Below are 228,751 nucleotides of genomic sequence, written 5' to 3'. Positions count from 1 at the left end.
GACCGCCGCAGTGCGCGAGGGCGGCGTCGGTGAGGGCGCGCGCGATCGTGTCGGCGTCGGCGCCCGGGTCGAGCGAGGCCAGCGTGCGCCGGGCGCCCTCCTCCCCCAGCTGCTCCCAGTGCCCGCGCACGTGCGCCTCGGTGATGCCGTCGGTGTAGAGCACCAGGCTGTCGCCCGCGGCGAGGGTGACGGCCTCGTCGGCCACCATCGGGGTGGTGCCGATGCCGAGGACCAGCCCGCCGCCGCCGTGGAACTCCGCGGTGCCGTCGGCGCGTCGCACGAGGGCGGGCGGGTGACCGGCCGAGGCGAGGTCGGCGTGCCAGGTGTCGGAGGGGCCGCGGCGCAGCGACGCGAGCGCGGCGGTGACGAAACTGGTGCGGCCGTCGAACCAGACGTGCAGGACGTCGTTGACGGTGCGCAGCACGGCGGCCGGGTCGTTCTCGAAGTGCGCGGCGGTGCGGGTGGCCGAGCGGGCCAGCGCGGTCGTCCGGGCGGCGCCGGCGCCCTTGCCCTGGACGTCGCCGATCACCACGGCGACGCCGTCCGGGGTGGGGACGGCGTCGTAGAAGTCGCCCATGACCTCCACGCCGGAGCCGCCGGGCAGGAAGCGGGCCGCGATGTCGACCCCGGGCAGCCGCGGGGGCTGCGCGGGCAGCAGCGACTCCTGCAGCGTCCGGGCCAGCGTCTCGATCTCGGCGGCGTCGCGGGCGGCGGCGACCGCCTGCCGCTCGGTCTCGCGCAGGGCCAGACGCAGCGCGATCTCGCCCTCGACGGCGTCGGCCAGGGTGCGGATCGTCTCGCGGTGCAGCGGGGTCCAGTCACGGACGACCACGTCCATCGCGCAGAGGTTGCCCACGACCTGGCCCGCGGGGTCGCGCACCGGCACGCCGAGCCAGGCGGCCGCACCGAAGTCGGTCATCAGCGAGAGGTCGCGCAGCCGTGGGTCGGCCCGCACGTCACCGGCACAGATCTCGCCGCCCGACTCGATGACGACCTTGCACCCGCTGTCCTCGACGGGCGCCGACCAGACGCCGTCCGGCCCGACGATCCGCGCGGGCTCGGGCGTGCCCTTGAGGAAGGTCCGGACCTCGTCGACGACGGTCAGCATGACCGCCGGGGTGCCGAGGACCACCGAGACCAGCCGGGTCAGGCGGTTGAACGCCTCGTCCGGCCCGGTGTCGAGCAGCTGGGTGGCCCGGACCGCGGCCAGCCGTGCCGGTGACGTCAGCGGCGACGGTGCCGCGACCGCAACGGGATCCGACACCAGGCTCATTCGCATGATCCTTGCACCGCTGCGTGCCGGCGTCCTGTCGGTGTGCCTCGGAGGCCGTGTGATCGTCAATTGTGACGATGCGGTTCAGCCCGCCGATCCGGTGTGGAGACGGGCGGCACACCGGATCAGGTGGTCCCGTTCGGCCGTGGAGGACGCCAGTGCCGCGGCCTCGGCGTAGAGACGCGCGGCCGTGGCCCGCTCCCCCGCCCGCTCGTGCAGGTGGGCGCTGACCGCGGTCCAGCGGGGCAGCGCCGGGTCGAGATCGGCGAGGGCCGCCAGCCCGGCCCGCGGCCCGTCGGCCTCCCCGACGGCGACGGCCCGGTTCAGCCGGGCGACCGGGCTGCCGGTGAGCCGGACCAGCTCGTCGTACCACTCGACGATCTGGGGCCAGTCGGTCTCCCCGGCGGCGGGCGCGTCGGCGTGCAGGGCGGCGACGGCCGCCTGGGCCTGGAACTCCCCCAGCCGGTCGCGGGCCAGCGCGGCCTGCAGCACCGCCACCCCCTCGGTGATCAGCGCGGTGTCCCAGCGGCCGCGGTCCTGCTCGGCCAGCGGCACCAGCTCGCCGGCCGGGCCGGTCCGGGCGGCGCGGCGGGCGTGGTGCAGCAGCATCAGCGCGAGCAGGCCCGCGACCTCGGGATGGTCGACCGACGCCGCGAGGCGACGGGTCAGCCGGATCGCCTCGGCGGCGAGGTCGACGTCGCCGGAGTAGCCCTCGTTGAACACCAGGTAGAGCACCCGCAGGACGGTCGCGACGTCGCCGGGGCGGTCGAACCGCTCCCCCGCGACGGTGCGTTTGGCGCGGCTGATCCGCTGCGCCATCGTCGCCTCGGGCACCAGGTAGGCCGCGGCGATCTGGCGGGTGGTGAGCCCGCCGACGGCGCGCAGGGTGAGCGCGACCGCCGACGACGGCGACAGCGACGGGTGCGCGCACAGGAAGTACAGCTCGAGCGCGTCGTCGTGGTCCGGCGCCGGGCCGGGCGCCGGCTCGGCCTCGGCCCGTTCCTCCCGGCCACGACGCGCGCTCTCCGACCGGGTGGCGTCGAGGAATCGGCGCCAGGCCACCGTCACGAGCCAGCCCTTCGGGTCCCGCGGCGGGTCGGCGGGCCAGGTCCGCAGGGCCTCGACCAGCGCGTCCTGCACGGCGTCCTCGGCCGCCGCGAAGCCCGCCCCGCGACGGCCGAGGATCCCCAGCACCTCCGGTACGAGACCGCGCAGCAGCGCGGCGTCGGCACCGGTCATCTCGCTGCTCACTCCGTGACGGTCGGCGGGGCCTCGAGGAACGGACGCAGCTCGATCCACTCGTGGATCGGCTCCCCGCCGGCGCCGGGCGCCGCCGACAGCGCACCGGTCAGCTCGACGGCCCGCTCGTAGCTGTCGACGTCGATGATCATCCAGCCGGCGACGAGGTCCTTGGTCTCCGCGAACGGACCGTCGGTGACCGGCGGGCGGCCCTCGCCGTCGTAGCGGACGAAGGTGCCCTCCGGCGCCAGCGCCTGGGCGTCGACGAACTCGCCGGTCTCCTTCAGGGACTCGGCGAAGTCCTGCATGAAGCGGATGTGTGCGGTGACCTCCTCGGGAGCCCAGCGGTCCATCGGCACGTCGTTCTTCGGGGCCGGGGCGCCGCGGTAGTGCTTGAGCAGCAGGTACTTGGCCATGGTGGGTCTCCTCGGTGCTCGTCGCGGCCCATCCTGGCCGCGTTCACCCCGGGGACGGAACCGGACGCGCGTTCTCGACACGTCCGCTCGATTTTTCTTCTACCCGTCAGTAGGTTCCGCGCATGATCAGAGCGACGTCCGTCCGCACCGTGTCCGCGACACCTGAGGCGGTGTGGTCGGTGCTGTCCGACCACGAGGGCATGTCGGCGTGGGCGCCGGGCCTGAAGGTGGCGGTGACGCGGGCCGGGACGCCGGAGCCCAACGGTGTCGGCACCGTCCGCAAGGTCGGCATCGGCTCGCCCGGTCCGATCGTCGAGGAGGTCACCGCGTTCGAGCCGGGGCGACGCCTCGGCTACCGGGCGCTGGCCGGTGTGCCGTTGAAGAACTACCGCGGCGAGGTCACGCTGCGCCCGGTCGGCACCGGTACCGAGATCACCTACGTGGTCGAGGCGGACAAGCGGCTGCCGGCGGGCGAGGCGCTGCTCGCGAAGGGGCTGTCGACGGTGCTGCTGTCCGGCCTGGTCCGCGGGGTCGGCGCCGGTCCGCGCTGACCGGCCCTCCCCTCGGGTCACGTCTCGTCCGGCCGCGGGCCGACCGGCTCGCCGTGCCGGTGCCAGGCGGCGGATGACGCCGAGCGCATCTGGCGCGTCTCGCGGGAGCTCACGGGAGTCTCGTTTCGACGCCGCTGCCATCGTCGCGACTTCCGGTGACCACGGTGCGAACCGGCCGAGATGATGGTGCGGTGAACGGATCCGGGCAGCGCGTTGTCGTCGTGGCCGGTGCGGGGACCGTCGGGACGGCGCCTGGTTCACCCGGCGGGCGGGCGCTCGCGCATCGGAGGCTGGGGCGGCCCGTGGAGCGCCGCGCGCGGACCTGCTCGATGTGACTAACAGCCGTCGACCCCGCCCGGCGTGTTCGTGCACCGCGCCCAGTACTGCTCCTGCGCAGCCGCTTCGCCCGCATCGATCTCCGCGTCCTGCTCCGGGGAGCAGCCGTAGCCGATGCACTCGCCATCGAGCCGGGTCTGCTCGGCGAATGCCCGCTGTGCCGCCTCCTTCGCTGCGGTGATCGCCGGGCAGTCCTTGTTCACGATGATCCCGTCGATGACGCGGGCATCCGCGGACGGCTCGCACGTGTACCGGGGCTGCGCAGCAGCTGCCGATCGGACTGCGAGAGCGTCGTCTACGGCGGCCCGAGCTGCGCCGACAGCATCGACTGCAGCTGGAGCCGCGGGAAACCTCATCGCCGGGGCGACGACACCGGACGGGATCATCAGCGACTGGTCGCTCGTCGGGGCGGACCCGGCCTCGGCAGCGTAGATCGTCCGCCGGCCAGGACTGTCAGAAGGACGACAAGCGCACCGGTGAAGGTCCGGACGATGCTGTTCATGTCGTGTCCTCGAGGCTGCGTACGGGCGGTCACCCGGTGAGTCGCGGCGCCGATGGGACTGTTAGCCACCGCCGAGTGGGCTCAACACTTCTGGTGACGCCCACGCCCCGCACTGCTCGGACGGAGCACCGACGGGAGACCTCCCGGCACCGCGCGATGCGATCGCGAGCACCAGCGGGCTGATCCGGCGACTCGATCAGGCCATCGACACCCTCCGAGACTGCGACAGGCGGTAGCAGTGCCCGACATCCACCTGGTCCTCGTCGTGGTCGACGTGCAGAACGGCTTCGTCACCGAGCACTCCCGGCACGTCGTGCCGATCATCGAGAAGCTCGCACGCGAGTGGATCGAGGCCGGCCGCGACGTCGTGTTCACCCGCTACCTCAACTACGACGACAGCCCGTTCGAGCGGATCATGGGCTGGTCGAAGCTCAAGGACTCCCCCGAGATCGACATCGTCGACGAGCTGGAGGAGCTGAGCCGCAAGGCGACGGCCGTCGTCGACAAGAAGGTCTACACCCTGTTCGACGACGAGGGCGCCGCCCTGGTCGCCGAGCACGGCTGGACGGACATGTTCGTCTGCGGGATCGACACCGAGGTCTGCGTGCTCAAGACGGCAGTGGACGCCTTCGAGCACGACATCCGGGCATGTCTGCTCACCGATGCTTCGGCCAGCCATTCCGGACTTGCCCCGCACCAAGCCGGGGTGCTCGTGGCACAGAAGATGATCGGGCGGCAACAGACGATCTCGGTCAGTTCGGCTGCGTCCACAGCCAGCCCCGCGGCCCGGTAGCACTCCTAGGAAGGTATCGACCGGACCTAGAACCTACTTAGACTCCCTCTAACCACCTAAGATCGGTGGCTAGAGGGAGTTTTAGTCGATGTAGCCCGATTGGAGGTACCTGAGACACCTTAAGTCGGTTAAAGTTTCTTACATCCGGTTGAACCACCTGATGAACCGAGATACGGAGCTAACAGTGTCTACAGACCACATCCCGAACCAGAACGACGAGCTTGTCATGGTTCCGGTGCCGCGCCACCTACTGATGCGGGTCTACGCCTTCATCGCCGAGAACTCCCACCCGGGGGTCGACCACGAGCGAAGCGGCGAGCCCCCGAGCAATGACGAGCGTCTGCCGCGGGTGTCGGGCTTCGACTGGACGGTTGACGACTTCCTGAACCTGCGCCGCGACAACCGGCCCAGCTCCGGGCGCATCGTGAAGGTCCTCGACGTGCTCAGCGCCGCCCCGGACTCGGAGTTCTCGACCACTCGGCTCGCCGAGGCGGCCGGCCTGACGAAGGGTGAACTGAGCGGGGGGTTCTCCGGCTTCTCGCGGGTCTGTAAGAACCTGCGCCCCGGCGTCGCCCTCGACTGGCCCATCCAGTGGAACTACGGGCCGTCGAGCACGGGGGGACAGAGCGGCGAGACCTACTACTGGTTGCCCGCCGCGCTGGGAGAGCGCTGGAAGGAATCCGGTAGCTGAAGTGGGATGGCGTGTCGACCCGCTCGGGTCGACACGCCACTCTCCGGCTACGTCGGGCGCTGCATCCGGCTGCCGAGGATCTCGGCGGCGCGCTTGTCGCCCTCGCCCACCCAAGCGGCGTAGACCCGGAGCGTCGTCGCGCCACCGCCTCCGTGCCCGAGCCGTCCGGCCACCGCCCGCAGGTCGACCCCGGCGCTGAGCAGCTCCGTCGCCGAGTAGTGCCGAAGCGCGTGGAGATGGCTCTCGATCCCGAGCCGCGCACACATCCTCCCGTACCGGTGCGAGATCCCGCTCGGATCACAGGGCCGGTCGCTGGTCGGCGAGTACGAGAACAGGTACGCCGACGCTGCGGGCGGAACCCCGATCGACCGGCAGCGCTCCTCGAACCGCGCCCAGTGGTCCCGCAGCACCTCCACCGTCGCCTCGTCGACGGCGATCCGCCGGGACCGGTGGGTCTTGGTGTCCTTCTCGATGTTCTTCCCCGTCACCCGCACGTGGTTGCGCCGGATGATGAGCGTCCCGCTGTCCAGGTCCGCGTCCGTCCAGCGCAGGGCGAGCAGCTCGGCCCGCCGTAGCCCGGTCACCATCGCGACCCAGACCAGCGTCCCCCAGGCGAAGTCCTCTTCCCACGCGGCGGCGACGAGGGCGGCGGCCTCCGCCGTGGTCGGCGGATCCGGGTCGGGGGCCGGCGCCCGCGGGATCTTCGCCAGCTCGGCCGGGTTCGAACTGATCCATCCCCACCGCTCGGCAGCGGTCAGGGCGGCTCGGATGATGAAGTGGATCTTCCGGACCGTCGCGGCGGCCAACGGCGTGCAGACGTGCTGCCTGCACTCGACCACGGTGCAGCCCTTCTCCACGCAGTCGTGCGGCGGGTAGCCACCGGCCGGCGGTCGGCCGGGCGGACGCTTGTGCCGGACCTCGCGGCATTCGTGCGAGCGGCCCTCGACCCGGTGCTCGACGAACGGCCGGCCGTCGCAGCGCTCCGAGCAGCGCCGCAGCTCGGCGTAGAACCGCTCCAGCGCGAACGTCGCGAGCTTGCCGAGCGGCTGATCCCCGACGACCGGGTAGATGTGCTTCGTCGCGTACCCGAGGTAGGTCGCCCGGGTCGTCTCCTCCAGCTCGTGCGTGTCGAGCCACGCCTCGATGGTCGTGCGCAGGGTGGCGCGCGTCGTCGTGTGCCGTTGCGCGGCGACCTGGGCGACGAACTTCTTAAGGATCCGCTTGGCCTCGGCCTCCGTCGTGGCCGACTCCCGCAGGTAGAGCTGCTTACCGGTGACGGGGTCGATGCCCGCGTAGAGGATCGCCTGGAACAAGTGCCCGCGTCGGCGGATCATCCCCTCGCCACGCGACCTGCAGCGCTTCTGAGCCACGCATCGACGGTGTCATTGCCACTGTCATTGCCAGCGCTGAGGTCAGCGGGCGGTCAGACCAGCGTTCCCGCTGGTCAAAGCTGTGGAGACAAGGGGAATCGAACCCCTAACCCCCGCCTTGCAAAGGCGGTGCTCTGCCAATTGAGCTATGTCCCCTGGTGGGTCCCGATCACGGTACCCCGGGAGGCGGGGTCAGCGGGTGGTGGCCTCGTGCCACAGGTCGTCGGACCCGACGCCGCGGAAGCGGGACCAGCCGAAGTACGCGGCACCGGCGGCGACGGCCAGCACGAACAGCTTCTTCATCGGAGGTCTCCTCGCGAGTGACTGTCGGAGGGGGAAGGTGTGGGCCTAGCTGGATTTGAACCAGCGACCTCATCGTTATCAGCGATGCGCTCTAACCAACTGAGCTATAGGCCCGTGCAACAGGAGAAACACTACCGCACGGGGTCGAGCGGGTTACGAGGGGGTCCCTCTCCGCCCGGCCCCGTGCGGGTGCGCGACGACGCTCCGGTCAGTCCCGCTCGGAGAGCGTGACCTCGATGCCGCCGACCAGGTCGGCGGCCACGTTGTAGACGAACGCGACCACGGTGATGGCCACCGCGAACAGCAGGCTGTTCACCGCGCCGACGACGGCGGCGAGCCCGAAGACCCGGCCGACGCTGATCAGCGAGCCCCCGGTCTCCTGCTGCGAGGTGACCAGGTCGGCGTAGGTGCCGTTGAGCCGGTCCCAGACGCCCATCCCGCCGAGCACGCCGTAGAGGACGCCCGCGGCGACCATCCACACCAGCCACAGCACGACGGCCAGCGCCAGGGCCATCTTCAGCACCGACCACGGGTCCAGCCGCTTGAGCTGCAGCAGCGCCTGGCGCGGGGGCCGGTTGCGGACCGACGCCCGCGGCGTGTCCGCCGGGGCCGTGCCGTTCTCGCGTTGCTCCGGATCGCGGACGGCGGTCGTCGCGCCGCCGGCCGCACCCGCGCCGGGCGCGGTCATGAACGCGGTCGGGGCCTCGCTCAGCAGCGAGTCCGCGACCGAGCCGCCGTCGCGGTCGTCGTGGGTGTCGGGTACCCGGCGCCACGGGGGCGGCGAGGCCGCGGCCGGGTCGGCCGCGGGCTCGGCGTCGTCACGCGGGCCGGGGACGTGGTCGGCCGGGGCCGCCGCCGTCGTCGACGGTTCGTGGTCGGCGTCGGTGGCGACGGTGCGGGCCTCGTCCTGCGACGGGGTGCGGTCGTCGGTGCTCACGAGTGGGAGCTCTCCTCGCTGGTCGTCGCTCGGTACTGCCCCGGTCCCACGGCGTGTGCCGGGTGGCCGGCCCTGCGGACCGGCCACCCGACGTGCGCTACGCCTGCTGGCCCGGGTCCTCCTCGGTCTCCTCCGCGTTGCGGGCGACCGCCAGCAGCGTGGAGCTCTCGCCCAGGTTCATCAGGCGGACTCCCTTCGTCTGCCGGCCGGCCTTCCGCACCTCGCGGGCGGAGGTCCGGATGACCCCGCCGGTGGAGGTGATCGCGTACAGCTCGTCGTCGATACCGACGATGAGCGCACCGACCAGCGTGCCACGCCGACGGTCGTACTGGAGGGTCAACACTCCCTTCCCGCCACGGCCCTGAACGGGGTAGTCCTCGATCGGGGTGCGCTTCGCGTAGCCACCGGTGGTGGCGACGAGCAGGTAGGTGTCGGAGCGGATCACGCCGAGGGCCAGCAGCTTGTCGCCCTCGTTGAACCGCATCCCGAGCACGCCGGAGGTGGCACGGCCCATCGGGCGCAGCGCGTCGTCGGACGCGGTGAACCGGATGGACTGGCCCTCGGCGGACACGAGGAGCAGATCGTCATCACCCGAACAGAGGACGGCGCCGACCAGCTCGTCGTCGTCGCGCAGGTTGATGCCGATCAGGCCGCCGGCCCGGTTGGAGTCGAAGTCGGTCAGGCGCGACTTCTTCACCAGGCCGTTGCGGGTGGCCAGGACCAGGTACGGCCGAGCCGAGTAGTCCTTGATCTGCATGACCTGGGCGATCTCCTCCTCCGGCTGCAGGGCCAGGAGGTTCGCCAGGTGCTGGCCGCGCGCGGTGCGGTTCGCCTCGGGCAACTCGTAGGCCTTGAGCCGGTAGACCCGCCCGCGGTTGGTGAAGAACAGCATCCAGTCGTGCGTGGAGCACACGAAGAAGTGGTTGACGATGTCGTCCTGCTTCAGCTGCGCCCCCTGCACGCCCTTCCCGCCGCGCTTCTGGGCGCGGTACAGGTCGGTCTTCGTGCGCTTGGCGTAGCCGGTGCGGGTGATCGTGACGACGACGTCCTCGACCGCGATCAGGTCCTCGTCGGTGACGTCGCCGTCGTAGCCGACGATCCGGGTACGACGGTCGTCGCCGTGGGCCTCGACCAGCCCGGCGAGCTCGTCGCGGACGATCTGCCGCTGGCGCTCCGGACGGGCCAGGATGTCCTGGTAGTCCGCGATCTCGCGCTCGATCTCGGCCAGCTCGTCGATGATCTTCTGGCGCTCCAGCGCGGCGAGGCGCCGCAGCTGCATGTCCAGGATCGCCTGGGCCTGGATGTCGTCGACGTCGAGCAGGTCGATCAGGCCGGCCCGGGCGACATCGACCGTGGCCGACGCCCGGATCAGGGCGATGACCTCGTCGAGCGTGTCCAGCGCCTTGACCAGACCGCGCAGGATGTGGGCCCGCTCCTCGGCCTTGCGGAGCCGGTAACGGGTCCGCCGGACGATGACCTCGATCTGGTGCCGCACGTAGTGCCGCACGATCTGGTCGAGGCGCAGCGTGCGCGGAACGCCGTCGACGATCGACAGCATGTTCGCGCCGAAGCTGTGCTGCAGCTGCGTGTGCTTGTAGAGGTTGTTCAGCACGACCTTGGCGACCGCGTCGCGCTTGAGCGTGACGACGATCCGCATGCCGATGCGGTCCGAGGACTCGTCGACGATCTCGGAGATCCCGGCGATCCTGCCGTCGCGGACCATGCCCGCGATCGACTCGATGAGGTTGTCCGGGTTGACCATGTAGGGCAGCTCGGTGACCACCAGGGTGGTGCGGCCCTTGGCGTCCTCCTCGACCTCGACGACGGCCCGCATCCGGATCGAGCCGCGCCCGGTCCGGTAGGCGGACTCGATGCCGTCGCGCCCGACGATGAGGCCGTGGGTCGGGAAGTCCGGCCCCTTGATGCGCTCCATGAGCGCTTCGAGCAGCTCGTCGTCGGTGGCGTCGGGGTTCTCCAGGCACCAGGCGACGCCGGCGCCGACCTCGCGCAGGTTGTGCGGCGGGATGTTCGTCGCCATGCCGACCGCGATGCCGGAACTGCCGTTGATGAGCAGGTTCGGCACCCGCGACGGCAGGACGACCGGTTCCTGGGTCTTGCCGTCGTAGTTGTCCAGGAAGTCGACGGTCTCCTCGTCGATGTCCTGGAGCATCGCCATCGCCAGCGGCGAGAGCCGGCACTCCGTGTACCGCATGGCCGCGGCCGGGTCGTTGCCGCGCGAGCCGAAGTTGCCCTGCCCCTGGATCAGCGGGTAGCGCATCGACCAGGGCTGGGCCAGCCGCACGAGGGCGTCGTAGATCGCCGAGTCGCCGTGCGGGTGGTAGTTGCCCATGACGTCGCCGACGACGCGGGCGCACTTGACCGGGGCGCGGTCGGGCCGGAAGCCGTTCTCCCCCATCGAGTAGAGGACGCGGCGGTGGACCGGCTTGAGACCGTCCTCCACCAGCGGCAGCGCCCGCCCGACGATCACGCTCATCGCGTAGTCGATGTACGAGCGCTGCATCTCCTGCTGGATGTCGACCGGTTCGACCCGGCCCCCACCCTCTCCGCCGCCTGCCGCGGGGGCGGCGGGGTCGATCGTGTCCGTCACGAAGTCTCCTCGTGCGTGGTCATACGTTCGTCTGGATCAGATGTGTGGATCAGACGTCCAGGAAGCGCACGTCCTTGGCGTTGCGGGTGATGAAGGACCGGCGGGACTCGACGTCCTCACCCATCAGCACCGAGAACAGCTCGTCGGCGGTGGCGGCGTCGTCCAGGCTCACCTGCAGCAGCAGCCGGTTCGTCGGGTCCATCGTGGTCTCCCACAGCTCCTTGGCGTCCATCTCGCCGAGACCCTTGTAGCGCTGCACGCCCTGGTCCTTGGGGAGCTTCTTGCCCGCGGCACGGCCGGCCTCGATCAGCCCGTCGCGCTCGCGGTCGGAGTAGGCGTACTCCGGCTCGGCCCCGCGACCGGACCACTTGAGCTTGTACAACGGCGGCTGCGCCAGGAACACGTGCCCGTTCTCGATCAGCGGGCGCATGAAGCGGAACAGCAGCGTGAGCAGCAGCGTCCGGATGTGCTGGCCGTCGACGTCGGCGTCGGCCATCAGCACCAGCTTGTGGTACCGCAGCTTGGCCAGGTCGAAGTCGTCGTGGATGCCGGTGCCCATCGCGGTGATGATCGACTGGACCTCGGTGTTCTTGAGGACGCGGTCGATCCGGGCCTTCTCGACGTTGATGATCTTGCCGCGGATCGGCAGGATCGCCTGGTGCATCGAGTCGCGGCCGGCCTTCGCCGAGCCGCCCGCGGAGTCACCCTCGACGATGTAGAGCTCGCAGCTCTCCGGGTCGCGCGAGCGGCAGTCCGACAGCTTGCCGGGCAGGCCGCCGATGTCGCCGGCGCTCTTGCGGCGCACGAGCTCACGGGCGCGGCGCGCGGCCAGGCGGGCCTGGGCCGAGGACACCGCCTTGGTGACGATCGTCTTCGCCTCGGTGGGGTTGCGCTCGAACCAGTCGGCGAGCCACTCGTTCGACACGCGCTGGACGAACGACTTGACCTCGGTGTTGCCGAGCTTGGTCTTGGTCTGGCCCTCGAACTGCGGCTCGGAGACCTTGACCGAGACGATCGCGGCGAGGCCCTCGCGGATGTCGTCGCCGGACAGCGCCGGGTCCTTCTCCTTGATGAGCTTCTTGTCGCGCGCGTACTTGTTGACCGTCGCGGTCAGCGCGTGGCGGAAGCCCTCCTCGTGGGTGCCGCCCTCGTGCGTGTTGATCGTGTTCGCGAAGGTGTAGACCGACTCGGAGTAGCCCGAGTTCCACTGCATCGCGACCTCGACCTGGTGGCCGGGGCCCTCGCCGGTGTAGCTGACGATCTTGCGGTGGATCGGGTCCTTGGACTTGTTCAGGTGCGCGACGAAGTCCTCCAGCCCGTTCGGGTAGTGGAAGACGTACTCCTTGGGCTTGGCGACGTAGCCCTCGGCGTCCGGCTCGGAGTCCGCGTCGATCTCGGGCACCGGGACCTCGATCGGGTTCCCGTCCTCGTCGACCGCGTCCGACGACGGCACCCCCGCCGGCTTCTCCGGCCGCCGCTCGTCGCGCAGGACCATGGTGAGGCCCTTGTTCAGGAACGTCTGCTCCTGCAGCCGGCGACGGATCGTCTCCAGCGTGTAGCTGGTCGTCTCGAAGATCTTCGGGTCGGCCCAGTAGGTGATCGTGGTGCCGGTGTCGGCCTTCTTCGTGGTGCCGGCCTCGACGAGCTCGCCGGGCACGGCGTACTCGTAGTGCTGGCGCCAGATCTGGCCGTCGCGGCGGACCTCGACGTCGAGCGCGGTGGACAGCGCGTTCACGACCGAGACGCCGACGCCGTGCAGACCACCGGACACGGCGTAGGACTTGTCGTCGAACTTGCCGCCGGCGTGCAGGCTGGTGAGGACGACCTCGAGGGTCGGCTTCTTCTCCACCGGGTGCATCTCGACCGGGATGCCGCGACCGTCGTCCTCGACGCGGATGCCGCCGTCGGACTGCAGGGTCACGACGACCTTCGTGGCGTGACCGGCCATCGCCTCGTCGACCGAGTTGTCCACCACCTCCCAGATCAGGTGGTGCAGGCCCCGCTCACCGGTCGAGCCGATGTACATGCCGGGCCGCTTGCGGACCGCCTCCAGGCCCTTGAGGACCGTGATGGACGACGCGCCGTAGGCGTTGTTCGCTGCCTTGTCGGAAGCCACGGGTAGCTGCTTCTCCTCGCCACGTGAACCGCCCGCGCGACGCGCGCACCACCGGTGCGACGACGACGGAGCGGTTCCACCGACCGGGCGCTCTGGTCATGTCTTGGGGAGCCACCCGGGAAACACCTGTCGATCCTACCCGTCGGGACCGACGGAAAGGTGGGAAGGACCCACCCAGAAGCGCCACAGACGGGCGAACGGCGTCCGGTGCGGGATCGGACGTGCCCCTGCGGGGCCGAACGGACCGGCGGCCGTGTCATCCCGCGCTCACCGCCGACGAGAGCGGCGCGTGCGCCCGGGCGCAGCTCCCCACCCGATCCGGGCCCCCACACGCGTCCGTGGCGCCGTGACGCGTCGGCAACGTGAGCGGACCGGTTCGCACCACCCGGTCGGCGGTCGGTGTCCGGGCGGAGCGGGGGCTCAGCCGTAGGTGTCGCGGGGACCGCGGCCGCGGACGTGCCGCGGACCGTGCCGCCAGCTCGGCCCGCTCGGCCCGACCACCCGGATCCGGCGCACGACGTCCGGTCCGACCGCGGCGGCGAGCCGGGTCAGCAGCTGGCGTTGCAGGGTCCGCAGCTGGGTGGCCCACGCCGTCGACTCGGCCTGCAACGTCAGCTCGCCGTCGCGCAGCGAGACCGGTGTGCAGTGGTCGGCGACGTCCGGCCCGACCAGCTGCGGCCACCGGCCGAGCACGGTCGCGTCGGTCAGCCGGTTCGACCAGCCGCGGTCCACCGACACCCGCGACACCAGGCGTCCGAACGGCTGCGGGTCCCGGTCGTCGGGCCCCGCCCCCGACCAGCGACGGCGGCGGCCCCGCCCGGAGACCACGCGCAGCTTCGGCCGGTCGGCCTGGGCCCGCTCCTCTGCCTTGCGGGCCGACGCCTCACGGGCCGCGCGCAGCGCCTCGCGGGCGAGGTCGGCCCCGCGCAGGTTCGCACGGTCGCCGGCGAGCAGGTCGCCCTGCTCCCCCGGCACGCCGCCGCCCGGGACGTCCCCGCCCGTGACCGCGTCGTGACCCGATCCGGTGTCGCGTCCGTCCCCAGGCCCGGCGCCGTCGCTGCCCGGTCCCCGGCGCCCTGTCCTCCGGTTTCCGGTTCCGGAACGGCGTCCGTCCCCCGGTGCTCCTGAGTTATCCACAGTATCCACAGCCTTGTCCCCAGAGTGCCGTGACACGTTCGAGACCTGCCGGGGCGATCACGCGGGCACCTCGCCGTCGCGGCTCACCGTCCGGTCGCCGACGGTGAACCGGACACCGTCGAGCTCCGTGGGCACGTCCTCGGCCACCGCGGCGGTCACCAGGACCTGCTCCGCGTCGGCCACCAGTCCCGCCAGCGCGCGGCGGCGGGCCGAGTCCAGCTCGGCGAAGACGTCGTCCAGCACGAGGACCGGCTCGACGTCGTCGGCGTGCAGCAGGCGGTAGGACGCCAGCCGCAGCGCCAGCGCGAACGCCCAGGACTCGCCGTGGCTGGCGTAGCCCTTCGCCGGCCCCTCGCCCAGGGCGAGGTCCAGCTCGTCGCGGTGCGGACCGACCAGGCAGACCCCGCGTTCGACCTCCTGGGACCGCACCTCGGTCAGCCGGTCGAGCAGCAGCGCCTCCAGGTCCCCGGTCGACGACGGCAGCTCCGCGACCCCCGCCGTCCCGAGGCTGGACCGGTAGTCCAGGCCGATCGGGTCCGACGACGGCGCGATCGCCGCGAACGCCTCACGGGCGTAGGGCGCCAGCGCGACGACGAGCTCGCGCCGCCCGGCCAGCAGCGCCGCGCCGGTACGGGCGAGGTGCCCGTCCCAGACCTCCAGCGTCGCCAGGTCGTCGGGCAGCTCCGGGTCGACGGCCACCGGCGCCCGGGACCGGCCGCGGGCCCCGCGCAGTGCCGGCTTCGCGGACTTCAGCAGGGCCGAGCGCTGGCGCAGGACCTTGTCGTAGTCGGCGCGGACGCCGGCGTAGCGCGGGAACCGCGCGACGAGCAGCTCGTCGAGGAAACGCCGGCGCTCCGACGGGTCGCCCCGCACGAGCGCCAGGTCCTCCGGCGCGAACAGCACGCTGCGCAGGATCCCCAGGATGTCGCGCGGTCGCGAGACCGGTGAGCGGTTGACCCGCGCCCGGTTCTGCTTCCCGTTGTTGATCTCCAGCTCGACTCCGAGCTTCCGGCCGTGGTGGTGCACCTCGCCTCGGACGACGGCCTGCTCGGCCCCGCGCCGGATCAGCGGCGCGTCGGAGGAGACCCGGTGCGAGCCGAGGGTGGCGAGGTAGCCGATCCCCTCGACCAGGTTGGTCTTGCCGACGCCGTTCGACCCGACCAGCACGGTCACGCCGGGGTCGAGCTCCAGCTCGGCCTCCGGCCAGGACCGGAAGTCGGTGACCGAGAACCGCCTGAGGTACACCGCCTGGTCACCCTCCCCGTCCGGCTCGGCGCCGGGTCACTGCTGCGTCGAACCGCCGCCGGACGACGGTCCCGCCTTGTCGCCCGGGGCACCGGCCGGCCCGGACTTCTTCACCGCGTGCCCGCCGAACTGCTGGCGCAACGCGGCGACGGCCTTCATCGCGGGCGACTCGGCCTGCCGGGAGGAGAACCGGGCGAACAGCGCCGCGGAGATGACCGGCAGCGGCACCGCGTGCGCGATGGCCTCCTCGATCGTCCAGCGGCCCTCGCCGGAGTCGTCCACCCAGCCCTCGAGCTGGTCGAGACGGGGGTCGTCCTTGAGCGCGTCGACCAGCAGGTCGAGCAGCCAGGAGCGGACGACGGTGCCGCGCGACCAGGCCTGGATCACCCCGGGCACGTCGGTGATCAGCTCGCTGGCCTCCATCAGCTCGAAGCCCTCGGCGTAGGCCTGCATCAGGCCGTACTCGATGCCGTTGTGGACCATCTTCGCGAAGTGGCCCGCGCCCACCGGTCCGGCGTGCGCGAACCCCTCCTCGCGCACGCCCTCGGGGCGCAGCGCGTCGAAGATCGGCATGGCGCGCTCGATGTGCCCGGGTTCGCCGCCCGCCATCAGGCCGTAGCCGTTGTCCTTGCCCCAGATCCCGCCGGAGACGCCGCAGTCGACGTAGCCGATGCCGTGGGCGTCGAGCAGCGCGGCGTTGGGCTGGTCGTCGGTGTAGCGGGAGTTGCCGCCGTCGATGACCAGGTCGCCGGGCTCCAGCGTGGTCGCCAGCGTGGCGACGGTGTTCCGGGTCGGCTCGCCGGAGGGCACCATGACCCACACGACGCGCGGCGCGGCCAGCGCACCCGCGAGCTCGGCGAGCGAGGCCACGTCGCTGACCTCCGGGCGGGGGTCGTAGCCGACCACCTCGTGCCCGGCGGCCCGCAGCCGCTCCCGCATGTTGCCGCCCATGCGGCCGAGTCCGATCATGCCGATCTGCACGGCAGTGGCCCCCTTCGCGTCCGTGCCGCCGGCATGCCCCCGCAGGGCACCGGTGGCCCTCGTCGATCACACCGGGGACGAGTCTTCCCCGTCGCCGGGACGTCCGCCCGGCGGGGTCGGCCCGGTCGGGCGTCCGACCCGCTCGGGGTCAGCCCGGCAGCCGCACCGGCATCAGCAGGTGCAGGTAGCCGGATTTCTCGGGCGACGGCGCCTCACCGGCGTCGTCGGTGGCGGGCTTGGGCACCGGGCGGACCAGCGCGGGCCGGTTCGGCGTGGTGAAGGTCAGCTGGGCGCGGTCGGTGTGCAGCGCGCCGAGCGCGTCGAGCAGGTAGCCCGGGTTGAACGCGATCGTCAGCGGGCTGCCGTCGAGCGCGCAGGGAAGCTCCTCCTCGGCGGACCCGACGTCGTCGCCGCCGGCGGCCAGGCGCAGCCCGTCCTCGCCGAACTCCATCCGGATCTGGGCGATCCGGTCCGCGACGAGCGAGACACGCTTGATCGCCTCGACCAGCAGCGCCACGTCGAGCTCGACGGCGGTGGTGTGCTCGGCCGGGATCAGCTGGCGGAAGCGCGGGAACTCGGCGTCGAGCAGCCGGCTGGTGGAGCGGCGGCCGCCACCGGTGAGGCCGAGCATCCCGTCCCCGGCCGACAGCGCGATCTCCACGGTGCCGGACCCGGCGAGGGTCTTGGCGACCTCGGCGAGGGTCTTGGCCGGGATCAGCACCGCGGTCGAGATCGAGGCGTCCTCCGGGGACCACTCGAGCTCGCGGACGGCGAGCCGGAACCGGTCGGTGGCCGCGAGCGTGAGCTGCGAGCCCTCGATCTCGAGCCGGATGCCGGTCAGCATCGGCAGCGTGTCGTCCCGCCCGGACGCGACGGCGACCTGCGCGACGGCGGCGGCGAGCGCGTCGGCGGTGACCGACCCGGCGCGCTGCGGCATGTCGGGCAGCTGGGGGTAGTCCTCGACCGGCATCGTCGGGAGGCTGAACCGCGAGTTGCCGCAGTTGATCGTGGCGCGGGAGCCGTCGACGGTCAGGTCGACCGGCTTGGACGGCAGCGCGCGGGTGATGTCGGCCAGCAGCCTGCCGGAGACGAGCGTGCGCCCCGGCTCCCCGACCGTCGCGTCGAGCTCGACGCGCGCCGAGGTCTCGTAGTCGAAGCCGGAGACGGTCAGCTTCTCGCCGGACTCGCCGTCGGACTGGATCAGGACCCCGCCGAGCACGGGCACCGGCGGACGAGCCGGGAGGCTGCGCGCCACCCAGGCGGCCGCGTCCGCGAGGACGTCGCGTTCGACCCGGAACTTCATCTGGAGACCTTCCCCGGTAGCGCCCGGCTGCCGACCACGGCGCGGGGCCGGATCGCCGACGGGACGGCGGCGGCGGACCGGTTCCTCCACCGGGTCCGGCCGGCTCCGTGGCCCGGAGGGGCTGCGGAGCGGAGTGACCGGAACGGGATCGGAAGCCGGGGTTCGCCGGGACGCTCACGGTAGAGCCTCGCCCCGACAGTTTCCACGCCACCCCGGTGCCCGTCCGGTGTCCCCGTCCGTGACCCCCGTCTGGGGGTCGGTCCACACAGGTGTTCTCAGGAAGAAGAGATAGAGAGAGATAGACCGTCGTAGTACTAAGTCCTGTGCACAGTGTGGATGGAGCGCATCCCCGCTGGTCAGCAGGCCGCGTCGGCTGGGGATACGGCGGTGGGGGCACCCGTTGACAGGTCCGTGCAGCGGTGGACCGACGGCGTCGACCCCCATCCGTCCCCGGTTCATCCCGGGTTCACCACAGAGTTGTCCACGGATCCCGGGCGATCCGTCCACGGGCCTGCGGCGATCCATCCACAGAGTTGTCCCCAGATGTGGGTGGAAACGTGGTGGATCGTGGACCCAGGGTGATGGCGGGCACAGTCCGTCCGGCGCTCCCGCGGTGCACGATGAACCCACAGTCGCCCCACCCGTCACAGAAATGTCGACGGAGCGTGACCGGCGGGTGAGCGCAAGCGATCACCGGGACGAGTGGTGAAGCGCCGAGTGCCCACTACCGGACGACGAACGGGAGTGGTGGGACCGACACGCGGGTGACGCCACGCCGGACCCGATCGGTACCGCGTCGAGCGGTCAGAGCGTTCCCGGTGTCCGCGGCGCAGGGGGTCCCGATCGCCCGGGGACGGCGCGGAACGCGCCTCAGCGGCGATCTGGGGGCCGTGGTCCCTGCGGGTTGCACGGGATCGGTCCCGGTGCGCGCGGTGACCGCTGCAGAAGCGTCGTGCCTGGTCACGGCGGGGCCGGCCGGGCTGTGGAGAAGCGGTGCGACCGGTGGACAACCCGCCTCGGCGGGTCCCCGGCGGAGGTCAGTGCCGGGCGCGCAGCTTGATCCGCGCGGTCAGCTCCTGCACCTGTTCGAAGGTCTTCCGCCGCAGCGAGATCTCGTTGCGGATCTTCTTGTCGGCGTGCATGACGGTCGTGTGGTCCCGGCCGCCGAAGGTCTGCCCGATGCGCGGCAGCGACAGGTCGGTCAGCTCGCGGCACAGGTACATGGCGATCTGGCGGGCCTGGGCGAGCGCCTTCGTCTTGCCGGGCCCGGACAGCTCGTCGAGCGTGAGGCCGAAGAACTCGGCGGTGACCGCCATGATCGTCGGGGCGGTGATCTCCGAGGCCGCGGAGTCCGGGATCAGGTCACGCAGCACGATCTCGGCGAGCTGGGTGTCGACGGCCTGCCGGTTCAGCGACGCGAACGCCGTGACCCGGATCAGCGCGCCCTCGAGCTCGCGGATGTTGCGCTCGATCCGCTCCGCGATGAACTCCAGCACCTCGCCGGGCACCGCCAGCCGGTCCTGCGCGGCCTTCTTCCGCAGGATCGCGATCCGCGTCTCCAGCTCGGGCGGCTGGATGTCGGTGATCAGACCCCACTCGAACCGGGTGCGCATCCGGTCCTCGAGGGTCTCGAGGCGCTTGGGCGGCCGGTCGGAGGAGACGACGATCTGCTTGTTCGCGTTGTGCAGGGTGTTGAAGGTGTGGAAGAACTCCTCCTGCGTCCCCTCCTTGCCCTCCAGGAACTGGATGTCGTCGACCAGCAGCACGTCGACGTCCCGGTAGCGGCGCTGGAAGGCGACCTTGCGGTCGTCGCGCAGGGAGTTGATGAAGTCGTTCGTGAACTCCTCGGTACTGACGTACCGGACCCGCATCCCGGGGAACAGCCGCTGAGCGTAGTGCCCGACGGCGTGCAGCAGGTGGGTCTTGCCCAGCCCCGACTCGCCCCAGATGAACAGCGGGTTGTACGCCCGCGCCGGCGCCTCGGCCACCGCGACCGCGGCGGCATGGCTGAACCGGTTCGAGGCACCGATGACGAAGGTGTCGAAGGTGTAGCGCTCGTTGAGCCGGGTCTGCGACCGCGGCGCGACCGGGTCGCCCGCCTGCGGCGCGGTGTAGGCGGGCCACGAGGTCTGGCCCTCGCGCGAGCCCGGCTCCGGGCGCCCGGAGGGCTGCGGCGCCCACCCCCCGGACGACGACGGCGCCGGCTCGGCCGACCAGCCGCGGTCGGTGCCGGAGGGGCCGCCGTCGTCGCGGCGGGACCCGCCGGCGAAGCCGTTGCCGAACCCGCCGTCGACGGCGGGCTGCGGCCCGGTGTCCGGGCCGGCACCGTCGGCCGGGGCGTGCTCGCGCGTGGGGTGGTCGTGTGCCGGACGGGCGCCCTGGTCTCCGGCGGTCGCCGCGGTCGGGTCGTCGCCCCCGCGGTCACCGTTGCCGGTGTCGCGGACGCTGTCGCCCGCGGTGACGCCGCGGTGCATGCCGAATCCGGGCGGGTCGGGGACCTCGGTGCCGCCGGACGCCGCGGAGGCGTCGACGACGACGGCGAGGTTGACCGCCACACCGAGGTGGCGGCCGAGGGCGTCGCTGATCGGCCTGCGCAGGATCCGCTCGATGGCGTCCTTCGCGAACTCGCTCGGCGCGGCGAGCAGCGCGGTGCCGTCGAGCAGGCCGAGGGGACGGGTCAGGCGCAGGAACGCGCGCTGCTGCGGGGAGAGGGCGGGTGTGCCGGACTCGGCCGACGCGCCGGAGAGATCGGCGATGACCCGGTTCCAGACCGCGCCGAGGTCGCCCGGCTGGTCGGTCATCCGCGTTTCCCCCTCCCGATCGGCCGCCGTCGGCGGTCTGCTCCCCCCGGAGCACTGGTCCCCCCGGAGCACCGGCGATGAGCCGTCCGGACGCGAGGACTCGGCCTCGGGGGCGAGGTATCCCCAGAGTTGTCCACACTTGTGCGTAAAGGTACGCAGCAACTCCCGGCCGGCGCGCATCGGGGCGCCGGCCGTCGGCCGTGTGGAGGTCTCGGTCGGGGTGCGGGCGGTCGTTACTCCCGCGCCGGTCCCGGGCGGGTCGGCGACGCTAGCAGCAGCCGTCGCGGCGGCCGTCCGGCGGGGTCGTGGCGCCCGGTGGGGGCGGTTTGACCCCCTCGGAACGCGCTGCGTACCCTTGACGACCGGACACCTGGTCGGATGGGCGTGTCGCGCCCGTCGAACGCGGCTTCCCGCACCTGTTGCGGAGTGCCGCGTGGCCGGTGGCCCGCGAACCCGAGCCAGTGACCGTAGACATCTCGGCGTCGCAGGACGCCTGCGAACCGCCGACCAGGAGCCGACCGTGAGCAAGCGTACTTTCCAGCCGAACAACCGCCGCCGGGCCAAGACGCACGGCTTCCGGCTGCGCATGCGCACCCGCGCCGGCCGCGCGATCCTCGCCGCGCGCCGTCGCAAGGGGCGCGGCAACCTCTCGGCCTGACGGCCGGCGCCCCCACCGGCCCGCGCCGTGCTGCCGGCACACGCCCGGCTCACCCGCCGGCCCGAGTTCGCCTCGACGATCAGGCGCGGACGACGTGCCGGTCGGTCGAGGCTGGTGGTCCATCTCGACCTGACCCGCCCCGGCGGCGTGCCCGAGCACGCCTCGCCGAGGGCGGGTTTCGTCGTGAGCAAGGCCGTCGGCAACGCGGTGGTCCGGCACCGGGTCTCCCGGCGGCTGCGGCACCTGGTCGCGGACCGGCTGACGGCGCTGCCCGCCGGCGCCGCACTCGTCGTCCGTGCGTTGCCGCCCGCCGGTGACGCCTCGTCCGCCGAGCTGGCGGCCGACCTCGACTCCGCACTGCGGGCGGCGCAGCGGCCGCGCCGTCCGCGCCCGGCCGCGGACGGCCCGCGATGAGCACGGCACACGACGCGGCCCCGACGGAGGAGGCTCCGATGGACGACGGAGGGCTCCCCGGCGCCCGGCCCGATGTCGGCGCGCGGGCCGCGATGGCCGCGGTGCGCTGGTACCAGGTGTGGATCTCCCCGAACCTGATGCCGAGCTGCCGGTTCCACCCGAGCTGCAGCGCGTACTCGGTCGAGGCGTTCCGCGAGCACGGATTCGTGCGCGGTCTCGGCCTCACCGTGTGGCGGTTGCTGAAGTGTGCCCCGTGGCACCCTGGCGGGTGGGACCCGGTGCCGCCGCGCCGGCGGCGCAGCGACGGGGTCCCGCGCAGCGGCACCGAACCCGATCCCGGGCCGGAGCAGACGTCCACCGACCCGCCCCGGACCGAAGGCCTCTCACGCGGTACGGACCGCTGACCCGCGGCCCCGCCCGAGACCACGAGGAGCAACGCAGCAGTGCTGGACTTCATCTACTACCCCGTCAGCTGGATCATGTGGGTCTGGCACAAGGTCTTCGGCTTCGTCCTCGGTGAGGACAACGGGTTCGCCTGGGCGCTGTCGGTCGTCTTCCTCGTCTTCACGCTGCGCGTCATCCTCTACAAGCCGTTCGTCGTGCAGGTCCGCTCCATGCGCAAGATGCAGGAGATGGCCCCGGAGATGCAGAAGCTCCGGAAGAAGTACGCGAACGACCGCCAGAAGCTCGCCACGGAGATGCAGAAACTCCAGCAGCAGAACGGCGCCAACCCGCTGATGGGCTGCCTGCCCATCCTGGTGCAGATCCCGGTGTTCATCGGCCTGTTCCACGTGCTGCGCGAGTTCAAGCCGGGCAAGACCGAGAACTACGTCTTCAACGCGGCGGAGAACGCCTCGTTCGTCGACTCGAGCCTGTTCGGCGCGAAGCTGGGCTCGGCCGTGTGGCCGCTGCAGAACACCGCCTCGGTCGCCGAACTCGGCGGCAACCTGGTCTCGCAGTGGATCGTGATGATCCCGCTGATGATCGCGGCCGGCATCTTCACCCACATCACCGCACGCCACTCGGTCGCCCGCCAGCAGGCGCAGATCGCCGCCGGCACCGTCGCGGCGAACCCGCAGGCCGAGATCATGCAGAAGCTGATGCTGTACGTGTTCCCGATCGGTGTCGTCGTCGGTGCGCCGTTCCTGCCGCTCGCGGTCCTCTTCTACTGGGTCGCCAACAACCTGTGGACCCTCGGCCAGCAGTACGTCGTCTACCGCAAGATCGACGCAGAGGAGTCGGACAAGGCCGAGAAGGCCACCGAGTCCGCGAAGGCCCGCGCCCCGCGCCCCGGCCAGAAGCCGGTCCGCGACGTCCGCCGCGGCACCGCCGAGGACGTCCGCGAGATCGCCGACGAGCCGATCCAGCCGGCCGAGGCGCAGACCGCGGAGGCGGCGTCCGAATCCCGCGCCACCGGATCCGACGGCGCCTCCGCCGACACCGGCACGACCCCCGACGGGCAGCGCAACGGCACGGCCCGCAACGGGAACGGCAACGGCAACGGCCAGAAGAAGCCCGGGGCGAAGCCGGTGCAGAAGCGTCCGGGGGCCAAGGCCCGGCGCGGCAGGCGTCGCTGACCGTCCCACCGCACCACCCCGACAGACCCCGGCGCGCCCCGCCGGCCCCGGCGGACCCCACCGCCGCGCGGGCCCGGGCGCGACGGACCGCGAACCGTTGACGAGAGGAGTTGCGCGTGCCCACCACCGCCAAGGAGCCCGCCGAGGGTCCTGACGTGCAGGACAAGCCGTCCGGCGAGAGCCTGCTGATCCAGGAGGGCGACGTCGCAGGTGACTACCTGGAGCGCCTGCTGGACATCCTCGACTACGACGGCGACATCGACCTCGACGTCGAGGGCGGCCGCGCCATCGTCAGCATCGAGGGCGCCGAGGACGACGCCGACCTGCAGAAGCTCGTCGGCGACAAGGGCTCGGTGCTGGAGAGCCTGCAGGAGCTGGCCCGCCTGGCCGTCCAGCAGCAGCTGGGCAGCCGCAGCCGGCTGATGCTCGACATCGCGGGCTGGCGGCGGCACCGCCGCGACGAGCTCACCGAGCTCGGCCTGGAGACCGCCCAGGAGGTCAAGACCAGCGGCGAGTCCGCGCGGCTGCGGCCGATGACGCCGTTCGAGCGCAAGGTCGTGCACGACGCCGTCGCCACCGTGAAGGGCGTCGTCTCCGAGAGCGAGGGCGAGGAGCCGCGTCGCCAGGTCGTGGTCCACAAGAAGTGACCACCTCTCCCATCCCGACCCCGGAGGTCGCGGAGAAGGTCTTCGGCGACCGGACCGGGCTGGCCGTCCGCTACGTCGAGCACCTCGCGACCTCCGGGATCGAGCGCGGGTTGATCGGCCCGCGCGAACGGGACCGGCTGTGGGACCGGCACGTGCTGAACTGTGCGGTCCTCGGCGAGGTCGTCCCCGCCGACGCCCGGGTCGCCGACGTCGGCTCCGGTGCCGGGCTCCCCGGGATCCCGCTCGCCCTGGCCCGGCCGGACCTGCGGATCGTGCTGATCGAGCCGCTGGCCCGCCGCGTGGAGTGGCTGGACGAGGTGCTGGGCGACCTCGGCCTGGACGTCGTCGTCGAACGGGGGCGTGCCGAGGAGAAGCCCGTTCTGCGACGATGGGAGGGGGCCGACGTCGTCACCGCCCGGGCCGTCGGACCGCTGGCCCGGCTCGCGTGCATCTGCCTGCCCCTGCTGCGGCAGGGGGGTGCGATGCTGGTGCTGAAGGGCGCCTCCGCCCCGGAGGAGATCGCCCGCGACGCCGCGGCGGTCCGTGCGCTCGGAGGGGGCGAACCCCGGATCCACGAGACCGGAGCCGGTGTGGTCGATCCGCTGACCACGGTGGTCGAGATCCCGCGGACCGGCGCGCCCCGCCGCAACCGGAGGAAGGAACGGCGATGATGGGTGCCGGAGCGCCGTTTCACGTGAAACACCGACCGGGCACGAACCGTCCAGGAAGCGAGGGTCGCGCATGAGTGCCGGATGGACCCCCATCGCGGACGAGGCCGAGCGGGCCGCACGCGTCCTGCACCCCGACCGGCACGGCATGCCCCGCCCGGCCGCGCGGCGCATCATGGGCGTCGCGAACCAGAAGGGCGGGGTCGGGAAGACGACCAGCACGGTCAACCTGGCCGCGGGCCTGGCCCTGCACGGCATCCGGGTGCTGGTGATCGACCTCGACCCGCAGGGCAACGCGTCCACCGCGCTCGGCGTCGAGCACCGCACCGGCACGCCGTCGGTGTACGAGGTGATGCTCGGTGAGATCCCCCTCGAGGAGGCCGTCGCGGTCAGCACCGCGTCGCCGAACCTGCTCTGCCTGCCCGCCACGATCGACCTGGCCGGCGCCGAGATCGAGCTCGTCAGCATGGTCGCCCGGGAGTCCCGGCTGGCCCAGGCGCTGAACGACGAGACGCTGTCCCGGCTCGACGTCGACTACGTGCTCATCGACTGCCCGCCGTCGCTGGGGCTGCTGACGGTCAACGCGCTCGTCGCGGCGTCCGAGGTGCTCATCCCGATCCAGTGCGAGTACTACGCGCTGGAGGGGCTCGGGCAGCTGCTGTCCAACATCGATCTCGTCCGGTCGCACCTGAACACCTCGCTGCACGTGTCGACCATCCTGCTGACCATGTACGACGGCCGCACCAAGCTCGCCGACCAGGTCACCTCCGAGGTCCGCCAGCACTTCGGCCCGACGGCGCTGCGCACGGTCATCCCGCGCAGCGTGAAGGTCTCCGAGGCGCCCGGCTACAGCCAGACCGTGCTCGCCTACGACCCCGGCTCCCGCGGCGCGATGAGCTACATCGACGCGGCCCGGGAGATCGCCGAGCACGGGGCGAGCGGCGCCTACCGCCCGGACGGTCGCTGAGATGGCCGAGCGCAAGGGTGGGCTGGGCCGCGGTCTCGCCGCGCTCATCCCCACCGGCCCGTCGGAGTCCGGCGACCGGCCCGGGAACAACGGACCCGGCGCATCCCTGCACCGCCCGGCCCCGGCCGTCCGGCGCGACGACCACGACCCCGAGACCCCGGTCGTCGACGGCGGCGCGGAGTACCGCGAGATCCCGCTGCGGCGGATCGTGCCCAACCCCAAGCAGCCGCGGACCCAGTTCGACGACGATCAGCTCGCCGAGCTGGAGCACTCGATCCGCGAGTTCGGGCTGCTGCAGCCGATCGTGGTCCGGCGGGCCGGTGTCGACTACGAGCTGATCATGGGCGAGCGCCGGTGGCGCGCGGCCCAGCGCGCCGGACTGGAGACGCTGCCCGCGATCGTCCGGCACACCGCCGACGACGTGATGCTCCGCGACGCGCTCCTGGAGAACATCCACCGCGTCCAGCTCAATCCCCTCGAGGAGGCGGCCGCCTACGAGCAGCTGCTCGCCGAGTTCGGCGTCACGCACTCCGAGCTCGCCGACCGGCTCGGTCGTAGCCGGCCCGTCGTCACCAACATGATCCGGCTGCTGAAGCTGCCGGTGTCGGTGCAGCGCCGGGTCGCCGCCGGCGTGCTGTCGGCCGGGCACGCGCGCGCCCTGCTCGGCCTGGAGGACGCCGGGCAGCAGGAGGACCTCGCCACCCGGATCGTGGCCGAGGGCATGTCGGTCCGTGCGACCGAGGAGGCCGTCGTGCTGGCGCGGCACACGGGACCGCCGCAGGAACGCCGGGTCCGCCGTCGCGGCGATCAGCGTCCGGAGTTCGTCGAGCGCGCCGACCGGCTGGCCGACATGTTCGACACCCGGGTGAAGGTCGAGATGGGTCAGCGCAAGGGCCGCATCGTCGTCGAGTTCGGATCGGTCGAGGACCTCGACCGGATCACCGGGCTGATGGGGATCAGCGAGCGCGACTGACCGGGCACCATTCCCCGTCACCGACGGCCGTCGTCCCCGTGCACGGCGGCCGTCGGTCTGTCCGGGTACGGGGATGGCTGCGGGGTACGGCGCGGTGGAGGGCTTCTGAGGGCGTCCTGAGACGGCCTCTGAGGCGTCCGACGGGCGCGCGGTGGATGGGGAGGCCGGGGTGGGTCTCACGAGACGTGTGGGGTCGCTGAGCCGGTCGACCTGCCCGATTGGTCGCTTTTATTCGATTTCTTGGTCCTCGCTGGGGTGAGGTGGTCGGGATACGGCCTGATCAGTCGTACGTCCGTCCGAATGCGGCTGCACCGACGGTGGTCGCGCGTGGTTCGGCTCGTGGCGGGTCCCCGGCGACGGTCGTACGGAGTGGTCATCGACCGGGCTTCGGCCGGCGAGCGGGACGGTGTCGTCCCGACCCGGGTTCTGTGGTCCGTGTGGGGCCGGGGTCCGCGGACTTCCTTGTCGATCCGCGTGTGGTCGGGACCGCGGGCGGGGCGGCGTCGATGTTCCACGTGGAACATCGGTGGAGGTCGTGGCGGGCGCCGGCTGCACCGGGCCGGGGGTTGGGCTCGGTCGTGAGCGGGGTGGCCTGCGGGAGGCTCCGGATCCCGTGGGAGGTCCAGGGTGCGGTGTCTCGGTGCTGCTGCCACTCCCGCGGCCTGGAGGCCCGGTCCCCCGGTGCGTGCCGGGCCGCAGACTTCGTCCGGTCGTCCCGGTCCCGGACGCCGGGTGGCGGTGTACACGGCACGACCCGGTGACACCGTCCGGCCCAGGAGACGACCCAGCTCAGTGGCGCGGTCCAGTCCGGTGGTACGGCTCGGCCCGGTGGCACGGCTCGGCCCGGTGGGACGGCTCGGCCCGGTGGCACTGTCCGGCACTGATGGCGTGTCCGGTCTGTCGGTGCCGATCGGGGGGTGCGATCCTCCCCCGCGCTGCACGGGTCCGGCCCCGGGCCGGATGCCGCGACCCCGGGGTGGTCCGCCCGCGCTGCGGGACCTGCCGCGCCGCGACCCGGCACGCGCCGACGGACACGGCGACCGGGTCGGCCGCTCGTCCGCCGACGGCGGCGTGGGCGGTGGTGGACCCCGTCGCCTGTCGCCACGGAGGAGCTCGTCGCCGAGTACCGGATGCGCGCGGCGCCGATCCGTGCGTGTGCGCCTCCTCGGCGATGTGGGGTCGTCCGTCCGAGGTGGCAGCCGGATGGCCCCGGTGGGATCGCCGCGCCTCGGCATTCCCGGTGGAGTCCGGCTCGTGCCGCCGTCCGGCGACGGTGTCGGGGACGGCCGCCCCGGATGCGTCGACCCGGTGTGCGGCGGCCGGCATCCGGGACGACCGCGCGTGCCGCTGCGTTGAACCCAGCCACCGGCGTCCGGCCCACCGGCACCTGGTCCACCGATGCCCGGGCCGCTCGCGCTCGGCCCGGAAGCGCTCGGCCCGTCGGCACGACTCGGTGGGCGCGAGACCGGGGCGCGGATCGGGCGGTGCGGGACCGGGCGGTGCAGGACCGGGCGGTGCAGGACCGGGCGCGGTGCACGACCGGCGGTGCACGACCTGCGGTGTGGGAGCGGGCGGTGTGGAACCGGGGGCTGCGGGGCGGGATCGGACCGGCCAGGCAGTGCGTGGCGGAGCGCTACAGGGCGACCCACTGCGCAAGCCCCGGAGCACACCGAGCGGCTCCGATCCCGCCGACCCGACCGATCCGGCCCGGCGTCGCGTGCGTGTGTTTCACGTGGAACATCGCGATACCCCAGGATGGGCCGGTGCTCACCGACGCCGATCTCGCCGCTCGCACCGACCGCGCCGTCGACACCGCGGTGTCCGCCGCGCGGGACCACGGTTACCGCCCCGGTACGCCCCGCGTCCTGCACGACCTGTTCTCGGTCGTCGTCGCACTGGAGCCGGAGCCGGTCGTGGTGCGGGTCCCCACCGTCCTCCCGCCCGGCCTCGATCCGGCGGGACAGGCGGAGCAGCAGCGGCGCGAGATCGCGGTCTGCCGGTGGCTGTCGGACGCCGGGCACCCCGTGGTCCGGCCCGCACACCCGGAGCGACCCGTCGCCGCCGGGGACCTGTCCCTCACCTTCTGGGAGCGCCTGACCGTCGTCCCGGACGGCCCGCCCGACGCCGGTGCGAGCGGCGCGACGCTCGCTCGGCTGCACACCGCGCTACGACCGTGTCCGGTCGAGCTGGACTGGATGCACCCACTCGACGACTCCGTCACGGCGATGCTCGACGCGCTGCGGCACGACACCACCCACGTCTCCCCCACCGACCGCGACCGCGCGCTGCGGGAGTGGGCGACGATCCTCCCGGTGCTCGGCGACGAGGCGGGCTGCGCCGACCGGTTCCCCGGCACACGCCCGCAGCCGGTGCACGGGGACTCGCCGGCGTACAACGTCCTGCGGACCCCGGACGGTCCGTACGACGCCGACCTCGAGCACGTCTGCGTCGGACCGGTCGAGTGGGACCTGACCTTCGCCGGCCCGGAGGTCGTCGTCGCCTACGAGCGGGCGGCCGACCGTCCCGTCGACGCCGAGCTGCTCGCCCTCTGCGAGGCGGCCCGGCTGGTGCAGCTCGTCGCCTGCTTCGCGATGGTCCCGCAGCAGCCGGGTCTCGGGGACGGGATGAGCCCGCTCCTGGAGCTGTGGCGGGCCTCCGAGCCCTGCGGTGGCGTGCTCGGCTGATGTTCCACGTGGAACCACACCGCTGTGGTTCCACGTGGACCACCGCTCAGCCCTGCCGGGCCGCCGCGCGCTCGACGAGCGCCAGGTAGACCGTCGCGAGGTCGGAACCGTCCGCGGCCACCGCGGTCGGGAGCAGCGAGGTGTCGGTCAGGCCCGGCGACACGTTCATCTCCAGGACGTGCACGTGACCGTCGGCGTCGACGATCGCGTCGGTGCGCGACACGTCGCGCATCCCCAGCAGCCGGTGTGCGGCCAGGGCGGTGTCGGCCAGCGCGTCCAGCACGTCCGACGGCAGCCGCGCCGGGCAGTGGAACGTGGCCGCACCGGGTGTGTAGCGGGACGTGTAGTCGTAGAACCCGGACGGCACCTCCACCTCCACCGGCGGCAGCGCACGGGGCTCCTCGCCGTCGTGGACGACCGACACCGCGACCTCGGTCCCGGCGACGAATCGCTCGACGAGCACCGTCTCGGCGTAGGCGAAGCAGCTGACCATCGCGGCCGGCAGGTCCGCCGCGTTCCGGACCACCTGCACACCGAGCGCCGAGCCGCCCTGGTCCGGCTTGAGCACCAGCGGCAGCCCCAGGCGCTCGACGATCGCACCGAGCACGCCCTGCGCTCCCAGCTCACGGAAGGTCGAGTGCGGCAGCGCGACCCAGTCCGGCGTCGACAGACCCGCGCGGACGAGCTCGGTCTTCACGCTCGGCTTGTCCCACGCCCGCCGGCACGCCCCGGACGGCGTACCGACGAACGGGATGCCCAGCAGCTCCAGCACCTGCTGCACGGCGCCGTTCTCCCCCTCGCCCCCGTGCAGCGCGACGGCGACCGCGTCCGGCCGGTCGGTCGACAGCCGCTCCAACAGGCGCGCGTCGACGTCCCACTCGCGGACGTCGACACCGTTCGCGCGCAGCGCACCCGCCAGTCGACGACCGGATCGCAGGGACACCTCACGCTCGTGGGACAGGCCTCCGGCCAGCACGGCCACCGTTCGATCGCTCACGCGGGCATTCTGCGCCATGAACGGGAACGCCCCGGACCGGGAGCCGGTCCGGGGCGTTCCACGTGAAACATCGCCGTCGTCGGACGGTGTCAGGTCGTGTCCGGCGACGGGCTCTGGGTGCCCCGGGTCAGCTCGGGGCGGACCGGTGTCCCGAACGTCCGCACGACCTCCATCTCGGCCTCCAGCACCGCCGCCAGCCGCCGCACGCCCTCGGTGATGCGCTCGGGCGTCGGGAAGCAGAACGACAGCCGCAGCTGCCGGCTGCCGAACCCGTCGGCGTAGAAGCCGGTGCCGGACGCGTACGCGACCCGCGCGGTGACCGCACGGGGCAGCATCGCCTTCGTGTCGACGCCCTCCGGCACGGTCAGCCACACGAAGAACCCGCCGTCGGGGACGTTCCAGGTGCAGCCCTCGGGCAGGTACGTCTCCAGCGCGGCGAGCATCGCGTCGCGGCGCTCGCGGTAGTTCTCGCTGAACGTCTTGATCTGGCTGCGCCAGTCGTGGTGCGACAGGTAGCGCGACACCAGCATCTGCGTGAACGACGGCGGGCACAGCGTCGCCGACTCCGCGGCCAGCACCAGCCGGTCCCGCACCAGCGGCGGTACCAGCGCCCAGCCCACCCGCAGCCCGGACGCGAACGTCTTCGAGAACGACCCCAGGTACAGCACGTCCGGGTCGTACGAACGCAGCGCCGGGTGCACCTCGCCGTCGAAACCGAGCATCCCGTAGGGGTTGTCCTCGACGACCATCACGCCGTAGCGCCGGCACAGCTCCAGGATCCGCGGGCGCCGCTCGTGCGCCAGCGTCACGCCGGCCGGGTTGTGGAAGTTCGGGATCGTGTACAGGAACTTCGGGACGATCCCCTGCCGCGCCAGCGACTCCAGCGCCTCGTGCAGCAGCTCCGGGACCAGCCCGTGCTCGTCCATCGCGACGTGCACGACCCGCGCCTGGTAGGCGGCGAAGCTGCCCAGCGCGCCGACGTAGGATGGTCCCTCGGCCAGGACGACGTCGCCCGGGTCGACGAAGATCCGGGTCAGCAGGTCGAGGGCCATCTGCGAGCCGACGGTGACGACGACGTCGTTCGGGTCGGCCTCGATGCCCTCCTCCCGCATGACCTCGCAGATCTGCTCCCGCAGCTGTGGTACACCCTGCGCGGAGCCGTACTGCAGCGCGGACATGCCGTCCACGTCGACGAGCTCGGCCACCTCGCGGGCGAGGGACTGCAGCGGCAGCGCCGCCAGGTTCGGCATGCCACCGGCCAGCGAGACGACCTCGGGACGGCTCGCGACGGCGAACAGCGCCCGGATCTCCGACGCCGTCATCCCGGCGGTGCGGGTCGCGAAGCGCTCGGTGGGGGCGAGCGGGACCACGGCCCCCTCCCCTGCCGCCGCTGCCTGCGCGGCCGCCGCGGCCGCGGAACGGCGGACGTCGGGCTGCTGCGGGCGGTCGGGCAGGGTCATCGCATGCTCCTCTGCGAGGGGAAAAGGCTCGCCGAGTGTAACCGCGACGGGTGATCGGCCCGCCCTTCGTCGTGACGTTCGTACCGGTGGGCCTTCTCGGGGTGACGGGATCGCGAGAATCCACCTAGTCTCGGGCTGCGCGGGGTCACCGGACCCGGGGGCGGCCAGGGGGGACGGTTGCTCCGGCGCCGGGGTCGGGACCACGCCCCGGACGGGCCGGCCGCGCAGCAGCGCGTGCATCGCGCGACGACGACATCCGGAGGTCGGATTCCGTGTCCTGGCACGTTGCCGCGCTCAACCTCGACAACCTCGGCGATCTGCCGAAGCGGTGTCGCAACTGCGTCTACTGGGAGCTCTCACCCCAGCTCGCCGACCAGGCCGAGGGGTACGGCACGACCGACCTGGAGAAGGAGGCCTGGCTGTCGGAGGTGCTCCTCGAGTGGGGCTCCTGCGGCCGGGTCGTCTACGTCGGCGGTGCCCCCGCGGGGTACGTGCTGTTCGCGCCGCCGGCGTCGGTCCCCCGTGCCACCGAGATGCCGACCGGACCGGTCAGCGCCGACGCCGTCCTGCTGACCACGATGCAGGTGGCCCCGGAGTTCGCCGGCGAGGGACTGGGCCGGGCGCTCGCCCAGGCCGTCGTGAAGGACCTGACCCGGCGCGGGGTGAAGGCCGTGGAGGCGTTCGGCGACGCGCGTCCCGGCACCGAGTCCGACTGCGTCGTCCCGGCGGACTTCCTCCGCTCGGTCGGTTTCAAGACCGTCCGCCCGCACCACCGCTGGCCGCGGCTGCGGATGGAGCTGCGCTCGGGGCTGGAGTGGAAGTCCGACGTGGAAGCCGCGCTCGAACAGCTGTTCAACACGGTGACCATCCCGATGCAGACCGCGGCGCCGCGCCCGACGGCGACACCGGCCCGCGCGGGGTCCTGCCAGCTGTCGTTCGTGCCGCCCGCAGGGACGATCTGAGGGCGCTCTGAGCGGGCCGTCAACGGCCCGGGCGGCCCGACCCCGGGTGAGGGGGACGGGCGGGGCTCTGCGGGTCGTGGCGGGCCTCAGACGGCCCGGATCTCGTCCCTGGCGTACTCGCGGGCCAGCACGTCGTTGAAGGTGAACGTGCCGGTGGGCTGGTCGTCCTGCCCGAGCAGGTACAGCCGCTTGACGGCGACGAGGATGCCCTCGGCGACGACGTCGCGGAAGCCGGGGTCGAGCAGCTTGCGGCGGTCCCCGAGGTGGGTCAGGTACCCGACCTCGACGCGGACGGCCGGCATCCGGGTCCGGCGCACGAGCTCCCAGGTGCACGTCTGGCTGCGGCAGTCGAGCATCGAGGTCCGGGTGAGCAGCTCGCGCTGGATCAACCCGGCGAGCGCCTCCCCGACGTTCGACGTGGTGCCCGACCCGTTGCCGAAGTAGTAGGTCGCCAGACCCTGCGCGTGCGGGCTGAAGCTCGCGTCGGTGTGCAGCGACACGACCATGTCGGCGCCGACGTCGTTGGCGAACTGTGCGCGCTCGGTGTCCGGCGGGTTGCCGTTCTCCGGACGGGAGAGCAGGGCCTCCATGCCGGTGGCCGACATGCGGCCGACGACCCGGCGGGCGAGGTCCCACATCAGGTCGGCCTCGGTGACCCCGCCGACGTCGACGCCGCGGTCGTGCCCGCCGTGGCCCGGGTCGATGACGATGCGCTTGCCGCGCATCCGCGGCCCGGCCCGGCGCAGCAGCTCCTGCTCGCGCATGAGGTGCGGACGACCGCCGGTGACCTTGCGGCCGAGCTGGCGCAGCGCGCGCAGCGTCTCCGGGCCGCAGACACCGTCGGGGGTCATGCCGTAGTCACGCTGGAAGCGGATCAGGGCCTGCTCGGTCTGCTGGTCGAACAACCCGCTCGGCCGGCCCGGGTTGTACCCGAGCTCGAGCAGGCGTTCCTGCAGGTGGGCGACGTCGTCGCCGGTGGTGGGGGTGGAGAGCGTGAACGACAGCATCCGGTCGCCCAGGCTCCAGCCCGCCTCCCGCAGCGCGCGGGCGGTGTCCGGGCCGACGATGCCGTCGGTGATCAGGCCACGGCCCTGCTGGAACATGCGGACGGCGCGGTCCACGCCGTCGTCGAACATGTCCTGGGCGCGCGAGCCCGGCGGAACCGCCGGGAGCAGACCGAGCTGTCCCAGCGTCGTCCGGATCTCGCGTACGGCCGGACCGCAGTCCCCGCGCCGGAGCAGCTGCATGCACCCCTCGCTCGCAGTCGTGAGGCGCCGTGCGACGCCCGTGATCGGTCGGTTCCGCCCGGTGACCGGACGCGTGCCGGACTCATTGTGCCCTGCCCAGCCCCCGGAGGAGTGCATCGGGGCGGATACGCGCGTGTCCCGGTTGTGATCAACCGGGACACGCAGCGTTATCTCCGTGCGCTATGCAGCGCACGGACAGTGATCAGATGTGGTCGGCAAGATCGGCGAGGAGTGCCGCCTTCGGCTTCGCGCCCACGATCTGCTTCACCGGCTTGCCGCCGGAGAACAGGATCATCGTCGGGACCGACATGACCTGGTAGTCGCGGGCGACCTCCGGGTTGGCGTCGATGTCGAGCTTGGCGACGGTCAGCTTCTCGGAGTTCTCGCCGGCGATCTCGTCGAGCACCGGGGCGACCATCTTGCACGGGCCGCACCAGGTGGCCCAGAAGTCGACCAGGACGGGCTTGTCGCTCTTCAGGACGTCCTGGTCGAACGAGCTGCTGGTGACGTCGACGGTGTTGTTGCCCATGGGGTTCTCCTTCGGTCGCGGATGCGGTCTGTCGGGTGCCGGTGGTCGGTCAGTGCGCGGCGTCGGCGACGGCGGCCGCCGGGGCGGTCTCCTCCGAGCCGTAGCCGCCGCCGGCCAGCTCGGAGCTGACCGCGTGGCCGGCCAGCCAGCGCTCGGCGTCGATCGCGGCCGAGCAGCCGGAGCCCGCGGCGGTGATCGCCTGGCGGTAGGTGTGGTCGACGAGGTCGCCACAGGCGAAGACGCCCGGGACGTTCGTGTGGGTGGTACGTCCGTCCACCTGCACGTAGCCCTCGTCGTCGACGTCGACCTGGCCCGCCACCAGCGCGCTGCGCGGGTCGTGGCCGATCGCGACGAACATGCCGGTGACGTCGAGCGTGCCGGTCTCACCGGTCACGGTGTCGCGCAGCTGCAGCTGCTTCACCGAGCCCTCGCCGGTCACCTCGGTGACCTCGGAGTTGGTGCGCCAGCGCATCTTCGGGTCGTTCTGCGCCCGCTCGTACATGATCTTCGAGGCGCGGAACTCGTCGCGACGGTGGATGACCGTGACGGTCTCGGCGAAGCGGGTGAGGAACGTGGCCTCCTCCATCGCCGAGTCGCCGCCGCCGATGACGGCGATGTTCTGGTCCCGGAAGAAGAAGCCGTCGCAGGTGGCGCACGAGCTGACGCCGCGGCCGAGGAGTTCCTGCTCACCGGGGACGTGCAGGTAGCGCGGGGCGGCACCCATCGCGAGGATCACGGCGCGGGCCCGGAAGGTCTCCCTGCCGACCCGCACCTCCTTGACGTCGCCGTCGAGCTTCACCTCGTCGACGTCCTGCGGGCGCAGGTCGGCGCCGAAGCGCTCCGCCTGGCCGCGCATCTGCTGCATGAGCTCGGGGCCCATGATCCCCTCGGTGAAGCCCGGGTAGTTCTCCACCTCGGTCGTGGTCATCAGGGCGCCGCCGAACTGGCTGCCCTCGAACACGAGCGGGGCGAGCTGGGCCCGCGCGGCGTACACCGCAGCGGTGTAGCCGGCCGGCCCGGACCCGATGATGATCAGGTTGTGCACCGTGTCGTCGGTGGTCACCGGTACCGATCCCTCCTGCCGCGCCCGGGCGACGGGCGCGATGACGGGGCCTGCGGGTGCCGGCCCGGGTGGCCGGCTCCTGCGTCGTGGCTGCCGTATGGCTCGAACGCGATCCTAGACAGGGGCATTCCCGCTCGTCGGTGCCGTGGGACGTGGGCCGCGTGACCCGGGCGTCGCCGGTGCCCTGCCGGGTCAGCCGATGGTGGTCTCGGCGAGCACCCGCGCGGTGCCCGGCCCGCAGTCCGGCGGTACGGCGACGAGGCGGTAGCGGCCCCGCTCCGGTCCGCCGAGGACGAGCAGGACCGCCGGGTGGCCGTCGACGGAGTGCGGGCGGGCCGTCAGGAACGGAGCGTCCGGTCGCGGGTCGCCGGCGGCGGTGAGGCAGGCGCGGACCCGGGCGGGATCGTCGAGCGCGCCGACGGGGACGGCCGCGCCGGCGGCGGCGGACCGGAGCTCCTCCGGAGCGGTCCCGGCGACCGGGACGACGACCGGCGCGGTGGGCACGAGGGCGGCGAGCCCGACCCCGGCGACGACGAGCACCGCCGCGGCGACGGCGAGCGCGCGCCACGGGGTGCGGCGGCCCGGCGGCGGGCCGCCGGCCGCCGGAGCCTCGCCCCGCTCCGGTCCGGGAGCCGCTCGCGCCATCTCCGCGGCGAGCCGCGCCCGCATCCGCGCCGCCACGTCGTCCGGCATCGCCACCGGACCGAGTTCCCGGGCCATCCGCGCCCCGACCTCGACGAACGGTTCCTCGTCGGGATGACGCGAAGCAGGTGAACACTGGTTGTCGTCGTACCGACGAGTGATCTCCGAGGAGTTGTCGTCGGATCGGTGAGAACTGCTCATCCCTCGTCCTCCCGCAGCACGGGGGCCAGCCGGGCCCGCGCACGGGCCCGGCGGCTCTTCACCGTCCCCGGCGCCACCGCCAGCATCTCCGCCGCCTCCGCGACGCCGTAGCCGAGCCCGTCCACGAGCACCAGCGCGGCCCGCTGGTCCACCGGCAGCAGGGCCAGCGCGTCGGAGACGGCGAGCCGCACCACGAGCCCGCCCGCGTGGTCCCGGGCCGCGACGACCGTCTCCAGGGCCCGCAACCGGTCCCGTCGCCGCCCGGCCGCGCGGAGCCGGTCGACGCAGTCGTTCACGAGGATCCGGTGCAGCCACGTCCCCGTCGCGGCGTCACCGCGGAACCCGGGCGAGCGGAGCGCGGACAGGAACGCCTCCTGCACCGCGTCCTCGGCCTCGGTCCGGTCGCCGAGCATCCGCAGGGCCACCGACCAGAGCCGGTCGGCGTACCTGCGGAACATCTCGTCCAGGTCGGGCGGGGCCCGGTCCGGGATCCGGTCGACGGTCGTCACCCGCGCACGGTAGGCAGCGCCGGGGGGTGCTCACGGGCGTTGCCGGGCCGGTCCGTCGCGATCGCGAACGGGGCGGCTCAGGGTGCGGTGCGGCGGAACCCGATGTCGTCGATCCGGGTCTGGTTGTCCGGCCCCAGGTTCGTGATCCACAGGAGCACGTGCTGGGTGGGGCGGCCCGGGTCGAGGCCGACCGTCGTCCGTCCCGACGACAGGGTGACGGTGTCGAGCAGCGTCGTCTCCGCCAGCGTCGGCTCGGCCGACGGGGCCGAGCGGACCTGCACGACCGCGCCCGCGGTCGGCGAGTCGACGGTGAGCCCGGTGAGCGGCTCGGCGGCGTCGAACGAGGCCAGCACGCCGATCCCGGGCTTGAGCGCCGGGAACGGCTGGAAGTAGCGGCTCGTCGTCCACACGGTGGAGGGGTCGCCGTCGACGACGTTGCCGACGGTGCCGGCGTTGTCCGCGTCGCCGACCGGGTCGAACACCGTCGCCGACACGTCCGGCACCGCGGTACCCGTCCCGGACGACGCGGCCGGGGCCCCGGCGGGGGGAACCTGCTGCTGCACCGGGGCGCTCGCCGCGGGCGGGACGACCACCGGCGGGGCGCCGCCACCACCGAACAGCATGCCCAGCTGCACGGCGACGTACCCGAGCACGATCAGCACGCCGACGGCGAGCACCCCGAGACCGATCCGCAGGTTGCGGCGGCGCCGGGGGTCGTTGCGGGTGTCGGGCAGCCGGTCGGAGTCCTGCCACACGTCGTCGGGCTCGGCGGGCGCGCCGTCGTGCACCGGCGGGAAGAAGGCCTGGTCGGCGTCCTCGGCGACGACGTCGGCCAGCATCCGGTGCATCGCCGCGGCGGTGTGCACCCGACTGACGCCGTCGCCCTGGCCGAGCGCACCGCTGCACAGCGTGTCCAGCTCCAGCGGCACACCGGGCCGCAGCTGCGACGCGGGCCGCAGCCGGCCCGCGGGCGTGCGGTCGGCGGCGACGAGCCCGGCGCGGGCGGCGTCGGACACCGACAGCGGCCAGCGCCGGGTGAGCAGGCAGTAGAGGATCCCGCCGAGCCCGCGGACGTCGTCGGCGGCGGACACCGACGGGCGCGGGAGCAGGAAGGCGAGCATGGCGCGCCCGTCCGGGGTGATCCGGACGCGCTGCGGGTGGTCGCAGCCGAGCACCAGGCCCTGCTGGTGGGCTTCGGTGGCGGCGGCCGACAGGGTCTCGACGGCCTTGGCGGCCCGCTGCGCGCGGATTGGGCCCTCGGCGACGGTCTCGGCCAGCGAACGCCCCGGCACCCACTCGGCGACGGCGGCGCCCAGCACGTCGGCCGGCAGGCCGTGCGTGCCCGGGGCCAGTACGTCGAGCAGCCGGGCGCTGCCGGAGTGCTCGAAGCAGCCCGAGCGCAGGGCACGCACGATCATCTCACCGGCGCGGGCGGTGCCCTCCGGGTCGTCGGAACGGTCGTCGGCGGGGAGCCTGCGCAGCAGCGTGACGCCGACCGGGCGGCGCAGCACGGTGTCCTCGGCGCGCCAGAACTCCGCCCCGGCGGCCGGGTCGGACCCGATCCGCTGGCGGAGCACGTAGCGCTCGGTGAGCGGCGAGCCCGCGGTGGTGCCCGCGGTCTCGCGGACGGCCGGGATGCGCTCGGTGGGCCGGGCCTGGGCCGGCACCGCGGGCACCGCGGGCACCGCGGGCACGGCGGCCGTCGGCTGCTCGTCGGCGGGCATCTCGGCGGTCCCGTGCGCCTCGGCGGTCCCGGGCGCCTCGGCGGTCGCCGTCGCGTCGGCGGGGTCGAGCGACGGGTGCGGACGGGGTGCCGCGTCGTCCTCGACGGGGTGGGGGCCGGTCCGGGCAGTGCGCTCGCCGATCTGCCCGCTCAACGGCCTCGCCCTCCCCCTGGCGCTCGGTGTCGTGTCCGGCGTCAGCCTACGGCACTCGGTCGGATGCGGACGAGCCGAGAACACACCCCCGGACCCGTCTCCCCTGTCTTCGGAGACGGGGGTGGATCGGTTTGCCTCTCGGTCCTCCGGATTCGCCCGGAAGCAGCTGTGATGCGACGAGCGGTCAATGCCGGACGGCGAACGACAGGGGTGTTCCTTGTCTCCCCGTGTCTCCCCCGGACCTCAGGAGCGGTGGGTGCGTCCGGACGGCGCCGGTCCCGGTGGCACGGGGGCGTCCGGGTGCGTGTCGGGCCCGGGCCCGGGCCCGGGGCCGGGGCCGGGGCCACCGGACGCGCCGGGTGCGGTGGCCGGACGCAGCCTGCGCAGCACCCGCCGGACCACCAGGACCACGAGAACGCCGCCGGCGATCGCGGTCAGCCAGACCGTGACCGTCCCGTAGACGGTCGACCGGACCCGCAGCCGGGTGTCCGGGCCGAGCGCGACGCCGTCGGGGGTGAGCAGGCCCGCGTCGACGCTGAACACCCCGGAGCGGGTGACCTGGGCGCTGACCCGCACCTGGACGCGGCCGCGCGGCGGAACCACCTGCACCTCGATCGGGGCGACCCGCAGCCCGGTGGTGCTCGACAGGACCACCCGCACGTTCATCGTCACCGGCAGCCCGTTGGCGACGGTGATCAGCAGCGGTGCGTCGCTGGTCCCGAGGGAGTACGGGCTGGGCGGCTCCACCACACGCACCGACGCGCGGATCCGGGCGATCCGGTCGGCGACGACGGTCTCCTCCCGCTCGGCGCGGGCCGGGTCGCCCCGCCACCACGACGACACCGCCCGCAGCGTGCCGGTCACCAGCGGGTCGAACACGTCGGCGGGGCTGGCCCCGACCCCGGTGCGGGCCTCGGCCGCGGCACGCAGTGCCTCGATCGTCCGGACCTGGTCGGCCACCCCGGACACGACCGTCCCCGGGATCTCCGCACCGCCGGCCTGCGGCGGGTAGAACAGCTGCGTCCCGCCCGCCTGCACCTCGCCGCCGGTGAGGGTGGACAGGCCGGTCGGGGCGATCCGGCCGTCGTCGATCAGCGAGGTCAGGGCGGTCAGCACCCCGGCGGCGGCCGGCCCGTCCGCGGCCCAGCGGTGCGGCGGCGCGACGACCAGCGGGCCCCCGGCGTCCGCGGCCCGGAACGCGAGCGCCCCGGCGAGGTCCTGACCGGCGAGCCCGCCCGCGTCCCCCTGCTGCACCTCGACGCCCGTGGGTCCGGTCGCGGCCTCGGTGAGCAGCGGATCGGTGAGCAGCGCGGAATCGTCGCCGTCCCGGCCGGTGCCGTCGGAGCCGCCCACGCGCACCCGGCCGGAGGCCGCCGTGCCGGTCACCCCGTCGGCGGAGAGCAGCAGCCGGGTCCCGCCGCCGAGGGCGTCCAGCGTCGCCTCGTCGACGACGCCGTCGGCGGGCCACACGACGCCGTCGAGGACCGTGGTCCCCAGCTCGGTGGACAGGGTCCGGCGGCCGCGGTCCAGCGCGGTCCGGGCGAGGTCGGCCTGGCCGCCGCGGACCAGGGCGACCAGGTCGGCGTCCGACGGCGGCAGCGCGATCACGCAGGTCCCGCGCGCGGCGGCGGTCAGCGCCGCGAGCCACTGGCCCGCCGCCTCCGCGCCGCGGCCGGGCACGGACTCGCCGGGGCCGGTGACGACGTAGCCGTCGCGCATGGCGACCGCGGTGGCGACGAGCTCGGGGTCGATCGCCAGGCACAGCGCGGCCCGGGTCGGGGACCCGGCGGGCGCCGCCGAGCCCAGCGCCTCGACCAGGCCGCGTAGCCGGCCGCCGTCGGCGAAGGAGGTCGCGAGGTCGTCGTCGGTCAGCAGCGGCGGCTCGCCGGGCAGCGGCGGGACCCGGCGCGGGGCGTCGGTGATCGGGTACAGCATCGTCACCGGTGCGGCGGCCACCGGCGACGACGGCGGCGCGGCCCCCGGCAGCGACGACACCGGCAGCATGGTGCGGACCCCGGCCAGCCGCGACGGCGTGCCGTCGACGGTCCCGTTGAGGTTCACCAGCAGCGGGTAGGTGCCCGGGCCGGGCAGCGCCAGCGTCGACTGCGGGGGCCCGGTGAGGGGGACGGCGTAGCGGAACGGGACCGACGCGCCCGGCGCGAGCGGGCCGAGGTCGGCGAACGGCGGCGTCGCGTCGTCGACCGCGGCCTCCCCGGCCAGCGCGGTCCGCAGCGCCGCCTCGCCGGCGAGCACCGGCCCGCGCTGCACCCGGACGGCCAGGTCGTCGACGGTCCCCGGTCCGGTGTTGGTGACGGTCCCGGTGACGACCAGCTCGCCCGGCCCCGCCGAGGTCACCACCCGCGGGGTCATCGTGCCGACGTCGAGCCGGACCGGGGCGGCGGGCTGCTGGGCCGGGCGGTCCGCGGCCGCGGTCGGGGGTGCACCGTGCGGCAGCGCCGCGGGCAGGAGCAGTGCCACCACCGCGGTGAGCACGATCGCGACCAGGGCCGCGACCCGGCTCACGCCGTCTCCTCCAGCAGGTCGGCCGCATGCCGGATCAGCCGGCGCTCGTCGGCGTAGGCGAGCCGGCCCTCCAGCTCGTCGAGCGGCACCCAGGCCACCTCGGAGACCTCGACGTCCTCGTCGCAGAGCTCGCCGCCGAGCGCGCGCATCAGGTAGTGGTGCACCGTCTTGTGCACGCGCCGGTCCTCGGCGACGAACCAGAAGTCGATGGTGCCCAGGGGAGCCAGCACCTCACCGATGATGCCGGTCTCCTCCTGCACCTCGCGCACCGCGGCCTGCTCGGCGGTCTCACCGGCCTCGATGTGGCCCTTGGGCAGCGACCACAGGAGCCGGCCCCGGCGGTCCAGCCGGCCGATCAGCGCGGCGGCCCCGGTCTGCGGGTGCACGACCAGCCCGCCGGCGGACGTCTCGTCCACCGTGCGCAGCCGGCGACGGCGGTCCGGGGACCGGTCGGCGCGACCGGCCCGGCCGGCGCGTGCGCTCCGGCCTTCGCGACCGGGTTCCGCGCCGCGCCCTGCCGACGAGCGGCCGCGGGAGGTGGACATGTGGCGATGGTAACGAGGAGGTAGCCCGAAGGGGGGTCGACGACCCGCCGCGGGGATCGCGTCACCCGGTCGCCCCGCCGTCGATCAGCGGTCGGGCCGCGCGGCGGGACGGCGGACCCGTGCCCACCGCCCGGGCGCGTTGCCTAGACTGGCCCGTCGTGTCCTCGTCGTCCCCGTCCTCCACCGCCCGACCGGCGACCCGGCCGACCCGCCAGCCGGCCGGCGCGCCCGCCCCGGACCCGGACGAGCTGCAGCGCGCACAGGAGGACGCCGTGGTCGCACTGCTCGACGTCCCGGCCATCGCCGACGAGCTGGCCGCCCGCTTCGCCGCCCGCGGCCACCTGCTCTACCTCGTCGGCGGCAGCGTCCGCGACGCGGTGCTGCGCGGCACCGGCGCGTCGACCCGGGACTCCGGGGACCTCGACTTCACCACCGACGCCCGCCCCGAGCAGATCCTCGCGATCGTGCGCGGCTGGGCGGAGGCGGTCTGGGACACCGGGATCGCGTTCGGGACCGTCGGGCTGCGCCGTGACGGCCAGATCCTCGAGGTGACGACCTTCCGCGCCGACACCTACGACGGCACCTCCCGCAACCCCGAGGTCCGCTTCGGCGACACGGTCGAGGGCGACCTGGTGCGCCGCGACTTCACGGTCAACGCGATGGCGGTCGAGCTGACCGGGTCGCACCGCCGCTTCGTCGACCCGCACGGCGGGTTCGCCGCGCTGGCCCAGGGTGTCCTGGACACCCCGGACACCCCGGAGCGCTCCTTCTCCGACGACCCGCTGCGGATGCTGCGCGCCGCCCGGTTCGTCTCCCAGCTCGGGTTCACCCCCGCCGCGCGGGTCACCGACGCGATGACGGCGATGGCCGACGAGCTGACCCGGATCACCGCGGAGCGGGTGCAGGCCGAGTTCACCAAGCTGATGCTCGGCGGGCATCCGCGGCGCGGTCTGGAGCTGCTCTGCGACACCGGCCTGGCCCGGCACGTCGTCCCCGAGGTCCCGGCGATGCAGCTGGAGACCGACGAGCACATGCAGCACAAGGACGTCTACACCCACTCGCTCGTCGTGATGGAGCAGGCGATCGAGCGCGAGACCGACGGGCCGGACCTCACCCTGCGCCTGGCCGCGCTGCTGCACGACATCGGCAAGCCGGCGACCCGGCGCAAGGAGCCGGACGGGCGGGTCTCGTTCCACCACCACGAGGTGGTCGGGGCGAAGATGACCCGCAAGCGGCTGCGGGCGCTGAAGTACCCGAAGGTCCTGGTCGACGACGTGTGCCAGCTCGTCTACCTGCACCTGCGGTTCCACGGCTACGGCAAGGGCGAGTGGACCGACTCGGCCGTGCGCCGCTACGTCGCCGACGCCGGCCCGCTGCTGGAGCGCCTGCACCGGCTGGTGCGTTCGGACTGCACCACCCGCAACCGGCGCCGGGCCTCGGCCCTGCAGCGCAACTACGACGGCCTGGAGGACCGGATCGCCGAGCTGCGCAAGCAGGAGGAGCTCGACGCTATCCGCCCCGACCTCGACGGCAACCGGATCATGGAGCTGCTGGGCATCCCGCCGGGTCCGGCCGTCGGGAAGGCCTACCGGCACATGCTGGCGCTGCGGATGGAGCAGGGGCCGATGGACGCCGATCAGGCCGAGGCCGCGCTGCGGGACTGGGCGGCCGAGAACCTCTGATCCGGACGTTCGTCCCGTACGTACGTCTACATCGATGGACGTTCGTATTACACGATCGTATGGACGATCATGTCCGGTGTACGACGCTGCGGCGAACGGGTGGCGGCATCGCGTCCGCGCCGGAGGTGCGACCATGGACCCGTGCGGGAACACCGCGCCACGCGAGGCGCCGCTCTTCCCCCGGTCACGCCGGGGAGTCTGCTCGTCGCCGCCCCCGGTCTGGGCGATCCGAACTTCTCGCGGACGGTCGTCTACATGATCGAGCACCGTCCGCAGGGCAGCCTCGGGGTCGTGCTCAACCGGCCGGGCCAGGCAGCCGTACGGGACGTGCTCCCGCGCTGGGCCGGGCTCACCAGCGACCCCGGGACCATGTTCGTCGGCGGGCCGGTCGAGGCGCGCACCGCGCTCTGCCTGGCCGCCCTGCGGACCGGGGAGACCGGCCGCGGGCTCGGCGGGCTGATGCCGGTCCGGCCGCCGGTCCAGCTGGTCGACCTCGACTCCGACCCGGCTCCGCTCGCGCAGCGGCTGCGCGGCCTGCGGATTTTCGCCGGGTACTCCGGCTGGGACGCGGGCCAGCTGGGCGGCGAGATCGCTCGGGGCGACTGGTACGTCGTCCCCGGCCTGCCCGACGACCTGCTGACCACCGTCTACGACCAGCTGTGGGAACGGGTGCTGCGCCGCCAGGGCGTCCCGCTGGCGCTGCTCGCCACGTTCCCGCGTGATCCGGCCTGGAACTGACCTCCACGGGCGGTGCGTGGTCGCCGCGACCGTGCTCGGGGGCCGCCGACCGGCCTACCGTGGGGTCGTGCTCTTCGACCGTCGTCCCCAGCCCGATCCCGTCGGCCCCGGGCAGGAGTCGGTGTGGGACTACCCGCGCCCGCCCCGGGCCGAGCGGGTGCCCCGGCGCGCGGAGCTGTGGCACGGCGGGACGCTCGTCGCCGCGTCGGACGACCTGGTCCGGGTGCTGGAGACCAGCCACCCGCCGACCTGGTACCTGCTCCGCACCGCCTTCACCGACGGCGTGCTGGTGCCCGGTGAGCACCGCACGTTCTGCGAGTGGAAGGGCGTCGCCCACTACTGCGACGTCCGCGTCCCCGGCGTGCCGCCGCTGACCGACGTCGCCTGGTGGTACCCGCGGCCGGACGCGCGCTACCCGGAGCTGACCGACCGGGTCGCGGTCTACGTGGCGCCGTTCGAACGGATCACCCTCGACGGGGAGACGGTCCGCCCGCAGCCCGGCGGGTTCTACGGCGGCTGGGTCACCGACGAGGTCGTCGGCCCGTTCAAGGGCGGGCCGGGCTCCCGCGGCTGGTAGGCCCCGCTCGTACCGCGCCGATCGGGCCGCGCCTGTCGTACCGCGCCGGTCGTACCGCGCCGATCGGGCCGCGCGATCGGGCCCGGCCGGCCGAGACTCGCGGGTCGGCCCCGCGGGGGCCGGACCTCGCAGCTGCGGCCGCGCGGGTCGGGTCCCGCGGGTCGGGCCTCGCAGCTGCGGCGCCGCGGGTCAGGCCTCGCGGGTCAGGCCGGTGCGGTCTCCGGGTTCCGAGCCCGGCTCGGTGCCGGTCGCGTCGCGGCAGCCGGCGACCAGGTCGCAGCCGGCGCAGACCCCGCCGCAGCTCGGGGCCGCGGCCTGCGCGGCGATCGCCACCGCCGCGGCCCGCGCCCCGACCGCCCCACCGAGACCGGCGAGCACGACCGTCCCGACCAGCGCGATCGCACCCAGGACCCACGGGGCGGCGCCGGTCCGGTCCAGGACCAGCAGCACCGTCCCGCCGACCAGGGCGATCGCCCCCGCGGCCCCGACCGGCGGCGCGGCCACCCGGTTGGCGATCGCGAACGCGTCGGCGGTCCGCAGGCTGTCCGCGGTGCGGACGCCGACGAAGCGGTTGCGCGGCAGCCGGCCGGTCGCCCCCAGCCCGGCGAGGACGACGAGTACCACCCCGGCCAGCAGGAGCAGGGCGGCGAGGAGCAGGCGGAGCGTCGTGGGCACGTGACCAGGGTAGAACCCGGGGGAACGGGGACGCCCGCCCCGGCTACCCTGGTCACATGTGCACGGCCCGCCGACTTCCCGGCGCGGCGTCGTAGCCAGACACGGCGCCGCGACGACCCCTCCTGCGTGATGCGCCCTCCGACGTGATGCGCACGAGGGGCCGCGACGTGTTCCGGGCCCCGAGTCGGGCCGTCACGACAGGCATCCCCGAGGTGAGACGGACATGAGCACCGAGACCACGACCGCGTCCGAGCAGCGCGCGGACCGACCGGCGTACCGCTACGACGCCGAGATGGCCGCCCGGATCGAGCGGAAGTGGCAGGACTTCTGGGAGACCGAGCAGACCTTCCACGCCCCCGACCCGGGGCAGCCCGGCTCGGAGAAGCCGAAGGTCTACCTGATGGACATGTTCCCCTACCCCTCCGGGGCGGGGCTGCACGTCGGGCACCCGCTGGGCTTCATCGGCACCGACGTGCTGGGCCGCTACCTGCGGATGAACGGCCACAACGTGCTGCACCCGATGGGCTTCGACGCCTTCGGGCTGCCCGCCGAGCAGTACGCCGTCCAGACCGGGACGCACCCGCGGACGACGACCGAGGCCAACATCGCCCGCTACCGGCAGCAGCTCCGCCAGCTGGGCCTGGGCCACGACCCGCGTCGCTCGGTGTCCACCACCGACATCGCGTTCTACCGCTGGACCCAGTGGATCTTCCGGGAGATCTTCGAGTCCTGGTACGACACCGACGCCGACCGCGCCCGCCCGATCTCCGAGCTGCGCGCCGAGTTCGAGGCCGGCACCCGCCCGACCCCCGACGGCCGCCCCTGGGCCGAGCTGTCCGAGGCCGACCGGCGCGCCGCCGTCGACGGGTACCGGCTGGCCTACATCTCCGAGGCGCCGGTGAACTGGTGCCCCGGCCTGGGCACCGTGCTGGCGAACGAGGAGGTCACCCCGGACGGCCGCTCCGAGCGCGGCAACTTCCCCGTCTTCCGCCGCAACCTCAAGCAGTGGATGATGCGGATCACCGCCTACGCCGACCGGCTGGCCGACGACCTGGACCGGGTCGACTGGCCGGAGTCGGTCAAGGCGATGCAGCGCAACTGGATCGGCCGCTCCGAGGGCGCCCGGGTCCGGTTCCCGGTGCAGTCCGGCGCGGACGCGATCGAGGTCTTCACGACCCGCCCGGACACCCTGTTCGGCGCCACCTACATGGTGCTGGCGCCCGAGCACCCGCTGGTCTCCTCCCTGGTCCCCGGGCAGTGGCCCGACGGCACCGACCCGCGCTGGACCGGTGGCGCCGCGACGCCCGCCGAGGCCGTCGCGGCGTACCGCGCCGAGGCCGCGCGCAAGTCCGAGCTGGACCGCCAGGAGAACAAGGACAAGACCGGTGTGTTCACCGGCGCGTACGCCACCAACCCGGTGAACGGCGCGGCCGTCCCGGTGTTCGTCGCCGACTACGTGCTGATGGGCTACGGCACCGGCGCGATCATGGCGGTGCCCGCCGAGGACACCCGGGACTGGGACTTCGCGGCCGCGTTCGGGCTGCCGCACGTGCGCACGGTGCAGCCGCCGCCGGACTGGGACGGCGGCGCGTACACCGGCGACGGCCCGACCATCAACTCCGCGAACGACGAGATCAGCCTGGACGGGCTGGGCGTCGACGAGGCCAAGCGCACGATTATCGACTGGCTGGCCGCGAAGGGCGCCGGCGCGGGCGTCGTGCAGTACAAGCTGCGCGACTGGCTGTTCTCCCGGCAGCGCTACTGGGGCGAGCCGTTCCCGGTCGTCTGGGACGAGCACGGCCCGATCGCGCTGCCCGAGGACCAGCTGCCCGTCGTCCTGCCCGACGTCGACGACTACTCGCCCAAGACCTACGCCCCGGACGATGCGAACTCCGAGCCGGAGCCGCCGCTGTCCCGGGCGCACGAGTGGGTGGCCGTCGAGCTGGACCTGGGTGACGGCCCGAAGCGGTACCGTCGCGAGACGAACACGATGCCGCAGTGGGCCGGGTCGTGCTGGTACTACCTGCGCTACCTGGACCCGGAGAACACCGAGCGGTTCGTCTCCGCCGAGGCCGAGAAGTACTGGATCGGCAAGGACGCGGCGCGGTCGGTCGCCGACCCGGGCGGCGTGGACCTGTACGTCGGCGGCGTCGAGCACGCCGTGCTGCACCTGCTGTACTCGCGGTTCTGGCACAAGGTCCTGTTCGACCTGGGCCACGTGAGCAGCGAGGAGCCGTTCCGGAAGCTGTTCAACCAGGGCTACATCCAGGCCTGGGCCTACACCGACGCCCGCGGGACCTACGTGCCCGCGGAGGAGGTCGTCGAGGTCGTCGGCGAGGACGGCACGAGCGCCGGTTTCACGTGGAACGGGCAGCCCGTCACCCGGGAGTACGGGAAGATGGGCAAGTCGCTGAAGAACGTCGTGACGCCCGACGACATGTGCGACCGCTACGGCGCGGACACCTTCCGGCTGTACGAGATGTCCACCGGGCCCCTCGACACCTCACGACCGTGGTCGACGCGGGACGTCATCGGGGCACAGCGCTTCCTCCAGCGTGTCTGGCGCAACCTGGTCGACGAGGACACCGGTGCGGTGACCGTCGTCGAGGAGGCCCCGTCGGAGGAGGTCCTGCGGGTGCTGCACAAGGCGATCGCGGGTGTGCGGGAGGACGTGTCGGCGCTGCACTACAACACCGCCGCCGCGAAGCTGATCGAGCTGAACAACGCGCTGACCAAGCGCGGCACGCCGGTGGAGCGCGAGGTCGCGGAGGCGCTGGTGCTGATGCTGGCGCCACTGGCCCCGCACCTCGCCGAGGAGCTGTGGCAGAAGCTGGGCCACGACGACACGCTGACCTACGCGGCGTTCCCGGTCGCCGACGAGCGCTACCTGGTGGCGGACACCGTCGAGTACCCGATCCAGGTCGACGGCAAGGTCCGCTCGCGGGTCACCGTCGCCGCCGACGCCGGCCAGGACGACATCCGGGCGGCCGCGCTGGCCGACGAGAAGGTCGTCGCCGCGCTGGACGGGGCCGAGCCGAAGAAGGTCATCGTCGTGCCGGGGCGCCTGGTCAACGTCGTCCGGTAGGGAACGCAGGCGACCTCCTGCCCGTTGAGCGGGCAGGAGGTCCGTCATGAGCGCAGTCCTGACCCTGATCGTCGTCCTGGCCGTCGTCGCGGCCGTCGTCTGGCTGGTGCGGCGGCACAACGCGGACTCCGCCGCCGCTCTGGCCGACGCCCGGGCCGAGTCCCGGCGCTGGGTGGAACGCCTCGGCGGCCAGGTCCTGGCCCTGACCGGGACCGACGACCCGAGCCGTCAGGCGCTGGCCGACGCCGCCGAGCGCTACACCGCCGCAGGCTCGCAGATGGAGCAGGCGCGCACGGCCGCGCAGTGCCGGCAGGTCACCGAGACCGCCTACGAGGGTCTCTACTACGTCCGCGCCGCACGCACCGCGATGGGCATGGATCCCGGGCCCGAGCTGCCGCCGCTGCCGGGCCAGTCCCGCGCCGGTGAGGTCACCGAGGACCGCGAGGTCGAGGTGGAGGGCCGCAGCCTGGGCGCGTCGCCGCGGCCGACCGACCGGAACAGCCACTACCACCCCGGCGGGACCGTCGCCGGGCGTCCGGTGCCGCGCGGCTGGTACTCCGAGCCGTGGTGGAAGCCCGCACTCGTCGCCGGGGCCTGGGGTGTCGGTTCGGCGCTGCTGTTCACCTCGCTGTTCAGCGGGATGGCCGGCGCCGACCAGGCCGCCTACGCCGACGGGTTCGCCGACGGCGCCGCCCTCGACGACCCGGGCTCCGACGGCGGTGCCGACGGCGGTGCCGACGGCGGCTTCGACGGCGCCGACCAGGGCGGCTTCGACGGCGGGGGCCTGTTCGACAACGACTCCGACTTCGGCGGGGACTTCTTCTGACCCGCGCGCTGTGACGGCCGGCCCCCGGGCGGCATCCCCTCGTCCGAGCGACCAGCCCGTGGTCGCACGGCGGGAGGGGCCACGCCATGACGTGCCCGAACGCCGGGGGCGACGACCCGAAGCGCGCCGAGCGTGCTCCCGCGCGGTTCGTCGCGCCGCAGGCCGGGCCGTACGGGTCCCGCCGCAGGTCCGCCGAGGCGGCGGGTCTCCGGTCGTGGCCGGTCAGGCGCGGGACCCGCGCCGGACCGGCTTCTCCGGCCGCCGGGTCGCCCCGTTCCCCGGGTCCGGCGGCCCGGACAGGGCCGGCTCGGCGAGCCAGACCTCCACGGCGTCGAGCACGAACGCGGCGTCGGAGAGGGCCGCACGCGCCTCCGCCGCCGGGGCGGTCACGTCCGAGTGGTCGGCCAGCGCCCGGCGGTTGTAGAGCGACCGCAGCAGCCGCCCGGCCCGCGGGTCCAGCGACCGTTCCCGCACCACCCGGCGTACGAACGCGCTGACCACCTCGGAGTGCTCGGCGCGGGTCTCCCCCAGCACCAGCAGCGCGGTCTCGGCGGCCCGGAACGCGGCGTGGAACGCGCGGGAGACCGCGGCGTCGCCGAAGCCGTTCTCGGCCAGCACCCGGGCCCCGCCCAGCTCGACCCGGGCCCGCGCGATCCCGCCGTGCACCCGCCGGGTCACCGGACCCGCACTGCCTCGGCGCGGGCACGCACGACCGTCGGGTCGGCGGCGCGGACGAGCTCGCCCTGGCCGACCGGCAGCACGCTGATCGTCAGCCCGGTCCGCCGGGTGTGCTGCCACAGCACGTCGTCCATCGCGCGGACCTCCTCCCAGGGCAGGATCGGGAACCCGTCGTCGTCGAGCACCACGAGCAGGTCGATCGCGGACTCGACCGAGCCCTCCCCGCTGGCCCAGGACCCGAACAGCAGCACCTGGCGCAGCCGGGGGCCGTAGAGCAGGGCCAGGTCGTCGGCGACGGCGGCGGGCACGTCGTCGTTGGACGGGTCCGGGTCGGGGTGGCGCGCCCTGAGCCGCTCGCCGTCGTCGGCTCCGATCAGGCCGGCCGCGACCAGCCAGTCCGCCGCGCGCCGGCGGGAACGGGCGTCGCGGAAGCGGTACCACTGGTCGCGGACCTCGGGGAACTCGAACAGCGTGTTCTTGAACCGGCGGAACGCGCCCCGGCCGTCGATCGCGCGGTCCAGCAGCGCCGCGGCCCGGCGGTGCTGCACGCCCGCGGTGAAGTCGGACATGTCCCGGTAGGACTCCCGGCTGGTCACCGGCCGGATCTCCACCCAGTCCGGACCGGGCCGGTCGTCGCCGGACACGCCGTGCACCTCGGCGTCGGCCGGGTCGAGGTACCAGGTGACCTCCGGTGTGCGGTCCTCGAGCGCGTCCGCGAGCGCGGACAGGTCGAGGCGGGCGGGGTCGAGCACGGGGCGACTCTATGCCCGGTCCGGTGCGCGTGGCAGCGGTCGCGGGACCCTCAGTCGTCCTCCCGCTCCCCGGAGCCGAAGAAGAAGTGTGCGACGAGGACCGCGCCCCAGATCCCGACCGGGAAGATCGGCCAGAAGAACGGGAGGCCCTCCCCGTCGGAGGACGAGGCGAACGCGGTGACCACCCAGATGCCGGTCAGGACGACCGAGGTGCCGGCCCACGAGCGCCACTCCGTGAGGTGCTCACGCCTCGCCTCGGCCTTCTCCACCTGCGCCGTCTCGGCACGCACCGACGGCAACATCGTGCGTTCCACCGCGGGCAGGTCGGTGACCAGCCGGTCGAGGTCGGCGCGGACGGTCGCCGCGTAGGCCTGCTGCAACCGCTCGTCGTACTCGGTCAGTGACAGCCGGCCCTCGTCGTGCGCCAGCTTCAGCCGCTCCGCGGTCTCGCTGCGGTCGGCGTCCGACACCCGCATCACGGACCGCTCGTCGTCCCTGGACTCCCCCATGCCCGTCGAGCGTAGCGACGGGGCGGGCCACGGGGGTCTGTCGTTCGGACGATCCCCGCCCCCGGTGCGGGGCCGAACGGGTGGCGACGGCGACGCCGACGAGGCACAGCAGACCGCCGGCGAGCGCGGCCGGTGCGGGTACCTCCCCGAGCAGCGCCCAGGACAGCCCGACCACCAGTGGCGGGATCGCGTACGTGGTGGCGGCCAGCCGGCCCGCGGTCGTGCGGGTCAGGGCGTATCCCCAGGTCAGGAACGCGACGCCGGTCGGGAACACCCCCAGGTAGACGACGCCGGCGACGGCCGCCGGCCCCGCGGTGGCGAGCTCGGCGACCAGCGACGGGAGGAACGGCAGCAGGGCGACCGCCCCGGCGACGGCCCCCGTCCAGGTCATCGTCAGGGCGTCGACCCGGGGCAGCAGCCGCTTCTGTGCGACGGCCGCGCCCGCGTAGACCAGTGCGGCGAGCAGCCCCAGCAGCACCCCGGACAGGTCGGCACCCCCGGCGGAGGAGGCGGCCGCGATCAGTGCCACCCCGGTGAACGCGACGGCCATCCCGGCCAGCAGCCGCGCGGGGAAGCCCTCCCCGAGCAGCAGCCCGGCCAGGACGGCGACGACCACCGGCGCCACGTTCACCAGCAGCGCGGTGGTGCCGGCGTCGAGGTGCCGCTCGGCCGCGTTGAGCGCGAGGTTGTAGACGCCGAACCAGGCCGCGCCCCAGATCGCCACCGCCGCGAAGAGGCGTCCGCGCGGCGGGGGTGGGCCCGTGGTGCGTCTCCGTGCGCGCACCACGGTGAGGATCGCGGTCAGGGTCAGCGCCCCGACCAGCATCCGGCCGAGGGCGAGCGCGCCAGGGGACAGGTCGTGGCCGACGGCGCGGATGCCGACGAACGCCGACGCCCAGAGCACGACGGTGGTGGCCGCGGCGGCGAGCGGGAGCAGCCCGGCCCGGGGCTCGGCGCTCACAGGGTCGGCCGGCGGGTGTCGTAGCCGCTACGGACGGGCGACCGGCTGGGGCGGTCCCGGAACGACCGGTACAGCGTGGCGAGCGCGGCGGGTGTGGCGAGGGCGAGGAGCCCCAGGTGCACGATGTCCATGTCGCCATCGTCGACCCGTTCCCAGTTCAGCACCATCGACATGTTCTGTTTCTGGATTCAGTCGCGCTGTATGGTCGGGGGCGTGCTCGATGCCCACCGTCTGATGATCTTCCGGGCGGTCGTGGCCGCCGGGTCCGTCCAGTCCGCTGCCGCCAACCTGGGCTACACGCCGTCCGCGGTGAGCCAGCACGTCACCGCGCTCGCCCGGGAGACCGGCCTGGTGCTGTTCGAACGGGTGGGCCGCGGGCTGCGGCCGACCGCGGCCGGGCTGCTGCTGGCCGACCGCGCCGACGCGGTGCTGGCCCGGCTCGGCGAGGCCGAGGTGCTCGTCGAGGACCTGCGCACGGGGCGCACCGGGTCGCTGTCGGTGGCCTACTTCGCCTCCGTCGGGTCCGCCTGGATGCCGCGGGTCGTCAGCACTCTGACCGGCGGGTTCCCCGGCGTCCGGCTCGACCTGGCCCTGCGCGAGTGGCTGCCCGACGACCCGGCCGACCGGTCGGACCTGCAGATCGCCGTCGAGCGGCCGGACTTCGAGGCCTGGCCCGGGTTCTCGGTGCACCACCTGCTCGACGACCCCTACGTCGTGGTGGTGCCCGGGGGGCACCCGCTGGCCGGGGCCGAGCAGGTGGAGCTGTCCGAGCTCGCCGGCCTGCGCTGGGTGGACAACGACTTCGCCCGCGGGTGGTGCCGGCGCAACCTGGTCGAGGCGTGCGCGGCGGCCGGGTTCCGGCCGACGTTCCACGTCGAGGCCCATGACTACCGCACGGCGCTGGCCTTCGTCGCCGCCGGCATCGGCGTCACCGTGCTCCCCCGGCTCGGAGCCGTCGACCTCCCGGCCGGGACGTGCGCGGTGCCGATCGTGCGGCCCACCCCGGTGCGGACGATCCTCGCCGTCGTCCGGGACGCCGCGGCCGGTGCGCCGCCGCTGCGGGCGGCGCTCGACGAGCTGCGCGCGCAGTCGGCCCTCAGCCCTGCGGACGCACCACTATCTCGGTGAGGTGGGCGTCACGGGTCGCGGTCAGCGCGGCCAGGATCGCGGCGCCGACCGACTCCGGGCGCAGGAACCGCGAGCCGTCGTACTCCCCGTCCGCTGTGCCGATGCTCGTTCCGCCTGCGCTCCGCTCGTGCGCGACGACCCGCTCCTGCATCGCGGTGTCCACCCGGCCCGGGTGCACGGAGGTGACCCGGATGCCGTGCCCGGACTCCTCGGCGCGCAGGGCGTCGCCGAACGCGCGCAGCGCGAACTTGCTCGCCGCGTAGGACCCCCAGCCCGCGCGGGCGGTGAGCCCGGAGCCGGAGTTGACGAGCACGACGTCGGCGCCGGAGTCGGCGCCCGCCGCGCGCAGCGCGGGCAGCAGCAGCCGGGTCGTCTCGGCGACCGCGACGACGTTGACGTCGAACTGGTGGCGCCAGGTCTGCGCGGTGGTCTCCGCGACGGTGCCCAGCTCCCCGACCCCGGCCGAGTGGACCAGCGCGTCGAGCCGGTCGATGCCGTCGAGGGCCGCGGCCAGGGCGTCGTCGTCGGTGAGCTCCACCGCCACGGTGCGGACCGTGACCGGGCCCGCCTCGGTCAGCTCGCCGGCCAGGGTCTCCAGCCGCTTCTCGTCCCGGCCACCGAGGACCAGGTCGTAGCGCGGCGCGAGCAGCCGGGCGGTGGCGGCGCCGATGCCCTGGGAGGCACCGGTGATCAGGGCGAGCGGGCGGCGGGGAGCGGTCACCCGGTGAACCTACGACGACCGGCCCCGTCCTGCGCGAGGACGGGGCCGGTCGTACCGGGGAGCGTGCGCGCTCAGAGCGGAGCTTCGTTCCGCAGGCTTCTCTCAGACCCGGCGGGCCGAGTTGAACGGCATCCGGTCGATGTCGGAGATCTTCACCGGCTGACCGCTGGTGGAGGCGTGCACGATCTGGTCGCCGCCGATGTAGATGCCGACGTGGCTGACCGGGCTGTAGAAGAAGACCAGGTCACCGGGCTTCAGGTTCGACTTCGACACCGGGGTGCCCACCTGGGCCTGGGCCCGGCTGGTGCGGGGCAGGTCCTTGCCGGCCTTGGAGAAGGCGTAGCTGACCAGGCCGGAGCAGTCGAAGGCGCTCGGGCCGGTGGCGCCCCAGCGGTAGGGCTTGCCGATCTGGGCCATCGCGGTCGACATCGCGCCGCTGCGCGCGGCGGCGGCCTGCGCGGCCGGGGCCGCGGCCTGCGCCGCGGAGGAGACCGACAGCGCGGCCGGGTTCGCGCCGAGCGCCGTCAGGACGTTCGCGGCCGGGGCGACGTCACGGGTCACGGTCTCCGCGGCGGGGGCCGCGGAGGCGGTGGCGTCCGTGGGGGCCGCGGTGGCAGCGGTGGCGGCGGGGAGCACGGACAGAACCGCGGCCGCGGCGGCGGTGGTGGCCACGACGGCGACGCGGAGCGCCGGAGCGGAATGACGCTGGGGCACGGTGGGGTCCTCGGGATGTTGCACCACCGGAGGAGCGGTCGGGGCGGGAGGCGTGGGCGCCGGTACGAAGGGGAGTTCCGGTGGGGACCGGACGGCACTCACGACCCGCCCGCGTCGTCGCCCGGCGGTGACCCTGCACCCCTCACCCCGGATGGGCGGTGGTCGTACAAGGCCGGACCGCACATTACGAACAGATATCGCCCGGATAAATGACGCAGAGCACATTCATTGCATGACTGCGCTCACGACGAATAACGGGAACATTCCGGATCGGTAATGTCGCTGCCCGGAACGTCTCCGGTACGGCAACGGCCCGGGGATGACCTGCGCGGTCGTCCCCGGGCCGTTGTACCGAGAAATCGATCAGTTGTCGATCTCGCCCCGGATGAACGCCTCGACCTTGTCGCGCGCCTCGGAGTCGCGGTACTGCTCCGGCGGCGACTTCATGAAGTAGCTCGACGCCGACAGGATCGGGCCGCCGATGCCGCGGTCCTTGGCGATCTTCGCCGCCCGGACCGCGTCGATGATGATGCCTGCGGAGTTCGGGGAGTCCCAGACCTCGAGCTTGTACTCCAGGTTCAGCGGGACGTCGCCGAACGCGCGACCCTCGAGTCGGACGTAGGCCCACTTCCGGTCGTCCAGCCAGGACACGTAGTCCGACGGGCCGATGTGCACGTTGCCCTTGCCCATGTCCCGGTCCACCTGCGAGGTGACGGCCTGGGTCTTGGAGACCTTCTTGGACTCCAGCCGCTCGAGCTCCTTCATGTTCAGGAAGTCCATGTTCCCGCCCACGTTGAGCTGCATCGTGCGGTCCAGCTGCACGCCGCGGTCCTCGAACAGCTTCGCCAGCACCCGGTGGGTGATGGTCGCGCCGACCTGGGACTTGATGTCGTCGCCGACGATCGGGACGCCGGCGGCGCGGAACTTCTCCGCCCACTCCGGGTCCGAGGCGATGAACACCGGCAGCGCGTTGACGAACGCGACGCCCGCGTCCAGCGCGGCCTGCGCGTAGAACCGGTCGGCGTCCTCGCTGCCCACCGGCAGGTAGGACACCAGCACGTCGGCCCCGGTGTCGCGCAGCACCTGCACGACGTCGACGGGCTCGCCGTCGGCCTCGGTGATGGTCTCCCGGTAGAAGCGGCCGAGACCGTCGAGGGTCGGCCCGCGCTGCACGGTCACCCCGAGCGGCGGCACGTCCGCGATCTTGACGGTGTTGTTCTCACTGGCCGAGATCGCATCGGCGAGATCCTGACCGACCTTCTTCGCGTCGACGTCGAACGCGGCCACGAAGGTCACGTCCCGGACGTGGTACCCGCCGAAGTCGACGTGCATCAGGCCGGGGACCTGGGTCGACGGATCGGCGTCCGCGTAGTAGTGAACCCCCTGGACCAGCGACGCCGCGCAGTTGCCCACGCCGACGACCGCCACCCGAACCTGGCTCATGTCAGGCTCCTCCTGTTGTCTCGTCCTGTCGTACCCCGCCGGTCGCGGGCCGGGATGGCCCGCCGCCGGGGAAGGTCCTCTCGTCGCGGCCGTCCGCGGCGCCCTGCTCGGCCCGTTCGGTCGCGATCAGCTCGTTCAGCCAGCACACCTCGCGCTCGGAGCACTCCAGCCCGAGCCGGTGCAGCTCGCGGGTGTACCGGTCGACCCCCTCGCAGGGCCTGCCGAGTGCGGTGCGCAGTCCGTCCCGACGTTCCTCGACGGCCCGTCTGCGGCCCTCCAGGATCCGGATCCTGGTCTCGGCCGGTGTCCGCGCGAAGAACGCCAGGTGCACGTCGAAGCTTCCGTCCTCCCACGCCTGGGGGCCGGCCTCGGCGAGCATGGCCGCGAACCGGTCCCGGCCCGCCGGGGTGATGCGGTACACCCGCCTGCCCCGTCGCAGCCGTCCCGGAGCGCGTCCGTACTGATCACCCGCCTCGTCGGTGGTCTCGGCGATCGACCCGGCCCGGAGCAGCCGGCGCAGGGCCGGGTACAACGAGCCGTAGGAGAACGCGCGGAAGCCGCCGAGCCTGCGGCCGAGCTGCTTGCGCAGCTCGTACCCGTGCAGCGGACCGTCCTGGAGCAGGCCGAGGACCGCGAAGTCCAGCATCGCGACCTCCTCCGTGTGGACCGCCGACCGGTCATCCTATCGGTCCGATACATCGATCCGTCCCATCCATGATCGTCATCACAGGCGGTCACGGACCGGACGAGTGCCCCGACCAGGCACGGAACGGTCGTGCCCGCAGGGCCCCGTGCGGGACGGCGATGGGTCCGCGAGTCCGTCCCGCGTACCCTGGCCGGGTGCTCAGCCCGCGACAGGTGGTGGACTACGCCCTGCAGCGCCGTGCTCTGCTGGCCGACGTCCGGGCCGGCCGGGTCGGCCGTGAGGAGGTGTGCGATGCGGGTGCCTACCTGCTCCGCGCCGCGCGCTTCCACGGCACGTCCGCCGGTCGGCCCTGTCCGGTCTGCCGGCACGACGAGCTCGCCCAGGTCTCGTGGGTGTTCGGCGACAGCCTGCGCCACGTCTCCGGCTCGGCCCGCTCCGCGGCGGACCTCGAGCAGCTCGCGGCGCAGGTCGCCGACTTCTCCGTGCACGTCGTCGAGGTGTGCACCGAGTGCCGCTGGAACCACCTGGTCCGCTCGTTCGTCCTCGGCACCGGCCGCCCCCGCCGCGGCCGGCGGAGTGCGGGTGGCTGAGTCCGATGGTGCCCTCCCCGACGAGCACGACCACCCGGACCGCGCGCACCGCGCCGGTCCGAAGCCGGATCCCCTCCGCCCCGGGCTCCCCCGGCCCGGGCCGCTGCGGATCCGGTCCACCGCATCCCACGGAGCCGCCCGGTGAACGACGAGCGTGACCCCCGGCGCACCCCGCCGCCGCCCCCGCCCCCCGGTCCTCCGCGGTCCCGTCCCCCGATGCCCCCGCCGGCACCCCGACCGGGCGCGGGACCCCGTCCCCCGATGCCCCCGCCTCCGCCCCCGGTCCGTCCGCCGGTGGGCGGCCGTCCCGCGCCCGCGGGTCCGCCGCCGCGCCCGGTCCCCCAGTCCCCTCCGCCGCTGCTGACCCACGACGACTCCGGGGTCGGCCACTTCGACCCCGTCGTCCGGCCCGCCCAGGCCGGTCCGCGCACGGCCGCCCCGCAGCGCACCGGCCGTCCGCCGGCGCGCGGTGCCGCGGCGGCCGCGGCGGCACCGGTCACGGCCGCCCGTCGTGGCGGCGGTGGCGGCCGCCCGCCCGGCCCGCCCGGTCGTCCCGACGGTCACGGTCCCGGAGAGGGCGCCGACGGGCGGAAGAAGCCCGGCCGCAGTCGCCGGCTCCGGCGCTGGGTGATCGGGCTCGCCGCGTTCGCGGTGATCGGCCCGCTCGTCGCGTTCGCGATCGGCTGGCTGGTGTTCCCGGTCCCCGAGGCCGACGACATCGCCGTCACCCAGGTCGCGACCTTCACCTACACCGACGGCGCCCCGCTGGCGACCGTCCGGCCGGACAACGTCAACCGGACCAGCGTCGACCTGTCCCAGGTGCCGGTGCCCGTCCAGCAGGCCGTCCTGTCCGCCGAGGACCGCACGTTCTTCTCCAACCCCGGCTTCGACATCTCCGGCATCGCGCGGGCGGTCGTCAACCAGCTCTCCGGCGGGATCGGCGGCGGCTCGACGATCACCCAGCAGTACATCAAGGTGACCACCGGCAACGACCAGTACTCGCTGTTCCGCAAGTTCCGCGAGGTCGTGCTGGCCGCGAAGATGTCCAAGGAGATGACCAAGGAGCAGATCCTCGGCAACTACCTGAACGCGATCTACCTGGGTCGCGGCGCCTACGGCGTCCAGGCCGCCAGCCAGGCGTACTTCGGGAAGAACGTCCAGGACCTGAACGCCTCCGAGGGCGCGATGATCGCCGGGCTGATCCAGTCGCCGTCGCGCTGGGACCCGGCGAAGAACCTCGAGATGTCCCAGCAGCGGTGGAACTTCGTGCTCGACGGCATGGTCGCCCAGGGCTGGATGACGCAGGCCGACCGGGCGCAGCAGAGGTTCCCGCAGTGGCGCGAGGCCTCCGCGGCCGAGGGCGGCGGCATCCCCGGCGACGACAAGGGCCACATCTACAACGCGGCCCGCGCCGAGCTGGAGAAGCTCGGGATCTCCGAGACCGAGATCAACACCCAGGGTCTGACGGTCACCACGACGATCGACCCGAAGGCCCAGGAGGACGCGGCGACGGCCGTCGAGACGGTCATGGACGGCCAGCCCGGCAACCTGCGGTCCTCGCTGGTGTCGGTGAACCCGAAGACCGGCGCGGTCATCGCCTACTTCGGCGGGGAGAACGGTGTCGGCCTCGACTACGCCTCGGTGCTCAAGCAGCCCGGCTCGTCGTTCAAGCCGTTCGTGCTCGCGGCGGCGCTGCAGGCGAACCCGCCGGTCGGTCTCGGCACGATCTACGACGGCTCCTCCCCCCAGGAGCTCGCCGGCACCACGGTCACCAACTCCGAGGGCGTCAGCTGCGGCCGGTGCTCGGTGAAGGAGGCCATGACCAAGTCGATCAACACGGTCTTCTACCGGATGGGCCTCGACGTCGGCCCGCAGCGGGTCGCCGACGCCGCGCACCAGGCCGGCATCCCCGCCGACCTGCTGCCGAACCCCACCGGCGGCATCTCGCTGGGTGACCGAGAGGTCCACCCCGAGGACATGGCCGCCGCCTACGGCACGTTCGCGGCCGACGGCATGAAGCGCGACCCGTTCCTGATCGCGAAGGTCACCGCCAGCGACGGGCGGGTCATCTACGACCGCGGCAGCACCGACAACGGCCAGCAGGTCATGCCGGCCGAGGTCGCCCGCAACGTCACCGAGTCCATGACCGACGTCGCGAGCTCGTCGCGGATCGGGCTGGACGGGCGTCCGGTCGCCGCGAAGACCGGCACCGTGCAGAGCAGCGTCCAGGGCCAGAACAACGACGCCTGGACCGTCGGCTACACACCGTCGGTGTCCACCGCGGTGTGGGTCGGCACCGACGACAACACCCCGATCAAGAACTCCGCGGGCCGCCCCGTCTACGGGCGGATGCTGCCGGGCTCGATCTGGCAGTCGTTCATGACCGACGTGCTGCAGGGGACGCCGGTGGAGCAGTTCTCCGACTTCGAGCCGATCGGCCAGGCCCCGGCCCGGGCCGTCTCGAACGACTCGGGGCAGGGCGACGAGCAGCAGACGACCACCACCCAGGAGCCCGGCGACGGCCGCGACAACGGCGACCGCGGGGACCGGGGTGACCGCGGCGACCGGGGTGACCGGGGTGACTCCTCGGGTGACGGCTCCGGCGACGGCAGCAGCGGCGACCCCGGCACCGACGACAACAGCGACGGTCCGCCCGGCTCCGACGCGGGCCGGGACCGTCCGGACCGCGGGGGCGACAACTGACCGCAGGCGGCCGGCCCGGAGCCGCACCCCCCGCCCCCCGCGACGCGCCGGGGGCGGGCGTCCGGGACCGGGAGATCCCGACCTGGACCGAGCCGCTGGCGCGCGCCGCCAGCCGGGTCGTCGGCGGCCCGATGGGTCGGCACGCACTCGTCGGACGGTCGCGCTGGTGGACCCCGCTGCGGGTGGTGCTGCTGCTCGCGGTCGTCGTGCTGGCGCTGGGCTGGCTGGGCAAGGCGGCCTGTCTGCAGGAGTACCGCACCGCCGACGGTGCGCTCGCGCTGGACTGGCGCAACGATCGCCAGTACGTCGCGATGTGCTACTCCGACACCGTCCCGCTCTACGGGCTGGAAGGTCTGGCCGACGACGCCGTCCCGTACCGCGACGCCTGGTTCGAGACCGCCGCCGACGGCTCCCGCACCGCCCGGTATATGGAGTACCCGGTCGTCACCGGGATGTTCCAGTACCTCAACGCGCAGCTGACCGACGGCTGGCAGTGGCTCGCCGAGCGGCTGCCGCTGCCCACCGCGCTCGACGTCGTCGTCTACTTCGACGTCACCGCGATCTGGCTGGCCATGGCCTGGCTGGTGGTGGTGTGGGCGGTGCTGATGCTCCGCCCGGAGCGTCCGTGGGACGCCGCGCTGGTCGCGCTGTCCCCGCTGGTGGCGGTGCACGCGTTCACCAACTTCGACACGCTCACCGTCGCGCTCGCGACCGGGGCGCTGCTCGCGCTGCGCCGGGACCGGCCGGTCTGGGCCGGGGTGCTGCTCGGGATCGGCGGCGCGGCGAAGCTCTACCCGCTGCTGTTCCTGCTGCCGGTGCTGCTCGTCGGCCGGCGTCGCCGCGGCGACGGCGGCCTCCCGCGGGCCGCGTGGACGATCGGCGCCGCGGTCCTCGCCTGGGTGGCGGTGAACCTCCCGGTCGCGCTGGCCTGGCCGCGCGGCTGGGTCGAGTTCTTCCTGCTCAACCGCACGCGCCCGGCCGACCCGGACTCGATCTGGTATTCGCTGTACTGGTTCACCGGCTGGTCCGGCTTCGACGGCCCGCTCGGCGACGGGCAGTCCCCGGCCGTGCTCAACACCGTCACCGCGGTGCTCATGGTGCTGGCGTTCGCCGCGATCGCCTGGCTGGCGCTGCGCGCGCCGCGGCCGCCCGCGGTCGCCGAGCTGGCCTTCCTGACGGTCTCGGCGTTCCTGCTGGTCAACAAGGTGTGGAGCCCGCAGTACTCGCTGTGGCTGGTCCCGCTCGCGGTGCTCGCCCTGCCACGCTGGCGGCTGCTGCTCGCGTGGATGGTCGTCGACGCGCTGGTCTGGGTGCCGCGGATGTTCCAGTACCTCGGCGTCGCGAACAAGGGGCTGCCGCCGGAGCCGTTCCTGGTGACCGTGCTGGTCCGCGACGCCGTGGTGGTCGCGCTGTGCGTGCTCGTCGTCCGGCAGATCCTGCGGCCCGGCGCCGACCCCGGGCGGGACCCGGAGCCCGTGTGGCCGGTCGGCCCGCGTGTCTCCCGGTCCGCCGTGCCTGCCGCTGCGGCCTCCGCGGTGGCCGTGCCCGCACGGGGCGGGGGGCGTCGGCGGAGGGACGGCCGTGCCACCGGTCCCGGTGGCACGGCGCGGTCCGGCGGCACGGCGCGGTCCGGCGGCACGGCGCGGTCCGGCGGTGCGACCGGGTCCGGTGGCGCGGCGTGGTCCGGTGGCGGGACCCGCAACGGCGGCGCGGCCGGTTCCGCGGGCTCCGGCCGGGCGGCCGGAGCGGAGCCGTGGCCGTCCCGGACGGCCCGCCCCCGGCGCGACCCCGCGGACTGAACTGCGGCTGCTCCTCGCGTCGCACCTGTCGTGCCGGTCGCGGTACCCCCCGGCGGTCGCTGCACCCCCCTTGTGGATCGTCCCGGGCGGCGCTGCACCGGGTGTGACGTGTGCGGCGGCGACGGAACCTGTGCGGCGCCCGGGCGGGTGCGACGATCGGGGCATGGCCGACGACGCGGTGGTCCCGGAACCGGTGCAGCGCCAGCTGCGGAAGCGGGTCGAGGCGGCGCTGACGACGCTCCCCCCGGCCGAGCGCCGGGTCGCATCGGAGGCGGACCGGGCGGGGAAGCGGGCCGCCGCCGTCACGCTGACGCTGCTGCCGGTCCCCGGTGCCACCGGCGACGGCCGTCTCGCCGAGGAGGTCGCGTTCGTCCTGACCCGGCGCGCCCGGTCCCTGCGGGCCCACTCCGGGCAGTGGGCCCTGCCGGGCGGCCGGCTCGACCCGGGTGAGACCGCCGAGCAGGCGGGGCGCCGCGAGGTGTCCGAGGAGATCGGGCTCGAGCTCGGCCCGGACCGCGTGCTCGGCCTGCTCGACGACTACCCGACCCGTTCCGGCTACGTCATCACACCGGTCGTGCTGTGGGCCGGCGGTGCGGGCGAGCCGACGCCCCACCCGGACGAGGTCGCCGAGCTGCACCGCCCGCCGCTGGCCGAGATCGACCACGAGCCCCGGTTCCTCACGATCCCCGAGTCCGACGCCCCGGTGATCCAGGTGCCGCTGTTCGACCGCTACGTCCACGCCCCCACCGGCGCGGTGCTCCACCAGTTCCGCGAGGTCGTCCTGCACGGGCGAGCGACCCGGGTCGCGCACCTGGAGCAGCCGGTCTTCGCCTGGCGCTGAGGAGATCCCGGGACCGGGTCTCAGGCGCGGACGGGCCCGCCGAACACACCCTCCGGGTCGACGCGGCGCTTCAGCGCGGCCAGCCGGAGCCGGGTGTCGTCGTCCCAGTACCCGGCGACGGTGTCCGGCGCCGCCTGACCGGCCAGGTTGACCAGACCGCCGCGGGTCCACGGGGCGACGGCGTCGAGCAGCGCCGCGGCCCGGGCCGGGACCTGCACGGCGGCCTCCGGACCCGCGGGCACGCCGAGGCAGTACAGGGAGACGGCACCGTGCCGCCCGGCGACCGCGTTCGGCACCGGCGCCGGCCGGGCGAGCGCCCCGCCGAGCAGCCGCAGCTCGACCAGGACCAGCGGCGACGAGCTGTCCGGCCCCGCCTCGGCGAGGACCGCGTCGACGGCGTCCGCGGGCAGCGTGTCCAGGACGGCGCCGCGGTCCCACACCGGCATCGGGTCGGTCGGGTCGGAGTGGACGGCGTCGACGGCCGCCCACGGCAGCTCCCCGACGCCGTCGAGCAGCGGGGCGGCGACCGCCCGCATCGGCGCGAGCAGCGCCTCGCCCTCGGCGACCGTGCCGAGGTGGGTGAACCGCAGGTGCACGACGAACCGGCCCCGCAGCTCCGCCGGCAGCGCCGGGTCCGGCGGGAGAGCGAGCAGCGCGACCGAGGTCGACGTGTCCTCCCCCAGCCCCGGCGCCCACTCCCGCCAGGCGTGCAGCAGCCGGGGTGCCTCGTCGCCGTCGAAGAAGATCCCGCCGCCGTGGAACCGCGGCTGCTCGACCAGCCCGAACTCCATCCAGGTGACGACGCCGAAGCTCTCCCGGCCGCCGCGGACCGCCCAGAACAGGTCGGGGTCCGACCCGGCGTCGACGGTCCGGGCGACACCGTCGGCGGTCACGATGCCGAACCGGGTCACGTGGTCGGCGGCGAACCCGTGCCGACGGCCGAGCGGCCCGAGACCGCCGCCGGTGGTGTAGCCGACGACCCCGACACCCGAGCTCGATCCGCAGAGCGGGGCGAGGCCGTGGGGGGCGGCGGCGTCGAGCACCGCGCGCCAGCGCACGCCGGCGCCCACCCGGGCCCGGCGGGCGACCGGGTCGACGGCGAGCTCGGTCATGCGACGGGTGGAGACCAGCACGACGTCGTCGAGGTCGCCGGTCAGACCGTGCCCGGTGGCCTGCACGGCCACCCGCATCCCCTGCGCGGCGGCCCACCGGACGGCGGCCGCGACGTCGTGCTCCCCGGTGGCGCCGACCACGACCGCGGGCGTCGGGACGTGCGCGAGGTTGAAACCGCCGACCTCCTGCTCCCAGCCGGGGTCGGACGGGCCGAGCACCGGCCCGGCGACGGCGGCCGCGAGCTCGGCGACGGGACGGACGAGGGAGGAGGAGGTCATGACCGGGGCTCCGTTCATCAGGGTCGTTCGGTACCACCGACCCTCCGGTCCACGGCGCCGCCGTCCCATCCCCCGTGGCTGGGCGGCCGACACCCCAGAAACCTGGGACACCCGTTCCGACCAGCACGGATGTCGCGACCTCCCCAATTCTGACGATGGAGATCGTCGGCGAAGATCCGGACACTCGGGAGGTGCCCGCTGCCGCCCCGGCGCGCGTCCGTGAACGCCTCGCCGCCCTGGCGTCGGCCGGCCTGGACGCGCCCACCTTCGGACTGACCGCACTGGACCTGCTGCGCTCCTCGCTGCCGTTCACCGCGGCCTGCCTGGCCACCGTCGACCCGGCGACCGAGCTCGTCACCGGCGTGGTCAAGGCCGACCTCACCGACGAGAACGACGACCTCTGGGCCCGCCACGAGTACGAGGTCGTCGACCTCTACAACTCCTTCGACGTGTTCCGCAGGCCCGGCGGGGTGACCACCGCGCTCGCCGAGACCGACGGGGACCTGAGCCGGCTGCGCCGCTTCGACGAGTTCTTCTCCCCCGTCTACGGCTTCGGCGACGAGCTGCGCTTCACCGCGGCCGCCGACGGCGCGCACTGGGGCTTCGTCGCCCTGTTCCGCGACGACGGGCGCGGTTTCAGCCCCGCCGAGCAGGAGTACGCCGCCGACGTCGGACGGCTGTTCGGCCGCGGGATGCGGGCCGGGCTCGTCGCGGGTGCGGTCGCCGACGGCCCCGGCGGCGCGGACGGCCCGGCGGTGCTCGTCGTCGGGCGGGACGGCGCGGTCACCCACGGCGGCCCCGGCGTCGCCGAGCGGCTGGCCGACCTCGGCGGGGACACGGACGGGGCGCTCCCGTTCCCGCTGCTCGGGCTGATCCGGGCGGCCCGCCGCTATGCCGCCGGGCACCTGGTGCGGCTGCCGCGGACCCGGCTGCGGACGCGCTCCGGGCACTGGGTGGTGGCGCACGCGTCGCCGCTGGCCGGGCCGGACGGGGCCTCGGGGCAGGTCGTCGTGACGATCGAGGAGGCCCGGCCGCCGGAGATCGTCCCGCTGGTCACCGCGGCGTTCGGGCTGACCCCGCGCGAGCGCGACGTCGTCGGCCTGGTGCTGCGCGGCGCGGACACCGCGGAGATCGCCCGCACCCTGCACCTGTCCGCGTGGACCGTGCAGGACCACCTCAAGTCGGTGTTCGCGAAGGTCGGCGTCCGCAGCAGGCGCGAGCTCACCGCCCGGGTCTACTTCGACCAGTACGCCCCGCGGCTGCAGGTCGGGGCGGGGCTCACGCCGTCCGGCTGGTTCGCCGGTACCGCCTGAGCCCGCCTCAGGTGTGCTCCCGCAGGAACGCGATGTCGCGGGCCTGCCCCTCGGCCGGGGTCTCGACCACGACCGGCGCCCCCGCCGCCGCGACGACGGCGGCCAGCTCGTCCGGCGGGATCGTCCCGTCGTCGATGTTGGCGTGCCGGTCGCGGGCCGAGTCGAACGCGTCGCGCGAGTTGTTCAGGTGGATCAGGTCGATCCGCCCGGTGATCCCCCGGACCCGCTCGACGATCCCGGCCAGCTCCTCGCCGCCGGCGAAGGCGTGGCAGGTGTCCAGGCAGAACCCGACGCCGAACTCGCCCACGGCGTCCCACAGCCGGCCCAGCGCGTCGAACCGGCGGGCCATGGCGTTGTCCCCGCCCGCGGTGTTCTCGATCAGGACGGGCACGTCGAAGCCGTGCTCCCCGGCCTGGCGCTCGACGAACTTGCGCCAGTTGTCGATCCCGACCGCCGGGTCGTCGTCCTTCGTGACGTGCCCGCCGTGCACGACCAGGCCGAACGCGCCGACCTCGGCGGCCCCGGCGAGGTGCTGCTGCACGATCTTGCGGCTGGGGATGCGGATCCGGTTGTTCGTGGACGCGACGTTCGCGGTGTAGGGCGCGTGCACCACCACCGCGACGTCCGACGCGGCCAGCTCCGCCGCCCGCGGGTGCGGCGGCGGCTTCTTCCAGCCCTGCGGGTCGGACAGGAACAGCTGGATCACCTCGGCGCCGACCTCGGCGGCCGCGGCCAGGGGGTCCTCGGCGTCGCGGACGTGTGCTCCGATCTGCATACGGGCACGGTAGCGAGGACCCCCGACAGCCGTCGGCCGCCGGTCAGGCGTCGGTGATCGAGAAGTTCACCAGGCCGCCCTCCACCGAGGTCACGGTCACCCGGGCCGGCAGCTGCTCGCCGCCGACGGTGAGGGTGCAGGTCTGCACGGCGCCGGGCCGCGGGGCCAGCTCGCCGTCGCAGGTCGTGGTCCCGACCGGCCGGCCCATGGACGCGGTGACCTGCTCACCGACGGTCCTCGCCAGCACCTCCGGCGCCACCGGCCGGGCCTCGGTGGTGATGTCGAAGTTCACCGTGCCGCCGTCGACGGCGCTGACCGCGGCCACGGCGTCGACCGGCTGGCCGCCGGTGGTGAACTCGCAGCGCAGGGTCCGCCCGACCTCGGCGGCCAGGTCGGACGGGCAGGTCACGGTGCCCGCGTCGATCGCCACGCCCTGCCCGCCCAGCTGGGTGGCGATGGTGGAGGCGACCTGGTCGCGCGGCACCGACGAGGAGCAGCCCGCCGCCGCCAGCAGCCCCGCGGACGCCACGAGCACCGCGAGGGCCCGCGCCGCGCTCACGCCGCACCGCCGGTCAGCAGCGCCCGCCAGGACTTCCCCGCGGTGCGCCCGGTGGCGATGTCGTGCACCGCCCGGCTCGCGACGAACGCCTCGCCCACGGCGGTGTCGAACAGGGCCGCGGTCGCGGTGTCGGCGCCGTTCGGGCGGACCAGCGCGATCCGCCGCCGCTGCCCGGCGACGGTGGCGCGGAAGCCTCCGCCGAACTCGTACCAGGGGAAACGGACGTCGGTGACGGCGTCGAGCGGCTCGTCGAAGACGGGGCCGGTGTCGGCGACGAACGACAGCCGTCCGTCGGCCAGGACCAGGATCCCCGGTGTGTTCATGAGCCCGGACAGGATCCAGGCGTGGCTGCGGAAGTGGGTGGTGCCGGACACGAGCTCTCCCCCATGGTCGTCGGCGCCCGCGGACCGGGCACCCGTACGACGACCAGCGTCTCCGCGGGCACGGCCCGAACCCATCCCAGCGATCTGGGGAACCGCGTACCCGCAGGTCGGGGCCGGAACGGCCGTTGCTAGCCTGTACCGGCACCCCCGCAGTTCCCGTGCATCCGCCGGACACTGTCGGGGTGCACTGAGAACCTCCTGTCACGGCCGTCCGGGCCGTGACCGTTTCGAGTCCATAGGAGGTGAGTGGTTCTCATGCGTCACTACGAGGTCATGGTCATCCTCGACGGCGGCCTGGACGAGCGCACTGTGCAGCCGTCCCTGGAGCAGTTCCTCACCGTCGTGAAGAACGACGGCGGATCGGTCGAGAAGATCGAGGTCTGGGGCAAGCGCCGCCTGGCCTACGAGATCAAGAAGCAGGGCGAGGCCATCTACGCGGTCCTCGACATCACCGCTGAGCCGGCCACCGTCACCGAGCTGGACCGCCAGCTGGGTCTGAACGAGTCCGTGCTGCGCACCAAGGTCCTGCGCAAGGACGTCACCCGCACGCCGGCGCCCGCCGCCGGCTGATTGGAGCCGTCATGGCCGGCGAGACCGTCATCACCGTCGTGGGCAACCTGACGGCGGATCCCGAGCTGCGGTTCACCCCGTCCGGCGCCGCGGTCGCCAACTTCACCGTGGCGTCCACCCCGCGCACCTTCGACCGCCAGTCCGGCGAGTGGAAGGACGGCGAGGCGCTCTTCCTGCGCTGCAACATCTGGCGCCAGGCGGCGGAGAACGTCGCCGAGTCCCTGACCCGCGGCGCGCGCGTCGTGGTCCAGGGTCGCCTGCGCCAGCGGTCGTTCGAGACCAAGGAAGGCGAGAAGCGCACCGTCGTGGAGATGGAGGTCGACGAGGTCGGCCCGTCCCTGCGCTACGCGACCGCCAAGGTCAACAAGGTCAACCGGGGCGGTGGCTCCGGTGGCTTCGGTGGCGGCGGCGGTGGCTACGACGGTGGCGGCGGCGGTGGCGCCCGACAGGGCGGCGGTTCCGGCGGTGGAGGCAACTCCGGCGGCGGCTATGACGACCCCTGGGGTTCGGCCCCGCCCGCGGGCAGTGGCGCCGCGTCCGACGACGAGCCCCCCTTCTGATCCACGTACCTCTCCGCCCGTGACGGGCGGAGGACGATCTCCAGGAGCACCACCATGGCCAAGGCCATCGTGCGCAAGCCGAAGAAGAAGGTCTGCGCTTTCTGCAAGGACAAGGCCCAGCTGATCGACTACAAGGACACCGGTCTGCTGCGGAAGTTCATCTCCGACCGCGGCAAGATCCGTGCCCGTCGGGTCACCGGCAACTGCCGGCAGCACCAGCGGGACGTCGCCGTCGCGGTGAAGAACTCCCGTGAGGTCGCCCTGCTGCCGTACACCTCGACCGCCCGCTGAGGAAGGGGAGACACATGAAGCTCATCCTCAACGCCGACGTCCCGAACCTGGGTGCCCCGGGTGACATCGTCGAGGTCAAGGACGGCTACGGCCGCAACTACCTGCTGCCGCGCAAGCTCGCGGTCGTCGCCACCCGTGGCGCCGAGAAGCAGGTCGAGCAGATCCGCCGGGCCCAGAAGACCCGCGAGATCCGCGACCTGGGTCACGCCCAGCAGGTCGACTCGCAGCTGCGCAACATCAACGTGACGGTCCCGGCCAAGGCGGGCGACACCGGCCGTCTGTTCGGTTCGATCACGCCGGCCCAGGTCGTCGACGCCGTCAGGGCGGCCGGCGGCCCGCTGCTGGACAAGCGCAGCATCGACGTCCCGGGTCACCTCAAGACCCTGGGCAAGCACCAGGTGCAGGTCCGCCTGCACCCGGAGGTCACCACCGAGCTGCCGATCGCGGTCGTCGCGAGCTGAGCGGTCCGGTGGTCGTACGACCACCGAGCGTGAACAGGGCGGTGTCCGGAGCCATGTGCTCCGGACACCGCCCTTTCGTGTGTACGGAGGGGCCCGGACGGTCGTCGCGCGCACGGTGCGCAGTCCCGGGTGGACGATCGACACCGATCGGACGACCCCACACCGGATGTCTTGTCACGCAGCCGACACGCCGTGCGGTGACGACCCACTCGTCGGGCGGGCCTGTGGACGCGCCGGGCGGTGAGTGGTCCACCGGGCGCTCCGACACGCCCGTGAGCAGGTGTGCGACGACACGCCAGGACAAAGTTGTCCACAGCTGTGAGTATGCCTTTGACCTGCGCAGACGGCTCATTCCGCTGCGCTGTCCCCAGGTTGTCCCCAGCACGGTCCCGGGACGGGCGGCATCCGTGCACAGTTCATCCCCAGTTCGATCACCAGGCCGGTTCGCACGCGGCCCACGGCCGACCTAGTGTCGGCCGTACCGGTACGCGAGCGCGCTGCTCCCCGGGTCGCGCGCCCCGCGGTCCGTCGGGCACCGCGCCGGCCGGCAGATCACCGACGACGGTCGCGGGTGGGCACCACGCACCACTCGCGCGTCGAACGTGCGTTCGGTACTGTGTCCACCGGGGGTGACGCTGCGTATGGCTCTGACGGACGATCGTCCCGGCAACAAGCCCCGTGCGGTCCGTGACGGCGAGAAGGCCTCCGGATCCGGCGAGGGCGCCACGTTCGACCGTCAGCCCCCGCAGGACCTCACGGCCGAGCAGTCGGTGCTCGGCGGCATGCTGCTGAGCAAGGACGCGATCGCCGACGTCGTGGAGGTCCTGCAGCCGGAGGACTTCTACCGGCCCGCCCACCAGACCGTCTACGAGACGATCCTGGACCTCTACAGCCGGGGCGAGCCCGCGGACGCGGTGACCGTCTCGGCGGAGCTGCAGCGGCGCGGTGAGCTCGTCCGCCTCGGCGGCGCGCCCTACCTGCACACCCTCATCGCGACCGTGCCCACCGCCGCGAACGCGGCGTACTACGCCGAGATCGTCGGCGAGAAGGCGGTCCTGCGGCGGCTGGTCGAGGCCGGCACCCGGATCGTGCAGCTCGGCTACCACGGCGCCGACGGCGGCGACGTCGACGACGCGGTGGACCGGGCCCAGGCCGCGGTCTACGAGGTCACCGAGCGCACCACCACCGAGGACTACACGGTGCTGGAGGAGCTCCTCCAGCCCACGATGGACGAGATCGACGCGATCGCCTCCCGGGGCGGCCAGTCCACGGGTGTGCCGACCGGCTTCGCCGACCTCGACCAGGTCACCAACGGTCTGCACCCGGGCCAGATGGTCGTCGTCGCGGCCCGGCCGGGTCTGGGCAAGTCGACCCTGGGTCTGGACTTCGCCCGCTCCTGCTCCATCAAGAACGGCATGACCAGCGCGTTCTTCTCGCTGGAGATGAGCAAGTCCGAGATCGTCATGCGTCTGCTGTCCGCGGAGGCCCGGATCCGGCTGGCCGACATGCGCGCCGGCCGGATGTCGGACGAGGACTGGACGCGGATGGCGCGGCGGATGTCGGAGATCTCCGAGGCGCCGCTCTACATCGACGACTCGCCGAACCTGACGCTGATGGAGATCCGGGCCAAGGCGCGCCGGATGAAGCAGCGCTACGACCTGAAGCTGATCATCCTGGACTACCTGCAGCTGATGACCTCGGGCCGCAAGGTCGAGTCCCGTCAGCAGGAGGTCTCGGAGTTCTCCCGGCAGATCAAGCTGCTGGCCAAGGAACTCGAGGTGCCGGTGGTGGCGATGAGCCAGCTGAACCGTGGTCCCGAGCAGCGCACCGACAAGCGGCCGATGCTGTCGGACCTGCGTGAGTCCGGCTCGATCGAGCAGGACGCGGACATGGTGGTGCTGCTGCACCGTCCCGACGCGTTCGAGCAGGACGACCCGCGCGCCGGTGAGGCCGACCTGATCCTGGCCAAGCACCGTAACGGTCCGACGACGACGATCACCGTCGCCCACCAGCTGCACTACAGCCGGTTCTCCGACCTCGCCCACGGCTGAGGTCGCCGGTCCGGGGTGGCCCGGCCGGTGCGGGGGCGTCGGGTCAGGCGGTTCCGGGATGCGCCTGCGGCCCGGCCGTGGCCGCGACGGCCAGGGCGAGGCCGGCCACGAGGATCCCCGCGACGACGACCGGAACGCTCACCAGTACGGCGCCGAGCAGCAGCACGACCAGCGCGATCCCCAGCAGCATCGTCGGGAACGGGCCCGAACCGTGCACGGTCCGCCGGTCCTGGGCGAACCCGGCGAGCAGCCGTCCGCCGTGGCGGGCCGGGGCGCGCACGGCGGCGTTCAGTGAGGAGAACCGGCGGACCAGTCGCGGGTCGGTGAGTCGCAGCTGCACCTCGATCTCGTGCAGTCGACGGTTCTCGCGCTCGCTCAGCACCTCAGGACCCCCTCGTGTCCACGTCCCGGCGGACACGGTCGTGCCGCCGTCCGGCGCGGGCGTCGTCGATCCGGCCTGGTACCGACGTTACGTGACCGATTCGTGATCTCGCCGACCGGGCCGACCGGCTCACATGCGCCCGTCCTCACACCGGGGACGGCGCCCGGGGTCACCAGAGGGAGACGCGGTCCCGGCGGGGGCCCGCGGGAGCACCCAGGCGGGCGATCAGCGCGGCCCACGAGCGTGCCGTGCCCGGTGTCCGGGACGGACGGGGGCGGAGCCAGCGGACCGCGAGGTCCGGGTCGTCGGGGTCGACGTCGAAGCGTTCCCGGCGCGGGAGCCGGGTGGCGCTGCGCAGCTCGACGACGGTCCCGCTCGCGACGGACTGGACGCCGTAGAGACAGCCCGGCGGGACGAGCAGCCGCTGCGGGCCCTCGAGCAGGGCCACGGCGAGCCGGCCGAAGGTGTCGGCGTCCGGCCGGGCGTCGATGACGACGGCGTAGCCGCCGCCGCGGGGGACGCCGAGCAGCACCGCGTCGCCGGGATGGCCGAACAGGCCGAGTACGGCGTCGCGGGCCGGGCGGCGCCGTCGTCGCACGGTGAAGGCGGTGAGGTCCGGGCCGGACGTGTCGGTGGCGGTCGGGTCGAGCAGGAGCGCGCCGGGCACCACGGTCCGTACGACGTCCACTCGACCTCCCTCGGGTCCGGTCACCGCGTGCGACGGGCGCGCGGTGGGCTGCGGTTGGGGTACCGGAGACGACAACGAGCGGGCCGGGCCCCGGTGACGCAGCGCGAGTCCGCGTTGCTCCGATCGGGTTCACAGCGGGCTGTCAGGACCTGTATCTACTATCGGGACTAGTACTGCTGCGACGAAGGGGTGGCGCATGACCGACGACCCGACGCCGGATACCCGGTGCCGTGCCTGTGGCGGTGCCGCGGGCGCGGTCGTGCTCGACCTGGGCGAGCAGCCGCCGTGGGACCGGATGCCCGCGCGGGACGCCCCGCTGCCCGACCCGGCCGCCCCGCTGCGCATGTGGCTGTGCGCCGGCTGCGGTCTCGCCCAGCTGCAGACCGACGCGACGGTGGCCGAGGAGCTGCACGGCGTCGAACCGCGGGCGACGGCCGATCAGAGCGACCGCTCGGTCGGCCGGCTCGCCCGCGCCGGGCTGGTCCGCCCGGGCGGCCGGGTCGCGGAGTTCGGCAGCCCGCACGGCGGGTCGTGGCTGCCGCGGCTGACCGGGCGCGGCATGACCGCGCTCGACCCGGACGCGGTGTCCGCGGCCGGGCGGGCCGACCTCGTCGTCGACTTCTACGGGCTGCTGCACGAGCCCGACCAGGCCGATGCGCTCGCCCGGCGCGTCGCGCTGCTCGCCCCCGGTGGCACGCTCGCGCTCCAGCTGCTGTCCCTGGGCACCGTGCTGCGCGACGGCCAGTGGTTCGACCTGCGCCACGGCCACTACGGCTACTGGTCGTTGCCCGCCCTGGACACCGCACTGCGCCGGCACGGCCTGGGCGTGCACCGGGCGTGGTGGTACCCCCTGTCCGGCGGGACCGTGCTGGTCACCGCCCGGACCGGGGCCGAGCCCGACGCCGAGACCCGCCGCCTCGTCGACGAGGAACGCGCCCTCGCCGTCACCGAGCCGTCCGGGTTCACCCGGCTGCGGGCGGCCGCCGACGACACCCACCTGCTGCTCGACTGGCTGGTCGCCGAGCGGGCGGCGGGACGCACCGTCGCCGCCTACGGCGCGGCGTCCCGCGCGGTGCCGCTGGTGTGCCGCGCCGGGCTGGACGCGTCGCTGCTGGCCGCCGTCGGGGACGTCTCGCCCGCGAAGCAGGGCCGTCGCATGCCGGGCAGCGACGTGCCCGTCGTGTCCCCCGACGAGCTCGCCGGTCTGCGCCCGGACCGTGTCCTGCTGTTCCTGCCCGAGCTCCTCGACGAGGTCCGCGCCGCGCTGCCGCAGGTGGAGGCCGCGGGTGGTCGCTGGGTCGTGCTCGGTCCGGGACCGCGTGCGGTGGAGCCCGTGCACGCACTGTCCGACTGCTGATCCGGCGGCCCACCGACCGGGGGAGCATGGGGGGTTGCGGTTACCCTCGGACCCGGGAGGCAACATGCGTGGTCGACTCGGCGAGCTCGAAGCCGCCGTGATGGACGTGCTGTGGGGCGACGCGGGTCCGTGCCGGGTGCGCGACGTCCGCGCCCGCCTGGCCCCGGCCCGTCCGCTGGCGTACACGACCGTCATGACGGTGCTCGACAACCTGCACCGCAAGGGCTGGGTGCGGCGCGAGCTGGACGGCCGCGCCTACCTCTACACGCCGGCCGCGAGCCGCGAGGAGGAGACCGCACGCGCCCTGCGCGACCTGCTCGACGGCCCCGGCGACACCGAGGCCGTGCTCCTGCACTTCGCGCGCTCGGTGTCCGAGCGCGAGTCCGCCGTGCTGCTCGCCGCCCTCTCGGGCCCCGACCGCGGCTGACGCGGCCGTCGGGAGCGCCGACCGGGCCGCCGCCGGGCACCGGCCGGACCGTCGCGGCCGGGGGCGCCGACCGGTACCCGCCGGCGGGCCCGGTCCGGGCGGACCCGGAGGCGGTCAGGCCGCCCGGTCGCGGTCCCGGCGGGCCCGCAGCCAGGACGGGCGGCGGCCGGCCGTGGCGGGGACGTCGCCGTCGCGCTCGGCGGTGCGGGTGATGTTGCGGACCATCCCGCCGAAGACGATCCCGTGGAACGGTGCGACCGACCACCAGTACAGGTAGCCGGGCAGGCCGTGCGGGATGAACACCGCCCGCTGGTGGTAGGTCGACCCGCCCGGTCGCGGGCGCACCGACATCTCCAGCCAGGCCCGGCCGGGCACCTTCATCTCCGCGCGCAGCCGCAGCAGCCCCTCCTCGGGGTCGCGGTCGCCGTCGGCCGCGCGGGGCCCGCCGGGCTCGACCATCCGCTCCACCCGCCACCAGTCCAGCGCGTCGCCGGTACGCAGGTCGTGCGGGTCGCGACGGCCGCGGGACAGCCCGACGCCGCCGACCGCGCGGTCCATCCAGCCGCGCACCGACCAGGCCAGCGGGAACGAGTACCAGCCGCGCTCGCCGCCGATGCCCTCGACGACCGTCCACAGCCGTTCCGGGGTGGCGGCGCAGGCCTGCTCGCGCTCGTCGAGGTAGACGTCGCCGCCGGCCCACTCCGGGTCGCTCGGCAGCGGGTCGGACGGCACGTTCGCCACGGTCGCGCCCGACCAGCGGGTCTCGACCTCGCCGTCGGTGATGCGGGACAGGGCCAGCTCGACGGCGCGGTCGTAGCCGATCAGCCCGCCCGGCGGGTCGGGGATGCGGGCCCTGATGTCGTCCTCGGAGCAGACGACCTCGTGCACCAGGGACTCGATCAGCGGCTTCGCGATCGACTTCGGGACGGGGGTGACGACGTTGATCCAGTGTGCGGACAACGACGGCGACAGCACCGGCACCGGCAGCACCCGGCGCCGGGACAGGCCGGCGACGCGGGCGTAGCGCTGCATCATCTCGTAGTAGGTGAGGACCTCGGGGCCGCCGATGTCGAAGGTCCGGTTCAGCTCGGCGTCCGGCGCGTCGATCTCCGCGACCCGGATCAGGTAGCGCAGCACGTCGCGCACCGCGATCGGCTGGATCCGGTTGTGCACCCAGCGCGGGGTGACCATCAGCGGGAGCCGCTGCGTCAGGTAGCGCAGCATCTCGAAGCTGGCCGAGCCGGAGCCGAGGATCACCGCGGCCTGGAGCACGACCGTCGGCACCCCGGAGCGCAGCAGGGTCTCCCCCACCTCCACCCGCGACGCCAGGTGGGCCGAGAGCTTCCCCGCCCCGGTGTCCGGGTGCAGACCACCCAGGTAGACGATCCGCTTCACCCCGGCCGCGCGCGCCGCCTCACCGAGGATCAGCGCGGCCCGCCGGTCGGTGGCGGCGAAGTCGGAGTCCGACAGCGAGTGCACGAGGAAGTAGACGACGTCGACGTCCTCGCAGGCCGTGCGGACGCTGTCGGGGTCCAGCAGGTCGCCCCGCACGATCTCGGCGTCGGCGGCCCACGGCACGTCGGCGAGCTTGTCCGGGTTGCGGACCAGGCAGCGCACGTGGACCGGGCCCGCGGACGGGTCCGGGACGAGGTCGGGCTCGGGACCGTGGCCCAGCAGCCGGGGCGCGAGCCGCCCACCGATGTAGCCGGTCGCACCCGTCACGAGATAACGCACACCGCGATCGTCCCACCGCAGGCCCTGGGCGGCAGGGCGTGCGCTCAGCCCGGCAGGGCGGGCGGCGGGTTCGCCTCGCGCGGGCGCAGCGGGTCCACCGCCCGCGGCGCGACCTCGCGCGACGCGACCAGGGACCGCACCGCGGCGGTCAGCACGGCCAGCAGCGGGGCGGCGAGCAGCGCGCCGGCGATCCCGGCGACGACCACCCCGACCGCGACGCCGAGCGCGACCGCCAGCGGGTGCAGCCGGACGGCACGGCCCATCAGCACCGGCTGGAGCACGTGGCTCTCGAGCTGCTGCACGGCCAGCACGACACCGAGCACGATCAGCGCGGTCACCGGTCCCTCGGTGGCCAGCGCGACCAGCACCGCGACGGCGCCGGTCAGCACCGCCCCGATGACCGGCACGAACGCGCCGAGGAACACCAGCGCGGCCAGCGGCAGCACGAACGGCACACCCGTCGCCCACAGACCCAGCCCGATCCCGAGGGCGTCGACGATCGCGACCAGCACCGTCGCCCGCACGTAGCCGACGAGCGAGGCGAAGGCCCGGCGGGCGGCGACGTCGACCCGCGAGCGGCGGGCCCGCGGGGCGAGCAGCCGGACGAACCCCCAGATGCGGCGGCCGTCGTAGAGCATGAAGATCAGCGCGAACAGGCAGAGCGCGAACCCGGCGAGGATCTCCCCGACGGTCGCGGCGGTCGTCACCGCGCCGGAGGTCAGCGTCTGCTGGTTGTCGCGCACCGCCTGCAGCACCTGGTCGCCGAGCTCGCCGACGTCGATCCGGAACGGCGTCGCGTCGGCGAGCCCCTGCAGCGAGCCGACGTTGTCGGTGACCTCCGCGACCACCTGCGCGGTGCCGTCGACCAGGGTGCTGACGACGGCGGTCAGCAGCCCCCCGAGTGCGGCCAGGCCGCCGACCATCACCAGCGCCGTCGCGATGCCGCGGGGCACCCGCCGCTCGTGCAGCCACCGGACCAGCGGGGCGAGCAGCGCGGACAGCAGCACCGCGATCGCCACCGGGACGACGACCACCCGCAGCTGGATCACCAGGAAGACCAGCAGCGCGAACCCGGCGGCGATGACGAGCATCCGGGCACACGCCTCGGAGGCGATCCGCAGCGGGCGCGGGATCTCCGCCCGCGGCGACGGGCGGTGGCGCGGCCCGGCGGCCCGCGCCACCGGGTCCGCGACGTGCGACCCGGTCCGCCCGCCGGAGGTGGCGGCGCGGTGGTGGTCGGCGGTGTCCTCGACGAGGTGCTCGGTGTCGTCGTGCGGGGCGGGGGTGGCCCGGTGGGCGCCGGCCGCGGGATCGGCGGGAGGTGGGGCGACCACACGCGCGTGCCCGGCGCCGGAGTCCTCGTCCGCGGCGTGCGCCGGTTGCGCGTGGTGTCCGTCCGCGGGCGCGCGCCCGCGAGGGGCGGGGTCGTCGTCGTGCCGTGGGCGCGGGATGCCGCCCCCGGCAGGAGCGGCGGGCCGCCCGGTCCGCTCCGTCATGACACGACGGTACGGCGGATCGGCCGGGGTGGCGCGGTGCACGCGACGGTGACGGCCCGGCCGTCGCGCCCTCCACCCCGGACGGCCCAGCACCGGAACGGACGGAGCAGTCCTTGCGGGTGTTCGTCACGCTCCGTCGAATGACACCCGTGTAGTCGACACCCCGCGGGCCGGTCCGGCACGAAGGGGTGGTGGAACGGTCACGCACCGCCGCATGGTGGCCGCGACGTGCCGGATCCTGGTCACCGGGGCTGATGCGAGGCCCTGTCGCCGAGGGCTCCGTCGGGCCTGACTCCGGACCGAGGTCACCGACTGCTCCAGGAGGAGTCCGAATGAACACGCTCCGTAGACAACACGGAGAGTCCCGGACCGGTCACGCCACTCGGACGAGGGGACCTCGGAACCGGAACTGTCACCCCCGTTTCCCCTGTCGGGTGTCACCCGTTGACCGGGTGAGTGGGCCGAACGGCGGTACGAGACGTACGCGATACGGACCAGGCCGTGGGTCCCCACATGTCAGGCGAGCAGGAGGTACGGCGGGTGTACGAGTTCGACAGCGCTGCGGGTGGCCTCGAGTCGTCGATCCGGGCGCGACGCGCCGCGCAGGAGAGCTGGCCGTTCCCCGGCCGGCACGAGTCGCACGACGAGATCCAGGAGGAGACCCCGATCTTCCACGCCCTCACCGTCGGGGGCTGGCGGGACGGCCGGCGGAGCGGGAGCGCCGGCAACGCCGTGCGCCGCGTCCACCGCGGCACCGTCCGCACGACCCGCCGCGGCGGCGCGGTCCGGCCGACCGGGGACACGGTCGCCGCGTTCCACGCCGAGGTCGCGTCGGTTCCGGCGCAGCCGCTCGGCCACGCGCCGCAGGAGCAGGGCGACGGCGCCTGGAACGCGCCGGGCGACGCCGCCATGGTGATGCTGCGCCGCCGTCGCGACGCCGAGCGCGCCGCGGACCGGGCCGCGATCGCCGACCTGCTGGGTGGTGCCGGTCGGCACCGGCTGACCCGCACGGCCTGAGCGGCGTCCGAGCGACCGGACGGGCATCCCGCCCGGTCGTTCCGCCGGTACGGGCAGCGCGGTACGGCCGTTCGGCACCCTTTCGGGACCGGATCGGAGCGCGAGGCAACCACGACACCCCCGGAGCGTCCCGGGGAGTAGCCGCACGCCGCAGGCGTACGGCCGCACGGCAGGACCGGTGGGGACCGGGAGCGCCGAGGACGCACCAGGACATTCCGCGGGCACACCTTGGGACCGCGGGATGAGGTGACGACCGGCTGGGGAGCTGGGTCGTCAGCACGCAAGGCGGGGGCCGGGGCGATGGTCGGAGGGAGCCGACCACCGCACCCGGCCCTCGCGCGTGCGGAGGCCACCGGCGCGGCGCGCGCGACGCCGGTGACGCCGACCGGAGCCGTGGGGAGCGCGGTTCCGGGCAGGACGGCGGGGCCGAGTGCGGGACATCCTCGTCCCGGACTCGCGTGGCGACATGATCGCCACGGAGTGTGACCGTATCGGGCGGCCGTCCGGGTCACAAGAGGGCATTCGACGCAGCTTTCGTCGTCCCGTCCGGCACACCCGTCACCACGTTCACCACCGTCCCACCGGACGGTCGTACGACGTGCCGTGACGCGTGCTCGAATCGTTCCGCACGGTGACCCCCGGCGTTCTACCCTGCGAGGGATGAGCACCGATCCCGCCGCGACCGGCCCCCGGCGCACCGACCGCCCGCTCGACGAGGCCGGCGTCGTGACGGCCGTGCGACGGGCCGCGGAACGGGGCGCCACCGTCCGACCCACCGGCGCCGGCGGCCGCGCCCCGGGACCCCTCGTCCGGACCGAGGACGTGCTGCTCGACGTGTCCGCGCTGACCGGCGTCGTCGAGATCGGCGACGACACCGTGCGGGTGCGGGCGGGCGAGACCGTCGCGGACCTCTGCGTCGCCCTCGCCGCCGCCGGCCGGGCACTGGCCACCGTGCCCGACGCGCCCCGCGCCACCATCGGCGGCGCCACCGGGTTGGGCATGTACGGCGGCGCCCCCGCCGAGGGCTCGCTGTCCGACCAGGTCCGCGCCGTCCGGCTGGTCGACGGCCGCGGCACCGTCCGCGACGTCACCGGACCCGACCTCGACGCCGCCCGCTGCGGGCTCGGCGCGCTGGGCATCGCGACCGCGCTGGAGCTGCGCACCGTCCCGCTCATCCGGCTGCAGGTGCACGAGCGCGCCGTCGGCGTCGACGAGGTGCTCGGCGAGGACCTGCTCGGCGCGCACGCCTGGACCGAGTGCGACATCGCGGTCGGCCCGTCGGTGCACGCCGGGTCCGCGGTGCTGCGCTGGGCCGAGCCGGAGCCCGAGGCGACCGGTCCGGTCGAGCGCGCCGGCTGGGGGCAGGCGGTGTCGCGGCTGGCGTCGTCCTGGTGGTCCTCCGGGGTGGGGCTGCGGTCCGGGTGGCCGCCGCCGCAGCGCTGGGCGCCCGGCACGGCCGGGCCGCCGCACGAGGTCCTGCCGGACCCGCAGCCGTGGGACCCGGACCTGTCCGAGTGGGCCGTGCCGCGTGCCGCGCTCGGGACGGTCCTGCGCGAGCTGGGGGCCGCCGTCGCCGCGCGGGGGCGGGAGCTGCGTCCCGTGCGGGTGCGCACCGGACGGGCCGAGACCGGTCTGCTGCACCCGGCGTCCGGCCGGGACACCGCCTATCTGCGGCTGCGGACCCGCGGACCGGCCGAGGAGCCGGTCCGCCGGCTCGCGGGCGCGGTCTGCGAGGACGCCGACGGGCGGCCGTGCTGGACCACCCGGCACGCCTGGGGGCCGGACGAGCTCGCCGTCGCCTACCCGGGGTGGGAGGCGTTCCGCGCCGTCCGCGACCGGTTCGACCCCGACCGCCGCTTCACCGACCCGCACCTCGCGGCCGTACTCGGCCGCTGACGGGCGCGGGACCGCTCAGACCTGCCCGCGCAGCCGCGCCGAGATCGACCGCACCGCGGCCAGCGACGCCCGGCGGTCGGCCCGGGTCGGCTCACCGGCGTCGATGACCTGCTCCCCGCCCACCCACACGTCGTGGACCAGGCGGGAGCCGCCCGCCCACACCAGGTTCGACACCAGCTGCGCGTCGTCCGACGGCGCGACGAACGCGGAGTCGTCGGTGTCGACGTGCACCACGTCCGCCCGCCGCCCGGCCTCCAGCGCGCCGAGGTCGTCGCGGCCGATCGCGTGCGCGGCGTCCGCGGTGCCCATGAGCAGCACGTCGGCGGCGGTGAGCGCGGCGGCGTCGTCGGCCCCGACCCGCGCCATCAGCCCGGCGAGCCGCGCCTGGTGCCAGAGGTCCAGGTCGTCGCAGGAGGCGGGACCGTCGGTCCCCAGCCCCACCCGAACCCCGGCCCGGCGCAGGTCCAGCAGCCGGGCGGTGCCCGCCGCGAGCTTCGCGTTCGAGCCGGGACAGTGCGCGACGGCGACACCGTGCCGGGCGTAGACGGCGATGTCGTCGTCGGACAGGTGCACCGAGTGCGCGGCCAGCACCCGCCCGCCGAGCGCGCCGCCGGCGTCGAGCATCGCCGGGACCGAGCCGTGGGCCTCGCGCACGTGGACGTCCTCGCCGCGGGACTCCGCGACGTGGGTGTGCACCAGCGCGCCGCGCTCGCGGGCGGCCGCGGCGACCGACTCCAGGGCGCCGGGGGGCAGCGTGTAGGCCGAGTGCGGGCCGTAGCCGAGCTCGATCCGGCCGTCGTCGTCGGGGACCAGGCCGTGCGCGTCGATCCGGGCGGAGACGTCGTCGCGCATCTGCTCCCAGGTCCCGAGCCGGTCCCAGCCGGGCGCGGCGATGATCCCCGGGGTGAGCACGGCCCGCGAGCCCGCGGTGCGGACGGCGTCGGCCAGGGCGTCGGTGAAGAAGTACATCTCGACGCTGGTGGTGCAGCCGGTCCGCAGCAGGTCCAGGCAGCCCGCGAGCATCCCGGCGTGCACGTCCTGTTCGGTCAGCAGGCCCTCCGCCGGCCACATGACCTCGGTCAGCCACGGCATCAGCGGCAGGTCGCCGCCCATCCCGCGCAGCAGCGACATGGGGGTGTGGCAGTGCGTGTTGACCATGCCGGGCATGAGCAGCCCGGGCAGCGGCCGCACCACGGCGTCGGTCGCCGGCGCGTCGGCGGCCGTGCCGAAGAACGCGATCCGGCCGGTGTCGTCGACGTCGAGGACCGCGTCGCGCACGACCGGGAAGCCGGGCGTGCAGGGCAGCGCGACCGGGGCGGTGAGCCGCTGGAGGACCGTCATGTCGTCTCCGGGCGGGTCAGCGGCGGTCGAGCAGCGAGCGCAGCGACCGGAACGGCGGCAGCCAGGCGCCCTCGTCGGGCAGGGTCTCCAGCGAGACGCGCGGCAGCGGCTCGCGGAACACGCCGTCGATGTCCTCGAGGTCGAGGAACGACAGCGTCTCCGAGGCCAGCGCGAACCCGGCGTACTCGCGGAAGCCGATCACCGTGACGTCGGTGCCGACCTCGATGAGCTTCTCCAGCGGCTCCCGGAACGCCCGCCCGTCCCCCGAGGCGACGACGACGTGGCGGAGCCTGCCCTCGGCCGAGCGCATGCCGATGTGGGCGAGCATGTCGTCGTCGACGTCGGAGTCCTCGCTGGTCTTCGGCTTGGCGAAGACGGCGAAACCCACGTTGCGCAGGGCCTCGACCCAGGGCCGGACGATGTCGATGCTGCCCGGGGCGACGTTGGTGAACACACACGCCTCGGCCTCGGCCTCGGGGCCGGCGAGGTCGAGCAGCCAGCGGCCGACGGCGTCGAACCGCGGACGGTAGGCCGAGGTGGGGCGGGCGCCGAGCAGCGAACCGAGGCTCATGTCCATGTTGGGTGCGTCCCACACCAGCAGCACGCGCTCCTGCGGGCCCGTCGGAACGCCGCGTCCGTGTTGCCCCGTCCCGCTGCTCATGCCGGGGAGCCTAGCCGCCGTCGCCCCGCCCGCCCGGCCCGGCGCCCACGCGGGTGAGACTGTCCCCATGGAGAACCCACCGACCGGGCCGGAGCAGCTCGCCACCCGGACCGCCGAGATCATGCGCGACGGCGACCGGGCGAGCCGTGCGGCGGGGGTCGACGTCGTCGCGGTCACCCCCGGACGGGCGACGGCGACCATGACCGTCCGCCCCGAGCAGGTCAACGGGCACGGGGTCTGCCACGGCGGCTACCTGTTCCTGTTCGCCGACACCGCGATGGCCTACGCCAGCAACTCCCACGGCGTCTCCGCCCTGGCCAGCGGCGCGGACATCGCGTTCCTGCGCCCGGCGCGCGAGGGCGACGTCCTCACCGCCGAGGCGGTCGAACGGGCGGCGAGCGGCCGGTCCGGGCTCTACGACGTCACCGTCCGCGCCGCCGACGGGACGGTCGTCGCCGAGTTCCGGGGCCGCACCCGGCAGGTGCCGGGCCTGAGCCCGGTCACCGCCCGGCCCTGACCGGCCCTCAGCCCTGGTCGTCGCGGGGCCGCAGCCCGTGCGGCTCCAGGAACGCCGGCCGCAGATCCGGGTCGGGCTCGTCGTAGTAGCGGTGGAAGACCGGGGTCTGCGAGCCCGACATCGGCGGCACGATCCAGCTCCAGTCGGCCGGGCAGCGCCGTCCCGCGGCCTCCTCCTTCGCCAGGAAGGTCATGAACCGCTCGGCCTCGCTGTGGTGGTCGGCCATGGTGACGCCGTCGGCGTCGAAGGAGTAGGTGACCGCGCGGACCAGCTCGACCATCGCCCGGTCCCGCCACATCGTGCGCACCGACCGGGTGTCGAGCCCGAGCCGCTTCGCGATCTCGGGCAGCAGGTCGTAGCGGTCGGTGTCGGCGAGGTTGCGGGCGCCGACCTCGGTGTCGAGGTACCAGCCGTTGAACGGGGCGGCCGGGTACACGACCCCGCCGATCTCCAGCGGCATGTTGCTGATGGCGGGCACCGAGTGCCAGCGCAGCCCGAGCCGGGCGAACCAGGGGTGCTCGGGGTGGCGCAGCGGGACCTCGTGCACGGCGTCCGGCGGGACGTCGAACAGCCGGGACCGCCCGTCCGGGCCGGTGATCAGCAGCGGCAGCACGTCGAACCGGCCCGCCGGCTGCGGTCGCGGCCACCCCATCCCGACGACGTGGTCGGTGAAGTCGGCCTGCCCCGGGTCCCCGGTGACGGTGCCGTCGGGGTTGCGGTGCCCGGCGTAGCGGACGAGCTGGTCGTTGCGGATCCGCGGGCCGGGCCGCCCCGGGGCGTCCGGCGCGAACACCGTCATCGTCGAACGGATCTTCCCGCCGCGGGTGGCGGCGCGCAGGTGCCCGACGCTCTCCTGCGCGATGTCGGCCGGGTCGTGCAGGTGGCGCAGGTCGCGGACCTGCAGCGACTGCCAGTACAGGCGCCCGATGCAGCGCGCGGAGTTCCGCCAGGCCACCCGGGTGCCGAAGACCAGCTCGTGCGTGGTGTGGGTGTAGGTGCCGACCCGGTCGATCTCGGCGCGGACCTGGCGCAGCCGCTCCGGCAGCGGGACGCCCGGCTCGGTCTCGGCGTACACCTGGCGCAGGAACTCCTCGGCCACGGCCGGGTCGACCGGGGCGGGGTCCCGCTCGTCGGCGACGCCGGGGGGCGGCGGGTGTCCGCCGGAGCGTCCGTGCCCGGTGACCGGGCAGCCACCGGTGGCCTCGGCCGGGGGCGCGACACGGCTCCCGGCCGACGGCGCGCCACGGCCCTCCACCGGCGGTGCGGTGCGGGTCTCCGCCGGCGGTGCGGTGCGGGTCTCCGCCGGGGGCGCGACGCGGACGACCGCGGTCGCGGCGCCCGGGCCGTCGACCCGGTTGAGGACGTGCTCGCGGCTGCCCGCGGCCGGGCGCTGCGATCCCGGGGCCGGGGTGGTGCCGGAGCCGGGGGTGCTCCCGGGGGCCTGGGTCGTTCCCGGGACCGGGGTCGCGACGGTCGCGCGCTCCGGCAGCGGCGTCGCGACCGTGGCCCGCTCGGCCGGGGCCTGCTGGTCCCGCAGCGGCCCGGACCCGCCCGGTCCCTGCTCCCGTGGCGGAGCCTGCCGCACCCGCGACCGGTCGACGACGGTCGTCGTCTCCACCCCGGGCCGCGCCACGGCGGTGGTGGCCTGCACGGGGCCCTCGACCGGACCGACCAGCGGGACCATCGAGACCGACCGGCCGGACCGCTCCGCGCCGGACTCCCCGGACACCGGGCCGGGCCCCTGACCCGACGGGGCGCCCGGCGGCGGGCCCGTCATCGGGCGGGGCGTCGGGCTCGGCCGGAAGCCGGGCGGTCGGTCGACCGGCCGCTTCGGTGCCGCGGGAGCGGGGTGCGAGTTCTTGCCGTGCTCCACCGTCGTCACGGGCGTCCTTCGGGGGTCACTCGGGTGGGGATCCGGGTCGGGGGTCCTCCCGACCGTAGTCGGTCACTCTCCGTGTGTCACCGGTGCCGGGGGCGTGGTCGGCGACGTACAGCAGGTCACGAACCGGTCGTCCCTCCAGCCGGGCCCGGTCCTCGAACTTGGTGACCGGACGCCACGACGGACGGTCCTGCCAGCCGTCCGGACGGAGCGGGAAGCGGTCGTCCGGGCGCAGCGACGGCTCCGCGGAGACCACTCGGCGCATCTGCTCGGCGTAGTGCGGCCAGTCGGTGGCCAGGTGCAGCAACCCACCCGGCCGCAGCCGTGACGCGGCCAGCGCGGCGAACTCCGGCTGGATCAACCGCCGCTTGTGGTGCCGCCGCTTGGGCCACGGGTCGGGGAAGAAGATGCGCAGCCCGTCCAGCGACGCGGGCGGGACGACCCGGGTCAGGAGCTCCACGGCGTCGCCGCGCAGCAGCCGCTGGTTGGACAGGCCGCCCTGCTCGATCCGCATGAGCAGCTGGGCCAGGCCGGGCTCGAAGACCTCGACGGCCACGTGGTCGATCCCCGGCTCGGCCGTCGCGAGCGACGCCGTGGTCTCGCCCATGCCGGACCCGATCTCCAGCACGAGCGGCGCGGTCCGGCCGAACGTCGCGGCCGGGTCCCACACCCCGGACGCCACGACGTCGTCGACCTCGGAACCCCACGTCGACCACAGCCGGTCCCAGGCGGACTGCTGGCCCTCGGAGAGCCGGACGCGCTGGTGGACGTAGGAGCGGATCCGGGTGTCGTGCGGGTGCGGGGTCTCCGGGGCGGTGGCCCGGTCAGGCACCGGTGTTCCGGCCCGCGGGCAGCCGCACGTGGGCGGTCGCGCCGGGCAGCCGGCCGCGGACGTAGCCGGCGGCGGTGACGCCGAAGCAGGCGACGATCGCGGCGGCGGAGGCGGCGTTGCGTTCCTTCGCCTCGCGGATGACGCCCGCGGGCAGCACCTTCATCGTGTAGCTGCTCTCGGTGGACAGCGAGTCCCCGGTCCCGACGACCTTGGACACGGCGGCCTTGGAGATGCCCTCGGCCCAGCCGCGGCGCAGCAGGTAGCGCCAGGAGACGCGGTCGTCGGACACCCGGTGGTCGACGGCGGCGCGCGGCTCGAACAGGATGCGCGGGTTCCGGCCGTCGGCGACGTAGGCCTGCCGGGCCCGGATGCAGAGCTCGGTCTCCTCGCAGCCCAGCGGGTTCTTGCCGATCCTGCCCATGTCCTCGGCGAACCCGCCGACGCGGGTGAACACCTCGGCGCGCAGGGACATGTTGCAGCCCATGAGGTTGCGCATCTCGGCGCGCTCGGTGGGCTGGCCGGTGTAGGTGCAGCCGACGACCCAGTCGAGCTCACCGGTGGCGTTCGGGTCCCCGGGGGCGGCACCGGGCAGCGTCCGCGGACGCCCGTCGGGCCACTTCGGGTGCGCGACCCCGCCGACGCCGATGACGTCCGGGTCCTCGTACGGGGCCAGGAGCGCGTGCAGCCAGCCGGGGCGGGCCGCGGCGTCGTCGTCGAGGAAGACGACGACCTCACCGGAGGCCAGCTCGACCGCGGTGTTGCGGGCGCCCGACAGGCCCTGCTTCTTGTCGTTCGCGACGACGACCACCCCGAGCGGCCCGAACTCGCGTTCGGCCCGCTCGCGCAGGCGCTCGTTGTGGTCGACGACGACGATCGTCTCCAGCGGGGTCACGTCCTGGTCGAGGACCGAGTCGACGGCGGCCTTGATGTCGAACCAGCGCTTCTCGGTGTAGACGCAGACGACCACGGTGGCGGTCGGCAGGGCGCTCACGTGCAATCGCTCCTCATGGGGCTGCGGACCGGCGGGGGCGGCCGGTGCGAGCAGCGTCAGCGGGCGTAGCCGGACGCCTTGCGGCGCTGCTCCATGCGACGGTGCTCGGCCATCAGGGTACGCAGCACGCGCGTGCCGTCGGCGAAGGTCCGCAGGTTGGTCTCGCCGAACATGCGCTCGCGCTCGACCGACGGCACCTCGGTGATCGTCAGGTCGGCGGCCGCGACGCGGCAGTTGAGAACGGTCTCGATCTCGAAACCGTCGCCCCAGAGCATCGAGCCGTCCTCGGGCTGCGGCGCGGCCGGGTCCGGGAGCTCGAGCTGCGGGAGCAGGTCGGCCCAGAAGGCGTTGTAGCCGTAGCAGAGGTCGGAGTACCGCGTGCCGAACAGCCGGTTCGCGACGGTGTTCAGGCCGGCGTTGCCGGACTTGCGCAGCAGCGTGATGTCGTCCGAGCCGCCGCCCTTGCAGAACCGGCTGCCCTTCGCGAAGTCCGCGCCCTTGACCAGCGCGTTCACGAAGGCCGGGATCTCGTTCGGGTCGGCCGAGCCGTCGGCGTCGAACATGACGATGACGTCGCCGGTCGCGGCGGTGAAGCCGCAGGCCATCGCGTTGCCCTTGCCCTTGCGGGTCTGGGTGATGACGCGCGCCCAGGGCAGCGTGCGCCGCGCGACGGCGACCGTGTTGTCGGTCGAGTTGCCGTCGACGACGATGACCTCGTGCACGGCCGGGCGCACCGCGGCGATGGCCGGCAGCACGATCTCCAGGTTCCGGGCCTCGTTGCGGGTCGGCACGATCACCGACACCGCCGGGTTCGCGCTGCGGCGCGGAGCCGGGCGGGGCCGCGGGCGACGGAAGCCCTCGGGTCCCTCCGGCTGCGGCGCCAGCGGACCGCGCCCGCCGGGTCGGGCAGGGTTCGCCGGGAACGGCGACTGTCCGGCACCGGCACCGTTCTGACGCCCGGGGCGCGCGGGGGCGCTCGCATCGGGCGTGACGGTCGGGCGGGCGGGCGTAACGGCGCTCACACTTCCTCCATACAGGTCCGCTTACCCGTCCAACGACGCGATCACGGTCCGGTTGCGGTTCTGGTGTCGGGCGTCTTCGGTATTGCCCGATCAGTGGACGTCCCTGGAGCCCGTGGGGTTGCCCCGGTCGGCTGATTCGTCCGTGTCCACGCTGCGGTTCAGCCTTGCCCATGAGAGGGGACGACGATCACCCGGGGCCGCTGCGCAGTCCTACGGATCCACCCGGGAACGGTCCCTCCGACACTGTCCGGCATGGACCGGGAACCGCTGTCGGGCAGCATCGGACCGCCGCTGCGCACCGCGCTCGACCAGGCCCGCGCCGATCTTCTCGCGACGTTGTCGGTGCAGGTCGACGGCCTGGCGGCGGACGCGGCCCGGCGCGCGGGGCGGGCCGGCGACGTCCGGTGGTGGACGGCCGCGCTCGACGGTCCCGCCCGCACCCTCGACGACGCCTGGGGGCGCCGCAGCGGGCCGGTCCTGCGCCGCCGTGCGGCCGCAGCCGCACTGCGGCATCAGGGCGTCCACGTGACACATGTCACTCACGTTCCGTCACCGTCGTGTGGCGGGGTTCTCGTCGCCGCGGCGGGCCGGGTGCTCGCCGTCGCACCGGGCCGGGAACGCGGGGCGTGGTCCGGTGCGGTCCTGTCCGGATCGGCGGTGTGGGTGGCGTCGGTCCTCGCGGCCGGCGCGCGGGTGCTCCCGGCCGGGGGTCCCGGGGTGCTGCCCGCCCTCGCGGGGCTCGTCCTGCTGGTGGGTGCGCTCGTCGCGGCCCGGGTGCGGGCGGTCCGCTCCGCCCGGGACCGTGCGCTGGCCCGGCGGGTGCGCGACGCGGTGCTGCTCGCCGCGGACCACGAGCTGCTGCGCCGGATCTCCGACGCCGGCCGCGGGCTGCCGGAGGCGTCCCGTGCGTGCTGAGCCGCCGGTACCGGCCGGGAGCACGGTCCTGGCGGGCGCGGTGGTCGCGGCGGCGCTGCCCGTCCCCTGGTGGGTGCGGGTGCCGCGGGCCCGGTCCGGCGTCGCCGGATCGGTCCCGGTGTCCGGGCCCGCCGCCCGCGACGCCGACGGCGACGGCGTGGCGGAGACGCTCGTCGTCGACTCCGGACGGGGTCCGGAGTTCTGGACCGACCTCGACGGCGACGGTCTCGCCGACGCGGTGACCGGCCTGCCCGGAGACCCCGGCTGAGCCCGGGGTCAGTCCTCCGGCTGGTCGGCGGGGGTGCGGCCCTCGCTGTCGGTGTTCGCGCCGCGCCGGAACCGGCCGACGCCGCGGCGCTGCTCGGCGATGGAGCGGTCGATGTCCGCGGACACCTTCTGCTGGCGGCGCCGCTCGCGGATGCGCAGCAGCACGAGCATCGAGACGCCGTAGGCGATCCCGACGATCAGCAGCACGGCGCCGATCTTGAACACGATCTGCTGCACGCCGGTGATGCTGTCGATGTCGATCACCGAGATCATGCCGAGGACGCCGAGGGTCAGCAGGTGGAACAGCACCACCAGCAGTCGGTTGATGGAGTGCGACGTCTCCGTGTTCTGGAAGACGTCCTCCAGGAACGGCTGTCCGGTGCGCAGCAGGATCTGGCCCACGACGACCGTGATCGCCACTCCGACCACGACCAGTGCGAGATAGCCGCCGGTTCCCTCCACAGTGGGCCCCTCCCCGTGCGTGTGCAGGGTTGGAGACTACCCCGCGCGACCGGTTCGACGCGCTCTGCGCGCGAGGTGTTCATCCGTTTCAGGAACGGGCGGCGAGCAGCTCCCGCAGTGTGTCGAGCAACTCGTCGGTCGACACCCCGCCGGTGAGCGGCGCGCCGGTCAGGGTGCGCAGGTAGAGGCCGTCCCCGACGAGCTGCACCAGCCAGGCCACGACCGGGTCGTGGATCTCCTCGCCGAGCGCGGCGAGCCCGTCGGCGTCGACGTCGGCCAGCGCGCTCCGTGCGGCCTCCCCGGAGGTGGTGCCGTCGGCGATGCGCAGGGTGGCGAGGTAGGTGCGGGTCAGCCCGACCGGCGAGGTGTTGCCCGGCATCGAGGTGCGCAGGTAGTAGGCCACGGTGCCCGCCGTGTCCGAGCGCATCAGCTCGGCGTCCCGGGCGCTGCGTTCGCGCAACCGCTCCAGCAGGCCGCCGACCAGCGACTCCTTGGAGTTGAAGTGGTAGAGCAGCCCGCCCTTGGACACCTCGGCGGCCGCCGCCACCGCGTCGAGGGTGGCGCCACCGGGCCCCTGCTCGATCAGCAGCGTCTCGTACGCGTCGAGGACCCGGTCGCGGGCCGAGCCCGGTCCCCGTGTCCCCGCGTTCCGTCGTTCGGAGTGGGACGCCATGGACGAAGCCTAGTGCCCGTGCCCCGCCTCACAGTCGCGGCCGGGAAGGGACTGTACCGTCTGGACGGTATAAAGATGTACCGTCCGGACGGTAAAGCTGCGTCCGGATCCGGGCACCACGGGACGACGAGCACGAGGGAGAACGGCGATGTCACGGCCGGAGGTCGGCGCAGGGGGCGCGGCGATGGACAGGGGCGGGCCGGACGTGGCGCCGCGGCCCGGGCCGCGCGCCTGGCTCGCGCTCGCGGTGCTCGCCATCCCCACGCTGCTGGTGTCGATCGACAACACGGTGCTCGGCGTGGCGCTGCCGGAGCTCTCGGCCGCGCTCCGCCCGGACGCGGCGACGCTGCTGTGGGTCGTCGACGTCTACCCGCTGGTGCTCGCCGGGCTGCTGGTCACCATGGGCACCCTCGGCGACCGGATCGGCCGCCGCAGGCTGCTGATGGTCGGTGTCGCCGGCTTCGGTGCGGTCTCGCTGCTCGCCGCGTTCGCCACCTCGGCCGCCCAGCTCGTCGCGGCGCGCGCCCTGCTCGGTGTGTTCGGCGCGATGCTGATGCCCTCCACGCTGGCCCTGCTGCGGTCGGTGTTCCTCGACCGGACCCACCGCAGGCTCGCGCTGGCGATCTGGGCGACCGGGTTCGCCGCGGGTGCGGCGCTCGGCCCGATCGTCGGCGGGCTGCTGCTCGAGCACTTCTGGTGGGGCTCGATCTTCGTGATGAGCGTGCCGCCGATGGCGCTGCTGCTCGTCGTCGCGCCGCTGGTGGTGCCCGAGTCGCGGGAGACCGAGCCGGGCCGGCTCGACCTGGTCGGCGTGGTGCTGTCGCTGCTGACGATGGGACCGCTGGTCCTGGCCCTCGAGCTGGCCGGGTCCGCAGGCGGGGTGACCCCCGCCGTCGTCGCGTCGGTGCTGGTGGGTGTCGGCTCCGGGGCCGCGTTCGTCGCCCACTACCGGCGACGCGTGCGGCGCGGCCTGGACCCGCTGATCGACCTGGAGCTGTTCGCCCGACCCGTGCTCCGGCACAGCGCGCTGGCCAACGCCACCACCATGTTCGGGCTCACCGGGCTGCTGTTCTTCTCCGCCCAGTACCTCCAGCTGGTCGTCGGGTACTCGCCGCTGCAGGCGGGCCTGCTCCTGCTGCCGGGCTTCGTGGTGACGGTCGTGGCCGGGCTCGCCGCCGCGCGGCTGGCCCGGCGGTTCGCGCTGCACCAGCTCGTCGCGACCGGGCTCGCGCTCGTCCTGACCGGCTACGTGGTCTGCCTGTTCCTGCAGGTGGACTCGGCCGTCGTGCTGCTGATGACGGCCGCGGTGCTGATCGGCGCGGGGATCGGGCTGTCCGAGACCGTCACCAACGACGCGATCCTCGCCGCCGCCCCGCCGGAGAAGGCCGGCGCCGCGGCAGCGGTCTCCGAGACCGCCTACGAGGTCGGTGCGGTGCTCGGCACCGCGCTGGTCGGCGGGGTGCTGTCCGCGGTGTACCGGGCCGGTGTCGTGCTCCCCGTCGGGACGCCGTCCTCGGCCGGGGAGACCCTGGGCGGGGCCGCGGACGTCGCGGCGACGATGCCCGCCGACACCGCGGCGGCCCTGCTGGCCTCCGCGCGGGAGGCGTTCGTGCACGGGGTGGACGTCGCGTCCGGGGTGGCGGCGGTCGCCGTCGCGGTGGTGCTGGTGACGGCCGGGCTCGGCCTGCGCCGCGCGCACCGCGACGTCCTGGCGGCCGGTGCCTCCGCGGTGGACGCCGACGCCGGGCCCCGCGGTCGCCCCGCCGCTGACCGCTCGTCGCGGAGTGTGAGTACCGGATGACCACCCGTGACGGTCACGGGTGACCGTCCGGCGGCCCGGACGGGTGGTTCCGGCGACGCGCGGCCCCGTCGGCCGCTCGTTCGGCGGATCCGGTGTGCCCCGGCTGGTTCACTACGGCTCGTCCGCGGCGACCGGTGCCGGTCGTCGGTGCCGACTCTACGCGGGAGACAGCCGTGCCGTACGAGGTGGTCAGCGCCTACACCCTGGTGCTCGGGGAGCACCCCGGTGACTCCGTGGACCGCGACGCCGGGGATCCCGGCGCAGAGGACCACGACGTCGTCCCGGCCCGTCCGGAGGTCTCGGTCCACACCACCGCCGAGGACGCCTGGCGCGCGCTCGACGCCGGCGTCCGCGAGCGCTGCGGGATGCGGCCCCGGCCGCGCCGGCGGATCGACCCGGACGCCGTCGTCCGGCTCGCCGACGCCTGGCGGGCCGGTGACCCCGGCACGCGCTACTGGCAGGTGACCGCGCACCGGCTGCCGATCATGGTCCCGGAGCTCGCGCGTGCCGTCGCCTCCGTGCGCTGACACTTCCGTTCCTGAAAACCCTAAGTGGGCTCCGAGAATGCGTTGAATCGGTCGCTTCCGGCCTGCGGGTGAATTTCCGCGACGCTTCTCCCGGAATGTGCGTGCCGATGTCACGGATCGTCGCCGAATCGGTCACCGGGAACAGGTTGCGTTCGTGTGACATGCGTGTCACCTGGGCGGACATCGCCGTCGTCCGTCGGCTACTGGATCGATTTACATGATCGGTGCTGTGCCTGACCTCTCAACTCCACCCATGGGTGGCGCACTATTTCGCAGGTAGCCTCGGAAACCACCTTTTCCCGTCTGGGCCCGTCACCGACTCCGGTCGCGGGCCCGTCGTAGTTCCCCCGGTGACGGGCCGGGGCCGGCGAGGAGAACAGGACGACATGACTGCAGCGACCGTTCCGGGCACCGACAAGGCACCGACCACCAACCAGGGCGTCGCGGCCTGGGTCCAGGAGATCGCCGAGCTGACCGCCCCGGACCGCGTCGTGTGGTGCGACGGTTCGGACGAGGAGTGGACCCGGCTCACCGACCAGCTGGTGGAGCAGGGCACCATCGTGCGGCTCGACCCGGAGAAGAAGCCGAACTCCTTCTACGCCGCGTCCGACGCCGGCGACGTCGCCCGCGTCGAGGAGCGGACCTTCATCTGTACCGAGACCGAGCGCGGTGCCGGGCCGACCAACAACTGGGTCGCGCCCGCCGAGATGAAGCGGACGATGACCGAGCTGTACCGCGGCAGCATGAAGGGCCGGACCCTCTACGTGGTCCCGTTCTGCATGGGCCCGACCGACGCCGAGGACCCGAAGCTGGGCGTCGAGATCACCGACTCCGAGTACGTCGTGATCTCCATGAAGATCATGACCCGGATGGGCGCGGCCATCCTGCCGCTGCTCGACGCGGCCGGTGACCGCTGGGTCAAGGCCCTGCACTCGATCGGCGCCCCCCTGGCCGAGGGGCAGGCCGACGTCCCGTGGCCGCACAACGAGGACAAGTACATCAGCCACTTCCCGGAGACCCGGGAGATCTGGAGCTACGGCTCCGGCTACGGCGGCAACGCCCTGCTGGGCAAGAAGTGCTACGCGCTGCGCATCGCGTCGGCCATGGCGCACGACGAGGGCTGGCTCGCCGAGCACATGCTGATCCTCAAGCTGATCAGCCCGGAGGAGAAGGCCTACTACGTCGCCGCCGCCTTCCCGAGCGCCTGCGGCAAGACCAACCTCGCGATGCTGCAGCCGACCGTCCCCGGCTGGCGCGCCGAGACCGTCGGCGACGACATCGCCTGGATGAAGTTCGGCGAGGACGGCCGGCTCTACGCCACCAACCCCGAGTTCGGGTTCTTCGGCGTCGCGCCGGGCACCAACTGGAAGACCAACCCGAACGCGATGCGCACCATCGAGGCCGGGAACGCGCTGTTCACCAACGTCGCGCTGACCGACGACGGCGACGTGTGGTGGGAGGACCTCGAGGGCGACCCCCAGCACCTGACGGACTGGAAGGGCAACGACTGGACGCCCGACTCGGACGCCAAGGCCGCGCACCCCAACTCCCGCTACACCGTGCCGATCGACCAGTGCCCCGTCGTCGCGCCGGAGTGGAACGACCCGAAGGGCGTGCCGATCTCGGCGATCCTGTTCGGTGGCCGTCGCAAGACCACGGTCCCGCTGGTCACCGAGGCCCGCAGCTGGCAGCACGGCACCTTCATGGGCGCGACCATGTCCTCGGAGAAGACCGCGGCCGCGGCCGGCACGGTCGGGGAGGTCCGCCGCGACCCGATGGCGATGCTGCCGTTCCTCGGCTACAACGTCGGTGACTACTTCGCGCACTGGGTCGACACCGGCAAGGGCGCGGACGCGGACAAGCTGCCGAAGATCTTCTACGTCAACTGGTTCCGCCGCGGCGAGGACGGCCGCTTCCTGTGGCCCGGTTTCGGTGAGAACAGCCGCGTCCTGAAGTGGTGCATCGAGCGCCTGGAGGGCAAGGCCGCCGCCGTCGACACCCCGATCGGGTTCGTGCCGACCGCCGACCAGCTCGACCTCGACGGCGTCGAGGCCGAGCGCGCCGACGTCGAGGCCTCGCTGGCCGTCGACGTCGAGGAGTGGAAGGCCGAGATCCCGCTGATCGAGGAGTGGTTCGCCAAGATCGGCGACGACAACCTCCCGACCTCGATCCGCGACGAGTTCGAGGCCCTGAAGCAGCGCCTCGGCGCCTGACCCACCGCGGCCCCGGCCGCGCGAGACCCACGGTGCCCCCGCACGCCGTCCGGCGTGCGGGGGCACCGTGCTGCGTGCCGACCACACCGGCGCCGTCGGGGTGCTCCCGACCCACGCGGCGATCGGGGGTGTCGGCGCCCCGCGGGAGACCCGCGACGTCGACACCACCCGGATCGGGGAGGCGTCCCGGGACCGAGCGGCGCATCCCGTCCGCCGCCCCCGCGGACGGGACCCGGGTCGAGACTCGGTAACGGCGGTCCCGCGACCGGTGACAGCGAACGTTGCTCGACGTAACGTGCCCGACCGGGCCGGCTCCACGACGGCGTCGGTCGCGCACGGTGCAGGAGCAGGGGGCGACATGGTCACGACGGAGCGACCGGGAGAGCCGGGGGCCGGTGGGACGGGCACGGCCCGTCGTCGCGACCCGAAGCAGATCGCGATCTGGGTCGCGGTGGCGGTGGTGGGGGCGGTCGCCTGGTCGATCGTCGCGTTCACCCGCGGCGAGGAGATCTCCGCGGCGTGGCTGGTGTTCGCCGCGGTCGCCTCCTACGCGATCGCCTACCGCTTCTACTCCCGCTTCATCGCCCACCGCGCGCTGCGCGTGGACGACACCCGTGCCACCCCGGCCGAGCGTCTCGACGACGGGCAGGACTTCCAGCCGACCGACCGCCGGGTGCTGTTCGGCCACCACTTCGCGGCCATCGCCGGTGCGGGCCCGCTCGTCGGGCCGGTGCTCGCGGCGCAGATGGGCTACCTGCCCGGCACGATCTGGATCATCGTCGGCGTCGTGTTCGCGGGCGCGGTCCAGGACATGGTCACGCTGTTCTTCTCCACCCGCCGCAGCGGGCGCAGCCTCGGCCAGATGGCCCGCGAGGAGATCGGGCCGGTCGGCGGGACGGCGGCCATCGTCGCCGTCCTCGCGATCATGGTGATCCTGCTGGCGGTGCTGGCGCTGGTCGTCGTGCAGGCCCTGGCCGACTCGCCGTGGGGCACCTTCTCGCTCGCGATGACGATCCCGATCGCCCTGTTCATGGGCTTCTACCTGCGCTACCTGCGACCGGGGAGGATCATCGAGGTCTCGGTGGTCGGCGTCGCGCTGATGCTGCTGGCCATCGTCGGCGGCGGCTGGGTGCAGAACTCGTCCTGGGGCGAGGTCTTCCACCTGACCGCGAACCAGCTGACCCTCGCGCTGGTGGTCTACGGCTTCGCCGCCTCGGTGCTGCCGGTCTGGATGCTGCTCGCGCCGCGCGACTACCTGTCGTCGTTCATGAAGGTCGGCGTGGTCGTGCTGCTCGCCGCCTCGATCCTGCTGGCCCGGCCGTCGCTGCAGATGGACGCGCTGACCCGGTTCGCCTCCGACGGGCAGGGCCCGGTCGCGGCGGGATCGCTGTTCCCGTTCGTCTTCATCACCATCGCCTGCGGTGCGTTGTCCGGGTTCCACGCCCTGGTCGCGTCGGGCACGACGCCGAAGCTGATCCAGAAGGAGTCCCAGATCCGGGTCATCGGCTACGGCGCGATGCTCACCGAGTCCTTCGTCGCGATCATGGCGCTGGCCGCGGCCTGCATCCTCGACCCCGGCCTGTACTTCGCGATGAACATGCCCGCGACGGTGCTCGGGCCGACCGTCGAGACCGCCTCCGCCGCGGTGCAGCAGATCGGGTTCACCATCTCCCCCGCCGACCTGACCGCGGCCGCGCAGGCCGTGGAGGAGCAGACCCTGGTCGGGCGCTCCGGCGGGGCGCCGACGCTGGCCGTCGGGCTGTCGACGGTGTTCTCCCAGGTCTTCGGCGGCGACGCGATGCGCGCCTTCTGGTACCACTTCGCGATCATGTTCGAGGCGCTGTTCATCCTCACCACGGTGGACGCCGGCACCCGCGTCGGGCGCTTCATCCTGCAGGACACGATCGGCAACGTCTGGCCGCGCTTCCGCGACACGAGCTGGCGCCCGGGCGCCTGGATCTGCAGCGCGGTCATCGTCGGGGCCTGGGGCTACCTGCTCTACGCCGGCGTCAACGACCCGCTGGGCGGGATCTACCAGCTCTTCCCGCTGTTCGGCATCGCGAACCAGCTGCTCGCGGCGGTCGCGCTGGCCGTCTGCACGACGCTGCTGATCCGTACCGGCCGGGCCCGCTACGCACCGATCACGCTCGTGCCGCTGGTGTTCGACGCCGTCGTCACGCTGACCGCGAGCTACCAGAAGATCTTCTCCGACAACCCCAAGCTCGGGTTCTGGGCCCAGCGCGACCAGTACCAGGCCGCGCTCGACGCCGGGAGGACGAGCCTGGGCACCGCCAGGACCGTCGAGGCGATGCAGAAGGTCGTCGTGAACACGACCGTCGACACCGTCCTCACCGCCCTGTTCGCGGTGCTCATCGTGATCGTGCTGGCCGACTCGGTCCGGGTGTGGGTCGCCGCGCTGCGCGGACGCCCGCTGCCCGGCGGCTCCGAGGACCCGTACGTCGAGTCCCGGATCCAGGCGCCGGCCGGACTCGTCGCCACCCGCGAGGAGCGCGAGCTCGCGCGGACCGGGGGCTCCGGATGAGCCGGGTCAGGGCCTTCTGGACGTTCCTGCGCGAGCTCGCCGGGGAACGCGACTACGAGCGGTACCTGGCCCATCGGGCGGCCCACCATCCCGGCGCGCCGGTGCTGGGCGAGCGCGAGTTCTGGCGGGAGCGGACCGACCGTCAGGACCGCGTCCCGTCCGCCCGCTGCTGCTGACCCGGCTATTTCACTCTGATGGAGCAGTGCCCGGACGGATTCGGTCACCCACTGTGGACGGCGGAGGGTGCCGAAGGGGGCGTCGTTGCACGGTGTCGACGAGATCGGCCCAGCGTGACGCCTCAGCAGGTAGCCTCGCGCGGGAACCGGGGACGTCCGAGTGGACGAACCCGCACCCGTCGTGTGCCCCGATGGGGACCCGGCTCCGTCGCTCGTCGTGACGGTGGCCGACCGGTCCCGACCGGAAAATCGCGGCGGAGGCGGAACACCGGGCCGTCCACGGCGATACACACCGTGAACGTCGTCCCCGGGGCGACGACACGGGTACGGCGGAGGTGTGAGGCGAGATGCTGGACGTCCGGGTGTCCGAGGACACGGACATCGACGCGCTCGTCGCGTTCGTCGAACGGCTGGTGTCGGCCGGCCGCGGCGGAGCGGCACCGCGGACGGCGGCGGCGCGGATCACCGGCGACGTGCGCGCCGGCCGGGTACCCGCCGGTCTGCGGACCCTGTCGACCGCGCTGGGGGCCGCGGCCCCGCCGCGCCCCGAGGAGGACCCCGCCCACCCGTCGACGCTGCTCGGCGTGGTGGCCGAGGAGCCGCTCGTCGTGCTCTCCGACACCAGCCCCGGCGAGCTCGCCAGGGCGCTGGCCGAGCTGACCGGCTACGGCATGCGCGTCCTGCTGACCGGTGCGCCCGCCGAGCGCGTCGCCGCGGTGCACGACGCGCTGCCGGCGAGCGTCGCGGGTCGCGTCGCCACGTCGTTCCCGGAGCTGCCGCTCCCCGAGCTGCAGCGGCTGCGCCGCCTGCTCGCCCGGGTCGGCGCCGACCGCACCGCCCGGCGCGGCCAGCAGCTCCCCGACGCCGACGGCATGCCCGACCCGGCGGACGTCGCGGGCTGCTGCGAGCGGGCCGGACGGGTCGTGGCCGGGGCCGAGGCCGGTGAGGCCCGGATCGTCCCCGGCCTGCTGCGCGACCTCGACGCCGACCGGCGCGGGGCCGTCACCCAGGTCGCCCGCTGCGTGCTGCGCTCGCTGGGGACCATCGCCGCGGCCCCGGACGCCGACCGGCTGCGCGAGGTCGTCGGCCGTCTGGTCCACCAGGGCCTGCGCGCCGAGTTCGAGGCGCTGCAGGGCCACTCGGCCCGCCAGCGCGACGACCGCGCCCGCTACGCCGCGGGACCCGCGGTCGAGATCGTGGAGCCGCTGCCCCAGGGCGGCGCCGACGTGGTCCGCCGCTACCTGGACTTCCTCGACTCCGGCGGCCGGACCCGGTCCTACTTCCGTCCGCAGGAGCAGAAGGACGCCGAGCCGCACCTGCGCCGCTTCCGCGTCGCCGGTGGGCCCCCGCAGAACCACGACCACGTGGTCGCGATCGTCCACCACCTCGACCTGGCCCGCCGCGACGACGAGATCGCGCGGCTGTGCTCGGTGCTGGGGCTGCCGATCCCGCGGGACCCCTCCGAGCTGCCCGGGCTCACCGACACCCTGGACCGGGTGGCGGCGACCGCGCGGTCGGTCGGCGCGCTCCGTCACGACGTGCTGTTCCTGCAGCAGGACTCCCCGGTCTCGGTGCCGGACCTGGCCGCCGCCGAGCGGGTCGCCCGCGCGATCGTCGACTACGACGAGCACGGCGACCCCGCCGAGGCCGCCGACGAGCTGGAGCGCCTGGCCGCCACCTGCGCGGACCGGGTTCCCGACGGGGCGCGGGCCCCGGAGCACGAGGCCGTGGTCGCGGCGCTGCGGGCGCACGACCCGCAGGCCTACACCGACGCGTGCGGGGAGCTCGACCGCGCCCGGCGCGAGGTCGCCGACCGCGACGAGCTGGACCGGCTGCTCGGTGAGCTCGCCGGGACCCACCCGCAGCTCGCCGAGACCTGGGCGGCCGACGCCGGGCGCGGCGTCCCCGGCTTCGGCCTGGTCGTCTCCGAGCCCGTCGACGACGTCCTCGGCACGTTGCCCCCTGCGGACACCGCCGACCTGGTGGTCGTGCTGGGTGCGGGCGCGATGCAGGCCGACGGGCTGCTGCTGACCGCGGCGGCGCCGCGGATGCTCGCCGTCGTCGGGGACGAGCCGCGGGCCGCCTCGTCCGGGACGACCCTGCTCGAGGTGCTGAACCAGGCCTCGGCGCGGTTCCTGCGCGGCACCGGGGACCGCACCGCCGCCGTGCGGCCGGACCCCGCGGTCCCGGTCGTCCCGCCGCTGTCGTCGGTACCCGCCGCCCGCACGGCCGCGGAGGCACCGGAGGTCCCGGTCACCGTCCCGGCGCAGGCCGGACCGGTCACCGCCCACGAGGCCGTCGAGACGCCGGTCCCCGCACCGCGGCCGGCCCCGCGCGGGTCGGACACGGCGCCGCGCGACGACGAGCCGTCCCGCCCGTCGACGCCGTCGGCGATGGCCCCGGGCCCGCGTCCGGCCGTCACGGGCGGCCGGGAGGACTGAGCGTCAGCTGCTCGCGCGGATCCCGTCGGCGACCTGCGCGAGCAGCACGAACGGGTCGGTGCCCGGCGGCCCCGCCGGCTGCCACCGCTGCCCCGAGCCGGGGTCGGCGACGCGGTACAGCGTCCAGCTGCCCGGCCCGGGGTCGTCGGCCCGCAGCTGCGCCAGCGCCGTCGACGACCAGGCCGCACCCAGCTCCGGGAACGCGGGCGGCCGCCGGTCGAGGATCGTGACGGTGCTGCCGGCCGTGGTGTAGGCGATCCGGCGCCGGTCGCTCTCGCCGTCGGGTACCTGCTCGGTGCACCAGGTCGCGAGCTGCGTGCGGACCTGCTCCGGGACTCCCATGGCGCGACATGGTCCCCGATCGGGCCTCGCACGGGGAAGGGCGGCCTCCGTCGGAGGTCGTAGGCCGCGGTGCCGACCTGCGCCCGATGTGCCGGAGACCCGTTCCGGCGAGGCTCGACGGCATGATCACCGCACGCCGGACCGGCGGCCCGCCCCGCCGCGGCGCCGCCGCCATCGCCCTGCTCGTCGTGCTGGTCGCGGCCCTGGTCGGGGGCTGCGCGGCCCCGGCCGTCCCGGCCCCCGACCCGGCCCCGCGGGCGGCCGTCCCGACCGCCCCGCTCGGCCCCGCCGACGTCGGCGCCTGGCTGGACGGCCTCGTCCCCGCCGCGCTCGACCGGACCGGGATCGCCGGGGCCGCGGTCACCGTCGTCCGCGACGGGCAGGTCCTCGCCACCCGCGGCTACGGCTCGGCCGGACCGGGCAGGCCGGTCGACCCCGACCGGACGCTGTTCCGGGTCGGGTCGGTGTCGAAGGTGGCCACCGCGGTCGCCGTGCTGCAGCTCGCCGACCGCGGCCTGGTCGACCTCGACGCCGACGTCCGCCGCTACCTCGACATCGACGTGCCGATGCCCCGCGGCCCGGTGACCCTGCGGAACCTGCTGAGCCACACCGCGGGTTTCGAGGAGCAGATCCGCGGCCTCTTCCGCACCGGGCCGGGCGGTCCGTCGCTGCGGGAGTTCCTCGCCACCGACCCGCCCGAGCAGGTCAGCACCCCCGGGACCGTGCCGTCGTACTCCAACTACGGCTACGGCCTGGCCGGGCACGTCGTCGAGCGGGTCACCGGGGAGCCCTTCGAGCGCTACGTGCAGCGCGAGGTGCTCGACCGCGCCGGCATGACCACCGCGACCTTCGACCAGCCGCTGCCCGCGGCCGCCGCCGGGGCGATGTCGGAGGGCTACACCAGCGTCGACGCCCCGCCGGCGCCGTTCGAGTTCGCCAGGCCGGCCCCGGCCGGGGCGCTCAGCGCGTCGGCCACCGACATGGGCCGGTTCGCCTCGGCTCTGCTCGGCGCGCCCGGCTCGACCCCGCTGCTCTCCCCCGCCGCGTGGGCGCTGATGCAGCGTCCGGCGCTGGGCGCGGACACCCTCGGCGCGCTCGCCGACGGCCCGCGGATGGCACACGGCCTGTTCGACGAGAGCCGCAACGGCCACCTGGTCCTCGGCCACGGCGGCGACACCCAGTGGTTCCACTCGCGCCTGCAGCTCTACCCGGTCGAGCGGATCGGTGTGTTCGTCACGACGAACAGCAGCGGCCGCGGCGGCGCGGACACCCTGGAGCTGCGGCGCGCGGTGACCGAGGGGTTCACCGACCGCTACCTGCCCGGCACGGCGGGCCCGGCCCCCGCCCCGGACGCCGGCACCCCGGCCCGGGCGGCCGCGGTCGCGGGCACCTACGAGTCGGCCCGCCGGTCCGCGAGCACGTTCATGGGCGCGATGAACCTGCTCGGACAGATGCGGGTGGCGGCCCGCCCGGACGGCACGCTGCTGGTCTCGCCCGCCCCGAACGACGTCCGCCCGGCCGCCTACGCCGAGGTCCGGCCCGGGCTGTGGCGGGAGGTCGGCGGCCAGCGGCTGCTGACCGTGCGCACCGACGCCGACGGCCGCGTCACCGCGCTGGGGCACGACGCGGCGTTCACCGAACTGCCGGTCGGCCCGCTGCGCGACGCGGCGCTGCTCGGCACGGTGCTGGCCGGCTCGGTCGTGGTGCTGCTCGGCGCGCTGGTCGCCTGGCCCGCGGGGGCGCTGTGGCGGCGCCGGTACGGCGTGGTCGTCGCGGCCCGGCCGCGGACCGACCGGGTCCTGCACGGCCTCACCCGGGCCGCGGCGGCGGCCGCGCTCGTCGCCCTCACGGGCTGGGTGGTCTCGGTGCTCGCGATCGCGTCGCCGGGCGACGTGCCGCTCCCGGTGCTGCGCGGGCTCCAGGTGCTCCAGTGGATCGGGCTGGCGGGCGTGCCCGTCGCGGCGGCCGGGGTGGTCACCGCGCTGCGCGCCCGGGCCGGCGCATGGCCGGTCACCGGGCGGGTGCTGCTGCTGGTCGCGCTGGCCGGCGTCGCGGTGGTGGCGGTCGTGGCGGGCCTGCTGCTGCCGAGCCTCACCTACTGAGCCCTACGATCACCCCACCCGAGGCCGGAGACCCCATGCACCCGCACCCCGAACCGCCGCCCCGCACGGGCGCGGAACGGTTCGACGCCCGGCTCACCGCGCTCGGCCCGGCCGGACCGCGACGCCGCGACGCCGCGCTGGCCGTGCTCGTCGCGGCCGGGACGCTCGCGGTGGTCGCCCCGGTGGTGCTGGCACCGGGACCGGCGGCGGAGCTGGGTCTCGCGCCGGGCACGGCGGCGCTGGCACTGGGGGTGGTGACCGTGCAGAACCTGCTGCTGGCGCTGCGCCGCACCGCCCCGGCGGCCTGCCTGGCGCTGACGGTCGGGCTGGAGCTGGTGAACGTCGTCCTGCTGCCGGTGGGCGCGGCACTGCGCGGCCCGGCGACGGCGGTCGCGGCCGGCACCTGCGGATCCCGGCTCCCGGCGCGGCGGGCCGGGGTGCTGGTCGGCGCCGCGGCGGTCGTCGAGACGGCCGTGGTGCTCACCGGGATCGCGGTCCGCCCGTCCGGCGACGCGCTGCTCGGCGCGGCCGGGCTGGTCGTCGCCCAGGTGCTGTCGGCGGTCCTGGTCTACGGCGGCCCGCTGCTGCTGGGCGTGTACCTGCGGACCCGGCGTCGCTACGCCGAGCTCGACCGGGTGCACACCGCCGGTGTCGTCGCGGCGTACCGGGAACGGGCGGACGCCGCCGTCGCCCGGGAGCGGGCCCGGATGGCCCGCGAGCTGCACGACGTCGCCGCCCACCACCTGTCGGCGATGGTGGTGCAGGCCGCGGTGGTCGAGCGGCTGGTGGACCGGGACCCGGACGAGGCGCGCCGGACGGCGGCCCGGCTGCGGGAGCAGGGTCGCCGCACCCTGCACGACCTGCGGCTCGTCGTCGGGGCGCTGCGGGAGCCAGGCGCGGGCGGCGCCGAGGCCGACGCCCCGGTCCCCGGCCTCGCCGAGCTCGACGGGCTCGTGGAACAGGCCCGGGAGCTGGGCGGCCCGGTGGAGCTGGTCCGGCGGGGGGACCCGGGCGAGCCGTCCCCGGTCGCCGACGTCACCTGCTACCGCGTGGTGCAGGAGGCACTGGCCAACGCCCGTGAGCACGCCCCCGGCGCCCCGGTCCGGGTGACCGTGACCCACGCCGACGGCCGGGTCGCCGTCGAGGTGGTGAACGGGCCCGCGCGCGGCACCCCGGCACCGTCCGCGGGCGCCCCGGGTACCCGTGGGTTCGGGCTGGCGGGGATGCGCGAGCGGGCGCAGCTGGTCGGCGGGACGTTCGAGGCGGGCCGGACCGGCGACGACGGCTGGCGGGTCCGCCTGGTCGTCCCGCACGATCCCGGCCCGGAGACCGGAGGGGGACCCGCGTGATCAGGGTGGTGCTGGCCGACGACCAGGCGGTGGTCCGGGCCGGGTTCCGGATGTTCCTGGAGCTGGCCGGTGACGTCGAGGTCGTCGGCGAGGCCTCCAGCGGGCCGGAGGCCGTCGCGCTGGTGCGCGCGTACCGGCCCGACGTGGTCTGCATGGACGTCCGGATGCCCGGCGGCAACGGGCTCGTCGCGACCCGGGAGATCACCGGCCTCGACGACCCGGTCCCGGCGGTCCTCGTCGTCACCACCTTCGACCTCGACGACTACGTGTTCGGCGCGCTGGAGGCGGGCGCGAGCGGGTTCGTCCTGAAGGACACCCACCCCGACGACCTCGTCGACGCCGTCCGCCGCCTCGCCCGCGGCGACGGGCTGATCGACCAGACCGTCACCCGCCGGGTGATCGCCGAGTTCGCGCGTCGCCGCCCGGCCCCGGACGCCGCGCCCGACGGCGGGGTCGCCCCGCTGACACCACGCGAGACCGAGATCGTGCGGATGCTGGCCCGCGGGCTGTCCAACGCCGAGATCGCCGAGGAGCTGGTCGTCGAGACGTCCACGGTCAAGTCGCACCTGGGCCGGGCGATGGCAAAGATCGGGACCCGGGACCGGCTGCAGACCGTGGTGTGGGCCTACCGGACCGGCGTCGCCGCTCCCGGTTGACGGCCCGGACGGCTAGCGTCCGCGGCATGGCACAGCACGAGGTGAGCAGGTTCGGGCACGTCGACCCCGACGGGCTCCCGCCGGACCTGGCGGAGCGGATCGGCGCGATCGCGGAGCGGTCGGGGTTCGTCCCGAACGTGTTCCGCGCACTGGGCCGGCGCCCGCGGGAGCTGCGGGCGTTCCTCGACTACCACGACGCGCTGATGGACCCCGACGACGGCGCTGCCGGGCTGTCGAAGGCCGAGCGCGAGCTGGTCGTCGTCGCCACCTCGGGGGCGAACAACTGCACCTACTGCGTCGTCGCGCACGGCGCGATCCTCCGGGTCCGCTCCAAGGACCCGGAGATCGCCGACCGCGTCGCGACCAACCCCTACGCCGTCGAGCTGTCGGAGCGCGAGCGCGCCGTCGTCGACCTGGCCCTGCTGGTCGCCCGGAACTCCGAGGCGCTCACCGAGGCCGACCTCGACGACGCCCGCGCCGCGGGCCTGTCCTCCGACGAGATCTGGGACGTCGGCGCGATCACCGCGCTGTTCGCGATGTCGAACCGGCTCGCACACCTGACCGCGCTGCGCCCGAACCCGGAGTTCTTCCTGATGGGGCGCATCCCCCGGGGTTAGAGCACCGTCGACAGGAACGCGCGGGTGCGCTCCTCCTGCGGGTCGGAGAGCACCGCGCGCGGGTCGCCCGACTCGACGATCCGGCCGTCGTCCGTGAACACCAGGGCGTCGCCGACCTCGCGGGCCGCGAGCCGGACGTCCTCGGCGACGGCCGGGATCGGCGCGTCGGTGCCGGTGGCCTCGGCGGAGCCGCCTCCCCCACTGCCGTCGCCGCCGGCACCACAGCCGGTCAGGACCAGTGCGGTCAGTGCGGACAGTGCCATCCCGGTCAGGGAGCGGACGCTGCGGGTCCTCGCGGTCGTCATGCGGTTGCCTTCCCGGTGAGGCGGGGTCGAACGGCGGGGGTCCTGCCACTTGCCGACGGGCCACCGCCGCCCGCACGACCGATCCGTCACGTGCTCGTCGCACGCCGTCGGAACGCCGCGCCGGTCCGTGCCCGTTCGCCTACTGTTGGTGCGACGACCGAGTGCCGCGGGATCGACGCGGTGCCACACCGTCACGGAGGTCCTCGAAGATGTCGCTGTTCCGCAGACTCACCGTCCTGGCAGGAGCGGTCGAGGCCGCCCGCCGCTACGCCCGGTCCAACCCGGACAAGGCGGGCAAGGCCCTCGACTCCGCCGCCCAGTTCGTCGACAAGCAGACCAAGGGCAAGTACACGAACCAGATCGCCGGGGCCGCGCGTAAGGCGAAGGACGTCGCGGGCATCCCGCAGCCCGGCTACGGCTACGGCGCGCCGGGCACCACCCCGCCCGCCCCGGGCCGCCCGGCCGCCGGGAACCCGCCGTTCCCGGCGGGCGGTGCGGACGCGCCGACGCAGCGCAGCCCGCAGCAGCCCCCGGCGTTCCCGCCGCCGAACCCGGAGCGTCCGCACGGCGCCTGACCCGCCCCCGCGACGGTCCCGGCCGGGTGCCGGGACCGTCGTATGTGGACGTCCGACGGTCCGTCGTCCACCCGTCGACCTGCGGTGCACCGGTTCTCCTCGGGGCCGGTGACGTGCCAGGATCGGCGGTGACGCGCCTGCGCGTCCCGGGTCCGCACCACCCGCACGGGCCCGGAGCCGACGCTCCCGGGCGTGACCCCGCCCGGTGCGACCGAGGAGGTCTGCCGTGGACGTACCCCAGGCATGGATACCGACCGATCCGCGGTCGCGGCCCAGCCACGACCAGGTCGTCGCCGGGCTGAAGGGCGTCGACGAGGGCGGGCCGGAGCTCGTCCAGCTGCTCACCCCCGAGGGCGAGCGGGTGCCCGACGAGCGCTTCGACCGCTACGCCGCCGACATCACCGCCGAGGACCTGCAGTCGCTCTACCGCGACCTCGTCCTGGTCCGGCGGGCCGACCGCGAGGGCAACTCCCTGCAGCGCCAGGGCGAACTCGGCCTCTGGGTGCCGCTGCTCGGCCAGGAGGCCGCGCAGGTCGGCTCCGGCCGCGCGCTGGCGCCCGAGGACATGTGCTTCCCCAGCTACCGCGAGCACGGCGTCGCCTGGTGCCGCGGGGTCGACCCGACCGAGCTGCTCGGCATCTTCCGCGGCACCGACCACGGCTCCTGGGACCCGGTCGCGACCCGGTTCCACCCGTACACGATCGTCATCGGCAACCAGTGCCTCAACGCCGCCGGCTACGCGATGGGCCAGCGCTTCGAGTCGAAGGTGGGCGACCGCGAGACGGGTGAGGCGACCATCTGCTACTTCGGTGACGGCGCCACCAGCCAGGGCGACGTCCACGAGGGCTTCGTCTGGGCCGCCGCCTACGACGCGCCGCTGGTCTTCTTCTGCCAGAACAACCAGTGGGCGATCTCGGTGCCGGCCGAGCGCCAGACCCGGGTGCCGCTCTACCAGCGCGCCCGCGGCTACGGCTTCCCCGGCGTCCGCGTCGACGGCAACGACGTCCTCGCCTGCCTCGCCGTCACCCGCTGGGCGCTCGACGAGTGCCGCACCGGCAACGGCCCGGTGCTGATCGAGGCGTTCACCTACCGGATGGACTCCCACACCACCTCCGACGACGCGACCCGCTACCGGCTCGCCGACGAGGTCGAGCTGTGGAAGCTCAAGGACCCGATCGAGCGGGTCCGGGTGCACCTGGCCCGGCGGCACGGCGTCGGCGCCGACTTCTTCGACGCCGTCGAGGCCGAGGCGGACGCGCTGGGCGAACGGATGCGGGCCTTCTGCCGGGCGATGCCCCAGCCCGGCCCGGAGCGGATGTTCTCCCAGGTCTACGCCGAGGCGTCGCCGACGGTGGAGCGCCAGCGCGAGGAGTTCCTGGCCTACCGCGCGTCGTTCGCGGACCAGGAGGGCTGAGCCGTGCCGACCACGATGGCGAAGGCGCTCAACGACGGCCTGCGTGCCGCGATGGAGCGCGACCCCAAGGTGCTGGTCATGGGTGAGGACGTCGGCCGGCTCGGCGGCGTCTTCCGCATCACCGACGGGCTGCAGAAGGACTTCGGCGAGCAGCGCGTGCTCGACACCCCGCTGTCGGAGTCCGGGATCATCGGCGCCGCGATCGGGCTCGCGGTGCGCGGGTTCCGCCCGGTCTGCGAGATCCAGTTCGACGGGTTCGTCTTCCCCGGCTACGACCAGATCGTGTCCCAGCTGGCGAAGCTGCGGTACCGGACGCAGGGCCGGGTGCCGGTGCCGGTCGTCGTCCGGATCCCCTACGGCGGCGGGATCGGTGCCGTCGAGCACCACTCCGAGTCGCCCGAGTCGCTGTTCGCGCACGTCGCGGGCCTGAAGGTGGTCACCTGCTCGACCCCGTCGGACGCGCACTGGATGATCCAGCAGGCGATCCTCTCCGAGGACCCGGTGATCTTCTTCGAGCCGAAGCGCCGGTACTGGGAGAAGGGCGAGCTCGACGGCGCCGACCTGGCGTCGGCGTACCCGCTGCACTCCTCCCGGGTGGTGCGGCCGGGCTCGACCCTGACCGTCGCCACCTACGGGCCGATGGTGCGGACCTGCCTCGACGCCGCCGCCGCGGCCGCCGAGGAGGGCCACGACCTCGAGGTGGTCGACCTGCGATCGCTGTCCCCGCTCGACCTCGGCCCGGTCGCGGACTCGGTGCGCCGTACCGGGCGGCTGGTCGTGGTGTCCGAGGCGCCCGCGGAGTCGTCGGTGACCTCCGAGGTCGCCGCCCGGATCCAGCAGGAGTGCTTCTTCTCGCTGGAGGCGCCGGTGCTGCGCGTGACCGGTTTCGACACGCCCTACCCGCCGTCGCGGCTGGAGGACGAGTACCTGCCGGACCTGGACCGGGTGCTCGACGCCGTCGACCGTTCCCTGGCCTGGTGAGGACCGCACATGCGTGAGCACTTCAAGCTGCCCGACGTCGGCGAGGGCCTGACCGAGGCCGAGATCGTCACCTGGCGGGTGGCGCCCGGGGACACGGTCGCGGTGAACGACGTGATCGTGGAGATCGAGACGGCGAAGGCGGCCGTGGAGCTGCCCTCGCCGTGGGCCGGGACGGTCGGGGAGCTGCTGGCCGAGCCGGGCGCGACCGTCGCGGTGGGGACGCCGATCATCGCGATCGACACCGGTGGGTCCGGGCCCGACGCCGACGCCGGCACGAAGATCGGTGAGGCGGGCCGGGACGGACGGATCGCGACGCTCGTCGGGTACGGGCCGCGGCAGGGTTCCGCCCGGCGACGGCCCCGGCGCGAGCCCACCGAGCCCACCGAGCCCACTGAGCCCACTGAGCCCACTGAGCCCACTGCCTCTGCCGAGCCCACCGCTTCCGCTGCGTCCACGTCCTCCGCCGGGTCCGCCGCTTCCGCCGCGCCCGCCGCCGCGCCCGCCGCCGGGTCCGTCGTGGCGGGGGCCCCCGTCGCGGCCGGAGCCGGTGGCTCGGGTGGCCCGGACGCGTCGGGGCCGGACGCGGCCGGTGTCCCGTCGCCCCAGCAGTCGCTCGGGTCGCCCGAGCAGGCCGCCCCCGTGACGTCCACCGCAGCCGACCCGAGGGCCGGGGGCTCCGACGAGCAGGCCGGGGGCTCCGACGAGCAGGCCGGGGGCTCCGGCGGGCAGGCCGGGGGCTCCGGCGGGCAGGCCGGTGGCGACGCGGTCGGACCGCGGGCCGCGCAGGTCCCGCTCGCCCCGCCGCCGGTCCGCCTGCTCGCACGGGAGCTGGGCGTCGACCTGCGGGCGGTGACGGGGACCGGGCGGGACGGCCGGATCACCCGTGAGGACGTGCACGCCGCCGCGCCGGGGGCCGGGGGTGCGGGCGCCGGAGCGGGCGCTGCCGCGACGTCCGCCGCCGGGTCGCCGATCGCCGGGGGCCTCGCCGCGACAGGTGTCGCCGCCGGGGGTGTCGCCGGCGCCGCGACCTCGGCTGCCGCGCCGGACGACTCGCGCCCCGGCGACCCGGGCGTCGCTCCTGGGCCCGCCGCCGGGCCGGGCGCCGCCGCGGGTCGGGGTGCGGCCGCCGGGCCGGGCACCGTCGCCGGGCCGGGCACCGTCGCCGGGCAGGGCGCTGCCGTCGGTCAGGGCACGACCACCGCCCGGCCCACCGAGGACCGGCGCGAGCCCATCCGCGGCGTCCGCAAGGCCACCGCCGCGGCGATGGTCGCGAGCGCGTTCACCGCGCCGCACGTCACCGAGTTCCTCGACGTCGACGTCACCGAGATGATGGCCCTGCGCGACCGGCTCCGCGCCTCGCGCGAGTTCGCCGGGGTCAAGCTGACCCCGCTGGCGTTCGTCGCGAAGGCCGCCTGCCTGGCCGCCGCGCGGACCCCGGCGGTCAACGCCAGCTGGGACGAGCGCGCCGGCGAGATCGTCTACTACGCCCGCGTCCATCTCGGCATCGCCGCCGCGACGCCGCGCGGGCTCGTCGTCCCCACGATCCGCGACGCGGACACCCACACCCTGCGCGGGATGGCCGACGCGCTCACGACGCTCACCGACACCGCCCGGGCGGGCCGGACCGCCCCGGCCGACCTGGTCGGGGGCACGTTCACGATCACCAACGTCGGCGTGCTCGGCGTCGACACCGGGACGCCGATCATCAACCCCGGCGAGGCCGCGATCCTCGCTGTGGGGTCGATCAAGCCCGCCCCCTGGGTCGTCGACGGCGAGCTGGCCGTGCGCACCGTGTGCCGGCTGGCGCTGTCGTTCGACCACCGCCTCGTCGACGGGGCCGAGGGCTCGCGGTTCCTCGCCGACGTCGGCGCGCTGCTGCACGACCCCGGGGTCGCCTTCACCTGGTGACCTTGGGAGATCATCCGGTGGCCCCGGGAGGTCGATCCGGGGAATTCGGGCGATCCGGGAGCAGAACGGCGTGCCCGCGCGTTGTACGGGCATGCCGTTCGTGCTGCTCTACGTCGTGCTCGAGATCGTCGCGCTCGCCGGGCTGATCGCGTGGATCGGACTGGGCTGGACCCTGCTGGTCCTGCTCGCCGGGTCCGTGGTCGGACTCCTGCTCGCCCGCCGGGAGGGTGTCCGCGCCGCCCGCGCGCTCGCCACCGCGGTGCAGCGCGGGAAGCTGGCGCACGAGGAGGCGACCGACGGGCTGCTCGTCGCCGCCGGCGGCATCCTCATCTTCCTGCCGGGCCTGATCACCGACGTCCTCGGTCTCGCCCTGGTGTTCCCCCCGACGCGGGCCCTGGTCCGGCGTCGCATGGTGAACGCCGCCGAGCGGGCCGCACCGAGCCTGCGCACCGCGCGGATCCGCTACGGCGCCACCGTGGTCGAGGGGGAGACCGTCACCGAGCCGCGCACGGCGACCGCGTACCCGCGCGTCACCGGCCCCTCCGCGGGCACCGGACCGGTCGTCGACGGCGAGGTCGTGGACGGTCCCGACCGCACCTGACCCGTCACCGGGCACCGCGATGCGTGGTCGCCGGCGCGCCCCGCACGCGGTCACCGCACCCCGCGTGCGAGGGTGCGACGGCGGCACCAGGGGTGCGACCGGCCGGGCGCGGCAGTCCGGGACGGGGTTGGTGGACGGCGGGAGCGTTCGGGGGTCGCCCCCGCCGCCCTTCTCACCAGCCGGGGCGCGCTCCTGCGAGCAGGCTGCGCAGGCTCTCCAGCCGTCGGCGACGCAGCGTGATCGGCTTCATCCGCAGTGTCGAGTGATGCATCCGGTCGGCGCGGTGCCGTCCGCGGTGTCGGCCCACAGCGCTCTCCTCCCGGGCGTAGTCACGTGCGACAGGGTGCTGCACACCCCAGAGTGTTGCTGGTCGACCGCGGTCGCGGAAGGTCACCGGGCGCGGGCCACCGGATCGTGACGACACCGCTGTCATTCACCGGTCCCGCTCGCACGGTGCGTTCGCGGCGGACCGCACGGGCGACGCCGGAACCGGCTCGGACGGGCTCTGCGACCACGCTGGGTGACCGACGTCGTCGTTGAGCCGCCCGGGTGGCGGGGCGCGACACGCCGCCCGTCGTCTACGGATTTCCGAAGAGCGGCGGATACCGTCCTCGCATGGACCCGGTGCGCAACCCGTTCGCCCCCGGCGCCGGGCAGCGCCCGCCGGAGCTGGCCGGCCGGGACCGCGAGGTGGACGCCTTCGAGATCGTCCTGGAGCGGGTCGCCCGCGGTCGCCCGGAGCGGAGCCTGGTGCTCACCGGGCTGCGGGGCGTCGGCAAGACGGTCCTGCTCGGCGAGCTGCGCTCGATGGCGATGCACGCCGGCTGGGGCGCCGGGAAGATCGAGGCCCGCCCGGACGCCGACCTGCGTCGTCCGCTGTCCGCGGCGCTGCACCGCGCGATCCGCGACCTCGCCGTCCGGCACCGGGCCCCCGAGCGCATCGACGAGGTGCTGGGCGTGCTCAAGGCGTTCGCGCTGCGGTCGTCGCCGGAGGGCACGAAGCTGCGGGAGCGCTGGCAACCCGGCATCGACGTCCCGGTGAAGAACGGGCGCGCGGACTCCGGGGACATCGAGATCGACCTCGTCGAGCTGTTCACCGAGGTCGCCGAGCTGGCCCAGGACGTCGGCTCCGGAATCGCGCTGCTGATCGACGAGATGCAGGACCTGCGGCCCGAGGACGTCTCCGCGCTGTGTGCCGCCTGCCACGAGCTGTCCCAGGCCCGGGTGCCGCTCGTCGTCGTCGGGGCGGGGCTGCCACACCTGCCCGCGGTGCTGTCGGCGTCGAAGTCCTACTCGGAGCGGCTGTTCAAGTACTCGCGGATCGACCGGCTGGACCGCTCCGACGCCGACTTCGCGCTGATCGCCCCGGCCGAGCGCGAGGAGGCGACCTTCGACCAGGAGGCCCTCGACGATCTCTACGTCCGCTCGGGCGGCTACCCCTACTTCGTGCAGGCGTACGGCAAGGCCGCCTGGGACGCCGCGCCGACCAGCCCGATCGGCGTGAAGGACGTCGAGATGGCCGCCCCCGAGGCCGAGGCCGAGCTCGCGGTCGGCTTCTTCGGCTCGCGCTTCGAGCGGGCGACGCCCGCCGAGCGCGAGTACCTGCGGGCGATGGCCGAGCTGACCGACGGGGAGGACCACCCCGTCGAGACGTCGCTGGTGGCCAAGCACCTGGACCGGCGGGCGTCGTCGCTGTCCCCGGCGCGCGACAGTCTGCTCAAGAAGGGCCTGGTGTTCTCCGCCCAGCGCGGCCAGATCGCCTTCACCGTGCCGCACTTCGGGCGGTACCTGCTGGCCAATACCTGAGCCCCGCTGCTCCGGACGAGTGAAAACTGCTTGCGGTGTAACAGGTCGCCGTGTCGGCGCGAAATCCCTGCTGAGCCCCGCGGCGCCACCCGACCCCCGACTCGGTCGCGCCGCGGGGCGTTCCACGTTCGGGGCATGCTCTCGCCTGCGCCGGGCGCCGCCGAGGGCGTCAGGGGTCACCCGTAGCATCGGCCCGGTGGTCGAGCCCAAACTCGAGATCCAGATGCTCCATGACCGGGTCATGATCAAGAGGGTCGAGGGTTCCGGCGAGCGACGGAGCTCGGCCGGAATCGTGATCCCGGCAACCGCACAGGTCGCCAAGCGTCTGGTCTGGGGAGAGGTGGTCGGGGTGGGACAGCACGTGCGCACGGTGAAGGCCGGCGACCGCGTCCTGCTCGCCCCGGAGGACCAGTACGAGGTCGAGATCGCCGGCGTCGGGCACCTGGTCATGCGTGAGCGGGACCTGCACGCGGTGGCCTCCGAGGCCACCCAGCACGGGACCGGTCTCTACCTCTGACCCCCCGGGTCGCGCCGGTCCGCACGGACCCGCGGCCCACCACCCCGTTCGACAGCGGTGTCGACGCAGGCGACGACGCCGGTCTCGATGACAGAGTCGATGGCAGTGCGGAAAGGAAGTCCCACGTCATGCCCGAGCGCCCTCCCTCGTCCGACGACGCGGACGAGCAGCCGGTGACGTCCGCGCCGGAGCCGGGAGACCCGCAGAACGGCGACGCCGCCGGTGCCGGTCGCCCCGTGATGCCCGCCCGCCGTCCCTCGCCCGGTCCCGCCGCCGCGCCACAGGGAACCCCCGCGCCACAGGGAACCCCTGCGCCGCAGGGCGCCACCGAGGTCCCGGCCGCCGACGTCTCCGGGCCCGCCGACCCGGCCGAGGCCGCCGAGCAGGCGCCGCCGGAGTCCCCCGCGGCCCGCACCGTCGTCGGGCAGGCGACCACGGCGGACGGCCCGCCCGCGCCGTCGCCCGCCCGGCACCAGCCGTCCCCCGCGCCGCAGCGCCCGGACGCCGGTGCCCCGCAGCAGCCCGGAACGCCGCCCCGCCCGGAGCCCGGCGCGGCCGCCCCGCAGCAGCCCGGAACGGCGCCCCGCCCGGAGTCCGGCGCGGCCGCGCCGCAGCCGTCCGGCGCCGCCCCGGCCCCGGCCTCGCCGCAGCCCGGTTCCCGGCCGTCCGGCGCGCCGGACGCGACCGGCCCGGTCCCCGCCGCCCCCGAGGGGCAGGACCAGGACACCGTCCGCGTCGCCCCGCTCAGCGAGCAGCGCACCCAGGTCCTGCCCCGGGTCACCCCGGCCGCGGCCGCGACGCCGCCCGCGGGCGGCGCCGCCGAGCAGACCGCCCGCATCCACACCGGCGGCCCGGGCGCGGGCACCGCGGTGCTCGGCGCCGGCGCGTTCGGCACCGCCGGCGCGACCGGCCCCGCGGCCGCGACCGGTCCGGGTGGGCCGGGCGGCCCCGGTGGGCCCGGCGGCCCCGGCGGTGGCGACGGCCCCGGCGATGGCGACGGGAACGGCGACGCCGAGGGCGGTGACGGCCGGAAGCGCAAGCGCCCGGTCGGCCTGATCGTCGCGGCCGCCGCGCTCGGCGTGCTCGTCCTCGGCTACGTCGGTGACCTCGCGCTCAGCTCCGGCAGCGTGCCGCGCGGCGTCGTCGTCGCCGGTCAGCAGATCGGCGGCATGTCACGCGCCCAGGCCACCGAGACGCTGCAGGCCGCGATCGAGCCCCGCTCCTCCGCGCCGGTGCCGGTCCAGGCCGGTGAGGTCCGCTCCGAGATCGACCCGAAGGCCGCGGGCCTGCAGGTCGACTACGCACGCACCCTCGACGAGGCGGGCGAGCAGCCGCTGAACCCGATCACCCGGATCTCCTCGTTCTTCTCCACCCGCGAGGTCGGGGTGGTCAACTCCGCCGACGACCGCGCCGTGCGCACCGCGCTCGAGCAGATGGCCCCGCTGGTCATGAAGGAGCCCAAGGAGGGCTCGGTCCAGTGGCAGGGCGTCACCCCGACCCCGGTCGCGCCGGAGCCGGGCCAGCAGCTCGACGTCGACGCGGCCGTCGGCGTCGTCGAGGAGCAGTGGGCCTCCGGCGAGCCGGTGCAGCTCCCGCTGATCGTCGAGCAGGCCGTCACCACCCCGGCCGACGTGCAGAAGGCCATCGACGAGGTCGCCAAGCCCGCCGTCGCCGGCCCGCTGACGATCACCGGTGAGGGCGCGAACGCGACCATCACCCCCGAGGACATCACCACCGCGCTCAGCTTCACCGCGGACCCGGAGGGCCCCGTGAAGCTGAAGCCGGTGATCGCGAACAAGACGCTCGAGGACGTCGCGCAGCCGCAGCTGGCCGGCACCGAGAAGCCCGGCGTCGATGCCCAGCTCGACTTCGCCGCGACCCCGCCGCGGGTCGTCCCGTCGCAGGACGGGCGCGGCATCGACTACGACGCGACCTTCGCCAACGTGCTGCCGATCCTCACCGGCCAGGGCGAGCGCACCGTCGCGGCGGTCTACGCGAACAAGCCGGCCGAGATCACCACGGCCGACCTGGAGTCGCTGGGCAACGCCACCGAGATCTCGACGTTCACCACCGGTGGGTTCGCCGCCGACTCGGGGCAGAACATCAAGCGCGCCGCCGAGGCCATCAACGGCCAGATCGTGCAGCCCGGCGAGACGTTCAGCCTCAACGGCGTCAGCAACCCCCGCAACGCCGCCAACGGCTACGTCGAGGCCGGCATCATCGAGGACGGCCACCCGGCGCGCGGCGTCGGCGGCGGTGTCTCCCAGCTCGCGACGACGCTGTACAACGCGTCGTACTTCGCCGGCATGACCGACGTCGAGCACAAGGAGCACAGCTACTACATCAGCCGCTACCCGGTGGCCCGCGAGGCGACGGTCTTCAACGACCTCATCGACGTCAAGTTCCGCAACGACGGCCCCACCGCCGTGCTGATCCGGACGACGTGGACGCCCAGCAACGTCACCGTCTCGTTCCTCGGCCAGAAGATGTACGAGGTCACCTCGGCGACCGGGCCGCGGACCAACCCGACCCAGCCGCAGGTCGTCAACATCCCCGCGGGGCAGCCGTGCAGCGCCAGCACGGGCTCGCCCGGCTTCACCGCGACCGACACCCGGACGATGCGCAACGTCCAGACCGGGGAGACGACGAGCAGGACGCGGACGGTCAAGTACAACCCTCAGCCGATCGTGCAGTGCGGCGGCTGATCCGGTGATCGTTCCCGTCAGGGGATGACGAGAGCCAGGTCACATTCGTACCCTGATCCCTCCAGCCGTCGGACAGCGAGGGATCGGGGTACCCCATGCGCATCGCGGACGTACTGAGGAACAAGGGCGGCGCGGTCAGCACCGTGGCACCGGAGGACCCGGTGAGCGAGGTGCTGCGCGCGATCGCCGAGCGGAACCTCGGCGCACTGCCCGTCGTCGACGGCGACCGGCTGGTCGGCATCGTCTCCGAGCGGGACGTGGTGCGCCGGCTGCACAGCCACGGTGCCGCGCTGCTCGACGCGCGGGTCGCCGAGGTGATGACCACCGAGGTGGTCACCTGCTCGCCCGACGACGGCGTCGGCGACCTCGCCCGGATCATGACCGACCGCCGGGTGCGGCACCTGCCGGTGGTCGTCGACGGGGCGCTGGCCGGGATCGTGTCCATCGGCGACCTGGTCAAGGCCCGGATGGACATGCTGGAGCAGGAACGCGAGCAGCTGGAGAGCTACATCGCGCAGTAGGGGCACGACGAGGAAGGGCCCCGGGCGGGGAGTCCGCGCCCGGGGCCCTTCGTCATCGGAACCGGATCAGAACGAGGCCTCGTCGAGCTCCATGAGCTCGTTGTCGGCGTTCGCGATGATCGCCTTGTCCGAGGTCAGGCGGGGCAGCACGGACTTCGCGAAGAAGGTCGCGACGCCGACCTTGCCCTCGTAGAAGGCCCGGTCCTTCGCCGAGACGCCGTCGGTGCCCAGCGCGGCGAGCGCGACGGTGGCCTGACGCAGCAGCAGCCAGCCGACGAGCAGGTCGCCGACCGCCATCAGCAGCCGCACGGTGTGCTGGCCGACCTTGTACAGCTCGGTGACGTCCTTGGTGGAGCCGTACAGGTAGCCGGTCAGCGTGCCGATCATCCCCTGCACGTCGGTCAGCGCGGTGCGCAGGAGCTCGCGCTCCTCCTTGAGCCGGCCGTTGCCCGCGTCGGAGTCGACGAACGCCTGGACCTCGCCCGCGACGTGCGCGAGCGCCTGGCCGTTGTCCCGGACGATCTTGCGGAACAGGAAGTCCTGGGACTGGATCGCGGTGGTGCCCTCGTAGAGGGAGTCGATCTTGGCGTCCCGGATGTACTGCTCGATCGGGTAGTCCTGCAGGAAGCCCGACCCGCCCAGGGTCTGCAGCGACTGCACGAGCTGCTCGGTGGCGCGCTCGGAGCCGACGCCCTTGACGATCGGCAGGAGCAGGTCGTTGACCTTCTCCGCGAGCGCGGCGTCCTCGCGACCGAGGCGCACCCTGTCCTGGAAGGTCGCGGTGTAGATGTAGACCGCGCGCATGCCCTCGGCGTACGCCTTCTGCAGCATCAGGCTGCGGCGGACGTCCGGGTGGTGGGTGATCGTGACCCGCGGCGCGGTCTTGTCGGTCATCCTCGTCAGGTCCGCGCCCTGCACGCGCTCCTTGGCGAACTCGAGCGCGTTCAGGTAGCCGGTCGACAGGGTGCCGATGGCCTTGGTGCCGACCATCATCCGGGCGTACTCGATGACCTGGAACATCTGGGCGATGCCGTCGTGCACGTCGCCCAGCAGCCACCCGACGGCCGGGGTGCCGTGCGCACCGAAGGTCAGCTCGCAGGTGGTGGAGGCCTTGAGTCCCATCTTGTGCTCGACGTTGGTCACGAAGGCGCCGTTGCGCTCGCCCGGGGCCCCGGTCTCGGAGTCGAAGTGGAACTTCGGCACCAGGAACAGCGACAGACCCTTCGTGCCCGGCTTTCCGCCCTCGGGGCGGGCCAGCACCAGGTGCATGATGTTCTCGGTGAAGTCCTGCTCGGCCGAGGTGATGAAGCGCTTCACGCCCTCGATGTGCCAGGTGCCGTCGTCCTGCCGGATCGCCTTGGTGCGGCCGGCGCCGACGTCGGAGCCCGCGTCCGGCTCGGTCAGCACCATGGTGGCGCCCCAGCCGCGGTCGATCATCAGCTGGGCCCAGCGCTTCTGCTCGGAGTTGCCGTTCTCGTAGAGGATCGAGGCGAAGTTCGGGCCGGCCATGTACATGAAGATGGCCGGGTTGGAGCCGCACATCAGCTCGGCGGCGGCCCACTGCACGGACGGCGGGATGCCCATGCCGCCCAGCTCGTTCGGCAGGCCGAGGCGCCACCACTCGCCGTCCCAGAGGACCTTGTAGGCGTCCTTGAGCTCCTGCGGCGTGGTGACCGTGTGGTCCTCGGGGTGGAAGACCGGCGGGTTGCGGTCGATCGTGGCGTAGTGCTCGGCGAGCGGGCCGGTGCAGACGGTCGACAGCTCCGACAGCACGCCCCTGGCGGTGTCGACGTCGACGTCGGTGAACGGTCCCGTCCCGAGGTGGTCCTGTACCCCGAACACCTCGAAGAGGTTGAACTCGAGGTCGCGCACGTTGCTCTTGTAGTGGCCCATCCGTCCTTCACCGCCGTTCGTGCCAGGGCCGATCGACTTACCGGCCGGTAACTGACTCCAGAGTATTACCGACCGGTAACCGGAGCAAGGGTGCAGGTGCGGGTTCAGGGACCGCCCACCCGTGTGACGCGCTCGCCCGGCGCGCCCGCGCCGTCGTTGTCCGTGAACCGAGAGAATGCGGAGTCGCACGGGACGTATGTGGCGTGTGTGACGGAGGCGGTGCCGGCGTGGTGCCGCCGATGGGGGGCAGCAGCAATGGGCGAGCCGGGACAGAGCTGGAGCCGCCGCGGGCTGCTGGTCGGGGGTGCGGTCGCCGGCGCGGGCCTGGTCCTGCCCGGCCGGGCGGTCGCCGGGCCGCCGCCGACCACCGACCCCGCTCCGCCCGCCACGGGTCCGGTGCCCGGCCCGTCGGCGGTCCCGGGGCCGGACGGCATGCCCGGCCCGGCCGGTGCCGGTCCGCTGGCCGAGGGCGTGCCGGTCCCCTCCATCGCGCGCTGCTTCGAGTGGGGCGCGCGCAGGCCGAAGTTCCCGCCGAAGATCTGGGACCGGCGCCCGATCCGGATCCTGGTGCACCACACGGCCGGGGCGAACACGAACGACTACAGCGTCGGCGCCGCGCACCGGATGGCCAGGGCGATCCAGAACTACCACATGGACCGCAACGGCTGGCTCGACTCGGGGCAGCACTTCACGATCTCGCGTGGCGGGCACGTCATGGAGGGCAGGCTCTGGAGTCTCGGCGAGCTCAACGGGGGCCGCCGCGTCGTCGAGGGGGCGCACTCGCCCGGTCAGAACGTCATCGCGATCGGCATCGAGAACGAGGGCACCTACATGGGGGTCGACCCGACCCCGGCGCTGTGGAACTCGCTGCGCGTCACCTGTGCCTACATCTGCCTGCGCTACGGCATCGCCCCGACCGAGCTCTACGGCCACCGCGACTACCGCAACACCCTTTGCCCGGGCGACCGTCTCTACGCCGCGCTGCCCCGGCTGCGCCGCGAGGTGGCGGGGCTGCTGGGCAGGCGGCTCTCGCGCACCGAGGCGACCAAGGCGAGCTGGCCGCTGCTGCGCACCGGCGACCGCGGCCCGGTGGTCGAGGCGGCCCAGTACCTGCTGCGCGACGCCGGGTCGCTGACCGGGAAGCCCGACGGCCGGTTCGACGACCGCACCGCGGCCGCGGTGAGCGAGTTCCAGCGCGCGCACCGCGCCGACGACGTCAACGGCCTGCTCGGCGGGGAGACCTGGCCGGAGCTGGCCCGCACGGTGCGCGCGGGCACCGAGGGCGACGCCGCCCGTGCCGTCGAGGTGCTCGCGGCGGCACGACGGGTGGAGAGCGTGCCCGACGTCGTCGACCACCCGCAGTGGCAGAAGCTGCTCGGGACCTCCGGCAGCGCCGTCCCGGACGCGCACGACCCGCAGGGCGTGCTGAACCGCTGAGGGCTCGGCCCGCGCGGGCGGAGCGCCCGCACGGACGGGTGACGGCCTGCCGCTAGTCTCGCCCGGTGCTGAACCGCTGCCCCGCGTGCGCCGCGCCCGCGAGCGACCCGTTCTTCTCCGCGACCGGGCTGCCGGTGCACGGCACCGCGGTGCTGCCCGACCCGGTCTCGGCGCGTTCCGTGGCCACCGGTGACCAGGTCCTCGTGCTGTGCGAGCGCTGCGGGCTGGTGTTCAACCGCGACTTCGACCCGGGGCTGCTCGACTACACCGGCGACCACGAGGAGTCCCAGCACCACTCCCCCCGCTTCGCCGCCTACGCCGCGGAGGTCACCGCGGACTGGGTGGCGCGGTTCGGGCTGGCCGGGCGGCACGTCGTCGAGGTGGGGTGCGGGTCCGGTGACTTCGCCGCCGAGCTGCTCGGCGCCGGCGTCGGCCGGGTGACCGGGATCGACCCGCACTTCCTGCCGCAGCGGGTCCGCCCGGAGCTGGCGGACCGGCTCACCGCCGTCCCCGCGGAGTTCGCCCGTGACCAGGTCGAGCCGGACACCGCCGCCCTGGTCTGCCGGCACACCCTGGAGCACATCCCCGACCTCGCCGTCTTCGGTGCGGAGCTGCACGCCGGGCTGCGTCGCGGCGGCGGCCGGGCGCTGCTGGCCGAGGTGCCCGACCTGGGCCGGATCCTCGACGAGGGCGCCTTCTGGGACCTGCAGTACGAGCACTGCTCCTACTTCACCCCGGCGACCCTGCGGACGTTCCTGACCGGGGTCGGCTTCTCCGACCCGCAGGTGCGGCTGACCTACGCCGACCAGTACGTCGTCGCCGAGGCGGGCCCGGACGGGACGCCGGGCACACCCGAGCTGGAGCCGCACCTGCGCGAGGCGCTGCGCAGCGCCTGCCGGGACTTCGCGACCCGGGTGTCGGACCAGGTCGGACGCTGGCGGGAGTGGCTGGGCGGCCGGGCCGCGACCGGCGACGAGGTGGTCGTCTGGGGCGGCGGGGCGAAGGGGCTGACCTTCCTCAACGTCGTCGAGGGCGGGACGGAGGGGACCGGCGCGGTCGGCGCGGTCGTCGACATCAACCCCGGCCTGCAGGGGCGCTTCATGGGCGGGCTCGGGCTGCCGATCCGCGCCCCGAAGGACCTGCTGGACTCCCCGCCGCGCTCGGTACTGCTGATGAACCCGGTCTATACCGGCGAGGTGCGCACCACGCTCGACGAGCTGGGGCTCGGGTCGACCGAGCTGCTCGCGGTCTGACGGCCGGGGCCGGCCGCGGCGCCCGGACGGCCCGGTCGAGCTCGGCGCGCCTCGCCGGTCAGGCCGTCCCCGCAGACCCGGTCCCCCGGGACGCCGGCTCGTTCATCCGACCAGGCGCCGGACGACGGCCAGGTCCTCCGGGCTCGCCACGTGCAGGTTCGCCGGGTCCCCCGGCACCGTCACCACGCGGTGGCCGAGCGCGGCGAGCATCCCGGAGTTCTCCACCGGCCGGGGCGCGTCGGCGTGCGCGGCGCGCAGGACGTCCGCGCGGAACGCCTGCGGCGACTGTGTGATCACCGCGTCCTGCTTGGGGAGGGTGTCGACGACGACGCCGTCGCGCACCCGCTGCACCACCTCCAGCAGCGGGACCACCGGCACCGCCCCGTCGGCGCCCGCCCGCACGGCCTCGACGACATCGGTGAAGATCCGGTCGGTCGCGAGCGGGTGCGCCGGGTCGGCGAGCACCAGGACCGCCGCCTCGGCGGGCACGACGGCCAGCCCGGCCCGCAGGGACTCCGACTGGTGGTCGCCGCCGACGGCGAGCGCGTCGACCGGCTCGCCGTCCCAGTCCACCCCGGACGGCAGCACCAGCGCGACCCGGTCGCAGGTGCGCCGGGCGGCGGCGACGGTGTGGTCGACCAGCCGGGACCCGGCCAGCTCGTCGAGCTGCTTCAGCCGGCCGTACCGGAGCCCCCGGCCGCCCGCCAGCACGATCGCCCACACGTGGTCACGCACTCCGGTGATCCTGCCGGGTCCGGCGCGGGAACCGGACACCGCACCCGATAGCCTCGGCCGTTCCCGATCGGGCGACCCGATCGGGCGGCCGGGAGGGGCGGACGAGGATGGCGGTACCGACGACGTCCCCCGCCTCCGCTGCGTCGACCGGCCCGCTGGCCGGGTCCCCCGCCGCGGTCGCGCTGGTCCGGGCCGTCGCCGAGGACCCGGCCGCGCCGCGCCTGGTGGCCCTCACCGGCCCGGCCGGTGCGGGCAAGTCGACGGTGCTGCGCGAGCTCGTCCGAGCCTGGTCCGGGGCCGTCGGCCCCGACGAGGTCGTCGAGGCGGTTCCCGGCGAGGTCATCGGCCACGAGGGGCTCGTCGTCGTCGTGGACGACGCCCAGGAGCTCGGCGAGGAGGACCTCGCCGTCCTGCGCGGCCTGGCGCGGGAGCCCCGGGCCCGGCTGGTCGTCGCGTTCCGCCCGTGGCCCCGGAGCCGCGCGCTGGCCCGGCTCGGCGCGACGCTGGCCGCCGCCGCGCCCCCGCTGGTCCTGGGCGCGCTCGACGCTGCCGGGATCGCCGCCCGGGCCGCCCGCGTCGCCGGGGTCCGGATCTCCGACGAGGCCGTCCGGGTCGTCGCCGAGCGCACCGCCGGTGCCCCGGTGCTGGTCGACCGGCTGCTCGCCCACGGACGGGTCGGCGGGCCGGTGCCGCCACAGCTCGCCGAGCAGATCGGCTACGCCGTCGACGCCGAGGACCCGCGCGTGGTCGAGCTGGTCACCGCGCTCGCGCTCGGCGCCCCGGTGGACGGCGAGGTGCTCGTCCCGCTGCTCGGGATCTCCGACGCGGCCGGGATCGGCGTCGGCGCCGAGATCGCCGAGCTCGACGAGCTGTCCGGCCGGGCCGTCGCCGCCGGGCTCTGCACCCCCGACGGGCGGGTCGTCCCGCTGGTCGCCGAGTCGATCCGCACCCGGGTCGCGCCCGCCCGGCGGGCCGAACTGCGCCGCCACCTCGCCGAGATCGAGCTGGACCGCGGCGGGAGCGTGCTCGCCGTCGCCCGCACCCTGCGCGGCTCCGGCGCCACCGGCGAGCGGGCCGCCGCGGTGTTCACCGCCGCCGCGGCCGAGGCGGCCCGCGCGGAGAGCCCGGACGCGGTCCGGTTCTACGCCGAGGCCGTCGCCGCCGGGGCACCGCCGCTGACCGTCGCCGCGCGCCGCGCGCAGGCCCACCTGGTCGCCGGGGACCTCGACGGCGCGCTCGGGCACGCAGACTCGGTGCTGTCCGCGACCGACGCCGTCGAGGCCGAGGACGCCGTCCGCGCGGGGTCGGTCGCGGCGGCCGTCCTCGCCCGGCGGGGGCTGCTGGCACGCAGCGCCGAGCTGTACCGGTGGACCGCGGCGGTGTCCGGGGAGCGCCCGCCCGCGGCGGCCGTGCCCGTCCTGATCGGAACCGGGGCGCTGGCCGAGGCCCGCGCCGTCGTCGGGGTCGACGGCGACGGTTCCGGGTTCGTCGCCGGCCGCGCGCCCACCCTCGTCGACGGCGCCGACGACCTCACCGCCCGCGGCATCCTCGACTCGGTCGAGGGCTCCCCGACGGCCGCGCTGTCCGGCCTGGCCCGCGCCGCCGGTCTGCTGGAGTCCGCGCACGGCGCCGCGCTGCTGCCCGACACCCCGGCCGCGCTCGCCGCGCTGGTGGCCGTGCACACCGGGGAGTTCGACGTCGCCGCGTCCGTACTGGACCGCGCCCTGCGGACCGAGCTCGGCGGGGCGCCCGCCCGGGCCCGGCACCGGCTGCTGCTCGGCTGGATCGCGCTGCTGCGCGGCGCGACCGGCCCGGCGTCGGAGCGGCTCGCCGCCGTCGACGCGGGCGACGGCCCCCTCGAACCGCGCGACGAGTTCATCGCCGCCGCGCTGCGGGTCGCGATCGCCCGCCGCCAGTCCGACCTCGGCGCCCTGATGCGGTCCTGGACGCGGGCCCGGCAGGCGATCGTCCGGCACCCGGTCGACCTCTACGTGCTGCAGCCGCTCGGGGAGCTGGTGACCGCGGCGTCGCGGCTGCGGGAGGAGAGCTGGGTGGCCCCGCACCTCGCCGAGGCCGACGCGCTGCTCGACCGGCTCGGCCGTCCCGCGCTGTGGGCCGCCCCGCTGCACTGGGCGCGGCTGCAGGCCGCGGTGCTCACCGACGACGTCGAGGCCGTCCGCGCCCGGTCCGAGGAGCTGCGGAGCGCGGCCTGCGGCAGCCGCTTCGCCCACGCCATGGCGACGGCGGCGCCGCACTGGGTGGGCGTGCTGGAGGGCCGCGTGGACGCGGCCGGGGTGGAGGCCGCCGCCCGCGGTCTGCACGCCGTCGGCCTGTCCTTCGACGGCGGTCGCCTCGCCGGGCAGGCGGCGCTGCGGACCGGGGACCGGCGCGCGGTGTCGGCGCTGCTGGCCTGCGCGCGGGCGCTGCAGGCAGCGGGGACGGACCTGCGCCAGGGGGCCGTCCCACCGCCCACGCAGGAGCCCGGACCGGTCGCGGAGGAGTCCGCCGTCGCGGCCCCGGCGCCCGTCGAGGCCGCTCCGGAGCCGGCCGCGTCGGGCCTGCTGTCCGAGCGTGAGCTGGAGGTCGCCGAGCTCGTCGTGCAGGGCCGCACCCAGCGCGAGATCGGCGAGGCGCTGTTCATCTCGGCGAAGACCGTCGAGCACCACGTGGCCCGGATGCGTCAGCGCCTCGGGGTGGGCGGCCGCAGCGAGCTGCTCGACGAGCTCCGCCGGATCCTGGGCGCCCGCGGGTAGGGCTCAGTGGTGCGCGTGCGGGCGCGACGCCTCGGCGAGCAGCCCCTCGCAGGACCGCACCACGATCCGCGCGGCCTCCGCCGACGCCCGCCCGGTCAGCGGGCTCTCCGCCCGCCGCCGCCAGCGGCGCAGCGCCTCGGAGGCGGCGTCGTGGACCTCGCGCGGGCCCGCGGCGCCGTCGAGCCCGAGCCGGGCAGCCGCGGAGCCGCCCTCGCCGCCGAGCAGACGTTCGGCGTCGGCGAGCGCCTCGGGCGGGAAGACGATCTTCCCGGCGCGCAGGTCGGCCAGCGCCCGCAGCTCGACGAACTCGTGCGCCCCGGCCAGGATCCGCTCCACCTCCGCGCGCAGGGCGGCCGTCGCCGGGCGGGGCTCGCGGGTCAGCACGAGGTCGACGGCGAGCAGCGCGGAGCGGGCCTTGAGCAGGTCGCGGCGCTCGGAGAACTGGGTGTCGAGCACCGAGCGCAGCTCGTCGAGACCGGAGCGGCGCACCAGGTCGTCGGCCAGCGCGGTCGGGTCCTTCACGCCCTGGCGGATCAGCGTCGTCCCGAGCCGGACGCCGAACAGGCCGAACCGCTCCAGCAGCGCGATCCGGGTGGCGGCGTCGGGCCGGTCGAGGTCGGTGCGCCCGAACCGGTCGGCCGAGAGCAGCAGCGCCTCGACCTCGCCCCGCGGGAGCTCGGCCAGCTCGGCGAGCGCGACGTACTCGTCCTGCCGCATGGTGCGGGCGGTCTCGGCGAGCAGCCCGGCGACGGCGACGACCGTCTGGCACAGCCCCCGCAGCTTGTCGTCGCCGCGGTAGCGCCGCGCGATCCGGCGCGCGGAGATCAGCGCGTCGAGCCGGCCGACGCCGATCTCGTCGGCGCGCGACAGCACCGCGATGGTGTTCACCGGGGTCGCGCGGGCGACGCCGCGGTCGTGGAAGGCCTCCAGGAACCGCACGTCACCGGCGTGCAGGTGACGCATGAGGTAGACGACGGCGTCGGCGGGCGACGGCGTGTCCTCCGGCGTCAGGAACTCCCCGGCCCGGCCGGCGGCGTCGGCGGTCAGCGACCCGATGCCGGGGGTGTCGATGAGGTTGGTGCGCCGCAGGTGCTGCGACGGCCAGTCGACGCGCAGCCGGTCGACGTCCTCCACCGGGGTGCCCTGCAGGTCGATCTGCAGCGCGCCGTCGCGCCGGGCCAGGGTGAGCGGGCGGTCCGCGCCGGAGCGCAGGTGCATCCGCACACCGGGGGCGGGCGCGTCCGCGTACCAGGTGACGATGCGGGTGCACTCGCCCGCGTCGGTGGGCGCGATCCGCTCGCCGACGAGGGCGTTGAGCAGTGTGGACTTGCCGGCCTTGACCTTGCCGGCGATCGCGACGCGCAGCGGCTCGTCGAACCGGTCCAGGTGGTGGCGCAGCCAGCCCGCGGCCTGCGGGGAGTCGCCGTAGGCGTCCAGGGTGCGGCGCAGCAGCGCCCGGGTCTGCTCGGTCAGCGCGCTCACGCAGACCCTCCGGTGCCCGCGGCGGCGGCCAGTGCCCTGGCCCGCTCGGCGAGGCCGCCGACCCGCTCCAGCTCGGCCTCCAGGTCCGCGACGCGCTTCTGGCGCTCGGCGTCGTCCTTCAGGGCGGTCTGCGCGGCCGCGACGGACTCCTTCAGCGCCTCGGACAGCTCGTCGGCGACGGTGGTGAAGTGGTCGCGCAGGTCGCGCTGGATCCGGCGCAGGTTGTCCCGTGAGTCCTTGCCGACCTGGAAGGTGACCTCGTCGATGTGCCGGCGCACGGCGTTCTTCGACTCGGCCTGGCGCCGCTGCTTCATGCGCTTCTTCTCGTCGCGCACGGTCTTGGCGCCGAACAGCAGACCGGCGCCGATCGAGATCGGGTTGAGCAGCGCGAACCCGGCGACCGTCGACGCCAGTCCGAGCATCAGCATGCCGCCGTAGCCGCCGCGGGCGCCGACGAAGAGTTTCTGGCCGACGCCGAACTTCTCGTCCGCGGGCATGTCCAGCGGGTCCACCAGCCCGGCCACCGACCCGCCCGCGACGCGCAGCTCGGGCAGGGTGACGTCGACGGCCTCGGCGAAGTGCTCGGCGACCTGCTCGGCCAGCCATCGGGCCCGCTCCGTGGTCCACACGAAGTTCTGCGCGACGGCGTGCGAGACCTGCTTGTGGAACCACTCGGCGAACTGTTCCCAGATGTCGGCCGGGTCGGCGTCCTCGAGCAGCTGCTCGGCGTCGCGGGAGACGGCACGCAGCCGGTCCCGCAGGTCGTAGTCGATGTCGGCGATCAGGTCGGCGACGCCGTCGTTCAGGGTGGTCTGCCAGCGCGCCGAGCGCTGGCGCAGCCCGTCGACGCGTGACCGCGCGGCCTCCAGCTCGCGGGCGAGCTGGCCGGCCTTCTCCGGGTCCCTCTGCGACATCAGCTCGGCCCGCATCGTGGCCTCGAGGGCCTGGCAGGTGACGAGCACGTCCTGGCTGGTGGAACGGCGGTCCAGGTCGTCGGCGGCACCGACGACCTTGCGCAGCAGGAAGCTGGTGAGCGCCTGGAACCCGGACTCGGCGATGAGGTCGAGGTCCTGGGTGCGGGCCGCGTGCAGCCGCAGCGCGGAGGAGACCGGCAGCAGCTCGGCGTCGACCCGGGCGGTGCGCAGGTGGCCCTGGTCGAGGTCGACGATCCGGCGCCAGTGCGGGTACAGGTCGGTCTTGGTGACGATGCAGGCGACGTTCGGGCAGAGCTTGCGCGCGGCCTGCAGGAACTCCAGCTCGGGGGCGGTGTACTCCTGACTGGCGTCGGAGACGAGCAGCACGGCGTCCGCCGTGGGCAGGGCCGACATCGTGGCCGCACCGTGGGCCGACCCCAGGCCGCCGACCCCGGGTGTGTCGACGAGCGCGAGCCCGCTCTGCAGGAGCTTGCGGGGCAGCGTCACCTCGGCGCGGGTCAGGCCGGCGCGGTTGCCCGGATTGCCGCCCTCGGACACGTGGTCCGCGAGTTCGTTCAACCCGACGACCGTCCGGTCGGCCTTCTCGGCCACGGCACCGTCCGCCCCGGCGACCTCCCGGACCAGCGTCACCGACGTCTCCTCGCCGAAGCGGACGAGCGTCGGTACGGCGGTGGCGATGTCGTCGTCGACGGGACAGACGGCGGCGTTCACGAGGGCGTTCACGAGCTGGCTCTTGCCCTGCTTGAACTCGCCCACCACGAGGACCCGGACCACGGGGTCCGACAGCCTGGTCCTGGTCTGGCGCAGCCGGGGAGCGAGGTCGGGACGGTCGTAGGCCGTGACCGCCTTGAGGGCGAGGTCGACGAGCGCGACCGCCTCCGGTACCGCCACGTGCGTTGCGCCCCCCATCGCTCCGGAGCGGTGCGGGCACCGCTCGTCACGTCGCTGTCATGGATACACCAACGTCATCGGCCCCGGTCACCCACGTGAGGGTGGCCGGGGCCGATGGGCCGTGCAGTCGATCCTACTGCTCGCGGACGGAGCAGCAACGCTTTCTCGTCAGGGTGTCGAGGATCAGAGAAGCGAGGCGTCGACGTCGGCGTCGTTGAGCACGTTGACGTTGCCGCTGTCCTCGGTGACGGTCGAGGTCGAGCTGTCGATGTCGTTGTTGAACGAGTCCTCGAACGACGTGGTGGTCTCGCTCGTGGTGGTGGTCTCCGACGAATTGTACGAGCCGTTCACCGAGTCGTCGCCGCTGGCGTCGCCGGTGCCGATGGCGACGGCGCCGCCGTCGTCGGCGGTGATGTCGCCGTAGGAGTTGGCCGAGGAACCGTCGCCGAAGGCGACCTGGTTGTCGTCGCCGTTGACCACGGCGTTGCCGTCACCCACCGCGTTGCCGTCACCGGTGGTGATGGTCGAGTCACGGATGTCGTCGCCGGCGGCCACCGCGCCGTCGCCGGACGCGACGACGGAGTTGGTGTCGATGTCCTGGCGGAAGTCGCCGCCACCGGTGTCGATGTTCTGGTTGATCGAGTTGTCGACGATGGTGTCGCGGTCGTCGACGTTGTAGGTGTAGTGGTTGTTGGTCACGTACTTCTCGATGTACTTGACCGGGTCCTCGTCGTGGTGCACGGGCGGCGGCGGCGGGGTGTGGTGGTGGCCGCCACCGTGGCCGCCGCCGGTGTTGTAGTCGCGGTCGAAGGAGACCTCGTCGTTGTCCTGGGCCAGGACGATCGCGTCGCGGACGTCCTCGGCGGAGACGTCGGACAGGCCGCACTGGGCGAGCGTGCCCTGGGGGTCGTCCTTGAACTCGGCCAGGAGCTTGGGGTCCTTCAGCAGGTCCAGGATGAACTGGATCAGGGTCTTCTCGGCGGACATGGCGTTCTCCTCATGGGGTGCCGTCGCGCTCGGGCGGGCGACGGAAGGCGGTGGTGGCGGGGCGAGCGGGCCGGAGCCGGAGTCCGGCCCGCTCGGTGACTACGGGAGTCGGATCAGGCGAGGTCGAGGTTCGCCTCGAGGCCGTTGCCGATGTTGATGTTGCCGCTGTCGGTGGTGGTGTTCTCGACCGAGTCGTCCACAGTGGTGTTGAACGAGTCCTCGTAGGTGGTCTCGGTCGTCGTGGTGGTCGTGGTGGACTCCTCGTTGAAGGAGTCGTTCACCGAGTTGTCGCCGTTGGCGTCGCCGGTGCCGATGGCGACGGCGCCGCCGTCGTCGGCGGTGATGTCGCCGTAGGAGTTGGCCGAGGAACCGTCGCCGAAGGCGACCTGGTTGCCGTCGCCGTTGACCACGGCGTTGCCGTTGCCGACCGCGTTGCCGTTGCCGGTGGTGATGGTCGAGTCGTCGATGTCGCCGCCGGCGGCCACGGCGCCGTCGCCGGAGGCGGTCACCGAGTTGGTCTCGATCGTCTGGCGGAAGTCGCCACCGTCGGTGTCGACGTTCTGGTTGATCGAGTTGTCGACGACGGTGTCGCGGTCGTCCACGTGGTACTCGTAGAAGTTGTCCTTGACGTGGACCTTCTCGTGCTCCGCGCCGCCGTGCTCGTGGCCGCCCTCGTGGTGGCCCTCGGAGCCGGCCTTCCAGGCCCAGCCGGCGTTGCCGCCGTCCCAGTCGAAGCCGGTGTCGTAGCTGCGGTCGAACGACACGGTGTCGTTGTCCTGGAGGAGCACGGCGGCGTCGCGGACGTCCTCGGCGGTCAGGTGACCGAGACCGTGGTGCTCGAGCGCGGCGTCGGGGTTCTTCAGGAACCAGTCGCGCAGCTCGATGTTCTCGTCCTTGTCCGGGCCGAGCCCGAGGATGATCTTGACGAATTCGACGAGCGAGAGGTCGCGGCCGGCCATGGTTGCCTCCGGGGCTGTGAGGTGGGTACCGGTCGCGGTGTCGGCCGGTGATGACGAGAAAGCTAGGGGCCCCGCCGGATCCGGCCATCGGGGATCGCTCCGGGTCCGTAGGGGGGCCGTTAGGGGATCGGTCCCCCACCTCGATCTGCTGCGCCGCACGGGCTAACACCGGGGCGTCCCCTGTCGATGGGTCTGGCGAGAGGACCACGCCGGCGTGCCGGTCCGAGAGCTCGACGAGGGGGGAGCAGTGATGTCGTACCTGCTCGGGATCGATCTGGGGGCGACCTCGGTGACCGCTGCCGTGCTGCGCACGGGCGGTGCCGCCGAGCCCGTGCGGCTGGGGGGCCGCGACGGGAGTGACGTGCTCCCGGCGGTGCTCGTCGCGACCCCGGGCGGGGACCTCCTGTGCGGTGAGCCCGCCCGTCGCCGCGCCCCGGCCGACCCGGACCGCGTCGCCCGCGGCTTCCTCGACCGGGTCGGCGACCCGACCCCGCTGTCGCTGGGCGGCTTCACCTACGCGGCCGAGGACCTGTGCGCCCGGCTGGTGCGCGTCCTGGTCGACGAGGTGTCGACCCGGCACGGCGGCCCGCCGTCGCGGATCGGCGTCACCTGCCCGGTGGGCTGGGGCCGGCACAAGCGGGACCTGCTGGCCGCCGCCCTGCGCCGCCGCGGGCTGACCGTCTCCCTGGTGACCGCACCGCAGGCCGTCGTGCTCGCCCACCGCGCCGTCGTGCCGGCCGGGGGGCCGCTCGCCGTCGTCGACCTGGGGGGCAACGGGACCACCGCGACCGTGCTGGCCGCGGCAGCACCCGGGGTGCTGCCCGACGCCGTCGGCCGCACGCTGAGCTGCCGGACCGGTGGCGCCGACATCGACGACGCGGTGTTCGCCTTCGTCCGGTCCTCCTCCCCGGCCACGGCCGCCGCGTTCGACGCGCTCGACCCCGACGACCCGCGGACCGTCGCCGCCCTGACCGCCCTGCGCGACGAGTGCCGCGCCGCCAAGCAGCTGCTGTCCCGGGACACCGTCGCGACCGTCCGGGTGGAGATGCCCGGCCTCCGGACCGCGGTCCGGATCCCCCGCTCCGACCTCGACGAGCTCGCCCGCCCGCTGCTCGAGCCGGTCGCCGACCTGGTGCAGGACGTCGCCGCCGCCGCCCCCGACGCCGAGGTGCTGCTCGCCGGTGGCGCCGCGCGGATGCCGGTCGTGGTGCAGGCGGTCTCGGCGGCACTGGGCCGCCCGGTCGCCGTCGTCGCGGACCCGGTGGCCGACGCCGCCCGCGGTGCCGCACTGGCCGTCGCACCGGGGGCGGGGACCTCCTGGCCCGGTGTGCGGATGGCGCCGCTGACCGGTGTCCCCGCGCCCCGCGAGCCCGTCGACCCGGCCGGGTGCAGCCCGTGGGACGGGCCCGGGCCGGACGCCACCGAGCGCACCGACCGGACCGCCCCGGCGTGGCCGACCCGCGGCGAGCGGGAGCGGACCGCGCGTACCGAGCAGCCCGCCGCGGCCGCCACGGCCGTCGCGCTGCTCGACCCGGAGCCGCCGACCGGCCCGCTGGCCGCGGTCCCCCGCCCCCGTACGGCGCAGCTCCCCGCCCCCGCGCGGACCTCGGTCCTCGGGGCCGGACAGCCGCCCGCGCCGTCCATCGCCCGCCCGGAGCGGCCCGCCCCGGACACCCTGGTCACCCGGGACGCCCCGGCCACCACCCGTCGCACCACGGTCACCCGGCAGCGCCTGGTGGTCGGTGCCGGTGGTCTCGCCGGTGCCGCCGCCATCGCGGGTGCGCTGCTGTTCTGGCCCACGACGAGCCCGGGGATCGGTGAGCTGAGCGCGGCCCCGGTGCTGAGCTCGCCGGCCGTCGCGCCGGCCCCGGTCGCCCCGGGGGCCGCCCCGGCCGCGGGCGTCGCCGCCGGTCCGGGCGGGGGCGCCCCCGCGGGCGGGAGACACGCCGCCGGTGGCGCCGGTGCCTCGGGTGGCGCGGCCACCGGGGGTACGGCGGCCCGTCCCGCCGCTCCGGTCGCGCCCGTCGCCCCGGCTCCCGCTCCGGCGGCTCCGGCGCCGGCCGCGCCCGCCGCCCCGGTGGTGTCGACACCTCCGGTCACGACCCCGCCGGCGACGACTCCGGGCCCGAGCACGTCGGTGGAGGGCACGCCCGGCCCGGCCACCCCGACGCCGGTCACCACCCCGCCCGCCACCGACCCGAGCACCCCGGTCCCGGGTCCGACGACCACGGACCCCGCGCCGACGTCGACCACCCCGGCCGCGGGTACGGCTGCGTGATCATCCTGTCGGACAAGGAATCGATCACCGATCACCCTCTGCGCTGCGACGACAGCGCCGAGTGACCCCCACCCCGTCCCGCCCGGACCCCGGGGCGGGATGATTCGGACCGCCGGGCCGGCGTGGACACGGGAGCCCCCACGCCGGTTCGGCCCCGTGCGCCATGCGCTACGGCCGTGCCCGAAGGTGTGACCACCACCGCGTCGCGTCGCCCGTGTCCACCCCCTCCGAGGTGGTAGAACACTGATCGTCACGGTTCGGGCACGGTGTGAGAGGGGCGCGCGGTGACGCGGTTGGCGGGGGCGGTCATCGGCATGGCGGCAGGTGCGTTGGTGCTCGCGTACGTCGTGGTGGGCTGGCCCATCCTGGTGGTCGGAGGGCCGCTGCTGGTGGGGGTGGCCCTGACGGTCGGCATCCTGGTCCTCACCGAGCGTCCGCGGGCGCTGTTGGCGCAGCGCCGGGCGACGCAGGGCGGCACGTCCCCCTGGCAGGCCGCCGCCGGTACGCGTGACGAGCAGCCCGGCAGCGGGCTGATGAGCGGCTTCTTCGAGATGCCCGCGGCACTGCCCGAGCAGCGGCCCGCCCCGTCGGACGCCCGCCCGGCCGGCACCCGGTAGCAGTACGTCACAATCGGCCGGTGCCGATCATCCCGCGTGCCGCCCGTGCCCTGACCCGGGCCCGCCCGTGCTGATCGGGATGCTCTTCGCGGTGTTCGCGATGCTCTGCAGCACCGCCGCCGCCATCCTCCAGGCCGACGCGGCCAACCAGGGCGGGCGCACCAGCGCCGTCCTGGCCCGACCCCGGTTCCTCGGCGGGATCGGGATGGACATCGTGACCTGGCTCTGCATGGTCGTGGCGCTGCAGTACATCCCCATCTTCGCGGTGCAGGCGACGCTCGCCGGGGCCATCGCGATGACCGCCCTGTACGCCCGCTACTTCCGGGGCGAGTGGCTGCGGCCGGTGCACCGGCTCGCCATCGGCGCCAGCATGCTCGGGCTCGCGTTCGTCGCCGGCAGCGCGGGGACCGAGCGTAAGCAGGCCCTGACCGGCCACGGCACGACCGTGGCCGTGCTCATCGCGGCGCTCGTCGTGATCATGGGGGTGACGCTGGCGATCACGAACTCGACCACGCCGTGGCCGTCCGCGGTGCTCGCCGGGCTCGGGCTGGGCGGCGGTTCGGTCTGCATCCGCGCGATGCACGTGTCCGAGGGCGTCGACCTGGCCGGCCTGCTGCGCGAGCCGCTGGTCTACATCCTGGTCGGCATGGCGCTGACCGGCCTGTACAACTACGCCCGCGCGCTCCAGCTCGGCGACGTCTCCACGGTGACCGCGCTCTACATGGTCACCCAGGTCGTCGTGCCCGGGCTGGTCGGCATCACCCTGCTCGACGACACCGTCCGCCCCGGTCTGTGGTGGCTGCTGCTGCTCGGGCTGGCGCTCGTCGTCTACGGCACCTCGATCCTGGCGCGGCGCCGTCCGGAGAAGCGGACTCCCCCGCGGGTGGCCTAGTTTCGGGCCGTTCCTTCATCGCTGATGGGGATCGACGCCTTCCACCCGGAGCCGGTGTCGCGCCGCCTCGCCGGGCTCGCGCCGGGAGCGGATCCGGTCGAGCAGTGGAAGGTCGAGCCGCACGTGGCGGACGGCCGCGCCGCCGTCGACCGGTTCCTCGCGGCCCACCTGGTCTGATTCCTCCACGACGGGCAGCGTCCGCCGCGGGCACCATGTCCCCATGCCGAGCTGGGACGACGTGGTACGGATCGGGTCCGGGCTGCCGGAGGTCGAGGAGTCGACCTGGTACCGGACGCCGTCGCTGAAGGTCCGTGGCAAGGGCTTCGCCCGGCTGCGCACCGAGGCCGAGGGCGGGCTGGTGCTGATGTGCTCGCTCGAGGAGAAGGAGGCGCTGCTCGCGTCGGGCGACCCGGCGTACTTCACGACCCCGCACTACGACGGCCACGGCTCGATCCTCGTCGACCTGGACCGGGTCGACGCGGGGCAGCTCGCGGAGCTCGTCGAGGAGGCGTGGCGGCGGAAGGCCCCGCCGTCGGTGGTGCGCCGGCGCGACGGCTGAGCCAGGATCGACCCCGTGCGCTACGTGGTGATCGGGGCAGGGGCCGTCGGCGGGACGATCGCGGCGCGGCTGCACGCGGCGGGACGGGAGGTCGTGGTCGTCGCCCGGGGCGCGCATCTCGACGCGATCCGTGAGCGCGGGCTGCGCCTGGACACCCCGGACGGGTCGACCACCCATCCGGTGGAGGCCGTGGGCACGGTCGGCGAGGCCCGACCCACCCCCGACGACGTCGCGATCCTGGCCGTCAAGTCGCAGGACACCCCGCCTCCGCTGGCCGCGCTGCTCAAGGCGGCCCCCGGGATCACCGTGGTGTGCGCGCAGAACGGCGTCGCCAACGAGCGGCTCGCCGCGCGCCGCACCGACCGGGTGCAGGCGATGCTGGTGATCCTGCCCGCCGAGCACTACGAGCCGGGGGTGGTCGTCGCGTCGTCGTCGCCGGTCCCGGGCGTGCTCGACGTCGGCCGGTTCCCCGCCGGTGTCGACGCCACCACCGGGGCGATCGTCGCCGACCTCAGCGCGGCCGGGTTCTCCTCCCGCGCCGACCCGGACGTGATGACCGCGAAGTACGGAAAGCTGCTCACCAACCTGGCCAACGCCGTCGACGCGATCTGCGGGCTCGACGACCCGGACGCGCCCCGCCTCGTCGAGGCCGTGACCGCGGAGGGCCGCGCCGTCCTGGACGCAGCCGGGATCACCGCCCGTACCGGTGACGACGACCGCGTCCGCCGGGAGGGCACCATCACCGAGCGGCCGGTCGCGGGGGCGACACGGCGGGGCTCGTCGTCGTGGCAGAGCCTGCGGCGCGGGACCGGGTCCATCGAGGCCCGCTACCTCAACGGCGAGATCGTGGCCCTGGGTGCGGCGCACCGGATCGCGACCCCGGTCAACACCGAGCTGATGCGGGTGGCCGAGGAGATGGCCGCGGCCGGGGAGCAGCCGGCGTCGCGGTCCGGTGCGGACCTGCTGTGACGGCCTACCCGCTCGACGTGGCGCGCCCGGCGTTCCTCGACGCGCTCGACGGGCTGTCCGCGCTGCTCGACCACGTCGACGACACCGGCCTGCACGCCCGCAGCCGCTGCCACGGCTGGCTCGCCGCGGACGTCCTCGCGCACCTGCACCTGGGCCTGGTCGAGATGCTCGCCGGGTTCCCCGCCCGCACCGACCGCCCCGCCGACGCCGACCTCGCGACCTACTGGACCGCGCTGCCAGGGTCCGAGCTGCCGGGCTGGGCGCACGAGCGCTTCGCCCGCGCCGTCGCGGCCGCCTACGCCCGCCCCACCGGGCAGATCGTCCACGTCGCGACGACGCTGCGTGGCCTGCGCCGGCTCGTCGCGGACCTGGACGGGCCGTACCGGCTGGAGTTCCAGGGGCACGTCCTCGACGTCGGGGACTTCGTCGGCACCTGGGTCGTGGAGGTCGTGGTGCACCACCTGGACATGACCGTCGCACTGCCGGACGCACCGGCCCCGCCCGCGTCGGGGCTCGCGGTGGTGCGGGAGACGGTGACCCGGCTGGCCGGTCCCGACGTCGTCGCGGGGTGGGGGGACGACACCGCCCTCGCGCTCGCCGCCACCGGGCGGGAGCCGGGGATGACGCCCGTCCTGGGCTAGTAGGTGATGCTGACGGGACCGTCCTGCAGCTGTGCGCGGGAGAACGGCACGCCGCCGGTCGCGCCGCTGCCCACGGCGATCCGGTAGAAGTCGTCCCGGGCGGCGACGTCGTCGATCGAGAACGAGAACGTGCACGTCGAGGAGTAGCCCGACCAGCTCGTCCCGGCGCCGGACGTCCCGTCGCCGAGGACGCCCGCGCCGACGATCTCGCCGTTCGCATCGGTGATCGTCACGGGGGTACCGCTGTCGAGCCAGCTGTAGAGCCCGGCCCCGTTGCACGCGCTGTGCGGCGTCAGGGTCGCGTAGGTGCTGGTCAGGGTCACGGCGCCGGTCACGTCCATGGTGCGGTGCGCCGCCGCGGCCGCACCGAGCATCGCCACACCCAGCAGCGCCCCGACGACGCCCAGCACGACCCAGCCCCGGCGTGGCCCGGTCCCCGTCACGGGTCGTCCCGGGGGCACCGGGCCGAGCCCGGCGGGGACGTCCGGCGCGACCGGTCCCGCCCAGGCCGGCGGCGGCTGCGGCACGCGCGGTGGCGGCCCACCCCACCACGGCTGCTCCGGCCCGGTGCTTCCCCGCTCGACGGTGCTGGTCATGTCCCCACGTCCCCACGACGGCGGGCACCCGGTGCGCCCGCGACGCCCTCCTGTCGGGCCGGTGAGCTGCTCCGTTTCGCCCCGTCATCACAAGAGATGAAGTGCGCCGTTCGGACCAAGATCACCGATAACGACAGGGTGGTGCGTGCGATGAGCAGGCAACACGGCCGGACTGATCCGGCCGCCGTCGTCGGGGAGGGTCGTCATGGTGGAGCGGTGCCGGTGCGGGGCGGAGCTGCGGGGCTCGCTGCACTTCTGCGTGGGGTGCGGCCGGCCGCGGGCACAGGCCGTCGTCCCCCGGCCGCGGACCGGGGCGGTGCCGGTCGGTGCCGGGGCCCCGGCACCGCAGGGACGGACCGCCGTGCAGCACCCGTCGACGGCGCAGTACCGCCCCGCCGACCGGTACCGCCCCGCCGCGCCGGCGGCGGCCCCGTCGGCCTGGGCCGGCCCGCAGCCGACCGGCTACGCGCCGGGCTGGGACGCCCCGGCCGGATGGGGCCCGGTGGCGACCGCACCGTCGCGGACGCCGTGGGTCGTCGCCTCGCTGGTGCTGGTGACGCTGCTGCTGGCGGGGGCGGCGTTGCTCGTCCTGCGCCCCGACCTGCTCCCCGGCACCGCGCCCACCGTGACCCCGGCGGCCGCGCCGGTGCCGGTGGTGGTCGCCCCGGCCGCGGCGCCGGTCGTGATCCCGCCGACCACCTATGTGCCGGGCTACAGCCCCTCACCGACGACGTCGCTCACCGAGCAGGCCGCCGCCGACAGCCCGCGCGTCGCCGCGACGGCCGGCTACTGGGTCCCGCAGCTGTCCTCCAAGCGCGCCGGTACCAGCGACGGCGGCATCACCTACGACGAGCAGGGCATCCTCGACCACTACCGCGGCCTCGCCGCGCAGTACCCGGGCGCCGCGCTGCTCTGGTCCGGCGACTGGCCGGTCTTCCGCAACGGCGACTACTGGGTCGTGGTCGTCGCCCAGCCCTTCACCACCGCGGCCGGCGCGAACGCCTGGTGCGACGCCCAGGGCTTCGGCTCCGACGACTGCTTCGCCAAGAAGATCTCCTGGAGCGACAGCCCGCAGGGATCGACGGTGCACCGGTGAGCGCGCCGTACGGGCCGCGTCCGCGGACGCCGCTGCCGGACGTGTCGGTGCTGTTCCCGTGGCGGGCGTGGACCCGGCACCCGTGGTTCCGGTCGTGGACGACGTGGGTGTTCGTGGCGCTGATCGCTGCCCCACCGCTCGCAGTGAGCATGAGCACGACCCCCTCCGGCGACGGGGACGACCTCGCCCGAGCCGCCTTCGCCTGCTACTTCGGCGTCGCCTGGTTCCTCGTCCTGCGTGCCCTCATCGGGCCGCGTGGGATCACGGGCTCGACGCTCGCCGTGGTCGTGGGGGTCGCGCTCGTCGTCGAGGCCCCGCTCGCACTGACGATGGAACGGCTGCTCGGCGCCTCCACACTGGCGAACGACAACGTGCTGCTCGGGATCGTCACCGTCGGAGTTCCGGAGGAGATCGCCAAGGTCGCCCCGGTCCTCGCGCTGGCACTGGTCCAGCCGCAGGTCTGGCGTCGTCTCCTGCCGCGTGAGTTCCTGTTCCTCGGTGCCGTGGGCGGGCTCGCCTTCGGCGTGGTCGAGGCGATCGTCTACGCCAATGCGCCGTACGGCACCACTGGGGTCGTCCTGGTGTGGCGCCTGCTGACCAACCCCGTCGTGCACGCCTGCTGGGCCGGCCTGACCGGCTACTTCATCGGGCTCGCGGCCCGCTGGACCGACCCCGGGGCACGCCTCGCCCTCGTCGCGGTCGGGCTCGGCGTCGCAGCGACCCTGCACGGGGTGAACAACGCCGTCGCCGACCTCAGCGGGTTCGCGTGGGCGGTCGTCGTCGCTGTCAGCGCGTTGCTGTTCCTCGGGTACGCCCACGTCGGGCTGCTGGCTCCGGGCACAGGGCCGCGGGCCACCACGAGCGGGACCCCGTGGGCCGTCGGGCACCCGCCTGCCCCGGTCGCGGTTCCGCGAACCGCGGGGCACCCGTCGGCACCGGTCGTCTACCCGGCCCGTCCGGCCCCGGCACCGTGGTCGCCGCCGCTCCGCCCCGGCACCCCGCCGTCGACCACGTCCGGCGGGGTCCCCGACCTGCCGACGACCCGGCTGCCCGTCGTCGGACACCCGTGACCGGAATCCCCTCGGCTCCGCCCGCGTCCGCGCCTACCGTCGGTCCATGACGTCCGACGCGCACGGCACCGAGATCCGTACCCTCGCCGAGCTGCAGGAGATCACCGGGCACCCCATCGCGCCCGCGCTGGCGAAGGAACGCGACCACCTCGTGGACGTGCACCGCGCCTGGCTGGCGGCGTCCCGGTTCCTGCTGCTGGCGACGTCGGGCCGCGACGGCACCTGCGACGTCTCGCCGAAGGGTGACCCGGCCGGGTTCGTGCACGTCGTCGACGACCGGACGGTCGCGATCCCCGAGCGTCCCGGCAACGGCCGCGTCGACGGCTGGCGCAACGTCCTGGAGAACCCGCACGTCGGCGTGATCCTCCTGGTGCCGGGGCGCAACGACACGCTGCGCATCAACGGCCGGGCCCGGCTCGTCCGGGACGCGCCGTACTTCGACGAGCTCGCCGTGAAGGGTCGCCGGCCGCTGCTCGCCTGCGAGGTCGCGATCGACCAGGTCTACTTCCACTGCCCCAAGGCGTTCCTGCGCTCCGAGCTGTGGGCGACGACGAGCTGGCCCGCGCCGGACGCGCTGCCCTCCACCGCGCAGCTCGCCAAGCGGCTCGCCCGTCCCGACGAGCCGCTGGAGAAGATCGAGGAGTACTACGGCGCCGGCTACGCGGCCCGGCTCTACTGAGCGTGGCGTGCAGGGTCGCGCAGGTTACATCGAAACCGCAGTTCAGACCCTGCACAATGGGGACACGTGACACCCCCCGTCCCGCCCCTGTGGCGGTCCCTGCGCGCCCTCCTGTCCGCCGTCCTCACCACGCTCGCGATCCCGGTCGCGCTCGCGGCGGGTGCCGCGCTGCCACCGGCCGCGGTGGTCGTGGGGATCGTGCTGGCGGTGGTCGTCGCCGGGGTGGCCCGCACGCTGTGCTGGGTGGCCGGGGGACCGATCGGCGAGCGGGCGACGGCGCTGGCCGTGGCCGGCGGCCTCGGCGCGGGGGGCGCCGCGATCGCGCTGGGCGTGGTCGCGGTGGTCGCCGGCCCCGCGGTGCTGGTGCTCGTCCCGCTGCTCACCGGGGCCGGGGTCGCGACCTGGTGGGTCGCCCGCCCGGACGTGCCGCCCGCGCTCTGACTCCATGATCACCGGTTGTGGAGTCCGGAGTGCACTCCACGGCCCTCTGCGCTCCACAACCGGTGATCATGAGGCCGCCCGGCGACCGCCACGCGCCACGGGTTGCGGACCGGCGTCGCACGGGGACGGCACGAGGGACCGTTCCCCGGAGACGACGACGGCCCGGGCTCGGCGGGAGACCTACCGCTGACCTGGGCCTTCGTATATGGAGCGGATGACGGGAATCGAACCCGCGTATTCAGCTTGGGAAGCTGATGTTCTACCATTGAACTACATCCGCATGGCGTGAGATCACCCTAGCACCACGATCCGCGTACCTGTCACGGACCTCCCCTGCCCGGTCGTCGCACGATCCGACCACCGGGCGCGCGTGTCTCGACCCGACCGCCCGCTCCGCGCACACTCGTCACCGTCGGTCAGACCTCGGCCGGAAGGCGACTGCGATGACGATGTTCGACCCGACGTCGGGCGACGTGTCCGGGCTCCCCTCGGACCACGAGCACGACGTCCTGCTCATCGCCGGCAGCCGTCCCGAGGTCGCCCGGCTCGCCCCGGTCGCCGGGGCCGTCGCGGCGGCGGACCGCATCCGCGGGATCACCGTCGCCACGGGGCCGGACCCGATGGCCGTCCACGAGGCGTTCGAGGCGCTCGGCGTCCCGACCGACATCACGATCCTGCTGCCGCTGGAGACCGGGCCCGGCATGGCCGACGTCGCCGCGGCGCTGTTCACCCGGCTCGACCAGCTGCTCGTCGACCAGGACCCGTCCGCGGTGCTGGTGCACGGCGGCGGGCTGGCGGCCGAGGTCGCGGCCACGGTCGCGTTCTGGCGGCGGATCCCGATCGTGCACATGCAGGCGGGCATGGGCACCGACGACCTGCTGTGCCCGTTCCCGCAGGAGGCGCACCGGCGGGTCATCGGCCAGCTCGCGTCGCTGTTCCTCACCACCAGCGGGTCCGCGCTGGGCAGCCCGCTCGGCCCGAACGTGCTGACGATCGGCGACACGATCAACTCGCTGCCCGGACCGCAGCACCAGGGCTGTGTCGACGCGCTGGAGCGGGTGCACGACCAGCACCGCAGGCTGATCGTCGTCGACCTGGCGCGGGCCTCGTCGTCGCCGGTGCTGCGCGGGGTCGCGGACCTGCTGGAGCGCTACCCGCGGATCGAGATCGTGCTGTTCGGCGCGCTCGCCGCCGGGGAGACGGCGCAGTCGCTCGGGACCCACCCGCGGGTGACGGTCGTGGCCGAGCCGGCGCTGCCCGACCAGCTGGCCGTGCTCACCGCGGCGACCGTCCTGGTCAGCGACGACCACGAGCTCGTCGTCGACGCGCCCGGTCTCGGCACCCTCGCGGTCCTGGTCGACGGGCCGAACGTGCCGCAGCCCGGCGACTCGATCCGCAGCATCGCCGCGCACGACGCGGCCGCCGCCGTCGGGCAGGTGCTCGACGGCGACCACGGGCGGCGCGCCGCCGCGTCGGACGGGTTCGAGGCCGCCCGCGCCGAGCAGGCCGTCGCCTGGATGTTCGGGCTGACCCGCTCGCCGCAGCTGCCCGACGACCTCGTCGGCGGCGGCCGGCACAGCCCGGGCGGGGTGGAGTCGGACTCCGAGGAGTCCTCCGAGGCCTGACCGCGGGCCCTGGATAGGGTGTCGGCGTGCTGCTCTCCGACGGTGACCTGCGCAAGGACATCGAGTCCGGCCGGCTCGTGCTCGACCCGTGGGACGTCGAGATGCTCCAGCCGTCCAGCGTCGACGTCCGGCTGGACCGGTACTTCCGCGTCTTCCAGAACTCGCGCTACACCCACATCGACCCCGCCCAGCAGCAGGACGAGCTGACGACCCCGGTGGAGACGCCGGACGGCGAGTCGTTCGTGCTGCACCCCGGCGAGTTCGTGCTGGGCTCCACGTTCGAGCGCGTCGGGCTGCCCGACGACCTGGCCGGACGCCTGGAGGGCAAGAGCTCGCTCGGCCGTCTGGGGCTGCTGACCCACTCCACCGCCGGGTTCATCGACCCGGGCTTCACCGGCCACATCACCCTCGAGCTGTCCAACGTGGCGAACCTGCCGATCACGCTGTGGCCGGGGATGAAGATCGGGCAGCTGTGTCTGTTCCGGCTGTCCAGCCCGGCCGAACGGCCCTACGGCACCGAGGGCGTCGGGTCGCGCTACCAGGGGCAGCGGGGACCGACGCCGTCGCGCGCGTTCCGCAGCTTCCACCGCACCGACACCCGGCGGGCCTGAGCTCGTCGCCCCGCCGGGGGTGACGGCGTCGCTACGCTGGCGGTGATGGACGCCGACCGCAGCTCCCCGGACCCGTGGGCCACCGGCCGCCGCCGGAGCGGCCGGCCCGATCGCGGCGTCCGCCGCGCCACCCCGCCCCGGCAGGGCGACGCCGGTCCCGGCGCGCCCGGGCGTGGCGCCCCCGCTCCCGGCACACCCGCGCCCGGCGCCGGCGGCGAGAACGCGGCCGGTGGGGGCCCGGCCCGTTCCGGGCCCGCCACCCCGCCGGACCCGGGCACCGAGCTCGTCATGTCCCCCGTGGTCCCCCCGGAGCCCGACCCCGGCTCGCGCGCCCTCACCCGCCGGCCCGCACCCGACCCCACGGACCCGCCACAGGCGGACCGCGGGACGGAGGACCGGGACCCCTGGGCGCCGTGGCGCCGCCTGCGCCCCCGCACCGTCCGCGGCGCCACCGCGCTCGGTCTCGCGGGCGCCGCGGTCCTGCTCCTGCCCTTCCTCGACGACCCGGACCGCTGGTGGATCCCGGTCGGCCTCGGGTTCGGCACCCTGGTCCTGCTCGCCCTGCTGCGGCTGGACCGCCTGCTGCAGGGGTGGGCACCGCACGTCGCCGGGGTCGTGCTCGTCGCGGCCCTGGTGAACGGGACGCGGGAGAACCCGTGGGCGTGGGCACTGGCCCTGTCGGTGGGGGTGATCGTCGCCGGGGCGCTTCTGCTGCCGCGCTGGACGGTGCTCGCCGTCGGAGTGGTGCTGCTCGTGGTGTCCGGGGTCGGCTACTCGTTCCGCTCGGCCGAGATCCGGCAGGACCAGGCCCGCGTCGACGCGCAGGCCGGCGCACGGTTCCGTACCGACCTCGGCGTCGCCCGCCCGCAGCTCGCGCTCGTCTCGCTGGACACCGGGGTCGCCTCGCCGAACCCGGCCCGGGTCTGCCGCCTCGTCCAGCCCGCAGCGCTCGACCAGCTCCGCGCCGCGACGGGCGCCGCGGGCTGCGAGGACGCCGTCGCCGTCCTGCACGGGCGGATGCCCGCCGGGGCACAGGTCACCGTCCCGGACCGGCGTCCGGACCCGGAGGTGGCGGTCGGCGCCACCACCGCCGTCGACGCCTGCGGCTCGGCCTGGGGCGCGGCCGCACCGCAGCTCGGCCGCGTCGTCCTCACCCGCACCACCACGACGACGTTCCAGGTCAGCTCCTTCACCCCCTGCTGACCCGCACACGACGACGGCCGGGCACCCCCTGCGGGGTACCCGGCCGTCGTCGTTGCCGGGTCAGTTCTCGTTCGAGCGCTCCCGCGTCGCCTCCTCCGGCGACGACCCGTTGGTCGACCCGTTCGCCGCTCCGTTCCCCGACGACGCCGGGGTCCCGGTGCTCGACGCACCGTCCGAACCGGCCGGGGTCGGGTCCTGCTTCGCGGCCTCCTCGGCCACCTCGGCGGTCGGGGTGGCGGTCCCCGGGGCGTCGGTGGTGGGCGCGCTCTGGCCCTCGGTCTCGGGCTGCGGCTCCGGCGCGGTCCCGGCGGGGGAGTCGCCCCGCTTGACCGCGGCGAGCAGCATCTGCGAGACGTCCTGGACCTGCACGGCCTCACCGGCGGTCTGGTTCACGCCGTCGGTCATCATCGTGCGGCAGAACGGGCAGCCGACCGCCAGCGTGCCGGAGGGCTCCGAGCCACCACCGGCCCGGGTGAGGGTCTCGGCGGCCTCCTCGGCGCGGGTGAAGTTGATGCGCTTGCCGATGCGCTCCTCCATCCACATCCGGGCGCCACCGGCACCGCAGCACATCGACCGGTCGCCGTGGCGCGGCATCTCGGTCAGCGTGGTCGTCCCGGCCGCACCGGTCGCGTTGATCAGCGCGCGGGGCTCCTCGTAGACCTCGTTGTGCCGCCCGAGGTAGCAGGGGTCGTGGTAGGTGACCGGGCCGGTCTCCTCGCCCGCCGGGGCGGACACGGGGACCAGCTTCTTGTCCCGCACCAGCTTGTTGAGCAGCTGGGTGTGGTGCACGACCTCGTAGTGCCCGTCGAGCTGGGGGTACTCCCGGCCCAGGGTGTTGAGGCAGTGCGGGCAGGTCGTCACGATCTTGCGGGTGCCGGTCTCGCGGCCCTCGAAGACGGTGTTGAGGGTCTCGACGTTCTGCTGGGCGAGCATCTGGAACACGAACTCGTTGCCCGAGCGGCGCGCCGGGTCACCGGTGCAGGTCTCGCCCGAGCCGAGGACGGCGAAGTTCACCCCGGCGCGGTGCAGCAGCTCCGCGGTGGCCCGGATGGTCTTCTTCTGGCCGTCGTCGAACGCGCCGGCGCAGCCGACCCAGAACAGGTACTCGGTCTCGGCGTCCAGATCGCCCTCGACGACCGGGACCTCGAAGTCGAGTCCCTTGGTCCACTCGAGGCGGTCCTTGGCGTTCTGGCCCCAGGGGTTGCCCTTGTTCTCCAGGTTCTTGAACAGCGAGTTGAGCTCGGTGGGGAACTCGGTCTCGATGAGGACCTGGTAGCGGCGCATGTCGATGATGTGGTCGACGTGCTCGATGTCGACCGGGCACTGCTCGACGCACGCACCGCAGGTGGTGCAGGACCACAGGATGTCGGGGTCGATGACGCCCAGGACGTCCTCGCCGCCGACCAGCGGACGGCCCGCGGCCTCCAGCGCGTCGACCGGGATGGCCTTGAGCCGCTCCTCCGCGCCCTCGCCGGTGATGCCGACCTCGTCGCCCGCCATGTCGCGGCTGCCGCCGGCGAGCAGGTAGGGGGCCTTCTCGTAGGCGTGGTCGCGCAGGGCGTTGACCAGCAGCTTCGGCGACAGCGGCTTCTCGGTGTTCCATGCGGGGCACTGCGACTGGCAGCGGCCGCACTCGGTGCAGGTGGTGAAGTCGAGCAGGCCCTTCCAGGTGAAGTCCTCGACCTTGCCGACGCCGAAGGTGTCGGTGTCGGGGTCGGCCTCCTCCAGGTCCAGCGGCTTGCCGTTCGACATCATCGGCCGGGTCGCGCCGAGGGCCTTGTACCCGTCGTCGTTGCGCTTGAAGTAGATGTTCGGGAACGCGGTGAACCGGTGCCAGGCCACACCCATCGTGGGCTTCGCGGCGATCACGATCAGCCAGATCATCGCGGACAGGACCTTGACCGCGGCGAACACCGAGACCAGCGCCGGGGACGCGGGCAAGACCACGGACAGGGCGTAGGAGGCCGGGGCGGACCAGACCGGTACGTCGAACGCGCCCATCGAGATCTTCGCGGCCCGCACGACCAGGATGCCCAGGCCCTCGAGGAACACGACGCCCTCGACGAAGTACGCGCGGCCCATGTTGGAGCCGTAGAACCGCGACATCCTGCCCTGGGAGCGCGGGTTGTCCAGCTGGCGGATCACGATCAGCGCGCCGATGCCGACGACGGTCGCGACGCCGAGGATCTCGACGTAGAGGGAGTAGACCGACCACTCGCCGATGATCGGCAGGTGGAAGGTGGGGCTCCAGACCTCCACGAACGCCTCGGCCAGCGCCAGGATCAGACCCAGGAAGCCGACCATCACCAGCCAGTGGAGGATGCCGACCTTGGTCCACTTGAGCATCCTGGTGTGACCCAGGGTCTCCTTGAGCATCGTCGCGAACCGCGGCCCGAACGGGCCGTTGCGCGTCGGGTCGGACTCACCGAGCCGGATGATCTTCACCATCCGGGTCACGGTCATCGCGACGAGGGCCACGGCGGCGATCGCCGACAGCACGGTGACGATGCCGAGCGTGTACTGCACCCAGGTCATCTGGAGGAACCTCCCTGTTGAACACCCAGCGGTCCCTGCCGGAGCGTGGTGCTGCCGTGACGGAACGGGACGGGAATCGATGAACCGGTCCGGTGGGGCACCGTGGCCGCGGCGGGGCGCGCGCGTCCGGGGGCGCACGGCGTACCGTGCCGCCGGGACGGGGCGGGCCTCTCCATCGCGATGCCTCCTCGGACCTCGTCGTCGCGCTGGTGTGGTGGGGCGCGAGGACGGTCGGGCGAAGGGTAGTGCGCCCGGCCGTGGGTTGCCCGACCTCACCACGGGTCGGCCGCGCGTGTTACCGAACAGTAGCCAAGGCCGACCATGACATCCCGGGCCAGGGTGGGGATGTCGGGGAGACACGGGTCACGCCCGATCGACGCTGGTCCGACCGTGTCGACCCGATCGCGCAGCGTGGCGCACCCGTGGGCCGGGTGGCTCAGCCCCTAGGATCCCGGACGGGTCTCGTGGTCTACTCGCCTGCGGGAGCGACCGGGACAAGCGGACTGCCGCAAGGAGGAGCTGTGAAGACCTCGTACGAGGCGATCCAGCTGGTACTCGCCCAGGGCGGACAGCTGACCACGGTCAACCTCCGCGACTGGATCACGAACAACATCGTGCCGCTGATCCTGCTCGCGATCGCCGTCATCCTGCTGTGGATCGGTGGTCGTGGTGACAACGCCGGCGTGGCCCGGCGCAGCATCGGGCTGCTGGTGGGCCTGATCGCACTGGGCATCGCCGTGACCGGCAGCGGTCCGGCCATCGGACAGGCGCTGGCCAACCTGCTCGTGACCCCGGGCTGATCCGTGCTCGTTCGCACGGACGACGAGGTCTACCGCGTCGACGCCGTCTGGCTCGGGCCGCCGCGGGCCACGTTCCCCTGGCGCGCCCGCTACGTCAGCTACGGCGTCGGGCTCCTCGTCATGATGCTGATCATGTTCGTCCAGCGCCGGCTCGGTATCGGCCTGGACTTCTTCTCGGTGGCCTGGGCGCTCGTCGGTACCGTCGCGATCACCCGCCTGCTCGGCAAGAAGATCGACTACGAGCGGCCGCTCGGTCAGGTCCTCGGCCAGTTCTGGGCCGAGGTGACCGGGCCGCGGGCCGGGCGCAGGGCCGCGGGCGGCTCGGTCCGCGCGGGCCACGTCCGCGTCCACACCACCCGCGCCCACCCCGGCGTCCCGTCGGTCGGTGGCCGGACCCCCGTGCTGTCCACCGCGCAGCGCACCCGGATCGACGCCGCGGGGACGCGGCCGCCGGTCACCGTGGACGCCGTCGTGGACGCGCCCGTCACCACCTCCTCCGTGGTCCCGGGGCTCGAGGCGCCGGTCGCGGCACCCGCGCGCGCGGTCCCGCCGCTGCCGGAGCCGGGCAGCGCCCCGCGCAGGAGCCGTTTCCGCCGCGCCCGCGGTGGTGGCAGCGGTCGCGGCGCGAGCGTGCCCGCGCGCACCACCCGTCCCGACCCGTGGCGCCGGAGTGGCCACCGTGGCCGCACCTGAGCGGACCCCCCGGCCGAAGGCGCGGCGCGGCCGGGCCCGCGCCGGCGAGGGCGGTTCGGACTACACCCCGTCGATCGCGCTGCGCTCGATCGACGGGCACATCACACGTACCAACGGGCAGGTCATGGCCTGGTACCGGCTCGCGGCGCAGGCGTGGAGCTTCCGCAGCGACAACCAGCGCGAGGTCCTGATCCGCCAGATCGCCGCGCAGCTCGGCGAACTGCAGGGGCGCTGGCTGCACCTGCGCGTCACGACCCGGCCCTACCCGGTGCACATGTGGGCGGAGTCGTTCGACCAGAACGCGATCGGCCGCATGCCCGACGTGCCCGGCGCGCTCGGCTGGGACGGGTTCCTGGAGGGCGAGCAGCGCCACCTGATGGGCCTGTCGATGGCCGACAAGGAGGTCTTCCTCGGCATCGAGGTCTCCGGCCGCGGGTTGCTCGACCGCTGGGTGGAGCGCGCCGCGCCCGTCCTGGACCGGCTCGTACCGTCCGCGGTCAAGGCCGAGCTCGCCGCGTTGGAGACCGAGATCAACCACCTCGACGTGCTCGTCGCCGGGTCCGGTCTCGATGCCGTCCCGGCGAGCGCGGAGGACATGGCCTGGCTGATGCACCGCTCGGTCGCCCTCGGGCTGCCGGCCCCGCGCGGGCTGTCCTCGGTGCCGCGCGGGGTGTCGACCTGGGAGCCGGAGGACCTCGCCGCGTTCACCGAGGGCGTCGACCTGCACCAGGAGCCGTATGCGCCGACGGTGCAGGTCGTCGGGCGGATGCGCAGCCAGACCGTCACCCGCAACGTCGCGGTGCTGAGCGTCGGGCTGATGGAGGGCCTGCGGATCCCCGAGATCGACGACCCGTGGATGCAGCACTCCGACCGGCTGCCGTTCCCGGTGGAGTGGTCCGCGCGGATCTACGTGCGCCGCCCGGAGGACGTCACCGGCGAGCTGCAGCGCCAGATGGGCAAGGTGCGCAGCCAGATCCGGCACTACACCCACGACCACGACCTCGACCCGCCCATGTCGCTCGCGCGGCAGGCCGACCGGGTCCTGGAGGTCGAGGACGAGCTCACCACCGGGCTCACCCAGCTCAACACCCGGCTCTACGGCTGGTGGCGGATCGCCGTCTCGGGCCGCGACGAGGCCGAGGCCACCACCCGCGCCCAGCAGGTCGTCGACCTGTACCGGCCCAAGGTGCAGATCGAGCACCCCGAGGCCCAGTACCGCTACGCCCGCGAGTTCATCCCCGGCGAGCCGCTGGCCGCGACGGCCTACCGGCGACGCGGGTCGGTCACCTGGGCGGCCGCCGCGGTCCCGGCCGCGACGGCCAGCGTCGGCGACCGCCGCGGGATCATGCTCGGCGAGACCTGCACCGCGACCCGCCGCCCGGTCGCCTGGGACCCGTGGTTGGCCCAGGAGGTCCGGCGCGCGTCCGGCCTCACCGCGATCGTCGGCGGCCTGGGCTCGGGCAAGTCGTTCCTCACCGGGCTGGTCGTCTACAAGACGCTGCGCGCCGGGGCCCGCTGGACGGTGCTCGACCCGTCCGGCCCGCTGGCCGAGCTGACCCGGCTGCCGGAGCTGGCGCCGTTCTCCCGGCACATCAACCTGCTCCGCGCCGACCCCGGCATCCTCAACCCGTACCGGGTGGTCGCCGAGCCGCGCCCGGACCACTTCCTCGACGACGAGGACCCCGAGCGCGCCTGGAAACGGGAGCGCTCGCTGGCCGCGGCCACCCGTCGCCGGCTGGTGCTCGACGTGCTGTCCGGGCTGCTGCCCTACGAGATCGCCCGCCAGCCGCACACCCGGATCGTGCTGCTCCGCGCCGTCCGCGAGGTCGGCGGCTCGCCCGACCGGCACCCGGGCATGGTCATCGACGCGCTGCGCCGGCACGCGACCGAGGGTGAGGACCACGCCGGCGTCGTCGCGGACTTCCTCGACGAGCGGCGCGAGCTGCCGCAGGCCGCGCTGCTGTTCCCCGACGAGACCCGCGCCGACCCCTGGCAGGCCGACCGCGACTACCGGCTCACCGTGCTGACGATGCAGGGCCTGTCGCTGCCGCGCCCGGGCAGCCCGCGCGAGGAGTGGACCGACAACGAGTCGCTCGGTGTCGAGCTGCTGAACCTGGCGTCCTGGCTGACCCAGCGCACGATCTACGACGCCGACCGCAACCTCCGCAAGGGCGTCGCGCTCGACGAGACGCACTTCCTGTCCCAGGTGCCCACCGGCAAGGTGCTCATCGACCGCCTCGCCCGCGACTCCCGCAAGTTCAACGTCCGCGCCCTGTTCGCCTCCCAGCTGGCCGGCGACCTGCTGCGGGTGTCGGGCTTCGCGTCGCTGGTCAACGCCGTCTTCGTCGGCCGGACCGACGACGAGGAGGCCCAGTCCGAGGCGCTGCGGCTGCTGCGCGTGCCCACCGGCGTCGGCTACGAGGAGATGCTCGGGACCCTGTCCCCACGCCCCCGCCACGACGACCGGCCCGACGACGCGCCCCGCCAGTTCGTCTTCGCCGACGGCCACGGTGGTGTGGAGAAGGTCCGCATCGACCTGGAGGCGCCGCACCTGGAGCACATCCGCGAGGCGCTCGACACCAACCCCGACGCGGCCCGCGTCGTCGCCCCGCGGCCGCCGGGTGGCCCGGCGATCACCGCGCCCGGGCATCCCGAGATGACCGCACCCGACGAGCCGAGCCCGCTGCCCGCGCGGCGCGCCCCGGCCCCCGTGGTGCTGCCCGACCTCGACGGCGACGAGATCGACCTGCGCACCGACACCCGGATCGGCCCCGGCGACGACGACCCGGTCCTGGCCGGCGGGGTCCGTGCCGGTGGGGTGCAGGTCGTGTCGGTCGCCGCGACCGACGCCGCCGTCGGCCGCGCGGAGCTCTACGACGACGAGCAGCTCGACCTGCTCGACGAGCTCGACGACGACTGGGTGGTCGACGAGCCCGCCCCGACGAACGGCACCCGCCCGTCGAGCGGCGACGGCCCGGTGAACGGGTCCGCCGTCACGAACGGCCAGCCCGCGGTCGCTCCCCCCGACGGGGACGGACGGTGACGGCGGGCCTCGACCCGTCCGGCGGCGCAGGCATCTGGGTCGTCCTGGGCGTGCTGCTCGCGGCCGTCGTCGTGTCGGTGCGGAAGACCCGCCGCCGCACGCCGCAGACGCCCGGGGTGACCCGTCGCCGTCGCCGGCGGACGGCGGTCCTGGTGGTCACCGCGATCGCCGGCGGCACGCTGCTGCTCGGCTCGCCCGCCATGGCGCAGGCGCTGGACTGCAAGACCCCGCCGGAACCGGACCGCCCCGGCACCGGGCTGGTCGGCTCGCTGGACCGGCCCTCGGCGCTGCACGGGGAGGCCGGCAGCGTCTACGAGGAGGTCGGCTACGCCGGTCTCGTCTGGCACAACTACGACCTGGGCTGCGCCGCGTCGGGCGTGCTGAACCCGTCGGTCACCACCGACACCTGGCTCGGCAACCAGGTCTTCAACCTGGCGAAGCTGACCGTCGGCGGCGTCAACTGGGCGCACTACCTCATCGCCGACGGCGGGTCGCTGTTCGCGCCGCTCGACCAGGTCATCACCACCGCCACCCGGGCGATGTACGAGACCGTGTTCACCACCTGGGTGGGCCTCGGCCTGCTCGGGTTCGCGATCGTCGTGCTGCTGCTGGCGATGCGCGGGGAGCTCGCGCGCCAGGCCCAGCGCACCGGCATCGCGGTGCTCGCGCTCATGATCGGCTCCGCCGCCTACCTCGCCCCCGTCGACTGGTCGCGGGCCGCGGACAACCTCCTGCTCGACGGCGTCACGCAGATGCAGGAGGGCTTCCTCGGCCAGGTCGGGCTCGGCACCCGCGACACCCTCCCCACGGTGCTCGTCGACCAGGTCGCCTACCAGAACTGGCTGCGCGGCACCTTCGGCGCACCGGATGTCCCGCAGGCCCAGGAGCTGGGCCGGGACCTGCTCCGGGCGCAGGCGTTCACCGTCGACGAGATCGACCAGGGCCAAGACACCTCCGAGACGGCGGAGCGCAAGAAGGGCGAGTACGCCGCGCTCGCCGACCGGATGGGGGACCGCTACCCGTACTTCACCGGGGCCTCCGGCAGCCGGATCGGGGCCGGGACGCTGGCGCTGATCCAGGCCGCGTGCATCGCGCTGTTCCAGCTGCTGTCCAAGGTCCTGGTGCTGGTCGCGCTGCTGATCATCCGGCTGATGGTGGTGACGGCGCCGGCGATCGCCGTCGTCGCGCTCCTGAAACCGGACGTCGTCCCGGCGATCCTGCGCATCGGCGGCGCCGCGATCGTGAACACGCTCGTCGTCGGGGCGCTGGCCGGGCTGCACGCGCTGCTGGTCGTGTCGCTGTTCGCCCCCGGGTCCGGGGTCGACCTGTGGCTCGCGCTGCTGGTCACGGGCGTGGTCACGCTCGTGCTGTGGGCGGTCGCGCGGCCGTTCCGCCGGCTGGTGTCGATGGTGACGCTGACCCGCGAGCAGTTCGGCGGGATCGTCCCCGGCATCAACGGCGGCCCGGTGTCGCGGGTGTGGAACCGGATGCGCGGCCCGAACGACGCCGACGAGCGCCAGTCCCGCTGGTGGTCCGAGCGCGGCGGCCCCGGAGGGTCCGGCGACCCGGGTGCGGCGCGCCCGGAGGCCGAGACCGCGGCCGGACCGGGCGCCCGGGTCCGTCGTCGCGCGGCACCGGACGTGTCCTCCCCCCAGGCGGCCCGGATCGCCGAGCCGCGACGCGGGGCGCTCCCGGTCGGGGCGTCCGGGCGGCCCGACACCGGGTTCGCCACACGGGTCGACCCCGGCGAGGTCGACGACCGCTCCATCTACCGCCGCGACGACGCGGGTCCCCGCCGCCCCGGCGACCCGACCCCGGTGACCCCGGAGCTCGTCGACGGCGTACCCGTCTACAAGATCTACCGCCCGCGGGCGGCCCGCACCGGCGGCGACCGTGCCGATTAGGTCCTCCCGCGGCCGCGCCGGCGCCTACCGCGCGGTGTGGCAGTGGCCGCTGCGCTCCCCCGCCCGGCTCGCCGTGACGGTGGTGGTCCTGGGCGGGCTCGTGTTCGGGCTGGTCTCGCTCGGCGGTTCCGGCGGGGCGGCGTCCGGCGGCCTGATCGCCGGGGGCGGTTCCGGCGGCAACCGGTGGGACAGCGGCTCGTCCGGGGTGTCCGCGACGCCCACCCCGACGCTGCTGCCGCCGGTGCCCGAGCTGACCCCCGAGGCACTGCCGGTCTCCCGGGCACCACGGCAGGCGCTGGAGACCGCGCGGGTGTGGGCGTCGGCCTGGGTGAACCACCCCGACGGGACGACATCCCAGCAGTGGGTCGCCGGGCTGCGGCCGTACACGACCGACGAGTTCCTCGGCGTCCTCGCGGGCGTCGACCCGTCGAACGTGCCCGCCTCGCGGGTGACCGGGCCCGCGACCGCGACCCGGGTCGCGGCGCGGAGCGTCGAGGCCACCGTGCCGACCGACACCCTGACCCTGCGGATCCTGGTCGTCGACACCGAGGCGGGCTGGAAGGTGTCCCGCTACGACCGCGCATGAGCACCCCGCTCACGCGTGCGCTGCGGCCGTTGCGGCTGCTGCTGCCGTTCGTCGCGATCGGGATGGCGCTGGTGCTGTTCCTGACCGTCGGCTTCCTCGCGTTCAGCCCCAACCTCGGTGGCGGCCGGTCGAACGCGGCCTGGTGCGACACCGGGATCTCGACCGCGACGGTCGGCCGCGGCGGCGGGGGAGCCACCTTCGAGACGCTGTCCGACGAGCAGAGGCAGAACGCCGCCGCGATCATCTCGGTCGCCAAGGACATGGAGCTGCCGCCGAAGGCGTGGCTCGTCGCGCTGGCCACCGCGATGCAGGAGTCGACGCTCCGGAACATCGACTACGGGGACCGGGACTCGCTCGGGCTGTTCCAGCAGCGGCCGTCCCAGGGATGGGGCACCCCCGCCCAGGTCACCGACCCCGCCTACAGCAGCCGGATCTTCTACGAGCGGCTGATGGAGGTGCCGGGCTGGGACTCGATGCCGGTCACCAAGGCCGCGCAGACCGTGCAGCGCTCGGCCTTCCCCGACGCCTATGCCAAGTGGGAGGGCCTCGCCGCGTCGCTGGTCGAGAACATCGGCGACGTCGCCAACCCCACCGGCTGCGCCCCGGGCACGACCGGCGCGCTCCCCCCGGGCGTCGCCGGCGCGGCGATCGGCTTCGCGCTCGGTGAGCTCGGCAAGCCCTACGTGTGGGGCGCGACCGGCCCGGACTCCTGGGACTGCTCCAGCCTGCTGCAGGCGTCCTACCGGGCGGCCGGCGTCACGATCCCGCGGGTGTCGCGCGACCAGTACAACTCCGGCGGCCACCTGCCGGTCCGGGACATGCAGCCGGGCGACTTCCTCTTCTACGCCCACGACACCTCGGACCCGACCACGATCTACCACGTGATGATGTACCTGGGCGACGGCAGGATGGTCGAGGCCCCCAACCGCAACTTCCCCGTCCGCGTGCAGCCGGTGTCGTGGGAGTTCGGCGATCTCGTCCCGCTCGCCACCCGGCCGGGGACCACGCCGAACCCCGCCTGAGCCGGGTCGAGGCGCCATCATGGGCGGCATGCGCTCCCCGCTCTCGGACTACCTCGACTCCGCGGCGCCCGGTGCCTGCCCGGACCACCTCGTCGTGCCGCGGTCACTGGCCCAGTCGATGCCGCTGCGCTGGCAGCAGGTCTTCGTCGGGCTGCTCACCGACCTGCACGACGCCTACCCCGGCGTCGACTGGCCGGAGTACGCCGTGTCCGCGGTGCGGGCTGAACCGCTGACCGAGCTCGACGACGCCCAGCTCGCCGTGCACGGCTACGTCACCGAGCTGGGGCCCGACGGCGACCTCGAGTACCGCGACGCCGACGACCGCGTCGTCCCCGGGTCGCTGCCCGTCCGGGTGGAGGTGCCCGACCCCGTGCCGCCGGCGTCGGCGGGGCAGGTGCCGCGGGGGACCGTCGTCCTGCGCTGACTGAGATGCACCTCAGCGGGAGTCGTCGATCTCCACGGCCCGCCGAGCTGCATCTCGACGCGCGGTAGGGACACCTTCCCCGCGGAATTCGCTTACCCGGTAAGCGAATTCCCGGCTACCCCTCACCAGGCCCGGTGCGTCCCGACCGGTGCGCGACGGCGCTGTGCGGCGTCGGCGAGCCGGTCCAGCTCACGGACCAGGTACGCGGCGTCGGCCGGACCGGCGTGCACGACGGCGTCGTCGGGGAGCGGGCCGCCGACGACGTCCGGGGTCGGGCGCCGCTGGACGTAGCAGCCGTCCGCGGTGGCGTGCACCAGCAGGACGCCCGGCGCGCGGCACGGATCGGGTCCCTTCCGGCCGGCGCCGAGCTGGGCGACGCCCTCGACCTGCCCCATCCGCCGCAGCATCTCGGCCTCGGCCGCGCTGCAGCCCCGCCGCAGGAGCTCGTGGACGAGCCGGTCGGCGTCGCCGTCGGCGCGCTCGGCGGCCTCGCCCAGCACCGCGACGGGGATCCGCACCCCGGCCCCGGGGCCGGGCACGACCTCGCCGAGCAGCTCGACCAGGACGGCCGACGCGTCGTCGGGCAGGACGCGGACCAGCGCGACGTCGTCGCCGATCCGGGTGGCCAGCACCGCGCGCCCGGCCCGCCGCGCGACCAGCGCCCGCTGCCACGACGGTGGTGCGACCACGAGGTCGTGCTGGACCTCCGGTGCGACGACCGTGCGCAGGTCGTCGACCAGGTTCGGCTCGAACGCGGTGCCGGTGAACAGGCCGCGCGCGGCGAGGGCGTCGAGGCACCCCCGCACGACACGGGCCCGCTCGACGTCGGTGAAACCGGGGCTGAGCAGCTCCAGGACCGCGGGGTTGCGACCGAGGTCGAGCAGGTCCCGGGCGACGTCGAACTCGGCGGCGGTGAGGACGGTGGCGCGGTTCCAGTCGATCATCGGTGGGGCTCCTCGGGGGCCAGGACGGCGTCGGTCGCGGCGATCTCGACGTCGAACACCTCGTCGGTGGGGACGACGTAGCGGTTGCGGTGGTCCCGGGCGTCGTGGCTGCCCGCGCCGCCGGCCATCGGGCCGTAGCCGCCGGGGGCGCCGCCGCGTCCGGTGGTGTCGCCGGGGCGGGCGGACCAGGCCGGCTCGGCGGTCCGGGCGCCGGGACCGAACGGCTCGTACGGCCGTCCGCCACCGGATCCCGTGCCACCGGGGAGGCGGTCGCCGTACCCGGGACCACGGGCCGACGGCGGGAGGAGCGGCTGGGCCCGGGTGCGTTCGCCGAACCGGCGTCCGAGGTCGACGCGGGTGGCGAGCGGGTCGGGGCCGGGCGCCGTCGTCGTCGGGGAGGGGCCCGGGGACACCGCCGGCCGGTACGGGTCCGGGGTGGGCGTGGCCGGCGGGTCGAGGCGCTGGGGTGCGACGACGTCGACCGGTTCGGGGAGCCCGGTGCCCCGGTCCCGGTCGGACATGCCGTCCCCGGTGGTCCCGGGACCACCCGGGCCCGGGGTTCGTCCGACGTCCGGAGTGCCTGGGGCCGGTCCGCCGTTCCCCGGCCCGCCGTTCCCCGGTCCGCCGTTCCCCGGTCCGCCGTTCCCCGGTCCGCCGTTCCCCGGTCCGCCGGGGGCCCCGGCGCCGTCCGGTCCGGGGCGGGGCCCGCCGCCCGGCTGGTCCGGGGTGCCGATCCCCGGACCGCCTCCGCCGACGCGGGTGGCTCCGTCGCCGTCCCCGACGACGGCCGGGGCGGGACCGCCGGCTCCGGCCGAGCCCGGCGCCGGGCCTCCGGCACCGGTGGGCGCCGCGACCGGCACCGGGTCGACGGTGCGGAAGCGGTCGTCGATCGCCGACGCCGTGTCGAGATGCTCCTGGAGGGCGCGGTCGGCCTCCTCGCTGTGCCGCTGGTCGCGTTCGAGCGAGGTGACGTAGTCGGCGACGGTGGCGCTCAGCCCGGTCAACGGGGTGCTCGCCAGTAGGTGGAGGTTGCGGACGCCGCTGGTGAAGATGCCCGGCGGGGTGGGGTCCAGGGCGGCGATGGCGGCCTGGGTGCGGTCGAAGGACTGCCCGTAGGCGTCCAGCTGAGTGGCGCCGTTCGCGGTGACGGGGGCGGTGCACATCATCGAGGTGGTGATGCCGTCGAGGGACTGCTGGGCGGCGGCCGCGGCGGGGCCCTGCCAGGAGATGCCGAGCTCGGCCATGCGCTTCCGGGCGTCGTCAGCCGCGCTGCGGAGGTCGGTGTCCGCAGTCCGGAGTGCGGACACGGCGTCTACGACCGCGGATGAGCCGGGTTTCCCGACCACCCATCCGTACTTCTCCCGGAGGGTCTTGGCGGCGAAGTTAAAGCCTTGGTGGAACGCCATCCCATGTCCTTGTGGTGGTGAGCGACGATCAGATCCGGAAGGACTTCTCGATCGCGGCCTCATCGATCCGGTACGACGCGGCAACAGCGCGTAGTGACGTGACGGCCTGTTCCAGCTCGGTCCGGTGCGCCATGTGACGATCGATGATTGCCGCGAACTTCTCGTCGAACACCGGTGTCGCGATCCCCGATATCGGGTCCTCGCCGCACGGGCCGACCGCGCAGCCGAGCGCGTTCTGCAGGGCGGCGCGAATGGCCTCGGCCTGCTGCGCGAGGGATCGACCGACATCGAGGACCGTGTCGGGAGACACCTGACTGGTCAGGTCGCTCAAGGTCTGTGGAGCCGACGAACTCATGGGCGGGCAACGTAGTCGGCGATCCCCATGAACGTGGGTCCTTGGAGCGACCGCTTCGCGGCCGCAAATCGCGAGGGTCAGTGCGGTGCGAGCACCGCGAGTGCCTCGCCGAGGGCCTCGTGCGCCCTGTCGCAGGCTGCGCCTCCGGGACTACCGGCCTCGCGCAGTTCATCAGTGGGTACCGAGGCCTGGGCTCGTACGGACGTCGAGCCGTCGGTGTCGGCCACGGCTTCGCACACAGCCAGACGGGACGTGGACCGGTCGTTCTCGATCACGTCATATCCGCGAGTCTGGCCGGAGGAGGACTCCGTTGACCGGAGATCATTCGCAGCGAGGGGGAGGAATTGGAGGTTGATGTCGATCCGCGGGGTTCCGGTCCCGAAAAAGCCGCACGAAGGAGCTCCCGTTCCGCGTATCACCGCATCGTTCTTCCGGGGGTCGCGGAGCTCGAGCGTATGCAGTGTCGGTGCGGGCAGGAGATCGCAGGGATGCTTGTCCGTCACGTCGATCGGACCCGGCTGGGCTGTTCGTGGCGAGTCCGGCTCCGGCGGTGTGGCGCCCGGGCCGCACGAGGTGACCGCGATGGTGAGGACGACGGCCAGCGACCCCAGGGCGATTCGACGCGCAGCCGGTACGAGCACGTGATCCTCCGTCGACGATCGAGCGGCCACAGGCTAGCCCGCCGCACGGTCCTGCACGCGCGAACGTCATGGATAAAAGTTGAGTCCCCCGGGAACAAGTCTTCCGGGTCGCCCGTTGACCCCCATGAGAGCAAGTTGAGCAGGACCCACTCAAGGGCGATGCACGAGGCGCTCCCCGGCCTGGTACAACTTGAGCCGGACGCACTCACACCCCACACATCTCGGAGGCAGTCACCATGGCTCGTACGGTCGGTATCGACCTCGGGACCACCAACTCCGTCGTCGCCGTCCTCGAGGGTGGCGAGCCGACGGTGATCGCGAACTCGGAGGGTGCCCGCACCACTCCGTCGATCGTCGCGTTCGCGCGTAACGGCGAGGTTCTCACCGGTCAGTCGGCGAAGAACCAGGCGGTCACCAACTCCGACCGGACGTTCCGCTCGGTCAAGCGTCACATCGGCACCGACTGGAAGACGTCGGAGATCGACGGCAAGACCTTCGCGGCGCAGGAGATCAGCGCCCGCGTCCTGCAGAAGCTGAAGCGGGACGCCGAGTCCTACCTGGGCGACGAGGTCACCGACGCCGTCATCACTGTGCCCGCGTACTTCGAGGACGCGCAGCGCCAGGCGACCAAGGAGGCCGGCCAGATCGCCGGCCTGAACGTGCTCCGGATCGTCAACGAGCCGACCGCGGCCGCGCTGGCCTACGGGCTCGACAAGGGCGACAAGGAGCAGACCATCCTGGTCTTCGACCTGGGTGGCGGCACGTTCGACGTGTCCCTGCTGGAGATCGCCGAGGGCGTGGTCGAGGTCAAGGCCACCAACGGCGACAACCACCTCGGTGGTGACGACTGGGACGAGCGTGTCGTCAGCTGGCTCGTCGACAAGTTCAAGTCCTCCCAGGGCATCGACCTGACCAAGGACAAGATGGCGATGCAGCGGCTCCGCGAGGCCGCCGAGAAGGCGAAGATCGAGCTGTCCAGCTCGTCGTCGACCAGCATCAACCTGCCCTACATCACGGTCGACTCGGACAAGAACCCGCTGTTCCTGGACGAGACGCTGTCCCGCGCGGAGTTCCAGCGGATCACCCAGGACCTCCTGGACCGCACCCGCAACCCGTTCAACCAGGTCATCAAGGACGCCGGCATCTCGGTGAACCAGATCGACCACGTCGTGCTCGTCGGTGGCTCCACCCGGATGCCCGCCGTCACCGAGCTCGTCAAGGAGCTGACCGGCGGCAAGGAGCCCAACAAGGGCGTCAACCCGGACGAGGTCGTCGCGGCCGGTGCCGCGCTGCAGGCCGGTGTGCTCCGTGGTGAGGTCAAGGACGTCCTGCTCCTCGACGTCACCCCGCTGTCCCTGGGCATCGAGACCAAGGGCGGCGTGATGACCAAGCTGATCGAGAAGAACACCACTATCCCGACCAAGCGCTCGGAGATCTTCTCCACCGCGGACGACAACCAGCCGTCGGTGCAGATCCAGGTCTTCCAGGGCGAGCGCGAGATCGCCGCGTACAACAAGAAGCTCGGCATGTTCGAGCTGACCGGCATCGCGCCGGCCCCGCGCGGCGTCCCGCAGATCGAGGTCTCCTTCGACATCGACGCGAACGGCATCGTCAACGTGTCCGCCAAGGACATGGGCACGGGCAAGAGCCAGGAGATGACGATCACCGGCGGGTCGGCCCTGTCCAAGGACGACATCGACCGCATGGTCAAGGAGGCCGAGGCGCACGCCGAGGAGGACGCCAAGCGTCGCGAGGAGGCGGAGACCCGCAACCAGGCGGAGACCCTCGTCTACCAGACGGAGAAGTTCGTCAAGGAGAACGACGAGAAGCTCCCCTCCGACGTCAAGGACGCGGTCAACGCCGCCCTGGGTGAGACCCAGGAGGCGCTGAAGGGCACCGACCACGAGGCCGTCAAGTCCTCGATGGAGAAGCTCGCCACCGAGTCCCAGAAGATGGGGTCCGCCCTGTACTCGCAGCCCGGTGCCGAGGGCGCCGCGGGTGCCGGTGCCGAGGGTGGTGCCGGTGCGGCCGGTGCCTCCGACGCGCAGGACGACGTCGTCGACGCCGAGATCGTGGACGACGACAAGGACGCCAAGGGCGACAAGTGACGGCCGGCGGCCATCCACGGGACGACAGGACGGTCGACATGGCTGACGAACAGAAGCAGGAGGAGCCGGTGACGTTCCGGGACCGCCGCAAGGTGGACCCGGAGACCGGCGAGGTCCGTCCCGACGCCGACGCGACCGGGGCCGCCGACACGGCGGCCCCGGTCGGGGACGGCGACCAGGTCGCGGGCCCGGCTGACGGGGAGGACCCGGAGGTCGAGAAGCTGCGGGCCGAGGTCGCCGAGCGCACCGCGGACCTGCAGCGGGTCAGCGCCGAGTACGCCAACTACCGGCGCCGGGCCGACCGGGACCGCGAGCAGACCAAAGTGGACGCGAAGGTCTCCTTCGCGAACGACCTGCTGGTCGTGCTCGACGACTTCGAGCGAGCCGCCCAGCACGGCGACCTCACGGGACCGTTCAAGGCCGCGGCCGACAAGGTCACCGCGGTGCTGACGAAGCTCGGTCTCGAGCCGTTCGGGACCGAGGGCGAGGCCTTCGACCCGCAGTTCCACGAGGCCGTGCAGCACGAGCCGGCCGAGGGCTCCGGCCCCACGGTCACCGTGCTGTCGACGGTGCTGCGCCGTGGCTACCGCATCTCCGACCGGGTCCTCCGGCCGGCGATGGTGACCGTGCAGGACCGCCCCGAGGCTCCGGCCGGGGGCGGCGCGGACGCCGGCGACGGCGAGCCGCAGAACCCCGCCTGACCAGGGCGGACAGGGACGTGACCGCGCGGTGCGGTGGGAGGCGAGCGGCCTCCCGCCGCACCGCGGGTCTGATCGGGAAGGAGGCGGAGTGACCCAGCGTGACTGGATCGAGAAGGACTTCTACCGCGAGCTGGGCGTCTCCTCGACGGCGTCCCAGGACGAGATCAAGAAGGCGTACCGCAAGCTCGCCCGCGAGCTGCACCCGGATGCGAACCCCGGTGACGAGAAGGCCGAGGCCCGCTTCAAGTCGGTCTCCGAGGCCTACGGCGTGCTGGGCGACGAGTCCAAGCGCAAGGAGTACGACGAGACCCGCGCGATGTTCGCGGGCGGCGGCGGCTTCGGCGGGTTCGGTACCGGGGGTGGCTTCCCCGGCGGTGCGCGCCCCGGTGGCGCCGGCCAGGGCGGCTTCGACATCAACGACCTGTTCGGCCAGGCCGGCCGCTCCGGCGGTGCCGGTGCCGGCGACTTCAGTGACATCCTCGGCGACATCTTCGGCCGCACCGCGCGGAACAACGCAGGCGGTGCGGGCGGGTACGGCACGGCCGGTGCCCGTCGCGGCCAGGACGTCGAGAGCAGCCTGACCATCTCCTTCGACGACGCGGTACGCGGCGCGACGGTGCCGATCAAGCTGTCCTCGCCGGGGCGTTGCGAGCGCTGCGGCGGCACCGGGTCCCGGCCCGGCAGTACCCCGCGCACCTGCCCGACCTGCTCCGGTCAGGGCCTGGTGAACCGCAGCCAGGGCGCGTTCTCGTTCTCCGAGCCGTGCCGCGACTGCCGCGGGACCGGCCGCATCATCGACGACCCGTGCCCCGAGTGCCACGGCGACGGCGTGTCCACCCGGACCCGGTCGCTGACGGTGCGGGTGCCCGCGGGCGTCGACGACGGACAGAAGGTCCGGCTCGCGGGCCAGGGCGAGCCCGGTCGCGGCGGCGCACCCGCCGGTGACCTCTACGTCACGGTCTCGGTCACCCCGCACCGGATCTTCGGGCGTTCGTCGAAGAACTCCGACGACCTGACACTCACCGTGCCGGTGACCTTCCCCGAGCTGGCTCTGGGTGCGACCCTGACGGTGCCGACGCTCGACGGCACCGTCTCGCTGCGGATCCCGCCGGGGACCGCCAGCGGCCGGACGTTCCGGGTGTCGGGACGTGGGGTCGAGCGCAAGAACGGGAAGAAGGGCAATCTGCTGGTCACCGTCGAGGTGGCGGTACCGCAGAAGCTGGACGACGCGGCGACGAGCGCACTGGAGGCCTACGCCGAGGCGACGTCGTCGTTCGACCCGCGGGCCGATCTGCTCGGTAGCACCAGGAGGTGATGGCGGTGGGCGGACGACGCACCCCCCGGGACGGGGAGGAGCCGCTGACCGTCGACGTGGCACACGACAGGCCGGTGTTCGTCATCTCGGTCGCCGCGCAGCTGTCCGGCCTGCACGCCCAGACCCTGCGCAGCTACGACCGGATCGGCCTGGTCAGCCCGGGCCGGTCCGCGGGCGGCGGGCGTCGCTACTCCCAGCGCGACATCGCGCTGCTGCGCGAGGTGCAGCGGCTCTCCCAGGAGGAGGGTGTGAACCTCGCGGGCGTCAAGCGGATCATCGAGCTGGAGCAGATGGTCGACGAGCTCTCGGCGCGCCTCGAGGAGGCCACCGCCGAACTCGACGCGGTCCGCGCCGCCGCCGCGCAGGCCACGGCGGCGGTGCACCGGTCCTACCGGCGTGACCTCGTGCCGGTGGACCGGCGCCAGGCCGTCGTGCGCTGGCGCCCCGCCGACGACGGCTGAGCCCCCCCGGACGGGTGCGGCCCGGGCGGCTCAGGCCGCCGTCAGGACCCCACGGCGGGCCAGCAGCCCGAGCACCACGGCGCCCAGCAGCGGGACCGCGGCCAGTACCGCGAACGGCAGCGCCGGCGGGAAGGCCGGGTCCAGCAGCGCGCCGACGCCCGTCGACCCGACGAGCACCATCAGTCCGCCGAACGAGGCCAGCACCCCGAAGTGGGCGCCCAGCCTGCGCTCCCCGGCGAGCCGCGGCACCAGGTCCTGCGCCACCGGCACGGCGAGCATCTCCCCGAGGGTCAGCAGCAGCACCATCAGCACCGCGGGGGCGAGCGCCCACCACCCCGGCAGGCCCGGCAGCAGCCGCGCCACCGCGACGACGATGAACGACGCGGCCATCAGGCAGAACCCGAGCACCACCGAGGGGCCGGCCCCGATCCGGTGTCCCCACGTCGTCACCCGCATCTGCAGGGTGATGACCAGCACCGACATCAGCACGAACAGGAATCCCAGCGCCGCGGTGCGGCCGATGCGCTCCAGCTCGTCGGGCAGCGCCAGGTACAGCTGGTTGTAGGACAGCAGCCAGCCCGAGTAGCCGGCGGCGAACAGCATGAAGCGCCGGTTGCCCAGTACCTCGCCCCAGCCCGCGAGCATGGGCCGTCCGGCCTGCTCGGCCTCCCGCCACGGCAGCCACCGCCAGTGCGCCAGCCCCACCAGCACGAAGCCGACGGCGGCGACCAGGCAGGCGAGCTGGAAGTCGACCAGCATGAGCGCGGTGCCGACCAGCGGCCCGGTGACCGTCCCGATCTGACCGGCCACGGCGAACATCGCGAACACCTCGGTCCGCGGCGGGCCCTCCCCGGCGCGCTCCCGCTCCCCGGCCTCCCGCGCCAGCGACGACTCGACGGCAGGCGAGAACAGGGCGGCCGCGAACCCGGTCAGCAGTGCCCCGCCGATGACCGCGGGCAGCGTCCCGGCGGCCCCGAGGAGGATGAATCCGGTCACGCGCAGCGCACACCCGGCGAGCACGACCGGCTTCGCACCGAACCGATCGGTCAGGGTCCCGCCGATCACGAAGAGCCCCTGCTGGCTGAACGTCCGCAGCCCCAGCACGAGCCCGACGGCCGCCGCGGCGAGCCCGAGGTCCTCGGCCAGGTGCGTGGCCAGGTAGGGCAGCACCATGTAGAAGCCCACGTTGAAGGCCAGTTGGGTGCTGATCAGCAGCTTCATGACCGGCGGGAGCCCGCTGAAGTGCGCCCGGCGACCCACGCGGAGCGGGGCCGCGGGACGCGGGTCCGACTCGGGATCGGCGGGGCGGCGGAGCAGACTGCGGAGCACCACGAAGTGGTACCAGGTCGCCCACTGCAGTCGCGACTCGATGGCAGTAACGACATATGCGCATGCATGAAGATACTTGACCGTGTGTACAGGCTTACCGAAGATCTTCCGGGCGCCGGGTGACACACGGTCGAGGGCGCCGGAGAGGACAGGTCGCCATGCCCGCCGTCGTAGCACCCCGTCGTTCCCGGTTGCGGGTCGCCGCCGCCCTGGCGGTGAGCGCCGCGGTCCTGACCGCGTGCGGTGGCACCGGCGGCGGGAGCGGCCGGGTCGTCCCGGACGGGCAGGCCACCATCGCGATGGCCTTCGGCCCGTCGGCCGGCTACGGGGTGGACACCGACGACGCGTTCGTCGTCTCCCAGCTGGGGGTGACCGAGTCCCTGGTGGCGTCCGGGCCGGACGGGCAGCCGCGGCCCGCACTGGCGACGGCGTGGGCCCAGCAGTCCGACCCGCGGACCTGGCGGTTCGAGCTGCGTCCCGGCGTGACCTTCCAGAACGGCGAGCCGCTCACCGGGCAGGCCGCCGCGACCGCCCTGAACTGGGCGGCCGGCGTCGCCGCGCCGCCGCGCGCGGTGCGCGGGATCGGTCTGCAGGCCGCCGCGGACGGCGCGGGCGCCGTGCGCGTCACGACGACGAAGCCCGACCCGATCCTGCCGCTGCGGCTGTCCAGCGCGAACACCGCGATCCTGGCGCCGTCGGCGTACCGGACCACCCCGCCGTCGGTCCAGCAGACCGGGACCGGCCCGATGACGATCACCCGGGCGAACGGCACCCAGTCGGTGACCCTCGCCCGCAACGACCGCTACTGGGGCGAGCGCCCGCAGCTGGCCGGTGTCACCGCGAACTTCGTGCCCGACCCGGCCGCCCGCGCCCTGGCCCTGCGGGCCGGTGACGCCGACATCGCCCAGGAGCTCCCCGAGTCCAGCGCGCTGGAGTTCACCGGCGACGAGTACGTGAACCAGACCGTCGCCGCGCCCCGGACGGCGTCGCTGATCCTCAACCAGTCCCGCAAGCCCTTCGACGACATCCGGGTGCGCCAGGCCGTCGCGGCCGCCGTGGACCGCACCGCGCTCGGTGAGCAGGCACTCGCCGGGTCGGCGATCCCGGCCGCGGAGCTGTTCGGCCCGGCCGTGGCGTGGGGCTCGCAGGACGCCCCGCCGCCCGCCGACCCGGCGCGTGCCCGGCAGCTGCTGACCGAGGCCGGCTACGGCCCGGGCAACCCGCTGCGCATCGAGCTGGGTGCCTACGGCGCCCGCCCCGAGCTCCCGACCCTGGCCACCGCCGTCCAGGAGATGCTCCGCGGCGCCGGTATCGAGGCGACCGTGCGCATCGGCGACTACGACGCCCGCGAGCCGCAGCTGCTCGCCGGTGACTTCGACATGTACCTGCTCTCGCGCAGCTACCTGCTCGACGTGCCGGACGCCGGCGCCACGCTGACCACCGACTACACCTGCCAGGGCTCCTACAACCTCAACCACTACTGCTCGCCGCAGTTCGACGCCCTCCTCGCCCCGCTGGCCACCGAGACCGACCCGGCCGCACGGCAGAAGGTCTTCACCGAGGCCGCGGCGAAGCTGAACGCCGACGTCGCCGGGGTCCCGCTGGTGCACACCAACGCGAACGGCGTCGGGCACCGGGTCACCGGCTACACCGTCGACCCGCTGGCCAAGTCGCTCGTCGTCCCCGGGCTGGCGACGACGGAGTGACCGCACTCGTCGCGCGCAGGCTGCTGGCGCTGCCGCTGGTCGCCGTGGCCGCGGCGGTGCTGGTGTTCCTGCTCCCGCGGTTCTCCGGCCAGGACACCGCGCTCGCGATCCTGCGCAGCCGGACCGGGGAGTCCGACCCGGACCCGGCTGTGCTGGCCGCGCTGCGGGAGCAGTACGGCCTCGACGGCTCCTGGTGGGACCAGTTCACCGGCTGGGCCGGCGCGCTGCTGCGCGGCGACCTCGGGATCTCCTGGACCAGCCGCACCCCCGTCTCGGGCCTGCTCTGGCCCGCGCTCGGGGTGTCGCTGACCCTCACCGTCGGCGCGTTGGTGCTCGCGGCCCTGGTGGGCATCCCACTCGGGGTGCGCGCCGCGCGCCGTCCCGGCGGCCGGCTCGACCGGGTCCTGACCACCGGCTCGGTGCTGGGCGTCGCGATCCCCGAGTTCGTGCTCGGGACGGCGCTGGTGCTCGCCTTCGCCGTCACCGTGCCGGTGCTGCCCGCGACCGGCTGGGGCGACGTGGACCAGGCGGTGCTGCCGGTGCTCACCCTGGCCGCGTTCCCGGCCGCGCTCGCCGCCCAGCTGGTTCGCGCCGAGACCGTCGACGCGCTGGCCCGCCCGCACGTCGCCGTCGCGCGGTCCAAGGGCATCAGCGACGGACGGGTGCTGTGGCGCCACGGCGGCCGCCTGGCCCTGACCTCGGTCACCTCCCTGTCCGGGCTGTTCCTCGGCGGGCTGCTCGGCGGCTCGGTCGTGGTCGAGGTGCTGTTCGCGATCCCCGGCCTGGGCCGCCTGCTCTACGACGCCGTGCTCGGCCAGGACCTGCCGGTCGTGCAGGCCGGGCTGCTCGCGATCGTGCTGGTCGCCGCCGTCGCGGGGATCCTCGCCGAGCTGCTCGCGCTCGCGCTGGACCCGGTCGCCCGGAGCGCCGTCCGGTGACCGCGCCGGCACTGGCCCACCCGGCGGGCGCACCCGCGCGCACCGGCCGTCGCTCGACGTGGTGGCAGGCAGGGGCGCTGGTCCTGCTCGGGGTGCTCGTCGTGGTCGCCCTGCTGCCGCTCGACCCGGTCGCCAACGACCTGTCCCACCGCTTCGCCGGGCCGTCGGCCGCGCACCCGCTCGGCACCGACCAGCTCGGCCGGGACGTGCTCGCCCGGCTCGCCGTCGGCGCCCGGCTCTCGGTCGGGTTCACCCTGGTCGCGCTCGCGCTGTGCGCGGGGATCGGCACGATGCTGGGCGTGCTCGCCGCCTGGTGCGGACGGGCGGTCGGGCAGCTGTTCCAGCGCACCATCGACGTGCTCGTCGCGATCCCGGCGGTGCTGATCGGGCTCGTGGTGGTCGCCGCGTCCGGCGGGGCGCCGGGGGTGTGGTCGCTGTTGGTGGCGATCGTCGTCGCCGGGTGGACGCCGTTCGCCCGGCTCACCTACCAGCTCGTGGTCCGCGAACGCGCCCGCGAGTACGTCGAGGGCGCCGTCGCCGTCGGCGCCGGCCCGCTGCGGATCGCGTTCCGGCACGTGCTGCCGAACCTCGCCCGGCCGCTGCTGTCGCACCTGTGCCTGCGGTTCGCGAACGTCCTGCTGACCGTGGCCGGGCTGTCGTTCCTCGGGCTCGGTCCGCAGCCGCCCACCCCGGAGTGGGGGGCGATGCTCGCCGACGGGCGGCAGTTCCTGTTCAACGCCCCGCAGCTCGTCCTGCTGCCCGCGCTGGCCGTCGTCGGGACGGCGCTGCTCGTCACCTCGCTGGGCCGCGGGCTGGAACGCCGGTGGACGACCGGTCCGACCGGACAGTTCTGACACCGCTTCGTTCCTGCCAGACTGCTGCGAGTACGGATGAACGGCAGGAGGTACGTCGTGGCGATGGTCGGAACCGACGGACGGCGCAGGGGCGAGGCGCGACCGGAGCTCAAGAGCCTGGTGGACGAGACCGGGGTCGTGCCCCGCGCTGCAGCGCTCGGCGAGGCCCGGGAGGTGCTGGCCCGCGACGGCGTCGTCCGGATCCCCGGCGCGGGCCCGGACCCGGAGGCAATGGTCGTCGCCGCAGCCACCCTGCTCGGCGGGCGGCTGCGCGAGCTGTTCGGCATCCGGCCACAGGGCGGGACCGACTCGCCGGTCCTCGGCCTGCACAACGACGGCGCGTTCCTCGAGGCCGACGTGCACGGCCGCACCGTACGGCTGCGCGACCCCGACGAGGACTTCCTGTTCATGCACTGCACCTCCCCGGCGCCGTCCGGGGGCGACTCGGTGCTCGTCGACGGCTATGCGCTCGCCGAGCGGATCGCCGCGGAGCACCCGTCGCTGCACGGGTTCCTGACCGGCTGCGACGTGGACTTCTTCGGCAGTCGGACGAACCCGCCGCGCGGTGTGCCGTCGACCCCGCTGCTGCGCCGGATGATCGAGCACACCCGTGGTGGCCGGCGTGCGGTCCGAGCGAGCGACTACGCGCTGCCGGTGCCGCGCGAGCCGTACTGGGACACCCACCTCGCGCACATCGAGTCCTACGCCGACGTGCTCGCCACCGCGTTCGAGGCCGCACCACGGTTCCGGCTGGAGAGCGGGGACCTGCTGGTCCTCGACAACTACCGCTTCCTGCACGGGCGCGACGCGTTCACCGGCAGCCGGGAGCTGCACGTGCTGTCGGTGCGTACCACCGAGGCCTTCTGACCGGGCCCCGCGACGACGACGGCCGCCCTCCCGGCGCGGGAGGGCGGCCGTCGTGGCGTACGGGCCTGCTCAGTCCATCGTGAACGGGTCGTAGGTGATGCGGTCGAGCGGCGTGCCCGCGACCAGCATCCGCGACACCGTGGAGCGGATCATCGACGGCGACCCGCAGACCAGGACGTCGTGGTCGCTCCAGGCGCCGAACCGGGTCACGACGTCGGCCAGGGTGCCGGTCTCGGCCCCGGACGGCTCGTCCTCGTACTCGACGACCGGGATGACGTCGAGCCACGGGTAGTTGTAGGACAGCTTGCGCAGCGAGGTGAAGTCGTACAGGTCGTCCCATGTGCGGCCGCCGACGAACACCTGGGTGCGCGGCGGCTGGGGGCGCCGGCCGACCTCGTCGAGCAGCGCCTTCATCGGGGCGACGCCGGTGCCGCCGGCCACCATCAGCAGCTCGCGACGGGTGTTCTGCGGGACGGCCATCCGGCCCATGGGCGGGCCGATCCGCCAGGTCTCGCCGACCCGGCTGTGCGCGACGATCGCGCGGCTGACCCAGCCGCCCTCGACCGCGCGGACGTGGAACTGGATCGTCCCGTCGCGACGCGGCGCGTTGGCCGGGGACAGGTAGCGCCACAGCCGCGGTCGGTGCGGTGTCTCCACCGAGACGTACTGGCCGGCCTGGTAGGGCACCGGCTGGTCGGTCGCGACGGTGACCACGGCCAGGTCCCAGCCGATCCGGCGGTGCTCCACGACCCGGCCCAGCCAGGACGCGGGCCCGCGCTCGGCCGCGGCGGCCTGCTGCATCGCGTCCGCGACGATCCCGTACGCGCCGGTCCAGGCCTTCTCGATCTCCGGGGTCCAGTTCTCGCCCGCGAACGTGGCGATCGCCGAGAGCAGGGCGGCGCCGACCGCGTCGTAGTGCTGGGACAGCACGCCGAACTTGCGGTGGTCGCGACCGAGCTGCTGCAGGAACGGGACGAGGTCGTCGGGCTGGTCGACCATCTGCACCACGTGCACGAGGGCGCGCAGCAGCCGGCTGCGCTGCACCTCCATGTTCACGGGGAACAGGTCACGCGCCTCGGGCGCATGGCTGAACAGCGTGGCGTAGAAGTGCTTGCCGATGTCCTCGGCCTGCGGCTCGACGAGGGCGAAGCTGGTCCGGATGAGCTCGACGGTGCGCTCCGCCTCCGAGGCGGGGCGTCGCGGCGGGGCGACGTCGCCGGCGATCAGCTGGTCAGCAGTCATGCCTGGCGGACACTCTCCTCGGTCGTGCTCCGTGCCGCGGTGACACCGGGCGTTGCCGCCCGCGTTCCGCCGGTTAGGGTACGCGAGAGACTCCATCCGCCGGAACGGCGTACGCCGACCGACTCACCAGTGTGTGGTGAGCGGGTACGCATCGTCACTCATCATCCGTTCGGGGACGGCGGTCACTCGTCATGGCGTGGGTGGCGCCGTGGTCAGGATAGCGCCCATCGCGGGGAATGCCGACGTGGCGTGTCCCCGGCCGGTCGGAGCCGTGATCGTTTGGTCCTGGCCGCGCCGGATGGCACGGTTGTCCTGTGCCGTTGCGAATCCCCGCCGTCGTCCTGCCCGGACGGGACCGTCCGGCCACGCCGCCGGTGGTCGTCCCCGCGCCCCCGGAGCGCGGCGTGTCCGACGCCCCGCAGGTCCCGGACGGGCCGCACCGGCCCGGCTCCGCGGGTGAGCACACGTTGCAGGCCGAGGTGGGCAGCTCCGCCCGTGCCGGCCGGTTCTACGACGACCAGCTCCGCGACCGGCTGCTGCCGCGGATGATCGAGTTCGTCGGACGGATGGAGATGGCCTTCGTCGCGACGTCCGACGCGCACGGCGAGTGCGACAGCTCGCTGCGGGCCGGCCCGCCCGGGTTCCTGCACGTGCTGGACCCGTACACGCTGGCCTACCCCGAGTACCGGGGCAACGGCGTGTACGCCAGCCTCGGCAACCTGGTGGAGAACCCGCACGTCGGGATGCTGATGGTCGACTTCACCGAGTCGCTGATCGGGCTGCACGTCAACGGCCGGGCCCGGATCATGGACGACGACGCCTTCCGCACCACCTACCCCGGGCACGCGCGCGACCACGCCGCCGGCCGCCGCGCCGAGCGCTGGGTGGTGGTGGACGTGGAGGAGGCCTACATCCACTGCCGCAAGCACATCCCGCGGATGGAGCGGGTGACGCAGCGGCGCGCCTGGGGGACCGACGACCCGGCCCGCAAGGGCGGCGACTTCTTCGGCGCCAAGGGGACCGAGCCGCGGGTGCCGCGGCCCTCGCGTCGCCGGTTCCCGAGCACGACGCACCTCGGCGCGGGGGCCTCGCGGACGCTCCGGCGCCGCCCGCACGGCCGCTGACCTGGGGCGACGGTTGCGCACCAGAGGATACTCCGATCGAGTGAACCGAGAGCCGTGACTCGGGTCGACCCTGGTCGTTGACAGCAGCAGACCGTCACCGATCGAGCACGCTCGGTCGAACCCCCGGGCGGTCGGACGGCAGGCGACACCCACGGGCTCCGGGTGCCGTTCGCGTCGTCCTGTATCGGATACACCACAGGAGAAGTCAGACATGCTGTCGAAGAAGAAGCTCGGCCTCGTCGTCGCCGGTACCGCCGCCACGCTGGCCGCGGCCGCGCCGTTCGCCTTCGCGGGCGACTACGGCCACGACAAGGGCGAGCACCACGGCGCCCCGACGAAGGCCTGCGCCTTCGAGGGTGGCGACGCGGACGCCAAGGGCAAGATCGTCACCGAGGGCTCGCTCAACGCCCTGGCGCAGGCCCCGGTCGCCGGCTCGAACATCGGCCAGGCCGGCAACTGCAGCGACTTCCTGAACGACAACGTCCGGGACAACCTGAACGGCAACTTCAGCGACAACGACAACCGCGTCACGGTGATCGACAACAGCGAGCGCTGATCGTCGCACCCGTTCTGTCCGCGGCCCGTCCGGAACCCTCCGGGCGGGCCGCGGTCGTTCCCGGAACTTCTCGGTGTTGAGCGGAATGGACTCAACTTTTCTGCGGTTGACCCTGTCGAGAGGTGCACCGGCCGGGCAGACTGTGGAGCAGCGGCCCGGGGTGCCGCTCCCCATCCACAGACCATCGACCTCAGAAGGACCGGGAGGAACGCGGAGCATGGACTCCTTCAACCCCACCACCCGTACCCAGCAGGCCATCTCCGCCGCCGTCCAGGCCGCGACGCTGGCCGGGAACCCCGACGTCGGGCCCACCCACCTGCTGGGTGCCCTGCTGGCCCAGGGCGACGGCATCGCCGCACCGCTGCTGGCCGCCGTCGGCGCCGACGCGGCCGCCGTCCGATCCGAGCTGACCGCGCTGGGCAACCGGCTGCCGTCGGCGTCGGGGTCGTCGGTGAGCGCGCCGCAGCTGTCCCGGGACGCACTGGCCGCGATCACCGCGGCCCAGCAGCTCGCCACCGAGATGGGCGACGAGTACGTCTCCACCGAGCACCTGCTCGTCGGGCTCGCACGGTCCGGGGGCCCGGTCGCCCAGCTGCTGGTGCGCCACGGCGCCACGCCGGACGCGCTGCGCGAGGCGTTCGGCAAGGTCCGCGGCTCCGCCCGGGTGACCAGCCCCGACCCCGAGGGCAGCTACCAGGCCCTGGAGAAGTACGGCCAGGACCTGACCGCCCGGGCGCGCGAGGGCGAGCTCGACCCGGTCATCGGCCGGGACACCGAGATCCGCCGCGTCGTCCAGGTGCTGTCGCGGCGCACCAAGAACAACCCGGTGCTGATCGGCGAGCCGGGTGTCGGCAAGACCGCGATCGTCGAGGGCCTGGCCCAGCGCATCGTGGCCGGTGACGTGCCCGAGTCGCTGCGCGGCAAGCGCGTCGTCTCCCTCGACCTGGGGTCGATGGTGGCCGGTGCGAAGTACCGCGGCGAGTTCGAGGAGCGGCTCAAGGCCGTCCTCAAGGAGATCACCGACTCCGCGGGCGAGGTCGTCACCTTCATCGACGAGCTGCACACGATCGTCGGCGCCGGCGCGTCCGGCGAGGGCGCGATGGACGCCGGCAACATGATCAAGCCGATGCTCGCCCGCGGCGAGCTGCGGATGGTCGGCGCGACCACGCTCGACGAGTACCGCCAGCACATCGAGAAGGACCCGGCGCTGGAGCGCCGCTTCCAGCAGGTGCTGGTCGGCGAGCCGTCCGTCGAGGACACCGTCGGCATCCTGCGCGGGCTCAAGGAGCGCTACGAGGTGCACCACGGCGTCCGCATCACCGACGCCGCCCTGGTCGCCGCGGCCGCGCTGTCGGACCGCTACATCACCGCCCGGTTCCTCCCGGACAAGGCCATCGACCTCGTCGACGAGGCCGCCTCCCGGCTCCGGATGGAGATCGACTCGCGCCCGGTGGAGATCGACACCGTGGAGCGGGCCGTCCGCCGCCTGGAGATCGAGGAGATGGCGCTCGACAAGGAGGTCGACGCGGCGTCGAAGGACCGTCTCGTCGCGCTGCGTGCCGAGCTGGCCGAGAAGCGTGAGGAGCTGGCCGCGCTGACCGCGCGCTGGCAGAACGAGAAGAGCGCCATCGACGTCACCCGCGAGCTCAAGGAGCAGCTGGAGCAGCTCCGCGGCGAGTCCGAGCGGGCCGAGCGCGACGGCGACCTGGGCCGGGCCGCGGAGCTGCGATACGGGCGCATCCCGCAGTTGGAGAAGGAGCTCGCCACCGCCACCGAGACGGTCGAGCGGGCCGAGGACGTGATGCTCAAGGAGGAGGTCGGCCCGGACGACGTCGCCGACGTCGTCAGCTCCTGGACCGGCGTGCCCGCCGGCCGGATGTTGGAGGGCGAGACCGCCAAGCTCCTGCGCATGGAGGACGAGCTGGGCCACCGGGTGGTCGGCCAGGCCGAGGCCGTGCGCGTGGTGTCCGACGCGGTGCGCCGGGCGCGTGCCGGCGTCGCGGACGAGAACCGGCCGACCGGCTCGTTCCTGTTCCTCGGGCCCACCGGCGTCGGCAAGACCGAGCTGGCCAAGGCGCTCGCGGAGTTCCTGTTCGACGACGAGCGGGCGATGATCCGCATCGACATGAGCGAGTACTCCGAGAAGCACTCGGTGGCCCGCCTGGTCGGGGCCCCTCCCGGCTACGTCGGCTACGACCAGGGCGGTCAGCTCACCGAGGCGGTGCGGCGGCGGCCCTACAGCGTCGTGCTGCTCGACGAGGTCGAGAAGGCCCACCCCGACGTCTTCGACACGCTCCTGCAGGTGCTCGACGACGGCCGTCTCACCGACGGCCAGGGCCGCACGGTGGACTTCCGCAGCACGATCCTGGTGCTGACGTCCAACCTGGGCAGCCAGGCCATCGCCGACCAGTCCCTGGACGAGAAGGGGCGCACCGACGCCGTCATGGCGGTCGTCCGGACGCACTTCAAGCCGGAGTTCCTCAACCGGCTCGACGACGTCGTGGTCTTCCACGCGCTGTCGACCGAGGAGCTGACCCACATCGTCGACATCCAGGTCGGGGTGCTGGGGCGCCGGCTGGCCAAGCGGCGGCTGGCGCTGGAGGTCTCCGACGCGGCCCGCGAGTGGCTCGCCATGAACGGGTTCGACCCGGTCTACGGCGCGCGCCCGCTGCGCAGGCTGGTGCAGTCCGCGATCGGCGACCAGCTCGCCCGCGAGCTGCTGTCCGGCGGCGTCCGCGAGGGCGACACGGTCCGGGTCGACCTGGACCCGTCGGCCGACGGCGGCACCGGCGGCCTGATCGTGGGCAAGGCGGTGGGGGCCGCCGACCCGGCGGTCGCGATCGCGAACTGATCCACCGGTTCGCCCGTGGGCCCCGGCGGTGCACGTCATCGTCGGGGCCCATGGAGCACTTCACCGCCGAGCAGCCGAACGCCGGGCGGACCTGGCTGGACGAGTACCGCACCCGCATCGAGTCGATCCGGGTCCGGGCCGAGCAGGCCCGGGACCGGGTCGCGACGGTGACCGCGACCGCACGCACCCGCGACGGTGCGGTCGTGGTCACCGTCGACCCGTCGGGGAGCCTCACCGACCTGCAGCTCGGCGTGCGCGCCGAGGAGATGCCGCGGGCCCGGCTCGCCGAGACGGTGCTGCGGCTGAGCCGGGAGGCCGCGGCGGACGCGGCGGCGCAGGTGGAGCGGATCATGGCGCCGCTGACGCGGGAGGGTGGGCGGTGACCTCCCCGGACATCCGGGTCGTCCCCGACACGGTCGCGACCCACGCCGGTGTCCTCGACGACGCGGGTTCCGCCGTCGCCGGGATGCGCCCGTCCCTCGCGGAGCTCGACACGGACGCCTACGGCGTCATCGGGGACTTCTTCTCGGCCGACGCCACCGCGGCCATGCGGTCCGGTGTCCGGGCGCTGGAGTCCCTCTCGTCCGCGCTGCACGACCTGGCGACCTCGGCCCGGGAGGCCGTCGCGGCGTATCTCGACACCGAGCTCCGGGTGGCCGCCACGTTCGGCGAGGTCGACGTCGCGCCCGCCCCGGCCCCGGTCGGTGGGGACCGGTGACGGCCCCGGTGAGCGTCGAGGGGCCGGGCCCCCTCGACGGGGCGGGTGTGTTCTCCTCGATCGAGGACCTCGGGAAGGCGGCCGGGGACCAGGACGGCGCCGGCATCGGTGTCGCAGCCACCGTCGCCGGTCTCGACACGCTGAGCCTGATCGCCGACCCGCTGAAGGAGCTCGGGACGGCCGGGGTCGGATGGGCGATCGAGCACTTCGCCTTCCTGAGCGAGCCCCTCGACTGGCTCTGCGGAGACGCCCGACAGATCGAGGCCCGGGCGAAGGACTGGCAGCAGATCTCCCGCGAGCTGGCCACCCTCCTCCCGGAGATCGAGACCGTCCTCGCTGCCCCGGACGCCTGGACCGGGACCGCCGGGGGCGCGTTCCACGAGGTCGCCGCGACGGAGGTCGACGCCGCACGACGCCTGTCCGAGGCCGCCCACGGGGTCGCCGACGTCGTGCTGACCTCGGCGTCCGTCGTCGGCACCGAACGGGCGATCGTGCGCGATCTCATCGCCGATTTCGTCATGTGGCTGGTCCCCCAGCTGCTCGCGTGGGCTGCGGGTGCGGCCGTCACAGCCGGGGTGGCTGCGCCGGTCGGCATCGCGGTCCTCGTCCTCGACGCCGTCGACCTCTCCCGCACGATCGTCCGCCGGGTCGAGGAGGTCGTCGGCCTGCTGGAGACGGCGAGCGCGGTGGCACGCAGGCTGGAGGACACCATGCGGACCGGTCTGCTGCCCGGGATCGCGACGCCGGTGGCGCGGAAGGCCGTCGAGCAGACGGTGACCCGGGGACAGGACGCCGTGCTGGAATACGGCAAGAACGACGCCGCCCGCCGGGCCACGGCAGCGGAGTGGGACGAGTCGGCCGCCGGCTGAGCCCCCGTGCGCGACGAACGTGCACGTCCGGAGCCGTGGCGTTACCACTCCACGGGGCCCGTCGGGACTACGCTGCCCGGCATGTCGGTCTGGTTCGTCATCGCTCTCGTCGCGATCGTCGTCGGTGTCGGTCTGCTGCTGTTCGACCGGTTCCGCGGGGGCGCGACGCGGGACCGCCGCCGCTGGGCGTCCATGCGGGAGTGGGAGTACCTCGAGTCCGATCCCGTCCTGCCCAGCCGCTGGCGCTACGGGACGATCCACCAGGGCGGCCCCGGTGTGGCCCGCAACCTGGTCACCGGCGACGTCCCCACCCCGGACGGCCCGCGCAAGGCCTACGCGTTCGACCACGAGCAGGCCGGCCGGATCAGCTCGGTGCTCTGCGCGGTGCAGGTGCACGAGTCGCTGCCCGCCGCCGTCGAGCTGCGGCTGCCCTCGGCCCCGCTTCCCGACGACGCCGGTCTCGACCTGCTCGAGCCGGTCGGTGAGCGCTACGCCTTCGTCAGCGACGCCGACGCCGTCCGCCCGCTGCTGACCCCGCGCGTCGCCGACGCCAGCGACGCGGTCGGCGAGGACGTCGAGCTCCTCTGGGCCGAGGACGCCTGGGTGCTGGCCGCCGCGCCCGTCGGCATCTCCGCCGATCGGATGCAGGACCTGCTCGCCGATCTGGCCGAGGTCGCCACCGCTCTGGAGGAGGGGCTGCACGCCCGTCGTCCCGCGATCGAGTCCTGATCTGCGGGTATCTACGCAGCGTTGACCCACCGCAACGCGATGTGACCACCCGAACGCGTTAAGCCGAACGGGTACCGCTAGCCTGATCGTGTGGCTATGGCTCTCATCACCGGCGGCGGTTCGGGTCTCGGCGCGGCTCTGGCCGACCGACTGGCCGCGCGCGGACACGACCTCCTGCTCGTCACCCGCGACCCCGAGCGGGTCGCCCCCACCGTCCGGGAGCTCGCCGCCCGGTACGGGATCCGCGCCGACGTGCTCCTCGCGGACCTCGGCACCCGGCACGGCCTGTTCCGGCTCGAGGCCTTCCTCACCGGACCGGAGGCCCCGGCCGTCGACGTCCTCGTGCACGACGCGCTCGCCGACGCGGCCGGCGCCACGACGGACGTCGGGCGGGCGAGCGTCGACCTCGGCATGACGGCGACGATGCGCCTCACCCACGCCGCGCTGCCCGGCATGCTGCGCCGCGGCGCCGGCGGGATCGTCGCGATCGGCGGGGACGAGCGGTCGGCCGCGTGGGCGGTCTCGTTCGTCACCTCGCTGGCCCCGACCCTGACCGGCGACGTGCACGTCGCCGCCGTCCGCGGCGACGACCGGCCGGAGTGGACCGCCGGCGCCGCCGACGCGGTGCTCGACGACCTCGACGCCGGCGTCGCGGTGAGTGCCCCGCAGAGCGGCCCGACCCGCACGGGCCCGGCCCGGCGCGCCGTCGCCGCGGGGATCCGTGCGGCCCGGCGCGGCGCCGAGCTGTTCGCCGACGCGACCTGGGAGCCCACCGGCGCGGCGGCCGTCACCACTCCGGCCACCGCGATCCCGGCCGCCCCGTCCGCCACCCCCGAGGAGCTGCTCTTCGGTGCCGGGCACCGGGAGCCGTCCCGGCTGCCGGACCTGCCCTCCCGCCCGGGTGCGGGGCGCGCCGTCGTCGCCGCCGGGGACTGCGGGCGGCACTGGGCGGCCGGTCCGGTGCGCACCGCGGCGCAGCGCGCCCGCGCGAGCGCCGCGGCCCGCGACCGCTCCCGTGGCCACCAGGTCTCCGCCTATATGACGTCGACGGTCACCAGCTCCTGACCGCCCCGAGCGGCGCGGGATGATGTCCCGGTGACGACCACCGGGACCCCGCCGCTGCCGAAGGCCGAGCTGCACCTGCACATCGAGGGCACGCTCGAACCCGAGACCGTGTTCGAGCTGGCCCGCCGGCACGACGTCGACCTCCCGTACGCCTCGGTGGAGGAGCTGCGGGCCGCCTACGACTTCACCGACCTGCAGTCCTTCCTGGACGTCTACTACGCCAACATGGCCGTCCTGCGGACCCGCGACGACTTCGCCGCGCTCGCCTCGGCCTACCTGCGGACCTGCCCGGAACAGGGCGTCCGGCACGTCGAGATGTTCTTCGACCCGCAGGCGCACACCGCCCGCGGCGTCGCGATCGGCGACGTGATCGGCGGGCTCACCGACGCGATCGGGCACCACGCCGACGAGGTCTCCGCCGGGCTGATCCTCTGTTTCCTGCGCGACCGGTCGGCCGCCGAGGCGGAGGAGACCCTGCGGGCGGCGGAGCCGTACCTGGACCGGATCGTGGGGGTCGGGCTCGACTCGGCCGAGGTCGGGCACCCGCCGTCGAAGTTCACGTCGGTGTTCGAGCGGGCCCGCGGGCTGGGCCTCAAGCCGGTCGCGCACGCCGGGGAGGAGGGCCCGGCGGGCTACGTGACCGAGGCCCTCGACGAGCTGGGCGTGCTGCGCGTCGACCACGGCATCCGCGCGATCGAGGACGACGCCCTCGTCGCCCGCCTGGTCCGCGACCGCACCCCGCTGACGGTCTGCCCGCTGTCCAACGTCCGGCTCGCCTGCGTCCCCGGCATCGGGCTGCACCCGCTGCCGGAGATGCTCGCGGCCGGGCTGAACGTGTCGGTGCACTCCGACGACCCCGCCTACTTCGGCGGCTACGTCGACGCGAACTACGCCGCGGTCCGCGAGGGCCTCGGCTTCACCGACGACCAGCTCCGCACGCTCGCCGCCAACTCGTTCACCTCGTCGTTCCTCGACGACGAGGCCGTCCAGCGACTGCTCGGCGAGGTCGCCGACTGGAGGGCCGCGCCCCGCGGGTGAGTCAGGCCGTCGCGGCGAGCCGGACCGGGCGCAACGGGTGCAGCGGGCGCCCGGCGCCGGTGCGGCCCCGCTCGACGTCGAACGGCGACAGCCGGAACCGGCGGGTCCGCAGCTGGTACTCCGCGGTGTTGGCGGGCCACATGACGACGTTGACGCCCTCGGCGTTCTGGTAGTAGCTCGCGCAGCCGCCGGTCTCGTACACGGTGCGGGCCGAGCGGCGGCGGATCCGCCGGGTCCAGCGCTCCTCGACGGCGGGCTTCACGTCGAGCGCGCGGATGCCCTCGGCCGCCATCCGGCACACGGCGTCGGCGACGTAGCGGGCCTGGGCCTCGGAGAACAGCAGCGTCGAGCTGGCCCCGCTGGTCGCGTTCGGGCCCTGCATGAGGAACAGGTTCGGGAAGCCGGGGTAGCTCATCCCCAGGTAGGCGCGCGGGTAGGCGCCCCAGTGGTCGTGCAGCGACCGGCCGTGGGCGTCGTGGATGCGGCGCGCGATCGGGGCGGTCGCGCCGACCTCGAACCCGGTGGTCAGCACGATCGCGTCGACCTCGGCGCGGCTGCCGTCGCCCGAGACGACGGTCCGCCCCTCGACCCGGGCGAGCCCACCGGTGTGCAGCGTCGTGTTCGGCGCGCTCATCGCGGGCAGGTAGTCGTTCGAGACCAGCGGCCGCTTGCAGGCGTAGTCGAAGTCGGGGGTGAGCCGCGCGCGCAGCTGCGGGTCGGGCGTCTGGGCGGCGAGGTGCCTGCGGCCGACCCGGGTGAGCGCCTCGCGCAGCAGCCGCGAGCGCCGGGTGGCGGCGAGCAGCTCGGCGCCGACGTAGATGACGTCGAACTGCATCCGGCACAGCAGCGGGTTCGCCGCCAGCGCGCGACGGGTGCGCTCGCCGACGGGACGCTCGGGTTTCGGCAGGATCCAGGCCGGGGTGCGCTGCAGGACGTGCAGCTCGGTGACGCGCGGCTGCAGCTCGGGGACGAGCTGGATCGCCGTCGCCCCCGTCCCGACGACCGCGACGCGCGAGCCGGAGAGGTCGGTGTCGTGGTCCCAGCGGGCCGAGTGGAACACCGGGCCGGGGAAGTCGGCGAGGCCCTCGACGTCGGGCAGCTTCGGGTCCGCGACCAGCCCGGCCGCGCTGACCAGCACGTCCGCGGTGAACACGCCGGACGGCGTCGCGATCCGCCAGCGGGCGTCCGCGGCGTCCCAGCGGGCGGAGAGCACGTCGGCGTCGAAGCGGACGTGGTCGAGCAGGCCGGTCGAGCGGGCCAGGCGCCGTGCGTAGTCCTGCACCTCGTGGCCGGGCGCGTAGAGGTCGCTCCAGTCCGGGTTGGTCATGGCGCGCAGCTGGTACAGCGGCGACGGCGTGTCGACGCCGACCCCCGGGTAGGTGTTGTCGCGCCACACGCCGCCGACGTCGTCGGCCCGCTCCAGCAGGACGAAGTCGTGCACACCCCGCCGCAGCAGGGCCAGGCCCACGGCGAGTCCGGTGAACCCCGCCCCCACGACGGCGACCCTCGAATGACGGGGCGACGGGCCGCTCGGCACGTCGGAGGTGCCGGGGGAAGCGGGATCGACCGGCCGCTGGATCGGCAGCGCCTCGGACGTCATGGTCTCGACGGTAAAGGCTTCATGGTGCACCGGCACGCGAGAGCGGCCCGTCTCACGAGGTCGCCGGACACGCCTGTCGCACGGGTCACACCGGACCCGTCGGTAACCGTCGCGCCTGCGCCGGTCGGGTGCGGACGCACTACGCTCCCCCGCGTGCCCTCCGTCATGATCACGGGCGCGTCGTCGGGGATCGGGGCCGCGTTCGCCGATCGGCTCGCCGCCGACGGCCGCGACCTCGTGCTCGTGGCGCGCGACGCCGACCGCCTCCAGGCCGCCGCGCAGCGCTACCGCGACCTCGGCGTCGCCGTCGAGGTGCTGCCCGCCGACCTGTCGGACCCGGACCAGCGGGCCCGGGTCGTGCGCCGCCTCGCCGACCCCGACGTCGCGCCGGTCGACCTGCTCGTCAACAACGCCGGGCTCGCGCTGGGCGCCTCGTTCCTGGACAACGACGCCGCCGACCTGGCCCGCCAGCTGCAGGTCAACGTGGCCGCCGTGCTCGAGCTGACGCGGGCCGCGCTGCCCGGGATGGTCGACCGCGGCACCGGCGCGGTGCTGAACGTCTCCAGCGTCGCGGGCTTCCTGGCCGGGCGCGGCTCCACCTACCCGGCCGACAAGGCGTGGGTCATCTCCTTCACCGAGGGCGTCGCCGCGTCGCTGCAGGGCACCGGCGTGCGCGCGATGGTGCTGTGCCCCGGCTACGTGCGCACCGAGTTCCACGAGCGGGCCGGCATCGACGTCGGCGCCCGCCGCGGCCCGCTGTGGCTGGAGGCCTCCCAGGTCGTCGACGAGGCCCTCACCGACCTCGACCGGGGCCGGGTCGTCTCCGTGCCCTCCAGGCAGTACAAGGCGATCGTGGGGGTGACCGGGGTGCTGCCCCGGGGCCTGCTGCGACGTATCACGGCGACGTTCGACAGGGATCGCACATGAGCTCCGCACACACCGACCGCTCCCGCCTCGCCGCGCTGGTCCGGGAGATCGCCGTCGTCCACGAGCGGGTCACGCTGTCCTCCGGCGCGGAGGCCGACTACTACATCGACCTGCGCCGCGTCACGCTGCACCACGAGGCGGCGCCGCTGATCGGGCGACTGCTGCGCGAGCTCACCGCGGACTGGACCTACCGGTCGGTCGGCGGGCTGACGCTCGGCGCGGACCCGGTCGCGACGGCGGTGCTGCACGCGGCGTCGGCCGAGCCGGACACCGACCCGGTGGACGCCTTCGTCGTCCGCAAGGAGACCAAGAAGCACGGCATGCAGCGGCTCATCGAGGGCCCGGACATCGGCGGCCGCCCGGTGCTGGTGGTGGAGGACACCTCCACCACCGGCGGGTCGGTGCTGACCGCGGTGCGCTCGGTCCTGCAGGCCGGCGCGGACGTCGTCGGGGTCTGCACCGTCGTCGACCGCGACACCGGCGCCCGGCAGGCCGTCGAGGCCGAGGGCGTGCCGTACCGCGCGCTGCTGGGGCTGGCGGACCTGCAGCTGGGATGAGCGAGCCCGGGCCCAGCGAGTGGTCGGTCCCCGGACAGGTCGGGGTCGGCCCGTGGGCCGGGCCGTGGCCGCAGGGCGACCACTGGGACCCGGAGCTGCTGGAGCAGGGCGACCGGCGCAACGTCGTCGACCGCTACCGCTACTGGCGCCGCGAGGCCGTCGCGGCGGACCTGGCGCGCCGGGCGCACCCGTTCCACGTGGCGGTCGAGAACCTCGGCCACGACCACAACATCGGCACGGTGGTACGCACGGCGAACGCCTTCGGCGTCGCCGGCGTGCACATCGTCGGGCGACGCCGGTGGAACCGCCGCGGCGCGATGGTCACCGACCGCTACCTGCGGCTGCACCACCACGCCGAGGCCGGCGGGCTCGTCGCCTTCGCCCGGGAGCACGGCCTGGCCGTGGTCGCGGTGGACAATGTCGCGGGCGCGGTCCGGCTGGAACGGACGTCGCTGCCGCGGGACTGCGTGCTCGTGTTCGGCGCCGAGGGCCCCGGGCTGTCACCGGAGCTGTGCGACGCCGCGGACCTGGTCGTGTCGATCGCCCAGTTCGGCTCGACGCGCTCGGTCAACGCCGGGGTGGCGTCGGGCGTCGTGATGCACGCGTGGATCCGCGAGCACGCGGACCTGTCCGACGCCTGGTGATCAGCACGTTTCCGCCACAGGCAGGGCGGAGACGCGCCGATCGACGCTCAGTTGCCGCGCCGGGGCGGCATGGCGGGGCGGCCGGTGGTGTGGCGGTACGGCGGCTCCGTGCCGTCCGGCAGGCGGGGGCCGGGGCCGTGCTGCGGCACTGCGCCACCGTGCTGCGGTCCGGTCCCGGTGTGCTGCGGGGCGCGACCGGGCTGCGGGGCGTGCGGGGCCTGCCCGTCCCGGGGACGCCCGGCCTGCGGCGCCGGGCCGTTCCCGACGGCCGGCATCTGCATGGTGACCGCGGCCGGGTCGTCGTCGGCGGAGTGGCCGGTGAGGGTGGCGGCGGCTGCACCGGTCGCGGCCCCCGCGACGCCGTCGACCGGGCCGGCGGGGCTCCCGCGCCCGGACGCGGCCCGCGCCCGCAGCACCTCGAACACGATCGGCAGCACCGAGATCAGCACGATCGCGATGAGGATCAGGTCGATGTGCTCGCGGACGAACGCGAACTGGCCGAGGAAGTAGCCCAGCACCGTCACGCCCGCCGCCCACGCGACGCCGCCGATCAGCGAGTACGTCAGGTAGCGCTTCGGGTCCATCCGCGCGACGCCCGCGCTGACGGTGATGAAGGTCCGCACGATCGGTACGAAACGGCCCAGGACGATGGCCCGGTTGCCGTACTTCTCGAAGAACTCGTGGGTCTTCTCGACGTGCTGGGGGTTGAACAGCTTCGACTTCGGCTTGTCGAAGATCGCCGGTCCGGCGCGGTAGCCGATCCCGTAGCCGACGGCGTTGCCGGCGAAGGCGGACACCACCAGCACCAGGCAGACCAGCCACAGCGGCACGTCGATCGCGCCCTGCGCGACGAACAGGCCCGCGGTGAACAGCAGCGAGTCGCCCGGGAGGAAGAACCCGAGCAGCAGCCCGCACTCCGCGAAGATGATCGCGGCGACGCCCACCAGGGCCCACGGACCCAGGGACTCGATGATCACCGCCGGGTCGAGCCAGTCGGGACCGAGGGCGAGCGTCTGCGTCGCGGCGAGAACCGTCACGTCGGGAAACGGTACCGGCCGGGTGACGCGGATCGACGTGGCCGTCGCTGTGGGGGTGCTGTGAGCGGCTCAGCCGAGGGCGGGCAGCGCACCCGGCAGGAGCACCGACACCAGCGCGAGACCCCCGCCGAGCAGCGCCCCGAGGAGCAGCGCGATCACCGCGGCCCAGACGATCTGGCCGGTCGCCGAACGGGCGGGCGCCGGCGCCGGGGCCTGCTGCGGCCGGCGCTGCGGGGGCGGTCCGGGACGCGGGACCGGCGGCGGGACCCGGCCGGGCACGCGTGGCGGCACGGGGGCGGGGCCCGCCGCGGGACGCTGCGGCATCGGGCGCCCACGGGCCTGCGCCTGCAGCGCCTCGCCGATCCGGCGGGCGGCGTCGTCGCGGCCGGGCTGCGGCGGCTGGGGTCCGGTCATCGCACCTCCCCCGGACGCCGGACGGCCTCGGTCCCGGCGCGCTCGGCCATGATCCGGGCGACGGCGTCGAGCGCGCGGCTGGCGGTCGACTTCACCGTGCCGCGGCTCATCCCGGCGGCCTCGGAGATCTCGGACTCGGTCAGGCCGCCGTAGTAGCGCAGGACGAGCACCTCGCGCTGGCGCGGCGGGAGCTGGCCCAGCGCGTCGACCACCGACTGGTGCTCGGCCGACAACATGGCCAGCGACTCCGCGGAGCGGGCGTTCGCCGCGTGCGGCGGCACGTACTCGCGTGCCGTGCGACGGCGCCGCAGCACCGACCGGGACCCGTTCACCACGGCAGCACGCAGGTAGGCGACGGCGGCGGTCTCGTCCCGGAGGCCGGTCCAGTGCCGGTGCAGGCCGGTGAACGCCTCCTGCACCACGTCCTCCGCGGTGGCCGGGATGTCGACCAGCAGCATCGCGAGGCGCATCAGCCGCAGGCGATGGTCGCGGTAGAGATCGGCCAGCGTCAGCGGCGTGTCCGGGCCCTGCCGGGCCCCGGAACCACCCGGCCCGTCGACCGGGGCCGGCGCCGTGCCCGGGGCGAACGGGTGCGGCCCGGTGCCCGCGGGCGCCGGTCGGCTGTCGATGGCGCGCAACCGGCCCAGCGTCCGGTCGACGGCGTTCTCGGCGCGCTCCTCCTCCACGCCCACCACACTAGCGACCACCACCGACAGCCTTCGCAGCATTACCCGGTGCAGCGGTCGGCGGCGTCGTCCGCGGTGAGACCAGGCCCATCCCGACGATCGCTCCCCCTTCCCCGTGGGTACGTGATACTCACCCGGAGACAAGAAGCGCTGCGCGGAGCAGCGACCGCCGACGACGAGGAGGCAGGCCCGTGCCCATCGCCACGCCCGAGATCTACAACCAGATGCTGGACAACGCCAAGAGCGGCGAGTTCGCCTACCCGGCGATCAACGTGACCAGCACCGAGACCCTCAACGCGGCGCTGCGCGGGTTCGCCGAGGCCGGCTCCGACGGCATCGTGCAGGTCTCGACCGGTGGCGCGGAGTTCCTGTCCGGCACCCGGGTGAAGGACATGGTCACCGGCTCGGTCGGCCTCGCCGAGTTCGCGCACGTCGTCGCGGACAAGTACCCGGTCAACATCGCGCTGCACACCGACCACTGCCCCAAGGACAAGCTGGACTCGTTCGTGCGTCCGCTGATCGCGATCAGCCAGGAGCGCGTGGACAAGGGGCGGAACCCGCTGTTCCAGTCGCACATGTGGGACGGCTCCGCGGTCGAGCTCGAGGAGAACCTGAAGATCGCGGCCGAGCTGCTGGAGCAGGCGGCCAAGGCGAAGATCGTCCTCGAGGTCGAGATCGGCGTCGTCGGCGGCGAGGAGGACGGTGTCGCGAACGACATCAACGACAAGCTCTACACCGCCCCCGGCGACTACGAGCGCACCGTCGAGGTCCTCGGCTCCGGCGACAAGGGCCGCTACCTGCTGGCCGCGACCTTCGGCAACGTGCACGGCGTCTACAAGCCGGGCAACGTGAAGCTCCGCCCGGAGATCCTCAAGCAGGGCCAGGAGGTGGCCGTGCAGAAGCTGGGTCTCGACGCCGGCGCCAAGCCGTTCGACCTGGTCTTCCACGGCGGGTCCGGCTCGCTGCTCGAGGAGATCCACGAGTCGCTGACCTACGGCGTCGTGAAGATGAACGTCGACACCGACACCCAGTACGCCTTCACCAGGCCGATCGTGTCGCACATGTTCGCCAACTACGACGGAGTGCTCAAGATCGACGGCGAGGTCGGCAACAAGAAGGTCTACGACCCGCGCTCGTACCTGAAGAAGGCCGAGGTCGGGATGAGCGAGCGCGTCATCGAGGCCTGCGAGTCGCTGAAGTCCGCCGGCAAGGCCCTCTGAGTCCTCCTCCGGATCCTCGTCGAGTGCCCACCGGTTGGCGACGACCGGTGGGTGCGCGCCAGGATGGCGGCATGAGTCTGCACGGCAACCTGCTCGAGCCCGACGACACGCGCCTCCCGGTCGACCCCGCCGCGGCGGACCTGACCGCGGGCAGGGACCCGTCGGAGGTGGCGGCGGGGTCGCCGTCGTCGTCGATCGCCTGGGCGGTCCTCGCCGAGCGCGCCCTCGACGCCGACGAGACCGTCGCCGCCTACGCCTACGCCCGCACCGGCTACCACCGCGGCCTGGACCAGCTGCGCCGCAACGGCTGGAAGGGCTTCGGCCCGGTGCCGTGGTCGCACGAGCCGAACCAGGGCTTCCTGCGGTCGTGCGGGGCGCTGCTGCGCGCCGCCACGGCGATCGGGGAGGCCCCCGAGGTCGAGCGCCTGCGGACGCTGATCGACGACTCGGACCCGGAGGCGCTCGCCGCCCTCGGCGTGTCCTGACGCCGGTGGCCGCGTGGGACCGGGTCCGCTCACGCGGCCGGGCCGGTGCCCGGCGCGTCCGCGCGTCGTGGCTGCCGATCCTGCAGTGCTCCGTGGCCGCCGGCCTCGCCCTCTGGGTGGCCGGTGACCTGGTCGGTCACACGCGGCCGTTCTTCGCGCCGATCGCGGCGGTGCTCAGCCTGGGCATGTCGCTGAACTCGCGGCTGCGCCGCACGGTCGAACTCGTCGTCGGGGTGAGCATCGGTGTCCTGATCGGCGACCTGCTGATCGCGCAGATCGGCGGCGGCCTCTGGCAGCTGGTGCTCGTCGTCGCGCTCGCGCTGGTCATCGCGGTGTTCACCGACGGCGGGACGCTGTTCGTCAACCAGGCCGCGGTGTCCGCGGTGCTGGTGACGACGCTGCTCCCGCCCACCGAGACCGGTGGGATCGACCGCTGCATCGACGCCCTGATCGGCGGCCTCGCCGGGATCCTGGTCGCCGCGGTCATCCCCGTGCACCCGGTCCGGATCGTGCGCCGGGTCGCCCGCCGGGTGCTCGACGACCTCGTCACCGTGCTCACCGAGACCGCGACGGCGCTGCGCGAGGGCGACCGGGAGAGCGCGTCGCGGGCGCTGGCCCGGGCCCGCGACACCCAGGCCGTCATCGACGAGCTGCGCGCCGCCGTCAGTTCCGCGGGCGACGTCGTCGCGGTCTCGCCGATGCACCGGCCGCGCCGGGCCATGCTGCGCCGCTACCGGACGCTCGCCGAGCGGGCCGACTACGCCCACCGCAACGCCCGGGTGCTCGCCCGGCGCGCGATGCTCGCGATCGAGGACGGCGAACCGGTCCCGCCCGGTCTGCCGGACGCCATCACCGAGCTCGCCGTCTCCGTCGAGGCGCTGATCGGGGAGTTCGGGCAGGACGGCGACCGGGAGAAGGCCCGCGGCCCGATCCTGGAGGCCGTGCGGCACGCACCGGTCCTCGCCGACCCCGGTGCGGTCGTCGCCCGGCCGGTGGAGGGGCAGCCGGCCGCGGCGCCCGCGGTCTCGGCGCCGGTGCTGGTCGCGCAGGTCCGCTCGATCGCCGTCGACCTGCTGCAAGCGACCGGGATGACCCGCAGCGAGGCGCTGCGTGCGTTGCGCGGGCAGCTCACCGATCCTCACGTGGACTGAACGGGCGGAAGGGCTTCCGTCACGGGCCGGTCTCGGAGCAGAATCGGGCGTCGTTCGGCGCCGGGACGTCGGGTCCCCCTGCACGGAGTTGTGGACGTCGCTCACTGATCGGGGTTCACGGTGCAGCTGTTCATCCGCTACGTCCTCGCGCCACTCGTCCGGCTCGTGTGGCGGCCCCGCGTGCGCGGCGCGGACCGCATCCCGCCCACCGGTCCGGTGATCCTCGCGGCGAACCACCGCGCGGCCGTCGACACGGCGTTCATCCCGCTCGTCGCCCCGCGCAAGGTCGCGTTCCTCGGCAAGGCCGAGTACTTCACCGGGCGCGGCCTGCGCGGACGCCTGATGGCCGCGTTCCTGGGGGCGCTCGGCTACATCCCGGTCGACCGGTCCAACGCCCGCGCCGGCCTCGCCGCGCTCGCCGCGGGACGCAGGGTCCTGGAGTGTGGCGGTGCGTTCGGCATCTATCCGGAGGGCACCCGTTCCCTCGACGGCAAGTTGCACCGTGGGCACACCGGCGTCGCGTCGCTGGCGCTGTCGACGGGCGCGGTCGTCGTGCCCGTCGGGCTGATCGGGACCGAGCGCGTGCAGCCGATCGGACGGCTGTTCCCGCGCCTGGCCCGGGTCGAGATCCGCTTCGGGAGGCCGTTGGAGTTCAGTCGCTACGAGGGACTGGCGGGCGCTCCGGCGATCCGGCGCGCGGTCACCGACGAGATCATGGACGCCATCGCGGACCTGTCCGGTCAGACCTATGTGGACAGCTATCATCGGCGTCCGGACGATTCGGCTGCCGCGGCCTGATCGGAACGGGCCCGGGGGTTGGGGGCGGCGGGCTAGCCTGCTGCCGTCCTGTTCGTGTCCGGGGGAGCGTCGCTGGTGGTCCGACTCGTTGTCGTCCTGCTGTTCGTGTGCGGGGTGGTCGTGGGGTGTGGGGCTGCGGGGCCGGAGGGGCCGTTTCCGGCGCGGCCGGTGGAGATCGACGTGGCGAACGTCGACCCGTGCGTCGCGATGACGCCGGACCTCCGGCAGCGCCTCGGGGTGGAGGGCGACAATCCTGCGATCGTGCCGCTGGCGGACGGACCGAGCCGGGCGTGTTCCTGGGGGAACTTCGACGTCGGTGACAGCTACACGGTGCAATCGATTCGGAGTCCGGCCGAGAAGGTAGTAACAGCGAGAGGGGCAGTCGTCACTACCGTCGATGGTTTCGGGGCCGTTCAGATCGTGGAGAACCGAGGGGGCTCGGCGTTATGCGAGCTGTACCTCGATACCGCCGACACCGCGAGTATCCGGGTTCAGATGGAGTCCCTCGGATACGGCGAGCAGAACATGGTCTCGACCGACGGCGCGTGTCAGAAGGCCGAGATCCTGGCACGCAGCTACCTGGCGGAAGCTCGTACGCACTGATTGGTTCGCACCTGCGAACTGTTACGACAGATCCACGATTGACCAGTTGATGACTGACCTACCGTCTGGCACATGAAGACATCCGCTCACGTTCCACAGGGGTCGGCCAGCGATTCGCTCATGTTGCAGGTCGACGCCGACAGCGTCCTGGGCGTCTACCGGCGGATGGACGAGAAGGTCCGGTCGATGCAGGAGAGTCGCTGGACCGCCACCAGGTTGAGAAGTCTCCCTGCCTGTGGTGACGACCCGGTATCACGTGACGCAGTGACCGTGTTCCAGCCCAAGGTCGATGCCATCGTCGGGATCCATGAAGACTATCTGCGCGAGCTGGTCGACGCTCGGGAACGGCTGAAGCAGGCGGCGCAGGAATACGGGCTCATCGAGGACGAGAACGCGGCAACCCTGAAACCCACCACTCCGCCGTACAGCGGCCCGCTGCTCGAGCGTTAGGGATCCGAGGATGCCCCTCCCTCGCTGCTACAACTACGAAGCGTTCGACATCGCGACCAAGGCGGCCTGGATCATCGGCAAACCCGGCGCCGAGGCCACCCGCCAGACCTCCGACGGGCTCCGCAGGCTCGTCGACGACATGGCGGCCACCAAGCAGACCCTCGACCGCGGCATGGCCGACCTCGGCATCGTGTGGCAGGGCCCCGCCGCCCGGGCGGCCCAGGAGTCCCTGGACCGCACCGCGACCGGCGTCGACGGCACCGCGACCGTCGCCCGGAACGGCGCCGACCGCATGCTCGACCACGGCAGCGCGTTCGAGCGCATGCGCGGTCAGGTCCGGTTCATGGACCCGGCCGAGTTCTCCTGGGTCCAGCGTGCGGGCGACAACATCAGCGAGGCCTGGCAGTCCCTCCGGGGCAGGGGCGCCGACCACGTCACCATCGCCGAGCACAACCAGATCAACGACGAGGTCGCGAACCGCGCGCTCCAGCAGTACGAGTCCGAGACCTCCGCGATCGACGACCGCTTCACCACCGAGGCCGCCGCCGCGCCCCCGCCCGCGACATCTCCGGGCGCGACGCCGGGTCCCGGCGGTTCGCCGGGACCGCAGTCCGGCGTCTCCGTCGCTCCGGTAGGCGGCGGCGTCTCCGGCCCGACGCCGGGACCGGCCGGAGTCGGGCTTCCCCCGGTCGGGTCGGCTTCGCAGCCGGTGCCCGCGCCGGCAGGCCCGTCGGGCGGCGGCCTCGGTGGTGGCGCGGGTGGAGGCGCCGGAAGCGGTGGCGGGCTCTCACCCGTCGTCCCCGTACCGAACGGACCGGCATCGTCGTCGGGCACCGGTGGAGGCGGTACCGCGGCGCCGGGCTCCCGCATCCCGCCCGCTCCGGACCGCGTTCGGACTCCGACCCCGATGCCGCTGCCGGACGCCGCCCGTACCCGCGAGGACCTCGCACGACGCTTCGGCGACCAGGCACGCCGGCAGCAGCTCGTCCGTCCCCTCACGGAGACCGGCCCCGCCGCCCCGCAGACCCGCCCCCGCAGCGGGACCGGGTCGTACGGAGCCGGTTCCGGAGCTGGCCGCGGCGGCTTCGGCTCCCCGTTCGGCGAGTCCCGCGGCACCGCGCGGCTGCCGGGTGCGGGGACCGAACCGCACGTACCCGGCGGCCGCGGCGGGGCCGGAACGGCGTGGGGCACCGAGCCCCGCACACCCGGGCCGCGGAGCGGCGGCGCGGTCGAGCCGTGGACCGGCGCCCGCGCGGCGGAGGCTCGCGGCGGAGCCGGCTACGGTCCGATGGCCGGGGGCGTCCCGGGCGGTCGCGGCGAGGGCCAGGACCACCGCAACCGCTACGTCGTCCCCACCGACGAGGTGTTCGACGTCGGGATCACCGCGACCGACGCCGTGCTCGCCCCCGAGGACCCCGGCCGCTGATCAGCCCGGGAGCACCGGCCGCCACGGCTCGGTGTGCCGGTACCAGGCCCACCGCTTGATCTCCCGCGGGTGCGCCACGCCGTCCCGGACGGGCGTGGCACCCGTCGTCCCGATCTGGATCGCCCGCCCGGTCGTGCCGGTCACCCCGCGCCCCGCCCGCACGTGCACACCCGCGGGTCCCGCGTCGACGACCAGCACCTTCACGCGGCCGTGCAGCACGCGCGTCGCGTCGCAGTAGGCCTCGCCGTAGAGATCGGGGATCTCCCCGCGGCCGGCGAGGACGCCGCCGTTGTCGTCGCGCACCAGCGGCATCTCGCGTGCGGTGCCGGACCGGGCGAGGGCGACGGCGTCGTCGAACCGGGTCGGGAGGCCCCAGTTCGCGGCGGCCCGCGACCGCCGGGACACCGGCAGGTAGGCGACCTCGGTCGCGAGCGCGTCCCGCCGGAGCAGCCGGAGGAGCACCGCGGCGAGGTCGGCGTCGTCACCGTGCACGATCAGCCGCGGCACCGGGAGCAGGGCGTCGACCTCCGCCCTCCCGGGACGCGGACCGACGGTGACCGAACGCACCGCGGGATCGGTCACCAGCGACGACGGTGGGCGTTCACGCCGCGCGCCGGGCCGGATACCGTGGAAGGGAAGCCGGTGACGCCGCTGCGGCAGGCAGTCGAGGAGAACCGCTTCGGGATCGGTCGGAACCACTGATCGAGTACCCTCCTCGCCGCGGAAACCGGAAATCACGCCCGGTCCCGCGACCGTGACGAGCGTGTGTGAACTGGAGTCTCTTACATGCCCGCAATCGTGTTGATCGGCGCCCAGTGGGGCGACGAGGGCAAGGGCAAGGCGACCGACCTGCTGGGCGGGCAGTTCGGCTGGGTCGTCCGCTACCAGGGCGGCAACAACGCCGGGCACACCGTCGTCACGCCGGACGGTCGCGACTTCGCGCTGAAGCTCATCCCGTCCGGGATCCTGTCCCCGGGCGTGAAGAACGTGATCGGCAACGGGGTCGTCGTGAACCCCGAGGCGCTGATCGAGGAGAAGGCGGGCCTGGAGCGGCGCGGCGTCGACACCTCCGGCCTGCTGATCTCCGCCGACTCGCACCTGATCATGCCGTACCACGTGGCGATCGACCGCGTCACCGAGCGCTACCTGGGCAAGGCCAAGATCGGCACCACCGGTCGCGGCATCGGCCCGGCCTACCAGGACAAGGTCGCCCGGGTCGGCGTCCGCGCCGCGGACCTGCTCGACGAGAAGATCCTGCACCAGAAGGTGGAGGCCGCCCTCGAGCTGAAGAACCAGGTCCTGGTCAAGGTCTACAACCGGCGCGCGCTGGACTTCAACGAGGTCGTCGACACCGTTCTGGAGCAGTCGAAGGAGTTCGCCGACAAGATCGTCGACACCCGGCTGCTGCTGAACCAGGCCCTGGAGCGCGGGGAGACGCTGCTGCTGGAGGGCTCGCAGGGCACCCTGCTCGACGTCGACCACGGCACCTACCCCTTCGTGACCAGCTCGAACCCGACCGCTGGCGGCGCGTCGGTCGGTTCCGGCATCGGTCCGAACAAGATTACCCGCGTGATCGGGATCCTGAAGGCCTACACGACCCGCGTCGGGTCCGGCCCGTTCCCGACCGAGCTCCTCGACGAGATGGGCGAGTGGCTGCGCAAGACCGGCGGTGAGGTCGGCGTCAACACCGGCCGGAACCGTCGCTGCGGCTGGTTCGACGCCGTCATCGGCCGGTACGCGGTCCGCGTCAACGGCATCACCGACGTCTTCCTGACCAAGCTGGACGTGCTGTCCGGGCTGGAGTCGGTGCCGATCTGCGTCGGCTACGAGGTCGACGGTCACCGCGTCGACGAGATGCCGATGACCCAGACCGGTTTCCACCACGCCGTCCCGGTCTACGAGGAGATGCCCGGCTGGGTCGAGGACCTCTCCGGCGCCCGCACCTGGGAGGACCTGCCCTCCGCCGCGCAGGCCTACGTGCAGCGGATCGAGGAGCTCACCGGCGCGCCGGTGTCCGCGATCGGCGTCGGCCCCGGGCGGGACCAGACGATCACCCGCTGACCTGCCGCGCGAGCAGCCCGAGAGCGTCCTGGTCCGGGCTGCCGGGCGGTGCGGTCAGCACCAGCACCGTCCGGTCGGGCGAGCGGCCGACGTCGAGCACCTGGTGGTCGAGGGTCAGCTCGCCGACCAGCGGGTGTCGGAGCGTGGACCGTTCCTGCACGCACGGGTGCGCCTGGTGGTCGGCCCAGAGCCGGGCGAACTCGTCGCTGCGCACCGACAGGTCCCCTACGAGCGCGGACAACCGGGCGTCGTCGGGTCGACTTCCGGCCGCCAGCCGCAGGGCCGCCACCAGATCCCGCGTGCGGGCGACCGGATCGGCGTAGAGCGCCCGGACGTGCGGGTCCAGGACCGCCATCGCGACCAGGTTGGGGCGGTGGCGCGGGCAGGCCGGTGACAGCGGGTCCAGGTGCGCCGCGAGCAGCGCGTGCCCGAGCGGGTTCCAGGCCAGGACGTCCCCGGACCGGCCGAGGACGAGTGCCGGCACATCCGACATCGCGGCGAGCAGGTCGGCGGTCCGGCTGTCGACCCGCTCCGGCGGCGCGCTCCGCAGCGGGACGGGACGGGCCGCCGTCGCCGCGATCCGGTGCAGGTGGGCCCGCTCGCCCTCGTCCAGGGCAAGCACCCGGGCGAGTGCGTCGAGCACCGCGGGGGAGGCGCCACGCGAGTGCCCCTGTTCGAGCCGCGTGTAGTACGACGGGCTGACTCCCGCGAGCCCGGCCAGCTCCTCCCGGCGCAGACCCGGGACCCGCCGTGCACCGGTCGTCGGCAGCCCGAACGCGCCGGGTTCGAGCCGAGCCCGCCGCGCCGCCAGGAACTCGCCGAGAGCCGTCACGACCCCCATTGTGCGCACTGGACGGTCCCGAGCCACTCCCTGCGCGGGATACCCCGCGCCGGGGACTCCCGCGTCGCGCCGGGCGCGCCGACGATCACGGCGTGACGACCCACCTGCGTGGCCCCGTGACGATCGAGCGGATCGTCGAGCTCGACGACTGGCCCTTCGACGTCCGCGAGATGTTCCCGGCCCACCCCGGCGCCGGGCGGATCTCCCTGGCGATCGCCACCCACCTGGTCCGCACCCCGGACCGCACCGTCCTCGTCGATGCCGGCAACGGCGACGGCCGCCACCGCCCGGGCCTGCCCGCCCACCACCTGCTCGACGCCGGATACGCCGCCCGCCTTGCCGAGCGGGTCGCGCCGGAGGAGATCGACGTCGTCGTCTGCTCCCACCTGCATCCGGATCACTGCGGCGGGCTCACCACCGGCGACGGCCGCCCGGCCTTCCCGCGGGCGCGGCACCTGGTGGCGTGGGCCGAGCTGGCGTGGCTGGGCGCAGTGCACCGCTCCGCCCCCCGCGCCGGCGCCGCCGAGGGACTGGCCCGGACCTGGTGCGACAGCGTCGCGCCGGTCCTGGACGCGGGCCTCGTCGAGCCCGTCGACGGCGACGACGTCGACCTCGGACACGGAGTGTGGGTGCGGACCGCGCCGGGGCACACGCCCGGCCATCTCGTCGTCGAGATCGGGCCGCCCGGTGCGCCGGAGGCGGTGATCAGCGGCGACGTCCTGCACCACCCACTGCAGTTCGACGACCTCGCGCTCGCCCAGGCGGGCGACGCCGACCCGGCCGGTGCGGCCCGGACCCGCCACGACCTGTGCGAGCGGCTCGCCCGATCCGGGGGCCTGCTCCTTCCGTCCCACTTCGGGCCGGGGCACGTCCACCGCGCGTCCCGCGGGTTCGGCTACCGGCCCGTGGGTTGCTGAGCCCGGCGCTCGTCACGGACCGGGGTCACCAGGATCGCGGCCAGTGGCGCCGCGGCGGCGATCGCGAACGCCGCCGCGTAGCCGGTCGCGCCGACCAGGGCGCCGAGCGCGGCCGGCACCACCGACGCGACGGCGTTCTGCCCGGTGTTCTGCACCCCCAGGGCCCGCCCGGACCACGCGGGCCCGGCGATCTCGGCGGTGCTGGTGAACGCGAGCCCGTTCGGGGCGACCGTCACCACCGCCCCGACGGCGAGCATGGTCACCGCGAGCCATCCGGCGACGGCGTCGCCGAGCGCGAACAGCAGCAGCACCGCGGCCGCCGCGACCGCGACCTGGCGCATCGGGCGCAGCCGGGACCCGACCCGGTCCGACCAGACCCCGGTCGCGATCCGGCCGACCGCCCCGGCGACCTGCCCGCCGGCGACGAACGCGCCGGCCGCCGCCACGTGCCACCCCTGCTCGCGGACCAGGTACTCGGTCGCGAACGACGCCACCGCGAACTGCGAGACCACCAGCAGTGCGCTCGCACCGTGCACCCGCCACAGCACCGACGTCCCGTAGGGGGAGCGCTCCGGCGCGGCCCCCGCGGGCCGCGGAGTCCGGGGCGGGTCCGGCGCCAGCGTCGCGACCAGCACCGACGCGACGACGCACAGCACCGCGGGCAGCAGCAGCGCCCGGAACGGCCCGGCGGCCGCGGCCAGGGTCGGCAGTGTCAGCCCGGCCACGGCGACGCCCAGCGGCTGCGAGGTCTGCCGGATCCCCATCGCGGTGCCGCGCTCGTGCGCGGCGAACCAGCCCATCACCATCCGCCCGCTGGCGGCGAACACCGACGCCGCGCCCGCGCCGCCCAGGCCGAGCAGCACCAGCAGCAGCGGTCCGGGCCCGATCGGCAGCAGCGCCGCACCTGCGACGGCCGCCGCGCACAGCGCGAGCCCGACGGTCATCACCCCGCGTTCGCCGGACCGGTCGGCGGCGGCGCCCCACAGCACCAGCGTGCACAGCAGACCGACCGTCGGTGCGCCGACGTAGGCGCCGACCTGGGCCAGCGACAGCCCCTCCGTGTCACGCAGCAGGGGCACCACGAACGGCAGCCCGTAGACGAACGAGCAGGCCGCGGTCTGGGCGAACACCCCGACGGTCAGCACCAGCCAGCGACGGCGGGTACGGGTCACGTCGACGGAGGTCATGTACCCACGCTAAGCATCTGTCCCACGATCCGGCCATTCGTTCCCGGATCGTGGGAGCGGTGCGGTGGGTCAGGAGGCGCAGTTCCCGGTGTCGGCGGGGGACGACGCGCCGCTCGCGGCCACGTTCAGCGCCTGCCCGACCTGCTCGGCGGTCAGCACGAAACCGGTCTCGGTGTCGTCCAGCGCGGCACCGAACACGACGCCGACGACCCGTCCGTCGGGGGCGATCATCGGGCCGCCGGAGTTGCCGGAGCGCACCACCGCGCGGACGGTGTAGACGTCGCGCAGCACGCTGCCCTGCTCGTAGATGTCCGGGCCACGCAGCCGGATCCGCTCGCGGATCTTGCCCGGGGTGACCGTGTACGGGCCGTCCAGCGGGTAGCCCAGGATGATCACGTCGTCGCCGACGCGGGCCGGGTCCGGGCTGAACTGCAGCGGCTGCTCCTCGAGGTCGGGCACGTCGAGCACGGCCACGTCGACCTCGGGGTCGTAGTAGACGACCTGGGCGTCGAGCTGACGGGCCCGTCCGCTGGACGTCGTCACCTCGACGGTGGTGCTCGACGTCCCGGCGACGACGTGCGCGTTGGTCATCACCCGCTGCGGGGCGACGACGAACCCGGTCCCCTCCAGGGCGCGACGGCAGGACGGGGCGCGCCCGCGGACCTTCAGCACCCGGTCGCGGACCTCGGTGACCACCGGGGACTGCGCGAGCGCGGAGTCCGGCGGGCCGACCGCGGCGACCGGCGTCCGGGAGAACGGACTGACGACGTCGGGGAAGCCGGAGTCGTCGAGGAGCTGGCGCAGCTCGGCGGGGAGCTTGCGCGCCGCGTCCGGCATCACGTCGTCCACGCCGGCGAGCACCCGCGAGTCGCGCAGACCGCTGGTCAGGGTGGAGAAGCTCGTCGAGGACAGCGGCAGCGCGATCAGCCAGGCCGCCACCACCACCGCGACGGCCTGCACGCCCGCGCCCAGTGTCGAGTCGACCTTGAGGGTGCCCTCGCCGCGGATCCGGTCGCGGATGAACCGCCCGAGGTAGACGCCCGTCGCCTCACCGAGCGCGACGAGCAGCACCACCACGCCGATCCCGAGCAGCACCTTCCCCTGCTGGGACTCCACCTGCCCGGCCAGCAACGGGGCGAGCCGCAGCCCGAGCACCGCGCCGGTCAGCACGCCGGCGAACGACAGCAGCGCCACCGCGACACCGTGCCGCCAGCCGGACGCCGCGGCCAGCAGGGCGAGGATCACGACGACGACGTCGACCCAGCTGATGCTCACCGGTCCACCACGCCGTGGTCGTCCACCCGGACTCCTTCCGGTTCGTGCCGCCGGGCGCGGGCCCAGGCGTCGTCGAGATCGAGGACCCGGCCGGCGTCCCAGGGACGCTCCCAGCCGGACCGTTGCAGCAGCGCGGACAGCAGGCCCGCGGTGAAACCCCAGACCATCAGGCCCGCGGCGTCGAAGGCCGGGCCGGTGTGGCCGCCGGGGCCGCGCACGGTGAACCGGTTCGCCGGGTCGGTCAGGACCGCCACCGGGACCCGGACGACCCGGGCGACCTCGGCGGTGTCGACCACCCGCACCGGCGACGGCGACGCCCAGTGCGCCAGCACCGGGGTCACCAGGAACCCGGTGGGCGGGATGAACAGGTCCGGCAGGAGGGCCAGTGGTACGACCCCGGACGGGTCCAGCCCGGTCTCCTCCCGGGCCTCCCGCAGCGCGGCGTGCACCGGGCCGGTGTCGGTCGGGTCGAGCCGCCCACCGGGGAAGGCGACCTGCCCGGCGTGCGAGCGCAGTGTCGCCGCGCGCTCGGTGAGCAGCACGTCCGGCCCGCCGGCCCCCCCGTCGGTGAACAGCATCAGCACCGAGGCCCGGCGCGGCTCGCCGCTGTCGGGCTGCAGGCGTCGCCAGCCGAACCAGTCCGGGTCCAGGCCCAGCGCCCCGTCGACGAGCGGGCGCAGCGACGCCGGCGTCGCCGCGGGGTCGGGATCGGGCACCCGCGGCACTCCCGCCTGCGCGGTCACCGGAACCGCTCCACGGCGGCCGCGACGTCGTCGGCGGTCCGGAACGGGACGGGCGGGTCCACCATCGTGACGCCGCCGTCGGCGCGGGTCACGTAGCTGACCGGGAGCAGCGGCGGGGTGTCCAGCGCGCGGCGCACGGCCCGCTGCGGGTCGGTCACGGCCGGCAGGGTGACCCCCAGCTGCGCGGACAGGGCCAGCGCGGACACCGGATCGTCCTGCACGTCGACGGTGAGCACCGGCAGAGCGCCTGGCCGCTGCGCGTAGTCCTGCAGCGCGGGCAGTTCGTCGCGGCACGGCACGCACCACGACGCCCAGAAGTTGACCAGCGTCGGACGCCCGGTCAGGGCGGCGCCCAGATCGGTACGGCCGTCGGCGCCCAGGCACGGCACGGTGATCCCGGCGAGCGGACCGGCCGGGGTGCCGCCGGACGGGGCGGGGCAGGGTGCCAGCCGGGCCGAGGCACGCGCGGCGGCCAGCGCCTGCGGGTCCGCGGCGGCGAGGTCGGTCTCGGGCCGGTCGGCCGGGGCGGCGCCCACCGCGGGGCCGGCGCCGCCGCTGCCGCCGGAGGTGGAGCCGGAGGGCCACAGCGCCCAGACCGCGATCGCGACCAGGACGACGACGACCACGGTCGACACGATCTCGGAGCGGGAGGCGCCTGTCCGGGTCACCGGCCGTCCCCGGGCGGCCCCGCGATCCCCGCGAGTGCGAGCAGGTGGTCCCGCTCCGGGCCCTTGACCAGCGCCGCGGCCTCGCCCGGGTCGGTGGGGCCGAGCCCGAAGGCGGGGCAGTCCGCCGCGATCGTGCAGGCGCCGCAGGCCGGCTTGCGCGAATGGCAGACCCGGCGCCCGTGGAAGATCACGTGGTGGGACACGATCGTCCGGTCCCGCCGCGGGACGAGCCCGCCGACCGCGTGCTCGACCTTGACCGGGTCCTCCTCGGTCGTCCAGCCCCAGCGGCGCACCAGGCGTCCGAAGTGGGTGTCGACGGTGATCCCGGGGACGCCGAACGCGTTGCCGAGGATGACGTTCGCGGTCTTGCGCCCGATGCCGGGCAGCGTCACCAGCTCGCCCAGCGTCGACGGCAGCTCCCCGCCGTGCCGCTCGACGACGGCGGCGCCCAGCCCGGTCAACGACGTCGCCTTGTTCCGGTAGAAGCCGGTGGAGCGGATCAGCTCCTCGAGCTCGGTCCGGTCGGCGCCCGCGTAGTCCGCGGCGGTGGGGTACCGGGCGAACAGCGCGGGGGTGACCTGGTTGACCCGCTCGTCGGTGCACTGCGCGGACAGGATCGTCGCGACGGCGAGGTCCAGCGGTGTGGTGAAGTCCAGCTCGCAGTGCGCCTGCGGGTAGGCCTCCGCCAGCGACCGGAGGATGCGGTTGACCCGGCGCGCTCGCCCGATCGGGCTCTCCCCGGCCGCGACGCGCGCGGCGAGACCGGCGGCCGCGCGGGGGGTGGGCCGCGACGCCCGCGACGGCCGTCCGGCGGAGGTGCTCACGTGACCGAGCGTACGGGTGGGCACCGACAGTCGTGTCACGGTGTCGCGCCGTGCACCGCTCGTCGCCGGGTGCGGTCCGGTCCGCGTCGGGGGGTGTTCGACCGGCCGGCGCGGCGACACGTCCGACGAGCGGTGCGTGCACCCGGCCGGGTGTGCGCCGAACGGGCTACGAGGTCACGGTCGCGTCACGAAGACCCCGACGCGGCCACCCCCGACCGGCCGGGCTCCGAACCCGTACGGGAGGATCGGAGTCGCCATGACTGCCTGGTTGAGCGTTCTCGTCCCGCTGCTCGTGATGTTCTTCGCGCTCGGTATGGAGCGCGTGGAGTCCCGCATGCGGGAGTCCACCGTGCGCCAGGACGAGCTGGACGAGATGCTCGAACAGCCGCGTCCGGACGAGGTCCGTGCCCTGTTCCGGTCCGGCACGGGCCGTGCTCTGGAACTGTTCCGGCTGCGCAACCGGCGCCGTCGGGGGGCACGTCGGAGCCAGGTCCCGTCGGCCTGACAAGATCGCGTACGGGTGCGTGACGGCGCCCCGCGACGAATCGGACCCGATCGGATGTCGATCCGATCGGGCCAGTGGTGCGCACGTGTGTGGCGAAGACCTCTACACTGACGCGCCGACGACCCGCCGTGACGACACGGCCGGTGAACGAGGAGCATTGCAGTGGACGAGGTTCTGATCCGGGCAGGGATCTTCCAAGGTGTGGAGCCCCAGGCCGCCGAGGCGCTGGCCGAAGCTCTGGAGACTGCCGAGTTCTCCCGCGGGCAGGTCATCTTCTCCGAAGGTGAGCCCGGTGACCGCCTCTACATCGTGTCGGGCGGGAAGGTGAAGCTCGGTCGGAAGTCCCCCGACGGCCGGGAGAACCTCCTCATGGTGGCCGGCCCGTCGGACATGTTCGGCGAGCTGTCGATCTTCGACCCGGGCCCGCGCACGTCCTCGGCGACCGCGGTCACCGAGGTGCGCTGCTACACCATGGACCGCAGCGCGCTGCGGGAGTGGATCGGCAAGCGTCCGGAGATCGCCGAGCAGCTGCTGCGCGTGCTGGCCCGTCGCCTGCGCCGCACCAACAACATGCTCGCCGACCTGATCTTCACCGACGTGCCGGGCCGCGTGGCGAAGTCGCTGCTGCAGCTCGCGCGCCAGTTCGGTTCCCAGGAGTCGGGCCTGCTGCGGGTCACCCACGACCTCACGCAGGAGGAGATCGCCCAGCTCGTCGGCGCCTCCCGCGAGACCGTGAACAAGGCGCTCGCCGACTTCGCGCACCGTGGCTGGCTGCGGCTGGAGGGCAAGAGCGTGCTGATCCTGGAGCCGGAGCGCCTCGCACGACGCGCGCGCTGAATCCTCTGGTACGGGCGTCCCAGATCATGTGATGCTGGGGCGTGCCCGCCGCCCTCTCCGACTACCGCGCCGCCCTGGGCACCCCCGGGGCGGCCGCGCCGGTCTGTGCCTCCGTCCTCGGTCGGTTCCCGATCGCGATGCACAGTCTCGCCACGTTGCTCTACGTCCGTGAGGTCCACGGCTCCTACGCCGTCGCCGGAGCGGTCTCCGCGGCGCTGCTGGTCGGGACCGCGGTCGGCACGGTCGTGCAGGGGCGGGTGCTGGACCGGCTGGGCCCGACCCGGCCGATGCTGGTGCTCGTCGCCGTCTACCTGCTGTGCGTCACCGGGCTGGTGCTGAGCATCGAGTCCCGGGCGGCGCTGCCGCTCACCGTCGCGGTCGCGGTCGTCACCGGGCTCGCGACGCCGGCGTTCGAGGGGTCGTCGCGGGCGCTGTGGTCGGACCTGACCCCGCCCGGGCCGCGCCGCGAGGCCGCCTACACCTACGAGGCGATCAGCCTCGAGATCTTCTTCATCATGGGTCCCGCGCTGGCCGCGGTGCTGGTGGTGGCGACGCCGTGGCCGGGCACCGCGCTCGTCGTCGCGGCGACCGCGGAGATCGTCGGTACCACCTGGTTCGCGCTCACCGCCGCCGTACGACGCCGCTCGGCCCGCATCCGCGCCGAGCGCGCCGACGGGTCGCTGCCGGTCGAGGCCGGGCTGCTCGGGGTGTTCCGGCGCCCCGGGCTGCGGACGGTGGCGCTGGCGTCGCTCGGGTTCGGGCTGGTGGCGGGGACCGCCGAGGTCGGCGTGATCGCCGCGACCGCGTTCGCCGGGTCGCCCGCCGCCGGCGGGGTCCTGCTCTCGCTCTGGTCGGTGGTCTCGGTGCTGACCGGGGTGCTCTACGGGATGCGGCCCTGGCCGCGGCCGCTGCACCTGCGGCTCCCGGTCCTGCTCGCCGGCTTCGCCGTCCTGGTGACGGCGATGGGGCTGGTCTCCCCGCTCGGCTCGCTGGTGCTGCTGGCCGTGGTGATGACGGCCGCCGGCGCGCTGATCACCCCGCAGGTCACCGCGCACTCCCTCGGCGTCGAGCAGACTGCTCCGGCCGGGTCGGCGACCGAGGCGTTCAACTGGATGGTGATGGCCGCGGTGCTCGGTGTCTCGGTCGGGCAGGCCCTGTCCGGCGTCATGATCGACCTCGTCGGGCCGGGCGGGTACGCGGCGGGCGGCGCCCTGGGGCTGCTGGTCGCGGGGCTGCTGTGGCTGCGCCGCGGCTCGGTCGCCGACACCGAGGCCCGCGTCGTCGCGGCCGGGAGCCCGGTGTGAGTGGCGCCGGGGAGCTGCGGCGGCTGCGCGACGTCGTCGCCGGTGACATGGCCGGTGCGGACGTCGCGCACGACCTCGGGCACCTCGACCGGGTCGCCGGGCTGTCGGCCCGGCTCGCGGTGCGGGAGGGCCTGGACGGGTTCGTCGCCGCCGTCGCCGCGTACGTGCACGACCACCACCGGGCCGCCGAGGTCCGGCTCGGCCGCGTCGTCGCCCCCGCGGAGGTCCGCGACGACGCCCGGGACGCGCTGCGGCGCGGCGGGGTCGCCGAGCAGCTGTGGGACCCGGTGCTCGACGCCGTCGAGGCCACCGGCCGGTACTCGTTCTCCGAGGCGGCGTCGGCGCCCACGGCGGACCGCATCGCGGCCTGCCTGCACGACGCCGACATGCTCGACGCGATGGGCGCCACCGGCATCGCCCGCGCGTTCGCCTACGGCGGCGCGATCGGCGAGCCCCTGTGGGATCCGGCCGCGGGCGTCGCGACCGGCGGCTACCGGTCCGGGCCGACCGGATCGGTCGTCGCCCACTTCCACGAGAAGCTGCTGCGGCTGCGCGGCGAGCTGCGCACCGCCGCCGGCCGCGAGATGGGCGAGCGGCGACACGCGGCCCTGGAGGAGTTCCTGCGCCGGTTCCGCGAGGAGTGGGTCGACGCCCACGGCGACTCCGGCGGCGCCCCGCCCGGGGTCTAGATCGGGTCGAGGATCCGCTTCAGGAACTGCCGGGTGCGGGGCTGTTCCGGCTCGACCAGCACCCGCGAGGGCGGCCCGGACTCCGCCACCACCCCGCCGTCGACGAAGAGGACCTGGTCGGCGACCTGCTGGGCGAAGCGGATCTCGTGGGTGACGATGACCATCGTCCGGCCCGCCGTCGCCAGGTCCTTGATGACCCGCAGGACGTCGCCGACGAGCTCGGGGTCCAGCGCCGAGGTGGGCTCGTCGAACAGCATCAGCTGCGGGTCGAGGGCCAGCGCGCGGGCGATCCCGACGCGCTGCTGCTGGCCGCCGGAGAGCTGGTACGGGTACTGGTCGGCCTTCTCGGCCAGCCCGACCTGGTCCAGCATCCGCCGGGCGTCGGCGGTCGCGTCGGCCCGGGGGCGCTTCTGCACGACCACCGGGCCCTCGATGACGTTCTCCAGGACGGTGCGGTGCGGGAACAGGTTGTGCGACTGGAACACCATCGCGGTCCGGGACCGGAACCGGGCCAGGGTGGACCGGTCGACGGGGGCGCCGAAGTCGACCGCCAGATCGCCGATGGTGATCACCCCGGCGTCGGCCCGGTCCAGCGCGTTCAGGGCGCGCAGCACCGTCGTCTTGCCCGAGCCCGACGGCCCGATCACCGCGGTGACGGTCCCGGCCGGGACGTCGAACCCGATGTCGCGCAGCACCTCCAGCGTCCCGAAGGACTTCCGCAGGCCCCGGACGGTCAGCAGGTCGCTCATCGCGCCACGTACCTCTCCAGCCGCGTCTCCACCCGTGCCTGCACGGACGAGAGGATCAGGCAGACGATCCAGTAGTACACCGCGGCCACGCCGTAGAGGGCGAAGAAGTCGAACGTCGGCGCCGCCGCCAGCTGGGCGACCCGCAACAGCTCGGTCACCAGGATGGTCGAGGCCAGCGAGGTGTCCTTGACCAGCGAGATCAGCGTGTTCGACAGCGGTGGGACGGCGGTGCGCGCGGCCTGGGGGAGGATCACGCGCCGCAGCGTCGTCGGGTAGCCCATGCCGATGGTCTGCGCGGCCTCCCACTGCCCCTTCGGGATGGAGAGGATCGCCGCCCGGATGACCTCGGCCGCGTAGCCGCCGACGTTGAGGCTGAACGCGATCACCGCGGACGGAAACGGGTCGATCACCAGGCCCAGCTGAGGCAGCGCGTAGAACACGATGAACAGCTGGACCAGCAGCGGCGTGCCGCGCACGACCGAGATGTAGGCGCGGGCCAGCCGGGACAGCGGCGCGATCGAGGAGATCCGGGCCAGCGCCAGCAGCAGGGCCAGGACCAGCCCGATGACGAAGCTGATCGCCGTCAGCGGGATGGTCATCGTGACCGTCGCCTTCAGCATCGGCCACAGGTTGCGGCCGATCAGGTCCCAGGTGGCGGGGTCCATCTACTTCCCGCTGACGTCGCTGCCGAAGTACTTCTCCGAGAGCTGCTTCAGCGTGCCGTCGGCGCGCAGCTCGGCCAGCGCCCGGTCCACGTCGGGCATCAGGCCGCTGTCCTTGCGGGCGGCGAAGGCCTGCTCGCTGGTGTCCCCGGTGGTGCCGGCGACCTTGACGCCCGTGTCCCCGGTCGACTTCTCGTACTCGCCGACGGCGAGGGTGTCGTTGACGGTCGCGTCGATGCGGCCGTCCTTGAGCAGCTGGACGGCCTGCACGAAGCCCTCGACGGCCTCGACGTTCGCGCCGGCGCCGCGGGCGACCTCGGCCCAGTTGCTGGTCGCGGACTGCGCGGTGGTGCGGCCCCGCAGGTCGGCGAGGGACCGGATGGCGGTGTCGTCGGCGCGGGTGACGATCACGCCCTCGGACACGGTGTAGGGCGCGGAGAGGTCGTACTTCGCCCTCCGCTCGTCGTTGATCGTGACCTGGTTGGCGACGAGGTCGATGCGCTGCGACTCCAGCGCGGCGAAGATCGAGTCCCACGGGGTCTGGACGAACTCGACGTCCTTGCCCAGCTTGGCGCCGACCGCGCGGGCGACCTCGACGTCGTAGCCGGTCAGCTCGCCGTCGGGGCCCTGGAAGCTGAACGGGCTGTAGGTCCCCTCGGTGCCGATCCGCACGGTGTCGGACCCGCCGCTGCTGCAGCCGACGAGGGTGGTGAGGGCCAGCAGCGCGGCGGCCACGGCCAGGATCGTGCGACGCACGGAGGTCTCCTTCTGAGCGGTACGGGGAGGACGGATCGCGACACCCCGGTGGGGAGCAGGGGACCACAGGCGGGTCGGTCCGGTCCCTTCAACGCCCCGCCCGACCGGGTTCATCCCCGCAGGTGGTCGAGCTGCGCGCGCACCGACAGCTCGGCGGCGTCCCACAGCGAGGTGTCGACGTCGGCGTAGACGACCTCGACGACGTCGCGGGCCGAGGCACCGGGCCCGAGCCGCTCCAGCGCCACCCGGACCTGCTCCAGCCGCTGCTCGCGGTGGGCAAGATAGTGCCGCGCGGTCTCGGCGGCGTCCGGGAGCTCCGGCCCGTGGCCGGGCAGGACCGGGGTGCCCGCGGGTAGCTCCGCGATCCGGCGCAGCGAGTCCAGGTAGGGCCCGAGGGTGCCGTCGGGGTGGGCGATGACGGTCGTGCCGCGGCCGAGCACGGTGTCGCCGGACAGCAGCGCGACGCCGTCGGAGCCGGGGCCGCGCAGCAGCAGCGACACCGAGTCCGAGGTGTGGCCGGGGGTGGTCAGCACCTCCAACTCGACCCCGCCACCGGCGACGGCGACGCCGTCGACCAGCGGGGTGGTCCCCGAGGCCAGCGACGGGTCCTTGGCGAACACGGGCGCCCCGGTCAGCTCGACGAACCGGCCGATCCCACCGGCGTGGTCGTGGTGGCGGTGGGTCAGGACGACCGCGGCCACCGGCGGGCCGTCGGCCAGCGCCTCCAGGTGCGTCCCGTCGTCCTCACCCGGGTCGACGACGATCCGGTCGTGCGCGTCCGACGCCGCGAGCACCCAGGTGTTGGTGCCCTCCAGGGTCATCGGGCCGGGGTTGTCCTGCAGCAGCACCGACGCCAGCGGGTGCACGGCGCGCAGAGTGCCGTAGAGCGGGTGGCTCACCGGGTCGTCTCCTCGTAGATCCAGTCGGGGTCGCCGGGCAGGGTGATCGTGACGACCCTGCCCTCGCGCCGCACCTCGGGGGTGATCGGCTCGATGTCCCGCGCCGCGGCGGCGGCCAGCACCTCGCCCGCGCTGTCGTGCCGGTGCAGCTCCTGCAGGGTCCGCAGGGTGGGCGGCATCAGCTGGAGGTCGCCGTCGTCGTAGCCGGACAGGGCCTCGGCCGGGCTCCACCAGCGCGCCTCGACGGCCTCGGTGGTGGCGTCGTCGGCGACCTGGCCGTCCGGCACCCGGGCCACGAGGAACGCGGTGTCGTAGCGCCTCGGGTTGCGCGGCGGGGTGATCCAGCGGGCCCACGGGACCAGCAGGTCCGCGCGCAGCTCCAGGTCGTGGGCCGCGAGCAGCCCCGGCAGCGTGGTGCGGTGGGCGACGAGGTCGTCCCGCCAGGCCGCGGCGGCGTCCAGCGGGCCGGGCTCGGTGCCGGCGGGGGCGGCCAGCAGCACGCCGCACTCCTCGAACGTCTCGCGGACGGCGGCGGTCACCAGCGCGGCGGCCAGGTCCGCGGGCTGGGCCAACCGGGCGCCGAACCGCTCGGGCTCCGGGCCGCGCCACCGGGCGGGGTCCGGCTCGTCGCCGGCGGAGACCCCGCCGCCGGGGAACACGGTCATGCCACCGGCGAACGCCATCCCGGCCACCCGCCGCTGCAGGAAGACCTGCAGGTCACCGGTGCCCGGCTCGTCGCGGACCAGCAGGACCGTCGCGGCGGCCCTCGGCTCGACCGGCTGCGCCGCCGGATCATCGCTCATGGCCGCCGACCCTAGGTCATGATCGGCGCCGGTCGGCGGTGAGAATGCCCGCATGCGTATCGGACTGCTCGGCGCCGGACCGTGGGCGCGACAGGTGCACGCCCCCGCCATCGCGGCGCATCCCCGCTGGTCGGCGGCCGGGGTGTGGGCGCGCCGGCCGGAGGCGGCCGCCGAGGTCGCCGCGGTCTCCGGCGGTCCGGTGCACGCCTCGGTCGAGGACCTGCTCGACGCGTGCGACGCCGTCGCGTTCGCCGTCCCGCCCGCCGTGCAGGCCGAGCTGCTGGAGCGGGTGGTGGCCGCCGGGAAGCACGTGGTGCTGGAGAAGCCGCTGGCCGCGGACCTGCCCGCCGCGGAACGGGCCGCCGCCGCGGTCGCGGCCTCGGGCGTCCGGTCGGCGACGATGCTGACCCTGCGGTTCGACCCGGCGATCCGGGCCTGGCTCGACGCGGTCCCGGCCGGCGCCGGCGGGCCCGGGACGACCGCGACCGCCCGCTGGCTGTCCGGGGCGCTGCTCGGCGGGCCGTTCGCGGCGTCGTCGTGGCGGGCCGAGCACGGGGCGCTGCTCGACGTCGGCCCGCACGTCGTGGACCTGCTCGACGCGGCGCTGGGCCCGGTCGTCGACATCGACCACGCCCACCGCGACGAGCCCGACCTGTGGCGGATCGGCCTCGTCCACGACGGCGGCGCCCGCAGCTCGGTGGTGCTGTCGCTGCGCGTCCCGGTGGACCCGACGGAGTTCGAGGTGGCGCTGGTCGGCGGGCTCGGGGCGGACGGCCGCGGCCGGTACGTGCTCGACCGTCGACCGGCCGACGCGGTCGCCTGCTTCGGCGCGCTGCTGGACGACCTCGCCGACGCGATCGGCTCCGGTGCCGACCTCCCGGTGGACGCCGCACGGGCGCTGCACCTGCAGCGGGTGATCGACCGGATCGTGCGCGCGGTCGGCTGATTCCCCGCCACCGCCGGGCCGGCCGCGGCTCAGCCCCGGTCGGTGCGGGCGGTGCCGTTGCGCGGGGTCGGCTCGCCGCCGTTCTCGCGGGCCGCGAGCTCCTCGTGGAGGCGCTGCAGCAGGTCCTGTTCGGTGGGGGTGAGCCGGTCGGCCAGGCCCCCGGCGGGACGGGGTCGCGGCCGCGGCCTCGGCGCGGGTTCGTCCGCGGGCCCCGTCGTGGGTCCCTCCGCCGGATCCGGTGCGGGCTGCTCCGCCGAGGGTGCGGGCTGCTCCGCCGAGGGTGCGGGCTGCTCCGCCGAGGGTGCGGGCTGCTCCGCCGAGGGTGCGGGCTGCTCCGCCGAGGGTGCGGCGTGCTCCGTCGCCGGTGCGGGTGCGACGACGTCGGCCGGTTCCGTGGGGTCCTCCACGGTGCCGTCCCACCCGGTGCCGTCCCACCTGTCCGGCTCGTCGTCGGTGAGCAGGAGGTGCCGGGGGCGGCGTTCCCCGTCGGCCGGGGCCGGGGGTACCGGGGCACGCAGGATCGGGACGCCCGGGGGTGGGGTGGGTGCCTCGTCGACGGGGTCGGCCTCGTCGGACGGTGTCCGGGAGCCGGTCGTCCCGGTCGCGGCCGGTCCGGTGGCGGGGCCGTGGAGTCCGGCTCCGGCGTGCGGAGCCGGGCCGGCGTGGGCCGGGTCCGCCGGGCCGCCCTCCGGGGCCGGTGCGGTTCCGTCGACCTCGGCCCCGGCGGGGGAGGTGCCGGCGTGTGTCCGGTCGGATCCGGGGCCCGGGTGTGCCCGGCCGGATCCGGGGCGGGCCGGGTCGTCGCCGGTGGTCGCATGGTGCGCGGGGCCGTCGTGGCGGTCGTCGTCGACGGTCGGGGTGGCGGTCGCGGCGGGGACGACGTGCGGCGTGCCCGGGACGGTCTCGTCGACGCCGCTCGGGTCGGTCCGCGCCGTGGTCCCGGGCGGCGGGATCTCCCCGGCCCAGGCACCGGAGGCCCAGTCCGCGAGCCAGGACGCCTCGTCGGGGCCCGGTGCGGCGGGCGGTCCGACGGGCGGACGCCCGACGACCGGACCGGGCCCGCCGCCCGCGGGCGCACGACCCTCCCCGGCCCGCCTGCGGAGCGGCACGCCCAGGTCGCGCGGGGCCACCCGGAGGTCGGTCGGGGCCGGATCCGCAGGGACGACCGGCGGAACGGACGCGGCCGGGGACACCGCGGCAGCAGGCGGTGACGAGGCGGCCGGGGGCCCCGGGATCCCGGGACCTGCGGGGGCGACCGGTGCTGGGGGCGGTCCGTCGGAGGGGGCCGACGGCCGCCCGGACGGCGACGCGGCGGGCCCGACCGGACGCCGCTCGGGCGATCCCGCCACGGGCCCGCGGCCCGCGGGCGCGGGGTGCGCGCCGTTGCCGACCGGGTGGTGGCCGTTATCCGGGGATCCGTGGTCGGCGACGAACCGGTGCCGGGGGACCTCGCCGACGCCGCTGGGCGGGGTCGGGTCCGGGCTGCCGCCCTCCGGGGGAGAGTCGAACCAGTCGCCCGCGGAGGCCTCCCGCAGCGCCCGGATCGGCGGCGACGGCCGCGGTGCCGGATGCGCCGTGCCGTCCCCTTCGGCGGGCGCCGCGCCGAGCCGGGCCGCGGGGCCGCGCGACCCGGCCGGGCCGGGACCGGCCGCGTCGGACGTGCCGGTCCCCGGGACCGGAGCGGCCCTGTCGGACGTGTCGGTCCCCGGACCGGAGGTCGGGTCGGAGGCGGCCGTCTCCGGACCGCGAGTGGTCGGGTCGGAGGTGCCGGCCCCCGGGCCGGGAGCGGTCCGGTCGGTGATGCCGGTCCCCGGGGCAGGAGTGGTCGGATCGGCGGTGCCGGTCCTCGGGCCGGGAGTGGTCGGATCGGCAGTGCCGGTCTCCGGGGCGGATGCGGTCGCGTCGGACGCGCTCACCGGGAGGCCGGTCCCGGTGGCGTCCACGCCCGGGGAACGACCTGTCCCGGTGGAGGGGGCCTCCCCCTCCGGAGCCGGACGCGCTCCCGGAGCCGGGTCCGGCCCGGTGCCGGACGTGGTTCCGTCCGGGGCCGGGTCCGGCCGGGCGTCGGGTCCGGCCGCTGCCGGCGACGGGTCTGCCGCGGACCCCTCCGTCGTCGGCACCGGATCGGCCCGGCCGGGCCGATCCTCCGACTCCGGAGCCTCCGCGGAGGCGCTCCCGGTGAGCGGCGCGGCGCGGTCGATGCGGACCGGTGCGGGCGGTGGGTCCGAGGCGGGCATGTCCGCGTCTGCGGAGGAGCCGACGGAGGAGCCGACGGCGCGGTCCCCGGCCGTCCCGTCCCTGTCCCCGGGGTCCACCAGGGGGGACCGGGACGTGTCGGGGGTGGGCCGTCCCGCGTCGCCGGGGAGGGACGGCGGGCCCGAGGTCGGCCAGGCCGGCAGGTCCCCCGTGGGCAGGACACCCTCCGCCGACACGTCGTCCCGGGACGGAGCGGCGGCGTCGGAGACCGGTGCGGCCGGGAGCGGACGCGCGACCTCCCGGGCGGCGCGGTGGTAGCCGGGGTCCGGGCCGTCGTCGCCGACCTCGACCGACACGACCAGTCCGGCCCGGGCCAGCGCCGACTGGGCCTGGTAGGTCAGGACCTCGGGTGCGCCGTGCGGCCCGGTGCGGGCCAGCAGCACCGGCTGCGGCAGCGGGCCGGGGGCAGCACCGGCGGGCGTCGTGCGCCAGGCCAGCGTCCAGCCCGACTCCGGGACCGGGACGCCGGCGAGCGCGACCGCGACCGCCTCCGCGGCACCGGGCGGGCCGTCGCCGTCGAACCGGTGCGGACCGACCGCGACGTCCGCGGCGGGCGGCAGGCAGGCGTCGGCGTCGGGCTGCACCCGGCGGGCGGCGGCCTCGGCGACCAGCTCGGAGCGCACCGCGTGCGGCAGCACCGCCCGTCCGGCGACGAGCTCGGCGACCAGCAGCTCCAGCGCATGCCCCTCCTCGCCGAAGGCGACGAGTTCGCGTCCGGTGGCGAGCAGGTCGTCGTCCACCCGGCCGGCCAGTCCCCGCAGCAGGCGGTACGTGGGGTCGGACATGGGGGCCTCCTTCGCGGTCCCGCGTCAGCCGGTGGGGACCGGCTCGCGGCTCCACAACGACGCCGCCGCGGTGCACGCGGCCTCGTGGTACTCGGTCGGGGCGTCGCCGGTGAGGGCCTCGACGCGCGGGACGCGGTGACCGTGGACGCGCAGCAGACGCGCTACCGCGGCGGCGAGCAGGTGCGGCCGCTCCGCGTCACGCACGAGCAGCACGCGGGCGCCGTCGTCGCGGACGGCCAGCAGCAGCGCGGACGCCTCGTCGCGCACGACCGACAGCGCCGACCACGCGGCCAGGTCCGGCTCGCCCGCCGTGAACACGGGCGGGGCGGGCGGTGTGCCGGGCAGCACCGCCTCGACCAGGCGCCGCGACGGCGCGTCCGGCCCGACGACCTCGGCGAGCAGCGCGCGCTCGTGCCCGGTCAGCCCGATCCGGTGTCGCAGCAGCGTGCGCGGCAGGACCGCGCCCAGCGCCGCGGTGTCCCCGGCGGCCAGCCAGTCGCGCAGCCGCCAGAGCAGCTCGTCGGGGAACCGGCCGGCGAGCCGCAGCAGCAGCTCGTGACCGGCCGGGACCCCGGCGAGCCGATCCATGTCAGCTGCCGACCTCGACCGTCAGCTCCACCTCGACCGGCACGTCCAGGGGCAGCACCGCGACGCCGACGGCCGACCGGGCGTGCGCCCCGGCCTCGCCGAACACCTCGCCGAGCAGGTCCGACGCACCGTTGATCACGCCGGGCTGGCCGGAGAACGACGGGTCCGACGCGACGAACCCGACGACCTTCACCACGCCGGTGACGCTGTCGAGGCCGACCAGCCCGTCGATCGCGGCGAGCGCGTTCAACGTGCAGATCCGGGCCAGGTCGTACGCCTGCTCGGCGGTGACCGTGGCACCGACCTTGCCGGTCGCGGCGACCTTCCCGTCCACGAACGGGACCTGACCGGCCGTGAACACGAGGTTCCCGCTGCGCCGGGCCGGGATGTAGGCGCCGGCCGGTGCGGCCACCGCGGGCAGGGTCAGCCCCAGCTCCTTCAGCCGGGCGAGTGCGCTCACTGCTGCACCGGCCGCTTGAAGAACGCGACCAGCTGCTCGGCGTTCGCGCCGCTCGTCACCGTGACCAGTTCCCATCCGTCCTGGCCGAAGTTGTCCAGGATCGCCTTGGTGTTGTGGATCAGCAGGGGGGCGGTCAGGTATTCCCACTTCACGACCGGGGAGCTCATGGGCGGGACTGTAACCCGGGCACCCGACACCGAACCGCCGTGGCGCGACGGATGGCCGTCCCCCTGCGACGGACGCCCGCCTCCGGGGCGCGGGACACGCCCGTCCGTTGTGGGACGCACCTCGCCGACGGGCCGCTGTCGGTGGGCGCTCGTACGCTGGATCCGTGACCACGACCGTCCGGCCCGAGCCCGGAACCCGCCCCGACCCGTGGCCGGACGCGCTGTCCCGTGCGCGGTTCCACGTCGTGTCCGGCAAGGGGGGCACCGGCAAGACCACCGTGGCCGCCGCCCTCGCGCTGGCCCTCGCCGGCGGCGGGAAGCGGGTGCTCCTCGTCGAGGTCGAGGGCCGCCAGGGCATCGCCCAGGTCTTCGACACCGCCCCGCTGCCGTACGAGGAGCGCCGGATCGCCGTCGCTCCCGGCGGGGGCGAGGTGCGGGCACTGGCCGTCGACGCCGAGGCCGCCCTGCTGGAGTACTTCGAGATGTTCTACCGGCTGGGCGTGGCCGGGCGGACGCTGCGCCGGATGGGCGCGATCGAGTTCGCGACGACTCTGGCCCCCGGCCTGCGCGACGTGCTGCTCACCGGCAAGGCCAAGGAGTGCGTCACCCGCACGGGGTCCGACGGCCTCCCCGCCTACGACGCGGTGGTCCTCGACGCGCCGCCCACCGGCCGTCTCGTGTCGTTCCTCGACGTCACCAAGGCGATGGCCGACCTGGCCAGGGTCGGGCCGATCCACGGACAGGCCAAGGGCGTCGAGGCGCTCATCCACTCCCCGCTCACCGCGGTGCACCTGGTCACGCTGCTGTCGGACCTGCCGGTCACCGAGACGCTCGACGCGGCCGCCGAGCTCGACGCCGCCGGGATCCCGCTGGGCTCGGTCGTGGTGAACCGGATGCGTGAGCAGTGGCTGCCCGACCGCTCGGTCACCGCCGCCGCGGGCGGGCGGGTCGACGCGACCCGGATCCGCAACGGTCTGCAGAGCGCCGGGATCGAACTGGCCCCCACCGAGATCGACGGCCTGGTCGCCGAGACGGTGGAGCACGCCGTCGCCGTCGAGGGGGAGACCGCCGCGCTGCGCCGCCTGGAGACCGAGCCGACCCCGCCGCTGCCACGGCTCACGCTGCCCGCCCTGCTCGGCGGTGTGGACCTCGGCTCGCTCTACGAGCTGGCCGAGTCGATGACCGCGCAGGGTGTGCACCTGGAGGCCCGCCGATGACCGCCGACCTGGACACCGACGCCCTGATCGACGACCCGGGCACCCGGGTCATCGTGTGCTGCGGCTCGGGCGGCGTCGGCAAGACGACGACCTCCGCCGCGCTCGCGGTGCGCGCCGCCGAGCGCGGCCGTCAGGTCGTCGTGCTCACCATCGACCCGGCGCGACGCCTGGCCCAGGCCCTCGGGGTGAGCGAGCTGTCCAACGACCCCGCCCCGGTCACGGCGGTGGACGGCGAGCTCGCCGCGATGATGCTGGACATGCGCCGCACCTTCGACGAGATGGTGGAGTCGCACGCCCCGCCCGAGCGGGCGCAGAAGATCATCGAGAACCCCTTCTACCAGACGATCTCCTCCTCGTTCTCCGGGACGCAGGAGTACATGGCGATGGAGAAGCTGGGCCAGCTGGCCGGTGCCGGGACCTGGGACCTCGTCGTCGTCGACACACCGCCGTCGCGCTCGGCGCTGGACTTCCTCGACGCCCCGCAGCGCATGTCCCGCTTCCTCGACGGCCGCATGATCCGGCTGCTCGCCGCGCCCGCCCGGGCCGGTGGCCGCGGGCTGCGCCGGATCGTCGAGGCCGGGTTCGGGCTGTTCGCCAAGGCCGTCGGGTCGATCATCGGCGGGCAGATGCTGCAGGACGCGTCGGCGTTCGTGCAGGCTTTCGACACCCTGTTCGGCGGGTTCGCCGAGCGGGCCGAGAAGACCTACGCGCTGCTGCGCTCGGAGGGGACGGCGTTCCTCGTCGTCGCCGCGCCGGAGCCGGACGCGCTGCGCGAGGCGGCGTACTTCACCGAGCGGCTGTCGTCGGAGGACATGCCGCTGGCCGGGCTCGTGCTGAACCGGACCCACCCGGTGCTCGCGCCGGTCTCCGCGGCACGTGCGCGGGCCGCGGCCGAGCAGGTCGGCGGGCCGGGGTCGCAGATCGCGGCCGCGGTGCTGCGGCTGCACGCCGACCGCGTCGACCTGCACGAACGGGAGGAGCACCTGCTCACCCGGTTCTCCGCCGCCCACCCCGGTGTCTCCGTGACGCGGGTCCCCGCGCTGGCCGGCGACATCGCCGACCTCGACGGACTGCGCCGGGTCGGCGCGCTGCTGGCCGGTGACCCCGAGACCGGCGCCGCGGCGACGGCGGGCTGAGGCGCAGGACACCCCGGGCGTCGCCCGCAGCCGGGCCGAGCGGGGCGCGAACACCTCCGGCATCCAGACCGCCGTCGCCGGCCGCTGACCTCAGGGCATCGAGAAGAAGAGCATGGGGTTGCGTGAGGTCCCGCGGACGCCGGTGATCCCCAGCTCGGCCCGGACGGCGTCGAGCACGCGCAGGTTCCGCGGCGCCGCCGCACGCGAGGAGGTGAACCAGCCGGTGCCGCTGCGCTCCAGGTGCCGCAGCACCTCGGACCCCTCAGTGAACGGGCGCGCCCGGGGCAGGTGGAACACGTCGTGCACGCTGGTCGGCGTGCCCGTCGCGATCCGCCCGAACAGGTGCTCCAGGTACCAGCGGGCGAAGCGGCGTCCGTGGTCGGCGTCGACGAACAGGTAGCCCGTGTCGGCCGGGACCTTCTCGACGGTCTCGCGAAGGTCCCCGAGGTGGAACGTCCAGCGCCCGGTCGACAGCTCCTCGGGCACGGTGCCGCACACGTGGTCGACCAGGTCGAACGACTGCAGGTGGCCGGACCCGTTGTCGCGCAGCGCGGACAGGATCCAGGTGGTGGACCAGCCGTAGTAGGTGCCGACCTCCACCACCTGCGACGGCCGGTGGTGGCGCAGCAGCAGGTAGGTCAGCTCGGCCTCGACGTCGTCGAGCTGCGGGGTGATCGCTCCGTCGGCGAGGAGCTCCCGCTGCCGGTCGATCACCGTGGCGAGGTCGTCGGCGTGCGTCCGGTAGAGGCCGGCCAGGAACTCGAGCACGCGCCTGACGCTATCGGGTCAGGCGCTCCTGCTGCGTCCGGCGTAGTGGTCGGAGCGCGCGCGCCCGAGCAGCGCGGCCCAGTCGCGCACGTCCGGGCGCCGGCGCAGGAGCGCGCGGCGCTCCCGCTCGGTCATCCCGCCCCACACGCCGAACTCGACCTGGTGGTCCAGGGCGTGTGCCAGGCACTCGGTGCGGACCGGGCAGGACAGGCAGAACTCGCGGGCCTCGCGCTGGTCGGCACCGGTGACGAACAGGTTCTCGGCGTCGGAGGTGCGGCAGCGTGCGGCCGACCGCCAGTTCCAGACCGCGGTGCAGGCGCGGACGACGACGGCGGGGCGCAGGCGGGGCCTGCCGGTGACGGGACGCAGGGTGTCGAGCATCGGGTCGCCTCTCGGGCCGGGGCGGGCCGGGTGGCCCGCGACGTGATGCCTCGATCCTCGGACGCGGAGGGTGCCCGGGTCAGCGCGCAAAACTACGCAACCGGGGACACGAGCCTGACCGTGTCCTGACCTCCCGGCCCGTAGGCTTGCCCCTGTGAGGTTCCCCCGGCGTCTGCTCCGCCCGCTCGGCGTCCTCGCCGGCCTGTGCATCCTTCTCGGTGTGGTCACGGCGGGCATGGCCTTCCCGCTGGTCGGCGGCCTCGGCGTGCTGTCCAACGAGGCGGGTGACAGCGTCACGTCGAGCTCGGCGGACCTGGTCGGCACCCGCCCGCCGCTGACGACGACGCTCACCGACGCCGACGGCCGCCCGATCGCCTACCTGTTCGACCAGAACCGCACCGAGGTCACGAACGACCAGATCTCGACCGCGATGAAGGGCGCGATGCTGGCGATCGAGGACCGCCGGTTCTACGAGCACGACGGCGTCGACTGGCAGGGCACGCTGCGCGCGGTCGTCGCGAACTCGGCGTCCGGCGACGTCGTCCAGGGTGCCTCGACGATCACCCAGCAGTACGTCAAGAACTACATGCTCTACGTCGACGCGACGAGCGAGGCCGAGCGGCTCAAGGCCACCGAGCAGACCCCGGCCCGCAAGCTCAAGGAGGCGCGGATCGCCCTGCAGCTGGAGCGCCAGCTGTCCAAGGACGAGATCCTCAACCGCTACCTCAACATCGTCTTCCTGGGCAACGGGTCCTACGGCGTCGCCGCCGGGGCGCGCACCTACTTCAACACCACGCCGGACAAGCTGACCGTCCCGCAGGCCGCGATGCTCGCCGGGATGGTCCGCTCGACCACCCAGTTCGACCCGGTGCAGAACCCGCAGACCGCGCTGCAGCGGCGCAACGTCGTCATCGACCAGATGCGCCAGCAGCAGATGATCGACGACGCCCAGGCGAAGCAGGCCATGGCCGCTCCGCTCGGCGTCGCGAACCCGCTGGTCCGCGTGCCGAACGGCTGCAACGGCGCCGGCGACATGGGTTTCTTCTGCAAGTACGTGACGCAGTACCTCACCGAGGCCGGCTTCACCGAGGAGCAGATCCAGCGCGGCGGCTACACCATCCGCACCACCCTGGACCGCCGCGCGATGGAGGAGGTCAAGCGCTCCCTCGACAAGGAGGTGCCGCCGGACACCCCCAACGTCGCGAACGTGATGTCGCTGGTCCAGCCCGGCCAGGACGAGCACCGTGTGCTCGCGATGGGGTCGAGCCGCACGTTCGGCCTGAACGCCGACGCCGAGGAGACCAGCTACGGCCTGCCGTACCAGCCGGTCAACCTCGGTGCCGGGTCCACGTACAAGATCTTCACCGCGGCCACCGCCCTGGAGAAGGGCCTCGGCATCAACTACTCGATGCAGGTGCCGCCGTCGGGTTACGCCTCCCCGATCTACGTCGACGGCAGCGGCCGCCCCGTCCCGGTCGCGAACGCCGGCAACTACCCCGGCCGGATGAGCCTGACCGACGCGCTCGCGCAGTCGCCGAACACCGCGTTCATCAAGCTCGAGGAGTTCACCGGGGTGCCGGACGTGGTCGACATGGCCGTCCGCCTCGGCATGAAGTCCCTGGCCACGACGCCGTTCGTCGACCCGGGCACCGGCAAGCGCACCGACCGCTCGATCGCCGAGGTGATCAAGGACCAGCGGCTCGCGTCGTTCACGCTCGGCGTCACCCCGACGTCGGTGCTGGAGCTGGCCAACGTCGGCGCCACCCTGTTCTCCCAGGGCAAGTGGTGCCCGCCGACGCCGATCGACTCGATCACCGACGCCGAGGGCAAGCCCGTCCCGATCACCGAGGAGCCCTGCCAGCAGGCCGTCGAGCCCGCCCTGGCGAACACCCTCGTCACCGGTCTGAGCAAGGACGACGTCGCCGGCACCTCCGCCGCCGCGGCGAAGGCCGCCGGTTGGGCCCGGCCGATGGCGGGCAAGACCGGGACGACCCAGCAGCACAAGTCGGCCGCGTTCATGGGCGCGATCCCGGAGATGGCCGGGGCGGTCATCACCTTCGACAACTCCAACCGCCCGCGACCCCTCTGCGACGGCGGCGGCGCCCCCTTCGCCTGCGGGAACGGCAACATCTTCGGCGGCAAGACTCCGGCCCGGACCTGGTACGGCGCGGTGACCCCGCTGGTGGCGAACACCCCGCCGACGCCGCTGCCCGCGACCGACCCGCGCTACCTCGACGGCGGCGCCGAGTCCCGCATCCCGGACGTCGTCGGCCGCTCGGCCCGCGCCGCCCGCGGTGAGCTGGAGGGCGCCGGCTGGCAGGTCACCACCCGCACCGTCGACAACAACGCTCCGGAGGGGACGGTCGTCGGGCAGGAGCCCCGCGGCGCCGCGCTCCCGGGTGAGCAGGTGACCCTGCAGGTCAGCAGCGGGTCGGTACCGGCCCCGCCGCCGCCCCCGGGCACCCCGACGCCCGCCCCGGCCCCGGGGCAGGACGGCGGCCCGCCGGCGGACCGGCCCGACTCGAACCGGCCGCCCGACGGCGGGTGACGCTCCGTCCGGCCGGGTCACCCGGCCGGGCGGCACCGCGCGCCATACCCCGTCGGAACGAGGCATCACCGCTGGTCGCGGCCTAGCATGCCGTCATGGCCGTGCGGTGGAGGAGCAGGCGTCCCGCGCCGGCCCCCGCCGACGACGGGCGCTGGGGCGTGGCGCGGCTGGTCGCCGAGCGCGAGGCGGACCGGCTCGCCCGGGAGCGGGGTGACCGCCCCGCGGGTTCCGCCGTGTCACGACCCGCGCCCGACGGGATCCGGCCCGCGTCCGGTGTGGAGCAGGGGCCCGGTGCTCCGGCTGCCCGACCGGCCGCTGTAGACGGCACCGCCCTCCCCGAGCGGGCCGCCCCCGCGGAGGCCCCCGACCCCGACCCGTCGGCGGAGGGGGAGCGGCCCGCTGCGCGCGAGCCCGACCTCGACGGCCCCACCCAGCGGACCCTGACCGCGGTCCGGCGCCGCAGGCCCGGTCCCGCCGCCATCCCCACCCCCGACGACGACGCGGACGACTCGGTCCCCGGCCCCCGCCGCCCGGTGACGCCCACCCCGTCGTCGCCGGTCCCGCCCGCGCCCCGGCGGTCCCCGACCGGCCCGGTGCCCCGGCTGCCCGCCCCGCGTCACCCCCGCGCCGGCGGCGCCGAGCCCGTCGGCACGGTCTACCGGCCGCCCGCGGTGTCCGCCCGGCCCCCCGTCGACCTCGACAACGGCCTGCTCGGCTTCTCCCGGCTCACCCGCGGCCGGGTCGGGGCCCGGGCGTTCACGATCGTCTTCGTCCTGATCTACCTGGTGATCCTCGTCCAGACGCTGTCCACCATCGTCTGAGGCAGCGCGTCCGCCGTCGGTGGCCCGGTCTAGCCTGAAGATCCGCACGCCGTGCCGGGTGAGGAGGAGGTGATCCGCGATCACGACCCCGTCGTCGACGTCGCACCGCCTGACGTCGGTCCTCGCGATCCCCGCCTTCCGCAGGCTCTGGTCGGTCACCGCGGTGACGGCGACCGGTGAGTGGCTGGCGCTGCTGGCGCTCACCTCGCTGGCCACCCACCTCACCGCGGGCGCCGGGTTCACCGCGCAGAGCTTCGCGCTCGGGGGCGTCGTCGCGACCAAGCTGGTCCCGTCGCTGCTGTTCGGCCCGCTCGCCGGGGTGCTCGCCGACCGGTTCGACCGGCGCAAGGTCATGGTGACCTGCGACCTCGCGAAGTTCGTGCTGCTGCTGTCCATCCCGTTCGTCGGGGAGCTGTGGTGGCTGCTGGTGGTGACCCTGCTCCTCGAGCTGTGCACGATGTTCTGGATCCCGGCCAAGGACGCGGCGGTCCCGAACCTGCTGCGCAGCCCCGCCCAGATGGAGACCGCGGCGCAGCTGGGCCTTCTGGTGACCTACGGCGTCGCCGTCGTGGGGGGTGCGGGGCTCTTCGCGCTGGTCAGCAAGGTCGGTCCGCTGTTCGGCGCGGACCAGGCGACCACGGTCTACGCTGCGCTGTTCCTCAACGCCTTCGCGTTCCTGGCCTCCGCGCTGGCCGTGTACCTCGCGATCCCCGAGATCTCCGGCCGCGCCACCGAGGCCGAGCGCCGGGCCGCCCCGCCGTCGATGCTGTTCCTGCTGCGCGACGGCTACACCTTCGTCGTCCGCACCCCGCTCGTGCGCGGGCTGGTCATCGGGATCGTCGGCGCGTTCACCGCGGGCGGCGCCGTGATCGCGACGGCCAAGCTCTACGCGTCGAGCCTCGGCGGCGGGGACGCGGCGTACTCGATCCTGTTCGCCTCGGTGTTCGCCGGGCTCGCCGCGGGCATGGGCGTCGGCCCGGCGCTGGCCCGCCGGGTGCCGCACCGGCGCCTGTTCGGCAGCGCGATCATCGGAGCCGGGGTGTCGCTCGTCGTCGTGGCGGTGGCGGTGCACCTGTTCATGGCGATCGCCGCGGTGCTGTTCGTCGGCGCGTTCGCCGGGGTCGCGTTCCTGACCGGGCTCACGATCATCGGCACCGAGGTCGCCGACGGGGTCCGCGGTCGGGTCAACGCGTTCGTCCAGTCCCTGGTGCGGCTGGTGCTGCTGGGGGCGATGTCGGTGGTGCCGGTCGTCGTCGGTGTCGTGGCGACGCGGACGGTGACCGTGGGCGGCACCGCGCTGCTGGTCGACGGCACGCGGTTCGTCCTCGCCGGCGGGGGCGTCCTGGCGGTGGTGGTCGGCGCCCTCGCGCGCCGGCAGATGGTGGAGGAGGGGTCGTCGTGAGCGTGTGGGACGACGTGGTGGGCCAGCCCGCCGCCGTCGCCGAGCTGGACGGGGCGGCGTCGGACCCGACGGCGATGACCCACGCCTGGCTGTTCACCGGCCCGCCCGGCTCCGGCCGGTCGAATGCCGCACGCGCCTTCGCGGCCGCCCTGCAGTGCCGCTACCACGGCTGCGGCGAGTGCGCGGTCTGCCGGACCGTCATGGCGGGCACCCACTCCGACGTCCGCGAGATCGTCCCCGAGGGGCTGTCCATCTCGGTCGCCGAGATGCGCTCGCTCGTCCAGCTCGCCGCCCGGAAGCCCGCCACCGGGACCTGGCAGATCGTGATCATCGCCGACGCCGACCGGCTCACCGAGGGCGCGTCGAACGCGCTGCTCAAGGCGGTCGAGGAGCCCGCGCCGGAGACGGTGTTCCTGCTGTGCGCGCCGTCGGACCACCCCGACGACGTGCCCGTCACGATCCGGTCGCGCTGCCGGATGGTGCACCTGCGCAGCCCGGCGCCCGACGCCGTCGCCGGGGTGCTGCGCGACCGCGACGGGATCGACCCGGACCAGGCCCGGTGGGCGGCGTCGGTGTGCGGCGGCCACGTCGGGCGGGCGCGGCGGCTCGCGCGCGACCCGCAGGCCCGGGCCCGCCGCGAGGAGATCCTCGGCGTGCCGACGAAGCTCCGCCGACTCGGCGACGCGTTCTTCCACGCCGACGTGCTGATCCGTGCGGCCGAGGCCGAGGCCGACGAGCTGCGGTCCTCCCGCGACGAGTCCGAGCGGGAGGAGCTGGCCGTCGCGATGGGCGCCGGCGGTACGGGCAAGGGCGCGGCGGCTGCGGCCCGTTCGGCGAAGGCGGCCGAGCGGGACCTGGAGAAGCGCCAGAAGAGCCGCGCCACCCGGACCCGGCGGGACGCGCTCGACCGCGCCCTGGTCGACCTCGCAGGCTTCTACCGGGACGCGATCGTCGCCGCGACCGGCGCGACGGTGCCGCTGACCAACCCGGACCGCGACCGCGAGATCCGGGTGGCCGCCGCCGAGTGGGGCCCGGAGTCGAGCCTGCGTCGCCTCGAGGCGGTGCTCGCCTGCCGCGACGCGCTGGAGCAGAACGTGAAGCCGCGGATCGCCGTCGAGGCCATGATGACGGCCCTGCACCGTGGATGACCGGCCGCTGATCCTCACGGCCCTGCTCGACGGGCCGACGCAGGCCCGGTTCGACGACCTGCGGGCGCGGCACTTCCCGGCCGGGCGCAACCACCTCGCCGCGCACCTGACCCTGTTCCACGCCCTGCCGGGCGACGCCGCGGTCGAGCTCGCCACCGACCTGACCGCCGCGACCGACCGCGCCCCGATGACCGCCCGCGTCACCGGCCTGCGGCTGCTCGGCCGCGGCGTCGCCTACACCCTCGACTGCCCCGGGCTGACGGCCCTGCGCCGCGGCGTCGCCGACCGGTGGCGCGACCGGCTGACCCGGCAGGACGCCGGGAAGGCCGACCTGCACGTGACCGTGCAGAACAAGGTGCGCCCGGCCGACGCCCGGGCGCTGCACGACGACCTGGCCGCCGGCTTCGAGCCCTGGACGACGGCCGTCCCCGGGCTCGCGCTCTGGCGCTACGACGGCGGCCCCTGGGAACCCGGGCCGCGCTTCCCGTTCACCCGCTGAGCTCCACCCGCGTCGCCAGCACCACCTGGTCGCCGGTGCGGTCGGGGGCCGCGCGCAGCTCCGGCGGCCGCGGCACGAAGCCCGGCACCCGGCGAGCCCCGGCGAGAGGTCCGCGACGGCCACACCCAGCGGCCCCGGCCCCGTCACCAGCTCGACGACGGCACCCGCGGCCGGCACCGCGTGCAGCCGGATCTCGGTCAGCCCGTCCGCCGGCGCGGACGACACCGCAGGCCGTCCGGCGGGGGTCACGGTCGCCGCGGTGACGGCCCGGTCCGGTCGCAGCGTGATCCCCGGCGCCCCGCGCGGGCTCGTCACACGCAGCACCGCCCGGTCCGCGGTGCGGCTCAGGACCTCCACCCGCGGGCCCGGCACGGCCAACGGCTGCGCCGGCCCGGTGCGGACATCGTCCGGGCCCGGCCAGGCCGGCACCTCCCGTGCCGGGGTGTCCAGGTAGCGGGCGGTCCACGCCGCCGGGACGGTCTGGCTGCTGACCCAGCGGGCACCGTCGTCGTCCTGCAGGAACGACAGGTGCGAGGCCTGCGGCCGCTCCGCCGACGGGCCGTTCACCGCCGCCCCGACCCCGGCGAGGACGACCGCGGCCAGCACCGCCGCGACGGGCACCGGCCACACGCGACCGGGCGGACCCCCGACCGTCGCGCGCTGCATTCCTTCCGGGACGAGAACGACGGTGAGGGCCGCGGCGGTGAGCACCAGCGCCGCGGCCGGGACGCCGTCGGACACCCCGGACAGCACGAACAGGTCCCAGCCCAGCGGCACCAGCAGCGCCGCCGCCGGGACCGCGCCCAGCGTGGCGGCCGCCGTCGCGACGACCGGGCGCCCCCGCAGTGCGAGGGCCGCGGCCAGCCCGCCGCCCGCGGCGGCCGCGGGCCACGCGAACAGGTACGAGGCGCCCGGCACCGTGCCCGCCGTGACCAGGCCCAGCACCGCGAGCACCAGCACCCCCGCCGCGGCCGCGCCGGCGGCGCCCGCCCACCGGCGGACCGCGAGCCACCACAGCGCCGTCACCGCGACGGCCAGCGCCACCGCGGCCGCCTGCACCGGGGCGGGGCGGTGCAGGAACGGCCCGGTGTCCGCCCACACCGGGTGCACCGCCAGGAGCGCCCGCCACAGTCCCACCGACGCGGACACCGCGGCGACGACCGCCACGACCAGCAGCGCGGCAGCGCCCAGGACGCGCGGCACCGTCGTCGCCCCGCGCCGGCGTCCGACCACCACCGCGGCGACGACCGCGACCGCCCCGAGCGCCGCCACCGGCCACACCAGCCACGACGGGTACACGACGGTCGTCCCGGCGAACCGGAAGTACGTCGCGTCGCCCTCCGGCGCGGCGCCGGACACCGCCGGGTCCAGCGGGGCGAGATCCTGGTTCCCCAGGGCACGGGCCAGACCGAGTGCGGCCTCGCCGTGGCCCTGCACGCTCGCCGCGCTCACGTTCTCCGGGGCGTCGCCCGTCGTGTGGTACTGCACCGGCTGCTCGACGAACGCGAAGTCCACACCGGGCCGGCCGGCGTCGAGGACCCGGGTGAGGTCGGTGTCGTTGGGCAGCAGCCGGAACGCCTCCACCAGCGACGAGTCCCCCGTCGGATGCGGTACGGCGTCGGCGAACACCCGGGCCAGCCCGGCGTTGCCCGGGGAGGTCCGGAACATCAGCGAGGGCCCGGACACCCCGCGCGCCTCGAAGTTCACGGTGACCGTCGGGCGCGCGGACGGGCCGAGCTCGTCACGCACCCAGGCCTGCATCCCGAGCAGGCCCACCTCCTCGGCGTCGGTGATGAGTACGACCAGGTCGTTGCGCAGCGGCGGTCCCTCCCGCAGCGCACGCACCGCCTCCAGGATCGTCGCCACCGACGCCATGTCGTCCGCGGCGCCGGGCCCGCTCGCGACCGAGTCGTAGTGCGCGGACAGCACGACCGCCCCGGTCGGGTCGGTGCCGGGCAGAGTGCCGACGAGGTTGTCGACCGGTGCCGCGGTCATCCTGCTGTCGGCCCCGCCGACGCCGGTCGAGGAGTGCAGCCGCGTGGTCAGCCCGGCCGCGCTCAGCCGGGCGACGATCGCGTCCCGGGCGGCGACGGCGGCCGGGCTCCCGGCCGGGCGCGGGCCGTCGACCAGGTCGTCCACCGTGCGCATCGTCCGGTCCGCGCTGAACACGCCCGGGTCGGCGTCGGCCGGAACGGGGGCCGGTGCGCGTCCGCCCAGCCAGGTCGCCGCACTGACCAGGAGCAGGGCCAGGACCGCCGACAGCCGCATCGTCACGGGGGTGATCCTGCCTCCGGGCGGCGCAGTGGGCGTCCGACCTCCGGATGATCCCGGGGCGGGGACGCGGTGGGGCGCTGGACGGAGCCGTGCCGGTCGGGGGAGCCGGTGGGGGGTGCTCCCGGGGCGCGGAGGGCGCCGCTACACTAGTTTCGCACCACGCCGCCTTAGCTCAGTCGGTTAGAGCGACGCACTCGTAATGCGTAGGTCTGGGGTTCGACTCCCCAAGGCGGCTCCATGTCAGAGGCCCTTTCCGGGCCTTCTGAACAGCTCAGAGGCAAGATCGTGGCACGGTTTGTGGCACGAGGTCCGCGTTAGCTTCGGCGCATGGCCCCCTCGAAGCCCCGCCGCACGCGCGGCAATGTCACCTGGCTCCCCAGCGGTTCCGCGCGTGTGAGCGTCTTCGGCGGCGTCGACCAGGTCACCGGGGAAGCAAGTCCGGCGCGTGAGACAGTGCCCGCCCGTGCCACGTGTCGGGAGACCGAGCGCGATCGCGTGCAGCGCCCCGCTTTGAGCAAGGACGACGGCGACTCGCCGATCTCGGTACTCGGGCCGGCCGGTCGGTCGTGCGAAGTGGCGGTGGTCGGCGTCGGCGATCTCCGAGAGGCGGGCGAGATGGGAATCGGTCGACGGGGCTCGTGAGCGCGGAGATCTCACATCGGTCGCGTCGGGAAGTCTGCACGACAGGGTGAGGAATGATGCCCAGGTGATCGACGAGCCGGGCGACCCGTGGATCTGCGAGTCTCGGATCAGCGAAGCCGCCACTCTGACCGTGTGCACAGGGCTGACGAGGGCGCAGGTGCTGGATGCGTTCAGCGCTCACCACGAGTCGGAACCGATGGGCGACATCATCGAGGAGTTCACGACCGACCCCTGGGTGGCCGTCGCTGATCTCGGTGACGGGGTCGTGCTGGCGTTCGAGGACAACGGCTGGCAGGGGGCGTTCGCGCCGACGTTGCGACGTGTCTCGGCAGCGGGGCGTGCCGCGTCGGTGTTCTGGAACGTCAACGCGGTGCAGACCCTGTCGTTCGCCGAATCGGGTGCGGTGCTGTCGTCGACGACGGATTACGGGTGGATGCCGATCGACGCCGGCGGACACTCCGCTGTCGCAGAGGCGATCAGCGGGCTCGACTTCTCGGACTGGAGGACCCAGCGTGAGCGGGCCCTGATCGCCGTCGCCCGGTTCACCGGGCGACCCGTCCGACGGGCGGACGTGGACGCCGTTCTGAAGGCCGATCGCGCTCACCGGATCCTGCCCTGGTTGGACGATCACTATCCGTCCAGCGCCGGAACCGATGTCCGCGCCCGCCGGGGACTGGCCGGGGCACTGTGCGGCCCGGGCATGGAGGGCCTGGGTTCGCTGCCCGAGGACACCCTCCGCGATCTGGCTTGGACCCTCGCGGAGCGGGTCTGCGGCGAGACCGGGCTGCTCGCCGAGGATCCGGCGGCGGGTGAGTCGATCGCCCTCCGCGTGTTGACATCGCGGGCCGAGTTGGCCGCACGGGCCTCGAGATTGAGCACAGGGACACACGGCACCGGCTGGGCGGTGTTGCACGACGCGACCAACCCGGACGCCTTCAACGCAGTCCTCCGGGTGCACTCGCAGGCCCGGTTCGCCCTGCCCGGGGTCGCCGATGTGCTGCGCCGCGCAGCGGGTCCAGTGTGACCACTGATCGGGCGGTCGAAGAACCGCCAGGGCCGGGGCAGGTGTGGCGGATCGACACTGCGGCGTGGTGGTCGGGCCACCCGATGACCCCGCGCGGGGTGGGTCCGCAGGTCTTCCTGGACGAGCAGCTGATCACGGAGTGGGTGCCCACGGATCCGGCGTCGGAGTGGATGTGTCGGCGCGGGATGAGGGGCCGGCGGATCTGGATCGCGGGGAGCGAGGCCGACGCCCACGCGGCCGGTGTCGACCTGACCCCGAGGTGGCCGGTCGGGCAGTGGCGGGCCCCGTTCGGTGACTACTTCGCCGAGCCCGACCGGCGCCGGCGGCGTCGCAGGAGGGCTGGTGGTCGTTCCCGACGCCGGACTTCCTCGCCAGTCTCCGCGCACCCGCGCCGCTCTCGACACCCTGTTGCGGGCGGACAGCGCCGCGTCGGGCGGGGTCGGGAACGACCCGTTCAGGCTCGCGCGGCGGACGCTGAGCTGCGGGCGGGTTCCGGTCGACCTAAGTGGTCTGCTCCTGGAGGTGGTCGACGCACTCAGCGGGATCCGACGCGGGCCCGGGCCGGAGGGCACGGTGCTCTACGTCGCGGATGTCGGTGACGTTCGTTCGGAGATGCTGGTCGACGCTGGTACCGGCCATTTTCGCGGGAGTCATGACGTGCTGCTCCGGCCTGATATATCCGGGTGTGCGGTAGGCACGACGGTGTCGGCGACATCGGTGCGGACGATCGCCGTGGACCGTGTCGGTGGTGGTCCTGAGCGTCACGGAGCCCGACGTGCGCTTTGGCCGGGGCTGGTGGCGAGCTGATCTGCCGGGGTCGGGCAGGCCACGGCGGCGAGTTCGTCGTGGTATCCGACGATCCTTGGCCGCCGCCGGATTCCCGTGACGGAACGACCAGCCCGTATCCGATGGTCCCCGCGACGCAGAGTCGGCCAAGAAGAAAACTGGAAGCTGCGTGCCGAGCGCCTGCGGCGGCCACTGGCTCCCTACGAGGACGGTGGGGAAGTACATGCGGGGCCGCCAGAGGTGGGCCACCCTCTGTCTCGTAGCACTTCCTGGACCGGCGACAGCGCGAGTCGAAGATTCATTGCTGGAGTTTCCGCATGGGGCAGGAGCTCCATCGCTTCCCACGACGGCGGACAGGCTGAGCCCTCTTCCCAGGTGAGCGTGACGCGGGTGAACGATTCCGGGCCGGCGGGGTCGACTGTTGAGAACGACCCATGGTGGGCGTACCACTCCAGCTGCTGCGGTGGAACCGAAGCGGGAAGGACGGACGCCGCGATCTCATTGACCGCCCCGGCGAAGTCGGACAGGAGGTAGTGACCCCGAGGGTTGTCCAGAAGCTCGCTGATGACGGCCGCCGATCGCAGCTCACTGGTGTCTGTCTGTGCGCGAACCCGGACGAGCACCCGGGTGGTTGATCCGTAGGCGTGAGGCCAGTCGACGAGGGCGTCGATACTCAGGCGGAGACCCGGACAGCGGCGAACAGCAGGCTCGTCCTCCACATCGGAACAGTCTCAGCCCGTGTTTCCGAGCGCAAGGTACGTGGTCACGCCGGCTCGCCGCTGACATCGCGCGGTCTGTGCGACGCAACGACGCCAGGCCTTCGGCCCGTGTACGGGGGTACACCGGCGGCGACCGAGGCCCGGTGCCTACCGCTCCGGATGGTCGTCGCCTGCCCCGACGCCGATGGTGTTCCGGGAGCATGAGTTCGCCCGCCGACTCCCGCGGACCTGCCCGGACCGAATTCCGTGTGTTTCCCATCGGGTGCGCCGGCGTGCGGCTGGTCGAGGTCGGCGCCGGACCCGGCGACCTCGCTCGTCGGGGAAGTGTGTACTGATCCTGCCCGCCGTTGCGTCTCCACTTTGTAGGGTGCTGTAGCTGGACGAAGACGGAACGTGACGAGCAGGGGGTGGTCAAGGTTTCAAGCTCACATGATCCACAGTTCGTCGTCGGCCCCGAGGGGGAGGCACGCAAGTACACGTTGATCCGACAGATCGGATCGGGCGGCGAGGCGACTCTGTGGGAGGCAACCGTCTCGGTCGCCGGCCAGCCGGAGACCGTCGCGGTCAAGGTCCTGCGCGCGGAGCATGTCGAGGATATCGAGCGGTTCAGCTCGCGGTGGTCGGAGCAGGCTGAACTACTGCGTTTCGTCCGGCATCCCTCGGTCGTCGGTGTGCGGGAGCACTTCCGGGGACCCGCTCCGCATCTGAGGCGCGAGGACGACGAGAGAGCCACGTTGTACCTGGTCATGAACTGGGTTGACGGGCGGTCGTTCGATGAGTGGGTTGTACTGCACGACGGGAATGAGGGTGCCCTGGACGGACTCCGTCTGCTCGAGCAGGTCGCCGATGCGCTCGACGAGCTGCATTCGGGCAGGGTGACCCCATCGGAACGCCCGTTGATCCACGGTGATCTCTCTCCCCGCAACGTCATGATCACCGAGAAGCAGCAGGCGGTGGTTGTCGACTTCGGACTGGCTCGGGTCGCGGCACATCAGACGCGGATGGCATTCGGAACCCCCGGCTACGCCGCTCCCGAGGTGTGGCAACAGGGGCGCTACAGCCCTGCGTCGGATCGCTATGCGTTCGCTGCGCTCGGCTTCTTCGCACTGGTGGGACAGTCTCCGCCCCAGAACATCGACGAGATCCACCAGCAGCTGTTCGCCCATCCGCTGCTGGCTCGAACTCCGGTACCGCAACAGGAAGAGATCATGCGTGGGTTCGCAGGCGATCCCGCGCAGCGACCCTCGGCCCGAGCCTGGCTGACCGCGGTCCGTGGAGGGGCGACTGCATCGTCGCGGCGACTGACTCCCACAGCGATGATGGCGGCCCCGACCCCGACGTGGGTCGGAACCCACCCATCCGCATCCGCGCCGTCCGGGCGGAAGGCACCCAACTGGCTTGCGTGGGGTGCTGCCCTGCTCGTGCTCATCATCGGCGGCGGCTACCTGCTCTCGCTCGGCTCCAACCGGCCGACTTCGAGCGCCGCACCGCCGGGAACAACCGCGTCATCCGGGACGGGCGTAGGAGCGACTGCCTCCAGGTCGCCATCGTCAACACGCTCAGCTCCTGAACCGACGGTACGCCGAACGTCAGTCTCACCGATCACCCTCGAGCAGTACTACGGCGTCGATCTCGACTCGATGCAGCCGAACTGGGACGTGGCGCGCTCGACGATCTCGGACGGGCCACGCGATCTCGTCTACAGCGAATCCCTTCAGGGAGACGACGACGGCAGTGTCTCCGGGCAGGAGACGTCGCCAGTGACCGGACCTGTCGAGTATCCGACATGCGAAGCGGCGACTTCCTACACAACAAGGCGCAAGGTGAGCGCCGGTGATCGGTTGTGTGTTCGGACGTCGGATTACCGGTACGCGTTGGTCCAGGTCCGGGGCGCTGGTAAGGGAAGCATCGCGTTCGACGTCGTCGTCTGGGATCCGCCCTACAAAGCAGGCTGAGCTGCCGGCGGTGCAGATGTACTTTGTTCCTGTCAAGGAGGATCGTTCGACGCCCTTCTTGACATTATTTGTATGTGCCGTGGGGAATGCGTAATCAATAGAGCTGGCCGAGGTGTCGGTCGAACCCGCCAAGAGCGACCCCAACTGAATGTACAATTCAATTGTGTTCAGTGCCTGGTTCTCGCGGCAAAAGCGGGCTCAGGCGCCGATGTGATGCGGGGCGGTGGAAGGTTCGAACTGGGCTGTGCCTTCCGGCCAGCGGAGCACGGCGATGTCTAGGATGGCCAGGGTCATCGATCCGGGCAGATGTTGGTCGTGGCCGATCTGGGTCTCGGGAGCCAGTCGGTCCACTGCAGCCAGCGCTGCACGGACGGGGATTCCAGGTGCAGACCAGGCTGGCGTACCCGCTACGCCCCTCAGCCAGCGAGAGCAACTCCGACAGGCGCGCCTAGGAATCACTTACAGTTATAATGGTAGTAGGTGGCCTGAGTGCAGAGTGGAAGCTGAACGGCGCGGATCAGTGAACCCTCGTGGAGGTAGGCGGATGTACGGAAGAATCGCAGCCGCCGAGCGTGGCGAGAATCCGGCAGTCATGGCCCGTATGTCGACGGGGTGGGTGGTCATCGGAGACACGCAGCATCTTCCCGGCTACAGTCTTCTGCTCTATGCTGGCGAGGCCGATCATCTCAGTGATCTCGGCAGGGCCGAGCGTGCCGATTTCCTGATGGATATGTCCATCCTCGGTGAGGCCGTGGCGAACGCGTGTCAGCGGCTCGACAACGGATTCCGGAGAGTCAACTACGAGATACTCGGAAACTCGTTCGAGCATCTTCACGCACACGTACATCCACGTTACGAATGGGAGCCTCCCGAGCATCGCCACAGCCCGGTCTGGACCTACCCCGACCGCAAGTCGGCCCGCTACGCGCTGTCCGCTCGTCATCATCCCCTGCGCGAGGCGATCACCGTCGAACTCCAGCAACTCCTACACCTCACCTCGGTAGGGGAACCGTCGGACTCGTCGGTGTGAAAGAGGCCCAACGACGGGCGCGGGTCGATGGAGTGTCATGAGGTGGTTGCCCGTCCCGCGGCGATCGCGAGGGCGGCGTGCTGCTCGGTGGGCATCCGCCGGCAGGGTCACGTCCGGCGGAGTGGTGTATGAGATCGACTCCGCGTGATCTTGGTTCGGGATTCTAGGCGGTTATTGCCTCGGTTGTCATGAGTGCCTCGCTGCCGGTCGGTGCGGCTTCGGTGGTGACGAT

212 protein-coding genes, 4 tRNA genes and 3 pseudogenes (1 of these 219 cut by a window edge) are annotated in these 228,751 nt (G+C 74.2%); 125 read left to right on the top strand and 94 right to left on the bottom strand.

What is annotated here, in order from left to right:
• The 3 genes from WHI96_RS01090 to WHI96_RS01080 all read right to left on the bottom strand — a co-directional run.
• Positions 1–1,273, bottom strand: partial view of an ATP-binding SpoIIE family protein phosphatase gene (locus WHI96_RS01090; RefSeq protein ID WP_345647899.1) — the 5' portion only. Its footprint begins 434 nt before the window's first position; only the first 1,273 of its 1,707 coding nucleotides appear in the window; it begins with the start codon at positions 1,271–1,273; the stop codon falls past the left edge of the window.
• An 84-nt stretch (positions 1,274–1,357) separates the two neighbouring features.
• On the bottom strand, positions 1,358–2,512 hold the full coding sequence (locus WHI96_RS01085) for an RNA polymerase sigma factor (protein WP_345648554.1): 1,155 nt from the start codon (positions 2,510–2,512) through the stop codon (positions 1,358–1,360).
• Between the two features lie 8 nt (positions 2,513–2,520).
• Complete coding sequence (locus WHI96_RS01080; RefSeq protein ID WP_345647896.1) at positions 2,521–2,928, bottom strand: YciI family protein; 408 nt, start codon at positions 2,926–2,928, stop codon at positions 2,521–2,523.
• A 122-nt stretch (positions 2,929–3,050) separates the two neighbouring features.
• Here WHI96_RS01080 and WHI96_RS01075 point away from each other — a divergent pair, with 122 nt between their 5' ends.
• On the top strand, positions 3,051–3,479 hold the full coding sequence (locus WHI96_RS01075) for an SRPBCC family protein (protein WP_345647894.1): 429 nt from the start codon (positions 3,051–3,053) through the stop codon (positions 3,477–3,479).
• A 335-nt stretch (positions 3,480–3,814) separates the two neighbouring features.
• Here WHI96_RS01075 and WHI96_RS01070 read toward each other — a convergent pair whose 3' ends face one another.
• On the bottom strand, positions 3,815–4,018 hold the full coding sequence (locus WHI96_RS01070; protein WP_345647891.1) for a hypothetical protein: 204 nt from the start codon (positions 4,016–4,018) through the stop codon (positions 3,815–3,817).
• 537 nt (positions 4,019–4,555) lie between these two features.
• Between WHI96_RS01070 and WHI96_RS01065 the strand changes: the two genes are divergently transcribed.
• A complete protein-coding gene (locus tag WHI96_RS01065; RefSeq protein WP_345647888.1) occupies positions 4,556–5,110 on the top strand; it encodes a cysteine hydrolase family protein in 555 nt (184 codons plus the stop codon).
• 184 nt (positions 5,111–5,294) lie between these two features.
• Positions 5,295–5,801: a hypothetical protein gene (locus WHI96_RS01060; protein ID WP_349302335.1), complete on the top strand. Its 507-nt coding sequence runs from the start codon at positions 5,295–5,297 to the stop codon at positions 5,799–5,801.
• Between the two features lie 47 nt (positions 5,802–5,848).
• Here the strand turns inward: WHI96_RS01060 and WHI96_RS01055 are convergent, their stop codons facing one another.
• The 12 genes from WHI96_RS01055 to dnaA all read right to left on the bottom strand — a co-directional run bounded on the left by WHI96_RS01055 (position 5,849) and on the right by dnaA (position 20,602).
• The gene (locus WHI96_RS01055) at positions 5,849–7,135 is read right to left on the bottom strand and encodes a site-specific integrase (RefSeq protein WP_345647882.1); all 1,287 of its coding nucleotides are present in this window, start codon (positions 7,133–7,135) and stop codon (positions 5,849–5,851) included.
• A gap of 119 nt (positions 7,136–7,254) precedes the next feature.
• Positions 7,255–7,327, bottom strand: a tRNA-Ala gene (locus WHI96_RS01050).
• 36 nt (positions 7,328–7,363) lie between these two features.
• A complete protein-coding gene (locus WHI96_RS01045; protein ID WP_208820446.1) occupies positions 7,364–7,474 on the bottom strand; it encodes a DLW-39 family protein in 111 nt (36 codons plus the stop codon).
• A 40-nt stretch (positions 7,475–7,514) separates the two neighbouring features.
• A tRNA-Ile gene (locus WHI96_RS01040) sits at positions 7,515–7,588 on the bottom strand.
• A gap of 94 nt (positions 7,589–7,682) precedes the next feature.
• Entirely contained in the window at positions 7,683–8,411 is a 729-nt protein-coding gene (locus WHI96_RS01035; RefSeq protein WP_345647879.1) for a DUF3566 domain-containing protein, read from the bottom strand.
• Between the two features lie 97 nt (positions 8,412–8,508).
• A complete protein-coding gene (gyrA, locus tag WHI96_RS01030) occupies positions 8,509–11,019 on the bottom strand; it encodes a DNA gyrase subunit A (RefSeq protein ID WP_345647876.1) in 2,511 nt (836 codons plus the stop codon).
• A gap of 49 nt (positions 11,020–11,068) precedes the next feature.
• A complete protein-coding gene (gene gyrB, locus WHI96_RS01025; RefSeq protein WP_345647873.1) occupies positions 11,069–13,135 on the bottom strand; it encodes a DNA topoisomerase (ATP-hydrolyzing) subunit B in 2,067 nt (688 codons plus the stop codon).
• A 420-nt stretch (positions 13,136–13,555) separates the two neighbouring features.
• A complete protein-coding gene (locus WHI96_RS01020; protein WP_345647870.1) occupies positions 13,556–14,110 on the bottom strand; it encodes a DciA family protein in 555 nt (184 codons plus the stop codon).
• A 219-nt stretch (positions 14,111–14,329) separates the two neighbouring features.
• Positions 14,330–15,517, bottom strand: a complete 1,188-nt coding sequence (gene recF, locus WHI96_RS01015; protein ID WP_345647867.1) for a DNA replication/repair protein RecF — start codon at positions 15,515–15,517, stop codon at positions 14,330–14,332.
• Between the two features lie 36 nt (positions 15,518–15,553).
• Positions 15,554–16,498: a phosphogluconate dehydrogenase (NAD(+)-dependent, decarboxylating) gene (gene gnd / locus WHI96_RS01010; protein ID WP_345647864.1), complete on the bottom strand. Its 945-nt coding sequence runs from the start codon at positions 16,496–16,498 to the stop codon at positions 15,554–15,556.
• A 148-nt stretch (positions 16,499–16,646) separates the two neighbouring features.
• Positions 16,647–17,801, bottom strand: coding sequence for a DNA polymerase III subunit beta (gene dnaN, locus WHI96_RS01005; RefSeq protein WP_345647861.1), 1,155 nt, complete (start codon positions 17,799–17,801; stop codon positions 16,647–16,649).
• Between the two features lie 1,037 nt (positions 17,802–18,838).
• The gene (gene dnaA / locus WHI96_RS01000) at positions 18,839–20,602 is read right to left on the bottom strand and encodes a chromosomal replication initiator protein DnaA (protein ID WP_345647858.1); all 1,764 of its coding nucleotides are present in this window, start codon (positions 20,600–20,602) and stop codon (positions 18,839–18,841) included.
• 520 nt (positions 20,603–21,122) lie between these two features.
• On the opposite strand from dnaA, the gene rpmH reads away from it, so the two are divergent.
• The 9 genes from rpmH to WHI96_RS00955 all read left to right on the top strand — a co-directional run bounded on the left by rpmH (position 21,123) and on the right by WHI96_RS00955 (position 29,190).
• A complete protein-coding gene (gene rpmH, locus WHI96_RS00995) occupies positions 21,123–21,260 on the top strand; it encodes a 50S ribosomal protein L34 (protein ID WP_020622600.1) in 138 nt (45 codons plus the stop codon).
• A gap of 27 nt (positions 21,261–21,287) precedes the next feature.
• Positions 21,288–21,674 carry a ribonuclease P protein component gene (gene rnpA, locus WHI96_RS00990; RefSeq protein ID WP_208820459.1) on the top strand — a complete coding sequence of 129 codons (387 nt, stop codon included), beginning with the start codon at positions 21,288–21,290 and terminating at the stop codon, positions 21,672–21,674.
• A gap of 38 nt (positions 21,675–21,712) precedes the next feature.
• Positions 21,713–22,078, top strand: coding sequence for a membrane protein insertion efficiency factor YidD (gene yidD / locus WHI96_RS00985; protein ID WP_345647853.1), 366 nt, complete (start codon positions 21,713–21,715; stop codon positions 22,076–22,078).
• 39 nt (positions 22,079–22,117) lie between these two features.
• Entirely contained in the window at positions 22,118–23,251 is a 1,134-nt protein-coding gene (yidC, locus tag WHI96_RS00980) for a membrane protein insertase YidC (protein WP_345647851.1), read from the top strand.
• Between the two features lie 155 nt (positions 23,252–23,406).
• A complete protein-coding gene (locus WHI96_RS00975; RefSeq protein WP_100880756.1) occupies positions 23,407–23,898 on the top strand; it encodes a Jag family protein in 492 nt (163 codons plus the stop codon).
• Positions 23,895–24,569, top strand: a complete 675-nt coding sequence (gene rsmG / locus WHI96_RS00970) for a 16S rRNA (guanine(527)-N(7))-methyltransferase RsmG (protein ID WP_345647848.1) — start codon at positions 23,895–23,897, stop codon at positions 24,567–24,569. Before WHI96_RS00975 ends, rsmG begins: the two co-directional genes overlap by 4 nt.
• A 70-nt stretch (positions 24,570–24,639) precedes the next feature.
• Complete coding sequence (locus WHI96_RS00965; protein WP_060713924.1) at positions 24,640–25,533, top strand: ParA family protein; 894 nt, start codon at positions 24,640–24,642, stop codon at positions 25,531–25,533.
• Position 25,534: 1 nt separating this feature from the next.
• Positions 25,535–26,506: a ParB/RepB/Spo0J family partition protein gene (locus WHI96_RS00960; protein WP_345647841.1), complete on the top strand. Its 972-nt coding sequence runs from the start codon at positions 25,535–25,537 to the stop codon at positions 26,504–26,506.
• Positions 26,507–28,269: 1,763 nt separating this feature from the next.
• The gene (locus WHI96_RS00955; protein WP_345647838.1) at positions 28,270–29,190 is read left to right on the top strand and encodes an aminoglycoside phosphotransferase/kinase family protein; all 921 of its coding nucleotides are present in this window, start codon (positions 28,270–28,272) and stop codon (positions 29,188–29,190) included.
• 46 nt (positions 29,191–29,236) lie between these two features.
• Here WHI96_RS00955 and WHI96_RS00950 read toward each other — a convergent pair whose 3' ends face one another.
• Both WHI96_RS00950 and WHI96_RS00945 read right to left on the bottom strand, forming a co-directional pair.
• Positions 29,237–30,187 (bottom strand): D-alanine--D-alanine ligase family protein, encoded by a 951-nt coding sequence (locus WHI96_RS00950; protein WP_062399020.1) that lies wholly within the window; start codon positions 30,185–30,187, stop codon positions 29,237–29,239.
• An 89-nt stretch (positions 30,188–30,276) separates the two neighbouring features.
• Complete coding sequence (locus WHI96_RS00945) at positions 30,277–31,647, bottom strand: aminotransferase-like domain-containing protein (protein WP_224401045.1); 1,371 nt, start codon at positions 31,645–31,647, stop codon at positions 30,277–30,279.
• A 272-nt stretch (positions 31,648–31,919) separates the two neighbouring features.
• Here WHI96_RS00945 and WHI96_RS00940 point away from each other — a divergent pair, with 272 nt between their 5' ends.
• Positions 31,920–32,609, top strand: a complete 690-nt coding sequence (locus WHI96_RS00940; RefSeq protein ID WP_224401046.1) for a GNAT family N-acetyltransferase — start codon at positions 31,920–31,922, stop codon at positions 32,607–32,609.
• Between the two features lie 86 nt (positions 32,610–32,695).
• Here WHI96_RS00940 and WHI96_RS00935 read toward each other — a convergent pair whose 3' ends face one another.
• The 8 genes from WHI96_RS00935 to WHI96_RS00900 all read right to left on the bottom strand — a co-directional run bounded on the left by WHI96_RS00935 (position 32,696) and on the right by WHI96_RS00900 (position 41,745).
• A complete protein-coding gene (locus tag WHI96_RS00935; protein ID WP_073573702.1) occupies positions 32,696–33,856 on the bottom strand; it encodes an N-acetylmuramoyl-L-alanine amidase in 1,161 nt (386 codons plus the stop codon).
• Between the two features lie 202 nt (positions 33,857–34,058).
• A complete protein-coding gene (trxA, locus tag WHI96_RS00930) occupies positions 34,059–34,385 on the bottom strand; it encodes a thioredoxin (RefSeq protein WP_020622767.1) in 327 nt (108 codons plus the stop codon).
• Positions 34,386–34,434: 49 nt separating this feature from the next.
• Positions 34,435–35,448 (bottom strand): thioredoxin-disulfide reductase, encoded by a 1,014-nt coding sequence (gene trxB, locus WHI96_RS00925; RefSeq protein WP_345647832.1) that lies wholly within the window; start codon positions 35,446–35,448, stop codon positions 34,435–34,437.
• A gap of 192 nt (positions 35,449–35,640) precedes the next feature.
• Positions 35,641–36,291, bottom strand: coding sequence for an RsmA family anti-sigma factor (locus WHI96_RS00920; RefSeq protein ID WP_345647830.1), 651 nt, complete (start codon positions 36,289–36,291; stop codon positions 35,641–35,643).
• Positions 36,288–36,800, bottom strand: coding sequence for a sigma-70 family RNA polymerase sigma factor (locus WHI96_RS00915; protein ID WP_073573699.1), 513 nt, complete (start codon positions 36,798–36,800; stop codon positions 36,288–36,290). Before WHI96_RS00915 ends, WHI96_RS00920 begins: the two co-directional genes overlap by 4 nt.
• Positions 36,801–36,877: 77 nt before the next feature.
• Positions 36,878–38,677, bottom strand: a complete 1,800-nt coding sequence (locus WHI96_RS00910) for a protein kinase family protein (RefSeq protein ID WP_345647827.1) — start codon at positions 38,675–38,677, stop codon at positions 36,878–36,880.
• A 243-nt stretch (positions 38,678–38,920) separates the two neighbouring features.
• Positions 38,921–41,200, bottom strand: coding sequence for a DUF6049 family protein (locus tag WHI96_RS00905; RefSeq protein ID WP_345647825.1), 2,280 nt, complete (start codon positions 41,198–41,200; stop codon positions 38,921–38,923).
• Positions 41,197–41,745 carry an NUDIX hydrolase gene (locus WHI96_RS00900; protein WP_345647822.1) on the bottom strand — a complete coding sequence of 183 codons (549 nt, stop codon included), beginning with the start codon at positions 41,743–41,745 and terminating at the stop codon, positions 41,197–41,199. The genes WHI96_RS00905 and WHI96_RS00900 overlap by 4 nt, the downstream gene beginning before the upstream one ends.
• Before the next feature lie 248 nt (positions 41,746–41,993).
• Here WHI96_RS00900 and WHI96_RS00895 point away from each other — a divergent pair, with 248 nt between their 5' ends.
• From WHI96_RS00895 to WHI96_RS00885, 3 genes are all read left to right on the top strand, one after another.
• A complete protein-coding gene (locus tag WHI96_RS00895) occupies positions 41,994–43,427 on the top strand; it encodes a CCA tRNA nucleotidyltransferase (protein WP_425571645.1) in 1,434 nt (477 codons plus the stop codon).
• A gap of 141 nt (positions 43,428–43,568) precedes the next feature.
• Entirely contained in the window at positions 43,569–44,165 is a 597-nt protein-coding gene (locus WHI96_RS00890; protein WP_073573695.1) for a YqgE/AlgH family protein, read from the top strand.
• 67 nt (positions 44,166–44,232) lie between these two features.
• Positions 44,233–44,742: a DUF427 domain-containing protein gene (locus tag WHI96_RS00885; RefSeq protein ID WP_345647818.1), complete on the top strand. Its 510-nt coding sequence runs from the start codon at positions 44,233–44,235 to the stop codon at positions 44,740–44,742.
• A gap of 189 nt (positions 44,743–44,931) precedes the next feature.
• Here the strand turns inward: WHI96_RS00885 and WHI96_RS00880 are convergent, their stop codons facing one another.
• Entirely contained in the window at positions 44,932–45,417 is a 486-nt protein-coding gene (locus WHI96_RS00880; protein WP_345647815.1) for an SdpI family protein, read from the bottom strand.
• 223 nt (positions 45,418–45,640) lie between these two features.
• Here WHI96_RS00880 and leuS point away from each other — a divergent pair, with 223 nt between their 5' ends.
• Complete coding sequence (gene leuS / locus WHI96_RS00875; protein ID WP_345647812.1) at positions 45,641–48,502, top strand: leucine--tRNA ligase; 2,862 nt, start codon at positions 45,641–45,643, stop codon at positions 48,500–48,502.
• A gap of 46 nt (positions 48,503–48,548) precedes the next feature.
• Complete coding sequence (locus tag WHI96_RS00870) at positions 48,549–49,328, top strand: hypothetical protein (protein WP_345647809.1); 780 nt, start codon at positions 48,549–48,551, stop codon at positions 49,326–49,328.
• A 222-nt stretch (positions 49,329–49,550) separates the two neighbouring features.
• On the opposite strand, the gene WHI96_RS00865 is transcribed toward WHI96_RS00870, so the two are convergent.
• From WHI96_RS00865 to WHI96_RS00840, 6 genes and pseudogenes are all read right to left on the bottom strand, one after another.
• Positions 49,551–50,006: a HEPN domain-containing protein gene (locus WHI96_RS00865; RefSeq protein WP_345647806.1), complete on the bottom strand. Its 456-nt coding sequence runs from the start codon at positions 50,004–50,006 to the stop codon at positions 49,551–49,553.
• Positions 50,003–50,758, bottom strand: a complete 756-nt coding sequence (locus WHI96_RS00860; RefSeq protein WP_226354444.1) for a UPF0158 family protein — start codon at positions 50,756–50,758, stop codon at positions 50,003–50,005. The genes WHI96_RS00865 and WHI96_RS00860 overlap by 4 nt, the downstream gene beginning before the upstream one ends.
• A gap of 50 nt (positions 50,759–50,808) precedes the next feature.
• Positions 50,809–51,048, bottom strand: a complete 240-nt coding sequence (locus tag WHI96_RS00855; RefSeq protein WP_345648574.1) for a hypothetical protein — start codon at positions 51,046–51,048, stop codon at positions 50,809–50,811.
• An 87-nt stretch (positions 51,049–51,135) separates the two neighbouring features.
• Positions 51,136–51,234 (bottom strand): annotated as a pseudogene (locus WHI96_RS00850) (DUF1707 SHOCT-like domain-containing protein); the annotation flags it as partial.
• Positions 51,235–51,409: 175 nt separating this feature from the next.
• Positions 51,410–52,171, bottom strand: a pseudogene (locus WHI96_RS00845) (DMT family transporter); the annotation flags it as partial.
• Between the two features lie 53 nt (positions 52,172–52,224).
• Positions 52,225–52,401, bottom strand: a complete 177-nt coding sequence (locus tag WHI96_RS00840; protein ID WP_345647803.1) for a hypothetical protein — start codon at positions 52,399–52,401, stop codon at positions 52,225–52,227.
• A gap of 40 nt (positions 52,402–52,441) precedes the next feature.
• Between WHI96_RS00840 and WHI96_RS00835 the strand changes: the two genes are divergently transcribed.
• The gene (locus WHI96_RS00835) at positions 52,442–53,356 is read left to right on the top strand and encodes a LysR family transcriptional regulator (RefSeq protein WP_345647800.1); all 915 of its coding nucleotides are present in this window, start codon (positions 52,442–52,444) and stop codon (positions 53,354–53,356) included.
• On the opposite strand, the gene WHI96_RS00830 is transcribed toward WHI96_RS00835, so the two are convergent.
• From WHI96_RS00830 to WHI96_RS00815, 4 genes are all read right to left on the bottom strand, one after another.
• A complete protein-coding gene (locus WHI96_RS00830) occupies positions 53,325–54,077 on the bottom strand; it encodes an SDR family oxidoreductase (RefSeq protein WP_345647797.1) in 753 nt (250 codons plus the stop codon). The genes WHI96_RS00835 and WHI96_RS00830 overlap by 32 nt on opposite strands.
• A gap of 102 nt (positions 54,078–54,179) precedes the next feature.
• Complete coding sequence (locus WHI96_RS00825) at positions 54,180–54,791, bottom strand: C40 family peptidase (protein WP_345647794.1); 612 nt, start codon at positions 54,789–54,791, stop codon at positions 54,180–54,182.
• A 363-nt stretch (positions 54,792–55,154) separates the two neighbouring features.
• Positions 55,155–56,234, bottom strand: a complete 1,080-nt coding sequence (locus tag WHI96_RS00820; RefSeq protein WP_251783323.1) for an inositol-3-phosphate synthase — start codon at positions 56,232–56,234, stop codon at positions 55,155–55,157.
• Between the two features lies 1 nt (position 56,235).
• Complete coding sequence (locus tag WHI96_RS00815; protein WP_226354439.1) at positions 56,236–56,880, bottom strand: PadR family transcriptional regulator; 645 nt, start codon at positions 56,878–56,880, stop codon at positions 56,236–56,238.
• A gap of 194 nt (positions 56,881–57,074) precedes the next feature.
• On the opposite strand from WHI96_RS00815, the gene WHI96_RS00810 reads away from it, so the two are divergent.
• The 4 genes from WHI96_RS00810 to WHI96_RS00795 all read left to right on the top strand — a co-directional run bounded on the left by WHI96_RS00810 (position 57,075) and on the right by WHI96_RS00795 (position 62,813).
• Complete coding sequence (locus WHI96_RS00810) at positions 57,075–57,470, top strand: DUF5318 family protein (protein ID WP_345647786.1); 396 nt, start codon at positions 57,075–57,077, stop codon at positions 57,468–57,470.
• Positions 57,471–57,764: 294 nt separating this feature from the next.
• Positions 57,765–60,173, top strand: a complete 2,409-nt coding sequence (locus WHI96_RS00805; RefSeq protein WP_349302334.1) for a transglycosylase domain-containing protein — start codon at positions 57,765–57,767, stop codon at positions 60,171–60,173.
• Positions 60,174–60,304: 131 nt separating this feature from the next.
• The gene (locus WHI96_RS00800; protein ID WP_345647780.1) at positions 60,305–61,972 is read left to right on the top strand and encodes a glycosyltransferase family 87 protein; all 1,668 of its coding nucleotides are present in this window, start codon (positions 60,305–60,307) and stop codon (positions 61,970–61,972) included.
• A gap of 163 nt (positions 61,973–62,135) precedes the next feature.
• Positions 62,136–62,813 (top strand): NUDIX hydrolase, encoded by a 678-nt coding sequence (locus WHI96_RS00795; RefSeq protein WP_345647778.1) that lies wholly within the window; start codon positions 62,136–62,138, stop codon positions 62,811–62,813.
• A 20-nt stretch (positions 62,814–62,833) separates the two neighbouring features.
• Here WHI96_RS00795 and WHI96_RS00790 read toward each other — a convergent pair whose 3' ends face one another.
• Positions 62,834–64,204 carry an FAD-binding oxidoreductase gene (locus WHI96_RS00790; RefSeq protein ID WP_345647775.1) on the bottom strand — a complete coding sequence of 457 codons (1,371 nt, stop codon included), beginning with the start codon at positions 64,202–64,204 and terminating at the stop codon, positions 62,834–62,836.
• 191 nt (positions 64,205–64,395) lie between these two features.
• On the opposite strand from WHI96_RS00790, the gene WHI96_RS00785 reads away from it, so the two are divergent.
• Positions 64,396–65,517: a helix-turn-helix transcriptional regulator gene (locus WHI96_RS00785; RefSeq protein ID WP_345647772.1), complete on the top strand. Its 1,122-nt coding sequence runs from the start codon at positions 64,396–64,398 to the stop codon at positions 65,515–65,517.
• A gap of 7 nt (positions 65,518–65,524) precedes the next feature.
• Here the strand turns inward: WHI96_RS00785 and WHI96_RS00780 are convergent, their stop codons facing one another.
• The 3 genes from WHI96_RS00780 to WHI96_RS00770 are packed head-to-tail and all read right to left on the bottom strand — an operon-like array spanning position 65,525 to position 67,225.
• Positions 65,525–66,292, bottom strand: a complete 768-nt coding sequence (locus tag WHI96_RS00780) for a deoxyribonuclease IV (protein ID WP_062398963.1) — start codon at positions 66,290–66,292, stop codon at positions 65,525–65,527.
• Between the two features lie 43 nt (positions 66,293–66,335).
• Positions 66,336–66,851, bottom strand: a complete 516-nt coding sequence (locus WHI96_RS00775) for a DUF4333 domain-containing protein (RefSeq protein ID WP_345647767.1) — start codon at positions 66,849–66,851, stop codon at positions 66,336–66,338.
• On the bottom strand, positions 66,848–67,225 hold the full coding sequence (locus WHI96_RS00770) for a hypothetical protein (RefSeq protein WP_226354434.1): 378 nt from the start codon (positions 67,223–67,225) through the stop codon (positions 66,848–66,850). The genes WHI96_RS00775 and WHI96_RS00770 overlap by 4 nt, the downstream gene beginning before the upstream one ends.
• Before the next feature lie 264 nt (positions 67,226–67,489).
• Here WHI96_RS00770 and rpsF point away from each other — a divergent pair, with 264 nt between their 5' ends.
• The 5 genes from rpsF (at position 67,490) to dnaB (ending at position 71,167) form a co-directional block, all read left to right on the top strand.
• Positions 67,490–67,804, top strand: a complete 315-nt coding sequence (gene rpsF, locus WHI96_RS00765; protein WP_062398960.1) for a 30S ribosomal protein S6 — start codon at positions 67,490–67,492, stop codon at positions 67,802–67,804.
• Positions 67,805–67,815: 11 nt separating this feature from the next.
• A complete protein-coding gene (locus WHI96_RS00760; protein WP_208822721.1) occupies positions 67,816–68,364 on the top strand; it encodes a single-stranded DNA-binding protein in 549 nt (182 codons plus the stop codon).
• A 54-nt stretch (positions 68,365–68,418) separates the two neighbouring features.
• The gene (gene rpsR / locus WHI96_RS00755; RefSeq protein WP_085915038.1) at positions 68,419–68,655 is read left to right on the top strand and encodes a 30S ribosomal protein S18; all 237 of its coding nucleotides are present in this window, start codon (positions 68,419–68,421) and stop codon (positions 68,653–68,655) included.
• 14 nt (positions 68,656–68,669) lie between these two features.
• A complete protein-coding gene (rplI, locus tag WHI96_RS00750) occupies positions 68,670–69,116 on the top strand; it encodes a 50S ribosomal protein L9 (protein ID WP_345647761.1) in 447 nt (148 codons plus the stop codon).
• A 641-nt stretch (positions 69,117–69,757) separates the two neighbouring features.
• Entirely contained in the window at positions 69,758–71,167 is a 1,410-nt protein-coding gene (gene dnaB, locus WHI96_RS00745) for a replicative DNA helicase (RefSeq protein WP_345647758.1), read from the top strand.
• Between the two features lie 43 nt (positions 71,168–71,210).
• Here dnaB and WHI96_RS00740 read toward each other — a convergent pair whose 3' ends face one another.
• Both WHI96_RS00740 and WHI96_RS00735 read right to left on the bottom strand, forming a co-directional pair.
• A complete protein-coding gene (locus tag WHI96_RS00740; RefSeq protein WP_345647755.1) occupies positions 71,211–71,549 on the bottom strand; it encodes a DUF3040 domain-containing protein in 339 nt (112 codons plus the stop codon).
• Positions 71,550–71,718: 169 nt separating this feature from the next.
• Positions 71,719–72,237: a dTDP-4-dehydrorhamnose 3,5-epimerase family protein gene (locus tag WHI96_RS00735; protein WP_345647752.1), complete on the bottom strand. Its 519-nt coding sequence runs from the start codon at positions 72,235–72,237 to the stop codon at positions 71,719–71,721.
• Between the two features lie 196 nt (positions 72,238–72,433).
• On the opposite strand from WHI96_RS00735, the gene WHI96_RS00730 reads away from it, so the two are divergent.
• Entirely contained in the window at positions 72,434–73,594 is a 1,161-nt protein-coding gene (locus tag WHI96_RS00730) for a class I SAM-dependent methyltransferase (protein WP_345647750.1), read from the top strand.
• A gap of 64 nt (positions 73,595–73,658) precedes the next feature.
• Positions 73,659–74,021, top strand: coding sequence for a BlaI/MecI/CopY family transcriptional regulator (locus tag WHI96_RS00725; protein ID WP_345647747.1), 363 nt, complete (start codon positions 73,659–73,661; stop codon positions 74,019–74,021).
• A 114-nt stretch (positions 74,022–74,135) separates the two neighbouring features.
• Here the strand turns inward: WHI96_RS00725 and WHI96_RS00720 are convergent, their stop codons facing one another.
• Together WHI96_RS00720 and WHI96_RS00715 are read right to left on the bottom strand one after the other, a co-directional pair.
• Positions 74,136–75,755, bottom strand: a complete 1,620-nt coding sequence (locus WHI96_RS00720) for an SDR family oxidoreductase (RefSeq protein ID WP_345647745.1) — start codon at positions 75,753–75,755, stop codon at positions 74,136–74,138.
• 44 nt (positions 75,756–75,799) lie between these two features.
• The gene (locus WHI96_RS00715) at positions 75,800–77,251 is read right to left on the bottom strand and encodes an AI-2E family transporter (RefSeq protein ID WP_349302333.1); all 1,452 of its coding nucleotides are present in this window, start codon (positions 77,249–77,251) and stop codon (positions 75,800–75,802) included.
• A 540-nt stretch (positions 77,252–77,791) separates the two neighbouring features.
• Here WHI96_RS00715 and WHI96_RS00710 point away from each other — a divergent pair.
• Positions 77,792–78,268, top strand: a complete 477-nt coding sequence (locus WHI96_RS00710; protein ID WP_349302332.1) for a hypothetical protein — start codon at positions 77,792–77,794, stop codon at positions 78,266–78,268.
• Between the two features lie 660 nt (positions 78,269–78,928).
• Entirely contained in the window at positions 78,929–80,164 is a 1,236-nt protein-coding gene (locus WHI96_RS00705) for an FAD-binding protein (protein WP_345647737.1), read from the top strand.
• A 15-nt stretch (positions 80,165–80,179) separates the two neighbouring features.
• Here WHI96_RS00705 and WHI96_RS00700 read toward each other — a convergent pair whose 3' ends face one another.
• Together WHI96_RS00700 and WHI96_RS00695 are read right to left on the bottom strand one after the other, a co-directional pair.
• A complete protein-coding gene (locus WHI96_RS00700; RefSeq protein ID WP_345647734.1) occupies positions 80,180–81,505 on the bottom strand; it encodes an amidohydrolase family protein in 1,326 nt (441 codons plus the stop codon).
• Between the two features lie 16 nt (positions 81,506–81,521).
• Entirely contained in the window at positions 81,522–82,166 is a 645-nt protein-coding gene (locus WHI96_RS00695; RefSeq protein ID WP_073576110.1) for an NYN domain-containing protein, read from the bottom strand.
• A gap of 67 nt (positions 82,167–82,233) precedes the next feature.
• Between WHI96_RS00695 and paaI the strand changes: the two genes are divergently transcribed.
• On the top strand, positions 82,234–82,683 hold the full coding sequence (paaI, locus tag WHI96_RS00690) for a hydroxyphenylacetyl-CoA thioesterase PaaI (protein ID WP_345647730.1): 450 nt from the start codon (positions 82,234–82,236) through the stop codon (positions 82,681–82,683).
• Between the two features lie 7 nt (positions 82,684–82,690).
• On the opposite strand, the gene WHI96_RS00685 is transcribed toward paaI, so the two are convergent.
• The 4 genes from WHI96_RS00685 to WHI96_RS00670 all read right to left on the bottom strand — a co-directional run bounded on the left by WHI96_RS00685 (position 82,691) and on the right by WHI96_RS00670 (position 87,182).
• Entirely contained in the window at positions 82,691–83,782 is a 1,092-nt protein-coding gene (locus tag WHI96_RS00685; RefSeq protein WP_308215826.1) for a nitric oxide synthase oxygenase, read from the bottom strand.
• Between the two features lie 799 nt (positions 83,783–84,581).
• Positions 84,582–85,394 (bottom strand): tRNA (guanosine(46)-N7)-methyltransferase TrmB, encoded by an 813-nt coding sequence (gene trmB / locus WHI96_RS00680; protein ID WP_345647727.1) that lies wholly within the window; start codon positions 85,392–85,394, stop codon positions 84,582–84,584.
• A complete protein-coding gene (locus WHI96_RS00675) occupies positions 85,387–86,385 on the bottom strand; it encodes a glycosyltransferase family 2 protein (RefSeq protein ID WP_202417942.1) in 999 nt (332 codons plus the stop codon). The genes trmB and WHI96_RS00675 overlap by 8 nt, the downstream gene beginning before the upstream one ends.
• Positions 86,386–86,441: 56 nt before the next feature.
• Entirely contained in the window at positions 86,442–87,182 is a 741-nt protein-coding gene (locus WHI96_RS00670; protein WP_062403950.1) for a glycosyltransferase family 2 protein, read from the bottom strand.
• Between the two features lie 477 nt (positions 87,183–87,659).
• On the opposite strand from WHI96_RS00670, the gene WHI96_RS00665 reads away from it, so the two are divergent.
• Positions 87,660–88,322, top strand: a complete 663-nt coding sequence (locus tag WHI96_RS00665) for a hypothetical protein (protein WP_345647722.1) — start codon at positions 87,660–87,662, stop codon at positions 88,320–88,322.
• On the top strand, positions 88,312–88,590 hold the full coding sequence (locus WHI96_RS00660) for a DUF6802 family protein (protein ID WP_345647719.1): 279 nt from the start codon (positions 88,312–88,314) through the stop codon (positions 88,588–88,590). The genes WHI96_RS00665 and WHI96_RS00660 overlap by 11 nt, the downstream gene beginning before the upstream one ends.
• Before the next feature lie 8 nt (positions 88,591–88,598).
• On the opposite strand, the gene WHI96_RS00655 is transcribed toward WHI96_RS00660, so the two are convergent.
• Both WHI96_RS00655 and WHI96_RS00650 read right to left on the bottom strand, forming a co-directional pair.
• Positions 88,599–89,051, bottom strand: coding sequence for a hypothetical protein (locus WHI96_RS00655; protein WP_345647716.1), 453 nt, complete (start codon positions 89,049–89,051; stop codon positions 88,599–88,601).
• 88 nt (positions 89,052–89,139) lie between these two features.
• On the bottom strand, positions 89,140–89,724 hold the full coding sequence (locus tag WHI96_RS00650; RefSeq protein ID WP_073576103.1) for a TetR/AcrR family transcriptional regulator: 585 nt from the start codon (positions 89,722–89,724) through the stop codon (positions 89,140–89,142).
• 148 nt (positions 89,725–89,872) lie between these two features.
• On the opposite strand from WHI96_RS00650, the gene WHI96_RS00645 reads away from it, so the two are divergent.
• The 6 genes from WHI96_RS00645 (at position 89,873) to WHI96_RS00620 (ending at position 99,424) form a co-directional block, all read left to right on the top strand.
• Positions 89,873–91,525: an MFS transporter gene (locus WHI96_RS00645; RefSeq protein ID WP_345647713.1), complete on the top strand. Its 1,653-nt coding sequence runs from the start codon at positions 89,873–89,875 to the stop codon at positions 91,523–91,525.
• Positions 91,526–91,698: 173 nt separating this feature from the next.
• Positions 91,699–92,052, top strand: coding sequence for a hypothetical protein (locus WHI96_RS00640; RefSeq protein ID WP_345647710.1), 354 nt, complete (start codon positions 91,699–91,701; stop codon positions 92,050–92,052).
• Between the two features lie 386 nt (positions 92,053–92,438).
• Positions 92,439–94,265, top strand: a complete 1,827-nt coding sequence (locus tag WHI96_RS00635) for a phosphoenolpyruvate carboxykinase (GTP) (RefSeq protein WP_345647707.1) — start codon at positions 92,439–92,441, stop codon at positions 94,263–94,265.
• Between the two features lie 358 nt (positions 94,266–94,623).
• Positions 94,624–96,807: a carbon starvation CstA family protein gene (locus WHI96_RS00630; protein WP_345647704.1), complete on the top strand. Its 2,184-nt coding sequence runs from the start codon at positions 94,624–94,626 to the stop codon at positions 96,805–96,807.
• A complete protein-coding gene (locus WHI96_RS00625; protein WP_073576102.1) occupies positions 96,804–96,983 on the top strand; it encodes a YbdD/YjiX family protein in 180 nt (59 codons plus the stop codon). Before WHI96_RS00630 ends, WHI96_RS00625 begins: the two co-directional genes overlap by 4 nt.
• A 347-nt stretch (positions 96,984–97,330) precedes the next feature.
• Positions 97,331–99,424, top strand: coding sequence for a hypothetical protein (locus WHI96_RS00620; RefSeq protein WP_345647701.1), 2,094 nt, complete (start codon positions 97,331–97,333; stop codon positions 99,422–99,424).
• A 3-nt stretch (positions 99,425–99,427) separates the two neighbouring features.
• Here the strand turns inward: WHI96_RS00620 and WHI96_RS00615 are convergent, their stop codons facing one another.
• A complete protein-coding gene (locus tag WHI96_RS00615; protein WP_345647698.1) occupies positions 99,428–99,766 on the bottom strand; it encodes a DUF3024 domain-containing protein in 339 nt (112 codons plus the stop codon).
• 122 nt (positions 99,767–99,888) lie between these two features.
• On the opposite strand from WHI96_RS00615, the gene WHI96_RS00610 reads away from it, so the two are divergent.
• From WHI96_RS00610 to WHI96_RS00595, 4 genes are read left to right on the top strand one after another with little or no spacing between them, the layout of a single operon-like run.
• Positions 99,889–101,868, top strand: coding sequence for a serine hydrolase domain-containing protein (locus WHI96_RS00610; RefSeq protein ID WP_345647696.1), 1,980 nt, complete (start codon positions 99,889–99,891; stop codon positions 101,866–101,868).
• Positions 101,869–101,903: 35 nt separating this feature from the next.
• Positions 101,904–103,217 (top strand): sensor histidine kinase, encoded by a 1,314-nt coding sequence (locus WHI96_RS00605; protein ID WP_345647693.1) that lies wholly within the window; start codon positions 101,904–101,906, stop codon positions 103,215–103,217.
• On the top strand, positions 103,214–103,873 hold the full coding sequence (locus WHI96_RS00600) for a response regulator transcription factor (RefSeq protein ID WP_345647691.1): 660 nt from the start codon (positions 103,214–103,216) through the stop codon (positions 103,871–103,873). Before WHI96_RS00605 ends, WHI96_RS00600 begins: the two co-directional genes overlap by 4 nt.
• A gap of 26 nt (positions 103,874–103,899) precedes the next feature.
• Positions 103,900–104,490, top strand: a complete 591-nt coding sequence (locus tag WHI96_RS00595; RefSeq protein WP_345647689.1) for a peroxidase-related enzyme — start codon at positions 103,900–103,902, stop codon at positions 104,488–104,490.
• Here WHI96_RS00595 and WHI96_RS00590 read toward each other — a convergent pair.
• Complete coding sequence (locus WHI96_RS00590; RefSeq protein ID WP_345647686.1) at positions 104,487–104,795, bottom strand: hypothetical protein; 309 nt, start codon at positions 104,793–104,795, stop codon at positions 104,487–104,489. The genes WHI96_RS00595 and WHI96_RS00590 overlap by 4 nt on opposite strands.
• A 209-nt stretch (positions 104,796–105,004) precedes the next feature.
• Here WHI96_RS00590 and WHI96_RS00585 point away from each other — a divergent pair, with 209 nt between their 5' ends.
• The 5 genes from WHI96_RS00585 (at position 105,005) to WHI96_RS00565 (ending at position 110,274) form a co-directional block, all read left to right on the top strand.
• On the top strand, positions 105,005–105,370 hold the full coding sequence (locus tag WHI96_RS00585) for an antitoxin (protein WP_345647683.1): 366 nt from the start codon (positions 105,005–105,007) through the stop codon (positions 105,368–105,370).
• 226 nt (positions 105,371–105,596) lie between these two features.
• On the top strand, positions 105,597–106,784 hold the full coding sequence (gene pdhA / locus WHI96_RS00580) for a pyruvate dehydrogenase (acetyl-transferring) E1 component subunit alpha (protein WP_345647680.1): 1,188 nt from the start codon (positions 105,597–105,599) through the stop codon (positions 106,782–106,784).
• Positions 106,785–106,799: 15 nt separating this feature from the next.
• Positions 106,800–107,765 carry an alpha-ketoacid dehydrogenase subunit beta gene (locus WHI96_RS00575; protein WP_345648546.1) on the top strand — a complete coding sequence of 322 codons (966 nt, stop codon included), beginning with the start codon at positions 106,800–106,802 and terminating at the stop codon, positions 107,763–107,765.
• 9 nt (positions 107,766–107,774) lie between these two features.
• On the top strand, positions 107,775–109,673 hold the full coding sequence (locus WHI96_RS00570) for a dihydrolipoamide acetyltransferase family protein (RefSeq protein ID WP_349302331.1): 1,899 nt from the start codon (positions 107,775–107,777) through the stop codon (positions 109,671–109,673).
• Between the two features lie 91 nt (positions 109,674–109,764).
• Positions 109,765–110,274 (top strand): FxsA family protein, encoded by a 510-nt coding sequence (locus WHI96_RS00565; protein ID WP_345647673.1) that lies wholly within the window; start codon positions 109,765–109,767, stop codon positions 110,272–110,274.
• Between the two features lie 172 nt (positions 110,275–110,446).
• Here the strand turns inward: WHI96_RS00565 and WHI96_RS00560 are convergent, their stop codons facing one another.
• A complete protein-coding gene (locus WHI96_RS00560) occupies positions 110,447–110,581 on the bottom strand; it encodes a hypothetical protein (protein ID WP_255497807.1) in 135 nt (44 codons plus the stop codon).
• Between the two features lie 308 nt (positions 110,582–110,889).
• Between WHI96_RS00560 and WHI96_RS00555 the strand changes: the two genes are divergently transcribed.
• From WHI96_RS00555 to WHI96_RS00540, 4 genes are all read left to right on the top strand, one after another.
• The gene (locus WHI96_RS00555; RefSeq protein ID WP_224401072.1) at positions 110,890–112,080 is read left to right on the top strand and encodes an ATP-binding protein; all 1,191 of its coding nucleotides are present in this window, start codon (positions 110,890–110,892) and stop codon (positions 112,078–112,080) included.
• A 196-nt stretch (positions 112,081–112,276) separates the two neighbouring features.
• A complete protein-coding gene (locus WHI96_RS00550) occupies positions 112,277–112,597 on the top strand; it encodes a GroES family chaperonin (RefSeq protein WP_062398895.1) in 321 nt (106 codons plus the stop codon).
• A 128-nt stretch (positions 112,598–112,725) separates the two neighbouring features.
• The gene (locus tag WHI96_RS00545) at positions 112,726–115,302 is read left to right on the top strand and encodes a VanW family protein (RefSeq protein ID WP_349302330.1); all 2,577 of its coding nucleotides are present in this window, start codon (positions 112,726–112,728) and stop codon (positions 115,300–115,302) included.
• Between the two features lie 95 nt (positions 115,303–115,397).
• The gene (locus WHI96_RS00540) at positions 115,398–115,823 is read left to right on the top strand and encodes a CBS domain-containing protein (RefSeq protein ID WP_345654464.1); all 426 of its coding nucleotides are present in this window, start codon (positions 115,398–115,400) and stop codon (positions 115,821–115,823) included.
• Positions 115,824–115,889: 66 nt separating this feature from the next.
• On the opposite strand, the gene WHI96_RS00535 is transcribed toward WHI96_RS00540, so the two are convergent.
• The gene (locus tag WHI96_RS00535; protein WP_345654461.1) at positions 115,890–117,716 is read right to left on the bottom strand and encodes an acyl-CoA dehydrogenase; all 1,827 of its coding nucleotides are present in this window, start codon (positions 117,714–117,716) and stop codon (positions 115,890–115,892) included.
• A 255-nt stretch (positions 117,717–117,971) separates the two neighbouring features.
• On the opposite strand from WHI96_RS00535, the gene WHI96_RS00530 reads away from it, so the two are divergent.
• Positions 117,972–119,153, top strand: coding sequence for a peptidoglycan recognition protein family protein (locus WHI96_RS00530; RefSeq protein ID WP_345654458.1), 1,182 nt, complete (start codon positions 117,972–117,974; stop codon positions 119,151–119,153).
• A 65-nt stretch (positions 119,154–119,218) separates the two neighbouring features.
• The gene (locus tag WHI96_RS00525) at positions 119,219–120,406 is read left to right on the top strand and encodes a class I SAM-dependent methyltransferase (protein ID WP_345654455.1); all 1,188 of its coding nucleotides are present in this window, start codon (positions 119,219–119,221) and stop codon (positions 120,404–120,406) included.
• Between the two features lie 102 nt (positions 120,407–120,508).
• Here WHI96_RS00525 and WHI96_RS00520 read toward each other — a convergent pair whose 3' ends face one another.
• On the bottom strand, positions 120,509–121,141 hold the full coding sequence (locus tag WHI96_RS00520; protein ID WP_345654453.1) for a 2-C-methyl-D-erythritol 4-phosphate cytidylyltransferase: 633 nt from the start codon (positions 121,139–121,141) through the stop codon (positions 120,509–120,511).
• Positions 121,142–121,248: 107 nt separating this feature from the next.
• Here WHI96_RS00520 and WHI96_RS00515 point away from each other — a divergent pair, with 107 nt between their 5' ends.
• A complete protein-coding gene (locus WHI96_RS00515; protein ID WP_345654450.1) occupies positions 121,249–123,894 on the top strand; it encodes a LuxR C-terminal-related transcriptional regulator in 2,646 nt (881 codons plus the stop codon).
• A gap of 3 nt (positions 123,895–123,897) precedes the next feature.
• Here the strand turns inward: WHI96_RS00515 and WHI96_RS00510 are convergent, their stop codons facing one another.
• The 4 genes from WHI96_RS00510 to WHI96_RS00495 all read right to left on the bottom strand — a co-directional run bounded on the left by WHI96_RS00510 (position 123,898) and on the right by WHI96_RS00495 (position 129,148).
• Positions 123,898–125,376: a dynamin family protein gene (locus WHI96_RS00510; protein WP_345654448.1), complete on the bottom strand. Its 1,479-nt coding sequence runs from the start codon at positions 125,374–125,376 to the stop codon at positions 123,898–123,900.
• On the bottom strand, positions 125,373–127,202 hold the full coding sequence (locus WHI96_RS00505) for a dynamin family protein (protein WP_345654445.1): 1,830 nt from the start codon (positions 127,200–127,202) through the stop codon (positions 125,373–125,375). The genes WHI96_RS00510 and WHI96_RS00505 overlap by 4 nt, the downstream gene beginning before the upstream one ends.
• Positions 127,203–127,385: 183 nt before the next feature.
• Complete coding sequence (locus WHI96_RS00500; protein WP_345654442.1) at positions 127,386–128,189, bottom strand: IniB N-terminal domain-containing protein; 804 nt, start codon at positions 128,187–128,189, stop codon at positions 127,386–127,388.
• Positions 128,190–128,302: 113 nt separating this feature from the next.
• Positions 128,303–129,148, bottom strand: a complete 846-nt coding sequence (locus tag WHI96_RS00495) for a hypothetical protein (RefSeq protein WP_345654439.1) — start codon at positions 129,146–129,148, stop codon at positions 128,303–128,305.
• Between the two features lie 214 nt (positions 129,149–129,362).
• On the opposite strand from WHI96_RS00495, the gene WHI96_RS00490 reads away from it, so the two are divergent.
• From WHI96_RS00490 to WHI96_RS00460, 7 genes are all read left to right on the top strand, one after another.
• The gene (locus tag WHI96_RS00490) at positions 129,363–131,426 is read left to right on the top strand and encodes an Hsp70 family protein (protein ID WP_349302329.1); all 2,064 of its coding nucleotides are present in this window, start codon (positions 129,363–129,365) and stop codon (positions 131,424–131,426) included.
• Between the two features lie 332 nt (positions 131,427–131,758).
• Positions 131,759–132,043 carry a hypothetical protein gene (locus WHI96_RS00485; RefSeq protein WP_253069361.1) on the top strand — a complete coding sequence of 95 codons (285 nt, stop codon included), beginning with the start codon at positions 131,759–131,761 and terminating at the stop codon, positions 132,041–132,043.
• A 67-nt stretch (positions 132,044–132,110) separates the two neighbouring features.
• Complete coding sequence (locus tag WHI96_RS00480; protein ID WP_345654432.1) at positions 132,111–132,935, top strand: DMT family transporter; 825 nt, start codon at positions 132,111–132,113, stop codon at positions 132,933–132,935.
• A gap of 24 nt (positions 132,936–132,959) precedes the next feature.
• Positions 132,960–133,112, top strand: a complete 153-nt coding sequence (locus WHI96_RS00475) for a hypothetical protein (RefSeq protein WP_345654429.1) — start codon at positions 132,960–132,962, stop codon at positions 133,110–133,112.
• A 43-nt stretch (positions 133,113–133,155) separates the two neighbouring features.
• Complete coding sequence (locus WHI96_RS00470; RefSeq protein WP_226354384.1) at positions 133,156–133,494, top strand: MmcQ/YjbR family DNA-binding protein; 339 nt, start codon at positions 133,156–133,158, stop codon at positions 133,492–133,494.
• Between the two features lie 15 nt (positions 133,495–133,509).
• Positions 133,510–134,463, top strand: coding sequence for a ketopantoate reductase family protein (locus WHI96_RS00465; protein WP_345654424.1), 954 nt, complete (start codon positions 133,510–133,512; stop codon positions 134,461–134,463).
• A complete protein-coding gene (locus WHI96_RS00460) occupies positions 134,460–135,104 on the top strand; it encodes a maleylpyruvate isomerase N-terminal domain-containing protein (RefSeq protein ID WP_345654421.1) in 645 nt (214 codons plus the stop codon). The genes WHI96_RS00465 and WHI96_RS00460 overlap by 4 nt, the downstream gene beginning before the upstream one ends.
• Here the strand turns inward: WHI96_RS00460 and WHI96_RS00455 are convergent.
• Entirely contained in the window at positions 135,101–135,700 is a 600-nt protein-coding gene (locus WHI96_RS00455) for a hypothetical protein (protein ID WP_345654418.1), read from the bottom strand. The two genes, WHI96_RS00460 and WHI96_RS00455, sit on opposite strands and share 4 nt — an antisense overlap.
• A gap of 205 nt (positions 135,701–135,905) precedes the next feature.
• On the opposite strand from WHI96_RS00455, the gene WHI96_RS00450 reads away from it, so the two are divergent.
• The 4 genes from WHI96_RS00450 to WHI96_RS00435 all read left to right on the top strand — a co-directional run bounded on the left by WHI96_RS00450 (position 135,906) and on the right by WHI96_RS00435 (position 138,986).
• Positions 135,906–136,796, top strand: a complete 891-nt coding sequence (locus WHI96_RS00450) for a hypothetical protein (protein ID WP_345654415.1) — start codon at positions 135,906–135,908, stop codon at positions 136,794–136,796.
• Positions 136,793–137,866 (top strand): PrsW family glutamic-type intramembrane protease, encoded by a 1,074-nt coding sequence (locus tag WHI96_RS00445; protein ID WP_345654413.1) that lies wholly within the window; start codon positions 136,793–136,795, stop codon positions 137,864–137,866. The genes WHI96_RS00450 and WHI96_RS00445 overlap by 4 nt, the downstream gene beginning before the upstream one ends.
• Positions 137,867–137,912: 46 nt before the next feature.
• Entirely contained in the window at positions 137,913–138,545 is a 633-nt protein-coding gene (locus tag WHI96_RS00440; RefSeq protein WP_345654410.1) for a pyridoxamine 5'-phosphate oxidase family protein, read from the top strand.
• A 66-nt stretch (positions 138,546–138,611) separates the two neighbouring features.
• Positions 138,612–138,986: a hypothetical protein gene (locus WHI96_RS00435; protein ID WP_345654408.1), complete on the top strand. Its 375-nt coding sequence runs from the start codon at positions 138,612–138,614 to the stop codon at positions 138,984–138,986.
• Between the two features lie 206 nt (positions 138,987–139,192).
• Here WHI96_RS00435 and WHI96_RS00430 read toward each other — a convergent pair.
• Positions 139,193–139,266 (bottom strand) — tRNA-Gly (locus WHI96_RS00430).
• A 163-nt stretch (positions 139,267–139,429) separates the two neighbouring features.
• Here WHI96_RS00430 and WHI96_RS00425 point away from each other — a divergent pair.
• Genes WHI96_RS00425 through WHI96_RS00415 form a run of 3 tightly spaced genes read left to right on the top strand, consistent with a single transcriptional unit; the run spans position 139,430 to position 142,425 of the window.
• The gene (locus WHI96_RS00425) at positions 139,430–140,611 is read left to right on the top strand and encodes a UDP-N-acetylglucosamine 2-epimerase (RefSeq protein ID WP_345654405.1); all 1,182 of its coding nucleotides are present in this window, start codon (positions 139,430–139,432) and stop codon (positions 140,609–140,611) included.
• 26 nt (positions 140,612–140,637) lie between these two features.
• Positions 140,638–141,222, top strand: coding sequence for a dCTP deaminase (dcd, locus tag WHI96_RS00420; protein ID WP_345654402.1), 585 nt, complete (start codon positions 140,638–140,640; stop codon positions 141,220–141,222).
• A 45-nt stretch (positions 141,223–141,267) separates the two neighbouring features.
• The gene (locus WHI96_RS00415; RefSeq protein ID WP_345654399.1) at positions 141,268–142,425 is read left to right on the top strand and encodes a hypothetical protein; all 1,158 of its coding nucleotides are present in this window, start codon (positions 141,268–141,270) and stop codon (positions 142,423–142,425) included.
• Between the two features lie 60 nt (positions 142,426–142,485).
• On the opposite strand, the gene WHI96_RS00410 is transcribed toward WHI96_RS00415, so the two are convergent.
• Positions 142,486–144,960, bottom strand: coding sequence for a heterodisulfide reductase-related iron-sulfur binding cluster (locus tag WHI96_RS00410; RefSeq protein ID WP_345654396.1), 2,475 nt, complete (start codon positions 144,958–144,960; stop codon positions 142,486–142,488).
• Between the two features lie 521 nt (positions 144,961–145,481).
• Between WHI96_RS00410 and WHI96_RS00405 the strand changes: the two genes are divergently transcribed.
• From WHI96_RS00405 to WHI96_RS00375, 7 genes are read left to right on the top strand one after another with little or no spacing between them, the layout of a single operon-like run.
• Entirely contained in the window at positions 145,482–145,760 is a 279-nt protein-coding gene (locus WHI96_RS00405; protein WP_020622502.1) for a hypothetical protein, read from the top strand.
• Between the two features lie 3 nt (positions 145,761–145,763).
• Complete coding sequence (locus tag WHI96_RS00400; RefSeq protein WP_345654393.1) at positions 145,764–146,453, top strand: hypothetical protein; 690 nt, start codon at positions 145,764–145,766, stop codon at positions 146,451–146,453.
• Entirely contained in the window at positions 146,440–149,496 is a 3,057-nt protein-coding gene (locus WHI96_RS00395) for an ATP-binding protein (protein WP_345654390.1), read from the top strand. The genes WHI96_RS00400 and WHI96_RS00395 overlap by 14 nt, the downstream gene beginning before the upstream one ends.
• On the top strand, positions 149,493–151,400 hold the full coding sequence (locus WHI96_RS00390; protein WP_345654387.1) for a hypothetical protein: 1,908 nt from the start codon (positions 149,493–149,495) through the stop codon (positions 151,398–151,400). Before WHI96_RS00395 ends, WHI96_RS00390 begins: the two co-directional genes overlap by 4 nt.
• Entirely contained in the window at positions 151,390–151,986 is a 597-nt protein-coding gene (locus WHI96_RS00385) for a hypothetical protein (protein ID WP_345654384.1), read from the top strand. Before WHI96_RS00390 ends, WHI96_RS00385 begins: the two co-directional genes overlap by 11 nt.
• A complete protein-coding gene (locus WHI96_RS00380; RefSeq protein ID WP_345654381.1) occupies positions 151,983–153,008 on the top strand; it encodes a C40 family peptidase in 1,026 nt (341 codons plus the stop codon). The genes WHI96_RS00385 and WHI96_RS00380 overlap by 4 nt, the downstream gene beginning before the upstream one ends.
• A gap of 28 nt (positions 153,009–153,036) precedes the next feature.
• Positions 153,037–153,432 carry a hypothetical protein gene (locus tag WHI96_RS00375; protein WP_345654378.1) on the top strand — a complete coding sequence of 132 codons (396 nt, stop codon included), beginning with the start codon at positions 153,037–153,039 and terminating at the stop codon, positions 153,430–153,432.
• A gap of 122 nt (positions 153,433–153,554) precedes the next feature.
• Here WHI96_RS00375 and WHI96_RS00370 read toward each other — a convergent pair whose 3' ends face one another.
• From WHI96_RS00370 to WHI96_RS27785, 4 genes are all read right to left on the bottom strand, one after another.
• Complete coding sequence (locus WHI96_RS00370) at positions 153,555–154,376, bottom strand: ESX secretion-associated protein EspG (RefSeq protein ID WP_345654375.1); 822 nt, start codon at positions 154,374–154,376, stop codon at positions 153,555–153,557.
• Positions 154,373–155,620: a hypothetical protein gene (locus WHI96_RS00365; protein ID WP_349302328.1), complete on the bottom strand. Its 1,248-nt coding sequence runs from the start codon at positions 155,618–155,620 to the stop codon at positions 154,373–154,375. The genes WHI96_RS00370 and WHI96_RS00365 overlap by 4 nt, the downstream gene beginning before the upstream one ends.
• A 190-nt stretch (positions 155,621–155,810) precedes the next feature.
• Complete coding sequence (locus tag WHI96_RS00360; RefSeq protein ID WP_345654370.1) at positions 155,811–156,113, bottom strand: PE domain-containing protein; 303 nt, start codon at positions 156,111–156,113, stop codon at positions 155,811–155,813.
• A gap of 101 nt (positions 156,114–156,214) precedes the next feature.
• Positions 156,215–156,778 (bottom strand): DUF3558 family protein, encoded by a 564-nt coding sequence (locus WHI96_RS27785; RefSeq protein ID WP_425571734.1) that lies wholly within the window; start codon positions 156,776–156,778, stop codon positions 156,215–156,217.
• Between the two features lie 236 nt (positions 156,779–157,014).
• On the opposite strand from WHI96_RS27785, the gene dnaK reads away from it, so the two are divergent.
• The 4 genes from dnaK (at position 157,015) to WHI96_RS00340 (ending at position 161,363) form a co-directional block, all read left to right on the top strand.
• Positions 157,015–158,886 carry a molecular chaperone DnaK gene (dnaK, locus tag WHI96_RS00355; RefSeq protein WP_345654367.1) on the top strand — a complete coding sequence of 624 codons (1,872 nt, stop codon included), beginning with the start codon at positions 157,015–157,017 and terminating at the stop codon, positions 158,884–158,886.
• Positions 158,887–158,924: 38 nt separating this feature from the next.
• On the top strand, positions 158,925–159,587 hold the full coding sequence (grpE, locus tag WHI96_RS00350; protein WP_345654364.1) for a nucleotide exchange factor GrpE: 663 nt from the start codon (positions 158,925–158,927) through the stop codon (positions 159,585–159,587).
• 88 nt (positions 159,588–159,675) lie between these two features.
• Positions 159,676–160,902, top strand: coding sequence for a molecular chaperone DnaJ (gene dnaJ, locus WHI96_RS00345; RefSeq protein ID WP_345654361.1), 1,227 nt, complete (start codon positions 159,676–159,678; stop codon positions 160,900–160,902).
• On the top strand, positions 160,902–161,363 hold the full coding sequence (locus WHI96_RS00340) for a heat shock protein transcriptional repressor HspR (RefSeq protein ID WP_345654479.1): 462 nt from the start codon (positions 160,902–160,904) through the stop codon (positions 161,361–161,363). Before dnaJ ends, WHI96_RS00340 begins: the two co-directional genes overlap by 1 nt.
• A 30-nt stretch (positions 161,364–161,393) precedes the next feature.
• Here WHI96_RS00340 and WHI96_RS00335 read toward each other — a convergent pair whose 3' ends face one another.
• The gene (locus tag WHI96_RS00335) at positions 161,394–162,692 is read right to left on the bottom strand and encodes an MDR family MFS transporter (RefSeq protein ID WP_345654358.1); all 1,299 of its coding nucleotides are present in this window, start codon (positions 162,690–162,692) and stop codon (positions 161,394–161,396) included.
• Positions 162,693–162,850: 158 nt separating this feature from the next.
• Between WHI96_RS00335 and WHI96_RS00330 the strand changes: the two genes are divergently transcribed.
• The 4 genes from WHI96_RS00330 to WHI96_RS00315 all read left to right on the top strand — a co-directional run bounded on the left by WHI96_RS00330 (position 162,851) and on the right by WHI96_RS00315 (position 167,057).
• Positions 162,851–164,398 (top strand): ABC transporter substrate-binding protein, encoded by a 1,548-nt coding sequence (locus WHI96_RS00330; protein WP_345654355.1) that lies wholly within the window; start codon positions 162,851–162,853, stop codon positions 164,396–164,398.
• Complete coding sequence (locus tag WHI96_RS00325) at positions 164,395–165,336, top strand: ABC transporter permease (RefSeq protein ID WP_345654352.1); 942 nt, start codon at positions 164,395–164,397, stop codon at positions 165,334–165,336. The genes WHI96_RS00330 and WHI96_RS00325 overlap by 4 nt, the downstream gene beginning before the upstream one ends.
• Positions 165,333–166,190: an ABC transporter permease gene (locus WHI96_RS00320; RefSeq protein WP_345654349.1), complete on the top strand. Its 858-nt coding sequence runs from the start codon at positions 165,333–165,335 to the stop codon at positions 166,188–166,190. Before WHI96_RS00325 ends, WHI96_RS00320 begins: the two co-directional genes overlap by 4 nt.
• A gap of 63 nt (positions 166,191–166,253) precedes the next feature.
• Complete coding sequence (locus WHI96_RS00315) at positions 166,254–167,057, top strand: TauD/TfdA family dioxygenase (RefSeq protein WP_345654476.1); 804 nt, start codon at positions 166,254–166,256, stop codon at positions 167,055–167,057.
• 69 nt (positions 167,058–167,126) lie between these two features.
• Here the strand turns inward: WHI96_RS00315 and WHI96_RS00310 are convergent, their stop codons facing one another.
• Positions 167,127–168,299 (bottom strand): globin domain-containing protein, encoded by a 1,173-nt coding sequence (locus tag WHI96_RS00310; protein ID WP_345654346.1) that lies wholly within the window; start codon positions 168,297–168,299, stop codon positions 167,127–167,129.
• Between the two features lie 314 nt (positions 168,300–168,613).
• Here WHI96_RS00310 and WHI96_RS00305 point away from each other — a divergent pair, with 314 nt between their 5' ends.
• The 9 genes from WHI96_RS00305 to WHI96_RS00265 all read left to right on the top strand — a co-directional run bounded on the left by WHI96_RS00305 (position 168,614) and on the right by WHI96_RS00265 (position 177,249).
• Positions 168,614–169,423 (top strand): pyridoxamine 5'-phosphate oxidase family protein, encoded by an 810-nt coding sequence (locus WHI96_RS00305; protein ID WP_073576050.1) that lies wholly within the window; start codon positions 168,614–168,616, stop codon positions 169,421–169,423.
• 211 nt (positions 169,424–169,634) lie between these two features.
• Positions 169,635–169,979, top strand: coding sequence for a hypothetical protein (locus WHI96_RS00300; RefSeq protein WP_208822275.1), 345 nt, complete (start codon positions 169,635–169,637; stop codon positions 169,977–169,979).
• A gap of 217 nt (positions 169,980–170,196) precedes the next feature.
• Positions 170,197–172,830 (top strand): ATP-dependent chaperone ClpB, encoded by a 2,634-nt coding sequence (clpB, locus tag WHI96_RS00295; protein WP_345654341.1) that lies wholly within the window; start codon positions 170,197–170,199, stop codon positions 172,828–172,830.
• A 50-nt stretch (positions 172,831–172,880) separates the two neighbouring features.
• Positions 172,881–173,213, top strand: a complete 333-nt coding sequence (locus WHI96_RS00290) for a YbaB/EbfC family nucleoid-associated protein (RefSeq protein WP_345654338.1) — start codon at positions 172,881–172,883, stop codon at positions 173,211–173,213.
• Positions 173,210–173,548, top strand: coding sequence for a type VII secretion target (locus WHI96_RS00285; protein WP_345654335.1), 339 nt, complete (start codon positions 173,210–173,212; stop codon positions 173,546–173,548). Before WHI96_RS00290 ends, WHI96_RS00285 begins: the two co-directional genes overlap by 4 nt.
• Positions 173,545–174,417 carry a WXG100 family type VII secretion target gene (locus WHI96_RS00280; protein WP_345654333.1) on the top strand — a complete coding sequence of 291 codons (873 nt, stop codon included), beginning with the start codon at positions 173,545–173,547 and terminating at the stop codon, positions 174,415–174,417. The genes WHI96_RS00285 and WHI96_RS00280 overlap by 4 nt, the downstream gene beginning before the upstream one ends.
• Before the next feature lie 81 nt (positions 174,418–174,498).
• Positions 174,499–175,146, top strand: coding sequence for a TtfA family protein (locus tag WHI96_RS00275; RefSeq protein ID WP_345654330.1), 648 nt, complete (start codon positions 174,499–174,501; stop codon positions 175,144–175,146).
• Positions 175,147–175,242: 96 nt separating this feature from the next.
• The gene (locus WHI96_RS00270) at positions 175,243–176,211 is read left to right on the top strand and encodes an SDR family NAD(P)-dependent oxidoreductase (RefSeq protein WP_345654327.1); all 969 of its coding nucleotides are present in this window, start codon (positions 175,243–175,245) and stop codon (positions 176,209–176,211) included.
• Between the two features lie 30 nt (positions 176,212–176,241).
• Positions 176,242–177,249: an adenosine deaminase gene (locus tag WHI96_RS00265; protein WP_345654324.1), complete on the top strand. Its 1,008-nt coding sequence runs from the start codon at positions 176,242–176,244 to the stop codon at positions 177,247–177,249.
• Position 177,250: 1 nt separating this feature from the next.
• Here WHI96_RS00265 and WHI96_RS00260 read toward each other — a convergent pair whose 3' ends face one another.
• The gene (locus WHI96_RS00260) at positions 177,251–178,849 is read right to left on the bottom strand and encodes a flavin-containing monooxygenase (protein WP_345654321.1); all 1,599 of its coding nucleotides are present in this window, start codon (positions 178,847–178,849) and stop codon (positions 177,251–177,253) included.
• A 153-nt stretch (positions 178,850–179,002) separates the two neighbouring features.
• Between WHI96_RS00260 and WHI96_RS00255 the strand changes: the two genes are divergently transcribed.
• From WHI96_RS00255 to WHI96_RS00245, 3 genes are read left to right on the top strand one after another with little or no spacing between them, the layout of a single operon-like run.
• A complete protein-coding gene (locus WHI96_RS00255) occupies positions 179,003–179,776 on the top strand; it encodes an SDR family NAD(P)-dependent oxidoreductase (RefSeq protein ID WP_345654318.1) in 774 nt (257 codons plus the stop codon).
• Positions 179,773–180,333: an orotate phosphoribosyltransferase gene (gene pyrE, locus WHI96_RS00250; RefSeq protein ID WP_345654315.1), complete on the top strand. Its 561-nt coding sequence runs from the start codon at positions 179,773–179,775 to the stop codon at positions 180,331–180,333. Before WHI96_RS00255 ends, pyrE begins: the two co-directional genes overlap by 4 nt.
• Positions 180,330–180,977: a TrmH family RNA methyltransferase gene (locus WHI96_RS00245; RefSeq protein ID WP_345654312.1), complete on the top strand. Its 648-nt coding sequence runs from the start codon at positions 180,330–180,332 to the stop codon at positions 180,975–180,977. Before pyrE ends, WHI96_RS00245 begins: the two co-directional genes overlap by 4 nt.
• Before the next feature lie 47 nt (positions 180,978–181,024).
• Here the strand turns inward: WHI96_RS00245 and WHI96_RS00240 are convergent, their stop codons facing one another.
• From WHI96_RS00240 to WHI96_RS00230, 3 genes are all read right to left on the bottom strand, one after another.
• Positions 181,025–182,014, bottom strand: a complete 990-nt coding sequence (locus WHI96_RS00240; protein ID WP_345654309.1) for a DedA family protein — start codon at positions 182,012–182,014, stop codon at positions 181,025–181,027.
• A 69-nt stretch (positions 182,015–182,083) separates the two neighbouring features.
• The gene (locus WHI96_RS00235) at positions 182,084–182,428 is read right to left on the bottom strand and encodes a hypothetical protein (protein ID WP_345654306.1); all 345 of its coding nucleotides are present in this window, start codon (positions 182,426–182,428) and stop codon (positions 182,084–182,086) included.
• Complete coding sequence (locus WHI96_RS00230; protein WP_345654303.1) at positions 182,425–183,114, bottom strand: RNA polymerase sigma factor; 690 nt, start codon at positions 183,112–183,114, stop codon at positions 182,425–182,427. Before WHI96_RS00230 ends, WHI96_RS00235 begins: the two co-directional genes overlap by 4 nt.
• A gap of 191 nt (positions 183,115–183,305) precedes the next feature.
• Between WHI96_RS00230 and fbaA the strand changes: the two genes are divergently transcribed.
• The 7 genes from fbaA (at position 183,306) to WHI96_RS00195 (ending at position 189,247) form a co-directional block, all read left to right on the top strand.
• Positions 183,306–184,334: a class II fructose-bisphosphate aldolase gene (gene fbaA / locus WHI96_RS00225; protein ID WP_345654300.1), complete on the top strand. Its 1,029-nt coding sequence runs from the start codon at positions 183,306–183,308 to the stop codon at positions 184,332–184,334.
• A 71-nt stretch (positions 184,335–184,405) separates the two neighbouring features.
• Positions 184,406–184,819, top strand: a complete 414-nt coding sequence (locus tag WHI96_RS00220; protein WP_345654297.1) for a DUF3151 domain-containing protein — start codon at positions 184,406–184,408, stop codon at positions 184,817–184,819.
• A gap of 5 nt (positions 184,820–184,824) precedes the next feature.
• Positions 184,825–185,970: an FUSC family protein gene (locus tag WHI96_RS00215; RefSeq protein ID WP_345654295.1), complete on the top strand. Its 1,146-nt coding sequence runs from the start codon at positions 184,825–184,827 to the stop codon at positions 185,968–185,970.
• Between the two features lie 120 nt (positions 185,971–186,090).
• Complete coding sequence (locus WHI96_RS00210) at positions 186,091–186,768, top strand: lysophospholipid acyltransferase family protein (protein ID WP_345654292.1); 678 nt, start codon at positions 186,091–186,093, stop codon at positions 186,766–186,768.
• A gap of 75 nt (positions 186,769–186,843) precedes the next feature.
• The gene (locus WHI96_RS00205) at positions 186,844–187,371 is read left to right on the top strand and encodes a DUF3558 family protein (protein WP_345654290.1); all 528 of its coding nucleotides are present in this window, start codon (positions 186,844–186,846) and stop codon (positions 187,369–187,371) included.
• Between the two features lie 72 nt (positions 187,372–187,443).
• Positions 187,444–187,821, top strand: coding sequence for a hypothetical protein (locus tag WHI96_RS00200; protein WP_345654287.1), 378 nt, complete (start codon positions 187,444–187,446; stop codon positions 187,819–187,821).
• 10 nt (positions 187,822–187,831) lie between these two features.
• Positions 187,832–189,247: a WXG100 family type VII secretion target gene (locus WHI96_RS00195; RefSeq protein WP_345654284.1), complete on the top strand. Its 1,416-nt coding sequence runs from the start codon at positions 187,832–187,834 to the stop codon at positions 189,245–189,247.
• Here the strand turns inward: WHI96_RS00195 and WHI96_RS00190 are convergent, their stop codons facing one another.
• Positions 189,248–189,829, bottom strand: coding sequence for a hypothetical protein (locus tag WHI96_RS00190; protein ID WP_345654281.1), 582 nt, complete (start codon positions 189,827–189,829; stop codon positions 189,248–189,250).
• Positions 189,830–190,033: 204 nt separating this feature from the next.
• Between WHI96_RS00190 and WHI96_RS00185 the strand changes: the two genes are divergently transcribed.
• A complete protein-coding gene (locus tag WHI96_RS00185; RefSeq protein ID WP_345654278.1) occupies positions 190,034–191,308 on the top strand; it encodes an adenylosuccinate synthase in 1,275 nt (424 codons plus the stop codon).
• Here the strand turns inward: WHI96_RS00185 and WHI96_RS00180 are convergent.
• Entirely contained in the window at positions 191,298–192,149 is an 852-nt protein-coding gene (locus WHI96_RS00180; protein WP_425571733.1) for a helix-turn-helix domain-containing protein, read from the bottom strand. The genes WHI96_RS00185 and WHI96_RS00180 overlap by 11 nt on opposite strands.
• A gap of 92 nt (positions 192,150–192,241) precedes the next feature.
• On the opposite strand from WHI96_RS00180, the gene WHI96_RS00175 reads away from it, so the two are divergent.
• Complete coding sequence (locus WHI96_RS00175) at positions 192,242–193,066, top strand: MBL fold metallo-hydrolase (RefSeq protein ID WP_345654272.1); 825 nt, start codon at positions 192,242–192,244, stop codon at positions 193,064–193,066.
• Here the strand turns inward: WHI96_RS00175 and WHI96_RS00170 are convergent.
• The 5 genes from WHI96_RS00170 to nth form a co-directional block, all read right to left on the bottom strand.
• Positions 193,045–194,253, bottom strand: coding sequence for an MFS transporter (locus WHI96_RS00170; protein WP_345654269.1), 1,209 nt, complete (start codon positions 194,251–194,253; stop codon positions 193,045–193,047). The genes WHI96_RS00175 and WHI96_RS00170 overlap by 22 nt on opposite strands.
• Positions 194,254–194,322: 69 nt before the next feature.
• The gene (locus WHI96_RS00165; RefSeq protein WP_062403929.1) at positions 194,323–195,522 is read right to left on the bottom strand and encodes a MarP family serine protease; all 1,200 of its coding nucleotides are present in this window, start codon (positions 195,520–195,522) and stop codon (positions 194,323–194,325) included.
• A 2-nt stretch (positions 195,523–195,524) separates the two neighbouring features.
• Positions 195,525–196,271: an NUDIX hydrolase gene (locus WHI96_RS00160; RefSeq protein ID WP_425571732.1), complete on the bottom strand. Its 747-nt coding sequence runs from the start codon at positions 196,269–196,271 to the stop codon at positions 195,525–195,527.
• On the bottom strand, positions 196,268–196,939 hold the full coding sequence (locus tag WHI96_RS00155) for a TlpA family protein disulfide reductase (RefSeq protein WP_345654266.1): 672 nt from the start codon (positions 196,937–196,939) through the stop codon (positions 196,268–196,270). Before WHI96_RS00155 ends, WHI96_RS00160 begins: the two co-directional genes overlap by 4 nt.
• Positions 196,936–197,667 (bottom strand): endonuclease III, encoded by a 732-nt coding sequence (gene nth, locus WHI96_RS00150; RefSeq protein WP_425571735.1) that lies wholly within the window; start codon positions 197,665–197,667, stop codon positions 196,936–196,938. Before nth ends, WHI96_RS00155 begins: the two co-directional genes overlap by 4 nt.
• 352 nt (positions 197,668–198,019) lie before the next feature.
• On the opposite strand from nth, the gene WHI96_RS00145 reads away from it, so the two are divergent.
• The 4 genes from WHI96_RS00145 to WHI96_RS00130 all read left to right on the top strand — a co-directional run bounded on the left by WHI96_RS00145 (position 198,020) and on the right by WHI96_RS00130 (position 201,098).
• Positions 198,020–198,268: a hypothetical protein gene (locus tag WHI96_RS00145; protein WP_043282623.1), complete on the top strand. Its 249-nt coding sequence runs from the start codon at positions 198,020–198,022 to the stop codon at positions 198,266–198,268.
• Positions 198,269–198,430: 162 nt separating this feature from the next.
• Positions 198,431–199,105: a Crp/Fnr family transcriptional regulator gene (locus WHI96_RS00140; RefSeq protein WP_020628211.1), complete on the top strand. Its 675-nt coding sequence runs from the start codon at positions 198,431–198,433 to the stop codon at positions 199,103–199,105.
• 41 nt (positions 199,106–199,146) lie between these two features.
• Positions 199,147–200,409, top strand: coding sequence for an MFS transporter (locus WHI96_RS00135; RefSeq protein ID WP_345654259.1), 1,263 nt, complete (start codon positions 199,147–199,149; stop codon positions 200,407–200,409).
• Entirely contained in the window at positions 200,406–201,098 is a 693-nt protein-coding gene (locus WHI96_RS00130; protein ID WP_345654256.1) for an HD domain-containing protein, read from the top strand. The genes WHI96_RS00135 and WHI96_RS00130 overlap by 4 nt, the downstream gene beginning before the upstream one ends.
• Here WHI96_RS00130 and WHI96_RS00125 read toward each other — a convergent pair.
• The 5 genes from WHI96_RS00125 to WHI96_RS00105 all read right to left on the bottom strand — a co-directional run bounded on the left by WHI96_RS00125 (position 201,095) and on the right by WHI96_RS00105 (position 204,967).
• Positions 201,095–201,847 carry an amino acid ABC transporter ATP-binding protein gene (locus WHI96_RS00125; protein ID WP_345654253.1) on the bottom strand — a complete coding sequence of 251 codons (753 nt, stop codon included), beginning with the start codon at positions 201,845–201,847 and terminating at the stop codon, positions 201,095–201,097. The genes WHI96_RS00130 and WHI96_RS00125 overlap by 4 nt on opposite strands.
• The gene (locus tag WHI96_RS00120; protein WP_345654250.1) at positions 201,844–202,512 is read right to left on the bottom strand and encodes an amino acid ABC transporter permease; all 669 of its coding nucleotides are present in this window, start codon (positions 202,510–202,512) and stop codon (positions 201,844–201,846) included. The genes WHI96_RS00125 and WHI96_RS00120 overlap by 4 nt, the downstream gene beginning before the upstream one ends.
• Complete coding sequence (locus tag WHI96_RS00115; RefSeq protein ID WP_345654247.1) at positions 202,513–203,265, bottom strand: amino acid ABC transporter substrate-binding protein; 753 nt, start codon at positions 203,263–203,265, stop codon at positions 202,513–202,515.
• 110 nt (positions 203,266–203,375) lie between these two features.
• Positions 203,376–204,164 (bottom strand): MBL fold metallo-hydrolase, encoded by a 789-nt coding sequence (locus WHI96_RS00110; protein ID WP_345654244.1) that lies wholly within the window; start codon positions 204,162–204,164, stop codon positions 203,376–203,378.
• Positions 204,161–204,967: an NUDIX hydrolase gene (locus WHI96_RS00105; protein ID WP_345654241.1), complete on the bottom strand. Its 807-nt coding sequence runs from the start codon at positions 204,965–204,967 to the stop codon at positions 204,161–204,163. Before WHI96_RS00105 ends, WHI96_RS00110 begins: the two co-directional genes overlap by 4 nt.
• A 52-nt stretch (positions 204,968–205,019) precedes the next feature.
• Between WHI96_RS00105 and WHI96_RS00100 the strand changes: the two genes are divergently transcribed.
• A complete protein-coding gene (locus tag WHI96_RS00100; RefSeq protein WP_345654238.1) occupies positions 205,020–205,913 on the top strand; it encodes a Gfo/Idh/MocA family protein in 894 nt (297 codons plus the stop codon).
• 29 nt (positions 205,914–205,942) lie between these two features.
• Here the strand turns inward: WHI96_RS00100 and WHI96_RS00095 are convergent, their stop codons facing one another.
• Genes WHI96_RS00095 through sp36 form a run of 4 tightly spaced genes read right to left on the bottom strand, consistent with a single transcriptional unit; the run spans position 205,943 to position 210,169 of the window.
• Positions 205,943–208,954 (bottom strand): hypothetical protein, encoded by a 3,012-nt coding sequence (locus WHI96_RS00095; protein WP_345654235.1) that lies wholly within the window; start codon positions 208,952–208,954, stop codon positions 205,943–205,945.
• Positions 208,955–208,978: 24 nt separating this feature from the next.
• The gene (locus WHI96_RS00090; protein WP_345654232.1) at positions 208,979–209,542 is read right to left on the bottom strand and encodes a hypothetical protein; all 564 of its coding nucleotides are present in this window, start codon (positions 209,540–209,542) and stop codon (positions 208,979–208,981) included.
• 1 nt (position 209,543) lies between these two features.
• Positions 209,544–210,002, bottom strand: a complete 459-nt coding sequence (locus WHI96_RS00085; protein ID WP_345654229.1) for a RidA family protein — start codon at positions 210,000–210,002, stop codon at positions 209,544–209,546.
• Positions 209,999–210,169: a Sp36 family protein gene (gene sp36 / locus WHI96_RS00080; protein WP_139282840.1), complete on the bottom strand. Its 171-nt coding sequence runs from the start codon at positions 210,167–210,169 to the stop codon at positions 209,999–210,001. The genes WHI96_RS00085 and sp36 overlap by 4 nt, the downstream gene beginning before the upstream one ends.
• A gap of 164 nt (positions 210,170–210,333) precedes the next feature.
• Between sp36 and bagA the strand changes: the two genes are divergently transcribed.
• Together bagA and bagB are read left to right on the top strand one after the other, a co-directional pair.
• Positions 210,334–211,386 carry an ATPase BagA gene (gene bagA, locus WHI96_RS00075; protein ID WP_345654226.1) on the top strand — a complete coding sequence of 351 codons (1,053 nt, stop codon included), beginning with the start codon at positions 210,334–210,336 and terminating at the stop codon, positions 211,384–211,386.
• Positions 211,383–212,522, top strand: coding sequence for an ArsA family ATPase (gene bagB, locus WHI96_RS00070; RefSeq protein WP_345654223.1), 1,140 nt, complete (start codon positions 211,383–211,385; stop codon positions 212,520–212,522). The genes bagA and bagB overlap by 4 nt, the downstream gene beginning before the upstream one ends.
• Before the next feature lie 90 nt (positions 212,523–212,612).
• Here bagB and WHI96_RS00065 read toward each other — a convergent pair whose 3' ends face one another.
• Both WHI96_RS00065 and WHI96_RS00060 read right to left on the bottom strand, forming a co-directional pair.
• Positions 212,613–213,290: a class I SAM-dependent methyltransferase gene (locus WHI96_RS00065; protein WP_345654220.1), complete on the bottom strand. Its 678-nt coding sequence runs from the start codon at positions 213,288–213,290 to the stop codon at positions 212,613–212,615.
• Between the two features lie 18 nt (positions 213,291–213,308).
• On the bottom strand, positions 213,309–213,671 hold the full coding sequence (locus WHI96_RS00060) for a WhiB family transcriptional regulator (protein ID WP_226354313.1): 363 nt from the start codon (positions 213,669–213,671) through the stop codon (positions 213,309–213,311).
• A 154-nt stretch (positions 213,672–213,825) separates the two neighbouring features.
• On the opposite strand from WHI96_RS00060, the gene WHI96_RS00055 reads away from it, so the two are divergent.
• From WHI96_RS00055 to WHI96_RS00035, 5 genes are all read left to right on the top strand, one after another.
• The gene (locus WHI96_RS00055; protein WP_345654213.1) at positions 213,826–216,219 is read left to right on the top strand and encodes a penicillin-binding protein; all 2,394 of its coding nucleotides are present in this window, start codon (positions 213,826–213,828) and stop codon (positions 216,217–216,219) included.
• A 95-nt stretch (positions 216,220–216,314) separates the two neighbouring features.
• Positions 216,315–217,040 (top strand): hypothetical protein, encoded by a 726-nt coding sequence (locus WHI96_RS00050; protein WP_345654210.1) that lies wholly within the window; start codon positions 216,315–216,317, stop codon positions 217,038–217,040.
• A 79-nt stretch (positions 217,041–217,119) separates the two neighbouring features.
• Positions 217,120–218,442: an MFS transporter gene (locus WHI96_RS00045; protein WP_345654470.1), complete on the top strand. Its 1,323-nt coding sequence runs from the start codon at positions 217,120–217,122 to the stop codon at positions 218,440–218,442.
• Entirely contained in the window at positions 218,439–219,590 is a 1,152-nt protein-coding gene (locus WHI96_RS00040) for a DNA polymerase III subunit delta' (protein ID WP_345654207.1), read from the top strand. Before WHI96_RS00045 ends, WHI96_RS00040 begins: the two co-directional genes overlap by 4 nt.
• On the top strand, positions 219,583–220,089 hold the full coding sequence (locus tag WHI96_RS00035; RefSeq protein ID WP_345654204.1) for a 2'-5' RNA ligase family protein: 507 nt from the start codon (positions 219,583–219,585) through the stop codon (positions 220,087–220,089). Before WHI96_RS00040 ends, WHI96_RS00035 begins: the two co-directional genes overlap by 8 nt.
• 1,467 nt (positions 220,090–221,556) lie before the next feature.
• On the opposite strand, the pseudogene WHI96_RS27780 reads toward WHI96_RS00035, so the two are convergent.
• A pseudogene (locus tag WHI96_RS27780) lies at positions 221,557–222,084 on the bottom strand (M20/M25/M40 family metallo-hydrolase); the annotation flags it as partial.
• Between the two features lie 440 nt (positions 222,085–222,524).
• On the opposite strand from WHI96_RS27780, the gene WHI96_RS00025 reads away from it, so the two are divergent.
• From WHI96_RS00025 to WHI96_RS00005, 5 genes are all read left to right on the top strand, one after another.
• Positions 222,525–222,601: transfer RNA gene (locus WHI96_RS00025), tRNA-Thr, on the top strand.
• Between the two features lie 89 nt (positions 222,602–222,690).
• A complete protein-coding gene (locus WHI96_RS00020; RefSeq protein WP_345654198.1) occupies positions 222,691–223,005 on the top strand; it encodes a hypothetical protein in 315 nt (104 codons plus the stop codon).
• 64 nt (positions 223,006–223,069) lie between these two features.
• Positions 223,070–224,029 (top strand): hypothetical protein, encoded by a 960-nt coding sequence (locus tag WHI96_RS00015; protein ID WP_345654195.1) that lies wholly within the window; start codon positions 223,070–223,072, stop codon positions 224,027–224,029.
• A 1,912-nt stretch (positions 224,030–225,941) separates the two neighbouring features.
• Complete coding sequence (locus tag WHI96_RS00010) at positions 225,942–227,489, top strand: serine/threonine protein kinase (protein ID WP_345654192.1); 1,548 nt, start codon at positions 225,942–225,944, stop codon at positions 227,487–227,489.
• Positions 227,490–228,033: 544 nt separating this feature from the next.
• Positions 228,034–228,519 carry an HIT family protein gene (locus tag WHI96_RS00005; RefSeq protein ID WP_345654189.1) on the top strand — a complete coding sequence of 162 codons (486 nt, stop codon included), beginning with the start codon at positions 228,034–228,036 and terminating at the stop codon, positions 228,517–228,519.
• Positions 228,520–228,751: the final 232 nt, after the last annotated feature.

The sequence above is a fragment of the Pseudonocardia tropica genome (assembly GCF_040105315.1).
Lineage (GTDB): Bacteria > Actinomycetota > Actinomycetes > Mycobacteriales > Pseudonocardiaceae > Pseudonocardia > Pseudonocardia alni.
Note: the sequence above shows the minus strand (reverse complement) of the source record. Positions and strands in the feature narration are given on the sequence as shown.

Excerpts from the sequence above, each read along its gene's own strand:
- WHI96_RS00120 (WP_345654250.1), bottom strand. The coding sequence starts at position 202,512 with ATGGACCCCGCCACCTGGGACCTGATCGGCCGCAACCTGTGGCCGATG.
- WHI96_RS00870 (WP_345647809.1), top strand. The coding sequence starts at position 48,549 with ATGAGCGCAGTCCTGACCCTGATCGTCGTCCTGGCCGTCGTCGCGGCC.
- WHI96_RS00315 (WP_345654476.1), top strand. The coding sequence starts at position 166,254 with ATGGTCGGAACCGACGGACGGCGCAGGGGCGAGGCGCGACCGGAGCTC.
- WHI96_RS00635 (WP_345647707.1), top strand. The coding sequence starts at position 92,439 with ATGACTGCAGCGACCGTTCCGGGCACCGACAAGGCACCGACCACCAAC.
- WHI96_RS00625 (WP_073576102.1), top strand. The coding sequence starts at position 96,804 with ATGAGCCGGGTCAGGGCCTTCTGGACGTTCCTGCGCGAGCTCGCCGGG.
- WHI96_RS00300 (WP_208822275.1), top strand. The coding sequence starts at position 169,635 with ATGCTGTCGAAGAAGAAGCTCGGCCTCGTCGTCGCCGGTACCGCCGCC.
- WHI96_RS00650 (WP_073576103.1), bottom strand. The coding sequence starts at position 89,724 with ATGGCGTCCCACTCCGAACGACGGAACGCGGGGACACGGGGACCGGGC.
- WHI96_RS00145 (WP_043282623.1), top strand. The coding sequence starts at position 198,020 with ATGACTGCCTGGTTGAGCGTTCTCGTCCCGCTGCTCGTGATGTTCTTC.
- WHI96_RS00330 (WP_345654355.1), top strand. The coding sequence starts at position 162,851 with ATGCCCGCCGTCGTAGCACCCCGTCGTTCCCGGTTGCGGGTCGCCGCC.
- WHI96_RS00440 (WP_345654410.1), top strand. The coding sequence starts at position 137,913 with ATGACGTCCGACGCGCACGGCACCGAGATCCGTACCCTCGCCGAGCTG.
- WHI96_RS00180 (WP_425571733.1), bottom strand. The coding sequence starts at position 192,149 with ATGGGGGTCGTGACGGCTCTCGGCGAGTTCCTGGCGGCGCGGCGGGCT.
- WHI96_RS00630 (WP_345647704.1), top strand. The coding sequence starts at position 94,624 with ATGGTCACGACGGAGCGACCGGGAGAGCCGGGGGCCGGTGGGACGGGC.
- WHI96_RS00380 (WP_345654381.1), top strand. The coding sequence starts at position 151,983 with ATGAGCACCCCGCTCACGCGTGCGCTGCGGCCGTTGCGGCTGCTGCTG.
- grpE (WP_345654364.1), top strand. The coding sequence starts at position 158,925 with ATGGCTGACGAACAGAAGCAGGAGGAGCCGGTGACGTTCCGGGACCGC.
- WHI96_RS00530 (WP_345654458.1), top strand. The coding sequence starts at position 117,972 with ATGGGCGAGCCGGGACAGAGCTGGAGCCGCCGCGGGCTGCTGGTCGGG.
- WHI96_RS00340 (WP_345654479.1), top strand. The coding sequence starts at position 160,902 with ATGGCGGTGGGCGGACGACGCACCCCCCGGGACGGGGAGGAGCCGCTG.
- WHI96_RS00900 (WP_345647822.1), bottom strand. The coding sequence starts at position 41,745 with ATGTCCACCTCCCGCGGCCGCTCGTCGGCAGGGCGCGGCGCGGAACCC.
- WHI96_RS00540 (WP_345654464.1), top strand. The coding sequence starts at position 115,398 with ATGCGCATCGCGGACGTACTGAGGAACAAGGGCGGCGCGGTCAGCACC.
- WHI96_RS00060 (WP_226354313.1), bottom strand. The coding sequence starts at position 213,671 with ATGCTCGACACCCTGCGTCCCGTCACCGGCAGGCCCCGCCTGCGCCCC.
- WHI96_RS00195 (WP_345654284.1), top strand. The coding sequence starts at position 187,832 with ATGCCCCTCCCTCGCTGCTACAACTACGAAGCGTTCGACATCGCGACC.
- WHI96_RS00020 (WP_345654198.1), top strand. The coding sequence starts at position 222,691 with ATGGCCCCCTCGAAGCCCCGCCGCACGCGCGGCAATGTCACCTGGCTC.
- WHI96_RS00645 (WP_345647713.1), top strand. The coding sequence starts at position 89,873 with ATGTCACGGCCGGAGGTCGGCGCAGGGGGCGCGGCGATGGACAGGGGC.
- WHI96_RS01080 (WP_345647896.1), bottom strand. The coding sequence starts at position 2,928 with ATGGCCAAGTACCTGCTGCTCAAGCACTACCGCGGCGCCCCGGCCCCG.
- bagB (WP_345654223.1), top strand. The coding sequence starts at position 211,383 with ATGACCGCCGACCTGGACACCGACGCCCTGATCGACGACCCGGGCACC.
- WHI96_RS00090 (WP_345654232.1), bottom strand. The coding sequence starts at position 209,542 with ATGGATCGGCTCGCCGGGGTCCCGGCCGGTCACGAGCTGCTGCTGCGG.
- rpsF (WP_062398960.1), top strand. The coding sequence starts at position 67,490 with ATGCGTCACTACGAGGTCATGGTCATCCTCGACGGCGGCCTGGACGAG.
- WHI96_RS00555 (WP_224401072.1), top strand. The coding sequence starts at position 110,890 with ATGGACCCGGTGCGCAACCCGTTCGCCCCCGGCGCCGGGCAGCGCCCG.
- WHI96_RS00605 (WP_345647693.1), top strand. The coding sequence starts at position 101,904 with ATGCACCCGCACCCCGAACCGCCGCCCCGCACGGGCGCGGAACGGTTC.
- WHI96_RS00960 (WP_345647841.1), top strand. The coding sequence starts at position 25,535 with ATGGCCGAGCGCAAGGGTGGGCTGGGCCGCGGTCTCGCCGCGCTCATC.
- WHI96_RS00410 (WP_345654396.1), bottom strand. The coding sequence starts at position 144,960 with ATGACCTGGGTGCAGTACACGCTCGGCATCGTCACCGTGCTGTCGGCG.
- WHI96_RS00100 (WP_345654238.1), top strand. The coding sequence starts at position 205,020 with ATGCGTATCGGACTGCTCGGCGCCGGACCGTGGGCGCGACAGGTGCAC.
- WHI96_RS00570 (WP_349302331.1), top strand. The coding sequence starts at position 107,775 with ATGCGTGAGCACTTCAAGCTGCCCGACGTCGGCGAGGGCCTGACCGAG.
- WHI96_RS00565 (WP_345647673.1), top strand. The coding sequence starts at position 109,765 with ATGCCGTTCGTGCTGCTCTACGTCGTGCTCGAGATCGTCGCGCTCGCC.
- WHI96_RS00450 (WP_345654415.1), top strand. The coding sequence starts at position 135,906 with ATGGTGGAGCGGTGCCGGTGCGGGGCGGAGCTGCGGGGCTCGCTGCAC.
- WHI96_RS00375 (WP_345654378.1), top strand. The coding sequence starts at position 153,037 with ATGCGCTCCCCGCTCTCGGACTACCTCGACTCCGCGGCGCCCGGTGCC.
- WHI96_RS00800 (WP_345647780.1), top strand. The coding sequence starts at position 60,305 with ATGGGTCGGCACGCACTCGTCGGACGGTCGCGCTGGTGGACCCCGCTG.
- WHI96_RS00585 (WP_345647683.1), top strand. The coding sequence starts at position 105,005 with ATGTCGCTGTTCCGCAGACTCACCGTCCTGGCAGGAGCGGTCGAGGCC.
- WHI96_RS00545 (WP_349302330.1), top strand. The coding sequence starts at position 112,726 with ATGCCCGAGCGCCCTCCCTCGTCCGACGACGCGGACGAGCAGCCGGTG.
- WHI96_RS00715 (WP_349302333.1), bottom strand. The coding sequence starts at position 77,251 with ATGACGGAGCGGACCGGGCGGCCCGCCGCTCCTGCCGGGGGCGGCATC.
- WHI96_RS00235 (WP_345654306.1), bottom strand. The coding sequence starts at position 182,428 with ATGACCGGACCCCAGCCGCCGCAGCCCGGCCGCGACGACGCCGCCCGC.
- WHI96_RS00780 (WP_062398963.1), bottom strand. The coding sequence starts at position 66,292 with ATGCAGATCGGAGCACACGTCCGCGACGCCGAGGACCCCCTGGCCGCG.
- WHI96_RS00610 (WP_345647696.1), top strand. The coding sequence starts at position 99,889 with ATGATCACCGCACGCCGGACCGGCGGCCCGCCCCGCCGCGGCGCCGCC.
- sp36 (WP_139282840.1), bottom strand. The coding sequence starts at position 210,169 with ATGAGCTCCCCGGTCGTGAAGTGGGAATACCTGACCGCCCCCCTGCTG.
- WHI96_RS00495 (WP_345654439.1), bottom strand. The coding sequence starts at position 129,148 with ATGGCCGGCCGCGACCTCTCGCTCGTCGAATTCGTCAAGATCATCCTC.
- WHI96_RS00260 (WP_345654321.1), bottom strand. The coding sequence starts at position 178,849 with ATGACGTCCGAGGCGCTGCCGATCCAGCGGCCGGTCGATCCCGCTTCC.
- WHI96_RS00620 (WP_345647701.1), top strand. The coding sequence starts at position 97,331 with ATGCTGGACGTCCGGGTGTCCGAGGACACGGACATCGACGCGCTCGTC.
- WHI96_RS00920 (WP_345647830.1), bottom strand. The coding sequence starts at position 36,291 with ATGAGCAGTTCTCACCGATCCGACGACAACTCCTCGGAGATCACTCGT.
- dnaK (WP_345654367.1), top strand. The coding sequence starts at position 157,015 with ATGGCTCGTACGGTCGGTATCGACCTCGGGACCACCAACTCCGTCGTC.
- rplI (WP_345647761.1), top strand. The coding sequence starts at position 68,670 with ATGAAGCTCATCCTCAACGCCGACGTCCCGAACCTGGGTGCCCCGGGT.
- WHI96_RS00840 (WP_345647803.1), bottom strand. The coding sequence starts at position 52,401 with ATGTCGATGGTGCTGAACTGGGAACGGGTCGACGATGGCGACATGGAC.
- yidD (WP_345647853.1), top strand. The coding sequence starts at position 21,713 with ATGGACGACGGAGGGCTCCCCGGCGCCCGGCCCGATGTCGGCGCGCGG.
- pyrE (WP_345654315.1), top strand. The coding sequence starts at position 179,773 with ATGAGCTCCGCACACACCGACCGCTCCCGCCTCGCCGCGCTGGTCCGG.
- WHI96_RS00615 (WP_345647698.1), bottom strand. The coding sequence starts at position 99,766 with ATGGGAGTCCCGGAGCAGGTCCGCACGCAGCTCGCGACCTGGTGCACC.
- dnaB (WP_345647758.1), top strand. The coding sequence starts at position 69,758 with ATGGCTCTGACGGACGATCGTCCCGGCAACAAGCCCCGTGCGGTCCGT.
- WHI96_RS00815 (WP_226354439.1), bottom strand. The coding sequence starts at position 56,880 with ATGCTGGACTTCGCGGTCCTCGGCCTGCTCCAGGACGGTCCGCTGCAC.
- WHI96_RS00965 (WP_060713924.1), top strand. The coding sequence starts at position 24,640 with ATGAGTGCCGGATGGACCCCCATCGCGGACGAGGCCGAGCGGGCCGCA.
- leuS (WP_345647812.1), top strand. The coding sequence starts at position 45,641 with ATGAGCACCGAGACCACGACCGCGTCCGAGCAGCGCGCGGACCGACCG.
- WHI96_RS01085 (WP_345648554.1), bottom strand. The coding sequence starts at position 2,512 with ATGACCGGTGCCGACGCCGCGCTGCTGCGCGGTCTCGTACCGGAGGTG.
- WHI96_RS00415 (WP_345654399.1), top strand. The coding sequence starts at position 141,268 with ATGGACGCCGACCGCAGCTCCCCGGACCCGTGGGCCACCGGCCGCCGC.
- paaI (WP_345647730.1), top strand. The coding sequence starts at position 82,234 with ATGGAGAACCCACCGACCGGGCCGGAGCAGCTCGCCACCCGGACCGCC.
- WHI96_RS00795 (WP_345647778.1), top strand. The coding sequence starts at position 62,136 with ATGGCCGACGACGCGGTGGTCCCGGAACCGGTGCAGCGCCAGCTGCGG.
- WHI96_RS00470 (WP_226354384.1), top strand. The coding sequence starts at position 133,156 with ATGCCGAGCTGGGACGACGTGGTACGGATCGGGTCCGGGCTGCCGGAG.
- WHI96_RS00535 (WP_345654461.1), bottom strand. The coding sequence starts at position 117,716 with ATGGGCCACTACAAGAGCAACGTGCGCGACCTCGAGTTCAACCTCTTC.
- WHI96_RS01075 (WP_345647894.1), top strand. The coding sequence starts at position 3,051 with ATGATCAGAGCGACGTCCGTCCGCACCGTGTCCGCGACACCTGAGGCG.
- WHI96_RS00700 (WP_345647734.1), bottom strand. The coding sequence starts at position 81,505 with ATGACGGTCCTCCAGCGGCTCACCGCCCCGGTCGCGCTGCCCTGCACG.
- WHI96_RS00705 (WP_345647737.1), top strand. The coding sequence starts at position 78,929 with ATGAGCACCGATCCCGCCGCGACCGGCCCCCGGCGCACCGACCGCCCG.
- WHI96_RS00455 (WP_345654418.1), bottom strand. The coding sequence starts at position 135,700 with ATGACCAGCACCGTCGAGCGGGGAAGCACCGGGCCGGAGCAGCCGTGG.
- WHI96_RS00200 (WP_345654287.1), top strand. The coding sequence starts at position 187,444 with ATGAAGACATCCGCTCACGTTCCACAGGGGTCGGCCAGCGATTCGCTC.
- WHI96_RS00270 (WP_345654327.1), top strand. The coding sequence starts at position 175,243 with ATGGCTCTCATCACCGGCGGCGGTTCGGGTCTCGGCGCGGCTCTGGCC.
- WHI96_RS00185 (WP_345654278.1), top strand. The coding sequence starts at position 190,034 with ATGCCCGCAATCGTGTTGATCGGCGCCCAGTGGGGCGACGAGGGCAAG.
- WHI96_RS00500 (WP_345654442.1), bottom strand. The coding sequence starts at position 128,189 with ATGTCCGCCGAGAAGACCCTGATCCAGTTCATCCTGGACCTGCTGAAG.
- WHI96_RS00945 (WP_224401045.1), bottom strand. The coding sequence starts at position 31,647 with ATGACCCTGCCCGACCGCCCGCAGCAGCCCGACGTCCGCCGTTCCGCG.
- WHI96_RS00050 (WP_345654210.1), top strand. The coding sequence starts at position 216,315 with ATGGCCGTGCGGTGGAGGAGCAGGCGTCCCGCGCCGGCCCCCGCCGAC.
- WHI96_RS00575 (WP_345648546.1), top strand. The coding sequence starts at position 106,800 with ATGGCGAAGGCGCTCAACGACGGCCTGCGTGCCGCGATGGAGCGCGAC.
- WHI96_RS00310 (WP_345654346.1), bottom strand. The coding sequence starts at position 168,299 with ATGACTGCTGACCAGCTGATCGCCGGCGACGTCGCCCCGCCGCGACGC.
- WHI96_RS00820 (WP_251783323.1), bottom strand. The coding sequence starts at position 56,234 with ATGAGCCAGGTTCGGGTGGCGGTCGTCGGCGTGGGCAACTGCGCGGCG.
- WHI96_RS00170 (WP_345654269.1), bottom strand. The coding sequence starts at position 194,253 with ATGACCTCCGTCGACGTGACCCGTACCCGCCGTCGCTGGCTGGTGCTG.
- WHI96_RS00425 (WP_345654405.1), top strand. The coding sequence starts at position 139,430 with ATGACGATGTTCGACCCGACGTCGGGCGACGTGTCCGGGCTCCCCTCG.
- WHI96_RS00475 (WP_345654429.1), top strand. The coding sequence starts at position 132,960 with ATGGGGATCGACGCCTTCCACCCGGAGCCGGTGTCGCGCCGCCTCGCC.
- WHI96_RS00105 (WP_345654241.1), bottom strand. The coding sequence starts at position 204,967 with ATGAGCGATGATCCGGCGGCGCAGCCGGTCGAGCCGAGGGCCGCCGCG.
- WHI96_RS00730 (WP_345647750.1), top strand. The coding sequence starts at position 72,434 with ATGACCGACGACCCGACGCCGGATACCCGGTGCCGTGCCTGTGGCGGT.
- WHI96_RS00595 (WP_345647689.1), top strand. The coding sequence starts at position 103,900 with ATGGCACAGCACGAGGTGAGCAGGTTCGGGCACGTCGACCCCGACGGG.
- WHI96_RS01045 (WP_208820446.1), bottom strand. The coding sequence starts at position 7,474 with ATGAAGAAGCTGTTCGTGCTGGCCGTCGCCGCCGGTGCCGCGTACTTC.
- WHI96_RS01055 (WP_345647882.1), bottom strand. The coding sequence starts at position 7,135 with ATGATCCGCCGACGCGGGCACTTGTTCCAGGCGATCCTCTACGCGGGC.
- WHI96_RS00365 (WP_349302328.1), bottom strand. The coding sequence starts at position 155,620 with ATGGCCGAGCTCGGCATCTCCTGGCAGGGCCCCGCCGCGGCCGCCGCC.
- WHI96_RS00245 (WP_345654312.1), top strand. The coding sequence starts at position 180,330 with ATGAGCGAGCCCGGGCCCAGCGAGTGGTCGGTCCCCGGACAGGTCGGG.
- WHI96_RS00095 (WP_345654235.1), bottom strand. The coding sequence starts at position 208,954 with ATGTCCGACCCCACGTACCGCCTGCTGCGGGGACTGGCCGGCCGGGTG.
- dnaA (WP_345647858.1), bottom strand. The coding sequence starts at position 20,602 with ATGACCGACCAGCCGGGCGACCTCGGCGCGGTCTGGAACCGGGTCATC.
- rpsR (WP_085915038.1), top strand. The coding sequence starts at position 68,419 with ATGGCCAAGGCCATCGTGCGCAAGCCGAAGAAGAAGGTCTGCGCTTTC.
- WHI96_RS00935 (WP_073573702.1), bottom strand. The coding sequence starts at position 33,856 with ATGCAGCTGCTCCGGCGCGGGGACTGCGGTCCGGCCGTACGCGAGATC.
- WHI96_RS00515 (WP_345654450.1), top strand. The coding sequence starts at position 121,249 with ATGGCGGTACCGACGACGTCCCCCGCCTCCGCTGCGTCGACCGGCCCG.
- WHI96_RS00665 (WP_345647722.1), top strand. The coding sequence starts at position 87,660 with ATGGACCGGGAACCGCTGTCGGGCAGCATCGGACCGCCGCTGCGCACC.
- WHI96_RS00590 (WP_345647686.1), bottom strand. The coding sequence starts at position 104,795 with ATGACGACCGCGAGGACCCGCAGCGTCCGCTCCCTGACCGGGATGGCA.
- trxA (WP_020622767.1), bottom strand. The coding sequence starts at position 34,385 with ATGGGCAACAACACCGTCGACGTCACCAGCAGCTCGTTCGACCAGGAC.
- WHI96_RS00275 (WP_345654330.1), top strand. The coding sequence starts at position 174,499 with ATGTCGGTCTGGTTCGTCATCGCTCTCGTCGCGATCGTCGTCGGTGTC.
- dnaN (WP_345647861.1), bottom strand. The coding sequence starts at position 17,801 with ATGAAGTTCCGGGTCGAACGCGACGTCCTCGCGGACGCGGCCGCCTGG.
- WHI96_RS00220 (WP_345654297.1), top strand. The coding sequence starts at position 184,406 with ATGAGTCTGCACGGCAACCTGCTCGAGCCCGACGACACGCGCCTCCCG.
- WHI96_RS00790 (WP_345647775.1), bottom strand. The coding sequence starts at position 64,204 with ATGACCTCCTCCTCCCTCGTCCGTCCCGTCGCCGAGCTCGCGGCCGCC.
- WHI96_RS00290 (WP_345654338.1), top strand. The coding sequence starts at position 172,881 with ATGGAGCACTTCACCGCCGAGCAGCCGAACGCCGGGCGGACCTGGCTG.
- WHI96_RS00695 (WP_073576110.1), bottom strand. The coding sequence starts at position 82,166 with ATGAGCAGCGGGACGGGGCAACACGGACGCGGCGTTCCGACGGGCCCG.
- clpB (WP_345654341.1), top strand. The coding sequence starts at position 170,197 with ATGGACTCCTTCAACCCCACCACCCGTACCCAGCAGGCCATCTCCGCC.
- WHI96_RS00370 (WP_345654375.1), bottom strand. The coding sequence starts at position 154,376 with ATGATCGACTGGAACCGCGCCACCGTCCTCACCGCCGCCGAGTTCGAC.
- WHI96_RS00760 (WP_208822721.1), top strand. The coding sequence starts at position 67,816 with ATGGCCGGCGAGACCGTCATCACCGTCGTGGGCAACCTGACGGCGGAT.
- WHI96_RS00725 (WP_345647747.1), top strand. The coding sequence starts at position 73,659 with ATGCGTGGTCGACTCGGCGAGCTCGAAGCCGCCGTGATGGACGTGCTG.
- WHI96_RS00125 (WP_345654253.1), bottom strand. The coding sequence starts at position 201,847 with ATGAGCGACCTGCTGACCGTCCGGGGCCTGCGGAAGTCCTTCGGGACG.
- WHI96_RS00005 (WP_345654189.1), top strand. The coding sequence starts at position 228,034 with ATGTACGGAAGAATCGCAGCCGCCGAGCGTGGCGAGAATCCGGCAGTC.